At 68.5% G+C, this 230,686-nt stretch carries 207 protein-coding genes, 2 tRNA genes and 1 pseudogene (1 of these 210 only partly in view); 95 read left to right on the forward strand and 115 right to left on the reverse strand.

Going from position 1 to position 230,686, the window contains the following annotated elements; genetic code table 11:
- Together BKA16_RS21300 and BKA16_RS21305 are read left to right on the forward strand one after the other, a co-directional pair.
- Positions 1 to 689, forward strand: the 3' portion of a protein-coding gene (locus tag BKA16_RS21300; protein WP_183372548.1) for an AEC family transporter. 244 nt of this gene lie to the left of the window's left edge; the window shows 689 of its 933 coding nt (coding positions 245-933); the start codon falls outside the window, past its left edge; the stop codon is at positions 687 to 689.
- 19 nt (positions 690 to 708) lie between these two features.
- Positions 709 to 1,341, forward strand: a complete 633-nt coding sequence (locus tag BKA16_RS21305) for a DUF1707 SHOCT-like domain-containing protein (protein ID WP_183372549.1) — start codon at positions 709 to 711, stop codon at positions 1,339 to 1,341.
- Between the two features lie 76 nt (positions 1,342 to 1,417).
- Here BKA16_RS21305 and BKA16_RS21310 read toward each other — a convergent pair whose 3' ends face one another.
- The 8 genes from BKA16_RS21310 to BKA16_RS21345 form a co-directional block, all read right to left on the reverse strand.
- Positions 1,418 to 2,026, reverse strand: a complete 609-nt coding sequence (locus tag BKA16_RS21310; protein WP_183372550.1) for a uracil-DNA glycosylase family protein — start codon at positions 2,024 to 2,026, stop codon at positions 1,418 to 1,420.
- On the reverse strand, positions 2,023 to 3,993 hold the full coding sequence (locus BKA16_RS21315) for a VWA domain-containing protein (RefSeq protein WP_183372551.1): 1,971 nt from the start codon (positions 3,991 to 3,993) through the stop codon (positions 2,023 to 2,025). Before BKA16_RS21315 ends, BKA16_RS21310 begins: the two co-directional genes overlap by 4 nt.
- Positions 3,983 to 5,428 carry a magnesium chelatase ATPase subunit I gene (locus tag BKA16_RS21320; RefSeq protein ID WP_183372552.1) on the reverse strand — a complete coding sequence of 482 codons (1,446 nt, stop codon included), beginning with the start codon at positions 5,426 to 5,428 and terminating at the stop codon, positions 3,983 to 3,985. Before BKA16_RS21320 ends, BKA16_RS21315 begins: the two co-directional genes overlap by 11 nt.
- Positions 5,429 to 5,485: 57 nt before the next feature.
- Positions 5,486 to 6,394 carry a TauD/TfdA dioxygenase family protein gene (locus BKA16_RS21325; RefSeq protein ID WP_183372553.1) on the reverse strand — a complete coding sequence of 303 codons (909 nt, stop codon included), beginning with the start codon at positions 6,392 to 6,394 and terminating at the stop codon, positions 5,486 to 5,488.
- Positions 6,395 to 6,590: 196 nt separating this feature from the next.
- Positions 6,591 to 7,154 carry a maleylpyruvate isomerase family mycothiol-dependent enzyme gene (locus BKA16_RS21330; protein WP_183372554.1) on the reverse strand — a complete coding sequence of 188 codons (564 nt, stop codon included), beginning with the start codon at positions 7,152 to 7,154 and terminating at the stop codon, positions 6,591 to 6,593.
- Positions 7,151 to 7,633, reverse strand: coding sequence for an SRPBCC family protein (locus tag BKA16_RS21335; protein ID WP_183372555.1), 483 nt, complete (start codon positions 7,631 to 7,633; stop codon positions 7,151 to 7,153). Before BKA16_RS21335 ends, BKA16_RS21330 begins: the two co-directional genes overlap by 4 nt.
- Positions 7,630 to 7,989 carry an ArsR/SmtB family transcription factor gene (locus BKA16_RS21340; RefSeq protein WP_183372556.1) on the reverse strand — a complete coding sequence of 120 codons (360 nt, stop codon included), beginning with the start codon at positions 7,987 to 7,989 and terminating at the stop codon, positions 7,630 to 7,632. The genes BKA16_RS21335 and BKA16_RS21340 overlap by 4 nt, the downstream gene beginning before the upstream one ends.
- Positions 7,990 to 8,094: 105 nt before the next feature.
- Positions 8,095 to 8,490 carry a YchJ family protein gene (locus BKA16_RS21345; protein ID WP_343067561.1) on the reverse strand — a complete coding sequence of 132 codons (396 nt, stop codon included), beginning with the start codon at positions 8,488 to 8,490 and terminating at the stop codon, positions 8,095 to 8,097.
- A gap of 72 nt (positions 8,491 to 8,562) precedes the next feature.
- On the opposite strand from BKA16_RS21345, the gene BKA16_RS21350 reads away from it, so the two are divergent.
- Genes BKA16_RS21350 through BKA16_RS21365 form a run of 4 tightly spaced genes read left to right on the forward strand, consistent with a single transcriptional unit; the run spans position 8,563 to position 11,105 of the window.
- Complete coding sequence (locus BKA16_RS21350; RefSeq protein WP_183372558.1) at positions 8,563 to 8,946, forward strand: GntR family transcriptional regulator; 384 nt, start codon at positions 8,563 to 8,565, stop codon at positions 8,944 to 8,946.
- A complete protein-coding gene (locus BKA16_RS21355) occupies positions 8,943 to 9,845 on the forward strand; it encodes an ATP-binding cassette domain-containing protein (protein ID WP_183372559.1) in 903 nt (300 codons plus the stop codon). The genes BKA16_RS21350 and BKA16_RS21355 overlap by 4 nt, the downstream gene beginning before the upstream one ends.
- Entirely contained in the window at positions 9,842 to 10,582 is a 741-nt protein-coding gene (locus BKA16_RS21360) for a hypothetical protein (protein WP_183372560.1), read from the forward strand. The genes BKA16_RS21355 and BKA16_RS21360 overlap by 4 nt, the downstream gene beginning before the upstream one ends.
- A gap of 40 nt (positions 10,583 to 10,622) precedes the next feature.
- A complete protein-coding gene (locus BKA16_RS21365; RefSeq protein ID WP_183372561.1) occupies positions 10,623 to 11,105 on the forward strand; it encodes an SRPBCC family protein in 483 nt (160 codons plus the stop codon).
- Between the two features lie 33 nt (positions 11,106 to 11,138).
- Here the strand turns inward: BKA16_RS21365 and BKA16_RS21370 are convergent, their stop codons facing one another.
- From BKA16_RS21370 to BKA16_RS21420, 11 genes are all read right to left on the reverse strand, one after another.
- A complete protein-coding gene (locus tag BKA16_RS21370; protein ID WP_183372562.1) occupies positions 11,139 to 11,885 on the reverse strand; it encodes a sulfite exporter TauE/SafE family protein in 747 nt (248 codons plus the stop codon).
- 3 nt (positions 11,886 to 11,888) lie between these two features.
- A complete protein-coding gene (gene purH / locus BKA16_RS21375; RefSeq protein WP_183372563.1) occupies positions 11,889 to 13,598 on the reverse strand; it encodes a bifunctional phosphoribosylaminoimidazolecarboxamide formyltransferase/IMP cyclohydrolase in 1,710 nt (569 codons plus the stop codon).
- Positions 13,595 to 14,230, reverse strand: a complete 636-nt coding sequence (gene purN / locus BKA16_RS21380; protein WP_183372564.1) for a phosphoribosylglycinamide formyltransferase — start codon at positions 14,228 to 14,230, stop codon at positions 13,595 to 13,597. The genes purH and purN overlap by 4 nt, the downstream gene beginning before the upstream one ends.
- Positions 14,231 to 14,311: 81 nt before the next feature.
- On the reverse strand, positions 14,312 to 15,745 hold the full coding sequence (locus tag BKA16_RS21385; protein ID WP_183372565.1) for a cell division protein PerM: 1,434 nt from the start codon (positions 15,743 to 15,745) through the stop codon (positions 14,312 to 14,314).
- A 13-nt stretch (positions 15,746 to 15,758) separates the two neighbouring features.
- Positions 15,759 to 16,682 (reverse strand): DUF5336 domain-containing protein, encoded by a 924-nt coding sequence (locus BKA16_RS21390; RefSeq protein WP_183372566.1) that lies wholly within the window; start codon positions 16,680 to 16,682, stop codon positions 15,759 to 15,761.
- Positions 16,683 to 16,789: 107 nt separating this feature from the next.
- The gene (locus BKA16_RS21395) at positions 16,790 to 18,775 is read right to left on the reverse strand and encodes an acetoacetate--CoA ligase (RefSeq protein ID WP_183372567.1); all 1,986 of its coding nucleotides are present in this window, start codon (positions 18,773 to 18,775) and stop codon (positions 16,790 to 16,792) included.
- Between the two features lie 462 nt (positions 18,776 to 19,237).
- On the reverse strand, positions 19,238 to 19,696 hold the full coding sequence (locus tag BKA16_RS21400; protein ID WP_183372568.1) for a tautomerase family protein: 459 nt from the start codon (positions 19,694 to 19,696) through the stop codon (positions 19,238 to 19,240).
- Positions 19,697 to 19,819: 123 nt separating this feature from the next.
- Complete coding sequence (locus tag BKA16_RS21405; protein WP_183372569.1) at positions 19,820 to 21,025, reverse strand: acyl-CoA dehydrogenase family protein; 1,206 nt, start codon at positions 21,023 to 21,025, stop codon at positions 19,820 to 19,822.
- A gap of 51 nt (positions 21,026 to 21,076) precedes the next feature.
- Positions 21,077 to 21,640 carry a flavin reductase family protein gene (locus BKA16_RS21410; RefSeq protein WP_343067562.1) on the reverse strand — a complete coding sequence of 188 codons (564 nt, stop codon included), beginning with the start codon at positions 21,638 to 21,640 and terminating at the stop codon, positions 21,077 to 21,079.
- Between the two features lie 30 nt (positions 21,641 to 21,670).
- Complete coding sequence (locus tag BKA16_RS21415; RefSeq protein WP_183372570.1) at positions 21,671 to 22,243, reverse strand: VOC family protein; 573 nt, start codon at positions 22,241 to 22,243, stop codon at positions 21,671 to 21,673.
- Positions 22,244 to 22,507: 264 nt separating this feature from the next.
- Positions 22,508 to 23,584 (reverse strand): AraC family transcriptional regulator, encoded by a 1,077-nt coding sequence (locus BKA16_RS21420; RefSeq protein ID WP_343067563.1) that lies wholly within the window; start codon positions 23,582 to 23,584, stop codon positions 22,508 to 22,510.
- A 168-nt stretch (positions 23,585 to 23,752) separates the two neighbouring features.
- Here BKA16_RS21420 and BKA16_RS21425 point away from each other — a divergent pair, with 168 nt between their 5' ends.
- Both BKA16_RS21425 and BKA16_RS21430 read left to right on the forward strand, forming a co-directional pair.
- Positions 23,753 to 24,640 carry a fumarylacetoacetate hydrolase family protein gene (locus BKA16_RS21425; protein WP_183372572.1) on the forward strand — a complete coding sequence of 296 codons (888 nt, stop codon included), beginning with the start codon at positions 23,753 to 23,755 and terminating at the stop codon, positions 24,638 to 24,640.
- Complete coding sequence (locus tag BKA16_RS21430) at positions 24,633 to 25,706, forward strand: amidohydrolase family protein (RefSeq protein ID WP_183372573.1); 1,074 nt, start codon at positions 24,633 to 24,635, stop codon at positions 25,704 to 25,706. Before BKA16_RS21425 ends, BKA16_RS21430 begins: the two co-directional genes overlap by 8 nt.
- A 148-nt stretch (positions 25,707 to 25,854) precedes the next feature.
- Here BKA16_RS21430 and BKA16_RS21435 read toward each other — a convergent pair whose 3' ends face one another.
- The 7 genes from BKA16_RS21435 to BKA16_RS21465 form a co-directional block, all read right to left on the reverse strand.
- Positions 25,855 to 26,463 (reverse strand): nuclear transport factor 2 family protein, encoded by a 609-nt coding sequence (locus BKA16_RS21435; RefSeq protein WP_183372574.1) that lies wholly within the window; start codon positions 26,461 to 26,463, stop codon positions 25,855 to 25,857.
- 69 nt (positions 26,464 to 26,532) lie between these two features.
- Positions 26,533 to 27,756, reverse strand: coding sequence for an FAD-dependent oxidoreductase (locus BKA16_RS21440; RefSeq protein WP_183372575.1), 1,224 nt, complete (start codon positions 27,754 to 27,756; stop codon positions 26,533 to 26,535).
- Complete coding sequence (locus tag BKA16_RS21445; RefSeq protein ID WP_183372576.1) at positions 27,753 to 28,076, reverse strand: 2Fe-2S iron-sulfur cluster-binding protein; 324 nt, start codon at positions 28,074 to 28,076, stop codon at positions 27,753 to 27,755. The genes BKA16_RS21440 and BKA16_RS21445 overlap by 4 nt, the downstream gene beginning before the upstream one ends.
- 43 nt (positions 28,077 to 28,119) lie before the next feature.
- The gene (locus BKA16_RS21450; protein ID WP_183372577.1) at positions 28,120 to 29,352 is read right to left on the reverse strand and encodes a cytochrome P450; all 1,233 of its coding nucleotides are present in this window, start codon (positions 29,350 to 29,352) and stop codon (positions 28,120 to 28,122) included.
- Between the two features lie 80 nt (positions 29,353 to 29,432).
- The gene (locus BKA16_RS21455; protein ID WP_183372578.1) at positions 29,433 to 30,764 is read right to left on the reverse strand and encodes an MFS transporter; all 1,332 of its coding nucleotides are present in this window, start codon (positions 30,762 to 30,764) and stop codon (positions 29,433 to 29,435) included.
- A gap of 318 nt (positions 30,765 to 31,082) precedes the next feature.
- On the reverse strand, positions 31,083 to 32,201 hold the full coding sequence (locus BKA16_RS21460) for a 2-oxo acid dehydrogenase subunit E2 (RefSeq protein WP_183372579.1): 1,119 nt from the start codon (positions 32,199 to 32,201) through the stop codon (positions 31,083 to 31,085).
- A gap of 17 nt (positions 32,202 to 32,218) precedes the next feature.
- The gene (locus BKA16_RS21465) at positions 32,219 to 34,492 is read right to left on the reverse strand and encodes a transketolase-like TK C-terminal-containing protein (protein ID WP_183373232.1); all 2,274 of its coding nucleotides are present in this window, start codon (positions 34,490 to 34,492) and stop codon (positions 32,219 to 32,221) included.
- 487 nt (positions 34,493 to 34,979) lie between these two features.
- Here BKA16_RS21465 and BKA16_RS21470 point away from each other — a divergent pair, with 487 nt between their 5' ends.
- The 4 genes from BKA16_RS21470 (at position 34,980) to hisC (ending at position 39,811) form a co-directional block, all read left to right on the forward strand.
- Positions 34,980 to 35,462, forward strand: coding sequence for an Lrp/AsnC family transcriptional regulator (locus BKA16_RS21470; RefSeq protein ID WP_183372580.1), 483 nt, complete (start codon positions 34,980 to 34,982; stop codon positions 35,460 to 35,462).
- A 221-nt stretch (positions 35,463 to 35,683) separates the two neighbouring features.
- The gene (locus BKA16_RS21475) at positions 35,684 to 37,705 is read left to right on the forward strand and encodes an acetolactate synthase large subunit (RefSeq protein WP_221247621.1); all 2,022 of its coding nucleotides are present in this window, start codon (positions 35,684 to 35,686) and stop codon (positions 37,703 to 37,705) included.
- Positions 37,609 to 38,694 carry an S-(hydroxymethyl)mycothiol dehydrogenase gene (locus BKA16_RS21480; RefSeq protein ID WP_183372582.1) on the forward strand — a complete coding sequence of 362 codons (1,086 nt, stop codon included), beginning with the start codon at positions 37,609 to 37,611 and terminating at the stop codon, positions 38,692 to 38,694. The genes BKA16_RS21475 and BKA16_RS21480 overlap by 97 nt, the downstream gene beginning before the upstream one ends.
- Positions 38,695 to 38,725: 31 nt before the next feature.
- Positions 38,726 to 39,811: a histidinol-phosphate transaminase gene (hisC, locus tag BKA16_RS21485; protein ID WP_343067566.1), complete on the forward strand. Its 1,086-nt coding sequence runs from the start codon at positions 38,726 to 38,728 to the stop codon at positions 39,809 to 39,811.
- A gap of 288 nt (positions 39,812 to 40,099) precedes the next feature.
- On the opposite strand, the gene BKA16_RS21490 is transcribed toward hisC, so the two are convergent.
- Entirely contained in the window at positions 40,100 to 40,561 is a 462-nt protein-coding gene (locus tag BKA16_RS21490) for an acetyl-coenzyme A synthetase N-terminal domain-containing protein (protein ID WP_183372584.1), read from the reverse strand.
- 177 nt (positions 40,562 to 40,738) lie between these two features.
- Entirely contained in the window at positions 40,739 to 41,500 is a 762-nt protein-coding gene (locus BKA16_RS21495) for an IclR family transcriptional regulator domain-containing protein (RefSeq protein ID WP_183372585.1), read from the reverse strand.
- A gap of 149 nt (positions 41,501 to 41,649) precedes the next feature.
- On the opposite strand from BKA16_RS21495, the gene BKA16_RS21500 reads away from it, so the two are divergent.
- The 4 genes from BKA16_RS21500 (at position 41,650) to BKA16_RS21515 (ending at position 44,732) form a co-directional block, all read left to right on the forward strand.
- Positions 41,650 to 42,411 carry a CoA transferase subunit A gene (locus BKA16_RS21500; protein WP_183372586.1) on the forward strand — a complete coding sequence of 254 codons (762 nt, stop codon included), beginning with the start codon at positions 41,650 to 41,652 and terminating at the stop codon, positions 42,409 to 42,411.
- Between the two features lie 2 nt (positions 42,412 to 42,413).
- On the forward strand, positions 42,414 to 43,058 hold the full coding sequence (locus BKA16_RS21505) for a 3-oxoacid CoA-transferase subunit B (protein ID WP_183372587.1): 645 nt from the start codon (positions 42,414 to 42,416) through the stop codon (positions 43,056 to 43,058).
- Positions 43,059 to 43,069: 11 nt separating this feature from the next.
- A complete protein-coding gene (locus tag BKA16_RS21510) occupies positions 43,070 to 44,269 on the forward strand; it encodes an acetyl-CoA C-acetyltransferase (protein WP_183372588.1) in 1,200 nt (399 codons plus the stop codon).
- A gap of 82 nt (positions 44,270 to 44,351) precedes the next feature.
- Positions 44,352 to 44,732: a carboxymuconolactone decarboxylase family protein gene (locus BKA16_RS21515; RefSeq protein ID WP_183372589.1), complete on the forward strand. Its 381-nt coding sequence runs from the start codon at positions 44,352 to 44,354 to the stop codon at positions 44,730 to 44,732.
- An 87-nt stretch (positions 44,733 to 44,819) separates the two neighbouring features.
- Here the strand turns inward: BKA16_RS21515 and BKA16_RS21520 are convergent, their stop codons facing one another.
- From BKA16_RS21520 to BKA16_RS21545, 6 genes are all read right to left on the reverse strand, one after another.
- Positions 44,820 to 46,490, reverse strand: a complete 1,671-nt coding sequence (locus BKA16_RS21520; protein WP_183372590.1) for an AMP-binding protein — start codon at positions 46,488 to 46,490, stop codon at positions 44,820 to 44,822.
- Between the two features lie 24 nt (positions 46,491 to 46,514).
- Positions 46,515 to 47,357 (reverse strand): HpcH/HpaI aldolase/citrate lyase family protein, encoded by an 843-nt coding sequence (locus BKA16_RS21525; protein ID WP_183372591.1) that lies wholly within the window; start codon positions 47,355 to 47,357, stop codon positions 46,515 to 46,517.
- Positions 47,358 to 47,362: 5 nt separating this feature from the next.
- Positions 47,363 to 47,860 (reverse strand): MaoC family dehydratase, encoded by a 498-nt coding sequence (locus BKA16_RS21530; RefSeq protein ID WP_183372592.1) that lies wholly within the window; start codon positions 47,858 to 47,860, stop codon positions 47,363 to 47,365.
- Complete coding sequence (locus BKA16_RS21535; RefSeq protein ID WP_183372593.1) at positions 47,857 to 49,005, reverse strand: acyl-CoA dehydrogenase family protein; 1,149 nt, start codon at positions 49,003 to 49,005, stop codon at positions 47,857 to 47,859. The genes BKA16_RS21530 and BKA16_RS21535 overlap by 4 nt, the downstream gene beginning before the upstream one ends.
- Before the next feature lie 55 nt (positions 49,006 to 49,060).
- Positions 49,061 to 51,133, reverse strand: coding sequence for an ATP-binding protein (locus tag BKA16_RS21540; RefSeq protein ID WP_183372594.1), 2,073 nt, complete (start codon positions 51,131 to 51,133; stop codon positions 49,061 to 49,063).
- A gap of 94 nt (positions 51,134 to 51,227) precedes the next feature.
- The gene (locus BKA16_RS21545; RefSeq protein WP_183372595.1) at positions 51,228 to 52,817 is read right to left on the reverse strand and encodes a carboxyl transferase domain-containing protein; all 1,590 of its coding nucleotides are present in this window, start codon (positions 52,815 to 52,817) and stop codon (positions 51,228 to 51,230) included.
- 228 nt (positions 52,818 to 53,045) lie between these two features.
- Here BKA16_RS21545 and BKA16_RS21550 point away from each other — a divergent pair, with 228 nt between their 5' ends.
- Together BKA16_RS21550 and BKA16_RS21555 are read left to right on the forward strand one after the other, a co-directional pair.
- Positions 53,046 to 56,567: an indolepyruvate ferredoxin oxidoreductase family protein gene (locus BKA16_RS21550; RefSeq protein ID WP_183372596.1), complete on the forward strand. Its 3,522-nt coding sequence runs from the start codon at positions 53,046 to 53,048 to the stop codon at positions 56,565 to 56,567.
- Between the two features lie 203 nt (positions 56,568 to 56,770).
- A protein-coding gene (locus BKA16_RS21555) for an IS5 family transposase (RefSeq protein ID WP_382425745.1) occupies positions 56,771 to 57,668 on the forward strand; the annotation gives its coding sequence in 2 pieces (ribosomal slippage) (positions 56,771 to 57,097 and positions 57,099 to 57,668; 897 coding nt in all).
- Here the strand turns inward: BKA16_RS21555 and BKA16_RS21560 are convergent.
- The 6 genes from BKA16_RS21560 to sucC all read right to left on the reverse strand — a co-directional run bounded on the left by BKA16_RS21560 (position 57,665) and on the right by sucC (position 62,236).
- Positions 57,665 to 58,300, reverse strand: a complete 636-nt coding sequence (locus BKA16_RS21560) for a TetR family transcriptional regulator (RefSeq protein ID WP_183372597.1) — start codon at positions 58,298 to 58,300, stop codon at positions 57,665 to 57,667. The two genes, BKA16_RS21555 and BKA16_RS21560, sit on opposite strands and share 4 nt — an antisense overlap.
- 15 nt (positions 58,301 to 58,315) lie before the next feature.
- Positions 58,316 to 59,065 carry a DUF5336 domain-containing protein gene (locus BKA16_RS21565; protein ID WP_183372598.1) on the reverse strand — a complete coding sequence of 250 codons (750 nt, stop codon included), beginning with the start codon at positions 59,063 to 59,065 and terminating at the stop codon, positions 58,316 to 58,318.
- A 51-nt stretch (positions 59,066 to 59,116) separates the two neighbouring features.
- Entirely contained in the window at positions 59,117 to 59,557 is a 441-nt protein-coding gene (locus tag BKA16_RS21570) for an RDD family protein (protein ID WP_183372599.1), read from the reverse strand.
- Positions 59,550 to 60,074 (reverse strand): hypothetical protein, encoded by a 525-nt coding sequence (locus tag BKA16_RS21575; RefSeq protein ID WP_183372600.1) that lies wholly within the window; start codon positions 60,072 to 60,074, stop codon positions 59,550 to 59,552. The genes BKA16_RS21570 and BKA16_RS21575 overlap by 8 nt, the downstream gene beginning before the upstream one ends.
- An 82-nt stretch (positions 60,075 to 60,156) precedes the next feature.
- On the reverse strand, positions 60,157 to 61,059 hold the full coding sequence (gene sucD, locus BKA16_RS21580; protein WP_183372601.1) for a succinate--CoA ligase subunit alpha: 903 nt from the start codon (positions 61,057 to 61,059) through the stop codon (positions 60,157 to 60,159).
- A gap of 13 nt (positions 61,060 to 61,072) precedes the next feature.
- Positions 61,073 to 62,236: an ADP-forming succinate--CoA ligase subunit beta gene (gene sucC, locus BKA16_RS21585; RefSeq protein ID WP_183372602.1), complete on the reverse strand. Its 1,164-nt coding sequence runs from the start codon at positions 62,234 to 62,236 to the stop codon at positions 61,073 to 61,075.
- A 242-nt stretch (positions 62,237 to 62,478) separates the two neighbouring features.
- On the opposite strand from sucC, the gene BKA16_RS21590 reads away from it, so the two are divergent.
- Complete coding sequence (locus BKA16_RS21590) at positions 62,479 to 63,276, forward strand: peptidoglycan DD-metalloendopeptidase family protein (protein ID WP_183372603.1); 798 nt, start codon at positions 62,479 to 62,481, stop codon at positions 63,274 to 63,276.
- Between the two features lie 28 nt (positions 63,277 to 63,304).
- On the opposite strand, the gene BKA16_RS21595 is transcribed toward BKA16_RS21590, so the two are convergent.
- Both BKA16_RS21595 and BKA16_RS21600 read right to left on the reverse strand, forming a co-directional pair.
- On the reverse strand, positions 63,305 to 65,803 hold the full coding sequence (locus BKA16_RS21595; RefSeq protein WP_183372604.1) for a UvrD-helicase domain-containing protein: 2,499 nt from the start codon (positions 65,801 to 65,803) through the stop codon (positions 63,305 to 63,307).
- 71 nt (positions 65,804 to 65,874) lie between these two features.
- The gene (locus tag BKA16_RS21600; protein ID WP_183372605.1) at positions 65,875 to 67,704 is read right to left on the reverse strand and encodes a hypothetical protein; all 1,830 of its coding nucleotides are present in this window, start codon (positions 67,702 to 67,704) and stop codon (positions 65,875 to 65,877) included.
- Positions 67,705 to 67,785: 81 nt separating this feature from the next.
- Between BKA16_RS21600 and BKA16_RS21605 the strand changes: the two genes are divergently transcribed.
- Positions 67,786 to 68,109 carry a chorismate mutase gene (locus BKA16_RS21605; protein WP_382427746.1) on the forward strand — a complete coding sequence of 108 codons (324 nt, stop codon included), beginning with the start codon at positions 67,786 to 67,788 and terminating at the stop codon, positions 68,107 to 68,109.
- A gap of 9 nt (positions 68,110 to 68,118) precedes the next feature.
- On the opposite strand, the gene pgi is transcribed toward BKA16_RS21605, so the two are convergent.
- Both pgi and BKA16_RS21615 read right to left on the reverse strand, forming a co-directional pair.
- Positions 68,119 to 69,801, reverse strand: coding sequence for a glucose-6-phosphate isomerase (gene pgi / locus BKA16_RS21610; protein WP_183372607.1), 1,683 nt, complete (start codon positions 69,799 to 69,801; stop codon positions 68,119 to 68,121).
- 44 nt (positions 69,802 to 69,845) lie between these two features.
- Positions 69,846 to 70,586, reverse strand: coding sequence for an SDR family oxidoreductase (locus BKA16_RS21615; protein ID WP_183372608.1), 741 nt, complete (start codon positions 70,584 to 70,586; stop codon positions 69,846 to 69,848).
- A 188-nt stretch (positions 70,587 to 70,774) separates the two neighbouring features.
- Here BKA16_RS21615 and BKA16_RS21620 point away from each other — a divergent pair, with 188 nt between their 5' ends.
- Complete coding sequence (locus tag BKA16_RS21620) at positions 70,775 to 71,986, forward strand: glycoside hydrolase family 183 protein (RefSeq protein WP_183372609.1); 1,212 nt, start codon at positions 70,775 to 70,777, stop codon at positions 71,984 to 71,986.
- Between the two features lie 9 nt (positions 71,987 to 71,995).
- Here BKA16_RS21620 and BKA16_RS21625 read toward each other — a convergent pair whose 3' ends face one another.
- The gene (locus tag BKA16_RS21625) at positions 71,996 to 72,883 is read right to left on the reverse strand and encodes an Fpg/Nei family DNA glycosylase (protein WP_183372610.1); all 888 of its coding nucleotides are present in this window, start codon (positions 72,881 to 72,883) and stop codon (positions 71,996 to 71,998) included.
- Between the two features lie 61 nt (positions 72,884 to 72,944).
- Here BKA16_RS21625 and BKA16_RS21630 point away from each other — a divergent pair, with 61 nt between their 5' ends.
- Positions 72,945 to 73,682, forward strand: a complete 738-nt coding sequence (locus BKA16_RS21630) for a 3'(2'),5'-bisphosphate nucleotidase CysQ (RefSeq protein ID WP_183372611.1) — start codon at positions 72,945 to 72,947, stop codon at positions 73,680 to 73,682.
- Positions 73,683 to 73,847: 165 nt separating this feature from the next.
- Here BKA16_RS21630 and cobF read toward each other — a convergent pair whose 3' ends face one another.
- Together cobF and BKA16_RS21640 are read right to left on the reverse strand one after the other, a co-directional pair.
- The gene (cobF, locus tag BKA16_RS21635) at positions 73,848 to 74,597 is read right to left on the reverse strand and encodes a precorrin-6A synthase (deacetylating) (protein ID WP_183373233.1); all 750 of its coding nucleotides are present in this window, start codon (positions 74,595 to 74,597) and stop codon (positions 73,848 to 73,850) included.
- A 5-nt stretch (positions 74,598 to 74,602) separates the two neighbouring features.
- Entirely contained in the window at positions 74,603 to 75,427 is an 825-nt protein-coding gene (locus BKA16_RS21640) for an SDR family oxidoreductase (protein WP_183372612.1), read from the reverse strand.
- Here BKA16_RS21640 and BKA16_RS24120 point away from each other — a divergent pair.
- On the forward strand, positions 75,426 to 75,548 hold the full coding sequence (locus BKA16_RS24120; RefSeq protein WP_281378432.1) for a hypothetical protein: 123 nt from the start codon (positions 75,426 to 75,428) through the stop codon (positions 75,546 to 75,548). The two genes, BKA16_RS21640 and BKA16_RS24120, sit on opposite strands and share 2 nt — an antisense overlap.
- A gap of 76 nt (positions 75,549 to 75,624) precedes the next feature.
- Here the strand turns inward: BKA16_RS24120 and BKA16_RS21645 are convergent.
- The 6 genes from BKA16_RS21645 to BKA16_RS21670 all read right to left on the reverse strand — a co-directional run bounded on the left by BKA16_RS21645 (position 75,625) and on the right by BKA16_RS21670 (position 91,441).
- A tRNA-Arg gene (locus tag BKA16_RS21645) sits at positions 75,625 to 75,700 on the reverse strand.
- Between the two features lie 166 nt (positions 75,701 to 75,866).
- Positions 75,867 to 79,859 carry an AMP-binding protein gene (locus BKA16_RS21650; protein WP_183372613.1) on the reverse strand — a complete coding sequence of 1,331 codons (3,993 nt, stop codon included), beginning with the start codon at positions 79,857 to 79,859 and terminating at the stop codon, positions 75,867 to 75,869.
- Positions 79,859 to 80,863: an ABC transporter substrate-binding protein gene (locus BKA16_RS21655; protein WP_183372614.1), complete on the reverse strand. Its 1,005-nt coding sequence runs from the start codon at positions 80,861 to 80,863 to the stop codon at positions 79,859 to 79,861. The genes BKA16_RS21650 and BKA16_RS21655 overlap by 1 nt, the downstream gene beginning before the upstream one ends.
- A complete protein-coding gene (locus BKA16_RS21660) occupies positions 80,860 to 87,129 on the reverse strand; it encodes a non-ribosomal peptide synthetase (RefSeq protein WP_183372615.1) in 6,270 nt (2,089 codons plus the stop codon). Before BKA16_RS21660 ends, BKA16_RS21655 begins: the two co-directional genes overlap by 4 nt.
- Positions 87,126 to 87,971: a class I SAM-dependent methyltransferase gene (locus BKA16_RS21665; protein WP_183372616.1), complete on the reverse strand. Its 846-nt coding sequence runs from the start codon at positions 87,969 to 87,971 to the stop codon at positions 87,126 to 87,128. Before BKA16_RS21665 ends, BKA16_RS21660 begins: the two co-directional genes overlap by 4 nt.
- Entirely contained in the window at positions 87,968 to 91,441 is a 3,474-nt protein-coding gene (locus tag BKA16_RS21670) for an amino acid adenylation domain-containing protein (RefSeq protein WP_343067569.1), read from the reverse strand. Before BKA16_RS21670 ends, BKA16_RS21665 begins: the two co-directional genes overlap by 4 nt.
- 184 nt (positions 91,442 to 91,625) lie before the next feature.
- Here BKA16_RS21670 and BKA16_RS21675 point away from each other — a divergent pair, with 184 nt between their 5' ends.
- Genes BKA16_RS21675 through BKA16_RS21685 form a run of 3 tightly spaced genes read left to right on the forward strand, consistent with a single transcriptional unit; the run spans position 91,626 to position 96,618 of the window.
- Complete coding sequence (locus BKA16_RS21675) at positions 91,626 to 93,443, forward strand: ABC transporter ATP-binding protein (RefSeq protein WP_183372618.1); 1,818 nt, start codon at positions 91,626 to 91,628, stop codon at positions 93,441 to 93,443.
- Positions 93,440 to 95,197, forward strand: a complete 1,758-nt coding sequence (locus BKA16_RS21680) for an ABC transporter ATP-binding protein (protein WP_183372619.1) — start codon at positions 93,440 to 93,442, stop codon at positions 95,195 to 95,197. Before BKA16_RS21675 ends, BKA16_RS21680 begins: the two co-directional genes overlap by 4 nt.
- Positions 95,194 to 96,618 carry an MFS transporter gene (locus tag BKA16_RS21685; RefSeq protein ID WP_183372620.1) on the forward strand — a complete coding sequence of 475 codons (1,425 nt, stop codon included), beginning with the start codon at positions 95,194 to 95,196 and terminating at the stop codon, positions 96,616 to 96,618. Before BKA16_RS21680 ends, BKA16_RS21685 begins: the two co-directional genes overlap by 4 nt.
- Here the strand turns inward: BKA16_RS21685 and BKA16_RS21690 are convergent.
- Positions 96,615 to 97,979, reverse strand: a complete 1,365-nt coding sequence (locus BKA16_RS21690; RefSeq protein WP_183372621.1) for an aminotransferase class I/II-fold pyridoxal phosphate-dependent enzyme — start codon at positions 97,977 to 97,979, stop codon at positions 96,615 to 96,617. The two genes, BKA16_RS21685 and BKA16_RS21690, sit on opposite strands and share 4 nt — an antisense overlap.
- Positions 97,980 to 98,186: 207 nt before the next feature.
- Here BKA16_RS21690 and BKA16_RS21695 point away from each other — a divergent pair, with 207 nt between their 5' ends.
- From BKA16_RS21695 to BKA16_RS21710, 4 genes are all read left to right on the forward strand, one after another.
- The gene (locus tag BKA16_RS21695; RefSeq protein WP_183372622.1) at positions 98,187 to 98,645 is read left to right on the forward strand and encodes an HNH endonuclease; all 459 of its coding nucleotides are present in this window, start codon (positions 98,187 to 98,189) and stop codon (positions 98,643 to 98,645) included.
- A 108-nt stretch (positions 98,646 to 98,753) separates the two neighbouring features.
- A complete protein-coding gene (locus tag BKA16_RS21700; RefSeq protein ID WP_183372623.1) occupies positions 98,754 to 99,962 on the forward strand; it encodes an RtcB family protein in 1,209 nt (402 codons plus the stop codon).
- 62 nt (positions 99,963 to 100,024) lie between these two features.
- Complete coding sequence (locus BKA16_RS21705) at positions 100,025 to 101,404, forward strand: 3' terminal RNA ribose 2'-O-methyltransferase Hen1 (RefSeq protein ID WP_183372624.1); 1,380 nt, start codon at positions 100,025 to 100,027, stop codon at positions 101,402 to 101,404.
- Positions 101,397 to 103,895 (forward strand): polynucleotide kinase-phosphatase, encoded by a 2,499-nt coding sequence (locus BKA16_RS21710; protein ID WP_183372625.1) that lies wholly within the window; start codon positions 101,397 to 101,399, stop codon positions 103,893 to 103,895. The genes BKA16_RS21705 and BKA16_RS21710 overlap by 8 nt, the downstream gene beginning before the upstream one ends.
- Before the next feature lie 84 nt (positions 103,896 to 103,979).
- Here BKA16_RS21710 and BKA16_RS21715 read toward each other — a convergent pair whose 3' ends face one another.
- The 3 genes from BKA16_RS21715 to purB are packed head-to-tail and all read right to left on the reverse strand — an operon-like array spanning position 103,980 to position 108,477.
- The gene (locus tag BKA16_RS21715; RefSeq protein WP_183372626.1) at positions 103,980 to 106,130 is read right to left on the reverse strand and encodes a S9 family peptidase; all 2,151 of its coding nucleotides are present in this window, start codon (positions 106,128 to 106,130) and stop codon (positions 103,980 to 103,982) included.
- A complete protein-coding gene (locus BKA16_RS21720; protein ID WP_183372627.1) occupies positions 106,123 to 107,019 on the reverse strand; it encodes a phosphoribosylaminoimidazolesuccinocarboxamide synthase in 897 nt (298 codons plus the stop codon). The genes BKA16_RS21715 and BKA16_RS21720 overlap by 8 nt, the downstream gene beginning before the upstream one ends.
- A 30-nt stretch (positions 107,020 to 107,049) precedes the next feature.
- Positions 107,050 to 108,477 carry an adenylosuccinate lyase gene (purB, locus tag BKA16_RS21725; RefSeq protein ID WP_183372628.1) on the reverse strand — a complete coding sequence of 476 codons (1,428 nt, stop codon included), beginning with the start codon at positions 108,475 to 108,477 and terminating at the stop codon, positions 107,050 to 107,052.
- Between the two features lie 329 nt (positions 108,478 to 108,806).
- On the opposite strand from purB, the gene BKA16_RS21730 reads away from it, so the two are divergent.
- Entirely contained in the window at positions 108,807 to 109,739 is a 933-nt protein-coding gene (locus BKA16_RS21730) for an alpha/beta hydrolase (protein ID WP_183372629.1), read from the forward strand.
- On the opposite strand, the gene nhaA is transcribed toward BKA16_RS21730, so the two are convergent.
- The 9 genes and pseudogenes from nhaA to BKA16_RS21775 form a co-directional block, all read right to left on the reverse strand.
- Entirely contained in the window at positions 109,706 to 110,935 is a 1,230-nt protein-coding gene (nhaA, locus tag BKA16_RS21735; protein WP_183372630.1) for a Na+/H+ antiporter NhaA, read from the reverse strand. The two genes, BKA16_RS21730 and nhaA, sit on opposite strands and share 34 nt — an antisense overlap.
- Positions 110,936 to 111,038: 103 nt before the next feature.
- Positions 111,039 to 112,289 (reverse strand): phosphoribosylamine--glycine ligase, encoded by a 1,251-nt coding sequence (gene purD, locus BKA16_RS21740; protein ID WP_183372631.1) that lies wholly within the window; start codon positions 112,287 to 112,289, stop codon positions 111,039 to 111,041.
- A gap of 3 nt (positions 112,290 to 112,292) precedes the next feature.
- Entirely contained in the window at positions 112,293 to 113,504 is a 1,212-nt protein-coding gene (locus tag BKA16_RS21745; protein WP_343067570.1) for a low temperature requirement protein A, read from the reverse strand.
- 40 nt (positions 113,505 to 113,544) lie between these two features.
- A complete protein-coding gene (locus BKA16_RS21750; protein WP_183372632.1) occupies positions 113,545 to 115,701 on the reverse strand; it encodes an ArnT family glycosyltransferase in 2,157 nt (718 codons plus the stop codon).
- Positions 115,698 to 116,945 carry a bifunctional glycosyltransferase family 2/GtrA family protein gene (locus tag BKA16_RS21755; RefSeq protein WP_183372633.1) on the reverse strand — a complete coding sequence of 416 codons (1,248 nt, stop codon included), beginning with the start codon at positions 116,943 to 116,945 and terminating at the stop codon, positions 115,698 to 115,700. The genes BKA16_RS21750 and BKA16_RS21755 overlap by 4 nt, the downstream gene beginning before the upstream one ends.
- 78 nt (positions 116,946 to 117,023) lie before the next feature.
- Complete coding sequence (locus BKA16_RS21760) at positions 117,024 to 117,563, reverse strand: dihydrofolate reductase family protein (RefSeq protein ID WP_183372634.1); 540 nt, start codon at positions 117,561 to 117,563, stop codon at positions 117,024 to 117,026.
- Positions 117,564 to 117,788: 225 nt separating this feature from the next.
- A pseudogene (locus BKA16_RS21765) lies at positions 117,789 to 118,077 on the reverse strand (pyridoxamine 5'-phosphate oxidase family protein).
- Positions 118,074 to 119,093 carry an aldo/keto reductase gene (locus BKA16_RS21770; protein ID WP_183372635.1) on the reverse strand — a complete coding sequence of 340 codons (1,020 nt, stop codon included), beginning with the start codon at positions 119,091 to 119,093 and terminating at the stop codon, positions 118,074 to 118,076. The pseudogene BKA16_RS21765 and the gene BKA16_RS21770 overlap by 4 nt, the downstream one beginning before the upstream one ends.
- Positions 119,094 to 119,114: 21 nt before the next feature.
- On the reverse strand, positions 119,115 to 119,558 hold the full coding sequence (locus BKA16_RS21775; protein ID WP_183372636.1) for a MerR family transcriptional regulator: 444 nt from the start codon (positions 119,556 to 119,558) through the stop codon (positions 119,115 to 119,117).
- Positions 119,559 to 119,654: 96 nt separating this feature from the next.
- Here BKA16_RS21775 and BKA16_RS21780 point away from each other — a divergent pair, with 96 nt between their 5' ends.
- Positions 119,655 to 121,751 (forward strand): RecQ family ATP-dependent DNA helicase, encoded by a 2,097-nt coding sequence (locus BKA16_RS21780; RefSeq protein WP_183372637.1) that lies wholly within the window; start codon positions 119,655 to 119,657, stop codon positions 121,749 to 121,751.
- A gap of 4 nt (positions 121,752 to 121,755) precedes the next feature.
- Here BKA16_RS21780 and BKA16_RS21785 read toward each other — a convergent pair whose 3' ends face one another.
- From BKA16_RS21785 to BKA16_RS21795, 3 genes are read right to left on the reverse strand one after another with little or no spacing between them, the layout of a single operon-like run.
- Positions 121,756 to 122,181 carry an HIT family protein gene (locus BKA16_RS21785; protein WP_183372638.1) on the reverse strand — a complete coding sequence of 142 codons (426 nt, stop codon included), beginning with the start codon at positions 122,179 to 122,181 and terminating at the stop codon, positions 121,756 to 121,758.
- Positions 122,182 to 122,191: 10 nt separating this feature from the next.
- A complete protein-coding gene (locus tag BKA16_RS21790; RefSeq protein WP_183372639.1) occupies positions 122,192 to 123,616 on the reverse strand; it encodes a sensor histidine kinase in 1,425 nt (474 codons plus the stop codon).
- Positions 123,613 to 124,314 carry a response regulator transcription factor gene (locus tag BKA16_RS21795; protein ID WP_183372640.1) on the reverse strand — a complete coding sequence of 234 codons (702 nt, stop codon included), beginning with the start codon at positions 124,312 to 124,314 and terminating at the stop codon, positions 123,613 to 123,615. The genes BKA16_RS21790 and BKA16_RS21795 overlap by 4 nt, the downstream gene beginning before the upstream one ends.
- Before the next feature lie 209 nt (positions 124,315 to 124,523).
- Between BKA16_RS21795 and BKA16_RS21800 the strand changes: the two genes are divergently transcribed.
- Positions 124,524 to 126,026 (forward strand): DUF222 domain-containing protein, encoded by a 1,503-nt coding sequence (locus tag BKA16_RS21800; protein ID WP_246372537.1) that lies wholly within the window; start codon positions 124,524 to 124,526, stop codon positions 126,024 to 126,026.
- Here BKA16_RS21800 and BKA16_RS21805 read toward each other — a convergent pair whose 3' ends face one another.
- Genes BKA16_RS21805 through BKA16_RS21815 form a run of 3 tightly spaced genes read right to left on the reverse strand, consistent with a single transcriptional unit; the run spans position 126,027 to position 129,174 of the window.
- On the reverse strand, positions 126,027 to 127,217 hold the full coding sequence (locus tag BKA16_RS21805; RefSeq protein ID WP_343067571.1) for a winged helix DNA-binding domain-containing protein: 1,191 nt from the start codon (positions 127,215 to 127,217) through the stop codon (positions 126,027 to 126,029). It lies immediately after the preceding gene.
- Entirely contained in the window at positions 127,214 to 127,609 is a 396-nt protein-coding gene (locus BKA16_RS21810) for a RidA family protein (RefSeq protein ID WP_183372642.1), read from the reverse strand. Before BKA16_RS21810 ends, BKA16_RS21805 begins: the two co-directional genes overlap by 4 nt.
- Positions 127,606 to 129,174, reverse strand: coding sequence for a carboxylesterase family protein (locus tag BKA16_RS21815; protein ID WP_183372643.1), 1,569 nt, complete (start codon positions 129,172 to 129,174; stop codon positions 127,606 to 127,608). Before BKA16_RS21815 ends, BKA16_RS21810 begins: the two co-directional genes overlap by 4 nt.
- A 42-nt stretch (positions 129,175 to 129,216) precedes the next feature.
- Here BKA16_RS21815 and BKA16_RS21820 point away from each other — a divergent pair, with 42 nt between their 5' ends.
- On the forward strand, positions 129,217 to 129,696 hold the full coding sequence (locus tag BKA16_RS21820; RefSeq protein WP_343067572.1) for a GyrI-like domain-containing protein: 480 nt from the start codon (positions 129,217 to 129,219) through the stop codon (positions 129,694 to 129,696).
- A gap of 7 nt (positions 129,697 to 129,703) precedes the next feature.
- On the opposite strand, the gene dprE1 is transcribed toward BKA16_RS21820, so the two are convergent.
- Together dprE1 and BKA16_RS21830 are read right to left on the reverse strand one after the other, a co-directional pair.
- Positions 129,704 to 131,122: a decaprenylphosphoryl-beta-D-ribose oxidase gene (gene dprE1 / locus BKA16_RS21825; RefSeq protein WP_183372644.1), complete on the reverse strand. Its 1,419-nt coding sequence runs from the start codon at positions 131,120 to 131,122 to the stop codon at positions 129,704 to 129,706.
- A gap of 139 nt (positions 131,123 to 131,261) precedes the next feature.
- Positions 131,262 to 131,333, reverse strand: a tRNA-Thr gene (locus tag BKA16_RS21830).
- 101 nt (positions 131,334 to 131,434) lie between these two features.
- On the opposite strand from BKA16_RS21830, the gene BKA16_RS21835 reads away from it, so the two are divergent.
- The 5 genes from BKA16_RS21835 to otsB are packed head-to-tail and all read left to right on the forward strand — an operon-like array spanning position 131,435 to position 136,105.
- Positions 131,435 to 132,901, forward strand: coding sequence for a threonine/serine exporter family protein (locus BKA16_RS21835; RefSeq protein WP_183372645.1), 1,467 nt, complete (start codon positions 131,435 to 131,437; stop codon positions 132,899 to 132,901).
- A 40-nt stretch (positions 132,902 to 132,941) separates the two neighbouring features.
- Complete coding sequence (locus BKA16_RS21840; RefSeq protein WP_183372646.1) at positions 132,942 to 133,712, forward strand: MerR family transcriptional regulator; 771 nt, start codon at positions 132,942 to 132,944, stop codon at positions 133,710 to 133,712.
- A 24-nt stretch (positions 133,713 to 133,736) separates the two neighbouring features.
- Positions 133,737 to 133,904, forward strand: a complete 168-nt coding sequence (locus tag BKA16_RS21845; RefSeq protein WP_183372647.1) for a hypothetical protein — start codon at positions 133,737 to 133,739, stop codon at positions 133,902 to 133,904.
- 6 nt (positions 133,905 to 133,910) lie between these two features.
- Positions 133,911 to 135,332 (forward strand): alpha,alpha-trehalose-phosphate synthase (UDP-forming), encoded by a 1,422-nt coding sequence (locus BKA16_RS21850; protein WP_183372648.1) that lies wholly within the window; start codon positions 133,911 to 133,913, stop codon positions 135,330 to 135,332.
- Entirely contained in the window at positions 135,329 to 136,105 is a 777-nt protein-coding gene (otsB, locus tag BKA16_RS21855; RefSeq protein WP_183372649.1) for a trehalose-phosphatase, read from the forward strand. Before BKA16_RS21850 ends, otsB begins: the two co-directional genes overlap by 4 nt.
- Here the strand turns inward: otsB and BKA16_RS21860 are convergent.
- Complete coding sequence (locus tag BKA16_RS21860; RefSeq protein ID WP_183372650.1) at positions 136,092 to 136,856, reverse strand: SDR family NAD(P)-dependent oxidoreductase; 765 nt, start codon at positions 136,854 to 136,856, stop codon at positions 136,092 to 136,094. The genes otsB and BKA16_RS21860 overlap by 14 nt on opposite strands.
- 55 nt (positions 136,857 to 136,911) lie before the next feature.
- On the opposite strand from BKA16_RS21860, the gene BKA16_RS21865 reads away from it, so the two are divergent.
- On the forward strand, positions 136,912 to 138,012 hold the full coding sequence (locus BKA16_RS21865) for an ROK family transcriptional regulator (protein WP_183372651.1): 1,101 nt from the start codon (positions 136,912 to 136,914) through the stop codon (positions 138,010 to 138,012).
- 9 nt (positions 138,013 to 138,021) lie between these two features.
- Here the strand turns inward: BKA16_RS21865 and deoC are convergent, their stop codons facing one another.
- A complete protein-coding gene (gene deoC / locus BKA16_RS21870) occupies positions 138,022 to 138,699 on the reverse strand; it encodes a deoxyribose-phosphate aldolase (RefSeq protein WP_183372652.1) in 678 nt (225 codons plus the stop codon).
- A 28-nt stretch (positions 138,700 to 138,727) separates the two neighbouring features.
- Between deoC and purU the strand changes: the two genes are divergently transcribed.
- Positions 138,728 to 139,624 carry a formyltetrahydrofolate deformylase gene (purU, locus tag BKA16_RS21875; protein ID WP_183372653.1) on the forward strand — a complete coding sequence of 299 codons (897 nt, stop codon included), beginning with the start codon at positions 138,728 to 138,730 and terminating at the stop codon, positions 139,622 to 139,624.
- Between the two features lie 7 nt (positions 139,625 to 139,631).
- On the opposite strand, the gene BKA16_RS24215 is transcribed toward purU, so the two are convergent.
- Genes BKA16_RS24215 through BKA16_RS21905 form a run of 6 tightly spaced genes read right to left on the reverse strand, consistent with a single transcriptional unit; the run spans position 139,632 to position 144,086 of the window.
- Positions 139,632 to 140,651, reverse strand: a complete 1,020-nt coding sequence (locus BKA16_RS24215; RefSeq protein ID WP_183372654.1) for an LmeA family phospholipid-binding protein — start codon at positions 140,649 to 140,651, stop codon at positions 139,632 to 139,634.
- On the reverse strand, positions 140,648 to 141,469 hold the full coding sequence (locus BKA16_RS21885; protein ID WP_183372655.1) for a nitrilase-related carbon-nitrogen hydrolase: 822 nt from the start codon (positions 141,467 to 141,469) through the stop codon (positions 140,648 to 140,650). Before BKA16_RS21885 ends, BKA16_RS24215 begins: the two co-directional genes overlap by 4 nt.
- A gap of 43 nt (positions 141,470 to 141,512) precedes the next feature.
- A complete protein-coding gene (locus tag BKA16_RS21890; protein WP_183372656.1) occupies positions 141,513 to 142,232 on the reverse strand; it encodes a hypothetical protein in 720 nt (239 codons plus the stop codon).
- Positions 142,233 to 142,270: 38 nt separating this feature from the next.
- The gene (locus BKA16_RS21895; protein WP_183372657.1) at positions 142,271 to 143,050 is read right to left on the reverse strand and encodes a class I SAM-dependent methyltransferase; all 780 of its coding nucleotides are present in this window, start codon (positions 143,048 to 143,050) and stop codon (positions 142,271 to 142,273) included.
- 13 nt (positions 143,051 to 143,063) lie between these two features.
- Positions 143,064 to 143,576: a DUF2505 domain-containing protein gene (locus tag BKA16_RS21900; RefSeq protein ID WP_183372658.1), complete on the reverse strand. Its 513-nt coding sequence runs from the start codon at positions 143,574 to 143,576 to the stop codon at positions 143,064 to 143,066.
- Positions 143,577 to 143,597: 21 nt separating this feature from the next.
- Positions 143,598 to 144,086, reverse strand: a complete 489-nt coding sequence (locus tag BKA16_RS21905; protein WP_183372659.1) for a DUF2505 domain-containing protein — start codon at positions 144,084 to 144,086, stop codon at positions 143,598 to 143,600.
- A gap of 24 nt (positions 144,087 to 144,110) precedes the next feature.
- Between BKA16_RS21905 and BKA16_RS21910 the strand changes: the two genes are divergently transcribed.
- Positions 144,111 to 145,175: a UDP-N-acetylmuramate dehydrogenase gene (locus BKA16_RS21910; protein WP_183372660.1), complete on the forward strand. Its 1,065-nt coding sequence runs from the start codon at positions 144,111 to 144,113 to the stop codon at positions 145,173 to 145,175.
- Between the two features lie 10 nt (positions 145,176 to 145,185).
- On the opposite strand, the gene BKA16_RS21915 is transcribed toward BKA16_RS21910, so the two are convergent.
- From BKA16_RS21915 to BKA16_RS21935, 5 genes are all read right to left on the reverse strand, one after another.
- Entirely contained in the window at positions 145,186 to 146,274 is a 1,089-nt protein-coding gene (locus BKA16_RS21915) for an alpha/beta fold hydrolase (protein ID WP_183372662.1), read from the reverse strand.
- Positions 146,275 to 146,321: 47 nt separating this feature from the next.
- Positions 146,322 to 147,071, reverse strand: a complete 750-nt coding sequence (locus BKA16_RS21920; RefSeq protein ID WP_183372664.1) for a MerR family transcriptional regulator — start codon at positions 147,069 to 147,071, stop codon at positions 146,322 to 146,324.
- Positions 147,068 to 147,397 (reverse strand): DUF2516 family protein, encoded by a 330-nt coding sequence (locus BKA16_RS21925; protein ID WP_183372666.1) that lies wholly within the window; start codon positions 147,395 to 147,397, stop codon positions 147,068 to 147,070. Before BKA16_RS21925 ends, BKA16_RS21920 begins: the two co-directional genes overlap by 4 nt.
- Before the next feature lie 9 nt (positions 147,398 to 147,406).
- The gene (locus BKA16_RS21930; protein ID WP_183372668.1) at positions 147,407 to 147,865 is read right to left on the reverse strand and encodes a helix-turn-helix domain-containing protein; all 459 of its coding nucleotides are present in this window, start codon (positions 147,863 to 147,865) and stop codon (positions 147,407 to 147,409) included.
- Positions 147,866 to 147,945: 80 nt separating this feature from the next.
- Positions 147,946 to 149,163 carry a DUF445 domain-containing protein gene (locus tag BKA16_RS21935; protein WP_183373237.1) on the reverse strand — a complete coding sequence of 406 codons (1,218 nt, stop codon included), beginning with the start codon at positions 149,161 to 149,163 and terminating at the stop codon, positions 147,946 to 147,948.
- A 139-nt stretch (positions 149,164 to 149,302) separates the two neighbouring features.
- Between BKA16_RS21935 and BKA16_RS21940 the strand changes: the two genes are divergently transcribed.
- Positions 149,303 to 150,076, forward strand: coding sequence for a TetR/AcrR family transcriptional regulator (locus BKA16_RS21940; protein WP_221247635.1), 774 nt, complete (start codon positions 149,303 to 149,305; stop codon positions 150,074 to 150,076).
- A complete protein-coding gene (locus tag BKA16_RS21945; protein WP_183372670.1) occupies positions 150,073 to 150,921 on the forward strand; it encodes a PPK2 family polyphosphate kinase in 849 nt (282 codons plus the stop codon). The genes BKA16_RS21940 and BKA16_RS21945 overlap by 4 nt, the downstream gene beginning before the upstream one ends.
- A gap of 140 nt (positions 150,922 to 151,061) precedes the next feature.
- Here BKA16_RS21945 and BKA16_RS21950 read toward each other — a convergent pair whose 3' ends face one another.
- From BKA16_RS21950 to BKA16_RS21965, 4 genes are all read right to left on the reverse strand, one after another.
- Entirely contained in the window at positions 151,062 to 151,766 is a 705-nt protein-coding gene (locus BKA16_RS21950; protein ID WP_183372671.1) for a heparin-binding hemagglutinin, read from the reverse strand.
- 217 nt (positions 151,767 to 151,983) lie between these two features.
- Positions 151,984 to 152,868, reverse strand: coding sequence for a 3-hydroxybutyryl-CoA dehydrogenase (locus BKA16_RS21955; RefSeq protein WP_183372673.1), 885 nt, complete (start codon positions 152,866 to 152,868; stop codon positions 151,984 to 151,986).
- A gap of 141 nt (positions 152,869 to 153,009) precedes the next feature.
- Entirely contained in the window at positions 153,010 to 154,302 is a 1,293-nt protein-coding gene (aceA, locus tag BKA16_RS21960) for an isocitrate lyase (RefSeq protein WP_183372674.1), read from the reverse strand.
- Positions 154,303 to 154,693: 391 nt separating this feature from the next.
- The gene (locus tag BKA16_RS21965; RefSeq protein WP_343067573.1) at positions 154,694 to 155,443 is read right to left on the reverse strand and encodes a hypothetical protein; all 750 of its coding nucleotides are present in this window, start codon (positions 155,441 to 155,443) and stop codon (positions 154,694 to 154,696) included.
- 48 nt (positions 155,444 to 155,491) lie between these two features.
- Here BKA16_RS21965 and ramB point away from each other — a divergent pair, with 48 nt between their 5' ends.
- From ramB to BKA16_RS21990, 5 genes are read left to right on the forward strand one after another with little or no spacing between them, the layout of a single operon-like run.
- Entirely contained in the window at positions 155,492 to 156,916 is a 1,425-nt protein-coding gene (gene ramB, locus BKA16_RS21970) for an acetate metabolism transcriptional regulator RamB (protein WP_183372676.1), read from the forward strand.
- A gap of 35 nt (positions 156,917 to 156,951) precedes the next feature.
- Complete coding sequence (locus BKA16_RS21975; protein WP_183372678.1) at positions 156,952 to 157,497, forward strand: carboxymuconolactone decarboxylase family protein; 546 nt, start codon at positions 156,952 to 156,954, stop codon at positions 157,495 to 157,497.
- A gap of 17 nt (positions 157,498 to 157,514) precedes the next feature.
- Positions 157,515 to 158,135, forward strand: a complete 621-nt coding sequence (locus BKA16_RS21980) for a class I SAM-dependent methyltransferase (RefSeq protein ID WP_183373240.1) — start codon at positions 157,515 to 157,517, stop codon at positions 158,133 to 158,135.
- A gap of 3 nt (positions 158,136 to 158,138) precedes the next feature.
- Positions 158,139 to 158,477, forward strand: a complete 339-nt coding sequence (locus BKA16_RS21985; RefSeq protein ID WP_183372680.1) for a cupin domain-containing protein — start codon at positions 158,139 to 158,141, stop codon at positions 158,475 to 158,477.
- 21 nt (positions 158,478 to 158,498) lie between these two features.
- Positions 158,499 to 159,167, forward strand: coding sequence for a helix-turn-helix domain-containing protein (locus BKA16_RS21990; RefSeq protein WP_183372681.1), 669 nt, complete (start codon positions 158,499 to 158,501; stop codon positions 159,165 to 159,167).
- Here BKA16_RS21990 and BKA16_RS21995 read toward each other — a convergent pair.
- Positions 159,152 to 160,024, reverse strand: coding sequence for a DNA glycosylase family protein (locus tag BKA16_RS21995; protein WP_183372682.1), 873 nt, complete (start codon positions 160,022 to 160,024; stop codon positions 159,152 to 159,154). The genes BKA16_RS21990 and BKA16_RS21995 overlap by 16 nt on opposite strands.
- Positions 160,025 to 160,151: 127 nt before the next feature.
- On the opposite strand from BKA16_RS21995, the gene BKA16_RS22000 reads away from it, so the two are divergent.
- From BKA16_RS22000 to BKA16_RS22015, 4 genes are read left to right on the forward strand one after another with little or no spacing between them, the layout of a single operon-like run.
- Positions 160,152 to 161,381 carry an amidohydrolase family protein gene (locus BKA16_RS22000; RefSeq protein ID WP_183372684.1) on the forward strand — a complete coding sequence of 410 codons (1,230 nt, stop codon included), beginning with the start codon at positions 160,152 to 160,154 and terminating at the stop codon, positions 161,379 to 161,381.
- Positions 161,382 to 161,425: 44 nt separating this feature from the next.
- A complete protein-coding gene (locus tag BKA16_RS22005) occupies positions 161,426 to 162,544 on the forward strand; it encodes a linear amide C-N hydrolase (protein WP_183372685.1) in 1,119 nt (372 codons plus the stop codon).
- A gap of 23 nt (positions 162,545 to 162,567) precedes the next feature.
- Entirely contained in the window at positions 162,568 to 163,875 is a 1,308-nt protein-coding gene (locus tag BKA16_RS22010) for a threonine/serine exporter family protein (RefSeq protein ID WP_183372687.1), read from the forward strand.
- Positions 163,872 to 164,921 (forward strand): helix-turn-helix transcriptional regulator, encoded by a 1,050-nt coding sequence (locus tag BKA16_RS22015; protein WP_183372689.1) that lies wholly within the window; start codon positions 163,872 to 163,874, stop codon positions 164,919 to 164,921. Before BKA16_RS22010 ends, BKA16_RS22015 begins: the two co-directional genes overlap by 4 nt.
- A 63-nt stretch (positions 164,922 to 164,984) precedes the next feature.
- Here BKA16_RS22015 and lpdA read toward each other — a convergent pair whose 3' ends face one another.
- Entirely contained in the window at positions 164,985 to 166,370 is a 1,386-nt protein-coding gene (gene lpdA / locus BKA16_RS22020; RefSeq protein WP_183372691.1) for a dihydrolipoyl dehydrogenase, read from the reverse strand.
- A gap of 103 nt (positions 166,371 to 166,473) precedes the next feature.
- On the opposite strand from lpdA, the gene BKA16_RS22025 reads away from it, so the two are divergent.
- From BKA16_RS22025 to BKA16_RS22035, 3 genes are all read left to right on the forward strand, one after another.
- On the forward strand, positions 166,474 to 167,037 hold the full coding sequence (locus tag BKA16_RS22025) for a TetR/AcrR family transcriptional regulator (protein WP_183372693.1): 564 nt from the start codon (positions 166,474 to 166,476) through the stop codon (positions 167,035 to 167,037).
- A complete protein-coding gene (locus tag BKA16_RS22030) occupies positions 167,034 to 168,251 on the forward strand; it encodes an NADH:flavin oxidoreductase (RefSeq protein WP_183372695.1) in 1,218 nt (405 codons plus the stop codon). The genes BKA16_RS22025 and BKA16_RS22030 overlap by 4 nt, the downstream gene beginning before the upstream one ends.
- Before the next feature lie 339 nt (positions 168,252 to 168,590).
- The gene (locus BKA16_RS22035; RefSeq protein ID WP_183372697.1) at positions 168,591 to 169,970 is read left to right on the forward strand and encodes an MFS transporter; all 1,380 of its coding nucleotides are present in this window, start codon (positions 168,591 to 168,593) and stop codon (positions 169,968 to 169,970) included.
- 7 nt (positions 169,971 to 169,977) lie between these two features.
- Here the strand turns inward: BKA16_RS22035 and BKA16_RS22040 are convergent, their stop codons facing one another.
- Positions 169,978 to 170,835, reverse strand: coding sequence for an AlbA family DNA-binding domain-containing protein (locus tag BKA16_RS22040; protein WP_343067576.1), 858 nt, complete (start codon positions 170,833 to 170,835; stop codon positions 169,978 to 169,980).
- A 129-nt stretch (positions 170,836 to 170,964) separates the two neighbouring features.
- Here BKA16_RS22040 and BKA16_RS22045 point away from each other — a divergent pair, with 129 nt between their 5' ends.
- Positions 170,965 to 173,001, forward strand: coding sequence for a prolyl oligopeptidase family serine peptidase (locus tag BKA16_RS22045; protein WP_387995828.1), 2,037 nt, complete (start codon positions 170,965 to 170,967; stop codon positions 172,999 to 173,001).
- Here BKA16_RS22045 and BKA16_RS22050 read toward each other — a convergent pair.
- The 8 genes from BKA16_RS22050 to BKA16_RS22085 form a co-directional block, all read right to left on the reverse strand.
- The gene (locus tag BKA16_RS22050) at positions 172,968 to 173,612 is read right to left on the reverse strand and encodes a rhomboid-like protein (RefSeq protein ID WP_183373242.1); all 645 of its coding nucleotides are present in this window, start codon (positions 173,610 to 173,612) and stop codon (positions 172,968 to 172,970) included. The two genes, BKA16_RS22045 and BKA16_RS22050, sit on opposite strands and share 34 nt — an antisense overlap.
- Positions 173,613 to 173,638: 26 nt before the next feature.
- Complete coding sequence (locus tag BKA16_RS22055; protein WP_183372700.1) at positions 173,639 to 174,466, reverse strand: hypothetical protein; 828 nt, start codon at positions 174,464 to 174,466, stop codon at positions 173,639 to 173,641.
- A 32-nt stretch (positions 174,467 to 174,498) separates the two neighbouring features.
- Complete coding sequence (gene ppk2, locus BKA16_RS22060) at positions 174,499 to 175,464, reverse strand: polyphosphate kinase 2 (protein WP_183372702.1); 966 nt, start codon at positions 175,462 to 175,464, stop codon at positions 174,499 to 174,501.
- Positions 175,465 to 175,522: 58 nt separating this feature from the next.
- The gene (locus BKA16_RS22065) at positions 175,523 to 176,047 is read right to left on the reverse strand and encodes a DUF6764 family protein (protein ID WP_183372704.1); all 525 of its coding nucleotides are present in this window, start codon (positions 176,045 to 176,047) and stop codon (positions 175,523 to 175,525) included.
- A gap of 253 nt (positions 176,048 to 176,300) precedes the next feature.
- The gene (locus tag BKA16_RS22070) at positions 176,301 to 177,107 is read right to left on the reverse strand and encodes a tyrosine-protein phosphatase (protein WP_343067577.1); all 807 of its coding nucleotides are present in this window, start codon (positions 177,105 to 177,107) and stop codon (positions 176,301 to 176,303) included.
- A gap of 127 nt (positions 177,108 to 177,234) precedes the next feature.
- A complete protein-coding gene (locus tag BKA16_RS22075) occupies positions 177,235 to 177,669 on the reverse strand; it encodes an SRPBCC family protein (RefSeq protein ID WP_183372706.1) in 435 nt (144 codons plus the stop codon).
- A 56-nt stretch (positions 177,670 to 177,725) separates the two neighbouring features.
- Positions 177,726 to 178,277 (reverse strand): LmrA/YxaF family transcription factor, encoded by a 552-nt coding sequence (locus tag BKA16_RS22080; RefSeq protein ID WP_183372708.1) that lies wholly within the window; start codon positions 178,275 to 178,277, stop codon positions 177,726 to 177,728.
- A complete protein-coding gene (locus tag BKA16_RS22085) occupies positions 178,274 to 179,095 on the reverse strand; it encodes a tyrosine-protein phosphatase (RefSeq protein ID WP_183372710.1) in 822 nt (273 codons plus the stop codon). The genes BKA16_RS22080 and BKA16_RS22085 overlap by 4 nt, the downstream gene beginning before the upstream one ends.
- Before the next feature lie 307 nt (positions 179,096 to 179,402).
- On the opposite strand from BKA16_RS22085, the gene BKA16_RS22090 reads away from it, so the two are divergent.
- Together BKA16_RS22090 and BKA16_RS22095 are read left to right on the forward strand one after the other, a co-directional pair.
- Complete coding sequence (locus tag BKA16_RS22090) at positions 179,403 to 180,296, forward strand: SDR family oxidoreductase (protein WP_343067626.1); 894 nt, start codon at positions 179,403 to 179,405, stop codon at positions 180,294 to 180,296.
- 55 nt (positions 180,297 to 180,351) lie between these two features.
- The gene (locus BKA16_RS22095) at positions 180,352 to 180,945 is read left to right on the forward strand and encodes a TetR/AcrR family transcriptional regulator (protein WP_183373244.1); all 594 of its coding nucleotides are present in this window, start codon (positions 180,352 to 180,354) and stop codon (positions 180,943 to 180,945) included.
- A gap of 162 nt (positions 180,946 to 181,107) precedes the next feature.
- Here BKA16_RS22095 and BKA16_RS22100 read toward each other — a convergent pair whose 3' ends face one another.
- On the reverse strand, positions 181,108 to 181,683 hold the full coding sequence (locus BKA16_RS22100; RefSeq protein ID WP_183372714.1) for a TetR/AcrR family transcriptional regulator: 576 nt from the start codon (positions 181,681 to 181,683) through the stop codon (positions 181,108 to 181,110).
- A 97-nt stretch (positions 181,684 to 181,780) separates the two neighbouring features.
- Here BKA16_RS22100 and BKA16_RS22105 point away from each other — a divergent pair, with 97 nt between their 5' ends.
- From BKA16_RS22105 to BKA16_RS22115, 3 genes are read left to right on the forward strand one after another with little or no spacing between them, the layout of a single operon-like run.
- Positions 181,781 to 182,920, forward strand: coding sequence for an acyl-CoA dehydrogenase family protein (locus BKA16_RS22105; RefSeq protein WP_183372716.1), 1,140 nt, complete (start codon positions 181,781 to 181,783; stop codon positions 182,918 to 182,920).
- Between the two features lie 14 nt (positions 182,921 to 182,934).
- Positions 182,935 to 184,029, forward strand: coding sequence for a CaiB/BaiF CoA transferase family protein (locus BKA16_RS22110; protein ID WP_183372718.1), 1,095 nt, complete (start codon positions 182,935 to 182,937; stop codon positions 184,027 to 184,029).
- A gap of 52 nt (positions 184,030 to 184,081) precedes the next feature.
- Complete coding sequence (locus tag BKA16_RS22115; protein WP_183372720.1) at positions 184,082 to 185,368, forward strand: amidohydrolase; 1,287 nt, start codon at positions 184,082 to 184,084, stop codon at positions 185,366 to 185,368.
- 7 nt (positions 185,369 to 185,375) lie between these two features.
- Here BKA16_RS22115 and BKA16_RS22120 read toward each other — a convergent pair whose 3' ends face one another.
- A complete protein-coding gene (locus BKA16_RS22120) occupies positions 185,376 to 186,053 on the reverse strand; it encodes a GntR family transcriptional regulator (protein ID WP_183372722.1) in 678 nt (225 codons plus the stop codon).
- A 264-nt stretch (positions 186,054 to 186,317) separates the two neighbouring features.
- Between BKA16_RS22120 and BKA16_RS22125 the strand changes: the two genes are divergently transcribed.
- The 5 genes from BKA16_RS22125 to BKA16_RS22145 all read left to right on the forward strand — a co-directional run bounded on the left by BKA16_RS22125 (position 186,318) and on the right by BKA16_RS22145 (position 190,116).
- On the forward strand, positions 186,318 to 186,623 hold the full coding sequence (locus BKA16_RS22125; RefSeq protein ID WP_183372724.1) for a putative quinol monooxygenase: 306 nt from the start codon (positions 186,318 to 186,320) through the stop codon (positions 186,621 to 186,623).
- Between the two features lie 38 nt (positions 186,624 to 186,661).
- Entirely contained in the window at positions 186,662 to 187,501 is an 840-nt protein-coding gene (locus BKA16_RS22130; RefSeq protein ID WP_183372726.1) for an HpcH/HpaI aldolase/citrate lyase family protein, read from the forward strand.
- A 139-nt stretch (positions 187,502 to 187,640) separates the two neighbouring features.
- A complete protein-coding gene (locus BKA16_RS22135) occupies positions 187,641 to 188,426 on the forward strand; it encodes a DUF1266 domain-containing protein (RefSeq protein WP_183372727.1) in 786 nt (261 codons plus the stop codon).
- Complete coding sequence (locus BKA16_RS24220) at positions 188,423 to 189,265, forward strand: DUF1266 domain-containing protein (RefSeq protein WP_183372728.1); 843 nt, start codon at positions 188,423 to 188,425, stop codon at positions 189,263 to 189,265. The genes BKA16_RS22135 and BKA16_RS24220 overlap by 4 nt, the downstream gene beginning before the upstream one ends.
- Complete coding sequence (locus BKA16_RS22145; RefSeq protein ID WP_183372729.1) at positions 189,265 to 190,116, forward strand: DUF1266 domain-containing protein; 852 nt, start codon at positions 189,265 to 189,267, stop codon at positions 190,114 to 190,116. The genes BKA16_RS24220 and BKA16_RS22145 overlap by 1 nt, the downstream gene beginning before the upstream one ends.
- A 53-nt stretch (positions 190,117 to 190,169) precedes the next feature.
- Here BKA16_RS22145 and BKA16_RS22150 read toward each other — a convergent pair whose 3' ends face one another.
- The gene (locus tag BKA16_RS22150; RefSeq protein WP_183373245.1) at positions 190,170 to 191,093 is read right to left on the reverse strand and encodes an alpha/beta hydrolase; all 924 of its coding nucleotides are present in this window, start codon (positions 191,091 to 191,093) and stop codon (positions 190,170 to 190,172) included.
- Positions 191,094 to 191,754: 661 nt separating this feature from the next.
- On the reverse strand, positions 191,755 to 193,380 hold the full coding sequence (gene groL / locus BKA16_RS22155; protein ID WP_183372730.1) for a chaperonin GroEL: 1,626 nt from the start codon (positions 193,378 to 193,380) through the stop codon (positions 191,755 to 191,757).
- A 357-nt stretch (positions 193,381 to 193,737) separates the two neighbouring features.
- Between groL and BKA16_RS22160 the strand changes: the two genes are divergently transcribed.
- Together BKA16_RS22160 and BKA16_RS22165 are read left to right on the forward strand one after the other, a co-directional pair.
- Positions 193,738 to 194,925, forward strand: coding sequence for an acyl-CoA dehydrogenase family protein (locus tag BKA16_RS22160; protein ID WP_183372731.1), 1,188 nt, complete (start codon positions 193,738 to 193,740; stop codon positions 194,923 to 194,925).
- A gap of 47 nt (positions 194,926 to 194,972) precedes the next feature.
- Positions 194,973 to 195,809 carry a mycofactocin-coupled SDR family oxidoreductase gene (locus BKA16_RS22165; RefSeq protein WP_183372732.1) on the forward strand — a complete coding sequence of 279 codons (837 nt, stop codon included), beginning with the start codon at positions 194,973 to 194,975 and terminating at the stop codon, positions 195,807 to 195,809.
- 14 nt (positions 195,810 to 195,823) lie between these two features.
- Here BKA16_RS22165 and BKA16_RS22170 read toward each other — a convergent pair whose 3' ends face one another.
- Entirely contained in the window at positions 195,824 to 198,613 is a 2,790-nt protein-coding gene (locus BKA16_RS22170; RefSeq protein ID WP_343067581.1) for a LuxR C-terminal-related transcriptional regulator, read from the reverse strand.
- An 89-nt stretch (positions 198,614 to 198,702) separates the two neighbouring features.
- Between BKA16_RS22170 and BKA16_RS22175 the strand changes: the two genes are divergently transcribed.
- The 8 genes from BKA16_RS22175 (at position 198,703) to BKA16_RS22210 (ending at position 205,921) form a co-directional block, all read left to right on the forward strand.
- Entirely contained in the window at positions 198,703 to 199,098 is a 396-nt protein-coding gene (locus tag BKA16_RS22175) for a nuclear transport factor 2 family protein (protein ID WP_183372734.1), read from the forward strand.
- Entirely contained in the window at positions 199,095 to 199,583 is a 489-nt protein-coding gene (locus BKA16_RS22180; protein ID WP_183372735.1) for a flavin reductase family protein, read from the forward strand. Before BKA16_RS22175 ends, BKA16_RS22180 begins: the two co-directional genes overlap by 4 nt.
- 30 nt (positions 199,584 to 199,613) lie before the next feature.
- Positions 199,614 to 200,846 carry a sensor histidine kinase gene (locus tag BKA16_RS22185; RefSeq protein WP_183372736.1) on the forward strand — a complete coding sequence of 411 codons (1,233 nt, stop codon included), beginning with the start codon at positions 199,614 to 199,616 and terminating at the stop codon, positions 200,844 to 200,846.
- Entirely contained in the window at positions 200,843 to 201,631 is a 789-nt protein-coding gene (locus BKA16_RS22190) for a LytR/AlgR family response regulator transcription factor (RefSeq protein ID WP_183372737.1), read from the forward strand. Before BKA16_RS22185 ends, BKA16_RS22190 begins: the two co-directional genes overlap by 4 nt.
- A gap of 58 nt (positions 201,632 to 201,689) precedes the next feature.
- The gene (locus BKA16_RS22195) at positions 201,690 to 202,052 is read left to right on the forward strand and encodes a hypothetical protein (RefSeq protein ID WP_221247645.1); all 363 of its coding nucleotides are present in this window, start codon (positions 201,690 to 201,692) and stop codon (positions 202,050 to 202,052) included.
- A complete protein-coding gene (locus BKA16_RS22200) occupies positions 202,049 to 203,755 on the forward strand; it encodes a sodium/solute symporter (RefSeq protein ID WP_183372739.1) in 1,707 nt (568 codons plus the stop codon). Before BKA16_RS22195 ends, BKA16_RS22200 begins: the two co-directional genes overlap by 4 nt.
- A 163-nt stretch (positions 203,756 to 203,918) precedes the next feature.
- Positions 203,919 to 204,287, forward strand: a complete 369-nt coding sequence (locus BKA16_RS22205) for a DUF485 domain-containing protein (RefSeq protein WP_183372740.1) — start codon at positions 203,919 to 203,921, stop codon at positions 204,285 to 204,287.
- A complete protein-coding gene (locus BKA16_RS22210; RefSeq protein ID WP_183372741.1) occupies positions 204,284 to 205,921 on the forward strand; it encodes a solute symporter family protein in 1,638 nt (545 codons plus the stop codon). Before BKA16_RS22205 ends, BKA16_RS22210 begins: the two co-directional genes overlap by 4 nt.
- Positions 205,922 to 205,980: 59 nt before the next feature.
- Here the strand turns inward: BKA16_RS22210 and BKA16_RS22215 are convergent, their stop codons facing one another.
- Entirely contained in the window at positions 205,981 to 207,432 is a 1,452-nt protein-coding gene (locus BKA16_RS22215) for an MFS transporter (RefSeq protein WP_183372742.1), read from the reverse strand.
- A 172-nt stretch (positions 207,433 to 207,604) separates the two neighbouring features.
- On the opposite strand from BKA16_RS22215, the gene BKA16_RS22220 reads away from it, so the two are divergent.
- A complete protein-coding gene (locus BKA16_RS22220; protein ID WP_183372743.1) occupies positions 207,605 to 208,156 on the forward strand; it encodes a TetR/AcrR family transcriptional regulator in 552 nt (183 codons plus the stop codon).
- Positions 208,157 to 208,169: 13 nt separating this feature from the next.
- On the opposite strand, the gene BKA16_RS22225 is transcribed toward BKA16_RS22220, so the two are convergent.
- Positions 208,170 to 209,576 (reverse strand): amidase, encoded by a 1,407-nt coding sequence (locus BKA16_RS22225; RefSeq protein WP_183372744.1) that lies wholly within the window; start codon positions 209,574 to 209,576, stop codon positions 208,170 to 208,172.
- A gap of 78 nt (positions 209,577 to 209,654) precedes the next feature.
- Here BKA16_RS22225 and BKA16_RS22230 point away from each other — a divergent pair, with 78 nt between their 5' ends.
- The 8 genes from BKA16_RS22230 to BKA16_RS22265 all read left to right on the forward strand — a co-directional run bounded on the left by BKA16_RS22230 (position 209,655) and on the right by BKA16_RS22265 (position 217,763).
- Positions 209,655 to 210,851, forward strand: coding sequence for an acyl-CoA dehydrogenase family protein (locus BKA16_RS22230; protein WP_183372745.1), 1,197 nt, complete (start codon positions 209,655 to 209,657; stop codon positions 210,849 to 210,851).
- 39 nt (positions 210,852 to 210,890) lie between these two features.
- Positions 210,891 to 212,006 carry an acyl-CoA dehydrogenase family protein gene (locus tag BKA16_RS22235; RefSeq protein WP_183372746.1) on the forward strand — a complete coding sequence of 372 codons (1,116 nt, stop codon included), beginning with the start codon at positions 210,891 to 210,893 and terminating at the stop codon, positions 212,004 to 212,006.
- A gap of 29 nt (positions 212,007 to 212,035) precedes the next feature.
- The gene (locus tag BKA16_RS22240; RefSeq protein ID WP_183372747.1) at positions 212,036 to 212,476 is read left to right on the forward strand and encodes a DUF350 domain-containing protein; all 441 of its coding nucleotides are present in this window, start codon (positions 212,036 to 212,038) and stop codon (positions 212,474 to 212,476) included.
- Positions 212,477 to 212,586: 110 nt separating this feature from the next.
- Complete coding sequence (locus BKA16_RS22245; RefSeq protein WP_183372748.1) at positions 212,587 to 213,048, forward strand: SRPBCC family protein; 462 nt, start codon at positions 212,587 to 212,589, stop codon at positions 213,046 to 213,048.
- A 94-nt stretch (positions 213,049 to 213,142) separates the two neighbouring features.
- On the forward strand, positions 213,143 to 213,859 hold the full coding sequence (locus tag BKA16_RS22250) for a phosphatidylserine decarboxylase (RefSeq protein ID WP_183372749.1): 717 nt from the start codon (positions 213,143 to 213,145) through the stop codon (positions 213,857 to 213,859).
- A complete protein-coding gene (locus BKA16_RS22255) occupies positions 213,859 to 214,887 on the forward strand; it encodes a CDP-alcohol phosphatidyltransferase family protein (protein WP_183372750.1) in 1,029 nt (342 codons plus the stop codon). The genes BKA16_RS22250 and BKA16_RS22255 overlap by 1 nt, the downstream gene beginning before the upstream one ends.
- 3 nt (positions 214,888 to 214,890) lie before the next feature.
- On the forward strand, positions 214,891 to 217,098 hold the full coding sequence (locus BKA16_RS22260) for an AAA family ATPase (protein WP_183373246.1): 2,208 nt from the start codon (positions 214,891 to 214,893) through the stop codon (positions 217,096 to 217,098).
- A gap of 110 nt (positions 217,099 to 217,208) precedes the next feature.
- On the forward strand, positions 217,209 to 217,763 hold the full coding sequence (locus BKA16_RS22265; protein ID WP_183372751.1) for a hypothetical protein: 555 nt from the start codon (positions 217,209 to 217,211) through the stop codon (positions 217,761 to 217,763).
- A gap of 12 nt (positions 217,764 to 217,775) precedes the next feature.
- Here the strand turns inward: BKA16_RS22265 and BKA16_RS22270 are convergent, their stop codons facing one another.
- A complete protein-coding gene (locus BKA16_RS22270; RefSeq protein WP_183372752.1) occupies positions 217,776 to 218,207 on the reverse strand; it encodes a hypothetical protein in 432 nt (143 codons plus the stop codon).
- 79 nt (positions 218,208 to 218,286) lie between these two features.
- Here BKA16_RS22270 and BKA16_RS22275 point away from each other — a divergent pair, with 79 nt between their 5' ends.
- Genes BKA16_RS22275 through mnhG form a run of 6 tightly spaced genes read left to right on the forward strand, consistent with a single transcriptional unit; the run spans position 218,287 to position 224,881 of the window.
- The gene (locus tag BKA16_RS22275) at positions 218,287 to 221,184 is read left to right on the forward strand and encodes a Na+/H+ antiporter subunit A (RefSeq protein WP_183372753.1); all 2,898 of its coding nucleotides are present in this window, start codon (positions 218,287 to 218,289) and stop codon (positions 221,182 to 221,184) included.
- Positions 221,181 to 221,837: a Na(+)/H(+) antiporter subunit C gene (locus tag BKA16_RS22280; protein WP_183372754.1), complete on the forward strand. Its 657-nt coding sequence runs from the start codon at positions 221,181 to 221,183 to the stop codon at positions 221,835 to 221,837. The genes BKA16_RS22275 and BKA16_RS22280 overlap by 4 nt, the downstream gene beginning before the upstream one ends.
- Complete coding sequence (locus tag BKA16_RS22285; RefSeq protein WP_183372755.1) at positions 221,834 to 223,447, forward strand: Na+/H+ antiporter subunit D; 1,614 nt, start codon at positions 221,834 to 221,836, stop codon at positions 223,445 to 223,447. The genes BKA16_RS22280 and BKA16_RS22285 overlap by 4 nt, the downstream gene beginning before the upstream one ends.
- The gene (locus tag BKA16_RS22290) at positions 223,444 to 224,253 is read left to right on the forward strand and encodes a Na+/H+ antiporter subunit E (protein WP_183372756.1); all 810 of its coding nucleotides are present in this window, start codon (positions 223,444 to 223,446) and stop codon (positions 224,251 to 224,253) included. The genes BKA16_RS22285 and BKA16_RS22290 overlap by 4 nt, the downstream gene beginning before the upstream one ends.
- On the forward strand, positions 224,254 to 224,514 hold the full coding sequence (locus BKA16_RS22295) for a monovalent cation/H+ antiporter complex subunit F (protein ID WP_183372757.1): 261 nt from the start codon (positions 224,254 to 224,256) through the stop codon (positions 224,512 to 224,514).
- A gap of 13 nt (positions 224,515 to 224,527) precedes the next feature.
- Positions 224,528 to 224,881 carry a monovalent cation/H(+) antiporter subunit G gene (mnhG, locus tag BKA16_RS22300; protein ID WP_183372758.1) on the forward strand — a complete coding sequence of 118 codons (354 nt, stop codon included), beginning with the start codon at positions 224,528 to 224,530 and terminating at the stop codon, positions 224,879 to 224,881.
- Between the two features lie 5 nt (positions 224,882 to 224,886).
- Here mnhG and BKA16_RS22305 read toward each other — a convergent pair whose 3' ends face one another.
- A complete protein-coding gene (locus tag BKA16_RS22305) occupies positions 224,887 to 225,456 on the reverse strand; it encodes a TetR/AcrR family transcriptional regulator (protein WP_183372759.1) in 570 nt (189 codons plus the stop codon).
- 83 nt (positions 225,457 to 225,539) lie between these two features.
- Here BKA16_RS22305 and BKA16_RS22310 point away from each other — a divergent pair, with 83 nt between their 5' ends.
- Entirely contained in the window at positions 225,540 to 226,421 is an 882-nt protein-coding gene (locus tag BKA16_RS22310) for an SDR family oxidoreductase (RefSeq protein ID WP_183372760.1), read from the forward strand.
- A 21-nt stretch (positions 226,422 to 226,442) separates the two neighbouring features.
- On the opposite strand, the gene BKA16_RS22315 is transcribed toward BKA16_RS22310, so the two are convergent.
- The 4 genes from BKA16_RS22315 to napA all read right to left on the reverse strand — a co-directional run bounded on the left by BKA16_RS22315 (position 226,443) and on the right by napA (position 229,180).
- On the reverse strand, positions 226,443 to 227,576 hold the full coding sequence (locus tag BKA16_RS22315; RefSeq protein WP_343067584.1) for a glutamate--cysteine ligase: 1,134 nt from the start codon (positions 227,574 to 227,576) through the stop codon (positions 226,443 to 226,445).
- A gap of 16 nt (positions 227,577 to 227,592) precedes the next feature.
- A complete protein-coding gene (locus BKA16_RS22320) occupies positions 227,593 to 228,201 on the reverse strand; it encodes a superoxide dismutase family protein (RefSeq protein WP_183372761.1) in 609 nt (202 codons plus the stop codon).
- A 45-nt stretch (positions 228,202 to 228,246) separates the two neighbouring features.
- A complete protein-coding gene (locus BKA16_RS22325; RefSeq protein ID WP_183372762.1) occupies positions 228,247 to 228,762 on the reverse strand; it encodes a LytR C-terminal domain-containing protein in 516 nt (171 codons plus the stop codon).
- Between the two features lie 70 nt (positions 228,763 to 228,832).
- The gene (gene napA / locus BKA16_RS22330) at positions 228,833 to 229,180 is read right to left on the reverse strand and encodes a nucleoid-associated protein NapA (RefSeq protein WP_183372763.1); all 348 of its coding nucleotides are present in this window, start codon (positions 229,178 to 229,180) and stop codon (positions 228,833 to 228,835) included.
- A 180-nt stretch (positions 229,181 to 229,360) separates the two neighbouring features.
- Here napA and BKA16_RS22335 point away from each other — a divergent pair, with 180 nt between their 5' ends.
- Both BKA16_RS22335 and BKA16_RS22340 read left to right on the forward strand, forming a co-directional pair.
- Positions 229,361 to 229,951 carry a peptide deformylase gene (locus tag BKA16_RS22335; protein WP_183372764.1) on the forward strand — a complete coding sequence of 197 codons (591 nt, stop codon included), beginning with the start codon at positions 229,361 to 229,363 and terminating at the stop codon, positions 229,949 to 229,951.
- 12 nt (positions 229,952 to 229,963) lie between these two features.
- Positions 229,964 to 230,641 carry a GNAT family N-acetyltransferase, cg3035/Rv0428c family gene (locus tag BKA16_RS22340; RefSeq protein ID WP_183372765.1) on the forward strand — a complete coding sequence of 226 codons (678 nt, stop codon included), beginning with the start codon at positions 229,964 to 229,966 and terminating at the stop codon, positions 230,639 to 230,641.
- Positions 230,642 to 230,686 lie beyond the last annotated feature (45 nt).

The raw sequence follows: 230,686 nt of genomic DNA on the forward strand, positions 1-230,686 counted from the left end.
TCGCCCGGCTGGGGTTGCGGCGGGAGGTGCCCGAGGCGGTGATCGGGGCACTGTCGTCGTCGTATGTGAACAGTGTGAACCTGGGTCTGCCGATCGCGATCTTCGTACTCGACGACGAATCGTTCATCGCTCCGCTGCTGCTGTTCCAGATCGTGTTCTACTCGCCGGTGGCGCTGACCGCCCTCGACTTCACGGCCCTCGACTCCAACCGTCGTACCTCGGTGTGGAGGACGATCGCGGTACCGCTCCGGAATCCGATCCTGGTCGGCGGCGTGGCCGGTCTGATCATGTCTCTGATCGGGTGGGTCCCGCCGAAACCGATCATGGAGCCGCTCGACATGCTCGGCCAGTCGTCGGTACCGCTGGCGCTGCTCGCCTTCGGATTGACGCTGACCGGGGCGACGGTGTTCAAGAAGGGTGAGAGCCCGCGTCGCGACGTCGTGCTGGCGTCCGCCTTGAAGATGTTCGCGATGCCGGCCCTGGCCTACGTGCTGGCCCGCTGGGCGTTCGGGATGACCGGCCACCACCTGTTCGCTCAGGTGGTGATCGCCGCGCTGCCGACGGCGCAGAACGTGCTGGTGTATGCGACCCGCTACCGCCGCGGCGAGATCCTCTCGCGCGACACGGCGCTGGTCACGACGGTGCTGTCGGTTCCGGTGATCGCGGTGATCGCCTGGCTGCTGGCGTGATCGCCCATACACTGATCGTATGAACGACGGTGGTTCGAACTCCCTGCCCCAGCCGGCCGACGACGATGCACCGGTGCGCGCCAGTGACCGTGATCGCGACAGGATTCATACGATCCTGTCGTCGGCGATGTCGGCGGGTGCGTTGACGCCCGACGAGTACAGCGATCGGGCCGGTGTCGCCGCCGCGGCCCGGACCCGCGGCGAGTTGGAGAAGCTGATCGTCGATCTGCCGCTCGACCAGCTCGACGGGGTGTCCCTGAGCAAATCGACCGGCCGACGTACGACGGTCCACACCGCGCGAAGCGACGCCGCGCGAAGCACCGCGATCGGGATCTTCGGCGGGTCTGTGGTGGGCGTGGGCAACGTCGTCGCGTCACAGCTGCGCGCCGTCGCCTGCATGGGTGGCGTGGAGATCGATCTGCGGAAGGTCGAGTTCGCGGCGTCGACGGTGACGATCAGCTGCGTCGCGCTCATGGGCGGGGTGAACATCACCGTCCCCGAGGACGTCGAAGTGCAGGTGTCGGGCATCGGGATCATGGGCGGATTCGGCCATCGCAGCGCGGGTCCGGGCACTCCGGGCGCCCCGACGGTACGCGTCGAGGGCGTCGCGATCATGGGCGGCGTCGACGTGCGACGACGGCCGTACGAGTAGATCGGCCGCCCCGGGCCGCGCTCGACGCGGTCGGATCCGTCCGCACGTCCAGGCGAGAACGGCCGAACAGGCAGTGCTATGCGTCGGACCGCCGAGAACTCCGTTCGAGGTCCGTGGTCGTTCGCGCGACGCCCGCGGCGTCCGCAGCCTCACCGTACGCGGCGGCGAGCGAGGCCACGGTCTCGTGAGCGTTGAGGCCGCTCGGATTCGGCAGCACCCACAGACGAGCGCCGGCGAGCGGCTCCGGCTGCTCCCCGACTGCGGCGCCGCGTACCCCGAACGCGGTCCGGTACGCGGTGACGCCGAGGATCGCGAGCACCGCCGGACGTACCCGCTCCACCGTCGAGAGCAGGTTCTTCCCGCCTGCGACGAACTCGTCACGGGTCAGATCGGAGGCCTTCGCGGTGGCCCGTGCCACGACGTTGGTGATACCGATCCCGGCGCCGGTCAGCGCGGCCTCGTCGGCCTCGCTCATCCCGCCGGACGCGTCGATGAGGTGGTCGGTGATCCCGGCGGCGTAGAGCGCGGGATAGAACCGGTTGCCCGGGCGCGCGAAGTGCGCGCCCGTCGCCGCCGTCCACAGGCCCGGATTGATTCCCGAGATCAACAGTCTGCAGCCCGGCCCGATCAAGTCGGGCACCGTCGTGCCGACGAGCGCCTCCAATTCGGCGCGGGTGAAACTCACCGGGCTCGGCGAGCACGCAGATAGTCGCCGACCACGGCGGCGCCGAGTCCGTCGACATCGGGCGCCACGACGCGCCCACCGATCCGTCGGGCCACTCGATCGATGAAGTTCGCCAGACCGGGATCGTCGCCGAGCCGGAAGAACGTGATCTGGGCGCCCATCCGGGACAGGTGATCGAGTTCGCGGACGGTGAGTCCGATGGTCTGCGGGTGCGGTGGATACCAGAAGAACGCCTCGCCGTCGGACTCGAGGTGAGCGGTCGGCTCACCGTCGGTGACGATGAGCAGCACCGGCTGCGCATTAGGGAACCGCCGCAGGTGGCGGTGCGCCAGTATCAGTGCGTGGTGCAGGTTGGTGCCCTGCTCCATCCTCGGTTCCAGGCCGGTCAGCTCGTCGACCGACGTCGACCGCGCCAGCCTGCCGAACTCGATCAGGTGCAGTTCGTCGGAACGGAAGCGCGTGGAGATCAGCTGATTCAAGGCGAGCGCGGTCCGCTTCATCGGCGTCCACCGACCCTCCATCACCATGGAGAACGATGTGTCGACCAGCAGTACGACGGCTGCCTGCGTCCGCGCCTCGGTCTCGGTGACCTCCACATCGCGCACGTCGATCTCGACCCCGGCCGCGGGATCGCGGCCGTCCGAAGCCGTACGCAGCACCGCGTTGGTCACGGTGCGGGTCACGTCCCACGGTTCGGTGTCGCCGAACGCCCATTCGCGGGTGGCGCCGGTCGGCTCGCCGAGTCGGCCGGCGAGATCCGTGCGACGGTCCCCGCCCCGCGAGGACAGCTGCGCGGCGACGTCGCGCAGGATCGCCTGCCCGAGTCGTCGCATCGCCTTGGGGCTGAGTTTGAGGCTGCCGTCGGGGTCGCGGCGGAAGAAGCCCTGATCGCGCAGGGCCTTCTCCAACTCCGACAGGGTGCGGGCGTCGACGGCCGCCTCGTCGCCGAGTTGGCGGGCGAGGGCGTCGAGGTCGATGTCCTCCATCTGCGCGCCCGCGTACCCCTGCGACAGTTGCTCGGCGAGTTCTTCGAGTTCGGCGATGTCGCGCAGTGCGGCGGCGCCCTGGCCCATGCCCATCGGATCGTCGCCGGAGAACTCCTGGGAACCGCTCCAGTTCAGATCGGGGCGGGCCTGCCGCAGCGCGTCGTCCATCCGCCCGAGAGCGTTCATCAGCTCGGGCGAACCGAACGCCTGCTGCGAGAGCTCGGCCAGTTCGGCCTGCTGCTCGGGTGTGAGCGAGTTGAAGAACTGCTGCGCGGCCGCCGACCGGCGTGCCAGCGCGTCGATCAGTTCGTCGATGTTCTCCGGACCCTCGGGAAAGAACTCCCCGTGCTTGTCCATGAACTCGTCGAAGTCGGCCTGCGAGTCCTGTCCGGCATTGTGCTTGTCGAGCAGTTCGTTGAGGTCGCCGAGCATGTCCGCGATCCGCTGCCGGTCCTGCTCGGTCGCCCCTTCGAGGGCCTCCTTCATCCCGGAGAAGCGCTGCTCCAACGCCTCCCGTCCGAGGAGGTCGGAGATCTTCTCGTAATCGGCGCGTGCCTGCGGGCTGCGCCAGTCGTAGTCGGAGAGTTCGCGGACGGCCTGTGCGGTGGACGCGGGCAGACTGCCGATCTGCATCTCGGCGAAGCGGGCGTCGTCGTCGAGGTCACGGGCGAGTTGCTTGCGCTCGCTCAGCACCGCGGAGTCGAGGAGTTCGCGGATCTCGTCGAACGTGCCGTCGAGATTCCGGTTCCGCAGCAGTTCCCGCCGACGGCGGTTCGCCTCCTCGGCGAGCCGGTCCAGACCGCGCGTCGACGAGCCACCTCGCCGCAGGAACTCGCGCATCGCACGCTCGGGTGACACGCCCTCCATGACGTCGTCGCCGATCGCCTTCAACGCCTCCCGCAGGTCGACGGGCGGCGCGAGCGGATCCGGCCCGCCGGTGTAGCGGCGGTACCGGGATCGATGGAATCGGTTACGCGCCATCAGCTTCGAGCTCGTCGTCGACGACGGCCACCGAGTAGGTGGTGCGTCCGTAGTCGTCCTCGTCCTTGCCGATCCGACGGGCCAGGTACAGGCCCTCCAGAGCGAGTTCGAGAGCGCTGGCGCGTTCGGCCGGTTCCAGTGCGTCGAGGCGACCCGCGATCTCGTCGACCACCTTCATCACCGCGGCGTCGTCACCGATCGCGTCGATGACCTCGGCGGCGGGCACCCGATCGCCGGTGAGCACCGGCTGACCGTTCTCGAGGGCGGTGACCAGCGGGCGCATGTCCACTCCCCCGAGATGTGCGCGGACGACGTCGGCCACCGACTTGCGAAGCAGGTAGTCGAGGATCTCCAGTTCGCGGCCCTCTTCGCCCGACTCGAACTCGATCTTGCCGCGCAGCACCTCGATGACCGACTGCAGGTCCACCGGGCGGGCGACGGGCAACTCCTCCCCGGTCACCGCCGACCGGTGCAGGGCCGCCGCGGCGACGGTCTCGGCGGCCGCGATCGAGAAGCGCGCCGAGACACCGGACCGCTGGTCGATCGAGGGATGCTCGCGGGCGTAGCGCGTGAAGCGGGCGAGCGCTTCGACCAGATAGGTCGGGACGCTCGCGACGAGGTCGGCCTCCTGCTCCACGACGTCGATCTCATCGTCCAGGTCGAGCGGGTAGTGCGTACGGATCTCGGCGCCGAACCGGTCCTTGAGCGGCGTGATGATGCGACCGCGGTTCGTGTAGTCCTCCGGGTTGGCGCTGGCGGTGACGATGACGTCGAGCGGCAGTCGCAGGCTGTACCCGCGGACCTGGACGTCACGCTCCTCCATCACGTTGAGCATCGACACCTGGATGCGCTCGGCGAGGTCGGGCAGCTCGTTGATCGCGATGATGCCGCGGTGCGAACGCGGGATCAGCCCGAAGTGAATGGTCTCCGGATCGCCCAGACTGCGTCCCTCGGCGACCTTCATCGGATCGATGTCGCCGACGAGGTCGGCCACCGACGTGTCCGGGGTCGCCAGCTTCTCCCGGTACCGTTCGGTGCGGTGACGCCACTCGATCGGCAGGTCGTCGCCGAGTTCCTCGGCGCGCCGGATCGACTCCGGCAGGATCGGCGTGAAGGGATGCTCGTCGAGGTCGGAGCCGGCGATGACCGGCGTCCACTCGTCGAGCAGCCCCGACAGGGTGCGAAGCAGGCGGGTCTTGCCCTGCCCGCGCTCGCCGAGCATGACGACGTCGTGCCCGGCGATGAGCGCGCGTTCGAGCTGCGGGATCACCGTGTCGTCGAAACCGAGGACGCCCGGCCACGGGTCGTCGCCGGAACGGAGGGCCGCCAGCAGGTTGTGCCGGATCTCGTCGCGCACACTGCGTTCGACGTGATCGGACGCACGGAGCTCGCCGACGGTACTGATCTGGGGCGCTTGGGTGGATTGATCTGCCACGTGTTCCACGCTACCCCGAGAATCCAGATGCGCTACGAGACAACGGGTATTCCCTGTTCACGACTCCTGTTCGACGAACGGTTCGACGACGCCCTGCGGTCCGGTAGGCCGGTCGCCGCGCAGGGTGACACGGTGCATCACACGCCGCTGCGTGTAGTCGCGGTTCGCGTAGTGCGCGGTGCTCCGGTTGTCCCACAGCACCACGTCGCCGAGGCTCCACCGGTGTCGCACGATGTGCTCCGGTTTCGTCAGGTGCGCGTAGAACGCGTCGAGGAGTCCACGACTCTCGGCGTCGGACACCCCCTCGATGTACGCGGTGAATCCCGGGTTGACGAACAGCGACTTGCGACCGGTCTCCGGATGGATGCGCACGACCGGCTGGCGGACCGGCGTCAGTCGTGTCACCTCCTGGCCGTCCCAGACGTTCCCGCGGCCCGCGCGACGCTGCTGCAGGTAGTACCCGAACTCGCGTTCGCCGTCGTGCACGGCCACGAGTTCGTCGGCCAGGCGCTGCATCGGTGCCGACAGCGAGGCGTACGCGGCCGCGGCATCGGCCCAGTTCGTGTCGCCACCGAGGTCGGGCAGCACCAGCGGCCGGAGAATCGACGCGGCGGGCGGGCGCGGCATGAACGTCACGTCGGTGTGCCAGACGTCGGCGAACCCGTTGTCGCTGCTGTCGAGGGCGTACACCTCGTCGGGCACGTCGCCGCTGTCCCACACCGGGTGGCCGACGGTGAGGTCGCCGAGTCGGGCGGCGAACTCGACGTGCTCGGCGTCGGTGAGGTCCTGGCCGCGCAGGACCAGCACCTTGTAGTCGGCGAGAGCGACGCGCAGCGCGGCGATCTGTGCGTCGGAGGCGGACGCGACGTCGAATCCGGAGATCGTGGCACCGTGCGTCGGGCCGATCTGCGCCAGGTCGAACTCGACTCCGGCGGTGACGACGGCACGGTCGATGAATGTGGTCATGACTTCGACGATGTCGCACCGAGCTCACCCGGTGAAGGGTTTCGCCCCGCGTGAGTTCAATTGACGAACATCGGGTCTCGGCCGGTGAGCGGCGGACCCACAGCAATGGTCCGTTCTCACGAGTCGACGAATTCAGCGAACGGCACATCGCGACACGGGACGCGACAGACGCTCTGCGCGGAACTGCGGCCGCACCTCAGAAGTTCGGATCGCGACCGATGAACGCCGCCAGCGCGACGACGGGGTCGGCGTCGCCGGGAACCGCATGCGCCGGACCGTATTGACCGGAGGATCGCAGGACGCCCTCCATCTGGCGCAGCCCGTCCAGGAGCACGGTCGCGAACTCGGGATCGAGATCGGGGCGCCTGGCACCCGCCCGTGCGAGATCCCACGTGTGCATGAACACGTCGGCGGTGTAGATCCGATCGATCGTCGATTCGAGCGATGAGGTGCCGAGGTACGGGTGGGTGAACTCACGGTCGGCGTCGTCGGCGTCGAACAGCTCCTGGACGGCCGCAGCATGCTCGGTCCATGCCGTCGTCGGAGCCTCGTCGACCGACGTGACCGACCGGAGAGCGACGCCGCCGGCCGCCAGGAACTCGGGCAGCCATCCGGTCAGGTGCCCGACGACGTCGCGGGCCGTCCATTCCGGGACCGGACTGCGCGCACTCCAGTCCGCGGTCGCGGCGACCTGCTCGGCGAATCCGGAAGCGACGATCCGATGGCGCTCGGCGGGCGTCGCCTCGGTCAGCGCACTCATCGGCCCTCGTCCGCGAGCAGCGCGTCGAGCTTGACGTACCCCTGGTCGACGCCGACCTCCATCCCTGATGCCAGCCAGGCGTCGCGTCCTTCCATGCTGTCGACGAGCGACTGCGCGTGCAACCGCGTCCGGCCGTCGCCGAGATCCTCGAATCGCAGGGTCTCGAGCGAGACGTCGTCGGGCATTCCCTCGAACGTGAAGGTCTGGACGATGACGTCGTCGCCGATGGTGTGGAAGCAGCCGCGGAAGCCGTACTCCTCGCCGTCGCGGCCCGCGACGTACCGCCACTCGCCGCCGTTACGAGCGTCCCAGGTGACGATGCGATTGGTCATGCCGTCGGGGCCCACCCAGCGGGAGAACAGCTCGGGATGGGTGTGCGCCCGCATGAGTTGGGCGGGAGTCGCCGCGAAGTCTCGAGTGATGCGGACGAGCGGAAGGGTCGGGTCGGCGTCGATCGACGCCTGCGGGTGTGCGTTCATGATGCGTCCTCCTCGGGACGGGACGTGCGGGGTGATTCGTTCATCTCGGCGAGCACCGCGTCGAGCCGCTGGTATCTCGCCTCCGCCTGCCGCCGATAGCGTTCGATCCATTTCGTCATCAGATCGAACACCTCCGCGTCCAGGTGGACGGGGCGACGCTGGGCGTCGCGAGTACGTGTCACCAGACCGGCGTCCTCGAGCACTCGGATGTGCTTGGACACCGCCTGAAGACTCACGTCGTACGGCTGCGCCAACTCGTTGACGGTGGCGTCGGCCGCACTCAACCGGGCGATGATGTCGCGCCGCGTCGGATCGGCCAGGGCCGAGAAGACTTGCGACAACTGATCGTCGGACATCGCGTCGACTCCTTATTCAACTCGCCGGTTGAATACAAGTAGACGCTTGCAGACCGGATTTGTCAACCGATCAATTGAATACAAGCCTCGAGGGCCGTGACGCCCCTACGAATGCACGCCCGACACGTAGAACCAGCGCCCGTCGACGCGTGCGAAAGTGCTCCGTTCATGCAGATCGCCACGACCGTCGGCGTCACGGTAGACGGCGGTGAACTCCACGACGCCGCTGTCGTGGAACGGCGAGCCGTCGACGACGTCGTCGATGCTCAGATGCAGCCAGCGCGTCCCCGGGTCGATCGCGCAGCCGTCCGGCCGCGTGTTCGGATGCCAGGACGCCAGCAGATACGGTTCGTCGCCGACGGCGAACGCGGTGAATCTGCTGCGCATCAGGGCCTCCGCCGTCGGCGCCGCCGCCCCGCCGAGATACCGGCCACAGCAGGCGTCGAGCGTCTCTCCGCTTCCACACGGGCATCGCTTATCCACCCGCCCAGAATCGCACACCCCTTGACATATCCTCCGAACAGCTGCATGGTTAGTTAGTCAAGTAACTAACCAGAGAACAGGGAGGTGTGCATGATCGACGACGGCAGACCCCTCTTCCATCAGATCGCAGACACCGTGTCGGACTCGATCATCGACGGCAGCCTCGACGAGGAGTCCCGAGCACCGTCGACCAACGAGTTGGCCGCGTTCTACCGAATCAATCCGGCGACAGCAGCGAAAGGCGTGAACATGCTGGTCGACAAGGGAGTCCTCTACAAACGACGCGGCGTCGGCATGTTCGTGGCGACCGGCGCCCGCGACCTGCTCCGGCGCGAACGACAGCAGGCGTTCGCCGACCGCTTCATCGAACCCCTGCTGTCCGAGGCCGACCGTCTGGGCCTGGCGCCCGACGACCTCGTCGCCCTCATTCTCGACCGTTCGGCCCACCACTCCCCGGAAGGAGACCCCCGATGACCAGTACAGGCACCAGTGCCGTCAGCGCCCGCGGCCTGACCAAGACCTACGGCGACGTCGTCGCCCTCGACTCCGTCGACTTCGACATCCCGGAGAACACGATCTGCGGACTCTTCGGCCGCAACGGAGCGGGCAAGACGACGCTCATGTCGATCCTGACCGCACAGAACTTCGCGACCTCCGGCCACGCCTGGATCTACGGCGAGGAGCCGTACGAGAACGCCCGTGCGCTGAGCCGCGTGTGCTTCGTCCGGGAGAGCCAGAAGTACCCGGACGACTCGCGACCGTTCCGCGCGTTCGCCGCGGCGAAGCTGTTCTTCCCCCACTGGGACGACGAGTTCGCGCAGCGCCTCATCACCGAGTTCCGCCTGCCGATGAAGACCAGGATCAAGAAGCTCTCGCGCGGACAGCTGTCCGCGGTGGGCGTGATCATCGGACTGGCGTCTCGCGCCGAGATCACATTCTTCGACGAGCCGTATCTCGGCCTCGACGCGGTCGCCCGACAGATCTTCTACGACCGACTGCTCGCCGACTACGCCGAGCATCCGCGCACCATCGTCCTGTCGAGCCATCTGATCGACGAGATCTCCGATCTCATCGAGCGCGTCCTGGTGGTCGACGACGGCGCACTCGTCCTCGACGAGGACGCCGACGCCCTCCGCTGCCGCGCGGTGACCGTCGTCGGCCCGGCGCCGGCGGTCGACGAGTTCATCGTCGGCCGTGAGGAGCTCCACCGCGAGACCCTCGGGCCGGTCGCATCGTCGACGGTCCTCGGCACCCTCACCGACGACGACCGCCGCCGCCTCGACGCCCTGCGGCTGACCACGTCGACGGTGTCGCTGCAAGAACTGATCGTCCGATTCACCCAGCACTCCGAGCAGACAGGAGCAACCCGATGACCACCACTCTCGCCCCCACGCGCACCTCGTCGCCGAACCGCATCGGCAAGGTGGTGCGGATGCAGCTGCTGAACAAGCAGACCTTCGTGTACCTCCCGCTCACCATCCTAGGCTCGGCGTTCGCGATCAGCCTGATGATCTACGGCATCATCACGCTCGCCGTGGACGACGGCTCCACCGAACCCATGTACGGCGGCGGCTCGCAGGCACCGCTCTGGTACTTCCTGGCGGTGGGGATTCAGGCGTTGGCGTTCTCATTCCCGTTCTCCCAGGCCATGAGCATCACCCGCCGCGAGTTCTACCTCGGCACCTACGCGACGGCCGTCATCACCTCGGCGGTCCTGTCCGTGACGTTCCTCATCGGCGGACTGATCGAACGCGCCACCGACGGGTGGGGATTCAACGGCTACTTCTTCTACCTGCCGTGGATCTGGGACCAGACGCCTGCCGTCGCGTTCCTGCTGTACTTCACCATCGCGATGTTCGCGTTCTCGATCGGATTCTGGGGCGCGACGATCTTCAAGCGCTTCGGTACAGCGTGGCTGATCGCGACGGGGGTAGCGCTCGTGCTGGTGATCGTCCTGGTGTGCTTCCTGGTCACCGTCTTCGACGGCTGGCCCGCCTTCGGCCGCTGGATCGTCGACCTGCGACCGATCAGCCTGGTCGGGATCGTCTTCGCGCTCGATCTGATCTTCGCGGGGACGTCCTATCTGACGCTGCGCCGCGCGACGCCGTAGCCTCGACGCAGACGTCCGCATCCCGAACGAAAGGCCCGTCATGACCGACGAACGCATCGAAGTGACCCGGGACGTCCCCGCGCCGCCCGCCGAGATCTTCGACGTCCTCCGCCGCCCGTACGGCCACATCGCGATCGACGCGTCCGGGATGCTGCAGTCCGCCACCGGCGACGCCGTCGCACAGGTCGGCGACTCGTTCGTCGTTCACATGGACCGCGAATCACTCGGCGACGTGGACCTCGGCAAATACGACGTCGAAGTGAAGATCACCGCATACGCGCCCGACCGGGAGATCGCCTGGACGATCTTCGGCACCATCGAGCCGCCGATCGGACACGTCTACGGGTACCGCCTGGACCCGATCGCGAACGGAACGCGAGTCACCTCGTACTACGACTGGTCCGACGCCCACCCGAAGTGGAAGCCGATCTTCCCGGTGATCAGCGAGTCGTCGTTGAAGGCCACGCTCGGCATCCTCGAACGCGCGGTGCGTCTGGGCTATCCGGATCCCACGCGGGGCTGAATCCGGGTCGGCCCGTCCGGCACCCGAACGACGTCAGCTCACGGCCAGCCACACGGCGAGCCCCAGACCCGCGACACCGATGGCGATGCGGAGCGCGGTGACCGGCAGCCGGGCGACGACCGGAGGCCCGGCCCAACCACCGACCAGACAGCCCAGCCCCATCGCCGCCACGGCCGCCCACTCGACGGGGCCGAAGATCATGAAGCCGACCGCGGCGACCCCGTTCGCGATGCCGAGCAGCGTCGATTTCAGGATCATGGCCCGCGGCAGCGGCAGCGAGGTGACCAGCAGAGCCAACGCGACGAAGGCGACACCGGCGCCCGCACCGAAGTAGCCGCCGTACACCGATACCGCGAACACGCAGATCAGCCATAGCACGGGACGGTCGACGCCGCCGGAGATCCACGTCCGCAGTCTGGGCTGGATCAGCAGGGCGATCGAGGCGAACGCGACGAGGTACGGCACGACCACCGCGAAGACGCCGTCCGGCGCGACGAGCAGGAGCAGCGCGCCGACCGCTCCCCCGGCCAGGGCCGCACCTCCGCTGCGGGCGAGCGCCCGCCCGCCGAGGTGATCGACCAGGTCGCGACCGGATTTGGCGAAACTGCCGATGCCGACGGCCACCAGCGCGACGGTGTTCGTCACATTGGCGGCCAACGGCCCCAACCCCACGAACAGCAGGGCCGGATAGCTGATGATGCTCGCCAGTCCCGTCACGTAGCCGACGAGTCCGGCGAGGAAACCGGCGCCGACCAGGATCGACAGGTCGGCGACGGTCATCGATCAGTGCGCGAAGTGGCGCGAACCCGTGAGGTACATGGTGACGCCCGCGGCCTTGGCCGCCTCGATCACCTCATTGTCGCGGATGGATCCACCCGGCTGCACGACGGCACGGACGCCGCCGTCGATCAGGACCTGCAGACCGTCCGGGAACGGGAAGAACGCATCCGACGCGCCGACCGAGCCCTGCGCGCGGTCGCCCGCACGGTTCACGGCGAGATGCGCGGAGTCCACGCGGTTCACCTGGCCCATGCCGACGCCGACGGACGCGCCGTCGGAAGCCAGCAGGATCGCGTTCGACTTGACCGCACGGCAGGCACGCCATGCGAAGACCAGGTCGGAGAGGGTCTGCTCGTCCGCGGCCTCACCCGTTGCGAGCGTCCAGTTCGCGGGGTCGTCGCCGTCGGCGTCGATCACATCCCGCTGCTGCATCAGAACACCGCCCGACACGGGGCGGATCTCGATGCCGCCCGCGGTCGGCGCCTCGGCCACCAGGATGCGGACGTTCTTCTTGCGCTGCAGCACCTCGACGGCGCCCGCGGCATACGACGGCGCGATGATCACCTCGGTGAAGACGTCGGCGACCTGCTCGGCCATTTCGACGCTGACCTCGCGATTCGCGGCGATCACCCCGCCGTACGCGCTGACCGGGTCGCACGCGTGAGCGCGACGGTGCGCCTCGGCGATGTCGGCGCCCACGGCGATACCGCACGGGTTGGCGTGCTTGATGATCGCGACGGCGGGCTCGGCGTGGTCGTAAGCGGCACGCCAGGCGGCGTCGCCGTCGGTGAAGTTGTTGAACGACATCGCCTTGCCGTGCAGCTGCTGCGCCTGCGCGAGCCCGGCCGGTCCCGAGGTGGAGGTGTACAGCGCCGCGGCCTGATGCGGGTTCTCGCCGTAGCGGAGGACGTCGGCGCGCTCCCACGTGGCACCGGCCCAGACCGGGAGAATGGATGCGGTGCCGGCATCGTCGGACCCGCTCGCGGCGTCCGCACCATCGGACCCGCTCGCTCCGCTCCCGGCGTCCGCACCATCGGACCCGCTCGCTCCGCTCCCGGCGTCCGCGTCATCGGACTCGCTCGCGGCGTCCGGGGAGACCACCGAACTCATCCACGAGGCGACAGCGACGTCGTAGTCGGCGGTGTGGCGGAACGCCTTGGCGGCCAGCGCCTTGCGCTCGGCGAGGGTGAAGCCGCCCGCCGCGACCGCGTCGGTGACCGCGGCGTAGTCGGACGGGTCGACGATCACTCCGACCGACGGGTGGTTCTTGGCGGCGGCGCGCACCATGGACGGTCCGCCGATATCGATCTGCTCGACGCACTCGTCGGGCGAGGCGCCGGACGCGACGGTCTGCGTGAACGGGTACAGGTTCACCACGACCAGCTCGAACGGGGCGATGCCCAGCTCATCGAGCTGCGCAAGATGATCGGCCTTACGGGTGTCGGCCAACACGCCGGCGTGCACGCGCGGGTGCAGCGTCTTGACGCGGCCCTCCAGGCACTCGGGGAAGCCGGTCAGCTCGCTGACCTCGATCACCGGGACGCCCGCTGCGGCGATCGTCTTGGCGGTGGAACCGGTGGAGACGATCTCGACGTCGGCCGCATGCAGCGTGATGGCGAGCTCGGTCAGTCCGGTCTTGTCGTAGACGCTGACCAGGGCGCGCCGCACTGCCACTCGACGAGGGAGTGGGCGGCGATCTGCAGTTGCGTTCACTTGAGGTGTGCCTTTCGTCCATCGGTGACAACGCCACGGGCGGCGAGCACGTCCACTACTTCTGGCAGAAGAGCGCGCTCGACGATCTTGATGCGTTCGTGCAGGGTGGCCTCGGTGTCGTCGGGGGCCACCTCGACGACGCGCTGAGCCAGGATCGGGCCGGTGTCCACACCGTCGTCGATGAGGTGGACGGTGGTTCCGGTGACTTTCACGCCGTACGCGAGCGCATCGGCGACGGCGTGCGCGCCGACGAACGACGGCAGCAGCGCGGGGTGGGAATTGACGATCGTGCCGCCGAAGCGGTTCAGGAACGCCGGTCCGAGGATCTTCATGAAGCCCGCGGTGACCACCCAGTCCGAACCGAAGTCGGCGACGGCGTGGGCGAGCGCACCGTCCCATGCGGCACGGTCCGGGTACTCCTTGAGCTTGCAGGCGATCACCGGGATGTCGGCGTCCGCGGCGATCTGTGCGGCGGCGCAGTCTCGGTCGACGACGACGCCGACCACCGTGAACGCCGCGTCCGGCGATGCCGCGTGATCGATGATCGCGGCGAGAAGTGTGCCGGTTCCAGATGCGAGTACCACGACGGGCGCGCGGTCGGAGGGCGCGGAGTCGTGGGGGGCTTCTGTCACGCGAATCAGTTTAGGGCATGCGCTGGGAAGGCCCGGAGCGGTATCGACCGAGGTGGTCGGGGCCACTGGGTCACGGGACTGTCAGTCACGGGACTGGGCCTCGGAGTCGACGCGGTCCTCGTCGCCGGTCTCCGTCTCGTCCACCGCCACGAAGTCATCGTCGGCCGCGGCCTCACCGCCCTCGTCCGAGACGTCCGAGGCGTCCGGGTCCTCGTCCGAGATGTCTGGACCCTCGTCCACGGCATCGCTGTCGGCATCGTCGTCGTCGGGCACGTCCTCGTCGGGCACGTCCTCGAACCACGAGTCCAAGTCGTCGTCGGCCGAACCGCGGCCGAGTCCACCGCCCGCCGCCCACATCACGCCGACGACGAGTGCGCCGGCCAACAGGAGCCAGGCAAACGTGTAGACGCCCGCGATCGCTACGCCGACTCCGCTGTGGCCGAGTTCGCCGAGCTGCCCGCCCGCCAGCCACGTCCACGCGACGATCAGGGCCGCGGTGACCGCGGCGCCGATGCCGACCGCGCGCAGGTGGCGCAGCGGCTCGGTGCTGCGCGTATACCAGCCCAGCAGCAGCCCGGCCGCCAGCGGGATCAGGAACAGGAAGCCGCCGAGTCCGCCGATACCCGACTCGGGTACGGCGGCGACGATCGGCAGCGGCGGAACCGCGCCGCGCGACACGTCGAACGCGTCGACGACGGTGGACCCGAGCTGCGCGGTGGCCCCGGTCGAGACCGCGGCCGCGCCGATCATCATGTTCGGCAGGTACAGGATGCTCAGGACGGTGAGTCCGAGATAGCCGTCGAATGTGTTGCCGTCGCCGATCATCGCCGACACCGCACCCCAGTGGGTCGCGATGCCGAGGAACACGAGGATCGCACCGCCGGCGACGAGCACGCCGAAGGCGATGACTCCGCCTCGTGCGCCGACCCGTTCGGTGGCGGGGACCGCGAACTCGTCGAGGACGGGTTTCAGACTCGGAACCGCGATGCCGACGGCGATCGCGATCCCCTGCACCAGCAGGGTGAAGCCGAAGGCCTGGAGAGGATCCGGCTGTCCGACGGCGGTGACGGCGGAACCGTCGGCGACCACGGCCAACGACAGCGCCGTCACGAGGAGCGAACCGCCGAGCGCCGCGCCGACGATGCCGATGAGGTCGGGCAGTTCGCGTGCGGTCGAAGCGCCGTCGGCGACGACCTTCACGGTCCCGAGTCCCACCAGGACGGTGGGCAGGAGCGGCAGCAGACCGAGGGTCACCCCGCTGAGGGTGACGGGCACCTGGTTCACCGCCAACCAGCCCGCCGCCGCGCCGGACATGATGCCCGAGAGTCCGTCACCGGCGAGCAGCCGGACCACGGCCAGGACGATGACGATCACCAGGACGGTGAGCCCCGGTACGAGCAGGGCCACCTTGACGAGGTCGCCGGTGGCGGCCTTCCGCGGCGCGGCGTCCGCACGACGAGCCAGGCGAACCTGCCGAAGGCGGGTCGCCAGGGACTTCGACGAGGACGAACTCACGCCGCGGACAGTGCTATTTGTCGAGGTTCGGAGTGGCGGTGCCCGGATCGGTGGGCGGCTTCACGAACGCGGTGGTGGCGTTGGAATCGCCTGCGGGAGCCTGCTGCGCGGGCTGACCGTACTGGGTCTGCGCGTACTGGGCGGGCTGCGCCTGAGCGGGCTGAGCGGCCGACTGCGGGGCCGGTGTGTGCTGAGCCGGAGCCTGCTGACCGTAGCCGTACCCGTAGCCGTAGTCGACGGCCGGGGCCTGCGGAGCCGCTTGCTGCTGGGCCGCCTGCTGCTGGGCGACCGCGGCCGGGTCCGCGACGGCGTCGGCGAGCTTGACCTGGCCACCGGCGACCAGCAGCCACACGACGGCCGCGACGGCCGACAGGATGGCGGTGATCAGCAGGATGATGGCGCCGACTCCACGGCCGCCGTCCTGAGTGGCGAACTGGAAGATCGTCACGAACGCCGCGACGACGGTCGCTGCGAAGACCGAGCCCACGACCCACTTCTCGACGCCGAGGACGAAAGTGGTCAGTGCGATCAGACCGGCGAGAGCCACCAGGACGTACGGTCCGACGTAGCTGGATTCGAACAGCTTCGGCACCGCTCCGCTGTACCCGTCGGGTGCGCTGTACGCGCCCAGGAACCCGCAGAACAGTGTGATGACGCCGAGCGCACCGATGACAGCGGCGAGGATCGTCGGGGTGTTGGCGGGCAGTCCCGGGTTGGCCGGTGCGGCGGGCGCGCCGTATCCGTATTGGGCCTGCTGCTGGTATTGCTGGCCGTATTGGGCCTGCTGCTGGGCGGCTGCCTGGGCCTGGGCGTCATAGCCCTGCTGCTGGCCGTACTGACCGCCGTACTGCTGGCCGTAGTCGGCCTGCTGACCGTACGGCTGCTGCCCCTGCTGGTTCTGACCGTAACCGTATCCGCCGGACTGGGGATAGCTCATCGTCTCAACTCCTCCGCGTTGAACTCGCCTCGTCCGCCGTGACGACGAACGCCGTCCACGCTAATACACACAACCTGAGAGGGTCGTGCACACATGTGACGGCGCGTCTACCAGCGGTGTGCTCGTCCCTGCTCGATGTACCAGTCGATGAGCGCATAATCGTCAACCGAACGCGGGTCGACGTTGACATCGCTGCGGCCGGCGAGGATCGCGGTGACCGGCACCTCGAGCTTCTTGCCGGTACGGGTGTGCGGGATTCCCGGCGCCCGGATCACTTCGTCGGGGACGTGCCGCGCGGAGAGCCTGGTCTTGACCTGCGCGACGATCCGACCGACGAGGTCGTCGGTGAGTTCGGCGCCGGGGACCAACGTGACGAACAGCGGCATCCAGTACTTGCCGTCGTCTCCGTCGACACCGAGGACGAAGGCTTCGGCGACGTCGTCGACGGCCTCCACCACCTCGTAGATGTCGGCCGATCCCATGCGGATCCCGTTGCGGTTGAGCGTCGCGTCGCTGCGGCCGTGGATGGTCATGGATCCGCGATCGGTGAGCGTGACCCAGTCGCCGTGCCGCCAGACGACGGGGGCGTCGTTCCGGTCCCAGTCGTGGGCGAAGTACGCGCTGCGATACTTCTGCCCGTCCGGGTCGGCCCAGAAACGGAGCGGCATGGACGGCATCGGCTCGGTGATCACCATCTCGCCGACCTCGCCGATCAGCGGCCGCCCCTGCGGCGACCACGATTCGAGGGCGGCGCCCAGGTGACGGACCGTCAGCTCACCCGCGACGACGGGGAGTCCCTGCGATCCGCCGGCGAACGCCGAGCAGATGTCCGTTCCCCCGCTGACCGAGTTCACCGGCAGGCCCCGCTTGACGTTGTCGTCGATCCAGGTGAACAGGTCGGCGGCGAGGGTCGAGCCGGTGCTGCCGACCGTGTCCAGCGCCGACAGATCGTGATCGCGGCCGGGCACGAGCCCGGCCTTCCGTGAGGCCTGCAGCTGACCGGGGCTGGTGCCGAAGCAGGTCACGTGCTCGTCGGCGACGATCTGCCACAGACGGTCGGCGTCCGGGTACAGCGGCGAGCCGGAGTAGCAGACGATCCGCGCGCCGGCGAGCAGTCCGGCCGCTTGGAAGTTCCACATCATCCAGCTCAATGCCGTGTGCCAGAAGAACACCGAATCGGTGCCGAGACCGGAGTGCAGACCGATCTCTTTGAGGTGCTCGACCACGATGCCGCCGTGTCCGTGTACGATGCCCTTCGGTCGCCCCGTCGTACCGGAGGAGAACAGGACCCACAGCGGATGGTCGAACGGCACCTTGACCGGCCACTCCGCCAACCGCCGGTCGCCCCCTTCCCGTTGGTCGAGCCCGTCCCGTTGGTCGAGCCCCTCCCGTTGGTCAAGCGGAGTCGAGACCTCCTCCCACGTCAGGGCCCCGTCGACCGGCTCCCCCACGACGATGTGCGTGTCCACGCCGAGCAGTCGCGCGAGTTCGGTCGAGTCCGCCCGCTTGTCGACGTCCTTGCCGTTGAAGCGGTAGCCCGACGAGGAGAACAGCACCGTCGGTTCGAGTTGCGCCAAGCGCCCGGCGGCTCCCTCCGGTGCGTAATCCTGTCCGCAGCCGGACCAGATCGCACCGAGCGAGGCCGTCGCCAGGAACGCGATCACCGTCTCGGGGATGTCGGGCATGTATGCGGCGACCACGTCGCCCCGCCCGACTCCTCGATCGGCCAGCGTCCGCGCCACGGCCTCCACCGACACGGGCAGATCGGTCCACTCGACTTCCGTACGTCGCCCGTCCTCGGTGACGCCGACGATCGCGACACCGTCCCGGTCGGCGTGTGCCAGGACCGCGTCGACGTAGTTGAGTCGCACCGTGGGGAACCAGGACGCGCCCGGCATCGACGCGTCGGCGAGCACCGGTCCGTCGCCGAGCGGTTCCGCCGCGATCGCATCGAGGTCGAAGAAGTCCCACACCGCGCGCCAGAAGCCGGACAGGTCGGTGACCGAGTACTCCCACAGGTCGGCGTAATCGGTGAGGTCGCGGCCGGCACGGGCACCGACATCCTTGGCGAAGACGTCGATGCGACGCGTCATTCGGGGCTTCCTCTCAGGGCCGGGACAGTGCTTCCCTCACTGTAATCCGCGTCGCCGCGCCCGTCTGCCAAGATCGTGTGCGGCGCGAGACCTCGAATCTGGAGCGATGCACGGGCAGCTTTCGGGTATGACGCGTGCTCGCCTCCGCATGGACGACGTGGCGCCCCGTATTCGCGGGAACGTAGTCGACCATGCCCGGCATCCACGAGCCGAACAGGTCGCGACTGGAGGCGATGAAGCGGGGCTGCTCGCCGGCCCGGAAGTCGATTCCGGGAGGAGCGAGGCCTATCTGCACTTCGACGATCTGACCCGACCGGAGCTTCTCGACGCGATCACAGTACGGCCGCAGCTCGCACCGTCACCGGACCCGCGATGCAACGCATCGAGCGATGCGTCACCCGCACCTGGTCACGACGACGTCGCCGCATACGCGGCGAGTTCACCGAACGCCGGCCGCATCGGTCACCCCACTTCCTCTGCGGCGGGGCCCGTCGCATACCGCTGGTAGGCGGCGGCGACAGCGGGGACGAGAGCTGCTGCGGCTCGGCTGTCCACCCGCTCGCCCGCCAGCTGAAGGATCTTGCCTCTACGGCGGTCCGCGGGTACGTCGTCTCCTCGTGCGGTGATCAGCGCGTGGTAGTGCTTGTGGTTCTCCCCGAACGCCATCATGTAGGTGGCGGGCGCTCCCGTCACCTCCGCGACGGCGGCCGTGAGGTCCCTCGCGCGGCGCCCGAGTGAGGCCAGCTCCGCGTCGTTCAGACCCGTGATGAGTTCGGCATGGCGGCGGGCTCGCAGCACGATCCATCCCGGAACGTCCATTCCGGGGACGATCTCGCCGGCCCAGAGGTCGTCCCGGAATAGGACCATGTCCTCAGCGCATTCCTCCTGGACACACATGAGACAGGTGGTCTCAGCACTCATTTCGATATCTTCCTTTCCAGCGGTGAAGCGTGGCGGACCCGGTGATCGGATCCGGTCCACGAGAGGCAGCACATAGGCGAGGCCGAGCACCGTGTGCATCGACCTCGCCTCCTCACCGATCGCTCAGATGAGCGGAGTGATCTGATCGTCACGGCCGAGCAGCGTCTTGCCGTAGACCTCGTAGCTCACGGCGGGCATCGTCACCGCATGGCGAGCAGCGACGTTCGAATCCCGCCAGATGCGCTGCATCGGGTTGACCTCGGCGAAGCTGCCTGCACCGTGCGCCGAGACCAAGGTGTCGATCGCCTTGGTCACGTGCTCGATCACCCATGCGGTGTCGGCGCGTACTCGAGCGCGGACTAGCTCGTCGGGGTATACACCGGCCGCTGCAGCCGAATCGATGTCGTCAGCCGCCCGGTAGGCGTGCAGGTGCGCCGACTCGATGTACATCGCGGCCTCGGCGATCTGGAGTTGGAAGGCCACCGAGTCCGACTGCGCCGTGTAGAAGGTGTAGGCGATCGCCTTCTTGTCAGCCTTCTCCGTGGCGATCTCCAGAGCCTTCCGCCCCATGCCGAGCTGAGGACCGGCCAGGACCAGCGAGAGCAGCGGTACGAACGCCGAGCGGTAGAGCGCCTCCTCCGAATGTTCGGTCGCGTACTCGCCCTTGATGGCGCCGGGCACGAGCATGATCCGATGTTCGGGAACGAATACGTCCTCGGCGATCAGGCAGTTCGAACCCGATGACCGCATTCCGGCGACGAACCACGTCTCCTCGAAGCCGAGTTCCAATCGCGGGAGCAGTGCCAGAGCCTGATCGATCACCTCGCCGTCGCTGTCGGTGATCGGGATCCCGAGGACCGCCCAGTCCGCGTGCCACGAGCCCGAGTTGTAGTACCACCGTCCGGAGACGCGGAAACCGCCGTCGACCTTCACCGCCTCCGACGTAGGAGCCAGGACGCCGGAGACCTTCGCATCCGGATTCTCCGCCCAGACGTCGTCCTGCGCCTTCTCCGAGAACAGACCGGTCATCCAGGCGCAGACGTTGCTCAGCGTGACGACCCAGGAAGCTCCGCCGTCTGCTTCGGCGACGGCGGCGGACACCTCGAGCATCGTCCGCATCGAGGTCTCGTAGCCGCCGTACCGACGGGGCTGAGCGATTCTGAACGCCCCGGCCTCGGTGAGCGCAGCGATCGACTCCTCCGGCACGCGACGGTCTGCTTCACCCTGGGCCGAGTTCTTCGCCAGGATGGGCTGGATCTCCCGGATCCGCTCGAGGATGTCCTCGCGAGTGGGCACATCGGCGGAGATGGATTCAGTGATGGTGGTCATGGGGTTCCTCATTCGATTCGTTGGATTGTGACGACAGGTGTGCGCGATGTGTCAGTCCGAGATGCACGCGGCGATCTGGTCGACGATCGACCGGCGCGGACGTTCGTTGAAGCGCGAGTGTGTGCCGAACACGCGATTGGCGTAGACGAGCGGCGCCTTCTCGGCGTTGCATGCCTTGGTCACCTGGCCGATCAGGAGCAGGTGGTCGCCGCCCTCGACCGCTTCACGCAGATCGCACGCGACCCAGCCCGCCGATCCCTCCACTCGCGGCAGACCACTGTCGGTGTGCCACCGGGTAGCGGCGAACCGGTCCTCCCCTCGACTGGCGAATCGCATCGCGAGATCGTCCTGGCCGTGGTGGAGCACGTTCACGCCGAACCTGCCTGCCGCGATGATCCGACCGAGCAGCGCCGATCGGCGGTCGAAGGCCACCGTGACGAGCGGCGGATCCAGCGATAGCGATGCGAATGAGCTCGCGGTCGCTCCGTGCGGCCCGTCGGCATCCGCGGTCGTGACAATCGTCACCGGCGCGCAGACGCGCGCCATCAAGTCCCTGAAGCGCTTGGCGTCCACGACGGCCCCGGCTTCGCTCGTGAGATCAGAAGTGCTGGTCACGATGGTCGACCTCCTCAGGTCACAGGTGGGTCAGTTCGCTCCGACGAGGACACTCATCGGATCGGGGAGGTCGGTCTGCAACGCCCACGTACGCGGTGTCAGTTCGTCGACCGAGGCACCGGCACGACGGGCGGCGAGCATGGCTTCGGGATCGAACGCCGGTCCGACGGAGTCTCCTGCGTATTCGGGTCCGTGCATGTACTCGGTGGCCTGATCCGGTTCCGCGAAGTTGTCGATCTGCATCTCGACGAAATGTCCGTCGGGATCCCGGTAGTACAGGGACGTCGTGACGCCGTGTGCGATGCACACCGCCGGCAGCACGCCCTTGTCTCGCAGGATCTCGTAGCGCTCGAGGAGCTGATCGAGGTGATCGAAGGTGTAGGCGACGTGGTGCATCGCGGCCGTCGTCGGGAGTTTGCGCTCGAGCGGTATCGGCGGGGTGAGCAGAGCGACGCGGTGGTGTTCCTCGTCGAAGGTGATGAAGCACAGCGCGTCGTCCTGGTAGACGATGTGACCGTCCAGGACGGAGCAGTACCATTCGGACATCTCCGCCGGCTGTGCCGTCTGGAATACCACGTGTGCGAATTTCGGCTTAGCGGACATCTGAACTCTCCTCTGCACGGGGGAAGGGGAGGGAACACTCGGTTCCGAGATCTGCCACCGGACGAACGTTCTCCGCGTGTTGCGGAGCACTCCGTCGAATAGTGACTAGACCGATTCGTCAGGGTCTCTGTAACCTGACTCACTTCCCGGTGAATCCCATGCTAGGGATCGTCGAATCAGCCGAATATCCAGTTAACGAGCACGATCATCCACTAGACGAGAATCCGTGCGCCCACGATTTCGATCAGAGATCGAGATCCCCGATCAGCGATGTTCACGGAGAGTCTTCGACGGTGATTCCCCGAACTTCTGCTCGTAGTACTGCGCAAATCTGCCGAGGTGGTTGAAGCCCCAGCGGAATGCGATATCGCTGACCGTCGCATCCGATTCGGAGGCGATAAGAGCGCCTCGCACGCCGTCGAGTCGCATATTGCGCACATACTGCGAAGGCGTCATGCCGAATTGATCCATGAAGATCTTCTGCAGTTGACGCACTCCGACACCGGCGACCTCGGCGAGATCGGTCACCGTGTACTGGGACCCGGGGGCCGCCTCCAACCTGTCGAGAACCCGGCGCACCGCGGCGGGGGCACTGCCCTCATCGCGACTGTTCAGAATCACGTCGCTCATCGAGTTCTCCTGCCCCACGAGCAGACCTGCGATCAACGCGCGTTCGAGGTGGCCGACCTGCGCGACCGTCACCGAATCCGGGCCCACTCCCCCCTCGGCGATCGTGTCGAGGAGGACCTGCAGTGTCGTCGCCCACCGGAGTCCTGCGCCCGAGGCGAGATCGAATCCGAGGTCGAATCTCACTCGATCGACGACTGGCCTGCCGATTATCCGCCCCAACTCCTGCTCCAGTGCGTTGCGGTCGATCTTAATGCTGACCTGCGTGTTATCCGCGGACCACCGCTCCAAGAATGTGCGTTCGCCGGGGGTGTAGATCGCCGCCCGGTCGGGGCCGGCGACGACGAACTGACGACCCGAACTGACGTCGAGGGCGCCCGATGTCGGCACGTCGATGTGGTATCCGTCGACGGCGCCCGGATCGATCAGCACGTCCGCCCCGAACCGGACGATGCCGACCGTCATGCACGACAGCCGTATCGCCAGCATCCGCGCACCAGTGAGCTCACGGAAGCCCCCGACGATCTCCAGCCGGGCGGGATAGAAGGATTCATTGATCGCACTCCGGTAGACGTCGAAATCATCAGTCGCGCACAATATCCCACGGCGCGACCGCGGAACGTCCTCAGTCGGCGCGACACGGGGGATCTCAACCATCTCGAACCTCGATTCTGCAAACCCGCAGACCACGATACTAGCTTCGGAGTGATCCATCACACACGATGATTGTTTTCGCGTATCGGATTCCGCCGGTTCGCATATCGGATAGTCGTGCGCATCGATCACGAATACGGTCGGAGCGACCGTGGTCTGAGCGATCACGTCCACCATCTGTCCCATGACCGCTTCATTTGGTCACCTTGTGAGGAAAACGAGGACAAAATGCGTATCGCAAATGTCAATGACCGTGCCGCACTCGTCACCGGCGATACGGGCTCCGAAGTGACCGTCGACCTGGCAGAGATCTCCGAAGGCCGATTCGGCCCCGTACTCGCCGATCTCTATTCGAATTGGGAGGAGTTCGCCGATTGGATCCGCACAGTCGAAACCGCCGACGTCGCATCCAAGGGGGTCGCTCTCGACAGGTCCGCTCTGGGTGCGCCGTCACCTACGCCGCGTCAGGTGTTCGCCATCGGCTTGAACTACCGCGACCACGCGCTCGAGGCCGGCTTCGACATCCCCACTGCTCTCCCGCCGGTGTTCACCAAGTACGTCTCCAGCTTCTCGGGCCCGGATTCCCGGGTCACGATCCCGACCGATGGCAATGTCGATTGGGAGGCCGAGCTCGTCGTGGTCATCGGCCGCACCGCCCATCGAATCAGCGAGGCGAATGCCTGGAGCCATGTCGCGGGCCTCACCGTCGGTCAAGACGTCTCCGAGCGGATCTCCCAGCTCCGGGGCCCCGGCGCGCAGTTCGGGTTGGGCAAGTCGTTCCCCGGATTCTCCCCCCAGGGGCCGTGGCTGGTGACTCCCGACGAATTCAGCGACCCGGACGATCTGGAGGTCGGGTGCGCGGTGGACGACGTCGAAATGCAACGCAGCCGGACCGGGAACATGATCTTTCCGGTGTCACGCCTGATCGCCGATCTCTCCGCGACCGTCACCCTGTACCCCGGTGACGTCGTATTCACCGGTACGCCGGCGGGCGTCGGAGTCGCACGGGACCCGCAGCGCTTCCTGAAGCCTGGAGAACGTCTCACCACCTGGATCGACGGCATCGGCGAACTCCACCAGCAGTTCGTCGCCGAGGACGGTCGCCGGCATGGGTGAAGCGACCCCCGCCCACATCGCACTCGTCAACGTCCGGGTGTTCGACGGACACCGACTGCTCGAGCCGGACGCCGTGGTCATCGACGGCCCGGTCATCGGAGCCGGCTCGACTGCACCGGAGATCGTCGACGCCGAGGGCGCCGCGCTGCTGCCCGGACTGATCGACTCGCACGTGCACGTTTACGAACAAGCCGACCTCCATCGCCTCGCGGCATGGGGAGTAACAACAGGTCTCGACATGGCGTGCTGGCCCGCAGAGAGGGCCTCCGCTCTCCGAGCAGCCGTCGGAACCGCGGACTTCCGCACCGCCGGCCTCCCGGCGATCGGCGCCGCAGGTCCTCACTCCTGCATGCCCGGGATGCCGAGCGAGGCGGTGGTCCGGACGCCAGAAGAGGCGCGTAGGCACGTCGCGGCCCGCGTCGCCGAGGGCGTCGACTACGTCAAGGGCGTCGCGGAGGCGCCCGGGGCCGGCGGACCGGACGTCGAGACGCTGCAGGCATTGGCCGCGGCGGCCCGCGACGCCGGACTGCTATCGGTCGTGCACGCAATCACCACCGGCGCATATGCGACCGCGGTCGCCTCGGGGGCAGACATCGTTACTCACACACCGATCGACGGAGCCATCGATCCATCCGATATCACCGCGCTGGCAGGTTCCAGTCGAGCCGTCGTTCCCACTATCACGATGATGGAGGGGATCCTCGCCGGGCCGAGACCGATCGACGGACTCCTTGCGAATCTGCGGGCCCTCCACACGGCAGGCGTGACGATCGTCGCCGGTACGGATGCGAATACGCAGCCGGGGCCACCGGCTCGCATCGAACACGGATCGAGCCTGCACCACGAGTTCGAACTCATGGCAGACGCCGGGATGAGCCCTGCCGAGATCCTGCGATCTGCGACGACGGTTCCAGCCGGGGTCTTCGGTCTCACCGATCGCGGACAGATCCGTCCGGGGTCACGATCAGACCTCGTGCTCGTCGACGGTGATCCGACGACCGACATCCGAGACACTCGCAATATCCGCGCAGTGTGGTGCGCCGGCGTCCCGCAGCGCCTCTCCTGAACGATATGAATGCCGGGCATGTGCAGTGTGCACATGCCCGGCATTCATCGTCGGCCGGTTCGCCGCCGCCGGCGCCAACGGAAAAGAAGTCGGCCGGCACCCCTGGTGCCGGCCGACTTCCTGTTCGTGATCGATATCATTCAGTCGCTCATTCGTCGGCCCCGCCCTGTGCAGCCCACCCGTAACACGCCCGATACAGTTCCTCGACCTCCGCCGGGCGGTCTTCGCCGTAGAGATCATCGGAGACCTCATAACCCGACTGCGCGAGGTAGTAACCGAGGAAACGGTACGGCGCTCGAATCGTCTGAAGGGCCTCCCGATCGATCTCCGGCACGTCACCGGGCACCGTGGGAATCAAGCTGTCTCGCTCATAGACGGGGTCGAGAGAGATGATCTGCCACACACCCGAGGTCTGTTCGAGCCGATACAACAGCCGCGCATACGAGGTCAGATCCGCCTCGACTCCGCCGACGAGGTCCCGGAACTCGATACCGGTCGAGATCTCGACGACGGCACGACGTCCGTAGACCGAGACCACCGGTGGCGACATCCGATGCGTCGCCTTCTGTCCTCGCCGACTCATGTCCTGCGATGCCGCGATGAAGTCCGTACCGGATCCTCGGAACCAACTGAGCCGGATCTGCGCATCGGACCGGATGCACTCACGCATCTGGTCCCACCAGCCGCGATCACGTGCCTGGCGTTCCTTCAGAATCACCTGCGCAATCCGCGTGACGTCATCGCTGTTTCCGTTCATCGTTTCTCTCCTTCAGTCATTCCCCTGAGGCGCTCCGGCCCCAGGTGTTCGTTCATGCGGCCGTCGGGCTCAGACCGAGCGCGCCAGAGCGCGCAGGTCGGTGTCACCGGTCGCCTGATCGATGCTGACGGTCCCGCCGCCTGCGAGAATCCTGCGTACGGCCAGATGTGTGCTCGGGTCGTTGATCGACTCGACGGCAGCGAGTTCTCCATCGGCGAACCGGAACACCGAGTGCCGCTCCGACCCGCCGCGGACGACGGTGTGGTCGTCGTGACGGGTGTACCCGACGATCTGCAGCTTGGTGTCGTACTGATCCGTCCAGAAGTAGGGCACCGCCCGATACGGGCCGGCGTCGCTATCGCTGCAGATCCGGTCGGCGACGTAATGCGCCTGGTCGACGGCGTTCTGAACGGACTCGAGTCGAAGCTGCGCCCCGCGTCCATCGGGAAAGCTCGCACAGTCGCCCACGGCGAATACCGCGGGATCAGCGGTCCGCAGACGGTCGTCGACGACGACCCCGTCGCCCGTCGTGAGTCCCGCGTCGGCGGCCAGCGACGTGTTCGGCACGACCCCGACGCCCAGCACGACCGCGTCGGCGGGCAACCGCTCACCGCTCGACGTGACGACCTCGCTGACCTGCCCGTCCTCTCCCACCAGTTCGACCACCGACGTGGTGCAGGAGATGCGGACTCCGTACGAGGCGTGGGTGTCCGCGAGTAGCCGAGCGGTGGTCCCCGACAGCGCTCGGGTCATGAGTGCGGGCATCGCCTCGAGCACGGTCACGGACGCCCCTCGTTTCCGGGCGGCCGCAGCCACTTCCAGGCCGATGAACCCACCGCCGACCACCACGACTCGGCGGCCCTCGTGGAGGTGCTCACGCAGACGATCGGCATCGTCACAGGTGCGGAGCTCGACGACTCCCCTCAGATCACGCCCGGGCAGGTCGATCTGTCGAGGCGACGCCCCCGGAGCGAGGACCAGGCAATCGTAGCCGACCGCCGTACCGTCGTCGAGTGCAATGCGTCGGCCCTCCCGGTCGATCGCTTCGACGGAGACGCCGACACGTGTCGTCACCGCGTGATCGACGTAGTACTCCGGGGAACGCAGACCGAGTCGTTCGCGCGGTGTCGCCCCGGCGAGGTACGCCTTCGACAGCGGGGGACGGTGATAGGGCAGATGCGGCTCTGCTCCTATCAGGGTCACCGAACCCTCGAATCCGTTGTCCCGCAATCGCCCTGCGACGTGATGGCCTGCTGTCCCGGCGCCGACGATGACGACGGCCTGCCCGGTCACAGCTGACTCCGTGGAGTCTCGACGATCAGTCCGTCGAGCTCGTCGGACATCGTTATCTGGCACGACAGCCTGCTGTTCGGCTGTGCGGGCTCGGCCGTCGACTCGAGCATCTCCTCCTCGATCTCGTTCCGCTCGCCGGTCCGACCGATCCAGTCGTCGTGAACGTAGACGTGGCACGTCGCGCACATCATCGACCCACCGCATTCAGCCACGATCCCGCTGACGCCGCCGAGCATCGCGGCCTGCATCACGCTTTCGCCTGATACCGCGTCGACGATGAGGTCGCCGTTGTTCCTGTCCGTGAACGTTATCTTCGGCATTGTTGTCCTAACTTCGTTCTCTATTCGAATGCGTGCCGAGCGATCATGGTCGAGCGGCTCCCACCGGCGCGCGATCGACGTCGTCGGTGTGCACGCGGACTGGCAGACTCGCCAACGCACGCAGGGTGTTGTTGAGTGCCGGCGTCGACGGCCCGGCCGGCTCCCAGCTGCCGACACGGTGCACCAGCGCCGTCAGAAGAGCCTCGGCCTCGGCCCTGGCGACCATCTGTCCGGCGCACCCGTGGATACCCGCACCGAAACCGGTGTGACCCGCCGTGCGTCGGGTGATGTCGAAGCGGTCCGGGTCGTCCCACCGGGCGGGGTCGCGGTTCGCCCCCGCGAAGAAGACCATGACTTTCGCATCGGCCGGCACCGTGACCGATCCGATGCGCGCCTCGGTCGTCGTCGTGCGGAAGAAGCCGATCACCGGCGAGTCGATGCGAACGACTTCGTCGAAGGCCGACCGCACCAGGGTCGGATCCGCGCGGAGCATCGCCCATTGGTCCGGGTGCTCGATGAACCTGCGAATCGCGAAGCCGAGTGCACTGACCGTCGTATCGACCCCCGCGGTGAGGAACGATCGGACGAGCATTCCGGCCTGCTCGTCACTGACCGTTCCGGTGTCCGCCGCCTCGTAGATCTGGGCGCCGAACCCGCCGGGAGTCAGCGCTCCGCGTGCACAGGTGGCCTCGACCCAGGGCCGGATCCGCGCGGCGCGGTCCATCGCCTCATCGAAGCGAGCATTCCGTGGGCCGAGCGAATCGAACGTGACGCCGCCGTAGGTCAGTAGGTTCTCGCGATTCTCCGCGGGCAGCCCGAGGGAATCCGGGAAGACCTTGAGGACGTACGCCTGGGCGAGGTCGGCGACCACGTCGAACGTCTCCCGCTGTACCAGACTGTCGACGAGTGCTTCGGCCTCCGCCGCGAATCTGTCGCGCAAGTCGCGCAGCGCTCGCGGGGACAGGATCCGAGTGAACACTCCTCTGGTCGTGCTGTGCAGCGGTGGATCCGCCTCGAGGATGATGCTCGGTGCCCGCCACGGCGTCTCCTTCAGGAGATTCGAGTAGCCGACTCCCGCCGCGTTCGAGAAGGTCTCGTGATCGCGCAGGACTGCGTCGACGAGGTCGTGCCGCGCGACGCCCCACACGCCGTATTCTCTGAAATAGAACGCGTCGCCCGATCCGCGTAACTCAGCGAGCCGCGGAAAGGGATTCTCGAGGAAATCGTCGCTGAACGGATCGATGTCCGTCACCGGACAGTCGAGTGGCTCTGACATGTGTTTCGTTTCCTTTCGCTTCGTTGATAGGTGTGCGCCGGGACCTCTCGATCCGCGTACGCACCTGCCTGCTCGACCGGTCAGGCCTGCGCCGCGCGCCGAGCTCCGCTCCGGGCCCGATCGGTCGTCGGCAGCGAGATCACTGCGACGAGCACCGCCCCGATCAGCAGTGGGATCGCGAACAGCAGGAACAGGGATGACGGCGACCAGTCACGGTCGAGCAGGATGCCGGCGAGTGTCGGCGACAGAATCGCGCCGAGGCGTCCCACCGCGGACACCCAGCCGACTCCGGTCGCTCGGACGGCGGTCGGATAGCAGTCCGGCGCCAACGCGTACAGCCCGGTAGCGCTCGCGTTGACGAAGACTCCGACCGCGATCGCCGCAATGAGCGCGGTCGCAAGACTGCCCAACGCGGTGCTCATCGCAACGAAGGCGATACTCGCGCCGATCAGCGCCGCGACGGCCAGCTTTCGGCTCGAGACGACGACTGCGAGAAGGCTGAACACCAGTGTGGCGGCCACGCCTCCGAGGTTGAGCAGCATGCCTCCGCTCACGCCCTGTCCGGCCGACAGCCCGCTCTCCTGCAACAGCTTCGGGGTCCAGCTGGTGGCGAAGTAGAACGCGGCCATCATGATGAAGAACGCGAGTCCGAGCAGGACCGTTCGGACTCCGTTCCGGCCGCTCAGGAACGACTGGGACGAGGTCTCCTCGGTGACGATCTCCGGCTCCGGCAGTGCCGACAGCGGCTCGAGCCCCATCTTCGGAAGAGTGGCATTCAGCTCGTCCAATGCACCTGCCGGCCGGCGTGCGACGAGGTAGTCGATCGATTCGGGCATCTTCGCCCACACGACCACGGCAAGGACCAGCGTCAGCATGGCTCCGATCACGAAGCTGGCCCGCCAGCTGAATGTGTCCATCACGGACGAGACGACCACGCCGCCGATGACTCCGCCGAGCGGGAGCCCGCACGTGTAGATCGCGATCATCGTGCCGCGCCGACGACGGGGAGAGAACTCCGCGGTGATGACCGGCAGGCTGGCTACGAGACCACCGATACCGAGGCCAGTGACCACGCGGCACGCTCCCAGTTGCACCGCATTGGTCGTCGCTGCGGCCGCGCCCATGGCGACGACGACCGCGATCAGGCAGTACAAGGTCAAGCGGCGGCGCCCGATGCGATCGGCGAGCGGTGCGATGAGCGCCGACCCGACCGCCATTCCAACGAGAGCACTACTGAGAAGAACCCCCGTCTGCGCACCGCTCAGGCCCCACTCCGTCTCGAGTTCCGGTGCTGCGAACGCCATCAGGAGAAGGTCGTATCCCTCGGACAAGACTATCGCGAGACATATTCCGACGACCATCATCTGATATCTACTCATCGGCGCATTGTCGATGGATTCACGAATGTTCATCAGACTCCTTTTCGCCCACATTGAGGACGTGTGTGGAAAGTGCGCGTACGCACGAGATGATTACCCCTTCGAAACAACCGACACCTATCCGAAGGTGAGCGAAGGAACATCTCGTCGGAGTGTGTAACCTGAATCACCTTCGCTATTCAATAGGCTAGAGTTTCCGAGGACGCATTCCCATCCGAATAGCGTCGGCACCTATCCACTTGGCGAATCACCAGTGATTCTCCATGCACGACGAGGCCCGAAGGGATCCGATAGAGCCGGTTCCCTTCGGGCCTCGTCTTCTTCAGTTATCAATCCGTCTCGATCTGCGACTCAGATCAATCGCGCCGAACCCTGTTCAGATTCGAGCGTTGTTCGCACGGCGGTCAGATAGCGCGCAGCATCCGCACCGTCCACGATCCGGTGGTCGTACGACAACGACAGATACGCCATCGATCGGGCTTCGATCCGAAGGCCGTCGGCGTCCCGGATCGGGACGAGCCGCTCGACCACGGAGCCGATGCCGAGAATCGCCGACTGCGGCTGGTTGATGATCGGTGTGTCGAACAGTGCACCGCGACTTCCGGTGTTCGTGATCGTGAACGTTCCGCCACTCAGTTCGTCCGGGGCTATCGTCCCGGCCCGAACTCGATCAGCGCATCCTCCGATGGCCTTGGCGAGTTCCGTGAGACTCATCCGGTCGGCATCGAAGATGACCGGCACCATCAGCCCCTTCTCGCTGTCCACCGCCATCCCGAGATGCACGTAGTCGTGATAAGTGACCTCGGTGCACTCCGGGTCGAGCGATGAGTTGATCACCGCGTGATCCCGCAGCGCGTCGACCGCTGCGGCGACGAAGAACGGCAGGAACGACAACTTTGTCCCGGTCCGCTCCAGGAATTCGTCCTTGGTTCGGGCGCGCAACCTCACGATCTCCGTGACGTCGACCTCCACGACACTCGTCAACTGCGCCGACGTCTGCAGAGACGCGAGCATCCGCTGCGCGATCGTGCGCCGGATGCGCGGCAGCTTCTCAGTCCGGACCCTGTCGTCCGACGGGGTCGACAACGACGGCGGCGTCACCTGCGCGACAGTGCTCGGCACTGCTGGTGCCGGCTCCGGTGTCGACTCCGGTGTCGACTCCAGTTCGGGTGCGGACACCGCGTCAGGCGCCGACGTGGACGAACGGGTATCGCCGCCCGTCGCACCGATGGTCGCGACCGCGCCGCCCACCTCCACCTGTTCGTCCTCGCCGATCAGGATCTCGAGGAGGACGCCGGTCGCGGGTGACGGCACCTCAGTGTCGACCTTGTCGGTGGCCACCTCTAGAAGGGGCTCGCCCTTCTCGACGTGCTCCCCCGCGACCTTCAGCCATGTCGTGATCGTCGCCTCCGTCACGCTCTCGCCGAGCGAGGGCAGGACGATCGTGGTCGTTGTCGATGTGTTGCTCATTCCAATGCCCTTCTCGGTCAGTCGACCAGATCGAGTGCGGCTCGAACGATGCTGTCCGCATCGATGCCGTGGTATCGGTAGACGTCGTCGAGCGATCCGACCTGTCCGAACGAACTCACTCCCAGCGCAGTTCCGGCGACGCGGTTGACCCCGGTCAGGAACGCGAGAGTATGCGGGTGCCCGTCGAGGACGGTGACCATCGGCGCCGCGCGATCTGCGGGGAACACCTGGTCGAGCACCCAGGAAGGGCCGCCGCCGACTCCGCGGCGCGCCTGGATCGCCTCGAACAGCAGGCCCGGGCTCGTCACACACACCACCTCCACGGCGATGCCCTGCGCAGCCAGCCGCTCCGCCGCAGCGATCGTCTCGGGGACGATCGCGCCCATCCCGACGACCGTCACATCCGGTGTGTCGGCACGCCGGAGCGTGTATGCGCCGGCGACGACCTGTCGGCGGCGCCGCTCACGTGCGGCGGAGTCCTCCGGGACCTGTGCCAGAGTCTGATCGACCGGACGGGTAGACAGTCGCAGGTACGACGAGGAACCGTCGGGACGGCCGAGTCGCGAGATGCTGTCGAACAGCGTCCAGTTCACATCGATGGCGAAGGCCGGCTCGTAACTCACGCAGCCGGGCTGTTCGAGGCCGATCGACGGGGTCTTGATCGACTGGTGCGCACCGCCCTCTGCTGCGAGACTCACACCGGACGGCGTACCGACGAGAATCGACTGACCACCCGCATAGATCCCGTACGACCACGGCTCCAACGCGCGCTCGACGAACGGGTCGTACATCACGCCGATCGGGAAGATCGGCTCGCCCCACCTGCTCCAGGTCGCCCCGAGCTCCCCCATCAGACCGACCAGGTTCGTCTCGGCGATTCCGAGCTCCATATGCTGTCCCGTCGGCCTCTCCCGCCAGTGCAGAATCGTCTCCGGATCGTCGGCGAACCAGTTCTGCCGCTCGGTGGGCGACCACACGCCGACCTTGTTCAACCAGCCCGCGAGATTAGTCGTCGACGAGACGTCCGGACTCACCGTCACGATGCGTTTGGCCGCATCCGGCGCCTGCCTGCTCAGATCCAGCAGGGCTCGCCCCAACGCAGCCTGCGTGGTCGACGTCCCCGTCGGGGTGCGACCGGTGTCGGTCGGCACCGCCGGCGGTGCCGTGAGTTCCACGGGAGGCCGCTTGAGCCGCTGCGCCGTCGCAGTGCAGACCCGCCCTTCGGGCGACCGCGCGTCGAACCGACCCCATGGAGCAGCAGGATCCATACCGAGCTCCGCCGCCAGCTGCACATACTCCTCATCGGTGAGCAGCGACGAGTGGTTCTGCGGGTGTCCCTGCGTAGGCAGGCCGTTGCCCTTGATCGTGTAGGCGATGATCGCAGTCGGACGGGTGTCGTCGATCTTCGCGTACGCCGCACGCAATGCCGGAAGATCGTGCCCACCCAGGTTGCGGATGGCAGCCAAGAGGGTCTGGTCGTCGAGCGCTGCGATGAGCTCCGCGATCGCCATTGCACCCTCACCCTGTCCCGGCAGCCTGGACCGGACCTCGTCGGCCTCGCAGCGCAGGAGTCGTTGGTACTCGGGGTTCGGCATGTCGACGATCCGCGTCCTCAACGCATCACCGCCCGGACGAGCGAACAGCGATTCCAGCAGCTCTCCGAACTGGACCGTGATCACCTGCCACCCGGCCGCAGAGAACATCGCCTCGATCCGGCCCGCCGCGATGTTCGGCACCACACGGTCGAGCGACTGACGGTTGAGGTCCACGATCCAGACGATCTCACCGAGATCGGCCACGGAGGTGTCGAGGACCGCCTCCCACACCGCGCCTTCATCCAGTTCGGCGTCTCCGACGAGTGAGTACTGCCGACCGGCCCCGGTCCCGCAGATCGTCGTGTCCACGTAACGTCGGGCGAAGGCGCCCCAGATCGGGGCGGTCGCGCCGATACCGACCGAGCCGGTGGAGTAGTCGACGGGGTCGGGGTCCTTCGACCGGCTGGGGTACGACTGCAGGCCGCCGAACTCGCGGAGGGTGGTCAGGTACTTCTCGTCGAGTTCGCCGATCAGGTAGTTGATGCCGTGCAGAACGGGGGACGCGTGGGGCTTCACCGACACACGATCACCCGACTGGAGCTGGCCGAACCACAGCGACGTCATGATCGACACCATCGAGGCACACGACGCCTGATGGCCGCCGACCTTCAAGCCGGTAGGGTTGGGCCGCACTCTGTTGGCATGATGAATCATGGCGGTCGAGAGCCAGAGGATGCGCTTCTCGATCGTCGACATCACGTCGACGATCGCGGCCGAATCACTCGATGAGGATTCAGTGGGAATACCGATGCTCGTCACGTCTTCACTTCCTATCCAGGTGCGCTCGTCTGAGAGGAAATCGACGGAGAGTTCATTCACGTACGAGGACGGACGAGGCGGTACCGGCGATCCGATTGATTCCAGACGATCACAGATGATCGAACGACTACTCAAAGGCTATGGAGTGGATCTGCCGACTGCATAGCCGTATTGCGCAACTACCCATCCGGGAGGCGAACAGCTCTGCACGATCTGCTCGCCGAATAATCGATGCACGTAGGATAGTGACCATCTGCGGGTGTTCCAGGCGTGCAATTCACCGGGAATTCACTGCACCAGCAGGTCTTCTACGGACGTATGAATCGCACTGTGTCCCTTCGGGCACAGCCGTCCACGCCTCTATGTCGGCGGATTCTGCATTCGTACGGATCCTGTTCAGTACGCACGATCGGAGTGGATCTTCATGCCTACCGCACGCACCATCGACGCCATCGACGCCAAAATCCTCGTGGCGTTGACCGAGGATCCCCGTGCCACGGTCCTCGCGCTGGCATCGAAGTCGAACCTCTCCCGAAACACCGTCCAGACCCGTCTCGCCAAGATGGACGCGAACGGTGTGCTGCGGAACTTCGATCGATCCGTCGATCCTGCCGCAGCCGGGTATCCGCTGACCGCATTCGTCTTCACCCGGGTCGCCCAACAGAGTCTCGCGCAGATCGCGAGCGCACTCGAAGCCATCCCCGAGGTGATCGAGGTCCACGGGCTCAGCGGACAGACCGACTTGTTGATCCACGTCGTCGCCCAAGGCGCAGACGATCTGTATCGCACCGCGGGTCGGATTCTCGGTATCGACGGCGTCGAACAGACCAACACCGCGCTCGCGATGCGGAAGCTCGTCGATTACCGAGTCACTCCGCTGCTCGCTCCTCTCGCGGCGCAGCGCTGAGTTCACCTTCGGTGCGCAGTCTGCACGCGTCAAACGTCTCCGAGCCGAGAGCGACGAGCAGACTGATCATCTTCCGGCGACCGGGTTGTCGGAGGCGCCGAGTACATGGTGAACTCGACGCCTCCGGCAGCGAACATCTGTCGTTCACGCCTTTCCTCCGAGCCCGAGGATGTCCCGGCGGCCCATTCGAAGGATCCACCCCCTCCTTCGTTACGCCGCGCCTGTGCCGACCGAAGGACGTACCTGTGAGTACCCCTGCCCCCACCCGACTCCGCCCCCGAAATGCGCTCTCCACCAGTACCTCCGAATCGGTTTCCGCCCCCCTAACGGGCGCCCGTGCGGTGGTGAGGACGTTGGAGAACCTCGGCATCGACTGCGTCTTCGGGATCCCCGGCGGCGCCATCCTCCCCGTCTATGACTCGCTTGCCGAATCACGACGTGTCCGACACGTTCTGACCCGTCATGAACAGGCTGCCGGCCATGCTGCGACCGGATACGCACAGGCGACCGGCCGGGTCGGCGTGTGTATCGCCACCTCCGGGCCGGGCGCGACCAACCTGGTCACCGCGATCGCCGACGCCCAGGCCGACTCTGTGCCCCTCGTGGCCATCACCGGACAGGTCGCCCGTGGACTGATCGGGACGGATGCGTTCCAGGAAGCCGACATCATCGGGATCACCGCGCCGATCACAAAGTACAATGTCATGGTCACCGACGCCGCCGACATACCCCGGGTCCTCGCTGAGGCCTTCCACATCGCTTCGACCGGGCGTCCCGGCGCAGTCCTGGTCGACATCCCGAAAGACGTGCAGCAGGCCACTGCCGCATACTCCTGGCCGGTGCGGGTCGACCTCCCTGGTTATCGTCCGAACCTCATGCCGAACGCCAATCGGATCCGAGATGCCGTGGAGGCCATCCGGACCTCGACCTCTCCGGTGCTCTACGTCGGCGGCGGTGCGGTCAAGGCCGAGGCCGAGGCCGATCTCCTGGAGCTGGCGGAGGCGACCGGCATCCCCGTGGTGACGACGCTGATGGCGCGCGGCGTGTTCCCCGACAGCCATCCCCTCCACTACGGAATGCCCGGCATGCACGGGGCCGTCGCCGCCGTCGCTGCACTGCAACGCAGTGACCTGTTGATCGCACTCGGAACCCGCTTCGATGACCGGGTCACCGGTCACTCGGAGTCGTTCGCCCCGCATGCTCGGGTGATCCACGCCGACATCGATCCCGCCGAGATCGGCAAGAACCGACCGGTCGACGTCCCGATCGTCGGAGACTGCCGGGAAGTCGTTCGCGCCATCGTCTCGGCGTTCCGAAGCAACCGCTCGGCGTCGTCAATGCGCCACGATCTTCGCGAATGGCGCGCCGTACTGGACGGCATCGAGCAGACGTACCCGGTCAGCTACGATCGGCCCGTCGACCAGTCGCTGTCCCCGCAAGCGGTGATCGAGACTCTCGGAGCGACGGTCGGCCCCGACGCGATCTACGCCTCCGGCGTCGGTCAGCATCAGATGTGGGCCGCACAGTTCATCGGATTCGAACGACCGCGCACCTGGCTCAACTCCGGCGGCCTGGGGACGATGGGATACGCGGTGCCGGCGGCCCTCGGCGCCAAACTCGGCGCTCCGGAGCGCGAGGTCTGGGCGATCGACGGCGACGGCTGCTTCCAGATGACGAATCAGGAGCTGGCGACCGCCGCCATCGAAGGCGTCCCGATCAAAGTCGCACTGATCAACAACGGGAACCTAGGAATGGTCAAGCAGCTTCAGGACGTCCACTTCGATGGCCGCCATTCGAGCATCGATCTCGCGACGCACTCGCATCAGATCCCGGACTTCGTCAAACTCGCCGAGTCGTTGGGTTGTGTCGCGTTCCGCTGCGATCGCGAAGACCAGGTCGACGATGTCATCGCGCGTGCGCGCCGGATCGCCGACCGGCCGGTCGTCATCGATTTCATCGTCAACGACGATGTCCTCGTCTGGCCGATGATCGCAGCCGGGGCGAGCAACGACGAGATCATGGCCGCCGACGGAATCCGTCCGCTCTTCGACGACGAGACCGAGTACTCGTCGCACACCGGTAGTCGTGCCCCGGTTCCGGGGCACCCTGCATCACCCCCAACCCGATCCAACCTTGAGGAGTACCCATGCCCCAGCACGTCCGCGGAGTCATCGCTCGATCATCCGGCGCGCCCGTCGAACTCACCGATATCGTCATCCCTGACCCAGGACCGGGCGAGGTGATCGTCGCGATCTCGGCGTGCGGTGTGTGCCATACCGATCTGACCTATCGCGACGGTGGGATCAACGACGAGTACCCGTTCCTGCTCGGTCACGAAGCCGCCGGTGTCGTCGACGCCGTAGGCCCCGGCGTCGACTCGGTCGCCATCGGCGACTTCGTCGTCCTCAACTGGCGAGCGGTCTGCGGAGACTGTCGTGCCTGCCGCCGCGGACGCCCGGAATACTGTTTCAACACCCACAACGCCACCCAGAAGATGACGCTGACCGACGGAACCGAACTCACCGCAGCACTGGGCATCGGCGCCTTCGCCGAGAAGACTCTCGTCCACGCCGGTCAATGCACCAAGGTGAACCCCGCCGCCGATCCCGCCGTCGCCGGTCTCATCGGATGCGGTGTGATGGCGGGGCTCGGCGCTGCCGTCAACACCGGTGGCGTCGCCCGCGGCGATTCGGTGGCCGTGATTGGGTGCGGCGGTGTCGGCGCTGCGGCGGTCGTCGGAGCGAGACTGGCCGGCGCCACCACGATCATCGCTGTCGACCGGGACCCGCGACGACAATCCATGGCCACCGAGCTCGGTGCCACGCACACCGTCGATGCCTCCGCTGTCGACACCGTCGCATCGATTCGGAGCCTGACCGGCGGGTTCGGGGCGGACGTCGTGATCGATGCCGTGGGCCGACCTGAGACCTGGGAGCAGGCGTTCTACGCTCGAGACCTCGCGGGAACAGTCGTCCTCGTCGGTGTGCCGACACCTGATGTGCGGGTCGACATGGCCCTGGTCGACTTCTTCTCGCGCGGCGGCGCACTGAAGTCGTCGTGGTATGGCGACTGCCTACCGGATCGTGACTTCCCCATGCTCATCGACCTCCATCTGCAGGGCCGGATCCCGCTGGAGCACTTCGTCTCCGAACGCATCGGCCTCGACGGGATAGAGGATGCATTCGACGCCATGCATGAGGGCCGAGGACTCAGGTCTGTCGTTACTCTGTAACCGCCGCACGACTCAGTCGAGGGAGGCCCCCGTGCCGAACGCACGACCGATCCTGAGAGCTACGCTGGACGCGGTCCCCGCCTATGTGCCGGGCAGCACAGCACCGGCGGGCTGGAAACTCTCGTCGAACGAGCTCGCCCACCCACCGCTGGACGGAGTGCTCGACGCCGTCTCCACGGCCGCGACGCAGATGAACCGGTACCCGGATCTGGCTGCAGTCGAGGTGCGCAGCAGTCTCGCCGATCGGCTCGACGTTCCCGTCAGACACATCGCGGTCGGTGCCGGGTCCAGCGAACTGCTGCAGCAGGTGATGCGGATCGCCGTCGACCCGGGAGATGAGGTCGTCTACGCCTGGCGGTCGTTCGAGTCGTACCCGATCGTCACGGGGCTCGCCGGGGCACGCGCTGTAGAGGTGCCGTTGAACGAGGACGAGTCGCACGATCTCCCGGCGATGGCGGACGCAGTGTCCGACCGTACACGGGCGGTGGTCGTGTGCACGCCCAACAATCCGACCGGCCGTGCACTGCGGAGTTCCGAGCTCAGCGACTTCCTGGCTCGCATCCCGTCGACCGTGCTCATCGTCCTCGACGAGGCCTACACTGAGTTCGCGACCGGACCCGATCGTGTCGACGGCGCACGCATATACCGGGACCACCCGAATCTGGTTGTGCTGCGAACCTTCTCCAAGGCCTACGGTCTCGCCGGCCTGCGTATCGGCTACGCGATCGCCCACGAATCCGTCGCGGAGGCTCTTCGCAAGGCAGCAGTCCCGTTCGGCGTCTCGTCCGTCGCACAGGCTGCAGCCGTCGCATCCCTCGAAAGACACGATCGACTGATCCGACGAGTGGCCGCGGTCGTCGCCGAGCGCACTCGGGTCCGCGACACGCTGCGCTCACAGGGCTGGACCGTCCCTGACAGCGCGGCGAACTTCGTCTGGCTCCGGCTGACGGACCGCACGTCAGACTTCACGGAACACTGCCGGCGAGTCGGAATCACCGTACGGCCGTACGAACCGGACGGAGTCCGGATCACGATCGGCGAGCCCGCCGCCAACGACGCTCTTCTACGGGCGGCAGGCACATACTCTTACCGCAATCGCGGTGGGCGCCGACAATGACGCCCACCTGGATGCTGCTCGACGAACATACGCAACCACCCGGCGGATCATCCTCCCCCTCAACCATTCGCCCCTCCGCGCTCATGGGTCGGCTGGAGTACGGGTTAAAGGCACCGAAGGTCGGATCCCTTTCGACTACGCTGCACCCGGTGACAGCGCCTTCGGACATGTACTGGTCACCGGCGACAATGGCATCCCGGATTGTCCGATCAGAGGCTTCCACGATCAGCACCGCCGCTGAGGTTCAGTACCCGCCAACGGTCCCGACGTCCTGAGCACACCGGCCTCCTACCGCTCGACCAGCCACCGAGCATGCGGTTCCAGATCTGCCGACCGGCTGGCCGCGTCTGCGTGTTCGTATGTGAAACGAAAGATCGTAATAGGGTGCCCTCCGTGTCTGCTTGCCGATCTTCGACGACCGCGCCAGTCGATGGTCCTGACTCGCTGCCCGTCCTCGACGACGCCGACGATCGCGACACCGTCCCGGTCGGCGTGTGCCAGGACCGCGTCGACGTAGTTGAGTCGCACCGTGGGGAACCAGGACGCGCCCGGCATCGACGCGTCGGCGAGCACCGGTCCGTCGCCGAGCGGTTCCGCCGCGATCGCATCGAAGTCGACGAAGTCCCACACCGCGCGCCAGAAGCCGGACAGGTCGGTGACCGAGTACTCCCACAGGTCGGCGTAATCGGTGAGGTCACGGCCGACCCGCTCGCCCAGATCCTTGGCGAAGACGTCGATCCGTGAAGTCATGGCAGTTCCTCTCGCGTGACGGGCGGCCCGATTCGACTGTAGATCGTCGTCGGTCACGCCGGGCTCAGCAGGAAGATCGGGGGATCGTCGATCGCGTATTGCGCCTCGGAGCGGAGAGAGTCGGTCTTTTGGCTTCACCGAGCGGCACTATGAGATCGAGGTCGCCAGGCGCAACCCCTACCGCACCCGCCTCGTCAGATCGTGCGCCGCGCGCAACAAAGCTTCACCCAGCTGTGGGCGTCGCGTCGCCGAGAATCGGGTCTGTACCCCGTTCAGGCTCAACGCCCATTCCGGTCGGCCCGCACGGTCGAATACGGCCGCGCCGATCCCCCAACTGCCTTCGACGAGCAGCGCCGGATTCACCGAGTAGCCGAACACTCTCGTCTCGGCGATACGCCGTTTGATACCCGCCGTCGAATGATCGTGCCCCCATTCGCCTTCCAAGTCGGCACGCTCGAGATAGCGGTCGATGTCGGTGTCGGGCAGATGCGCGAGAAGGACCACACCGGCCGACGCGATGCCGAGCGGCAACCGTTTGCCGGGATGCAGCACGTGGGAGCGCAGCGGGAACGTGCCCTCCTCCGCGGCGAGAACGACGGTCTCGTCGCCGCGTCGCGCGGACAGGAATGCGCTCTCTCCCGTCGAGCGGGCGAGGTCGCGCAGGATGTCACCCGCCGTGGTCGCGATGTCGTACCGCTGGGCGGCGATCGACCCGAGGATGTACAGCTCGGGTCCGAGCACCCAGAGTCCGTCGGGCGTGCGGTCGACGAGCCCCTCCTCCGAGAGCGACGTCAACAGTCGGTGGGCCGTCGCCCGCGGCAGATCGACGGCCCTGGCGAGCGCGGTGGTCGTCGCCCCGGCATCGGCGCTGTCGCTCAGTGCGCGCAGCAGTGCGGCGGTCCGGGAGATGACGGCGTTCCCCGCCTTCGGTGCGTCCACTGAGTGGACGCTACCTCATCCTATCTTCTATCGAGTGACCAATCCGAGGAAACTTTCGGCGGCGGCATTGCATGTCAGGGGCCATGAGTGATGACGTTCACTCAGCGACCGGCATCTTCTGGTCAACGAGCACGAGAGGAACCAGGCACATGGCAGACAAGTCAGTGGCAGATGCGGCGACAGCCGTGGCGGGCATCGGCGACGGCGCGTCGATCGCCGTCGGAGGATTCGGGCTGTGCGGCATCCCCGACCGGCTGATCGCCGCCCTCGGCGAGCAGGGCGCCGGCGGTCTGGAGTTGTTCTCCAACAACTGCGGCGTCGACGGCCAGGGCCTCGGCGTCCTGCTGGAGCTCGGTCGGGTGCGCCGCGTCGTCGCGTCGTACGTCGGCGAGAACAAGGAGTTCGCGCGCCAGTACCTGTCCGGCGAGCTCGAGGTGGAACTGACGCCGCAGGGCACACTCGCCGAGCGGCTGCGCGCGGGCGGCGCGGGCGTCCCCGCGTTCTACACCCCGGCGGGCGTCGGCACACCGATCAGCGACGGCGGTCTCCCCTGGCGCTACGACGCCGACGGGAACGTTCAGGTGGCTTCGCCCGCGAAGGAGGTCCGTGAGTTCAACGGCCGCCGCTACGTGATGGAGGAGGGCATCGTCGCCGACTTCGCGCTGGTGCACGCGACTGTCGGCGACCGTCTCGGCAATCTCGTCTTCGACAAGACCGCGATGAACTTCAACCCGCTGGCCGCGATGGCCGGGCGCGTGACGATCGCCCAGGTCGAGCGGCTCGTCGAACCGGGCGAGCTCGACCCGGAGCAGATCCACCTCCCCGGCGTGTTCGTCCAGCACGTCGTCGAGACCGGCCCCCAGGACACTCGGATCGAGAAGCGCACCGTGCGTGCGCAGGCAGGAGCGTGATCATGACCGCAGCCACCACCATCGGCTGGACCCGCGATCAGATGGCCGAGCGCGCCGCACAGGAGCTGAGCGCCGACCAGTACGTGAACCTCGGCATCGGCCTGCCGACGCTGATCCCCGGTTACCTCGACCCGTCGCTCGGCGTCGTCCTCCACTCGGAGAACGGCATCCTCGGCACCGGCCCCTACCCGACCGACGACGAGCTCGATCCGAATCTGATCAACGCGGGCAAGGAGACGGTCACCGTGGAACCCGGTGCGGCGTTCTTCGATTCGGCGCTCTCGTTCGGCATGATCCGCGGCGGCCACCTCGACCTCGCCGTCCTCGGCGGCATGCAGGTCGCCCCCAACGGCGACCTCGCCAACTGGATGGTGCCCGGCAAGATGGTCAAGGGCATGGGCGGCGCGATGGATCTGGTCCACGGCGCGGCCAGGGTGATCGTCCTGATGGAGCACACCGCCCGCGACGGCTCGCCGAAGATCCTCCCCGAGTGCACGCTTCCGCTCACCGGCGCGGGCGTCGTCGACCGTGTCATCACCGACCTCGGCGTGATCGACCTGACCGACGGCGTCGCGACCCTCGTGGAGACCGCGCCCGGCGTGACCCGCGACGACATCGCGTCCAAGACCGGCGTCGAACTCGCCTGAAAGGAATCTCAATGACCTCCACCCGCAACGACGCCGACACGTCGGTCATCGTCGCAGCCGCCCGCACTCCGGTCGGCAGACTGATGGGCGCGCTGAGCGGCCTGCCCGCCACCGAACTCGGCGCGGCCGCCGTGCGCGGCGCCCTCGAGCGCGGCGGCGTCGACCCGGCCGACGTCGACTACGTCATCATGGGCCAGGTGCTGACAGCGGGCGCCGGACAGATGCCCGCCCGACAGACTTCGGTGGCCGCGGGCATCGGTTGGAACGTGCCGGCACTGTCGATCAACAAGATGTGCCTGTCGGGCATCGACGCGATCGCACTCGCCGACCAGCTGATCCGCGCCGGTGAGTTCGACGTCGTCGCCGCCGGCGGCCAGGAGTCGATGTCGCAGGCGCCGCACCTGCTCATGGGCAGCCGGTCGGGCACCAAGTACGGCAACGCCGAACTGGTCGACCACACCGCCTACGACGGTCTGCACGACGTGTTCACCGATCAGCCGATGGGCGCGCTGACCGAGGACCACAACTCGTTCTCCCGTGAGGAACAGGACGCATCCGCCGCGGCGAGCCACCAGCGGGCCGCCGACGCGCAGGCGCAGGGTCGGTTCGCCGAGGAGATCGTGCCGATCACGATCCCTCAGCGGCGCGGCGACGACATCGTCGTCAGCGCGGACGAGGGTGTGCGCGGCTCCACCACGCCGGAGTCGCTCGCCGCGCTGCGCCCGGCCTTCGCCGAGAACGGCACCATCACCGCGGGCAACGCGTCGCAGATCTCCGACGGTGCGGCCGCGGTGGTCGTCATGCGCAAGAGCAAGGCGATCGAACTCGGACTGGAGTGGCTCGCCGAGATCGGTGCGCACGGCAACGTCGCTGGGCCGGACTCGTCGCTGCAGCGACAGCCGTCGACGGCGATCCTCGCCGCGGTCGCCGCACAGGGCATCGACGTCGCCGACATCGACCTGTTCGAGATCAACGAGGCCTTCGCCGCGGTCAGCCTGACCGCGATGAAAGAACTCGGCGTGAGCGATGAGATCGTCAACGTCGACGGCGGCGCCATCGCGATCGGCCACCCGATCGGCGCCTCCGGTGCGCGGATCGTCGTGCACCTGATCCACGAACTGCGCCGTCGCGGCGGCGGTATCGGTGCGGCCGCACTGTGCGGTGCGGGCGGTCAAGGCGACGCGCTGATCCTCACGGTTCCCGCGAAGTAGCCCGCCCCACGACGTCCCGCATCGCCGACTCACTCGGCGGTGCGGGACACTTGTCTCCACTGACGAGAAAGAAGGTCCGCTCATGACTGCTTCCGACGACGCCTTCCACACCGGACTCACCGTCCGACGCGAGGTGATGGGCGACGAGTTCGTCGACCGCGCCTTGGCCCGGACCGACGGCACCGAATCGGCGGAGCTGCAACGTTTCGTCACCGAACACGTCTGGGACGCCGCCTGGAACCGCCCCGGCCTGGCCCGCCGCGACCGCAGCCTCCTCAACATCGGCATGCTCATCGCGCTGCGCGCCCACGAAGAACTCACCGGCCACATCCGCGGCGCCCTCACCAACGGCCTCACCCGCGAGGAGATCACCGAAGCCGTCATCCAGACCGCAGGCTACTGCGGCGCACCCGCCGCCCTGTCGGCGATGAAGGTGGTACAGGCCGTGTTCGACGCGGAGTAGCCCCTTCTCCGCCAGTTAGAACCGAATAGAGGTTCTGACTCGCGGACGAGGGGTTCCGACCGACTCGACCAACGGGAGGGTATGCCCCTACCCCAGGCCCAGCATCTCGATGGACTTCTCGCGCATCTCGACCTTGCGGACCTTGCCGGTCACCGTCATCGGGAACTCGTCGACGACGTTCACGTACTTCGGGATCTTGTGCCGCGAGATGTGACCGGTCGCGAACTCGCGGATCGCGTCGACGTCCAGTCCCTCGGCGCCTTCGCGCACGCGGATCCACGCCATGAGCTCCTCACCGTACTTCGCGTCCGGAACGCCGATCACCTGCGCGTCGACGATGTCCGGATGCGTGTAGAGGAACTCTTCGATCTCCCGCGGATAGATGTTCTCGCCACCCCGGATCACCATGTCCTTGATGCGACCGGTGATGCGGGCGTACCCGTCGTCGCCCATCACACCGAGGTCCCCGGTGTGCATCCAGCCGTCGGCGTCGATCGCCTCGGCGGTCTTCTCCGGCTCGTTCCAGTATCCGGACATCACCGAGTAGCCGCGCGTGCACAGCTCGCCGGTCTCCCCGCGCGGGAGCACGTCGCCGGTCACCGGATCGACGATCTTGATCTCCAGATGCGGTCCGACGCGCCCGACGGTGCCCACCCGCAGATCCAACGGATCGTCGGTGCGCGTCTGCGTCGACACCGGGCTCGTCTCGGTCATGCCGTAACAGATCGACACCTGCGACATGTTCATCTCGTCGATCACCCGTCGCATCACCGCCTCCGGGCACGGCGACCCCGCCATGATGCCCGTCCGCAACGTCGACAGATCGAACTTCCGACTGCCCCCACTGGTCCCGCTCCCGGCGACCGTGTCGAGCAGCGCCAGCTCCGCGATGAACATCGTCGGCACGCCGTACAGACTGGTGCACCGATACTTCTCGACCGCCGACAGCGTCGCCGCCGGATCGAATCCGGGAGCCGGTATCACCATCGCCGATCCGTGCGAGACGGCCGCGAGGTTGCCCATCACCATCCCGAAGCAGTGGTAGAACGGCACCGGCAGGCAGATCCGATCGGCCTCGGTGTACGCCACCAGCTCGCCGACCATGTACCCGTTGTTGCCGATGTTGGTGTGTGTCAGGGTGACGCCCTTCGGCGACCCGGTGGTCCCCGACGTGTACTGGATGTTGATCGGATCCGACGCCGACAACCCGGCCGCGATCTCGTCGACGCGAGCGGACTCGTCGGCGGTCGGCTCGGTCAACAGCCCGGCGAACTCATCCGACTCGAACAACACCACCCGGCGCAGTTCCGGCGCCTGGTCGCGCACATCGGCGAGCATCTGGGCGTACTCGGAGTCTTTGAACCGCTCGGCGGCCAACGCCACCGACGTCCCCGACTGCTTCAACGCGTACGCCAATTCGTGCCGACGGTACGACGGATTCAGCACGACGAGGATCGCACCGATCTCAGCCGCCGCGAACTGCGTCAGCACCCACTCGAAACGATTCGGCGCCCACAGCGACACCCGATCGCCGGGCTGTACGCCCAGACGCAGCAGACCAGCGGCCAACGCACGCACATCGCGCCGGAACTGCGCGTACGTCCACTGCCGGTCGACGGCGGCGTCGATCAACGCCAGCGAGTCCGGATACCGCTCGGCGGTCCGGGCGAGCACCGCACCGATGGTGTCGGTGAGCAGCGCGGGCTCCGCTTCTCCACGGCTGTACGAGTCGGTGTCGGCGTACGTCTGGTCGGACATCATTCCTCCGGGGGGGGTGAACTGCTAATCGGTGGGTCGGTGTCCCGCGCGAGCCAGGATCGCGCGGGCTTGAGCGATGAGGGGGCCGTCGATCATCGCCCCGTCGAGGGCGAAGACGCCGCCGTCGTGCTCCACGGCGCCTTCCATGACACGGCGCGCCCACTCGACGCGCTCGGGCGACGGCGCATAGCCCTCACGGATGTGCGACGCCTGCGACGGATGGATGCAGGCGGTCGCGGTGAAGCCGAGCGCCACGGCGTCGCGGACCTCGGCGACGAGGCCGTCGACATCGGCGATGTCGGCGTGGATGGCGTCGATCGCCGCCTTCTGGTAGGCGCCGGCCGCCAGGCGCATGCGCGCGCGGACGTACTTCGGGACGTCGCGGTACTCACCGGTCTCGGCCTCGTCGTCGCCGTAACGGCTCGACGATCCGCCCAGACCGGCGACGAGGTCCTCGGCGCCCCACATGAGACCGACGCAGTTCGGTGCGGCGACGATCTCCTCGGTGCGCATGGCGCCCATCGGCGTCTCGATCAACGCGATGGTGGGCAGGCCGTGGGCCGTGATCTGCGCCGGGTCCTCGGTCTTGGCCTGCATCACGAGGCGGTACGGCGTGGCCTGGACGGCCTCGAGATCGAGGTCGTGGTCGGGTGTCCCCGCCGGGTTGATCCGCACGATCACGCGGTCGGGGTGCAGCGGATTCGCGACGAGAGCCTCCCTGGCCGCCGGCTTGTTGCCGGGCGCCACGGCGTCCTCGAGATCGAGGATCACCATGTCGGCGCGGTCGAGTGCCTTCACGTACCGCTCGGGGCGATCGGCCGGGCAGAACAGCAGGGCGGGTCCGGCGGGAATCCAGGGGTCGGTCATCTCGGTCAGTTCTCCTCGGGTCGTAGCTTCACCAGCGTCGCGCGCGATGCCTTCGCGACGATCACACCGTCCTGGTTTCGGCCGATGTGCGTGATGTTCACGATGCCCTCCCCCGGCCGGGATGACGAAACCCGCTTGCCCGTGCACTCGGTCTCCGCGTACAGCGTGTCGCCGGCGAACAGGGGCGCGGGGAACGCGATGTCGCTGAAACCGAGATTCGCGACCAACGTGCCCTGCGTCAGCTGCGAGACCGACAGACCGACGATCGTCGACAGCGTGAACATCGAGTTGATCAGCCGCTGCCCGCCGAACCCGGGCTGTCGCGCCGCCCACGCGGCGTCCAGGTGCAACGCCTGCGTGTTCATCGTGAGCGTCGTGAACAGGACGTTGTCGGCCTCGGTGACGGTGCGCCCCGGGCTGTGCTCGTACACCGTGCCGATCTCGAACTCCTCGAACCAGAGTCCGCGCTGCTGGACGCGGGCCGCGTCCGGATCGCCGCTCATGACGGCAGTCCCAGCGAACGGGCGATCAGCATGAGCTGGACCTCGGTGGTGCCCTCGCCGACCTCGAGGATCTTCGAGTCGCGGTAGTGGCGCGAGACGAGGTACTCGTTCATGAAGCCGTAGCCGCCGTGGATCTGAGTGGCCATGCGCGCGTTGTCCATCGCCGCCTCGGACGAGACCATCTTGGCGATCGCGGCCTCCTTCTTGAACGGCTTGCCGTCGAGCATGCGGGCGGCCGCGTCGTAGTAGGCCTGACGAGCGACGTGGGCACGCGCCTCCATACGGGCGATCGCGAACGACACCGACTGGTATTCCGCGATCGGCTTACCGAACGACTGGCGTTCCTGCGCGTACTTGATGCACTCGTCGACGCACCCCTGTGCCGCACCGGTCGCCAGACCGGCGATGGCGATGCGCCCCTCGTCGAGGATCGACAGGAAGTTCGCGTATCCGCGACCGCGGTCACCGAGGAGGTTCTCGGTAGGGACTCGAGCGTCGGTGAAGCTCAGCGGATGCGTGTCGGAGGCGTGCCAGCCGACCTTGTCGTAGGCGGGTTCGGCGACGAATCCGGGAGTGCCCGCCGGGACGATGATCGTCGAGATCTCCTTGCGGCCGTCGGGCTTCTGCCCGGTCACCGCGGTCACCGTGACCAACGAGGTGATGTCGGTGCCCGAATTGGTGATGAACTGCTTGCCGCCGTTGATCACGAACTCGTCTCCGTCGACCCGAGCGGTCGTGGCCGTCGCCCCGGCGTCCGACCCGGCTCCCGGCTCGGTGAGACCGAATCCCGCGAGGTTGCGCCCGGCCACCAGGTCCGGGAGGTAGCGCTCCTTCTGCTCCTGCGTGCCGAACTTGTAGATCGGCATCGCGCCCAGGCTGACGCCCGCTTCGAGAGTGATGGCGACCGACTGGTCCACCTTGCCGAGCTCTTCGAGAGCGAGGGCGAGCGCGAAGTAGTCGCCGCCCATGCCGCCGAACTCCTCGGAGAAGGGCAGTCCGAACAGGCCCATCTGGCCCATCTGCTTCACGACCTCGTACGGGAAGGTCTTGTCGCGGTCGTGCTGCGCGGACACCGGTGCGACGGCGCTCTGCGCGAAATCGCGCACGCTGGCCACGAGGTCGGCGTAATCCTGAGTCAATTCCATAGTCGAATCCTTCTCTGTTCGTCGGGCGGAGTCGAGACCTGCCGCCGGTCGGGACCTACTGCTGGTCGAGCGGAGTCGAGACCTGTTCGGCCGCCGCCACCTGTGCCAGCAGCTGCGCGGCGCTCACCTTCTCGCCGACCTTCACCGAGATCGCGGCGACGCCGTCGATCGGGGCGCGGAGAGTGTGCTCCATCTTCATCGCCTCGACGACGACGAGCGGCGCACCCGCCTCGACGTCGGCGCCGTCGACTCCGGGCACGGCGACGACGGTGCCCGGCATCGGACTCGTCACATCACCGGCGGCCGCTTCGGCGTCGGCGTCGGCCAACGACCGCAGCGCGGTGACCTGCCAGGTGCCGGCGTCACCGGCCACCCAGCGCCTCCCCTGCTCCCCGGACGGAGTCGACGGGTCGACGCGGACGGTCCATCGTTGCTGCACACCGTCGCAGACGAGGGCGAACAGGCCGTCGCCGCGCGGGGTGAGCACCGTGTGCGCGCTCCACGGCTCGGCGTCCTCGGACTCCACGGTCACCTCGGCCGCCACCGATCGGGCGTCGGCCGACGAGTGCAGGACCGCGGTGACCGTATGGGCCGCACCGTCGACGGACAGCCGCGACACGTACGACGATCCCGCACCGTTGCGGAACCCGAGCGCCGACGACCACAGGTCGTTCGGGTCGCCGAGGTCGAGACCGCCGAGCGCCGCCGCGGTCAGTGCCTGCGGTGTGGGAGTCGGGGCCGCATAGTCGACGACGAGGCGATCGAGCAGTTCCGTGTCGAGTTCGGCCGCGCGGACGGCGGGCTGAGCCAGTACGAACCGACAGAAGTCGATGTTGGTGACCACACCGGTCAGCCGCGTCTGCGCGAGCGCCTCGTCGAGCCGGTCGACGGCCTCGGCGCGGTCGGCGCCGTGCACGATGATCTTGGCGAGCATCGGATCGTAGTCACTGCCGATCACGCTGCCCCGAGCGACACCGGAGTCGATGCGCGCACCGTGACGGATCGGCCCGCTCGCCGCGCTCCCGTCGCTGCGCGGCCACACCAGGTCGGCGATCTCGCCGCCGGTCGGCAGGAAGCCCGCCGTCGGATCCTCGGCGTAGACGCGCGCCTCGATCGCATGACCGGTGAGCGTGACGTCGTCTTGGGTGAACGAGAGCTCCTCACCGCGCGCGATGCGCACCTGCTGCTCCACCAGGTCGAGCCCGGTGACGAGTTCGGTGACGGGGTGCTCCACCTGCAGTCGCGTGTTCATCTCCATGAAGAAGAAGTCCTCGGGGCGCAGGGCCGAGACGATGAACTCCACGGTGCCCGCGCCGGTGTAGCCGACGCTGCGCGCCGCGTCGCAGGCCGCCTGTCCGATACGAGCGCGGGTGGCCTCGTCGAGCAGCGCCGACGGCGCCTCCTCGATGACCTTCTGGTGACGACGCTGCAGCGAGCACTCTCGCTCGCCGAGGTGTACGACGTTGCCGTGCTCGTCAGCCAGGATCTGCACTTCGATGTGCCGCGGGGTGTCGACGAAGTGCTCCAGGAACAGCGAGTCGTCGCCGAACGCGGCACCGGCCTCGCGGCGCGCGGTGACGAGCGCCTCGGCCAGGTCGGCGGGGTCTTCGACGCGGTGCATGCCCTTGCCACCGCCGCCGGCGCTCGGCTTGATCAGGACCGGGAACCCGATGTCGGGTGCGGCCTCGATGAGGTCCGCGTCGGTCAGGCCGGGTCGGGACAGGCCCGGTACGACGGGGACGTCGCGGGCCGTCACCGCGGCGCGCGCGGTGATCTTGTCGCCCATGGTGGCGATCGACTCGGTCGGCGGTCCGATGAACACGATGCCCGCCTCGGCCAGCGCCGCGGCGAACGCCTGGTTCTCCGACAGGAAGCCGTAGCCGGGGTGGACGGCGTCGGCGCCGGTCGCCTTCGCGGCGGCGATCACCTTGTCGATGTCGAGGTAGCTCCGCGACGCCTGCGCCGGGCCGAGGCGGACGGCCTCGCCCGCGGCGAGCACATGCGGTGCGTTCGCATCGGCGTCGGAGTAGACGGCCACCGACTCGACACCCATCGCGTCGAGGGTGTCGATGACGCGGACCGCGATCTCGCCGCGGTTGGCGACGAGCACTTTGCGGATGGTCTTCATGGAAGTTCTCCTTTTTCGACCGCTCGTCGAGCGGGCGAAGCGAGTCGAAACCTATTGCTGGTCAGGTCCGTGCCGATCGGGAGCCGGAGGGCGCTCACATGCGGAACACGCCGTACCCCGGCTCCGGCAGCGGCGCGTGCCGACACGCCTCCAGCGCCAGTCCGAGGACCGTGCGTGTGTCGGCAGGGTCGATGATCCCGTCGTCCCACAGCCGCGCGGTGGAGTAGTAGGCGTCGGACTGCCGCTCGAACTGGTCGCGGATGGGGGCCTTGAACTGCTCCTCGTCCTCGGCCGACCACTCGCCGCCCGCACGCTCGACGCCGGCGCGACGCACCGTCGCGAGGGTGTCGGCGGCCTGCGGCCCGCCCATCACCGAGATCTTGGCGTTGGGCCAGCTCCACAGGAACCGCGGCGAATACGCGCGACCGCACATGGAGTAGTTGCCGGCACCGAACGATCCACCGATCATCACGGTCAGCTTCGGCACCGAGGCGCAGGCCACGGCGTTGACCATCTTGGCGCCGTTCTTGGCGATGCCGCCCTCCTCGTAGGCGCGGCCGACCATGAATCCGGTGATGTTCTGCAGGAAGATCAGGGGGATCCTGCGCTGGTCGCACAACTCGATGAAGTGTGCGCCCTTGAGCGCCGACTCGCTGAAGAGCACGCCGTTGTTGGCGATGAAGCCGACGGGATGTCCGTGCACCGTCGCGAAGGCGGTGATCAGCGACGACCCGTAGTTCGCCTTGAACTCCGAGTACTGTCCGCCGTCGGCGAGGATCTCGATCACGTCGCGGACGTCGTACGGGATCTTCGGGTCGGTCGGGACCACGTCGTACAGGTCGGTCTGGTCGCGGGTCGGTGCGACGGTCGGGCGCGTCTCCCACTGCGCGGGGATCTGCGGGCCGAGGGTCTTGACGATGTCGCGGACCTTGGCGAGCGCCTGTTCGTCGTTGTCGACGAGATGGTCGGTGACACCGGAGATCGAGCTGTGCATGGTGCCGCCGCCGAGGTCCTCGGCCGACACGTCCTCACCGGTGGCCGCTTTCACCAGCGGCGGACCGGCCAGAAAGATCGTGCCTTGGTTGCGGACGATGACGTTCTCGTCGCTCATCGCCGGGACGTAGGCCCCGCCCGCGGTGGACGATCCGAGCACCGCCGAGATCTGCGGGATGCCCGCCGCGCTCATGGTCGCCTGGTTGTAGAAGATGCGACCGAAGTGCTCGCGGTCGGGGAACACGTCGTCCTGGTTGAGGAGCATCGCGCCGCCGGAGTCGACGAGGTAGATGCACGGCAGCCGGTTCTGCGAGGCGATCTCCTGCGCGCGCAGGTGCTTCTTGACCGTCATCGGGTAGTACGTGCCGCCGGAGACCGTCGCGTCGTTGGCCACGATCATGCATTCGCGACCGTGGATGCGGCCGATGCCGGTGACGATGCCCGCACTCGGCGCCTTGTCGTCGTACATGCCGAACGCCGCGAGGGGCGCGACCTCGAGGAACGCGGTACCGGGATCGATGAGCGCGTCGACACGGTCGCGGGCGAGGAGTTTGCCGCGGCCGACGTGCCGGTCGCGTGCCTTGGGTCCACCGCCCTGTGCCGTGGCCGCGAGGCGATCACGGAGCCTCGCGACGTTGGCGCGGTGCCCGCTTGTCGAGACCGCCTGCTGGTCGAGCGAAGTCGAGACCATGCCCACCCTTTCGGTTAGTCGCCATTAACTGAACTTGAAGATACGCGATCTGCGTCACTTCCGCCAGGCCTGTCGAGAATTGTTCCATCCACCGTGACTGCGATCACAGATTCCGTTATCGTGGGGCCAGGTCGCCCACCCTCGCGACCGCACACACAATGCTGCGTGCCGACTCCACCACCTCGGAGACGCCCACCGCAGCCGATACGCACAAGGCCAGGTGAACCCATGACCGTCGCAGACAATCGTGCCCGCCAGACGGGTACCGAGCGGACGTCGTCCGCATCCTTCTCCCTCGACGACCGCTACACCCGGGAGTCGGGAAGCATCTACTTGACCGGCATCCAGGCGCTGGTGCGCATGGTCCGCGACCGCGCCGTCCTCGATCGCCGAAACGGTCTGCACACCGGTTCGTTCATCTCCGGTTACGAGGGGTCACCGCTGGCCGGATACGACCTCGAAATCGCCCGTCGTGCAAAGCTTCTCGATCCGTGGGACGTGGTCCACCGACCCGGCCTGAACGAGGAGATCGGGGCGACCTCGGTGATGGGGACGCAGGTCGCCGCCAAGGTCGGAACGCTCGCCGCCGACGCCACGGGAGCCAAACGCGACGGTGTCGTCGGCTACTGGTACGGCAAGGCCCCGGGTCTGGACCGTGCGAGCGACGCGCTGCGCCACGCGAACATCATCGGCACCCATTCGGTCGGCGGCGCGGTCGCGCTCGTCGGCGACGATCCGGGTGCCAAGAGTTCCACGGTCCCGTGCGCGTCCGAGATGGCACTGGCCGATCTGTACATGCCGATCCTCTACCCCGCCGACAGCGCCGACATCCTCGACTTCGGCGTGCACGCCGCCCTCATGAGCCGCGTGTCGGGTCTGTGGACGTCGATGAAGATCTCCGCGCACGTGGCCGACGGCGCGTCGACCGCGGTGGTCGACCTCGATCGTTTCACCGTCGACTACGGCGGCCTGGGCACCAGCCCGCATGTGCCGTCCGGCCGACTCCTCGGCCCCGCGCTGATGGAGTTGGAGCAGAATCAGCTCACCACGCGTCTGCCCCGCGCCACCGAGTACGCCCGCCTGAACAAGCTCAACAAGATCGTCCAGCGCACCGGCGACGATCGGATCGGCATCGTCGCCGCCGGTAAGACGTACCTCGACGTGCGCGAGGCGCTGCGACTGATCGGCATCACCGACGACGATCTGGGCCGCCTCGGCATCCGCATCCTCAAGCTCGGCGTGGTGTACCCGATCGAGCGCGGCGTGCTCGACGAGTTCATCGCCGGCCTCGACGAGGTGATCGTGGTCGAAGAGAAGCGCGACTTCATCGAGACGATGATGCGCGACATCCTGTTCCGGCGCAGCGACGCTCCCGCGATAGTCGGTAAGGCCAACGAGGACGGCTCCACACTGTTCTCCCGGTTCGGCGAACTCGACGTCGACGCCGTCACTCGCGGTCTCGCGGGGCGCCTGGCCGCACGCCACCACATCGAACCCGCCCAGCGCTGGGTCGACGAGAAGAACGCGACGCGCGAGCGCATCCTGCTGCCGCTGGCCGTGCGCACCCCGTACTTCTGTTCCGGCTGTCCGCACAACAGCTCCACGAAGGTCACCGACGACACCATCGTCGGCGCCGGAATCGGTTGCCACGCCATGGTTCTACTGATGGAGCCCGAGCAGGTCGGTGAGGTCGCGGGCGTCACGCAGATGGGTGGCGAAGGCGCGCAGTGGCTCGGCATGGCGCCGTTCCTCGACGAGAAGCACTTCGTGCAGAACATCGGCGACGGCACATTCATGCACTCGGGTTCGCTCGCGCTGCGCGCGGCCGTCGCCTCCGGCGAGAACATCACGTACAAGCTGTTGTTCAACGGCACCGTCGCGATGACCGGCGGTCAGGATCCGGTCGGGCAGATGTCGCTGCCGCAGATGGTGTCGCTGCTGCAGGCCGAGCGGGTCGCCAAGATCGTCGTCACCTCCGACGACCCGAAGCGCACCAGGGCGCTCGGTCTCCCGTCCGGGGTCCAGGTCCGTCACCGCGACGACATGCTCGACGTGCAGCGGGAGTTGGCGGCGGTCACCGGCACGACGGTCCTGGTGCACGATCAGCACTGTGCGGCCGAGAAGCGACGCAAGCGCAAGCGGGGCACGTTCGAGACGCCGAAGCAGCGGGTGATGATCAACGAGCGGATCTGCGAGGGCTGCGGCGATTGCGGCGCCAAATCGAACTGCCTGTCGGTGCACCCCGTCGACACCGAGTTCGGCCGCAAGACCCAGATCGATCAGAGCTCCTGCAACCTCGACTTCTCGTGCCTCGAAGGCGACTGCCCGGCGTTCGTCAGCGTCGTCCCCGGCCGCGAGCGCAGCCGTGAGAGGGTCGCGTCGATCGCCGGCGACGCCGTCGTCGCGCCGACACCCGCCCGCACCGACGGGAACTTCACCATCCGTGTCACCGGCATCGGCGGCACCGGTGTGGTGACCGTCTCGCAGATCCTGGCGACGGCGGCGACGCTCGACGGTCTGTCGGCGCGCACCGTCGACATGACCGGCCTCGCGCAGAAGGGCGGTGCCGTGGTCAGCGACATCAAGGTGTCGGCCGGTCTCGTCGAACAGGCCGCGAAGGTCGCGTCGAACGACTGCGACGTCTACCTCGCCTGTGACCAGCTCGTCGGCGCCGACCCGGTGAATCTGAAGGTCGCCTCGACGTCGAAGACCGTCGCGGTCGTGTCGACCACCAAAGTCCCGACAGGCTCGATGGTCATCGACACGTCGGTCCACTTCCCGGAGTCGTTCGCCGTCCGTTCGGCGATCGACGACCACGTCGCACGGTCGGTGTATCTGAACGCGGGCGAACTGTCGGACGATCTGTTCGACGACGAGCAGTACGCGAACATGCTGATGGTGGGCGCGGCGTTCCAGACGGGTTCGCTGCAGTTGTCGGCGAAGTCGATCGAGCGAGCGATCGAGGTGAACGGGGTGGCCGTGGAGGCGAATCTGCAGGCGTTCCGCCGCGGCCGTCAGGCCGTCGCCGCGCCGGAGGAGGTCCTCGCGGCCGCGAACTCGGTACGGGTCGTCGCCCCGGAGTACACGCCGAGCGACGCTGCTCGTCGTGCCGCACTCGCTCTCACCGGCGCCGGTGAGGACCTGGCGGGGGTGGTGATGCGGCGCTACGACGAGCTGATCGCCTACCAGAGCGAGAAGTACGCCCGCGCCTGGTTGACCGATGTGCAGCGTGTGCACCGAGCCGGTCACGGCGACGATCTGACCAGCGCCGTCGCCCGAAACCTGTACAAGCTGATGGCGTACAAGGACGAGTACGAGGTGGCTCGTCTGACCGGTGACGCGACCTTCGCGGCCACTGTGGCCGACGAGTTCGGCGACGATGCGAAGACCTCCGTGCGCCTGCACCCGCCGATGCTGCGCGAGATGGGCATGCGCAGCAAGATCTCTCTGGGAGCCTGGGCCGATCCGGCGCTGGCATCGCTCGCGAGGATGAAGCGGCTGCGCGGAACCAGGTTCGACCCGTTCGGCCGCGCGGACGTCCGCAGGATGGAACGCGAGTTGATCGTCGAGTACCGCGACGCCGTCGACCGCGTACTCGGATCCCTCGGCACCTACCCGGCGCCCGAACGCGTCGCGGCCGCGACCGCCATCGCCGATCTGCCCGACATGGTCCGCGGTTACGAAGGCGTCAAAACCGCCAACGTGGAGCGGTACCGCGCGGAACTGGAGCGGCAGCTGAGCGCGTTGTAGGAGCACGCACGCATCATCGGCGTGGTTCTCAGTCGTCCGTGACTGGGAACCACGCCGACGGTGAGACCTAGCCGCACTGGAAGACTCCGCAGGTTCTCAAAGAGCGGAAGCGTGGACGACCCGTTCTTCGTCGATCCGAGCGCCGGCGTCCCGCTAGGGCGTGTCTCTTAACCGTTTCTCGCTGGTTCCGGCAGGATTGACGGGTGTCACGAACCGAGATGCTCGATGATCAGATGTGGGAACGGATCGCTCCGTTGATGCCAGTCGCGTCAGCGAAGGGCGGGCGCCCTTATCGAGACCACCGGCAAGTCCTCGAAGGCATCATCTGGCGGTATCGAACGGGCTCGCCGTGGCGAGATCTACCGGCAGAGTTCGGGTCATGGCGCACAGTGTGGAAACGCCATGACAGGTTCAGCAAGGACGGCACGTGGGAGGCGATCGTGGCGACGCTTCTGGCTGATGCCGACGCGGCCGGGTTGATTGACTGGGATGTCAGTGTCGACTCGACGATCAACCGGGCTCATCAACACGGCACGAACCTCCCGCGTGACACAGGGGGATCTGGCGAATTACAAGAATCTCGCGACGGAGCCTCCCGACCACGGGATCGGCAGGTCACGAGGTGGATTGTCGACGAAGATCCATCTGTTGAGTGATGGTCACGGGCTGCCGTTGGTCGTGATCTGTGGTCCCGGACAAGCCGGGGACTCGCCGATGTTTCCCGAGCTCCTCGACGCGGTGCGAGTCATGCGAGTCGGGTCCGGGCGTCCGCGGACGCGCCCCGATCGGGTGGCGACGGACAAGGCGTACTCGTCAGCGACGATCCGTCGGTTGCTTCGAGGTCAGGGTATCGGTGCGGTGATTCCCGAGCGTGCCGACCAGATCCAGAACAGGAAGAACCGTGGCCGCTCTGGAGGACGACCGCCCGCGTTCGACGCGGTCAAGTATCGCGATCGTAATGTCGTTGAGCGCGGTTTCAACGCGTTCAAACAGTGGCGGGGTGTCGCGACGCGGTACGACAAACACAACGCGAACTACTGTGGCGGGGTGCTCGTGAGGGCGATCGTCCTCTGGCTCAAGAGGTTAAGAGACACGCCCTAGACGCTCGACGACCCCGCGTACAGCGCCCCGAGAGCCATCTCGGTCAGCAGCACCCGCAACCTGTCCTCGGGATACGACGGCAGACGGGGCGAGGAGTTGAGCAGGCCGAAACCGGCGTGCACGCGAACACGGGCCTCGTCACGCGAGAGCGACGGGCCCACCGCGGCGACGAGGACGTCCACCCACCGTTCGACGTAGCGACGCTGGAGCGAGCGGACCGTTCGATTGGCGTCGGGGGTCATCGACGTGAGGTCGCGGTCCTGCACGGTGATCAGATCGGGTTTCGTCACCAGGACGTCGATGTGGAACTCGATGAGTCGCACCAGGACGTCGGCCGGGTCTCCCCCGGCTTCGACGACGGCCTCGCCGCCCGCGTGCAGGCGTTCGGAGATGTCGAGCAGCATCGTGTCGAGGAGATCGCCCTTGGACTTGAAGTGCCGGTACATCGCCGGACCGCTCACCCCGACCTCGGCACCGATGTCCTCCAGGCGCACCGCGGTGAACCCGCTGCGCGCCATCTGTCGTGCCGCCGCGGCGATCAGTTCCGCACGCCGTGCCGCCTTGGCCTGCGAACGACGAGTACCCGGTGCGGCGTCGCCTGCACCGGGTACATCGGTCGCAGAGTCTGGCACGGTCCTCGCTGGGGTCTAGGCGGGCGGATACGGTCCCTGCCCACCGACTTTATCCTCGTGCAGTCCGTCGAGAAGGGTGGCCACCGACAACAGCGCGGCCTGGATGAAGCCGAAGATCAGTGCGATGTAGGCCCCCGGCCCGAATCCGACGAAGACCGGCAGTCCCATCGCACAGGCGAACAGTCCCAGCCATCCGACCACCGATCCGAAGGCCAGATACGGCAGGAACCTGCGCCACTTGGTCGCGACGAGGCTGATGGTGCCGACGCCGATCGCCCCGAGCAGGATGAAGAACCATCCCGGGCTCAGGATCAGCGACGGCGAGAAGAACGCAGGCACGTCCAACGAGTTGCCCACGTTCGACGCCCACTCGTCCGCGTCGCGTTCGATGGTCGAGTCGATCGTCAGCCACCCGAGAAACCCCATGAAGAACGTGACGATGCCGAACAACGACGAGCCCAGCGCGAGCTTCACCGGCATCGGCAGCATGGCCGCGAACGACGGTCTCGGCGGCGCATATCCCGGAGGGAACGGAGGCTGCCCGGGCATCGGCCCGCCGGGACCGAACTGCCCCGGCCCGGGAGCGACCGGATACGCTCCGCTCGGCGGCGGCGGACCGGGGTGAGGCGTCTGCCACTGCTGGCCGGTCGTCGGGCCGGTCGGTCCGAAGGCGGCGGTGGGCTGCTCGAAACCGCCGGACGTCGGAGACCCCGACGCGCCGGGCGGGCGGCTGTCCGACTGACCGGGGTGCTGAGGTTCGCTCATGGACGTATTCAACCACTCACCAGGGGCGATGAGTGCCGTTTCGTCGGTCTGTTAATCGACGTAGACGACGCGCGTGCGCAACACGATGTCCTGGACGGAGCGTCGGCGTGTGGACAAGGCGACCCAGGCCAGACCCACTGGGAACACCACACAGAACATCGCCCGTAGCAGAATCCGCGGAACACGCACCCGACCGCCTTTCGAGTTCGCCAATCGGAGGCCTAGAAACGCTTGTCCCACAGTGCGTTCGGTTACCGCCCAGCACAGGAATTGATAGGCGATCGACGCGACGACGAAACCGCCCGTAGTGAAGATCCACGACACCGTAGGGAAGTGGAATGTGCTGACATTGATCGTGAACACGACGAACGCCGCCGCGAGATAACCGCACCCCATCAGAACGAGCACCACGACGACGTCGATCCCGGCGGCGCACGTCCGACTGACGATCCCCGCGTCGCGCACTGGCGCCTTCGGGTGCGCCTCAGTCATCGCGAGGTTTCCGTCGCAGCATGCGCCCCATCAGATTCTCGACGGCGTCGTCGGCGCGTTCGCTGCCGCCGCGCACATCCGAGATCATCTCGGTAGTGACCGTCGTACTCGCACCGCGCACCACCGACGAGATGTCCACATCGTCCAGCAGTGCGTTCACATCGACGCGTGCGAGGGCCGCGTCCAGATCGAGAGTCGCCACGAGTGCATCCAGATCGAGACGGGCGACGAGACGCTGCAAGTCGACGACGTCGAGGACGGCATTGAGGTCAAGGGACGCCAATAGCCGGTCAAGGTCGACGTCATCGAGCAGCCGATTCAGATCGACCTTCGCAATCACCGCACCGATATCGAGCGCATCGACGATCCGGTCCGGGTCGACGCCTCGCAAGAGGACGTCGGTCAGGTCGATCTCCTCGGTCAGATACGTGATCGCCTCGCTCAGTACGAAGCGAATCGCGATGCCGGGCAACGCGATCGCCCGACTGGCCACATTCGAGACGAATCTCCTGATCACCTGACGATCATGCCAGAACACACGACGCCCCGGTGCCGCTTCGTAGCGGCGCCGGGGCGTCGTGGCGTGTTCTACGCGCGAATCACAGCGCTTCGAAGAGCTCCCGAGCCAGGCGGGCGGTCTCGGACGGCGTCTTGCCGACCTTGACTCCTGCGGCCTCGAGGGCCTCCTTCTTGGCCTGCGCGGTGCCGGCCGAACCGGACACGATCGCGCCGGCGTGGCCCATCGTCTTGCCCTCGGGGGCGGTGAAGCCCGCGACGTAGCCGACGACCGGCTTGGAGACGTTCTCCTGGATGTACGCCGCGGCGCGCTCCTCGGCGTCGCCGCCGATCTCACCGATCATGACGATCAGCTTGGTCTCCGGGTCCTTCTCGAACGCCTCGATGGCGTCGATGTGGGTGGTGCCGATGACCGGGTCGCCACCGATGCCGATGGCGGTCGAGAAGCCGAGGTCGCGGAGTTCGTACATCATCTGGTAGGTCAGGGTGCCCGACTTCGACACGAGGCCGATCGGGCCCTTGCCGGTGATGTTGTTCGGCGTGATGCCGACCAGCGCCTCGCCCGGCGTGATGATGCCCGGGCAGTTCGGGCCGATGATGCGGGTCTTCTCGCCCTTCTCGACGTTGTACGCCCAGGCGTACGCCGAGTCCTGCACGGGGATGCCCTCGGTGATGACCACGAGCAGCGGGATCTCCGCGTCGATGGCCTCGATGATGGCGTCCTTCGAGAACTTCGGCGGTACGAAGGCGATCGAGGTGTCGGCGCCGGTGGCCTTCATGGCCTCGGCGACCGAACCGAAGACGGGCAGCTCGACGGCGTTGCCGTCGGCGTCGACGTGCGACACGGTGGTGCCGGCCTTGCGGGCGTTGACACCGCCGACGACGTTGGTTCCGGCCTTGAGCATCAGGGCGGTGTGCTTGGTGCCCTCGCCGCCGGTGATGCCCTGGACGATGACCTTGTTGTTCTTGTTCAGGTAGATCGACATGTTCTCGGCGCTCCTACTTGTTCGCCAGCTCGGCGGCCTTGTCGGCGCCGGCGTCCATGGTGTCGGCGACGGTCACCAGCGGGTGGTTGGCGTCGGCGAGGATCTTGCGACCCTCTTCGACGTTGTTGCCGTCGAGGCGGACGACGAGCGGCTTGCTCGCGGCGTCGCCCAGCTTGGCCAGGGCGCCGACGATGCCGTTGGCGACCGCGTCACACGCGGTGATGCCGCCGAACACGTTGACGAACACGCTCTTGACCTGAGCGTCACCGAGGATGACGTCCAGACCGGCCGCCATGACGTCGGCCGATGCGCCGCCGCCGATGTCCAGGAAGTTGGCGGGCTTCACGTCGCCGTGGTTCTCACCGGCGTAGGCGACGACGTCGAGCGTCGACATGACCAGACCCGCACCGTTGCCGATGACGCCGACCTGACCGTCGAGCTTGACGTAGTTGAGGTCGTTCTCCTTGGCCTTGAGCTCGAGGGGATCGGTCGCGTCCTTGTCGGCGAACTCGGCGTGGTCGGCCTGACGGAACTCGGCGTTCTCGTCGAGGGTGACCTTGCCGTCGAGTGCGAGGATCTCGTCGGACGGAGTGCGCACCAGCGGGTTGACCTCGACCAGGGTGGCGTCTTCGGCGATGAAGACCTCCCACAGCTTCTGGATGGTCACGGCCGCGGCGTCGAGGACCTCGGCGGGCAGGTGGCCGGCCTCGGCGATCTCACGAGCGAACGCCAGGTCGACACCCTTGACGGCGTCGACGGCGATGCGAGCCAGGCGGTCCGGCTTGGTAGCGGCGACTTCCTCGATCTCCATGCCGCCCTCGACCGAGCACATGGCCAGGTAGGTGCGGTTGGACCGATCGAGCAGGAACGAGATGTAGTACTCCTCGGCGATGTCGCTGGCCTCAGCGACGAGGAGCTTCTTGACGACGTGACCCTTGATATCGAGCCCGAGGATGTTTTCGGCGTGTGTCTGCGCGTCATCCGGAGTAGCGGCGTACTTGACGCCTCCCGCTTTGCCGCGGCCGCCGACCTTGACCTGCGCCTTGATCATGACGGGCTTGCCGATTTCCTCGGCGATCGCCCGCGCATCGGCGGCAGTATCGGTCACCCGACCGGGTGTGGTGGGTACTCCGTGCTTGGCGAACAGTTCCTTCGCCTGGTATTCGAAGAGATCCATTCAGCTCACCATCTGAAGTAAGTTTCGTCCGCCTCGGTGTAACGCGGACCATAACGGACTGTAATCCTGTCGAAGACTGCACTCACAGCGGGTGCGACCCCTTGTGCCCCATCTCACTCGGTTCTCGCTCAAGGTGGACTTAAGGCGGCCTGTTGGTTACCGTCAACAAGGTTGGTAACGAGATGGTCACGACAAACCGGATGCGATGACGAGGTGACGAGACGGTGGCGGTAGACGGCGCTATGTGTACGGAGGGATCCCCCTCCTCGACCGTCGCCGCATCGCAGCCCGCGTCCACCGGACGGCACCGGATCCCGGTCCCCTCCTCCAAGCTCAAGGCCCGCACCGCTCTTGTCGCGATCGCCGCGGGCGCCGGAGCCATCGCTGCGGGGACCGGCGTCGAGCACGCCAACGTCGCCGAGCCCGCCCCCGAGCCCCAGGCCCAGGCCGCGTCGCCCACCGTCGCCCTGGCCGCCTCGGGAACCGAGAGCGATCTGGGCCCGGGCGTCGTCGAGTCGACGCCGGACGCCGATATGAGCGTCTACGGCGATCAACTGACGCAGGGCACCAAGATCGCCAAGCAGAAGGCGGCGGCCGAAGCCGCCGCGCGCAAGCCGCTCGTCGTCAGCCCGATCCCGCTCGGCGTCTACGACCTGACGTCGGCGTTCGCGCCGCGCTGGGGCACCTTCCACGGTGGCATCGACATGGCGGCTCCGCTGGGCACGCCGATCCACGCCGCGACCGACGGTGTCGTCGTCCAGGCCGGTCCGGCGTCGGGCTTCGGCAACTGGGTGCAGATCAAGGCGCCCGACGGCACCATCACGATGTACGGCCACATGGCCAGCTCCGGCGTCAAGGTCAGCAAGGGCGACAAGGTGACCGCGGGCGACGTCATCGCGCTCGTGGGCAGCGAGGGCTTCTCCACCGGACCGCATCTGCACTTCGAGAAGTGGGTCCTGGTGGGCGGCAAGTACATGAAGATGGATCCCGCCATCTGGCTCGCCAAAGAGGGAATCCGCCTGTCGGCGCTGCACGGCTGATCGCGGACCGGCCGAACACCGCGTCCTCTTACAGTTTCTCCCCGGGCAGTCCGCCCGCGGTCATCAGCGTCACGCGTCCCACGTTGCCGCCGAAGTCGAAGGTGATCCGTTCGGTGATACCGGTCCCCTCCTTGGCCACGGCCTTGCCCATCCCGAACTTCGGGTGGTTCATGCGGTCGCCGATCTCGTAGTGCACGGTCTTGTTTCGCGCGCGTGACGGGTCGGGAGCGCCGAACGAGGTACGACGGCTCGATCCGCCGAATCCCGATCCACCCGACGAGTAGCCGAACGCTCCGCCGGACGATTCACGTGGTGCCCGACGCGGTTCGGTTCGGCGCCAGTCGATCAGGTGCTGCGGAATCTCTTGGAGGAAGCGCGACTCCGGGTTCGACACCGGCTGCCCCCACGACGCGCGCGACATCGCGCGCGTCAGGTACAGCCGCTGCCGCGCGCGGGTGATGCCGACGTAGGCCAGGCGGCGTTCCTCGCTGAGTTCGTTCGGGTCGCCGAGGGCTCGCATGTGCGGGAAGTGCCCGTCCTCCCAGCCGGTGACGAACACGACCGGGAACTCGAGTCCCTTCGCGGTGTGCAGCGTCATCATGGTGATGACGCCCTCGCCTTCGTCGGGCACCTGATCGGCGTCGGCCACCAGCGAGACCTTCTCCAGGAAGGCGGCGAGCGATCCCGGCTCGGGTTCGCCCTCCTCCGTCGGAACGGGAGCTTCGAGGTCGACGTCGTCGGAGGCCTGTGCGGCCTCGAGGCTGAAGTCCCGGGCGACGGCGACCAACTCGTTGATGTTGTCCAGCCGCGCACCGTCCTGCGGATCGTTCGACGCCTCGAGTTCGGCGCGATAACCGGAGCGGTCGATGATCGCGTCGACCAGGTCGCCGATGTCGGCGCCCTCGGTGGTCGCATCGGCGACAGCGGAGTCGGCCTCGTCGCCGCCCACCGCGCCGAACGACATCAGATAGTCGCTGCGCAGCCCCTCGATGAGGTCGACGAAGCCGGTGATCTGCTTCACCGCGCGTGTGTTCAACAGCGCGACACGCCCCTCGGTGGCGTCGATGAGCGCCTGGTAGAAGCTGACTCCCAGGTTCTCCGAGTGCACGGCGACGCAGGCCTCGGCGCGGTCGCCGATGCCTCGGCGCGGGGTGTTGAGGATGCGGCGCAGGCTCACCTGATCGTCCGGGTTGGCCACCACGCGCAGATAGGCCACGATGTCGCGGACCTCCTTGCGCTCGTAGAACTTGGTGCCGCCGACCACCTTGTACGGCAGACCGTGCCGCACGAACACCTCTTCGAGCGCGCGGGAGCCGGTGTTGGTCCGGTAGAAGACCGCGACGTCGGCGTAGGTGTGACTGGCCGAACCGCCGATCGAGTAGTCGACGAGCTGTTCGATCTCCTTGGCGATGAACGCCGCCTCGTCGCGGTCGGAGTCGGCGACGTAACCGGTGATGAGCTCGCCGTCGCCGGAATCGGTCCACAGTCGCTTCTCGCGGCGCCCCGTGTTGCGGGAGATCACGGCGTTGGCCGCCGACAGGATGGTCTGGGTGGAGCGGTAGTTCTGCTCCAGCAGGATCGTCTCCGCATTCGTGTAGTCCCGTTCGAACTCCTCGATGTTGCGGATCGTCGCACCGCGGAACGCGTAGATCGACTGGTCGGCGTCGCCGACCACGCACAGCTCCGACGGCGACGTCCCGCCGCCGCCGCCCTCCGCAGGCTCCTCGCCGACGAGCTCGCGCACCAGGACGTACTGGGCGTGGTTCGTGTCCTGATACTCGTCGATGAGGACGTGTCGGAAGCGTCGTCGGTAGTATTCGGCGACCTCCGGATGACGTTGCAGCAGCGACACCGTCTCGCCGATCAGATCATCGAAGTCGAAGGCGTTGGCCGCGGCGAGGCGCCGCTGGTATTCGCCGTAGATCTCGGCGACGGTCAGCGCCGTCGGATCACCCTCGGCGGCCGTGTCGGTCCCGCCCGACCGCGCGGCCGCGGCCGCCTCCTCCGGATCGACCAGTTCGTTCTTGTGATTCGAGATCTGCGTGCCGACACCTCGCGGGGAGAACTTCTTCGGGTCCAGACCGAGGTCGCGGATCACCATGCCGAGCAGCCGCCGCGAGTCGTCGGCGTCGTAGATCGAGAAGTTCGAGTTCCGGTCGCCCAGCAGACCGGACTGGGCGCGCAGGATCCGCACGCACGTCGAATGGAAGGTCGACACCCACATGTAGGCGGCGCGGGGACCGACGAGATCGATGACGCGTTCGCGCATCTCGGCAGCGGCCTTGTTCGTGAACGTGATGGCCAGGATCTGCCCCGGTGTCACGTCCCGCTCGGCGAGCAGGAAGGCGATCCGGCGGGTCAGCACCGCGGTCTTTCCCGAACCGGCGCCCGCGACGATCAGCAGCGGGGCACCCTGGTGGACCACCGCCGCTCGCTGTTGCGGGTTCAGCCCGTCGATCAGTTCGCGCCCACGGTCGCTCAGGTCCGCGTCGCCGTGGCCGGTTTGAGAAAGATTCACAGAGTTCATCGCCTAGCCAGGCTACCCGCGAGGTCCGACAGTCCCGACTCTCGACCCGGCCCGTGCGCCGTCGTCCACTGTCAGGGCGCCAGGCCCGCCATCACCGGCGTTCCGACCCTGCCCTCGCCGGTGTGCAGACGCAGACCGGGCGTGACAGGGCGGATCTGCAGGGCGTCGCCGTGGCCGATCAGCTGCGCGTAGACGAAGTGCAGACCCGACGTCACCGGAACGCGCAGCGGCGCACCGCCCTCGAGCCGGAGTTCGATCTCACCGTCGCGGTCCGCGCAGTAACTCAACTGGACGGTCCATTGGATCTCGATGAGCGGACCGTCGAGCGGCAACCGCTGCGTACCGGTGATCCCCGGTCGGCGGCACGATCCGGCGCTCTCGGAGATCGTCCGATCGCGCGTCACAGCGCCGGGCACGGCCTTGCCGTTGGGATCCAGGACGACCAGATCGTCGGTGTGGGAACCGAAGTCCGGCCGCTCCGGCAGCCGCGCGAAGATACGGCTGATCTGGTTGTTCGGATAGGCCACCGGGAGCAAGACCTCGAGCGGAACCGCCTGGTCGAACATCGTACGGCCCGCGTTGTCCTTCATCGACTGCTTCGCGTTGGCCAGATAGTCGGCGGTCGGGTCGTCGCGCCACGAGGTCGAGAACGCGCTCACCGAGACCATCGACGAGACGAGCACCAGCACTCCGACGACGGCGGCCACCGCGACCGGGCGACGATCCGACCGTTCCGGAGCCAAATGCGCTCCGGCGGCGCGCGGAGCCGCGGCGATGAACGCGAAGGCGATCGTCAGGACCAGAGCGGTGTCGGGCAGATAGCGCAGGGTCTGGGCTAGTTCGAGGGCGGTGTTCTCACTCGATCGCGTCCACATGACCGGGATCTGCGCGGCGACCGCGTAGATCGCCGCACACAGCCAGATCACGGCGACGCCGCGTCGCGCACGCACCGTGACGACGACGAGGGCCGCGAGCACCACCCAGCCGACGACGATCATCCACGTCGGCGCGAATCCCATCGGCGGCGACGGCACCCAGCGCTCCCAGTCCCACGGACCGCCCACCAACGACGGAACGATCGCGTTGTTGACGCTGCGCCACACGAGATGGGCCGTCTGGGACATCGAGTGCGCTCCGGAGGTGGCCGTCGTCGTCGCGGAGAACAGAACCGCCCACGCGATGAAGACGACGCCCAGGACCACCCACAGCGTGCGAGCCCGGGTGAATGCGAGGGTCAACGCGGACGTCCGATAGTCGACCGGTTCGGCGAACTGCCCGGTCGGGCGCGGTGTGCGGACGGCCAACAGCGCGGCGACGAACGCGACCGGCGCGATCACCAGCGATTTCTCGAAGAACAGCAGCGCGACGACGAAGGCGACGCCGGATCCGATCAGCAGCCGCCGAGCCCGCGCGCCGGTCGCATCGCCCCGCGCCAGCAGAACGGCGTTGCCCACGACATAGGCCATCGCCGCCTGCAGCGGCAGGGTGTTGAGGCCTGCCGACCACCAGGCGTAGGCGGTGACCGTCATCGGCACGAACAGGTAGAAGCCCAGGGCCGCGACCGCGCCGAGTCCGGCGCGCGGGGCGATGATGCGGATCATCCGCCACACCGCGAGCGAGGCGAGCGCCTGCAGCACCACCAGCGTCGCCGCCGGCAGCCACCACTGCACCGGAGCGATCGCCGTCGTCACCCCGGCCACCAGGAACGCGCCGGGCATCAGGTGCCCGTCGTGACTGTGTCCGAGGTAGTCCCACGACAGGATCGGATACGACGACGCCCGCGAGACGAGGATCAGATCGTCCCAGTAGAAGTTGCCTCGCGCGACGAGCCACGCGCGCACGACGAGTTGCGCGACGAGCAGCACGGCGGCGACTGCGGTGATCTTGCGTGCCTGGAGCATCCCGACATTGTCGCGCACGAGTCCGGCGGCGACGGAGCCCCACGCCGGTCTCGCACCACCGCGCGCGGCCGACGTGGCAAAATCCTAGACGTGAGTGAGTCGACCGACCCGGCGGACCGGGACCTGGGAATCGAGAACCTGAGCGCGGATGTCGCGGACCTGCCCGACGACATCGACACGCTGCGCCTGGAGATCGACCGGATGGACGCGCTCATCCTGGCCGCCGTTCAACGACGCAGCGCCGTGTCGAAGAAGATCGGCGCGTACCGGATGGCCACCGGCGGCCCGCGCCTGGTGCACAGCCGTGAGGTCAAGGTCCTCGACCGCTTCTCGGCACTCGGCTCCGAGGGCCACACCCTCGCCATGCTCCTGCTTCGTCTGGGACGCGGTCCGCTGGGTCGCTAGACCCGTCCGCTATCGGCCTCGCTGCGCGCGGTACCAGCGGACCAGCGCCTCGGTGGACGAGTCGTGTCCGTCGGCGGGCGGCTCGTCGTCGGTGATGACACCGACCAGTTCGCCCGCCTTCGCCTTGCCGAGTTCGACACCCCACTGATCGAACGGATCGATGCCCCAGATCATCGCCTTCACGAAGGTGATGTGCTCGTAGAGTGCGATCAGCTGACCGAGGACCGACGGAGTGAGAGCCGGTGCGAGGATCGACGTCGACGGTCGGTTGCCGGGCATCACCTTGTGCGGCACGCGGCCGGCGGGCACCCCCTCGGCGGCGATGTCATCGGCGGTCTTTCCGAACGCCAGCACCTCGGTCTGGGCGAAGAAGTTCGCCATCAGGACGTCGTGCATCGAGGTGCCGTCGGACATGTCGAGATCGTCGGTTGGCCGGGCGAACCCGATGAAGTCGGCGGGCACCAGCCAGGTCCCCTGGTGCAGCAGCTGATAGAACGCGTGTTGGCCGTTGGTCCCCGGTTCACCCCAGTAGACGGTGCCGGTGGTCGTGGTCATCGGGCGTCCGACGGCGGTGACCGACTTGCCGTTCGACTCCATCGTCAACTGCTGCAGGTACGCCGGGAACCGTGCCATGTCTTCCGCGTACGGCAGCACCGCCTGACTCTGCGCCCCGAAGAAGTTCGAGTACCAGATGCCGATCATCGCGAGCAGAACCGGAGCGTTCCGTTCGAGCGGCGCCGTCGTGAAGTGTTCGTCGACGGCGCGGAATCCGGCGAGGAACTCGGCGAAGCCGTCCCGTCCGATCGCGATCATCAGACTCAGACCGATCGCCGAGTCGACCGAGTAGCGTCCGCCGACCCATCCCCAGAAGCCGAACATGTTGTCGGTGTCGATGCCGAACTTCGCGACCTCGTCGGCGTTGGTGCTGACGGCGACGAAGTGCTTGGCGACCACCTCGGGAGCATCGCCGGTCACGCCGAGGCCGTCGAGGAGCCAGCGGCGGGCGGCGATCGCGTTGGTGATGGTCTCCAGCGTGGTGAACGTCTTCGACGCGACCACGACGAGCGTGGTCGCCGGATCGAGCTCGTCGAGCGTCGAGAGGACGTCCACCGGATCGATGTTCGAGACGAAGTGGCAGCGGAGACCGTCGCGCCGATAGTGGCGCAGCGCCTCGTAGGCCATCGCGGGTCCGAGATCGCTGCCGCCGATGCCGATGTTGACGACGTCGGTGATCGCCTCGCCGGTGTGGCCGACCCACTCGCCGCTGCGGACCCGGTCGCTGAAGTCGCCCATCGCGTCGAGGACGGCGTGCACCTCGGCGACGACGTCCTGTCCGTCGACCACGAGCTCCGCCTCGCGCGGCAGCCGCAGCGCGATGTGCAGGGCGGCACGGTCCTCCGAGGTGTTCAGGTGTCGGCCGGCGAACATCGCGTCGCGCTCGTCCTCGAGGCCTGCCTCCCGGGCCAGGCTCATCAGGAGTTCCAGGGTCTCCCCGGTGACCAGGTTCTTCGAATAGTCGATGTGCAGATCGCCCGCGTCCACCACGAGCGACGACCCGCGGTCCGGGTCCATGGCGAACAGCTCACGCAGGTGCAGGGCGTACACGTGCGAGTAGTGCGCGGCGAGCGCATGCCATGACACGGTCGCCGTGATGTCGTAGTCGTCGCGCCCATCGTCTCCAGAGCCCAGCATGGCTCAACCATATGTCGTCGCAGCGGGATTCGCCCGTCCGATCGTCACACCATGCGCGCGGTGATCGCATCGGGCAGATGCCGCAACGCCCACGAGATCGGCGTCCACGGCCAGCCCGGTACGGCGGCTCGCGCGGGTTCGGCCTCGATGGCCTTCACCATCGCCGCGACGCCCGCATCCGTATCGGTCATCATGGACGTCTTGACGCCGCGGTTGATATCGGTCTCGATGTAGCCGGGCAGCAGCACGGTGACGGCGATCGGACTGCCCGCGAGTTCGGCCTGCAGTCCCTGTCCGAGCGTGGCCAGCCCCGCCTTCGACGCGGAGTACGCGGCCTGAGCCTTCGGGAGACCGCGCACCGCACTCATCGAACTGACCAGCACCAGGTGACCGCTGTTCTGCGCACGGAAGATCTCCAGAGCCGCCTCGATCTGGGCGAGCGCGCCGACCAGATTGGTCTGGACGGTCTCGATATTGGCCGCCGCCTTCCCCGTGCCGATCGGGGCGCCCTTGCCCAGCCCCGCGTTGACGATCACCCGATCGACGCCGCCGAGGCGGTCGGCGAGATCGCCGAACACGCCCGGAACCGCATCGACGTCGGTCACGTCGAGCCCGGCGACGGCCACCGTCGGGGCGGTCGGCGCGAGCTCTGCGGCCAGCGCTTCGAGCCGGTCGACACGGCGGGCGGTGAGTCCGAGGCTGCGGCCACGAGCGGCGAACTCCCGCGCCATCCCCTCCCCCAGACCGGAACTGGCGCCGCTGATGATGATCTTCTCGCGCGTCATGTCCGCCGAATCTACCGGCCGACCGACTGTCGCGGAACCGCTGTCCGCGGCGGACGCCCGTTCCACGGCATTCGTTCTCCAGCAGCGTCATCGGATCGTGATGGGCGATGTTCGCCGACTCTCTTCGCAGGAGTCGACGTCCCCTGTACAAAGGATGAAGACCATGTATCCCCGTCAGAGGACTGACGATGCGCCGATCTGTTCGAACCATCACGACCCTCGCGGTCGGGGCGGCACTGACCGCCGCGACGCTGACCGCGGTGGCCCCCGCCCCGCGGGCCGCCGCCACCGGTGCGTGCAGCAATTCCGGCACCGGGATTCCGCTGCCGTTCGATTTCGGGTCGCTCGGCTTCCCGCGCGGCGGTGCCGCACAGGGACCGCAGAAGCCGCTGCCGCACTTCGACAACGGCCGCACGCGCACCGTCTCCTGGGTCACCGGTCCGCGCAGCCACAACCAGACCTTCGGCCGTTTCGGGATCTCCGGGACCGACGTTGGCGTCGCCTGGGACAACGGGCGCGGACAGACGCTGATGGCGTTCGGCGACACCTTCGGCAACTGCCTACGGCAGGACCGCGGCTGGCGCAACAACACGCTGTTGCGCACCACCGACCGGAATCTCGCCGACGGGCTCACGCTCTCGCGCACCGGATACGCGGGGCCGATGTTCGGAGCCGTCGGATTCAGCGGCATCGAGAAGACCAAGATTCCGACGGCGGGCATCTCGATCGGCGGCAAGCAGTACGTGAACTACATGTCGGTCCGGGCCTGGGGTCCGCCGAGCCGCTGGGACACCAACTATTCGGCGACGGCGGTCTCCTCCGACAACGGTCGCACCTGGTTCACACCGCAGAGCACGATCCGGGTGAACGTGGGCGTCGACGCCGCGCTGCCCGCGGGCTGGCCGTCGGTGAACCACGTGAATCCGCTGTTCCAGCAGAGCGCCTATGTCGAAGGCCGGGGTGCGGACGCCGGCTGGATCTACCAGTACGGCACCCCGAACGGGCGGTTCGGTTCGGCGCACATCGCCCGGTTCCGCCCCGGTGACATCCTCGATCCGAGCAGGTACCAGTACTGGACGGGCACCAGGTGGGGCGGACCAGCGTCGAACCCGGCGCCGATCGTACGGCGGCCGGTGACCGAACTGTCGGTGGCGTTCAGCCCGGTGCTGAACAAGTACGTGATGCTCGACAGCCCGAACGGCGTGCTCATGCGCACCGCGAGCCGTCCGCAGGGTCCGTGGAGCCACGCGCGACGCATCGCCCCGGCGAGCCTGGAGCTGTACGCACCGATGATGCTCCCGTCGTCGCCCGCGCTGCGCGGCACCGGCCCCGAGCTGTATTTCAACGCCAGCCGGTGGGACGACTACAACGTCGCCCTTATCCAGACCAGGGTGCGGTAGCCGGGAGCTCTACTTCAGCAGCCGCGACATGCGACGGTCGGCGAGGATCTTGCCACCGGTCTGACAGGTCGGACAGTACTGGAACGAGCGGTCGGCGTAGGAGACCTCGCGGACGGTGTCGCCGCACACCGGGCACGGCAGTCCCGTCCGGGCGTGCACTCGCAGACCGGTCCGCTTCTCGGACTTCATGGTCGCGACCTCGCGGTCGGTCAGTCGTGACGTCGCCTCGATCAGAACCGCCCGCATCGTCGCGTACAGCGCGTCCACGTGCTCGTCGGACAGGGTCTTGGCAGAGGCGAACGGCGACAGCCGCGCGGTGTGCAGGATCTCGTCCGAGTAGGCGTTGCCGACGCCGCTGAGCGTGCGCTGGTCGGTCAGAACCGTCTTGAGCCGCGACGTGGTCCCGGCCAGGATCGCGCCGAAGTCCTCGCGAGAGACGGCCAGTGCGTCCGGGCCGAGAGTCGCGATGCGTTCGACGTCGGAGGTCTCCCGGACGATCCACGCCGCGAGACGCTTCTGGGTGCCCGCCTCGGTCACGTCGAAGCCCTCACCGGGCAGACCGCAGTGCACGCGCAGCGCGATCGGACTCCTACCGCCGGGACGTGGCGGGGTCGGCGACAGCGCGCCGCTCCACCGCACCCAACCCGCGCGCGAGAGGTGGATCACCAGGTCGATCTCGCCGTCGTCGGTGGAGTCGGGGCCCGCGACGGTCCGGATCACCAGGTATTTCCCGATCCGGTCGACGGCCCGCACCGTGCGCCCGGTCAGCGCGGTGTACGGCGGATCGGCGGTCTTGAGCACCGCCAATGAGGCCACGTCGACGCGTCGGATCGGCAGCCCGGCCGTGCGCTCGTCGAGGTACGCGGCGATCGCAGAGACTTCAGGAAGTTCCGGCATGGTTCCAGTGTGTACCGCCGCGCGGCGACATGGGTTGCCACCGATGTGATTTGGTAGATGGATGCCTGCACTCTCGGACGCCGATCTCGCCGCACACATCGCCGAGGGCGCGGGCGAGATCCTCAACGGCATCCGCCACCGGCGCCTGCTGGACGGTCGCATCGTCGGTGATGTGGGCGACGCCCTCGCTCAGGCGTGGATCTCGACGGTCCTGCGGGTTCATCGCCCGCACGACGCGGTGCTCTCGGAGGAGGCCGACGACGTCGGCGACCGGTCGACGGCGCGGCGCGTGTGGATCATCGATCCGCTCGACGGGACGAGCGAGTTCTCGATGGGCACCGACAACTGGGCGGTGCACGTCGCGTTGACCGTCGACGGCGCCCCCGACGCGTCCGCCGTGTCGCTGCCCGCTCGGGGCGAGGTGTTCCGCAGCGACACCGTCGACGAGGTCACCGGTCCCCTGACCCACCGATTGGCGGTGTCGCGGTACGGACACTCGTATCATTCGGCGGCTGTCGCCGACCGATTGAACATGGAATCGGTGCGCATCGGGTCCGCGGGCGCCAAGGCGATGGCCGTGGTCCGCGGCGACGCCGACGCCTATGTGCACTCCGGCGGACAGTACGAGTGGGACAACTGTGCGCCGGTGGGCGTCGCATCGGCCGCGGGACTGCACTGCAGCCGCATCGACGGACGCGAGATCGTCTACAACAATCCGCAGCCGTACATGCCCGACTTCGTCATCTGCCGCGGCGAGATCGCCGATCGGGTGCTCGACGCACTGGCAAGTCCCTGGTGACCAGCGCCCGTCGGCGATCCACTACGGAGCCGTCTCGATGTCGCGCAGCGGCGCCGAGGTCGGGCTACTCGGTCGACGCGCTCAGCGGGCGGGCCGCCGATCAGGGCGCGTCGAGTCAGTGCGACGCCGGCGGTACGGGTGCGAACGGTTCGGCGGGCCGACCGCTCAGCGCCGCTTCTGCAGCAGATAGACGTCCATGATCCAGCCCAGCCGCTCACGGGCCTCGGCGCGTCTGGCGACGATCTCGTCGGTCACGTCACCGACCCGCCCGCTCACCAGGATCTGGTGTTCGGTGCCGACGTAGGCGCCCCAGTGGACGAGGTCGTCGGGTGCGGCGGTCTCGCGGAACGCCAGCGACGAGTCGAGCATGACGAACTGATTGAGGTCCGCCCCGGCGGGCGTGTCGGACAACCGACGACCCGTGGTGGTGAACATCGGTTCGCCGATGCCGTGCGCGACGATGCCGTGCGCCGCGGTCAGCGCCGACACGCTGGTGACGCCGGGAATCACCTCGACGGTCAGGTCGCCGCGTCGTGCGGCGAGGGCGTCGGTGATGCGCAGCGTCGAGTCGTAGAGGGCCGGGTCGCCCCAGACGAGGATCGCGGCGTTCCCGCCGTCGGGCAGGTGCTCGACCAGAGCGGCGTCGATCGCATCGACCCGAGCGGCGTGCCAGCGACGGACCTCGGCCTCGTAATCGGCGGGGTTCCGGTCGCGCGGTGGATCGGCGACCGCGACGACGGCGTGGCCGGGCGCGGCGTGCGCGTCGAGCATCTGTCGGCGAGCCGCGGTCAGTTCGGCGGTGCGCTCCCCCTTGTCGAGGATCAGGAACACGTCGGTCTCGGCGATCGCGTCGACGGCTTCGAGGGTGATCTGGCGCGGGCCTCCGGGGCCGATGCCGATCACGCGGAGAGTCACCGCGGTCACGGGCGGATCCGAGCCAGCCCGTGCACACGCGCCGTCAGGTCGAGCACCAGTTGACGCGGGGCGAGTCGTTGCAGAGCGAACACGATCGGCGCGCGATTGCCGCGTGCGTACAACGGTTTCGGCTGTTCGGCGAGGGCGGCGTCGACGACGGTCTTCGCCATCGCCGTCGCCGAGATGCCCTTGTCCTCGTTGGCGCGGGTGGCGGCCGCGAGGGTCTCGTATTCGGCGCGGTAGGGCGAGTCGTCGCCGATGTGGATGGTGCGTCGGTCGCCGATGCCGGTGGCGATGGTGCCGGGTTCGACGGTCACCACGTGGACTCCGTAGGGCGCCACTTCGCGGCGCAGAGCCATCGCGTAGCCCTTGAGCGCCGCCTTGGTGGCCGCGTAGTTGGTGCGGAAAGCGACGGGAAAGCTCGCGAGCATCGATCCCACCATGACGACGGTGCCGCGTCGCCGCTGCCGCATCCCGGGCAGCACCGCCTTGGTCAGGGCGACGGGGCCGAACACGTTGACCGCGAAGAGATGCTCCACAGCGTCCATCGGGGTGTCCTCGAACGCGCCGGCCGCGCTCTCGCCCGCGTTGTTGATCAGAACGTCGACCTCGCCGACCGCGGCGACGCACTCGGCCGCCGACGAGTAGTCGGCGTTGTCCAGGCGGACATACGTGACGCCCGGGACCGGGTCCTTCACGGTGTCGGGGTTGCGGCTGGTGCCGTACACGTCGTGGCCCGCAGCCACCATCTGCCGTGCGACCTCCGCGCCGATGCCGCTGCTTGCGCCGGTCACCAGCACGGTGAGCGCGCCCGATTTCTGTGCAGTCATGGTGTACACGGTAGTGCGCGCGAGCGGCACGGCGTCGAGCACCGGCCAGTTCATCGTCAAGGACAGCACGCGCATCGCCGATGCCGAGAAACCGGTCGCCGTCGAGGTATCCGCGGCTTAGCCCGACTTTCGCGGCATTCCCGAATGCCGCGAAAGTCCCTGCCTGCCGCGGATATCTCGGCGAACGCCGCGAATCGTGGTGCTCCCGGCAGGATTCGAACCTGCGACACCCGCTTTAGGAGAGCGGTGCTCTATCCCCTGAGCTACGAGAGCGGGGACCGGCCGTCACGGCATACGACGGCGCGCAGCGCCGTCCGGTCACATCGGCAGCCTTGCTGGGGACTCGGCGGCCGACGGGTAGTGAGTCTACGTCAGGTGTCGCGCGCACCGTGCAACACCTCACCCGGCCGGCCGCGGAGAACGGTGCGTGCTGCGCGGGTCAGGTGATCGGCGGGCTCGACGGGTCGGCATCCCATCGCGCGAGCACGGCCGCGAGGACGTCCGGCGGACAGTCCGGCGACGACGTGTGGGCGACGACGCTTCCGTCGTCGGCGACCACGACGGTCACCGGATGTGCGGTGTCCCACCGTTCGTCGAACATCACCGCGACGTCGGCGGGACGCTCCTCGGACAGGCTTCGTCGCCCCTCACGCGAGCCCCACGCCGTCGCGACCGCCGCGTGCCTCCGGTCCAGTTGGTCGGCACCGCCGGCGTCCAGGTCGTCTGCGGGAACCAGATCGGTCAGCGGTCCGAGAACCGACGTCTCGACATCGGGCCGCCACTCGACGTCCAGCGAAGGACGCACGCCGGTCACCGCGACGAAGGCCGCTGCGAGCGCTCGGGCCGCCGCGGCCCGGTCGCCGGAGTACGACGACAGCCGGCCCGCGACCTCTGTCCGCGACCCACCGTCGCTCGACCACACGTGTGTCCGCCCGGCAGGGACCCCATCGCTGCCTTCGACCGCGGCGCCACCGATCTCCGGGCGATCGCCGTCGGAGATCAGCAGTGCGGCGACCTTCCGGGCCGACACGGTGTCCAGGACGAAGGGCGAGGCGCGGACGGTCAGCGTCGCCGCCGCTCGGTCGACGACGACCGCGGTGCCCGCGCCGTCGTCGGTATCGGTGTCGGGTTCGATGACAGGTACGGCGCAGCCCTCGGACTGCGCGATCCGTATCCGCCCGCGCCGCGAGACCGACACCGTCCGCCGCAGCGCGGGCACATCGCGCGCGAACCGCCCGACCCGCTCCCGCAGAGCGCTCACATCCACCTCGGCCGGACAGGCGACGGTGCCCCGGATCGGTGGAGAGCCACCGGTGAACCAGCGCGACGACGGTGCCGACGACACCGCGGTCACCGACCCCTCGCCGGCCGGCCTGCGCGACCCGGCGAATCGGTCGACGAGCGCACCGACCGTGCGGAGTTCGAACACGTCGGCGGCGGTGAAGGCGAAGCCCTCCTCGCGCGCCCGTCTGCTCAGTTCCACCAGGTGCATGCTGTTGGCGCCGCACGCGAACAGGTCGGCGTCGACACCGACGTCGTCCACGCCGAGGATCTGCGCGGCCAGATCGGCGACGGTGCGGTGCGCCGCTCCGACGGGCTCGCTGCGCTGCTCGTGCGGGATCGCCGCGCGCAGGGCGCCGTAGTCGACCTTTCCGCTCGGCAGCGTCGGCAGCCGGTCCAGGCGTCGGACGTCGGCGACGGCCACCCCCGGCGGCAACGACGACGACGCTCCGCGCACGGTGGTCAGACGGTCGAACGGTTCGGTGGCCTCGACCAGACCGACGAGCGTATCGACACCGGCGTCCGTAGACGCGACGACGACCGCGGCCGCCGCCACCCCCGGCATCGACAGGAGTGCGCTCTCGGCCTCGGCCCGCTCGAGCCGCACGCCGTTGATCTTCATCCGACCGTCCGGACGTCCGAGGATCGCGAGATCGCCCGTCTCGGTGACCCGCCCCCGATCGCCGGTGCAGAACATCCGCTCCCCCGGCCGCTGCGGATCGGCGACGAACGCCCGCGCGGTGGCGGCGGGGTCGTCCAGATAGCCGTGGGCGAGCGACGGCCCCGCGACGTACACGACGCCGACGACCCCCGCGCGCACCGGTCGCAGCCGGCCGTCGAGGACCCTGACCCCACTGTCCGACAGGCGACCGACCGTGGGGCCGCCCGGGTCTCCGACCGGACCCTCGACGACGTCCCCGGCCAGTTCCGCGCACCCGTACGAATTGCGGACCTCGACACCGGTCGCCGTCAACGCCGCCGTCACCTCGTGCGGCGGCCGCGCGCCGGTGAGCACGATGCGTTCCAGTCGTGCGACGGCGTCCGGCGTCTGCCGGATCAGGCTGTCCCACACGGTCGGCACCGCCATCAGATGCCGGCACGACGCCGCGTCCATCGCCGCCGCGAGGCCGCGGGGATCGGCGCGGTCGGGGGCGTCGACCAGGTGCAGACCGATGCCCGCGCACAGGGCGTCGACCACCTCGGTGACGCCGTCGACGAAGTTCATCGAACTCTTCGCCAGCCGGATCTCGCCCGGCTCGACGGGCCAGTGTCGCGCCGCCCATCGCACGCGGGCGGCGAGCGCCCGATGACTGACCGGGATCACTTTGGGCGCACCGGTGCTGCCCGACGTGGTGCCCAGGTAGGCGACCGATTCGGGGTGCGGTCGGCGGCCGCGGCCACCGTCGGAGCCCTCTCCGGCCGCGCGAATCCGCTCGATGGGCCCGCCCGCGGCATCCAGGACCTCCGCGCCCGCGTCGTCGATCACGGCGGCTCGCGCCCCGGTCGCCGCGAGCACCCGTCCGATACCGTCCACCGGATAGGTCGTGTCGACGGGCACCGCGGCCATGCCCGCCTCCCAGATCGCGAGCAGGGCGACCACCCGGTCGGCGCCGTCACACAGGATCGCGATCGGTGTCTGCGGCCGCCACCGCGCGAGCAGGCGGTCGGCCAGCGAGTCGACGGCGACGCCGAGCCCGCGGTAGTCGACCTCCGTCGGCGCGGCCGAACCCGTCAGCGCGGTGGCCTCCGGACGGCCTGCGATCCGGTCCCGGATCATCTCGACGACGGTGGCGTCCCCGCCCGCCGCGGGCTCGGCGGGCAGGGGCCCGGCCACCGCGGCGTCGACGGTCGGGTCGGCGCCCGCGCACACGGTCTCGACAAGCTCCGCGGTCAACCGTGCGACAGCGCGGGCGGTCGACGGATGCACCACGGCGAGAAGATGATCGACCTCGACCGTCGGGGCCACGCCCGGCGCACCGAGATCGACGGTCACGCTCAGACCGAATTGGCTGGTGTCCGTGGACACCGGCTCGCTGACGACCGACAACGGCGACGGCGTCGCGACCCGGCCCGGATTGGTCCGCACCGCGATCATGAGCGTGGCAGCATCACGCGGTCCGCTGCGGGCCGCGAGCTGGTCGAAGTCGACGTCGCGGAACTCCAGTGCGCGGTATCCAGCCCGGGTCGCGGCGCCGATCGCCTCCGACAGAGTGCCCGCCGGATCCACCGTCACCGGGACGGGCACCAGATTTCCGAAGTAGCCGACCGTGGAGTCGGTGCCGTCGCGGTGCACCACGGGGGTCACCACGGGTGGACGCCTCGCGCCGGTCACGGCATGGACGGCCACCGTGCCGAGCGCCAGGACCAGGGAGAACACCGATCCGCCCGAGCGACGGGCCGCGGCGTCGAGCGCCGCGGCGTCCGCCCCGATCTCGGCGCGCACCCGGGCGCCCGCCCCGCGCCCGGACGAGGCGCCGCCCGCCGGACCGAAGTCGAGGTCGTCACGAGGTTCGTCGCCGGCCGCGGCCGCGGCTGCTGCAGCGATCCGCTCGGCGCTCGCGACCGGCCTCGACCGTCGTGCACGGCGCTGCGGCGGCGTCCCCTCGTACGCCCGCAGGATCACGGTCACGAGCACCTCCCACGACCGGTCGTCGACCGCGATGTGGTGCGCGACGAATGCGACGGCCGCACCCCCGTCGGCGGTGTCGACGACCTGTGCGCGCCAGGGCGCTTCGCGGCCCAGGTCGAACGGTGTCGACGCGAGGTCGCGGGTCCGTCGACGCACCGCCTCACGATCGCCGACGACGACGTCGACGCGCGGCGCCGCATCGGTCTCGACCCAGCGCGGCTCATCCGCGTCGCCGCCGATCACACTGCGCAGGACCGGTTCGGCGCCCGTCGCGGCGCGGACGGCGTCGGCGAGCCGGGCGGCGTCGACACCGTCGTCGGCGGTGAACCACCAGATGATCCCAATGTTGTGCGAGACGTCGTCCGGATCGATCCGGGCCAGCGTCCACAGGCGACGTTCACCCGCGTCGAGCCGTTCGGCGTCGACCGCGATGGCCGGCTCCGCCGCGCCGGAGTCCGGCGGGTGCAGCCCGCGCGCGGCGAGCCGCGACGCGAGCGCACTCGCGAATGCCGCCGATCGCATCAGGCGAGTGCCGGCCGCAGCTGCTCGAGCAGATACGACGTCGACGCCGGATTCGCGGTCAACAGTGCGCCGGCGAGGTCGGTCGAGATGACCCGCAGGTGGTCACCGAACGCCGACGCGACGACCGGACGGCTCGAGAAGTCCTTGCCGCCCTCGTCGCCGGGCGTGCTCACCAACACCTTCTGCGCCGACGAGACGCGCGTGTAGTTCTCCGGGGCCAGCACGGTGAACCCGCCCTGCGTCCCCTGCGCGCCGAGTTCGGCGACCTGCGGGTCCAGGGTCATGCCGAGCGAGGCGAAGAACCGGGTCGACGGGTTCTTCTCCGAGGCCAGCAGGTACAGCTGGTCGCCCGCGAACTGGCCGAACGCGTACGACATGCCCTTGATCTTCGGGTTCGCCGCGGTGAACTCGGTGATCTTCTTCTGCGACGAGGCGATCAGCTCGCGTGCGGCGTCCGACTTCCCGAGCGCCTGTCCGATGAGTTCGACGAGGGTCTCACCCGAGTCGGCGAACGGCTCGGTCTTGTACACGACCGTCGGTGCGATGTGCGACAGTTCGTCGTACTTGTCGATGTACGGCTGCTGTGCGGTGGTGGCGAGGATGACGTCCGGGCGGAGCGCCGCGATCGCCTCGATGTTGGGGGTCATGCTGTCCAGGCTCATCACCGACGCCGGCAGCGCCGGTGAGGTCCCCGGCCAGTTCTTGTCGGGTGCGGACGGGTTCGCGACCGCGCCGACGACGTCCCCGCCGAGCGCCACGGCGATCTGCACGTCGCCGGAACCGACCGCGACGATGCGCTCGGGTGCGCCGGGCAACTCCGCGGTGCCCTTCGCGTGTGTCACCGAGATCGCTCCGGAACCGTCGCCGTCGCCGTCGTCGTCGGAGCTGCCGCAGGCGCTCAGCCCGGCGACGAGGAGCAGTACGGCTGCCAGCGCCCACCATCGGACGGACAGGGGCCTCCTGGCCCGAATGCTCTCGATTCGTGTGTTTCCAGTGCGAATCATTGTCGTATACCTTTCCCGGTGTCGGCGAGGAGTCGGTCCTCGCCGAAGACATGGTCGGCGAAGAAGTCCACGATCGCGGGGGCGGTGACCGCCCAGCCCTGCGCCGTGGCCATGCCGTGGTGATCGAGGTCGGTCGAGATCACCGTCAACAGGTCGCCGAGACGGTCGGCCCAGACCTGTGCGCTCCGCGCGATCAGCGCGTCGGTGACTCCGGCGGTGCCGCGGGCCTGAACGAGCAGGGTCGGGACCGCCGTGGCCCGGGGAACCGGTGCATGCATCATCCGCGAATGCCGCAGATACGACTCGCGGACTCGCTCGGCGCGCCTACGGTCGTCGTCGGCCCCGGTCCCCGACTCGTGTACGGCCACGAATTCGTCTGCGGCGGCGAGGATCTGCTCGTCGGAGGCCGGCGGCACCCCCATCTCGGAGAGGAGATGGGAGTCGAGCAGGACGGTGCAGGCGACCCGTACGCCGCGCGTCGCGAGCGCATCGGTGAGCAGGTAGGCCAGCTGACCGCCGAACGACCAGCCGATGAGGCCGACGACGACACGCCCCCGCGCGTGGCAGACCCGGGCGATCTCGTCCGCGTGCCGGTCGAGGAGCGCATCGACCGTCGTCGACCCGGCGGTCGCGTCCGCGAGCGCCAGATCCTGCACGGCGCGGACGGTCCAGTCGTCGTCGACGTGGGCGCGGAGCCCGAAGAACGGCCGCGCGGAGCCGCCCGCGGGATGGATGCAGAAGACCAGCGGGCCGTCCGACGCGCCGCCCACGATGTCGACGACCGCGGCCGAGTCGTCCGATCGAGTCTGCGAGCCGTGTGCGAGGTCGGCCGCGGTGGCCCCGGCGTAGATCTCCCCGAGACTCACCTCCCGGCCGAGGACGGCCGACAGCCGCGCCGCCAACCGGACGGCCAGCAGCGAGTGGCCGCCCAACGCGAAGAAGTCGTCACGTCGGCCGATCTCGCTCGTATCGATGTCGAGGAGGTCGCCGAGGACGTCGACGATCTCCTGCTCGACGGTGCTCGCGGGCGGCCCGCCGCGACGGACGGCCGCGGCGACGGGTTCGGGCAGCGCCGCCCGATCGAGCTTGCCGTTCACCGTCAGCGGCAGCCGCTCCACCGGGGTGAACGACTCCGGCACCATATAGGCGGGCAGTTCGGCGCTCACGTGCTCGCGGATCGCGTCGAGATCGGCGTCCGGCGCCACCAGGTAGGCGGCCAGACGCGCGGTGCCCGCTTGGCCGGTCACCGCGACCACCGCGCAGTCGTGGACGGTGCGATGGCGTCGCAGCACATCGGCGATCTCGCCGGGTTCCACGCGGTTGCCGCGGATCTTGACCTGATCGTCGCTGCGGCCGATGTAGTCCAGGCCGCCGTCGGCGGTGCACCGCACCAGGTCGCCGGTGCGGTACATGCGACCGCCCGCGCGGTCGAAGGGATCGGCGACGAATCGTTCGGCCGTCAGATCGGCGCGTTCGGCGTAGCCGCGGGCGGTGCCGACACCGGCGAGATACAGTTCGCCGACGGTCCCGTCGGGCACGGGTGCGAGCGCCGAGTCGAGGACCAGGGCCGTCGTGCCCGCGATCGGCCGCCCGATGCACGACCGGTCGAACTCGTGCAGATCGGCTCCCACGGCGTTGATCGTGTATTCGGTGGGACCGTAGAGGTTCGCCGCTCGCAGACCGGGCACCGTCCGGATCGCGTCCCACAGGCTCGCGGGCACGCCCTCCCCGCCCAGTGACAGGAATTCGAGCCCGGGCCACCGCTCGTCGGACCGATCGAGCAGTCCGTGTTCGACGAGCACGGTCCCGTAGCTCGGTGTGACATCGCATGCGGAGATCGCATGCGTGCGGAAGTAGTCGAGCAGGCGGCGCGGATCGCGGCGGAGGTCGTCGTCGATGATGTGCACGACCTGCCCGTGCAGCATCCAGAACAGCTGCTCCCACGACGCGTCGAACGCCAGCGACGTCGTGTGCGCCACCCGCAGCGGGTCGGCGCCGTCGGCGCGCGCGTCGAGCACCGGGTCGAAGATGTCTCGCACGTGATTCAGATACATGTTGGTGAGCCCGCGGTAGGGCACCACGACGCCCTTCGGCCGCCCCGTCGAACCCGAGGTGAAGATCACGTACGCCGTGTTGTCGAGCCACCGCTCGTGTCGGACCGCAGGTGTCTCGGGCATCGTCGTCTCGGTCCCGGTCGACGCAGAAGCGGTCAGCGCGTCGTCGACGTCCACCACGATCGGATCGAGTCCGCTCGGAAGAAGACCGCGCAGCTCGCCGGACACCAGTACGACGGCGGGATCGGCCTCGGCGAGGATCGACGCGATCCGGTCGGGCGGGTGCTTCTCGTCGATCGGAACGTACGCCGCGTGGACGGCGAACACGCCGAACAGTGCGGCGACGGTCAGCTCGTCGCGCCGCATGAGCACGGCCACGCGCGACTCCGGCCCGACGCCCCGCCCGGACAGGATCGCGGCGAACGTGCGCGAGAGGTCGCGCAGGTCGGCGAAGGTCAGAGTGCGGCCCGCGGCGACCACCGCGGGACTCTCGCCCGCGAGGTCGGCGCGCCGCAGCAGCAGATCCCACACATCCGACGCGACGAGGTCGCCGGTCACCGGCTCACCCCGGCAGGCCTCGGGCACCGGGACTCGCGCGGCGGTGCGCAGATCGGCGCATATCGTGCCCTCGCCCGCGGCGACGGCGCCGAGCACGGCGTCGAACTCGGCCATCACGGCACCGACCCGCTCGGACGTCAGCGCCGTCCGGTGATACATGACGCGCACCCGCATCTCGTCGCCGTCGTCGACGGCGACCGTCACCGGGTAGTTCGTGGCATCGCTGAGCTCGGTGTCGCGCACCCGGATCCGGCCGCCCGCACCGAACGAGACGCCGGCACCCAGCTTGGGATGGTTCTGGTAGACGAACAGCGTGTCGAACAGGTCCGCGGGCACTCCGCGCGCGATCAGATCGCCGAGACTGACGAACGGCGCCCGCAGGCCGCGGATCTTCGCTTCGTGGAGGTCGCGGCAGGCGTCGGCGATGGGCGTCCACGGGGTGCACCGCACCCGGGTGACCACGGTGTTGAACAACAGTCCGACGGCGTGTTCGGACCCTTCCAGTTCGGCGGGGCGCCCGGAGACGACCGAGCCGAAGCACACGTCGTCGCTGCCGGTGGCGCGCATGAGGGCCGTCGCCCAGGCCAGTTCGAGCACGGTGTTCAACGACACCGCGAGCTCGGCGGCGCGGGCCCGCAGCCCGCCGGTGAGACCGCGGTCGAGACGGTAGTCGTACTCGACGGCGCTCGACGAGTCGGCGGCCAGCAGGTCGAAGCCGGGGGCGAGCGAGGTGGTCTCGGGCACGTCGCGCAGCGATTCCGCGACCGCGTCGGCCGCCGCGTCGCGGTCCTGACGCGCGAGCCACTCGTGATATCTCCGGATGCCGAACGGCTCGACGAGATCGGGGGCGCGCCCGTCGTCGAGCGCCGTGTAGGCGTCGAGGACGGCCCTGAGGAACAGTCCGCCGGACCACCCGTCGAGCAGGATGTGGTGGACGGTGAACGCGATCCGCCACGTTCGGTCGAGTCCGCGCGCGGCGTTCACCCGCAGCATCGGGGGGCGCGTCGGATCGAACGGGGTGCGCAGTGCCGTGGCGAAGATCTCCGCGGTCTGCGCGCTCGTCACCGCGCGATCGTGCACCGCCACGTCGACGGGGGTGTTCTCGGGGATCACCTGGACCAGGTCGTCGCCGACGGTGACGAACGCCGCGCGCACCGACGGGTGCCGGGCCACGGCCGCGTCGACGGCGCGGCGCAGGACGGTCGGATCGACGTCGCCGTCGACGGTGATCACATGCTGTGTGGCGTAGACGTCGGCGCCGCGGTCGTCGGACTTGAGCAGGTGCACCGCCAGCCCCCGCTGCAAGGTGGTGAGCGGCCACACGTCGGTGAGCCGCCCGTAGTCGGCGGTGAGCCGTTCCACGTCGAACGGGCCGAGTTCCACGAGCGGTCGGATGTCGCCGTTCGGTGCGTCGTCGCGGGGCACGGCGTCGATGCGGGCGGCGAGCGCGCCCGCCCACGCCTCCGGGTCGACGCCCGTCGTCGCTCCGCCGACGGTGACCCGCACCGACCAGCAGGCCTCCTCGCGCGAGACGACGACGCTCGGACCATCGGCCGGGGCCGCACCCGCGACGGTCACGGTGACGGTGTCGGCCGGTTCGAGGTCGACGTCGAGGACGTCCACTGTGTGCGGACTCACGTCCCGGATCACGCGGTACACCCGCGGATCGGGGCGGTCGACGACACCGTCCCCGGTCACCAGGATCGGCGCGCAACGACGGCGTCGGGCCAGTCGGGTCCACGCGCGCGGATCGTCGCGATCGGGTTCGTCGAGCATGAACCACAGGCGCGCGGTGGTTCCCGCGATCGTCTCGGCCAGCGATGCGCAGACGAGTTCACCGATCCGGCAGAGTGCGGCGAGCGGCGGTTCGCCCGACAGCTCGGCCGTCGCCGATACGAGTGCACCCGGCGCGCTCTCCCCGGCGTCCGCGTCGCCGTCGTCGAGGTAGTCGGCCCAGTCCTCGGCGACGTCGAGCAGGGCCGGATCGTCGGGGTCGACCTGATCGGTCGGCTGCGACACGGCGCCGGCCGCGAGCGCGCGACGCAGCACCTCGGCGGCCTCGGAGTCGACGATCCGATCCGGCAGGGCGCACACCCGCCGACCGTCCTCGTCCGCCACGAGCGGCCCGTCGATCACCTCCGGTTCGGCGGCGGGTGCGGTCACGGCGGCCGCCAGAGCGATCGCCCGCGCCGTCGTGTCCGGCCGCCCACCGACGGTGTCCACGTCGACGAGACGACGTACGCCCGCGACCCCGGGTGCCGACGCCGCGAACGCGGCGGTCTGCGCTACCGACAGATCCGGATGAAACACCAGTTGGGCGAGGGCGCCGAGCACGGCGCCGAGCAGTCGTTCGGCCCGGTCTGCGTCGATTCGCGCGCGCTGATACAGCAGCGACACCCCCGGACCGTCGTCATCGTGATAGATCCCGACGGTGACGGGGAACGGCGCCGACATCCGCAGCGGCGGCCGCGACCGGACCGTGGTGCCGTCGATGCCCAGGTCGATCCGTGCCGGCGTCGTCGTATTGATCATCACCTCGAACAGCCGGTGACGACGACGGCTCGCCAGATCGCGCGCCACCTCGTCGAAGGCGTCCGCCGAATGCGCGACGTGCTCGCGGTACTCGGCGGTGAGCGCATCGAGGAGGTCGCCGAGAGCGGTGTCCGGCGACAGGTCGGTGGGCAGCGCGATCGTGTTGACGAAGACGCCGATGGTGTCGGCGTGGTCGGCGGCCTCACGGGTGGAGACCGGCATGCCGACGGCGAAGCGGTCCCCGGCGCCGAGATCGCGAAGCACCAGTGCGACGGCGGCCCACAGCAGCACGAGCGGCGGGCATCCGATGCCCGCCGCGGTGTCGAGCACCGCGCGCCCGAGGGTCGGCGGCAGAGTCCGCATGACCAGCGCGCCCCGGTCGTCGCCGGTGCCGTCGGTGGCGCCCAGCGCGGGCAGGACCGAGCTGTCGGGAAGACCGTCGAGGTGACGACGCCAGTGGTCGGAGACGCCCGGTGCCGCGCCGAGCCCGGACCGGACATAGCTGTGGTATCCCCCGCCGACGGCGTCCGGACCGCCGCCGGCACCGGTCCGCGTGCGGTAGCAGGCCGCGAGATCGGCGAAGAACCGGTCGGTGGAGCCCCCGTCGAAGGCGATGTGGTGGATCGACAGCGTCAGCGCGGTGAGATCGTCTCCGGTGACGACCGCGGCACGGACCGGCAGGTCGGCGGCGAGGTCGAACGGCGCGATCATCTGCGCGTGGGCGATCTCGTCGACGGCGTCGGTCTGCTCGGACGCGGTGCCGCTCACGCGTCGACGTTCGACGCACAGCACCCGTTCGGGCTCGGTGTACTGGCGGACCAGTCCGTCGTCGCCGGTGCGGTAGACGGTGTGCAGGATCGGGTGCAGCGCCACCACGTCGCCGACGGCTGCGGCGAGGGCGTCGGCGTCGACGGGCCCGGTGAACACCAGTACGTACGGCACGTTGTAGGCCGCGGACTCGGGTGCGAGGCGCTGCGCGAAGTACATTCGCGACTGCTCCGACGACAGCGGCAGACCGTCGGCCGACACCGTGTCGGGCGCATCGTCGCGCGGCGGCGCCGCGATGCCTCGACGTTCCAGTTCGCGCGCGAGCCGGGCCCGCTGCGCGGCGTCGAGGATCACGGGTGCTCTTCCGAGTCCGGACGTCGCGCGATCACTCGGCTGTCGCGCAACGAGGTGGCCTCACGCTCGACCATCACCGCGATCGCCTCGTCGAGGAACTCGTCGAGATCGTCGCCGAGGGCGTCGGACTGCAGTCCCATGCCTGTGCGTTTGACCCGTTCGCGGACGTCCACCAGCGTCATCGGCGGCGTGTCCGGCGGCGGCGGGATCACCATGTCGTCGATCCGCGACACGATGTCGAGGCCCGCGTCGGCGAGCCGCGCGACGACGTCGGCGGAGGGATGCCTGCGCATCGTGAACGGCGCCTGCCGCAGCGGTTCTCGCCAGCGCGGTCGGTCGGCGACCTCCCGCAGGATGCCGAACTGTCCCTCCGGTTCGTCGGCGGGGTGCCCCGCATTCCACTGCAGCACCACGTATCCGCCGGGGCGCAGCGCGTCGGCCATCATGTCCAGGACCGGCCCGACGTCGGGGAGCCAGTGCATCACCCACGAGCAGTGCACGATGTCGAAGCCGCCGGGCGCCAGACGCAACGAGCTCGCGTCCGCACGGTCGACCGACACGGTGTCGGGATGGTCGCGGCAGCGCCGCCGCGTCTGGTCCACCATCGACGGCGAGAAGTCGGTGGCGTACACACTGAAGCCGCGGGCGGCGAGATCAGCGGCCACTTCGCCTGCACCGCAACCGATGTCGGCGGTCGCGGGGTCGCCCTCGAACGGGATCCCGCGCGCGGCACGATCGGCCAGGGCGACGTCGACGGCGTCGATCGCCGAACGGACCTGGTTGGCGTTGACGTCGGCGTAGTCGATCGCCGACCAGCCGGTGACGTCGGCGTCCCCCTTCATCGGACACCCCCGTTCGGTTCGGCCGACTCGGAGGCGGCGAGTTCGTCGAGTTCACCGTCCGACAGGTCCAGGACCTCGACGAACACCTGCGCCACGGCGTCGATCCGCTCGATGTCGGCCGCCCGCGACTCCAGTCGCCGGGCCAGCGACCGCGGGGTGCGGGCGGCGAACAGGTCGGCGACGGTCAGCGACGACGTCTGGAGCGTCTGCCCGATCAGCCCGGCGAGCCGGGTGGCGAGCACCGAATCGCCGCCGATGTCGAAGAAGTCGTCGTCGGCGCCGACGCGGTCACGGCCGATGACGTCCCCGAACAGCGCAGCCAACGTCCGCTCCAAGGGCGTCGTCGGCGCCGCGGAGCCGGTCGACGTCGCGGCGACGGCGATCTCGCGCAGGATCGCCGCACGGGCGATCTTCCCGTTCGAGGTCTGCTCGAAACCACCGAACACGTGGACGGCGGACGGGATCATGTACGACGGAAGACGATCGGCGAGCCGGTCGCGGATCCGGTCGCCGTCGGTGTCCGGGTCCGGTGCCGACACCGCGGCGACCAGAACGCCGTCGTGCACGGCGGCGATCGCATCGGTCACCGCCTCGTCGGCGCGCAACGCGTTCTCGATCTCGCCGAGCTCCACGCGGAACCCACGGATCTTGACCTGGTCGTCGCGGCGTCCGAGGAATTCGATCGTCCCGTCGGGCCGATAGCGCGTCATGTCGCCGGTCCGATACCAGCGTTCTCCGTCGTGTTCGACGAACCGTTCGGCGGTCCGGGCCGGATCGGCTCGGTAGCCGTCGGCCAGACCGGCTCCGCCGATCCACAGTTCACCCGCCACCCAGTCCGGGCAGTCCTGGCCGCGATCGTTCACCACGCGTGCGAGGACGCCGGGCAGCGGCTTCCCGAACGGCACGCACTGCCAGGTCGGGTCCGGCCGCTGTGGGTCCACCTCGCACAGGGTGTGGTGGATCGCGGTCTCGGTGGCCCCGCCCAGGCCGGCGATCCGCGCCGACGGCGCGACGGCGTGGACGCGTTCGATCAGTGCGGGCAGCACGCGGTCCCCGCCGAGGATCACGGTGGCGACCGTGCGCGCCCACCCGGGCACCTGTTCGCCGCCGGTCACCAGCACGTCGAGCACCGACGGGACACAGTACAGCTGCGTCACCCCGTGTTCGCGGACGAGCCGCGCGGCGGCGACGCCGTCGCGGCGCGTGTCCTCATCGACGGCCACCACCGAACCGCCGACGGCGAACAGCCCGAGCGTCTCCTGGACCGACAGGTCGAACTCCAACGCCGACAACGCGATCGAGCGGTCGTCGGGTCCCACGTCGAAGTGGTCGTTCATCGCCCGGAGCGTGTTCGCGACGGCCGCGTGCGGCACGTCGACGCCCTTCGGCTCGCCGGTCGACCCCGAGGTGAACATGACGTACGCGGTGGCCGACACGTCGGTCGGCACCGGCGCCGCCAGTGCCCTCGCACCGCGCAGGCGTGCCAGCGACTGCGGTGTCACGGTCAGTGTCGGCGCCGCGATCGCATGCATCCGCTCCACGCGTGCGGGCGGTTGATCGGCGCCCACCGGCAGGTAGGCGGCGCCCGCGGCGAGGATCGCGAGAACCGCGACGATCTGATCGGCGCCCTTGGGGAGGTCGATCGCGACGACGTCCCCCGCGCTCACGCCCTCGGCCGCCAGACCTCCCGCGACCGTCAGCGCGTCGGCGGCGACGCCGCCGTACGAGCGCGCGCGGCCGGTCTCGTCGACGACGGCGATCGCCTCCGGTGTCGATGCCGCGTGGACGAAGAATCCGTCGTGGATGCAGCGGACGGCGTCGGCGGCGGGTTCACCGATCGCCGTCCGGACCGCCGTCTGCCGGGCGGGCGCCGGAGCCTCGAGTGGGCGATACCACTCGTCGTCGGCGCTGATCAGCCGGTCGACGAGATCGCGGTGGCGCATGAACATCGCGTCGATCATCCCGGGCGGGAAGGCGTGCTCGCGGACGTCCCAGTTGGTGAGGAGCCCGCCCCGCAGCTCCACCACCTGCGCGTCCAGGACCACCTGCGGGCCCTGGGAGACGATCCACACGGGGTCGCCGAACGCGGCGAGCACATCGTCGGCGAACAGCTCGCCCAGATCTAGTCCGCTCGTGTAGACCACGGGTGCCAGGAGTTGACCGCCGCGGTGACGGCCGAGGTCGCGCAGCACGTCCAGACCCGGATACGACGCGTGCGCGGCGTAGCGGTGCAGTCGTCGCTGAATGTCGAGGGCGAGGTCGGCGAAGCTTTCGTGACCGGCATCGACGGGCAGCATGATCGAACTGGAGAAGTCGCCGCTCAGGAGCTCGACGTCGGGATGGGTCGGCTCGCGGTCGAACAGCGGCACGTTGAGCAGGAACTCGCGGTCGGTCGACCAGGATCCGACGACGTGCGCGAACACCGCGGCGAGGACCACGGCCGGGGTGACGCCCGCCCGCCGGGCGCGATCGATGAGCCGTTGTTTGGCATCGGCGTCGATCCAGTGCTCGCATCGCACCGTCCGGTGCGGGTCGACGCGCTCGTGCTCGGGTATCAGAGGCAGCCGCGGCGGATCGGGCAGATCGTCGAGGTGCTCGGACCACCACCGGCAATCTCGGTCGACGCTCGCCTCGACGCGACGGGGCTTGTCGGCGAGGTATCTGCGGTACGAATAGTCGATCGGCGCCAGCGCGTCGCCGGTCCCGCGGTAGAAGGCGGCGAGGTCGGCGAGCAGGGTCCGATAGCTGAGTGCGTCGGCGGCGAGCATGTCGATGTCGACGTGCAGCCGATGGCGTCCGCCCGGCAGCAGCGTGAGGGTGATGTCGGCGACCTTGCCCTCGTCGGCGGGCATCACCTGATGGGTCCGCACATCACGCATGCGCCCGAGCGCGGCGGCGACCTCGTCGGGCGACGATTCGCGCAGGTCCACCACCGAGTAGACCTCTGCGCGGGGCTCCGGCGGCACGTGTTGGCTGCCGTCGTCGTCGAAGACGGCGCGCAGCATCGAGTGGCGGTGCACGAGCGCCTCGACCGCGGCACGCAGGAGATCCTCGTCGATCGCCGCGCCGGCGGTCGGAGAGTCGAACTCGGCGTACAGGTGCGCGGCGACTCCGCCCAGCGGCTGATCGGACCGGCGACCGATCCAGTACGCGTGCTGCATCGTCGCCAGTTCGAACGGAGCGTCGTCGTGGCTCACCTCGTCCGTATGCGTCTCCTCGCCGCTCGCGACCGACGCACTCGCGGCGCGTTCGACGATGAGTCGGTGCCAGTCGCGCACCGTCGGTGTCGCGGCCAGGTCGGCGAAGACGACCGGAACCCCGCCGCGGCGGAGATCGGTGGCGAAGCGGATCATCTGCAGCGACTGCAGTCCGCATTCGATCAAGTTCTCATCCGGGCCGAATTCGTCGGCGGGGACGTCGATCAGTTCGGCGACTCGGCGGTGCAGATCGTTCATGTCAGGTGTTTCCACGTCACTCCTCATCGGGGATACGGCAGACATCGAGATCGGATCCATACAACGCACCGGGGCGATTCGGTGCGGCAGTATCGCTTGACTATTGATTAGGTATGCCTAAGCTGATTCTGTCAACCTAAGGCGCTCAGACGGCGCTGTCAACGATCGAACAGCAGTCGCAGGGAGGAGAGGCGTTCGTATGACAACCCCGACACCGGAGCGCGCGAAGACCGCCGCAGGTGTGATGTCGAGGGCGAAAGACCTGGTGGCGAAGGTCGACGCCGTACCTCGCGTCGACCGCGAACCGCTCCGACGCCTGTCGGCGCCCGCCGCCGGACTCATCCGGCCGGCCACCGGGCTGCAGGCGTTCGCGTCGGCGCTCATGGTGGTGACGCTGATCGGCATCTGGATCGTCGCCGATGCGGGGATCACCGGGCTGACCGGCGACGGCGACGTCGCCTCCGGCCGGGTGTACCTGGGCATCGGCCTGGTCGCGGGGGCATCCGTAGTCGGCTTCGCCGCGACCTCTGCCGCCTACTATCTGACGCACATCGCCGACCTGCGCGTACGACGCTCCGTCCGCCTCGCCGTCGCCGAGCGTCTCGGGGTGCTGCCACTCGGCTGGTTCGACTCGAGCGCATCGCAGAAGGCGCTGTCGGCGTTCGGTTCGGACGTCGAGACGATGCACACCGGTGTCGCGCACGGCCGGATGGAACTGGTCCAGTCCGTCGTCACTCCGGTGCCGGTGCTGGTGTGGCTGTTCGTCGTCGACTGGCGTCTGGCCCTGGTGGCGGCCGTCGGCCCGGTGGTCAACTTCGTTCTGCAGCAGCGCATCATGCTGCGCGCCATGAACCACCAGGTCGAACAGGGCGCCGCCGTGGCCGATCTGGTGGGCGCCGCCAATGAGGAGATGCGCGACGCCGTCACGTTGCGGGTCGCCCCCGTGCCTGCCGGACCGACCCGGCTGCTGGCTGCGGCACGCCGCCTGCACCGGGTGGTCGTCGACTCCCACCTGGAGCAGGAGGCTCGCGGATCGCGTATCGCGACGCTCATCGATCCGGTCTTCGGGCTGCTCGTGGTGCTGGTGGTCGGCGTGATCCTCATCGAGTACTCGACACTGACGCCCGCCGGTCTCATCGCGTTCGCCGTCGGCACCGTCGTCGTGGCGTCGGCCCCGGCGGCCGTGACCGGGGCGCGGTTCGGCATCGTCACCGCGGCGATGGCCGCGGTCCGGATCGAAGAACTGCTCGCCGCCCCCGCGCTCACCGCGCCGGCCGCGCCGAAGACGCCGGTCGACAACGGCATCGTCGTCGACGAGGTGAGTTTCGGGCACGACCCGGCGGCGCCGGTGCTGCGCGGAGTGTCGCTGACCGTGGCGCCGAACAGCTTCACCGCCGTCGTCGGACCGTCGGGAGCGGGCAAGTCGACGCTCTGCGCGTTGATCGGCCGCCACCACGACGTCGACGCGGGCGCGATCCGGATCGGCGGCGTCGACGTTCGGGACATCGACCCCGTCGACCTCGCACACAGGGTGGCGATCCTGCCGCAGCGTGCCGTGCTTCTGCGCACCACGGTCCGCGACAACATCCGGCTCGCCCGCCCCGACGCCTCCGACGCCGAGGTGATCGCCGCTGCTCGGACCGCGCACATCCACGACCGCATCACCGCGCTGCCCGACGGATACGACACGGTGATCGGCGACGGCCTGTCGCTCTCGTCGGGCGAGAGCCAACGGATCGCGATGGCGCGCGCGCTGATCACCGACCCCGAGATCCTGATCCTCGACGAACCGACCGCGCACGTCGATCCCGAATCGGCGGCCCGGATCCATCGCTCGCTGGCCGGCATCGCGCGCAGCCGGACCGTTCTACTCATCGCCCACCAGTTGGAGACCATCCGCCACGCCGAACAGATCGTCGTCGTCGAGGACGGGCGGGTCACTCGGTCGGGCGCCCACGACGACCTCGTCGGCACCGATGGCGTCTACCGCCGACTCTGGGAGGCGATGTCCTCATGATCTCCGAACTCCTGTCGGTCCTGGACCGCGACACGGTGCGCGGCTACCGCGCCCAGATCGTCCGCAGCGTGATCTACGCGGTGCTCGAGGGGATCACGATCGCCCTCACCCTGCCGACGCTCGCGGCCGTCGTCGCCGGCGACACCGACGCGTCGGTCCGGTGGCTCATCGCATTGGCCGTTCTGGCCGCCGCGACGCTCCTCGCCCACGCACACACCGTCCGGAAGGGGACGCGCGCCACCTTCGACGCGATGGCGGCGGTGCAGAGCCTGGAGGTCGCGCAACTGCGGCGGGTTCCGCTCGCCTGGTTCGGGGCGACCAACAACGCGGGGCTGATCTCGCTGCTCTGGCCGGGCGCCATCAGCATCACCCGCAACATCCTGCTCAATCTCGGGGAACTCGCGCGCGGGCTGATCACCCCGGTGATCGTGCTCATCGCGGCCGCATTCGTCAGTCCGGCGGCCGCCGTGGTCATGGTGATCGCCGCCCCCTGCATGTTCCTGGTCCACCGGATCACCACGCGCAGGCTCGAGGAGGCCGAACGCGCCGACCACGCGGCCAACACCGAGGCGACCGCACGCGTCATCGAGTACGCCGAGGCGCAGCCGGTCCTGCGATCGGCCGACCGCAACAATCTCGGGATGCGCCTGCTGACCGATTCGCTCGACGAACTCGACGCGGCGGCGCGAGTGGGCGTGCGGACCGAGATCCTCGCCCGGGCCGGTTTCGGCACCGCGGTGAACGTGGCGATCTCGGCGGTCGTCGCCGTCGTCGGGTGGGCCATGCTCGGCACCGGAGCCGATCTCGCCGCGCTCGTCGCGCTGTTGACGCTGTCGCTGCGGTTCACCGAACCGGTGATGGCGGTGGCGACCACCGCCCGCATGCTGCGCACGTCACGGGCCACCGTCCGGCGCACCGTCGACTACCTGCGGATCGCGCCGCTGCCCGAGCCCGGAGACCCACAGATCCTGCCCGCGGAAGGACCGCTGTCGGTGACGTTCGACGGCGTCGACTTCACCTATCCCGGCGCCGACGAGCCCACCCTGACCGGTGTGGATCTGACGGTGCCTGCGGGCACGGTCACCGCCGTCGTCGGACCGTCGGGCGCGGGCAAGAGCACCCTCCTGCGCCTGGTTCCCCGCTTCGCCGACGTCGACTCGGGTGCGATCCGCCTCGGCGACGTCGACGTCCGTGCGACGACCACCGACCGGCTGTATCCGTCGGTGGGGATGATCCTGCCCGAGGTGACTCTCCTGGACCGGAGCATCCGCGACAATGTGACGGCCTTCCGACCTGATGCGACCGACGAAGAGCTGGCGTGGGCGGCGCAGGTGTCCGGCGTCGACGAGATCGTCGAACGGCTGCCCGGCGGGTGGGACGCGCCGGTCGGTCCGCTGGGCGGCGACCTGTCCGGCGGTGAACGTCAGCGCGTGCAGATCGCCCGCGTCGCCCTGCAACGGCCCGCCGTCGTGGTTCTCGACGAGGCCACCGCGGCCCTCGACACCCTGTCGGAGCAGAAGATCCAGGCCTGGGTACGCGGGCTCGCGGGCCGCGCCACGGTGATCGTGGTGGCGCACCGCATGCGGATCGTCGACGACGCCGACCAGGTGGTCGTGGTCCAGAACGGGCGCATCGTCGAATCCGGGACCGCCGACGAGCTGCGAGCGGCCGACGGCGCCTTCGCCCGGATGCGTCGGACCCGCAGCGACACCTCGGAATGGGCCCTCGACGAGACGGAAGAGGTCGCTCCGTGACCGAGGAGCGGACGCGTTTCTCCCGCAGGCAGACGCTGATACTGGGGTCGCTGCTGGCGACGACCATCATGTTCACCATCGACATCACGATCGTGACGGTCGCCCTCCCCGAGATCGGGGACGCGCTCGACGGCGCGACGATCGGCTCGCTGCAGTGGGTGATCATCGGCTACACCGTGACCTTCGGATCGCTGCTGCTGATCTGCGGGTCGTTGTCGGACGCCCTCGGGGTCCGGCGGATGTTCCTCGCGGGCACCGTCGGCTTCGCCGTGTTCTCGCTGGCCTGCGGTCTGGCGCCGACCATGCTGTGGCTCAACGTCGCCCGGGCGCTGCAAGGGGTGGCGGCCGCGGTGATGTTCGCGGTGATCATGCCGCTGCTCGCCCGGACCTTCGACGAGTCGGTCCGCGCCCGCGCGATCGGCTACTGGTCGGGTGTGGTTGGCGTGTCCGGGGTCCTCGCGCCCGCGGTCGGCGGACTCCTCGTCGATGCGGCCGGGTGGCGGTGGATGTTCCTGATCAATCTTCCGGTGGCCGTGATCGCCGTCGCCCTCATCTGGTTCACCGTCGACGACGACGGCGGCTCGCGCCCGTTCTCGTTCGGCTCCTTCGACGTGCTCGGCGCCGTGCTGCTCGCCGGTGCCCTCACCGCCGTCAACCTCGGTGTGGTGTGGGCGCAGTCGGACGGGTGGCTGGCCGGTTCGACGCTCGGCGGGCTCGGCGTCTTCATCGTGTTGATCGCGGTGTTCGCGGCCTGGGAGTCGCGCGCGTCGAATCCACTCGTCGATCTGAGGCTGCCCACGAACCGGGTCTTCGGCGGCGTATCCGCGCTGGCTCTGCTCAACCGCGTCGCCACCGTCGGCGCCGCCGTGTATCTGGTGATCCTCCTTCAGGACGGCTACGGCTATTCGGCGGCCGCGACCGGACTCCTGCTGCTGCCGCTGGGTCTCGCGACCATGGTCGCGTCGATCTGGGCCGGTCGGGCCCAGGACCGCCTGGCGGCGTCGACGATCCTCGCGATCGGATTCGGCGGACTCGTCGTCGGATCGGCGCTCCTGTCCTGGCAGGTGGGCGCGCAGCACGCGCCCGCCGTGCTGATTCCCGCGATGATCGTCTGGGGTGCGGCCAACGGGCTGGCCAACGCCCCGATCATGGCGGTGACGACGGCATCGGTGCCGATCGAACGGGTCGGGATGGCCACCGGTCTGGTCAACAGCTTCTTCCCGATCGGCGCGGGCCTGGGTACCGCCGTCCTCGGTTCGGTGTTCGCCGGCGGTGTCGGCGACGGTTCACGCGCGTCGATGGCCGGTGCGACGTCGACGGTGTACGCGGTGGTGTGCGGGCTGATGGTCGTCGCCGTCGCGGTGGCGCTCACCCTCTCCCCGCGGGTTCGTCGCCCCGCGCGCGCGGGCGTTCGCGCCTAGAACGGATCGATCTCGAACACCTCTGCGCCTGCGGGGGCTCCGACTTCGCGGACCGTCGACTCCTGGTCGAACGGGGTGGCGATCGGCACGCCCGGCGGATAGGCGACGACGAACGCCGCCGCCGAGGTGAACGTCGTCGGCGCCGGGCCGGTGCGACCCCGGGCGCCCCGGCCCGCGCGCTGCAGACCGTCGACGAGCGCGTCGACGGCGGCCTCGCCGACGCCGATGGTCGTCGCCGCCACCAGGCGTCCGGCGGCCACCCGTGAGAGGTGCACACCCGTGTCGTTCCACAGGCCGCGTCTGCACTGTTCGGCGTCGAGCCCGATCGGCGGCGCGATGTGCACGCGCAGCGGATCGGCCTCGTAGTGCTCCCCCGGGTCGAGGGCGACGGTGTGGAACGACGTCTCGGCGTCGATCCGCCTGCGAAGGTCGGCGGCGCGATCGAGCGCACGGCCCACCGTCTGTGCGCCGCGTCGGACGGCGAGTTCGCGGGCGAGGTCGAGCGAGGCGAGGATAGGCCAGGACGGGGAGGTCGTGTGGTGTACGAACACGCTCTGACTCACTCGCGCGGCGAGGTCGGGCTCGTTCCCGACCGACAGGTGCAGGTACGCCGCCTGCCGCATGGCGACCATCGTCTTGTGCGCTGAGTGCACGATGAGGACCGGGTTGCCGAGACCGTGGGCGCGCAGCGCGGCCACCCCGGCCGAGGGCCCCGGGCCCCTCGTCTGCGGTGCGAACGTGTGGATCGCGCACCAGGCGTCGTCGAGCAGGAAGCGGGTGTGCGGAGCTGCCGCGGCGGCCAGCGACAGCAGCACCGAGGCGCAGTCGACTCGTCGCCCGTCGTACGACGACGCCGCCACGATCACCAGATCGGGCGGGCGCCCGCGGGCGACGGCGTCGGATAGTCGGTCGACGGCCGCGTCGAAGTCGACACGACCGTCGACCGTCGCCATCAGGTCCACCTCTCCGGCATCGCGCTCCACCGCGAAGTGCAGCGACTGGTGCGCGGTCGGATCCAGCATCACTCGGCCGCCCCGAGCGAGCGCCGCGGTGGAGGCGATCACGTTGGCGGCCGACGCCCCGGTCGAGACGAAGTACGTCCGGTCCACACCGAACGCCGCCGCGGCCAGCCGGTGCGCGTCCGCGAGCGCCCGGTCCGGACGGTGGAACGAGTCCAACGACGCGTGCGACCACGACTGATCGTGCGTGCGCACGGCGCCGTACACGCTCTCGAGGATTCCGCCGAGGTCGTCGTCGACGTCGAGTTCACCGGCCCACGGAGTCGCGTGGACGTTGGCGCGCACCGCCGCTTCTGCGGCGATCAGCGCATCGCACAACGGGACTCGGGACACGAACGGCACCTCTCATACTTTAATGCAGCCTAACCTAACTAGAAGGACCCTGGTATGCAACAGCCGATCGAATCACTCCCCGATCCGAATATTCCGTTGACTCCCGTCTGCCGGGACGCTTACGTTTGCTTGTCGCGACGACGGCGTCGTCGTCGCGTTACCCTGCGGGATCGGCCCGTCTGGGTTATTTTCTTCCAGGAGGGAGGTGCACCCGCCATGACGGTTCCGCCGATCGACGCGATATCCGTGATAGTCCGTAACGCGGATAACGCTGTGCTGCACCGTCGTCCCTTCCGCGACGTGGTCGCGAACCTCCTGGAGAACAAGGTGTGGATGATCGCCGGATTCGATCCGCCGATCATCGCCCACTCGGTGTCCATGCAAGTGGAGGTCCCCCGCGAGGTGATCCTCCGCGAGTACGTGTACCGCCCGTACGTGGAGCGCGAGCACACCACCCGGGAGAAGGTCCTGCGCCGCGACAAACATCTGTGCGCATATTGCGGTGAGCACGCGGACACGTGGGATCACGTGATGCCGCAATCGCGCGGCGGCGGAAACACCTGGTTCAACTGCGTCGCGGCCTGCGGCCCCTGCAACTGGGACAAAGGCGACCTCACTCCCGAGGAGGCGGGCATCCGTCTGCTCTGGGAGCCGTACCGCCCGGCCTGGGCATAGCAACCGACTCCTCGCACCACCCCACGGCGGCCGCACTCCGCGGCGGCCGCACGATTCTGTGCGCGACCTGCTTCGCCACGACCATCGACGAGAGAAAGAGATCTACAGATGAACGAGTTCCCGGCCACGCTCCCCGGAGCGCGGGCCGACACCCTCATGTGGGCCGACCCGAACGTGGTCGAGCCGGCCGCCCTGGACCAGCTTCGCAACATCTCGAAGCTGCCGTGGGTGCACCGGCTCCGCGTGATGCCCGACGTCCACCTCGGCAAGGGCGCGACCGTCGGGTCGGTGATCGCCATGCGCGACGCCGTCTCACCGGCTGCCGTCGGCGTCGACATCGGCTGCGGCATGGCAGCGGTGCCGACGAACCTGACGGTGGACGACCTGCCCGACTCGCTCGCACCGCTGCGCAAGGGAATCGAGAACGCGGTACCTGTCGGCTTCGGCATGCACAAGAGCACCGCATCGGTGCTCCGGACCGACGAGCGGCTCAAGCGGGAAGCCGAGCGACTGTTCGGCTCCTTCGACCGGCTGCACGCGCCGAAGATCGCCGACCGCGAGACGCGTGCACACCGACAGGCGGGTTCGCTCGGCGGCGGCAACCACTTCATCGAGGTGTGCTCCGACGACCACGACCGCATCTGGCTGATGCTGCACTCGGGTTCGCGGAACATCGGCAAGGAACTCGCCGAACGGCACGTGGCGACCGCGAAGACCCTCGAGCACAACCTCGATCTGCCCGACCGGGATCTGGCCGTGTTCCTGGCGGGCACCGACGAGATGGACGCCTACCTGCACGATCTGTACTGGGCGCAGGACTACGCGCGACTCAACCGGGCGACGATGCTCGCGATGGTCAAGACCGTTGTCCGCGAGCACTTCCCGACCGTCGAGTTCCGCGACGAGGTGCAGTGTCATCACAACTACGTCGCCCGGGAGACCTACGAGGGCGTGGATGTGATCGTCACCCGCAAGGGTGCGATCCGCGCGGGTTCGGGCGACCTCGGGCTCATCCCGGGGTCGATGGGCACCGGTTCGTTCGTGGTCCGAGGACTCGGCAACGAGCAGGGCCTCTGCTCGGCGTCGCACGGTGCCGGACGGCGCATGTCGCGGAACAAGGCGCGCCGCTCGTTCACCGTCGACGACCTCGCGGTCCAGACCGCGGGGGTCGAGTGCCGCAAAGACGGTGGCGTCCTCGACGAGATCCCCGGTGCGTACAAGGATCTGCAGTCGGTGATCGACGCGCAGACGACCGGCTCGTCGCCGCTCGTGGAGGTCGTGACCCGGCTCTCGACGCTGCTCTGTGTGAAGGGCTGACGACCGGCGCAGACATCGGAAATGAGGTGGACGACGTCACCGGCCGGTGTTTGACTGGTCCAATGCTCGTGACCGTCTCGACCACTCACCGCCCGGCGACCGACCTCGGCTACCTGCTGCACAAGCATCCCGATCGGGTGCAACGGTTCGCGGAGCAGTCGGGAACGGCGACGGTGTTCTACCCGGAGGCCTCCGCCGAGCGGTGCACGGCGGTCCTGATGCTCGAGGTGGACCCGGTCGCCCTGGTTCGGTCGCGCGGACGACGTTCGCCGGACTTCGCACTCGCCCAGTACGTGAACGATCGGCCGTACGCCGCGTCGTCGCTGCTGGCGGTGGCTCTCGGCAGGGTGTTCCGCACCGCGCGTGCCGGTCGGTGCGACTCACGCCAGGATCTCGCCGATTCGGCGATCCCACTGGAGATCACGGTCCCGGTGCTGCCGTGCCGGGACGGCGCCGAGTTCGCCGAGCGGATCTTCGCCCCGCTCGGCTGGAGCGTCGACGCGACACCGATCGCCCTCGACGACGATTTCCCCGACTGGGGCGAGTCCCGCTGTCTCGCCGTGACACTGCGCGGCGAGACGCGACTCGCCGACGCGCTCAACCAGTTGTACGTGCTGCTGCCCGCGTTCGACGAGTCGAAGCACTACTGGCAGTCGGACGACGAGGTCGACAAACTGATCTCGGCGGGCGGCGAGTGGTTGCGGAGTCACCCGTCCCGGGAGGCGATCGTCGACCGGTACCTTGCTCGTACGGGCGGACTGAAGACCGTCGCCCGCGTTCGACTCGACGAACTCGACGACGCTCCCGCCGAGACCGAGATCGAGGCGCCCGAGCCGGAGCATCGCGCGCCGTTGAACGTCCGACGCCATCGGGCGGTCCTGGGCGAGGTCGCTCGACTGGCTCCGTCGTCGTTGATCGACCTGGGCTGCGGCTCGGGTCAGTTCCTCTCGAAAGTGCTGCGCGGCACCGATATCGGCCGCGTCGCGGGATGCGACGTGTCGATACGCGAACTCAAGCGGGCCGCCGATCGGATGCACGTCGACGAGATGACTGAGCGGCAGTCCGCGCGCTTGGACCTGTTCCAGTCGGCGCTGACGTACACCGATCCGCGGATCGCCGGATTCGACGTCGCCGTGCTGATGGAGGTGATCGAGCATCTCGATGCGACCCGCCTCGCGGCGCTCGAGCACACGGTGTTCGCCACGGCGCGCCCCGACTCGGTTCTCGTGACCACACCGAACAGCGAGTACAACGTGCTCTACCCCGACTTGACCGGCATGCGTCACCGCGACCACCGTTTCGAGTGGACGCGCGCCGAGTTCGCGGCGTGGGCCGAACGCGTCGCCGACCACCACGGCTATCGTGTGCGCTTCGTCGGCATCGGCGACGTCGACGCGGACCTCGGCGGCCCTACCCAGATGGCGGTGTTCACCCGTGGCTGAGATCAGCATCCCCGCAACAGGACTCGTCCTTCTCGTCGGTTCGTCCGGATCGGGGAAGTCGACGTTCGCCGCGCGACACTTCGCGCCGACCGAGGTCGTGTCGAGCGATGTGTGCCGAGGCCTCGTCGCCGACGACGAGAACGATCTCGCGGCCACGCCTGACGCGTTCGACCTGCTGCACCACCTGGTCGGCATCCGACTGCGCCGCGGCCGGATGACCGTCGTCGACGCGACCAATGTGCAGCCGTCGGCGCGCGCCGGCCTGATCAAGGTCGCGAAAGACCACGACGTCCTCGTCGACGCCGTGATCCTCGACGTGCCCGAGGCGGTCGCCGTGGAGCGCACCCTCGCCCGCGACGACAGGGATTTCGGCGCATCGGTGATCCGCCGACAGCGGGCCGACCTGAAACGGTCCCTGAAGCGCGTGCGCAAGGAGGGCTTCCGTCGCGTGCACCACCTGCGCGGGGTCGAGGAGATCGACGCCGTGACCTTCCGCCGCGAGAAGTCGTGGAACGACCGCTCCGAGCTGACCGGGCCGTTCGACGTGATCGGCGACGTCCACGGCTGCGCGAGCGAGCTGTGCGCGCTGCTGTCCGCGCTCGGTTGGCGCATCGAGTACGACGGAGGTCTCGCCGTCTCCGCGCACCACCCGGATTCTCGGACCGCGGTGTTCGTGGGTGATCTCGTCGACCGCGGGCCCGACACCCCGGGCGTGCTGCGCCTGGTGATGGGAATGGTCGCCTCGGGTGCGGCACTGTGCGTGACGGGCAATCACGACGACAAGCTGTCGCGGGCGCTCAAGGGCCGCAAGGTGACCGTCTCGCACGGCCTCACCGAGTCGCTGGCTCAGCTCGACGACCTCGGCGACGACGACTTCCGCTCCCGCGCAGGCGCATTCCTCGACGGATTGATCAGCCACTATGTGCTCGACGGCGGACGGCTCGTCGTCGCGCACGCCGGTCTGACCGAGCGGTTCCACGGACGGTCGTCGGCTCGGGTGCGCGCGTTCGCGCTCTACGGCGACACCACCGGCGAGACCGACGAGTTCGGGCTGCCGGTGCGCTATCCGTGGGCACAGGACTATCGCGGATCCGCGGCAGTGGTCTACGGTCACACGCCGACGCCGACGCCGGAGTGGGTCAACAACACGATCTGCATCGACACCGGCGCGGTGTTCGGCGGCGAGCTCACCGCGCTGCGCTATCCGGAGCGAGAGTTGGTCGCGGTGCCTGCCGAGCGGGAGTGGTACGCGCCGAGCAGGCCGCCGGGCCCCGCGACCGAGCCGCGCGACCCGGGAGTGCTGCAGATCGGCGACGTCATGGGCACTCAGTGGATCGACAGCCCCCGCGTCGGAAAGGTCAAGGTCCCGGAATCCAACGCTGCTGCGGCGTTGGAGGTGATGAGCCGCTTCGCGGTGGATCCGCGGTGGCTGGTGTATCTGCCGCCGACCATGTCGCCCGCATCGACGTCGGCGGTCGACGGCTTCCTGGAGTATCCGGAGTCGGCGTTCGACGACTACCTCGGGTGGGGCGTGAACAGGGTGATCTGCGAGGAGAAGCACATGGGATCCCGCGCGATTGCCGTGCTCGCGGCCGATCCCGACGTCGCCCGGGCGCGCTTCGGCGTCACCGACGGCTCGTCGGGAGCCGTCTACACACGGACCGGGCGTTCGTTCTTCGACGACACCTCCGACCTCGTCGGCCGGCTCCGGACCGCCGTCGAACCGTTGTTCGGAGCGCTCGAGACCGACTGGTTGGTGCTCGACTGCGAGATCCTCCCCTGGTCGGCGAAGGCCCTGCCGTTGATCAAGGCACAGTACGCGTCGGTCGGCGCGGCCGCGCTCGGCGCGTTGCCCGCGGCGCAGTCGTTGCTCGCGCAGGCCTCGGCGCGCGGGCTGGACGTCGCAGACCTGGCCGAGCGCACCGATCGGCGAACCGACCACGCGCGGGCGTTCCGCAGCGCGTACGCCGCCTACTGCGAGCGCGGTGAGCAGCGGATCCGCGTCGCGCCGTTCCAGATCCTGGCCGGACAGGGCCGGGTGTTCGGCGACTCACGCAGCCACGAGTGGCACATGAGCGAGTTGGCGGCGCTCGACGATCCGCTGATCACACGCACTCGGCACCGCGTCGTCGATCTGACGTCGACCGACGACCGCGCTGCGGCGACGCAGTGGTGGCTCGATCTGACCGAGGCCGGCGGCGAGGGCATGGTGGTCAAACCCGCCGATGTCGTGTCGCCCCGGATCCAGCCGGGTCTCAAGGTCCGCGGACGGGAGTACCTGCGAATCATCTACGGCCCGGACTACACCGACTCCCTCGCGACGCTGCGCTCCCGCGACCTCGGGCGGAAACGGTCGATGGCGACCCGCGAGCACGGCCTCGGGCTGGACGCGCTCACCGCGTTCGTCGAGCGAAGACCCCTGTGGGAGATGCACCGGAACGTGTTCGGTGTGTTGGCGTTGGAGTCGGAGGCCGTGGATCCGCGGTTGTGAGTACGGGACGACGCATCACGCCTCCGGGGAGTTCACGTCGACGATGTGCCGCCGAAGCAGAGGACCACGCGGGGCCCGCCCCCGTCACACCGTCACAGCACCCGATTCTCGCAGCACCCAGGCGTACTCGTAGGCGACTTCCTCCCACTGCTTGTATCGCCCGCTCACCCCGCCGTGCCCCGCGGCCATCTCGGTCTTGAGCAGGATCGGACGACCCGACGTCGTCGACGCCTGTAGCTTCGCGACCCACTTCGCGGCCTCGGTGAACAGGACGCGGGTGTCGTTGAGCGACGCCAGGGCCAGAACCGCCGGGTAGTCGCGCGGGGCGACGTTCTCGTACGGCGAGTACGACTTCATGTACTCGTACACGTCGGGATCGTGGTACGGGTCGCCCCACTCGTCCCATTCGGTGACGGTCAGCGGCAGGCTCGGGTCGAGCATCGACGTCAGCGCGTCGACGAACGGGACCGCCGCGAGGATTCCGCGGAACAACTCCGGCGCCATGTTCGTCACCGCCCCCATCAGCAGCCCGCCGGCCGAACCCCCGTCGGCGATCAACTGCTGCGGCGAGGTGCGCCCCGTCTCGATCAGGTGCCGGGCGACCGCGATGTAGTCGGTGAACGTGTTGCGTTTGTGGTTCAGGCGACCGTCCTCGTACCAGGTCCGGCCGAGTTCGCCGCCGCCGCGGATGTGCGCGTAGGCGACGACCACACCGCGGTCGAGCAGCGACAGCCGCGACACCGCGAAGCCGGGGTCGATCGGTGTCTCGTAGGCGCCGTATCCCACGAGCAGGACCGGTGCCGGACCGTCGGGCAGGTCGCGGCGTCGTACCAGAGAGACGGGGACGCGGGTGCCGTCCTGCGCGGTGGCCCAGTCGCGAGTGGCGACGTAATCGGACGGGTCGTAGTCGCCGAGCACCGTCTGACGCCGCAGCAACGTGCGCTCGCCCGTCGACACGTCGAGGTCGATGGTCTCCAGCGGGTCGACGAAGCTCGTGTACACGATCCGCAGTCGCGGCGTCGTCCATTCGGCATTGGCCCCGAGGCCCGCCGAGCACAGCTCCTGGTCGAAGACCACCGGTCGGAAGTCGTCGACCGACGGGATCCCCGGCACGCTGCGGAGATCGGCGATCGCGAGCTTCGGCAGCGCGTCCGCACGGTACGCGAGGACGAGGTAGTCGCGGAAGCACTCGACGCCGTCGATGCGGCGCGCCGGATCGTGCGGGATCAGCGATCGCCGGGCCGTGACGTCGTCGACGGGAGCGATGTCGACCGCGTAGTTCACGGCCTTGCTTCCGTCCACGGTCCCGTTGTGGACGATCACGAAGTAGTCGTCGCCGTCGATCCTGGCGTGGTCGACGTCGTATTCGATGCCGGGCGTACGACCCGCGACGGAGACGAACTCCCCGGTCGGATCGTCCGCGGCGAGCACGAACACCTCGGAGGTGAGTTTGGATCCCGCGGCGATCACCAGGTAGTCGTCACTGTCGGTGGAGCCCACGCCCACCCAGAAGTGCTCGTCGGGCTCGTGGAACACGCGCACGTCGTCGCTGCCCGCGCCGACCTCGTGACGCCACACGGAATCGGGCCGCCACGCGTCGTCGACGGTGGTGTAGAAGACGAATCGGTCGTCCTTCGACCAGGTGGCGCCGCCCGCGGTCTCGGGCACCTCGCCGGGCAGATCCTCACCGGTCGTGAGATCCCGGAACCGCAGTGCGTACCGCTCGTCGCCCTCGGTGTCGACGCTGTAGGCCAGCCGGTTCCCGTCGAAGCTGACCGACAGCGCGCCCATCGAGAAGAAGTCGTGGCCCTCGGCTTCGACGTTCGCGTCGAAGTACACCTGCTCGCCGGGCAGCTCGGCGTCGACGGACACCTCCGGCGGAGTCCAATCGTCGTCGCCGGAGATCGGGACGCGGCAGAACTTCGCGTAGCTCTGGCCGGCCGTGGTCCGTGCGAAGTACCAGTAGCCGTCGGCGCGCGTCGGCAGACCCATGTCGGTCTCCTTGGTGCGCGCCTTGATCTCGCCGAAGATCGACGTCCGCAGGTCCGCGAGGTCGGCGGTCTGCGCATCGGTGTGGGCGTTCTGCCCGTCGAGGTAGGCGATCACCTCCGGGTCGGACTTGTCGCGCAGCCATTCGTACTCGTCGACGAACACGTCGCCGTGATGCACGCGCTCGCTGTGAACCTTCTTCGCGACCGGCGCTGCGACCGCGTACTCCACGGCCGCCTCAGACATCGAGACGGTCCGCCCAGTCTGCGAACGAGAGCTGTGAGATGCGCTCGTACGCTTCGATGTATCTCTGCCGGGTGCGTTCGGCGACGTCGTCGGGCAGGGCGGGCGGGGGCGTCTCGGACGCCCTGTCCCACCCCGAGTCGGGGCCGGTCAGCCAGTTGCGGACGATCTGCTTGTCGAAGCTCGGCTGCACCGTGCCCGGCGTGTACAGTTCCGCGTCCCAGTACCGCGACGAGTCGGGGGTGAGGACCTCGTCGGCCAGCACCAACGAGCCGTCCTCGGCCTGACCGAACTCGAACTTGGTGTCGGCGAGGATGATTCCCCGTTCGGCGGCGAGTTCGCTGCCGCGCGAATAGATGTCGAGCGTCGCATCCCGCAGTTGCACGGCCAGGTCGCGTCCGACGGTCTCGGCGACCTGCTCGATCGAGACGTTCTCGTCGTGATCGCCGACGGCGGCCTTGGTGGCCGGGGTGAAGATCGGCTGCGGCAGCCTGTCGGCCTCGTCGAGCCCCGCGGGCAGTTCGACGCCGCACACCGCGCCGGTCGCCCGGTAGTCGACCAGACCCGAGCCGGTGAGGTAGCCGCGCGCCACACATTCGACGGGCACCATCGGCAGCTTGCGCACCACCATCGAACGGCCGACGAGCTCGGCGGGGATCCGTTCGTCGTCGGGGCCGCCGGCCAGGTGATTCGGCACGCCCAGGGCATCGAACCAGAAGAAGCTGGCCGCCGTCAGGATCCGTCCCTTGTCGGGGATCGGCGTCGACAGAACGAAGTCGTACGCCGAGATCCGGTCGGAGGTGACCAGGAGCAGCGTCTGCTCGTCGATCTCGTAGATGTCGCGGACTTTGCCGGACGCGACGTGCCGGTAGGAGTCGAGTGTGGGACGCATGAGGGGAACAGACCTTAGAACGGGGGCGAGTTACAGAATCGGCGCGGGCGCGTAGGCGGCGGCCTCGGGATAGCGGTCGATCCAGGCCTGCGCCTGTTCGACGACGGACGCGACCTGCGCTTCGGCCGCACCGGTGAACGCCGACTTGTCGGCGATCAGCTCATCGAGCTGCGCGCGATCGAGCGGAATGCGCTCGTCGGCGGCCAGCCGGTCGAGCAGATCGGGTTCGCGGCCCTCCTCGCGCATCGCGAGTGCGACGGCGACGGCGTTCTCCTTGATCGCCTCGTGCGCCGTTTCGCGGCCGACACCGGCACGGACCGACGCCATGAGCACCTTGGTGGTCGCCAGGAACGGCAGGTAGCGGTCGAGCTCGTTGGCGATGACGGCCGGGTACGCACCGAACTCGACGAGCACGGTCAAGAACGTCTCCACGAGACCGTCGATCGCGAAGAACGCGTCGGGCAGCGCCACGCGGCGGACCACCGAGCAGAAGACGTCGCCCTCGTTCCACTGACTGCCCGCGAGTTCGCCGGTCATCGACGCGTAGCCGCGCAGGATCACGGCGAGGCCGTTGACGCGCTCGCAGCTGCGCGTGTTCATCTTGTGCGGCATCGCCGAGCTGCCGACCTGGCCGGGCTGGAAGCCCTCGGTGACCAGCTCGTGGCCCGCCATCAGGCGGATGGTGGTCGCCAGCGACGACGGTCCGGCCGCGACCTGGACGAGTGCCGACACGACGTCGTAGTCGAGGGAGCGGGGGTACACCTGGCCGACGGAGGTCAGCGCGTTGGCGAAGCCGAGGTGCTTCGCGATCTCGCCTTCGAGTGCGTCGAGCTTGGACGCGTCGCCGTCGAGGAGGTCGAGCATGTCCTGGCTGGTGCCCATCGGGCCCTTGATGCCGCGGAGCGGGTAGCGGGCGATCAGCTCGTCGATGCGGGTCAGCGCGATCATCAGCTCATCGGCGGCCGACGCGAAGCGCTTGCCGAGAGTCGTCGACTGTGCGGCCACATTGTGGCTGCGCCCGGCCATGACGACGGAGCCGTACTGGGCGGCGCGCTCGGTGATGCGGGCGAGCACGGCGACGCCGTGGGCCCGCACATGCTGCAGCGACAGCAGCACCTGGAGCTGTTCGACGTTCTCGGTGAGGTCCCGGCTCGTCATGCCCTTGTGGATGTGCTCATGGCCGGCGAGGGCGTTGAACTCCTCGATACGAGCCTTCACATCGTGCCGGGTGACGCGCTCACGGTCGGCGATCGAGTCCAGGTCGATCCGGTCGACCACCTTCTCGTAATCGCCGATCGCATCGGCGGGAACGTCGATCCCGAGGTCGCGCTGCGCCTTCATCACCGCGATCCAGAGCTGACGCTCCAGAGCGATCTTGTGCTGCGGCGACCAGATCTGCGCGAGGTCCGCGGATGCGTAGCGGTTGGCAAGGACATTGCTGATAGCAGGTTTACCCACGTCTTGCAGTGTAATGGCGCGAGCGCGCGCACCCCAATCCCTCCGCCGGCCCCTGCTGATCGAGCGAAGTCGAGATCCCCCGCACCAACACGTAAACTCTCTCGCATGTGTTACCCCGTCACCTGCACCACATGCGGCAAGATCACCTGGGACGGCTGCGGAGCCCACGTCGACGAGGTGATGACGCCCGTTCCGCAGGAGCAGCGCTGCACCTGTCCGCGCTGACACCGCGACACCGTCCGTCGAGAATCGGAGATCTCGCAGGATCCCGGTAGAATCGGCGACCGATGGCCTCCGATCGTTCCGCTCCCACGCAGACGACACCCCGCATGTCCGAACCCGATGGTTCGCTGCTGCGCGGTGTCGCGTCGTCGCGTGCGCTCTCGCGGCGCACGCTCCTGGCGGGAGGCGCCGGCATCGCGGCGCTCGGGTTGGCGGCGTGTTCCTCCCACGATCCGGTCACCCCGCGCGATGCGGCCGCCGTCGCGGCCGACGATGAACTCGCGATCGAGACCGAACCACCCGAGCTCCCCGCTGATCCACCGATCATCACGGGCGAGTTCGTCTCCGCGAAGATGGCGGGACGCCTCACCCGGTGGGCGGTCGCGCGCCCGAACGGCGTGTCCGGTGAACTCCCCGTGGTGATCGTCGCGCACGCGCTCAACACGCACGAGAAGACGATCTTCAGCCCGGGTCTGGACATTCAGGGCGTGGTCCAACGTCATGTGGACGCCGGCAACACCCCGTTCGCCGTCGCCTGCGTCGATGTGGACCGCAACTACTTCCATCTGCGGACCGACGGCGCCGACGGTGCGGCGATGATCATCGACGAGTTCATGCCGATGCTCGACAACGACCCTGATCTGGATCTTCGCACCGATCGGATCGGTCTGTTCGGCTGGTCGATGGGTGGCTACGGCGCGCTCCGCATCGGCGCGATCCTCGGCCCGCGCCGGGTCGCGGCCATCGCGGTCGGCTCCCCCGCCCTGTGGGCCGATCCCGCCCAATTCCCCCCTCGCGCCTTCGATTCGCTGGCCGACTACCGGGCCAACTCGCTGTTCGGGCAGCAGCCCGCGTTCGCGAACATCCCGCTGATGATCAGTGTCGGGACGTCCGACCAGTTCTACATGTACACGCGTCAATGGGCGGCCGATCTGCATCCGCCCGCGGCGTTCGCGACGTCACCGGGCGGACACACCAACCGCTTCTGGCGATCGGTGCTCCCCGATCAGGTCGCATTCCTGGGCAGAGCCCTCGCCTGACGGCGTCGGCCCATCACCGCGAGTGCCGACCCGGCGACGATCGCCACGAACAACGACGCGACCAGAATCGCGGCCTTACCGTGCTCGAGTGCGTGTAGATCGCCGGGAAAGCTGAGCTCGGCGACGAGCAGCGACACGGTGAAGCCGATGCCTGCGAGCGACGCGACGCCGGCGAGGTCGCCCCACCGCACCGACGGGTCGAGCTCGCTGTCGGTGAAACGCACCGTGAGCCAGGTGGCCGCCATGATGCCGATCGGTTTGCCGAGGATCAGACCCGCCATCACGCCGATCGCGATCGGATCGGTCATCATGTCGCCCAAGCCGTTCCAGCCACCGACCGCCACTCCGGCGGAGAGAAACGCGAACACCGGCACCGCGAAGCCCGACGAGATCGGCCGGAACCGGTGCTCGAACTCTTCGGCGAGCCCGTTCCCACCCGTCCGGACCGGCACCATGAAGCCGAGCACGACACCGGCGATGGTCGCGTGGATGCCGGACGCGTGGACCAGTGCCCAGGCGACGATGCCGAGCGGTAGGAGGATCACCCACGCGGCCCACCGGCGCCGCGCGAACCATTCCGCGTACCGACGCGCGAGGACGGCGAACAGCGCGATCGGGATCAGCGCGGCGACGAGCGGGATCGGCTTCACCGACTCCGTGTACACGACGGCGATGATGACGATGGCGATCAGATCGTCCACGACGGCGAGGGTCAGCAGGAACAGACGCAGCGCCGCGGGCAGCCCCTTGCCGACCACGGCCAGCACGGCGACCGCGAACGCGATGTCGGTCGCGGTGGGAACGGCCCATCCGTGCGCACCGTCGCGGCCCCAGTTGATCCCCAGATAGATGAGGGCGGGTACGACGACGCCGCCGACCGCCGCGAACACCGGGACGATCGCGGTCCGTGCCGCGCGTAGCGATCCCGCGACGATCTCCCGGTTCAACTCGAGACCTACCAGGAAGAAGAAGATCGCGAGCAGCCCGTCGGAAGCCCACTGCCCGATCGTCAGATCGAGATGCCAGGGCGCGTACCCGACGGTCGTGTCGCGGAACGTCTCGTAGGCGTCGACGGCGGGGGTGTTCGCGACGACGATCGCGACGAGTGCGGCGCCGACCAGGAGGAACCCGCCGACGGTCTCACGACGGAGAAGATCGACGACGCGGTACTTCTCGGCGGTCTCGGTGTGGGACATTCTGCTCCTCGGGAGGGTACGACGACATATCGCCGACCAGACTTCCCGGCACACCGGTAGGGAAGTCTACCGCTGTCTCGACTCCGCTCGACCAGCGGGGGCGCTACAGGCTGATGCGACCGTCCTCGGCGGCCTTGCCGATGTCGGTGCGGAAGTGCGCACCGGGCAGGGAGACCTTCGCCAGACGCTCGTAGGCCTGGGCGCGGGCCTGCGCGAGGTCGGCGCCGCGGCCGACGACGGACAGGACTCGACCTCCGGACGAGACCACCTGTCCGTCGACGAGCTTGGTACCGGCGTGCAGGACGCCCTCGGTGTCGGCGCCGGTGACGGGGTCGCCGGTGCGCGGACTGCCGGGGTAGTTCTCGGCGGCCAGGACCACCACGACGGCGCTGCCGTCGAACCAGCGCAGCTCGGGAAGGTCGGCGAGGGTGCCGTTCGCGACGGAGCCGAGGACCTCACCGAGCGGCGTCTCGAGCATGTCGAGGACGGCCTGGGTCTCGGGATCGCCGAAACGGCAATTGAATTCGACGACGGCGGGGCCGTCGGACCCGATCGCCAGCCCGGCGTACAGCAGACCGGAGAAGGGCACGCCTCGCTTGACCATCTCGGCGGCCACGGGTCTGCACACCTCGCCGACGATGCGGTCGACCATGCCCTCGGGCAGCCACGGCAGCGGCGTGTAGGCGCCCATGCCGCCGGTGTTGGGTCCCTCGTCGTCGTCGCCGACGCGCTTGTGATCCTGCGCGGGGAGCAGCGGGACGACGGTCTCACCGTCGACCAGACAGAACAGGGACACCTCGGGTCCGTCGAGGAAGCTCTCCAGGAGCACCGGGTTGCCCCCGGAGATGACGGCCACAGCGTGTTCGCGGGCGGCGTCGCGGTCGGGTGTCACGACGACGCCCTTGCCCGCGGCCAGACCGTCGTCCTTGACGACCCAGGTGGGTCCGAAGCGGTCGAGTGCGGCGTCGACGTCGTCGACCGAGGTGACGCTCTCGGCGCGCGCGGTGTTCACACCGGCCGCGGCCATCACGTCCTTGGCGAACGCCTTGGACCCCTCGATCCGCGCGGCGGCGGCGTTCGGACCGAACACGGCGATCCCCGCGTCACGCAGGGCGTCGGCCACTCCGTGCACCAGCGGCATCTCCGGCCCGACGACCACCAGATCGGCACCGATCTCACGCGCCAGGGCGACGACGGCGTCGCCGGAGTTCGCGTCGACGGGATGGTTGGTCGCGATGACCGCGGTCCCCGCGTTGCCGGGAGCCGCGTGCAGCTCCGTCACCGACGGGTCGCGGGAGAGTCCGAGGAGAAGGGCGTGTTCGCGGCCGCCCGAGCCGATCACCAGTGCGCGCACGCATCACAGCGTAGCGGGTTCGAACTTCTCACTGAATTCGATGACGAGCGTCGGCAGCACCGGTGCGAACGATCCGACGACGACGGCGATGAGCAGAGGCACGCCGGCCGCCACGAGTACCACGCCGAGCAGGACCGGCAGTAGCGCGACGACGATGAGGACGATCTCCATACCGCAGTGTCCGACGAGGTAGTAGTGCGCCATGATGATGCCGACGGTGAATACCGCCAACGGAATCGCGACGGCGAGCACCACCATCAGATCCGAGTCGCCGGTCTCGCCCTCGATCCATTTGGCGATCAGGTGCATGCCGGCACCGACCGAGGCGCACGCCATGAACACCGGAACCATGCCGTACCCCCACGGGAAGCAGCGGTTGCGATGCTCGTCGAGCGCTTCCCCGTTCGGCATGATCGTGTAGAGCCACCACATGGCGAAAGTGACACCGAGTGCGGTGACGCCGAGGACGGCGGTCTGCAGTGTCCAGCCCGTCCGACCGATCTGCGCCTGAATGACGGCGACCGTGCCGACGACGCCCTCGCCGAGGGTGATCACGATGAGAGTCGAGTACCGCTCGGTGATGTGGTACGGGTTCCACGGCGTCGTGGTCATCGTGGTCTCGGCGATCACCGGCCCGAGGAACTCGATCGCCGCGCAGACGGCCACGGCGATGATCGTGGCCGTCAGACCCGTCGGCGCCAGCGCCACCACGGTCCACCCGACCTGCGCGACGATGCAGGCCGCCGCATAGGTGATGCACGTCTTCCGGTACTTCTCGGACTGCCGCGCGGCCCGCAGCCACTGCGGAACCAGACCGAGGCGCATCACCATGTAGCCGAACACGATGACCTTCATGTCGATGTGCGCGCCCGCGTCGATGGACGAGAAGACCGGCGGGATCCCGACGGCCATCACCGAGACGCCGATCATCTGGACGAGCACCGACAGGCGGAACCACGGGTCGTCGGTGTCGAACGCCGACGCGAACCAGGCGAAGTTGATCCACGCCCAGATCGCCGCGAACGACACCAGGAGGTAGCCGACGACGGCGGTGAACACCTTGCCCTCGGCCAGGTGGTCGGCGAGTTGGACACCTCCGACCGAGAAGAGGACGACGAAGATGAGGTCGTAGAAGACCTCGAGACCGCTACCCGCCCGTTCGCCCTCGTCCGGATCGCGTCCGACCATCCGTTGCAACTGTGTTCGCACTGGCACGCGAACACACTAGACGGTCGGACGCGATCGGAGGAAGAGGCTACTCGGCGGTCAGGTCGTACAGCGTCACACCGTCGACCGTGGTCGAGGTGAACGTCGACTCCACCCATTCGCGGATCTCGGCGGACGTGCCGCTCGATCCGCCGCCGAAGCCCTGTCCCTCGCCGAACTCACGCCCGCCACCGATGAAGTAGTGGATCTTGCCCTGAGCGACGAGCTGTTTGAACTGGGCGAGTGTCGGCGACGGATCGGTGCCGTTGAATCCACCGATCGGCATCACCGAGTATCCGGTGGCGATCTGATAGCCGGACGCCTCGTTGGAGCCCACGGCGGCGGCGATCCAGGTGTACTTGTCGGCGTCCGTACGAAGGATCGCGGTCAGCTCGTCGCTGGGCTCGGATCCGGTGAGCAACCCGCCACCGGGACCGCCCATGCCGCCGAAGCCTTCACCGTTCGTCCCAGACATCGACATGCCCGGCATCGACATGCCCGGCATCGTCATTCCGGGAGGCAGCTGCCCCATCGGCTGACCCGCCCGGGACATGCCTCGCCCACCGGGACCTCGCCCGCCGGGACCGTGCCCGCCGTGACCGAACCCCATGGCGCCGTCGACGCTCGGACCCGCGCTGATGATCGAGCCCTGTTTCGCAGTGGCGACGGTGTCGATCGTGTAGGCGGTGGGACCCGCGAGTCCGGCCACGATCGCGGCCGCCGCGGCGACTGTCGCCACCCGGTGCGTCCATCGGGCGCCCGGACCGATCAACAGCAGGCCGCCCGCGACGATCCCGACCACCAGGACCAGCCACCGCAACCACCCGACGAACTCCGGCGATCGTGCGAGCAGTGCGAATCCCCAGCCCGCCGTCGCCCAGGTCGCGGCGGCGAGCACCACGCGCACCCAGACCTTGCCCCGCCGGGGCCACAGGACCGCGAGCGAACCGGCGAGGACCGCCGCGATCGCGGGAGCGAGTGCCGCCGTGTAATAGCTGTGGAAGATGCCCGCCATGAAGCTGAACGTGCCCGCCATCGTGAGCAGCCAGCCCGCGAAGAGCAACAGGAACGCGCGACGACGGTCCGTGCGCGGCGCACGACCGATCACCACGAGCGCTGCCACGAAGACGATGAGCGCAGCCGGTATCAACCAGGCGATCTGGCCGCCCTGCTCGGCGTCGAACATGCGCCAGATGCCGGTTTGCCCCCACATGCCGCCGCCCGGGCCGCCGCCGGGCCCGCCCTGACCACCGGGGCCACCCTGACCGAATCCCATCTCGGCGAATCGGCCGGCGCGCTCGCCCATACCGCCGCCGGGCACCACGCTGCCCTCCTCGTTTCCGGACAATCGACCGAATCCGTTGTAGCCCAGGGTCAGTTCGAGGATCGAATTGTTCTGGGAGCCGCCGATGTACGGGCGGCTCGACGCCGGCCACAGAGTGACGGCGAGGATCCACCAGCCCGCACCGACGATCAGCGATCCGAGTGCGACCAGCAGGTGACCGATGCGACGCAGCCACGAACCGGGGGCGGCGGCGAAGTACACGAGCACCATCGCCGGGACGATCAGCATCACTTCGAGTTGTTTGGCGAGGAAGCCGAAGCCGATCGCGAGACCCGCGGCGATCATCCACCGGAGTCGACCCGTCTCGGCGGCCCGCAGCAGCGCACCGCACGCGGCGATCATCAGCAGGATGAGCAGGGCTTCGGGATTGTCGAAGCGGAACATCATGGCCGCGACCGGTGTCAACGCGAGGACCACGCCCGCGCCGATGCCTGCCCAATGACCGAGCACCCGGCGGGTGATGACATACAGCAGGGCCACCGAGGCGACCCCCATCAGCACTTCGGGGACGAGGACCGACCACGGACTGAGCCCGAACATCCGCACGGAGAGGCCCGGAATCCATAGGGACGCCGGCGGTTTGTCGACGGTGATGGAGTTCGCCATATCGGACGAGCCGAAGAACCACGCCTTCCACGACTGCGATCCGGCCTGGATGGCCGCCGTGTAGAAGGAGTTGGCCCAGCCGTTCGCCGAGAGGTTCCAGAGGTAGAGGACCGCCGTACTCACTAGGAGGGCGGCCAGGGACAGCCCGGTGACGCGTCTCGACGGACCGGTCGCATCCCTCGCCCGAGTGCCGGACGCGGTCGAGGCGGGCGGGCCGTCATCGCGGCCGAGTGCATGCAGTGCGACGGTGGTCATGCGGAGTCCCCCGTTCGGGTCGAGAAGAGCGTGCGCAGGCCGACGAACCGGGTGGCCGTGGCGACGAGGTTCGCGATCACCAGCACCGCGAGTTCGACGAGTCGTCCGGCGTCGGGCGCGGCTCGATGCAGCACGAGGAGGCTGATCGCGGTGACCGCCCAGCCGAAGCCGAACACGGCCAGACCGACCAGCTGGTCGCGGAGCACTCGGTGCCGTCCGCGGATGCCGAAAGTGAATCGTCGGTTGACCGCCGTATTGGCGATCGCGGTCAGCGCGAGGGCGACGAAGTTCGCGGCCTGCGCACCGAGCACTGAGTGCAGAAGCAGATACAGCAGTGCGTAGGCGCCGGTCGATGCGATGCCGACCGCGCAGAATCGGACCACTTGGCCCACCATGCCGTGCGGGACGCCCGCGACGTCGGGTCCGGGGTGCCGATCACGTCCGAGGCTCGCGCGCAGTTCGGCGATCGGGAGCCGCCCCCGGGCCAACGCCCAGGCCACGCGTGCGCAGCCCTTCAGGTCGGCGACGGCGGTGGCGACGATGTCGACCGAGCTGTCCGGGTCGTCGGTCCAGTCGACGGGGACCTCGGCGATGCGGAGTCCGACGCGTTCGGCGAGCATCAGCAGTTCGGTGTCGAAGAACCAGCCGGTGTCCTCCACATACGGCAGCAGACGGCGGGCGACATCGGCTCGCATCGCCTTGAATCCGCACTGGGCGTCGGAGAAGTGAGCGCGCATGGTCGTGCGCAGCAGCAGGTTGTAGCACCGCGAGATCGCTTCTCGTTTAGGACCGCGGACCACACGTGAGGAGTACGCGAGGCGGGTGCCGATCGCGATGTCGGAGTGGCCGGAGACCAGCGGCGCGATGAGCGGCATCAGCGCGTTGAGGTCGGTCGAGAGGTCGACGTCGCAGTAGGCGACGATCTCGGCGTCGCTGGTCCGCCACACCGTGTTGAGGGCACCGCCGCGTCCCTTGCGCGAGAGGTGCACCACGCGGACGTCGTCGTACCGCGCCGCGAGTTCCTTCGCGACGGCGAGCGTCCCATCGGTGCTGGCGTTGTCGGCCACGGTGATCCGCGCCGGATAGGGGACATGTGTGTGGAGGTGATCGGCCAGGCGCGCGACCGCCGGCCCCAGATCGTCTTCCTCGTTGTAGACGGGGATCACGATGTCCAGGACCGGCGGTCCGGATGCGGCGACGGCGGCCGCCTCCGGTTCCCGCTCGGGTTCGAGTGTTGTCGTCATGCCAGCAAGATTCGCCGCCGAACCTCCGACGCCTCTGCGACCGACCTGTGAGATCCCTGAGTGCGACTCAGGGACGCGTCAGCGCAGGCGATACGTCAGGATCGCGTTGCCCGCACTCGTCTGTGCCGCGCGGATCAACTCCAGGCGGGTCTGCGGCACGGAGTCGTCGAACAGTCGACGTCCTTCACCGGCGATGACCGGGTGGACGGTGAGGGTCAGCTCGTCGATCAGACCGGCCAGGAACAGCGAGCGGACCGTGTCGATCCCGCCCACCACGGAGATGTCGCCGTCGCCCTGCTCACGCAGGCCGCGGACGTACTCGACCGGGTCGCCGTCGATCACCGTGCTGTTCCACGTCAGGTCGCCCGACAGCGTCGACGAGACGACGTGCTTGCGGACCGGGTTGATCCATTCGCCGAACGGGTCCTCGGTGCCGGGCCAGTACTCCGACCACTCCTGCCAGAGCTTGCGACCGATGACGACATCGGTCACCGGACCTATGGTCTCGGCCATCATCAGGCCCTCCTCGGGTCCGAACGCGTCGAACTGCCAGAGGTTAGGACTCTCTACGACTCCGTTCAGGGAGTGGAACAGGTGCGCGGTCGTCTTGCGGTTCATGACGGTGCCTTCCGTGTCTGTCGTGACGTGCTGACACCGTTATAGACCGCGGGGAGACGCGAAACTGATCGGTCGGCGCGCATCAGACCGTTCAACGGGTACCGCACAGCCGGTTGGACCCGAGACAGGGTGAAGCCCTTCCCGACTTGTCGAACAACGACGTCGGAAGCTCCAGGACAACGGGCTGAAGACACCTTCGGATCGGTTCCGCGCGGCCGATCGACGCTACTGACTGCTCGTCGCCGTCGGACGCATCACCGGGACGATGCGGTGTGCGACGTCGCCCGGAGGTCCGTCCATCTCGAGTCCGTACCGGTCGGCGAGCGAGGCGAAGAACTCGCCGTCGAAATCGTTGTCGATGCGTTCGACGACGCCGCGCACCTCGAGGTAGCGGTACGTCCCACGAGAACCACATCGGATTCACCTGAGGCGTCCCGTCGAGTCGGATGGTGCCCAGGTGTGCGTACAGGGGTCGGGTCAGCAGGTCGCTGTGCGACGCCGGGATGACGGTCATTCGCGACCCGCCGAGATCCAGGCCGGGTCGGCGGCGATGTTGCGGCCGCCGGCCACCAGGTCGGCGATCGAGTCGAGCGCTGCGATCGCATCGGCGTCGAGGACCACGTCGACGGCGGCCGCGTTCTCGGCCAGTCGATGCGGCGATCGGGTGCCCGGGATCGGAGCGGTCGCGACACCGGCTCGCTCGCCCGCGGCATGGAGCCAGGCCAGTACGGCCTGCGCGTTGGTGACGCCCAGGCGGGAAGCGACGTCGGCGACGACCGCGAGCACCCGCTGGTTGGCGTCCCAGTTGTCGCCGATCCGCGCCGTGCTGCCGCGTCGGTCTGCCGCGACCTGGTCCCGGGTGAGGGTTCCGGTGAGGAACCCGCGGCCGAGCGGCGAGTACGGGACGAAGCCGACGCCGAGTTCCGCGCAGGCGGGGACGACGTTGGTCTCGACGTCGCGCGACCAGACGCTCCATTCGCTCTGCACCGCCGCGATCGGGTGCACGGCGTGCGCTTCGCGCAGTTCGGACGCGGTGACCTCCGACAGTCCGAGGTGACGCACCTTGCCCGCGCCGACCATCTCGGCCATCGCCGCGACGGTCTCGGCGACCGGCACGTCCGGATCACGACGGTGCAGGTACCAGAGGTCGATGACGTCCGTGCCGAGACGACGCAGCGATGCGTCGCAGGAGGCGCGCACATAGTCGGCGTCGCCGCGGGTGGCCTTGGCGCCCTCCGTGCCGCCGAGTCCGGTGATGCCGAACTTGGTCGCGAGCGTCACCTCGTCGCGACGGTCGGCGAGCAGTCGAGCGACGAGCTTCTCGTTGGTTCCCGCCGGGCCGGTGGTACCGGGTTCGGGTTCGCCGTAGACGTCGGCGGTGTCGATGAACGTGACTCCGGTGTCGACGGCCGCGTTCAGTACGCCCAGCGCCGCATGGTCGTCGGCGCCTCCGTACACGTGGGTCACGGCCATGGCGCCGAACCCGAGGGCGGAGGTCTGTAGACCGTCGCCGAGGCTGATGGTGTGCATGTGTCTTCTACTCCTTGATTGTCAGAAGTCCGTGCGACGCTGCTCGGTGAGCTCGTCGGGGTCGGTGATCGTCTCTTCGGTGCAGTCGAGTCCGGCATCGATGAGTCGCCGGTAGTGGTCGATCTTGGCGTCGACGGAGTCGAGATCGTCGACGAGTTCACGGATGCGGGACTCGATCTCCTCGCGATGGTCCTGGAGCAGGCGCATCCGTCGCCCGTGGGTGCGTGCGCCCTGCTCGACCATCGTCACGAAGTCGCGCATCACGGCGACCGGCATGCCGGTGCGGCGGAGGCGGACGAGCAGTTCGATCATGCGGACCGTGCGTTCGTCGTAGCGGCGGACTCCGGCGGACGTCCGCGGCACGGCCGGGATCAGTCCTTCGGATTCGTACCAGCGCAGAGTGTCGCGCGTCAGCCCCGTGCGGGCGGAGACGTCGGCGATGGAGAGATCGTCGTCTGTGGGCATGATCAAACGGTAAGACCTGGAGTGCACTCCAACGCAAGAACCGACCTGTGGACAACGCATTCGACGCTGTCGGTCCTCGCCGATACCGTGAACGCCATGAGCTCACCCATCGTTCTCACTGACGCCCAGCGCGAGGTCGCCGACCGCGTCATCACCTCGCTCGCCGGCCCCGAAGCGAGGCTCCGCGACGATCAGGAGACCGCGGTCGCGACGCTCGCGTCGCCGGGTGCGCGAGCCCTCGTCGTGCAGGCCACCGGTTGGGGAAAATCGGCCGTGTACTGGGCGGCGACGGCGGTGATCCGGTCGACGGGAGGCGGACCGACACTGATCGTCTCGCCGCTGCTGTCACTCATGCGCGATCAGGTCGCGGCCGCGGGCCGCGCCGGGCTCACGGCGGCGACACTCAACTCGGGGAACATCGACGAGTGGTCGCTCATCGAGGCGGATCTGCTGGCCGGGAACCTCGACGTGCTTCTCGTGTCGCCGGAGCGCCTGGCCAACCCCGGCTTCGGCGCGCGGGTGCTCAACGCGCTCGCCGGGCGACTCGGGCTGGTCGTCATCGACGAGGCGCACGCCATCTCCGACTGGGGTCACGACTTCCGCCCCGACTACCGCCGCGTGTCCGATGTGCTGCAGAATCTGAATCCGCAGACCTCGGTCCTCGCGACCACCGCGACCGCCAATCAGCGCGTCACCGACGACGTCGCCGCGCAACTCGGCGAGGCCACCCTGGTCCTGCGCGGGCCGCTGGCACGCAAGTCGTTGCAGCTCAACGTCGTCGACGGTCTCTCGCCGATCCAGCGGTACGGCTGGGTGGCCGAGGAGACGCCGTATCTGCCCGGGTCCGGCATCATCTACGTGCTGACCGTCGCCGACGCGGACCGGCTGGTGACGGCGATCCGCGCCGTGCACGGCGACGACTTCCCGGTGGCCGCTTATACCGGACAGCTCCCGCCCGACGAACGACATGCGCTCGAGGACGCTCTGCTGGAGAACCGGGTCAAGGCCCTGGTCGCGACGTCGGCGCTCGGCATGGGCTTCGACAAGCCCGACCTCGGATTCGTCGTGCACGTGGGCGCTCCGCCGTCGCCGGTGGCGTACTACCAGCAGGTGGGTCGTGCGGGCCGTGCGCTCGACGATGCGGTGGTGGTGCTCCTCGCCTCGCGTCTAGACGACGCGATCTGGGACTACTTCGCCACCGCGACGATTCCCGATCCGAAACGCATGGACCGACTCCTCGAAGCGATGCGCGACGCGGGCGGCCCGGTGAGCGTGCCGACTCTCGAAGCCGAGACGGGCATCCGCCGCGGCAAGGTGGAGCTGGCGGTGAAGCAGCTCGCCGTCGACGGTGTCGTCGAGCGCACTGCCGACGGATGGGCCGCGACGGGCAGGCCGTACGTGTACGACGCCGCCCACTACGAGGGTGTGGTCGCCGTCCGCCAGCGCGAGGCCGACATCATGCGCGCTTTCGTTCACGGCGAGAAGTGCCTGATGAGGCTGCTGACCGAATCGCTCGACGATCCGGCCGCACAGGACTGCGGTCGTTGCTCGGTGTGCCGCGGCGAGCTGACGCCCGGGCTCAATCCGCGTCCGCGGGACGAGACGGTGGCGACGCTGTCGGCGGTGCTGCGCAAGGATGCGCAGATCCTCGCGCCGCGCAAGATGTGGCCTGGTGGATCGTTCGGTCGACGCGGCCGTATCCCGCCGGACCTCGCCGCCGAGGCCGGGCGCGTATTGGCGTTCGCCGACGCGCCGCAATGGGGCGACATCCTCGACGGTGCGAAACGCGGCGACGCCGCCGCCCGCGAGCAGTTGGCCGAGACCGCGGTCAGCGTGCTCGGTGACTGGGGCCGACGCGGCGGGATCCGACCCGAGGCGATCTTCTCCCTCGATCTGACCGGCGGCGATCTGGCCGCGGATCTCGCACAGCGCCTTCGGTCTGTCGGCCGCAGACCGGGAGGGTCGTATCCGGTGGTCGTCGGTCCGGTGCCGAGCCGCGATGCGACGAGTGCGACCGAGGCCGCCTACTGGCGCGACCACCTCGGCCCGGGGCCCGTCGACGCCGCGGGCCAAGCGGTACTGCTGGTCGTCGACGAGACGTCGTCCGGGTGGGCGGTCACCCTCGCCGCGGCGTCACTGCGCGAGGCGGGTGCGACAGCGGTGCTGCCGTTACTGGTGCACCAGACGGTGTGAGCAGTCAGTCGGCCACGTACTCCGCGTAGCCGAGTCCGCGCAGGCTCTCGCGGATCTTGGCCGCGGCGTCGTCGAGCGATTCGGGCGACGGGTTCTGGTCGGCCTTGGTCAGATCGAAGGTCTCCAGCGAGTTCGCCGGGAACACGTGGATGTGCAGGTGCGGCACCTCGAGACCGGCGATGAGCAGGCCCATTCGCGGGGCGTCGAACGCATCTTTCACGGCGCGTCCGATCTTCTGCGAGACCTCGGTCATGTGCGTGAAGGTCGGGGTGTCGATCTGCTCCCAGTGATCGATCTCCTTGCGGGGCACCACGAGCACGTGGCCCGGGGTCACCGGGTTAATGGTGAGGAACGCGACCGCCGTGCCGTCCTTCCAGACGAATCGCCCGGGCAGGTCGCCGTTGATGATGTGCGTGAAAACCGAAGCCATGTACTCGACACTACTGTGGGGCAGACTCTTCCGCGCGCGGGAGCGCGAACCAGAAGCAGGCGCCCTCACCGGGCTCCGATCGGACGCCGACGCGACCGCCGTGCGCGTGGACGAGCGCGGCCACGATCGACAGCCCGAGGCCGCTCCCCGACCCGGTCGCGTCGCGATGGCGCGACGGGTCACCGCGATAGAAGCGCTCGAACACGTGGTCGCGTTCCTCGTCGGTGAGTCCGGGTCCGTGATCGGACACCTCAACGACGACGTCGCCCTCGTCGATCCGCGCGGTGACCGAGATGTCGCCGTCGGTGTGCGCGATGGCGTTCCCGAGGAGGTTCCCGAGGACTTGCCGTAGGCGCAGCCGGTCGCCGGAGACCATCGTCGCCGGGTCGAATCCGTTCAGATCCAAGTCGATCCGACGTCCCGGAGCGGACGCCCGGGTCGCCTCCACCGAATCGGTGAGCAGCGGAAGCACGTCGACCAGTGCCAGGTCGAGCGGCCGCTGCGCGTCCAGTCGAGCCAGCACGAGAAGGTCTTCGACGAGCATTGTCATGCGATCGGCCTCGCCGGAGATACGTCGCACCGCATCGCTCGGATCGGGAGCGGCACCGATCGACATGAGTTCGGCGAAACCTTTGATCGAGGTGAGCGGGGTCCGCAGCTCATGCGACGCGTCGGCGACGAACCGTCGCATCTTCTCTTCGGACGCTCGCGCCTGCTGTTCGGACGCCGCAGTCGCCGCGAACGCGCCCTGGATCTGCGCCAGCATCGAGTTGACCGACTCGCCGAGGCTGCCGACTTCGGTGTTCGCCGGTCTCGGCGGGACGCGCCGGTTCAGATCACCGCCGGCGATCGCATGCGCGGTCTCCTCGACGCGGCGCAGCGGACGCAGACTCGTGCGCACCAACAGGTAGCTGAGGCCGCCGATGAGGAGCACGACGATCAGTCCCACTCCGACCTGCAGCCAGATGAGCCTGGTCATGGTCGCGTCGACGTCCGAGAGAGGGATCGCGACGACGCTGACGACACCGTCCGAGGTGCTCTTCACCGCACGCCATTTCGGTCCGCTGCCCACCGAATCGACGGTGCTCGGCGCAGCGTTGCCCGCGGGCAACGCGGACAGATCGGGTACCGACCCGAAGTCGTTGAAGGTGATCTCGAATCCATTGGGCAGGGCCGTGGCCACGAAGTACTGGGACGGTGGTCGCCTCGGCCCGGGTGGCCCGGGTTCGTCGATCTCGCGGGGCCCCCGCGGCTGAGCCCAGCCGTTGATCGCATCGTTCAGACCGGAGTCGACGCGTGAGACCAGGTCGCTGCGCATCGCTGAGGTGACCGCCACCCCGGACGCACCGAGACCCACGAGCACGAGAACGACCGTCAGCAGGACCAACGTCACCCGCAGCGGCATGGCCTTGATCCGTGCGGGAAGTCCGCTCATCGCGGCTCGCGCATCACGTAGCCGACGCCGCGGAGGGTGTGGATGAGGCGGACCGGGCCGGTGTCGATCTTGCGCCGCAGGTACGAGACATACGATTCGACGACGTTCACATCGCCGCCGAAGTCGTAGTTCCAGACGTGGTCGAGAATCCGCGGCTTGGACAGGACGGTGCCCGCGTTCACCATGAAGTACCGGAGCAACGTGAACTCGGTGGGCGAGAGTGCGACCAGCTCCCCCGCCTTGAACACCTCGTGGGTGTCCTCGTCGAGTTCGAGGTCGGCGAACACGATGCGTGACGGCTCACTTGCCTTCTCGCCACTTCCGTTGCGCCGCAGTAGGACTCCGATCCGGGCGATCACCTCCTCGAGGCTGAACGGCTTGGTCACGTAGTCGTCGCCGCCGATGGTGAGTCCGTTGACCTTGTCCTCAACCGAGTCACGTGCCGACAGGAACAACGCCGGCGCATCGATGCCGTCCGCACGGAGACGGCGCAGGAGGCCGAATCCGTCCATTCCGGGCATCATCACGTCCAGAATCAGAATGTCGGGCTTGTAGGTGCGTGCGATGTCGATGGCCGCCGGGCCGTCGGCCGCACTCTTGACCTCGTGCCCCTGGAATTTCAGAGAGACCGTGAGCAGTTCACGAATGTTCTCCTCATCGTCGACGACGAGGATCTTGGCGGCAGGGGTATCGACCATAGTTCCCCACTATGCCCGCTGCTTCTGCATCGGCGCTGACCGAAGGCTGGGAGGTTCCTGTGAACGCACACCCTTCTGATTTAGAACGTTCTTTCGATATTACTGTTGTTCTCATCACTTCATTGATCTATACTTAGAACATCAGTTCGATGAACGTTCGGTCTGCTCGATCAGCTGGACCGGTTCTTTGAAGGAACGGGGTGGTGATCATGACGAACGGTGTGGGTATCGATCTCGATCGTTTCAGGATCGCCGGTGAGGATGGTGGTGCTCGTCTGCATGATCTGCGGGCGATCGAGGGTGCTGCGATGTTCGAACGGTTCCAGACGGTGTACCGGATGCTGGTCAGTGCGGCCGCGGCGGCTGGTGTGGGGTTGGATGCGGTGGATCTGCGAGTGGTCGACGTGTTCGCGTCGGTCTCGCGGGAGGTGGCGGTGTCTTTGTGTGTGTCGGCCGGCGCGGCCGATCGTCAGGTCCATCACGCGACCGAAGCCGTCGAACGTCTGCCGCAGGTCGCCCGGTTGTTGCGGGACGGGGTGATCGGTGTCGCCGCGTTCGATGCGGTGATCTTGCAGGTGACCGGTGTCGAGGGCCCCGACCTGGTGGCCGCGATCGATGCGACCACGGCGGCGGATCTGGCCGAGATGGGCGGTGTGTCACGCGGGGATGCCGACCAGTCGGCGCGTCGTGCGGTTGCTGAGCTCGATCCGGACGGATTGCGCGCCAAGCGCGAAGCGCGCGGTAAGGGCGTGACGGTCTCGCATGAGGTCGACGGTTCGGATGTGGCGATCTCGACGTCGCCGGAGGACGCGGCTCGTATCGACACGTCGCTGACCGCGGTGGCCGAGACCGCGTGCAAGCATGACCCGCGGGGTAAGGCCGAGCGTCGTCATGATGCAGCGGTCGCGTTGTTGACCGGGGGTCGGTTCGCGTGCGCGTGTGGGCGCGACGACTGCCCGGTCACCGCGCCGGCCGAGGAGATCGCCGCCGCGCTCGCCAAGATCGTGGTCCACGTGGTCGCCGATGCCGCCACGATCGCCGGGGACGCCGACAAGGCGGGGTGGATGGACGGGTTCGGTGTGATCGACCCGCATCACGTCCGGGAGGTTGCTGCTCGTGGGGATGCGATCCTGCGGCCGTTGGACATCGCGGGTCTGGCTGATGGTGCGGCGCAGGCGGGTAATCCGTATCGGCCGACGGCGGCATGCGATACCGCGGTCCGCGCCGTGCACGGTGTGTGCAGCGAACCCGGGTGCGAGCGCCCGGCATGGAAGTCAGATCTCGATCATGTCGTCGAGTTCAATCATGAGGATCCGGCTGCCGGTGGTGCGACATGCCCGTGCAATCTCAACAGCAAGTGCCGTCTGCACCACCTGTACAAGACGTTCGCGGACGGGTGGATCGATGACCAGATCATCGACGCGAACGGCGTCATCTGGTCGGAGGTGACGACGCCGACGGGGTACACGGTGCGGTCGCGGGCCCGGAACATGTGGTTGCTGCCGGAGGTGGGGTCGGTGCCGTGTCGGCACGGCGAGCCCGTCGCCCCGGGTGTGGTCGACGACGCCGATCAGCCGTCCCGGTCGAGGTCGCGGACCAAGGCCAAGCACGCGTATCGGATGCAGATCCGGTCCCGCCGCCGATATGTCACCGCATGCGAGGCGACGGCTCGCGCGGCCGACCTCGACTCGGCCGCCCCACCGCCGTTCTGATCACCTCCGCATCATCGGCGATGCGAACACGCCCTGCGTCAGCCGAACGTCGCCGAGCCACGCCGCCAATTCGACGGCTCGTTCCCCGAGCGCCCGAACGCCTTCGGGCGGAACGTCCTCCAGCAGTTGACAACGGATGCGGTCGTCGTCCTGCACCCAACCGCCGACGATGCGGCCGTCCCACCACGCCGTCTGACCGCCGTTGCCGGTCGTGTCGAACAGATGCTTCACGTGCCGATCCGCCAGATAGAAGTCGCGTTGCTTCCACCCCATCGTCGTCGGGTCCAACCCCGGCAGCAGAAGCGCACGCGGCGGCACCGGATCGACCGGGGCGACGTCGTCGGCGAGCAGGTACCCGACCTCTCCCGACTCCAGTTCCACCTCGACGACGTCGAGTGCGGCGAGTGCCTTGCGGACCGCGGTCTTGGTGGAGCCGAGCCACCACACGATGTCGGTCTCGGTGCCGGGACCGAACGCACGCAGCCACCGCGCGATGAGGTCGCGATGACCCTCGTCCGGGCCCACCGCGACGAGCGGCTCACCGAGCCACGACGACATCGACGTCCACTCCGGCCTGGAGGCGAACCACCCGGCGAGATTGGAGCCGCGGACCACGTCACCGGCCGCGGCGAGGTGGTTGAGCAGCCGCGGCAGCATCGGCGACGATCCGCCCCACTTCTTCCCGAGGTCGCGCATGATCCCGATGTCGAACTCCGGCAGTGCCTTCCGTATGTCCGACGATGTCATCTCGCGGCCGTCCAACAGATCGAGGACAGCTGTACGCCCGGCTTCGATCCAGCCTTCGGGATCGGCCGGACCGTCTTCTCGCCGCAGGTCTCGCAGCATGTTGGTCCGTTCGGACGCGGCGACGCGACTGCCGATCGCCCCGACCGCGTCGGCCAGGATCGGTCGACTCATCACGAACAGCGTCCGACGCATCGCCAACTGCTTCACCAACGAACGGTCGGCGTAGAGCGCGGCGTCGACGTCGTCGGGTCGCACGGCGCCCGACCGCGCCCACACCGAGACGTGCACCGTCGACGGTGTGGTCGCGTGCAGACCGACCAGGGCGTCGGCCACCTGGACCACGCGCTCCGCCGGTCGAGCGGAGTCGAGACCCTCACCGGCCAGCAGATGCCGGCGCTGCATCCGCGCCCGCCGCTGGGCGTCGTCGACGAACGGTCTGCTCACGGCAATGCCGCAACGACGTCGAGTTCCACCCGCTGCCCCGGATACGGCAGGACGGTCACAGCGACCATCACCGCGGGCGGGGTGCGGCCGTCGAACTCGGCGTCGACAGCGGTCCACACGGCGGCCAGGTCGGCGCGGTCGGACGTCGCGACGTACACGGTCAGCTTGGCGATGTCGGCTCTGCTCGCTCCGCGTTCGACGAGCACCGTGTGCAGGTGCGCGAGCGCGTACTCGGTCTGCATCACCGGTTCGTCGGGAGCGACGATCCGCCCGTCTCGATCGAGCGGAGAGATGCCTGCCGTGTACAGCACGGCACCGTCGGGCACCTCCGCGCTGTAGGCGAATCCACCGTCGAACAGCTTCTGCGAACCATGTCTGCGCACACCGCTCATGAGAAACTCAGCACCTCCTCGCCCCATGCCTGGAGCATCGCGTCGTCGAGGCCGAGTGCGGCTTCGTCGTCCGCACCGATCTTCAACGATGCGTGACGGTCGTCGGTGTACGGGTCCCACGGAGCCTCGACGCCGCCGCCGACCCGCGGATCGCCGCTCGCCGCGAAGTTCAGCCATCGGCGCTGCACTCTGCGCTGCACCGCCTCGCCCGTGGCACGTCCGCCGAGGCGGTACATCGGATCCCGCTTGGTCGACGCCGGATTGCCCCACACGTACGGCAGCTCCGTCGCATGCGCCGCCCCGAACCCGATGAATCTCAGCAACGGTGTGGCCCAGTCGAATCGGTACAGGTGCACAGGCGCCTGACGATGGTGCGCCTCGGCGATCCACAGTGCGGGCATCCGGAAACCGATGTCGCGGGAGATCGCCATGCTGCGCACCCGCGCCTTCACGTGCTGGTACGACTCGTCGAGATGATCCGATTCGGGTACGGGCAGATCCGGCTGCTCGGTGCCGATGTGCGCGAACATCGCGTCCACATGCTCGGATTTGACCGGCATCAACGGCGACGACATCCACTTGAACAACGACGTCTCATGCCGGTTGGTGCCGATCAGCAGCGGGACCGGCAGCGACTCGTCGGAGTCGTAGACCCGCAGCGGATCGTCCGGAATCAGATCGCCGTCGATGATCGGGGTGTGCGCGATGGTTCCGGGGAACTCGCGCGGCACCTGCAGGAACGTGTGCTGCGACCCGGCGACGAGGGCGCCGACCGGCACCGAGCGCAGCATGTGCGGGCGCACCTTCTCCTGCGGCATCGGAGCGAGCATCAGTTCGGCGTACTTCTCGCCGCGTTCGGGCCCGTACACGCTGGTCGCCGGGGAGCTCTGCGCGATGGCCCGCCGGAACAGCCCCTGCGCGGCGGGCATCGTCAGCAGGGTGGTGACGACGCCGCCGCCCGCGGACTCGCCGAACACCGTCACATTCGACGGATCGCCGCCGAAACCGGCGATGTTCGCGCGCACCCAGCGCAGCGCCGCCAGGACGTCGGACATCCCGCAGTTGGACTCGTACGTCTGATCGGACGTCGACCACGCCGACAGATCGGTGAAGCCGAACGCCCCGAGCCGGTAGTTCACGGTCACCACCACGGTCGGGGTGCCTGCCGCGTTGCCCGCCCGGATCAGCGAGACCGGGTTGTACATCGGCTGCGAGCCGGCACCGCACAGATACGCTCCGCCGTGAATCCACACCATCACCGGCAGCTGCGCATCACTGGCAGCGGCCCCGCGAGGCGTCGCGACGTTCAGGTAGAGGCAGTCCTCCTCCTGCCGAGTGCCCTCGGCCAACTCGATCACCTGCATCACCGGCTGCGGACAGACCGGACCGAAGGTGTCGGCGGGCACCACATCGGCGTGATAGTCGGGTTCGACGGCGTGACGCCACCGCAGTTCGCCGACCGGCGGCCGCGCGTACGCGACACCCTTCCAGACGTCGATCGACTCGGTGGCGATGCCGCGGATCGGTCCATGGGAGGTGTCGACGACCAGATCATCGGAAATCACACCGTCTATTGTGCCGCGTGAACAGTCAGTAAGCTCGTCGGCGTGAGCATCCCGCTGTTCTTCCGCGAAGACTCGTTCCTGCAGCCGATGGAAGTGACGCTTCCCGACGGGATCGCCGTCGTCACCCAACGCTTCTACGATGTGCGCGTGGACGACCTCCGCGACATCTTCGACGAGTCGTTCCAGCTCCTCGCCCAGACCCGTCCGATCGGTCCGCCGTTCGCGATGTACGAGGGCGACCCGACCGACGTCTTCGACCTCACCATCGGCTTCCCGGTGTCCGCCCCGGTGGACCCGGACGACTACGGCGACATCGCCAACGAGGTCTTCCCGTCCGGCAAGGCGCTCATCATGAGCCACATCGGCGGTTTCGACGGCCTCGGCTCGGCCTGGGAGTCGCTGATGGAGGTGCACTCGGCCAACGGCGGCTCGACCCCCCGCGCGACGATCGAGATCTACCTCAACGACCCGTCGTCGACGCCGCAAGAAGATCTGCGCACGGACCTGATCGCCCTGTACTGACCTCGCCTCACACCAGCTCCAGCCGCTTGGCCATATCGGAGACGAACACACCGGTCGGGTCGATGCCCCGTCGCACGGCCATCCACTCGTCCAGGCGTGGGTACATCGCGTGGAATGTCGCGGCCGAGGTCGCCGAGTCCTTGGCGGAATAGAGACGACCGCCGGCATCGAGGACAAGGGCGTCCAGATCGGCGACGAGGCGGTCGAGGCCGCGGCCGATCGCGAAATCGAAGGTGGCCGTCATGCCCGGCGTCGGAAACGACAGCGGCGCGCGGTTGCCGTCACCGAACATCTTGAGAACGTTCAGGAAGCTCGCGTGGCCGGACCGTCGCACCGCGCGCAGCAGCGGCGCGAACGCGTCGAGTCCCCCGCGCGGAAGGACGAACTGATACTGCAGGAATCCACTGCGCCCGTAGAAGCGGTTCCACTCGCCCATGATGTCGAGCGGGTGCAGGAAACCGGTGATGTTGTGAATCCGGCCGGTATAGGCGGAACCGGTGCGGAAGTAGGCCTGGCTCATCAGACCGAAGGTGAATCGGTTGCCCAATCCGCTCGGGAAGACGTCGGGCACCGTGAGGTACTGCGGGGCGTCGAACTCGAGCGGATTGCGTCGCAGCTTGGTCGGCAGCTCGTCGACGGTGGCCAGGCGGCCCCGGGTGAAGTAGCCGCGCCCCAGTTTGGGGACGGTCGACACCGCGTCGAACCAGCCCGCGCTGTACTCGGCCTCCTCACCCCATCCGGACCGATGGAGTTCGACGGACTCCTCGACGCAGCCGGTCACCGCTCCGTCGGCCAGGAAGTACGCGGTCTCGGTGCGCTGCAGGCGAAGTCGGGCGCGCAGCACGATGCCGGTCAGACCGAGCCCGGCGACGGTGGCCCAGTACAGCGCACCGTCCGGATCGTCGACCGTTCCGTCGGGCGCCAACCGCAGGATCCGGCCGTCGGCGACCAGGAGGTCCAGATCGGCCACCTGATCGCCGAAACTGCCGCTGCTGTGATGACTCTTACCGTGCACGTCGTGGGCGATGGCGCCGCCGACGGTCACCTGTCGGGTGCCCGGGAGAACGGGCAACCACAGACCGAGCGGCACGAGTCTGCGAAGCAGCGCGTCGAGGCTGACACCCGCGTCGACGTCGACGATCAGCGCGTCGTGGTCGATGTCGTGGACGGTGTCGAGCGCGGTCATGTCGACGGTGAGGCCGGCTCGGTTCTGCGCCGACTCGTTGTACGAGCGGCCGAGCCCGCGCGCGATCACGCCGTGTCGCAGGTGACGAGGCGCGTCGGCGTTCTCCTCGGCGACCCGCGTGACCGCCCGCGCGATGGTCTCGACATCGTCGGTGGCCAGCACGGCGGCGCGGGCCCGGTTGGTGCGCGACCATCCGTCGAGGGTGCGCGTGGTGATGAAGTCTTCTGCACTCGTAGTCACCTCAGCGAACGTACGGGCGCAGTCTGAGACGACCCTGGAATTCGCCTCTGAGAATCCAATCGTCGCGATCGGCCGCGAGTCGTCGAACCCGGTGTAACTGAGCGATCCCCTCCGGCGAATACCGGAGGGGATCGGAGAGAGCCCCCTGTCGGGATTGAACCGACGACCTTCGCTTTACAAGAGCGGTGCTCTACCACTGAGCTAAGGAGGCGTGCGGGAGAAGTATAGCGGCCGCCCGCACGCACTCCGGACTAGGCTGTGGTCGCAACACCACGCACCCGAACCGACATCTCCGGAGAGGAGGCCATACACGTGCGTGCGTTCCTTCGCAGAGGACTCAACCGTGTTCTCGGCAGCGCCCAGGCCACGATCGACACGATCGAGCCTGGCAGCATCGTCGTCGCTCCCCGACGACCGATCGCCATGGACGACGAGGCGGCGATCACCGAGGTGCTCGACCTCGCCGCGAAGATCGGCGCGGTCCTGCTCGACTCGGGTACCGGCGCCATCGACACCGAACGCCAGATCGCCTTCGTCGCGGGCATCTACGGCCTCGACGACGTCGACATCGATGTGACGTTCAACTCCATCATCGTCAGCGCGCAACGGGGGAACTCGCTGCCGCCGGTCACCTGCCTGCGAACCGTCCACGCCCGATCCATCGACTTCACCCGGTTGGCGCACGTGGACCGACTCGTGCGACGCATCCGACAGTTGGCGATCACCCCGGCCACCGCGCACGGCATCGTCGACGAGATCTACCGGGCACCGCACCCGTATCCGTACTGGGTGGCGACGGGGGGCTGGGGCGCCATGGCGCTCGGTATCTCGATCCTTCTCGGCGGCACCTTCGTCGTCGGCCTCACCGCCCTGCTCACCACGTTGGTGATCGTGAGTCTGAACCGGCGACTGGCCCGCGCCGGAACGCCGATCTTCTTCCAGCAGTTCGTCGGCGGATTCATCGCCGTCGTCCCGGCCGCGATGCTGTTCCACTGGCGCGAGTCGTTCGGCCTGGGCCCGGAGTTCGTGCCGTCGCAGATCATCGCCGCCGGCATCGTCGTGCTGCTGTCCGGGTTGTCCTTGGTCGGCTCGGTGCAGGACGCGATCACCGGTGCGCCGATCACCGGGACGGCACGGTTCGCCGAAGTGGTCCTGCTGACCGGCGGCATCCTGGCCGGGGTCGCGTTGGCGCTGCGCGCGGTGGAGGCGATGGACGTGATCCTCCCCGGACTGACGACGCAGACGCCGTTCGGCCCGGCAGACATGCCCGCCCGCATCGTCGGCGGCGCCATCGCGGCCGGCGCGTTCGCCGTCGGCAGCTACGCCGAACGGCGAGCGATCCCCGTGGCGTTCGGCGCCGGACTCGTCGCCTCCGCGGTGGCGTTCGGCTTCGCCCTCACCGACACCGGCGCCATCCTCAGCGCGGCGACGGCCGCCGTCGTCGTCGGCCTCGTGGGTGGTCTCGCCGCCCGCCGCGCACTCACCCCGCCACTCGTCGTCGCTGTCGCGGGCATCACCCCGCTGCTGCCCGGTCTGGCGATCTACCGCGGCCTGTACGGCATCATGAGCGGACAGTCGGTGGTCGGCTTCGGACAGGTCGCGGCCGCGCTCACCACCGGATGTGCCCTCGCCGCGGGCGTCACCTTCGGCGAGTTCCTGGCCCGCTCGCTGCGCAAACCCCGACTTCCCAGCAAACTCATCCGCATCCCCTACCGCCCCGACCTGCGCAAACCGGCGAGCCGGCGAGCACCGCGAAACAGATCCGAACCCGGGACTTGACCCTCACGCGACGTGAGGCACGACGATCGACGGTGTGACGATGACACACGAGAACACCATGTGGACGGTGGGTCGGCTGGCCGACCTCTCGGGCGTGACGGTGCGGACACTGCACCACTACGACGAGATCGGACTGCTCCGTCCCACGCACCGATCCGCGGCCGGATACCGCCTGTACACACGGGACGATCTGGTCCGGCTGCAGCAGATCGTGGTGTACCGGCGGCTCGAGACGCCGCTCGATCAGATCGCCGGACTCCTCGACGGATCCGACGACGCCGTCGAGCATCTGCGCCGTCAGCGTGCCGTCGTCACCGCCAGACGCGATGAGCTCGACGAGCTCGTCGTCGCGATCGATCACGCATTGGAGCGAGAGATGAACGACACCCCGGCCACCGACGAAGACATGCGCGAACTGTTCGGCGACGGATTCTCCGACGAGTATCAGGCCGAAGCGGAGCAGCGATGGGGAGACACCGACAAGTGGGCGCAGTCCCGGGCCCGCACCGCGACGTACACCAAGGCGGACTGGACACAGATCAAGCGGGAACAGGACGCGTCGAACGACGCCTTCATCGCGGCCAAGCGGGCGGGCGAACCGGCCGACGGCGACACCGCCGTCGCCGCCGCCGAACAGGCCAGAATCCACATGAACACCTGGTTCTACGACTGCGACCACGAGTTCCACCGCTGCCTGGGCCAGATGTACGTCGACGACCCGCGGTTCACGGCCACCTATGACGACCTCGAACCCGGGCTGGCGCGGTACGTCCGCGACGCGATCGTCGCCAACGCGGAACGGAACGGCTGAGCCGGTCGAGGTAGCATCTGGTACATGCCTGCTAAGACCCAAGACAACGCCGCAGACGACGAACTGGCCCCCGTGGCCGACGAGACGGCGCTGGCCGCGCGGCGCGTCGTCGCGAGCTACGCGACCGACGCCGACGAGTGCCGGATGCTCATGTCGATGCTGGGAATCTCGCCGGACGAGCCCGCCGCCTGATTCGACATGGCTGACTTCGTCGTCGTAGCCAACCGCCTACCGGTCGACAAACGGATCGAGCCCGATGGGACCGTCACGTACAAGCGTGCGCCCGGCGGGCTCGTCACAGCGCTGACACCGACCCTGGCGACGCACTCGGGTGCGTGGGTCGGCTGGAGCGGGGCCCCGAACTCCACCGACGACCCGCGAGTCGACGGCATCGACCTCACGTCGGTGCCGTTGACCGAGGCCGAGATCGCCGATTACTACGAGGGTTTCGCCAATTCGACCCTGTGGCCGCTGTATCACGACCTGCTCGTGGAACCGGTCTTCGACCACGACTGGTGGTCGACGTACGTCGAGGTCAATCGGAAGTTCGCGCAGGCCGCGGCCGATGCCGCCGACCGCGGCGCCACGGTGTGGATCCACGACTACCAGCTGCAGCTGGTGCCGCAGATGCTCCGCGACCTGCGTCCCGATCTGCGGATCGGCTTCTTCCTGCACATCCCGTTCCCGCCGTATGAGCTGTTCACCCGACTCCCCTGGCGGGAGGAGCTCCTGCGTGGACTGTTGGGCGCCGACCTCATCGGCTTCCATCTGCCCGGCGGCGCCGAGAACTTCCTGACACTGGTCCGCCGCGTCCTGAAGCTCGACGCCTCCCGCGATCCGGTCGGCGTGCGCGACGGTCTCGGCGCCATTCGAGACGGCGGACGAACGGTCCGCGTGGGATCGTTCCCCATCTCGATCGACGCCGCGAACGTCGCGGAGCAGGCCGCCGCCACCACCGATCGTGCTGCTCAGATCCGCGCCGAGCTCGGGAATCCGTCGACGATCCTGTTGGGGGTGGACCGCCTCGACTACACCAAGGGCATTGACGTCCGGCTCGACGCCCTCGACGCGCTGTTCGCCGCGGGCCGGCTCGACCCCGCCGACACCGTGTTCGTCCAGCTGGCGAGCCCGAGCCGAGAGAACGTCGACAGCTACATCGCCGTGCGCGGGCGCATCGAACGCGCCGTCGCCCACATCAACGGGACACACGGTACCGTCGCGTCGCCGCCGATCCGCTATCTGCTGCGGCCCGTGGCCCGCGACGAACTCCTCGCCTACTTCCGCGCCGCGGACGTCATGCTCGTGACGCCACTGCGCGACGGTATGAACCTGGTGGCCAAGGAGTACGCGGCCGCCCGCTCCGATCTGGGCGGGGCGCTGGTGCTCAGCGAGTTCACCGGCGCGGCCGCCGAGATGGATCGGGCGTACCTGGTGAACCCGTACGATCCACGCGACGTGCAGGACATGATCGTCGCCGCGGCGACCGATCCGGCCGATCGACGGCGTGAGCGGATGGCCGCCCTGCACCGGCAGGTCGTCGATTTCGATGTCGACCTGTGGTCGCGGAGCTTCCTGCAGTGTCTGGCCGGAGCCGCCGCGGAGAACGAGTCGACCCGGTGAGCCCCACCGCACGGGCGACGCCGCTGGGCGACGCCCTCGCCGAGTTCGCCTCGCTCGACCGCGTGCTGATCGCCTCCGACTACGACGGCTGCGTCGCTCCGATCGTCTCGCGGCCCGAGGACGCCGTGCCGAACGCCGAGTCGATCGACGCGCTGCGCGCCGCCGCCGACCTGCCCGGCACCTGGGCCGCCCTCGTGTCCGGTCGGGCCCGCGCCGACCTCGCCGCATTGTCGGGTCTGCGCGAACCGGTGACGCTCGTCGGCAGTCACGGCGCCGAGTTCGAGGCCGGATTCGACGATCCCGTCACCGCGGAACAGCAGGCCCTCCTGAAGTCTGTCATCGCCGAGTTCGATTCCATCTCCGCACGATTCCCCGGTACCAGTGTGGAGACGAAACCGGCGAGCACCACCCTGCACGTGCGGAACGCATCCGATGACGACGCCCGCGCCGCACTGGCACTCGCCGTCGATGGACCGGCCGCGTGGGACGGCGTGTACGTGACGCACGGCAAGGCCGTCATCGAACTCGCCGTCATCGAGACGAGCAAAGGTCACGCCCTCGATCGGCTGCGCGACCGGGTGCACGCACAGGCCGTCCTCTACCTCGGCGACGACATCACCGACGAGAAGGCCTTCGCCCACCTGAATCTGCCGGGCGACGTCAGTGTCAAGGTCGGCGGCGGCGCCACCGGGGCCAAGTTCCGCATCGCCGACCCCGACGAGGTGGCGCAGGTCCTGTCGACGGTCGCCTACCTGCGCGCTATCCGGTCGTGATGTTGCGGCGGGCGCTTGCCTGATCGCGCGGCATGAGGCGGATCTGATCGAGGTTCACGTGCGGCGGGCGGGACGCGACGAACGAGATCACCTCGGCGACGTCCTCGGCCACCAGCGGGGTCAGACCCTCGTACACGGCGTCGGCGCGTGCCTCGTCGCCACTGAAGCGGACCAGCGAGAACTCGGTCTCGACCATGCCGGGCAGGATCTCGGTGAGTCGTATCGGCTTGCCCAGCAGTTCCGGACGCAGCGTGCGATGCAGCACCGCCTGACCGTGTTTGGCCGAAGTGTAGCCGGAACCGTTGTCGTAGGCCTCGATCGCGGCGATCGACGTGATCGTCACGATGAGTCCGTCCCCCGAGTCCTCCAGCAACGGCAGCAGTCCCTTGGTCACGCGCAGGGTGCCGAGGACGTTGGTCTCCCACATCCACCGCCAATCGTCGAGGTCGGCATCGGCCACCGACGCCACCCCCTTCGCACCGCCCGCGTTGTTGATCAGGACGTCGACACGATCGAGCGAGGCGATGAACGCTTCGACCGACTGATCGTCCGTCACATCGAGACGCTGTGCGCGGCCGCCGATCTCGGCGGCGAGCGCCTCGATCCGATCGGTGCGGCGCGCGCCGACGACGACGTGATACCCGTCGCGGGCCAAGGCGCGGGCCGCCGCCTCGCCGATGCCCGAACTGGCACCGGTCACCACGGCGACCTTGCGGAGGGAATCGTCGCCGACGACTGCTGAATCACTCATGGCTCTCCAGTCTAAGCCCCCGTGGCACATCGGGATCGACTGCTAGATTCGACCCATGATCGGTAGTGGAGTGGTCCCCGCCAGCCTGCGTATCGGGACCGGCCCCACCGCCGCCGTCCTGCACGCCGTCCGTGTGCACGGTCCGGTGACCCGCGACCAGATCGTCGCCGCGGTCGACCTCTCCCCCGCCACCGTCAATCGACAGGTCAACGCGCTGTTGGAGGCGAGGATCGTCACCGAGCGTCCCGATCTGGTCGATCCGGGCGCCATCGGCCGCCCCAAGCTGCCGTTGACGCTCGACCGCGACCACTACTGCGTCGCGGGCATGCACATCGGCGCGCGCCGCACCGCGCTGGTCATCGCCGACCTGCGCGGGCGCACCCTGTACTCGCATGCCGTCCGGACCTCCGACGTCGCCGACCTGTGCGGTCAGCTCGCCTCGCTCGCCGACCGATTCTCCGGCCGTCGCATGCTGTGGGGCGGCGCCGCGATCGGCGGGGCGGTCGACGCGGCGTCCGGAGTCGTCGACCATCCGATCCTCGACTGGCGGCACCAACCGCTCGGCGACGAGTTGACCACGGCCCTCGGGGTTCCGGTGTCGGTGGCCGAGCACGTGCAGGCCATGGCCGCCGCCGAGCTGATCCTCTCCGGTGCGATGGTCCGCGGCACGTCCGGGCTGTTCTTCTACGCTCGCGAGACCGTCGGCATGGCGATGACCTTCGGCGGCCAGGTGTACCAGCCTGCGCACGGGGCGGGGACCATCGCCGGGCTCACCGTGGTGCCCGGTGTCCTGGCCGAGACACCTGTCGCCCCGTTGCAATCGGTGATCGGTTCGGCGGCGCTGACCGAGGCCGCCGCCCGGCTCGACATCGAACCGGGCTCGAACCGGCTCGCCGACGAACGCGCCCGCGTGCTCGGTGAGGCCGTCGCCGCGATGCGCGACGTGGTGAACCCTGACGAGATCGTCGTCGCGGGCGACGCCTTCGCCGCCCACCCGCAGGGACTCGCGCCGGTGCAGGCAGCCTTCGACTCGACCACCTCCATCACGCGGCCGCTCGAGATCGTGCCGACCTGTTTCGGCGTTCACGTCCCCGAAGCCGCCGCCGTCGCCGTCGCACTGTCCGCCGTGTACATGGACCCGCTCGCCGTGGTGTGAGAGTCGCCGCTACTCGGCGAAGCCCTCCAACACGGCGCGCGAACCGGACAGACCGAGGCGGGACGCGCCGGCCGCGATGAGTTCGGCGGCGAACTCGGCGGTCCGGATGCCACCGGAGGCCTTGACGCCGATCGACGGGCCGACGGCCTCGCGCATCACCTGTACGGCGCGGACGCTCGCACCTCCTGCCGGATGGAACCCGGTCGAGGTCTTCACGAAGTTCGCACCGGCGTCCACGGCTTTGCGGCACACCCGGGCCAGACCGTCGTCGCCGATCGTCTCCAACAGCACGGCCGACTCGACGATCACCTTGAGGAGCGCGTCCGGGCCGACGCCCTCGCGGACGGTGAGGACGTCGGCGAACACCTCGTCGTAACGCCCGTCGACGGCCGTGCCGACGTCGATCACCATATCGATCTCCTGCGCGCCGTTCTCGACGGCGAACCGCGCCTCGGCAGCCTTCACCAGCGAATGATGCTTGCCGGACGGGAACCCGGCGACGACGCAGGTCCGGGCGGCGCCGGTGTCGATCGGCAGCATCGACGGCGACAGGCAGACCGCGTGCACACCGAGGTCGAGGGCCTCCGCGACGGCGGCGTCGGCGTCGGCGCGGGTGGCTTCCGGCTTGAGCAGAGTGTGGTCGACGAGGGCCGCGACGGCGGCCCGGTTCAGGTTGCTGTTCGTCACAACTTAAGAGCTTGGCACACTTGAACGGGTGAGCACCTCCCAGACCACCGCGTCCCCCTCCGCCGACGAGCGCCGCCTCGTGCTGACTCTCGGCTGCCCCGACCGCACCGGCATCGTCGCCGCGATCTCCGGATTCATCGCCGACATCGGCGGCTGGATCACGGAGGCCGCCTACCACTCCGACTCCCAGTCCGGCTGGTTCTTCACCCGCCAGGCGGTCCGCGCCGACAGCGTCGATCTGACTGTCGATCAGATGCGCGCCCGATTCGCGGAGGTGGCCGCGCAGATCGGCCCGGACGCCGAGTGGACGCTCACCGACACCGGCGCCCGCAAATCGGTGGTGCTGCTGGTGAGCCGCGACAGCCACTGTCTGATCGACCTGCTCGGTCGTGCCGAGCGCGGCGAGTTCCCCGCCGACATCCGCGCCGTCGTCGGCAACCACCGTGACCTCGAAGAGCTCACGACCCGCTTCGGCGTGCCGTTCCACCACATCCCGTTCCCGGCCGACGGCAAACCCGCCGCGTTCGCCGAGCTGGCACGCGTCGTCGACGGTTACGAGCCGGACGCGATCGTCCTGGCGCGCTTCATGCAGATCCTGCCGGCCGACCTGTGCCAGGCGTGGGCGGGACGCGCCATCAACATCCACCACAGTTTCCTGCCGAGCTTCGTCGGCGCGCGCCCGTACCATCAGGCGTTCGACCGCGGAGTGAAGCTCATCGGCGCCACCTGTCACTATGTGACCGCCGACCTCGACGCCGGGCCGATCATCGAGCAGGACGTCAGCCGCATCAACCACGACTACCAGGCGGCCGACATGGTGCGGCAGGGTCGTGACATCGAGGCGCTCGTGCTCTCCCGCGGCGTCCGCTGGCACCTGGAGGACCGCGTGCTGGTCCACGGTCGCAAGACGGTGGTGTTCCAGTAGAGCCCGATCAGATCGAGCAGCCGCCCGAGGACTGACCCGACGAGTCGGTGTTCTCGGCGGCCTGTTTCAGGTTCACGTCGCTGCCGGAGAAGGTGAAGTCGATACCGTCCTTGCCGACGTCGAACTTGCTCACCTTGATCTGCTTGAACAGCGGACCGAACATCGTCGTGGTCACCTGGTCGACGATCGGCTGTGCGAAATCGGCGGGCAGACCGAACATGAAGGCGGTGGCGTCGGTGACGGTGAACTCGACGGCGCCGTTCTTGAGGGTCGGCTTCAATGTGACGGTCGCGGGCACCGAGATGAACGTGATCGGCACCTCGGTCTTCAACTTGATCGTTCCCGCGTTCTCGTCGGCACTGATCCCCGTGATCTTCGCACCGCTCTCCACACCGGCGTCGTTGGTCAGTTCGGTGATCCGCTTGTAGGGCAGATAGCCGTTGCCGTCGAGCGATTTGACGGTGCCGCCGTCGGTGCTGATGTCCTCGGCGCGGGCGTGTAGACGCATGTCGGTGGCGTCGCCGTCACGGGTGTCGACCTGCACCCACGGGACGTCGCTGCCGAACACCGACAGCAGCATCGGCTTACGCGAGACCGACACGTCGGTCGATGCACCGGTGAGACTGCCGAACGCGTTCTCGATGCAGCCGGTCACCTTGTGGCGCATGAAGAGTTCTGATCCCACGCCCGCGATCACCAGGAGCAGGACGAGGGCGGCCGCGATCAGCCCGTAGGTGCGACGACGCCCTCGCTTGTTCGCGACGGGGGCCGACCGGGTGACCGGGACGTCGGGAGAGGACTGCGCGGTCGGGATGCTCGGATCGGTTCCGATCGGTGCGAACGCGCCGCTGTCCATCGCTTCCATGCGTGCGGTCGGGGGCCGCGCCGCCTGCGAATAGGCGTGCGTCGCGGGGTCGGCGGGTAGACGGTTCGGGTCGATCGGCCCGGTGACGACCTCGCCGGTCGGGGCGTCCGTCTCGGTCGCGTCCTCGTTCTTGCCCTCGTCGTTCTTGCCCTCGTCTGTCACTTCGCATCGGTCCCATCCAGGCGGGGAATGTCGCGACGATTGGCGAGTGTCGCCAGCGCCGCACGCGCCTTGTCGGTCCGGGACAGGTCGAGATCGTGCACGTCGACCCGCTGCCCGGAGTCGTAGTCGGCGATCACGCTACCGAACGGATCTGAGATTCGGCTATGACCGATCCCCGTGGGAGCCGCCGACTCGCGCACCGCCGGATCGTCGGGCAGCGCCTGCCCCACGGCCGCGACGAACGCCGTCGCGTCGAGTGCGCGCGCGGATGCGAGCAGTTCCCACTGCTCCCGCTTTCCGGGCCCGGAGCCCCACGACGCTGGGACGACGATCAGTTCGGCATCGCGGCGGGCCAGTTCGACGAACAGTTCGCCGAAGCGGATGTCGTAACACGTGGCGACCCCTATTCGGTGACCCGCGAGGTCGAAGACGAGCGGCTCGTCGCCGGGTGCGACGGTCGCGGACTCGCGGAACCCGAGTGCGTCGAATAAATGAATCTTGTCGTAGCCGAGCGGTTCGCGGCCGGGGCGCGCGATGAGGAGGGTGTTGCGGATCCGGCCGTCGGGCGACGGTGTGAACATGCCTGCGACCACCGCGACGCCGGTCTCGTCGGCGACGGTCCGCACCCCGGACGCCCACGGGCCGTCGAGCGGTTGCGCCACGCCGCGGAGCGAGACACCGAACCTGCACATCGCGGCTTCGGGAAAGACGATCAGTTCTGCGCCGGATCCGGCGGCCCGGCGCGTCTCGTCGACGATCCTGGTCAGGTTGGCGGCGGGGTCTGTTCCGGTCGAGATCTGTGCCATCGCGAGCCGCACGGTCGTGTTCCTCCTGCAGATGTTGGACGAACCTCGATGCTACTCACTGATACCTCGTGGAGCCCTCCGGACCGTCCGATGAACTGATGTACTTGGCGAAGCAGTGGTCGTGATCGAGCGATTGGGCCCGGCACCACGCGAGCGCGGACTCGGGCGTCGAGAACGACTGCGCCGACACGATGATCCACCAGTTCGGGTCGGAGAACACCGGCCAGTCGGCGGCGCGCAGCAGCTTCACATTCGGATAGCGCGACGCCATCCCCCGGTACTCGGCCAGGATCGCCTGGCTGTCCCAGGCGCGGCCCTCGGCGTACACGCCCGGCCACTTCGCGCTGATCTGCGCCGCCCATCGATGGTCGTGGTGTGCACGCACATCGGCGGTGTCGGTCTGCGACGTCGACGCGAGCGTGCCCGCGGCGTCGGCCTCCGGATCGGCGGGCACCGTGGTGGTGACCTCGGTGGCGCCCTGCTGCTGCACCGTCTCCGTTGCGGTGGCCGTGTCGTTCGAAGCGTCGTCGCCGGTGAACTCGATCGCGAGAACGACACCGGCGACGACCAGCGCGACCACGCAGGCGATCGCGAGTCCGATGACCACTCCGCGTGCGACACTCGAGCCGCGCTGCGGCGGGTGAGCGTACGGGTGGGGGTACTGGTACTGCTGTGGATACCGCTCGGGCAGCGGGCCGCCGTGCATGGTCTGCGCGTAGTGGTCTACGTTCTGCTGCGGACCCCCGTACGGTCCCGGTTCGTCCGGCCTCGACATGCGCTCATCGTAGTCGCAGACGGCGCCGGTTCTGCGGTCTATGCCGGATCGGCGACGAGTGACCACGGGACGGTCAACATGTTGTCGACACGGCGTCCGCGCGGGATCGACACCGGGAGTCCCTCGTCGCGGAGGGCGCGCACCGCGACGCGCCACCGATCGCGCGGTCCGAACGCGGCCTGCGGGGCCGCACGATCCCACGCGCGGTCGGCGCGCGTGAGCAGTTCGTGGATCGGCGCACCCGGGACATTGTGGTGGATGAGCGCCTTCGGCAGCCGAGGCGCCAGCTCGGACGGCCGATCGGTGTGCTCGGGCGACCAGCACAGCGTCAACTCGATCGGACCGTCCTCGTCGAGGAGCACCCAGCAGCAGCGTCGACCGATCTCATCGCAGGTGCCTTCCACGATGAGTCCGCCGGGAGCGAGCCGGGACCGCATGAGCGTCCACGCGTCGCGGACCTCGTCCTCGTCGTACTGGCGCAGGACGTTGAACGCACGCACCAGATTGGGCCGCAGCCCGGCCAGCTCGAATCCGCCGAGCGCGAAGCGGACGCCGTCGCGCGGCTCCACGATGCGGGCCGGGTCGATCTCGAGTCCGACGAGGTCGAGTCCCGGAACAACGGCGCGCAGCCGCCTCGCCATCTCGACGGCGGTGTCCGGACGTCCGCCGTAGCCGAGGTCGACGGCCAGCGGGCTCGGCCCGGCGCACGCGGCGAGCACGCGCCGGTCCCCGGCCATGGCTCGATCGATGCGTCGAAGCCTGTTGATGTTGGTGGTGCCGCGAGTGATTCGGCCGGTCGGCCGACGCGGCCCGCTCACGAGCGGGAGCAGATCATGCGAGGTTGGCTGCGACCCAGTCGGCGGTGAACTCGGCTTCGCCGCGGAACAGGTCGACGAGGTTGACCAGCATCAGCTGTTCGAGCTTCCCGTTGATGAACGGCAGATACACCTTGACCTCGGTGGTCTTGCGGATGGTGCAGCCGGTCTCTGTGTCGAAGAGCTCCTGGTCGCCGGTCAACGAGCCGGGGCCCGCGGGGATCGACGCCGTGTAGGTGCCGGCGGTTCGGGCGGGATCGTACGCGTCGAGGGTCTCCACCCGCGTGATGATCATGTCCTTCTTCATCACGGTCTGCGCGATCGACGGCAGCATGTCGCGGGTGAGGGTCTGCTGCAGGACCACGCGCATCCCGCCGCTGCCGGAGTCGAACTCCTCGACATGAGAGATCGGCGTCAGCTCGCGGAATCCCTCCATGAGGTCATCCCAGTACTGCCGCTGCATCTGCGCCTGGTAGAGCTTCTCCGCCGGGTGCTCGTAGCGGGCGGAGTAACTGAGCCGTCGTGCCATACGGTCAGAGTAACTTCCTGGTTAACCCTTGTGGAAATCGACGGTGGCGTCGTGTTCGGCGTCCAGGAGCAGTTCCACCTGCTCGATGACGGCCTTCTCGATCCTTCCGCCGACGAATGGGATCGACACGTCGACGGTGCCCGTGTACTGGGCGTTCGCCTGCGCACCCGTGATCACGATGTCACCGGAGATCTTCGCCGGGGCACCGGTCACCGACGCCTCCATCCGACCGATGACGGTGTCGCCGGAGAGTCGGAAGACACACGTGCGGGGGATCTCCAGATCGCCGGGTCGTACCGCGGTCACGGCTTTGGGAAGATTGGACTCGTCGACACCCTGCCGGGTCACGACCGTCACCTCGTCGCCGTCGAGGGCGAACGACTCGAGCACCCCGTGGTCGGAGTTCGTAGCCTGCAGCAGGTCACGCCAGTACTGCTCGCTCGTGAGCAGACCCCAGTAGTCCTGAGTGGAGAACGGGAAGCTGACCGAGTGCTCGAAGTTGCTCGACATGGATGAGAGGTTACCGTTACCGGCATGACTCACGCACAGCCGCTGTCTGCGTTCACCACTCTGCGTCTCGGCGGGCCCGCCGCCGACGTCGTCGAGGTGTCCGACACCGCTGTGCTCGTCGACACCGTGACCGGCCTCGACCGGGCCGGAACGCCGATCCTGCTGATCGGCGGCGGCTCCAATCTGGTGATCGGCGACGAGGGATTCGCCGGCACAGCCGTCGTGATCGGCACGTCGGGCGTCGAATTCGGCAGCGACGACGACGGGCCGTTCGTGACGGCCGAGGCCGGGACCGATTGGGACGCGCTCGTCGCCGCGACGGTCGACGCCGGTTTCGGCGGCCTCGAATGCCTGTCCGGGATCCCCGGCGCCGCGGGTACCACCCCGGTGCAGAACGTCGGCGCGTACGGCGTCGAGGTGGGCGACGCGCTGCGCGGTGTGCAGTTGCTCGATCGGGCCGACGGACAGACCCGGTGGGCGGCGCCGTCGGAGTTGGCACTCGGCTACCGCACGTCGAACCTGAAGGGCCGCGACACTCACGTCGTGTTGGCGGTCAGCTTCCGCCTGAACCCCGACGGCGTCTCCGCACCCATCGCCTACCGGGAGTTGGCGCGGCGCATCGGGGTCGACGAAGGCGCGACGGCCGAGGCCGCCTTGGTCCGGGACGCCGTGCTCGATCTGCGCCGCGGCAAGGGCATGGTGCTCGATCCCGCCGACCACGACACGTGGAGCGCGGGATCGTTCTTCACCAACCCGATCGTGCCCGCCGACCGCATCGACGAGGTGCTCGAGCGGATCCGCGGCGTCGTCGGCGACGACGCCGCGATCCCCTGCTTCCCCGGGGACGCCGGCTCCAAGCTGTCTGCCGGATGGCTCATCGAACGCGCGGGCTTTCACCGCGGTCATCCGTCCGAGGACGCACCCGTCCGCCTGTCGACCAAGCACACGCTGGCCCTGACGAACAGAGGCGCGGCGACCACCGCGGACCTCGTGGCGCTGGCGACGACGGTCCGCGACGGCGTCCGCGACACCTTCGGCGTCACGCTGCACCCCGAACCGGTGTTCGTGGGCTGCGCGCTGCCGGCGTAGTGGAGACCGCTCAGACCTCGAGCGGGTGCGCTGCGGCCACGTCGTCGAGCACCTGGTCGAGCAGACGGTTGTACTGGACCGCCCGCTCGATGGGCACCATGTGGCCCGCGCCCGGGTACTCGGTGATCGAATGCAGCACACCGTTCCCGCGCAGCACCTGCGCCATCTCCTCGGCGTGCTCGGGGCTGGTCAACCGGTCCGCGGAGCCGACGACGACGGCCGTGGGCACGGTGATCTTGGCCAGTCCGGGACGCAGATCGAGGCTGTACATCGCCGCTCCCCACGCGGCGCGCGCCGTCGGGGAGCACGCGGCGATCTGCTCGTCGGAGAAGTCGACGTGTGCCTGGCGGGCCACCGGCCCGAGCGCGACGTAGTGGGTGATCCGCTCCGTGATCGCCGAGTTCGCGGGCAGCGGCAGCGGCGTCGACACGAACGCGCGTTCCACCAGCGGCTCGAACGGCCGGGCGAACGCGGGCAGGTTCTTGGGCACCAGGAGTTGACGCTGCACCACGCCGAACGCCGCGGTGGAGGTCAGCACGATGCCGGAGATCTTCTCCTCCATCCCGGCGCCGAACTGCGCGGCCCACGACATGATCGTCATACCGCCCATGCTGTGCCCCACCAGGACCGCGCGCTTGCCGTCGGGCACCAACTCGTCGATCACGGCCTGCAGGTCCCGGCCGAGGAGTTCGGCGGTGGGCTTGGTCGAACCCATCTCCGACAGTCCGTGTCCGCGCTGGTCGTAGGCGATCAGCGCACGACGGCCGCCGAGATGCCCGACCTGCGCGTTCCAAAAGCCGGTGTTGCACGTCCAGCCGTGGATCAGGATCACGATCTCGTCGGCCGCGTCGACGTCGCCGGAGATCACCGCGTGCAGCAGGGTGCCGTCGGACGCGCCGACGACCGACGAGCGCGCGCCGCTCGGCGCGGCCAGCAACGGGTCCGGCCCGTCGTCGATCGGCTTCGGGTAGCGGTACGCCTCGCGCAGGAGCGCACCTCCGATGACGCCGAGCTCGGCCGCGGTGACGGCGACTCCAGCCGCCCCTACGCCGACTACCGCGGCTGCGGCACGCCGCCACCTGCTTCGCGACTGACCCATGACACTTCTCCTATCGATGAAATCCTGGCCCCCACGCCACAGGGGATTCACTCCGCGGTCGGTTCCGCGTCCTGCTCGCGCGCGGTCTCGAACAGCTCGCCCGCCCTGCCGACCGCCCGAGATATCTCGTCGTCGAGCGCCTTGCTGAACGCCGACTCGACGATCTCGTGGGCCATCGGCCGCACGGTCTGGATGAGTTCGGCGATCTGCGTGACGTTCTTGTCGTCCAGTCCCGGCAGGTTCTCGTCGAAGTACTTGTCGGTGATCAGTGCGACGAAGCTCGAGGCGACGTCGGCGAGGTCCTGCTCCACGCGCACCCACATGTCGAGCAGCACGTCGACGTCGATCCCCGCCTTCACCAGGGCCTCCGCGCTGGCGAGGACCTCCGGATTACGCACCGCGTAGTGTGCGCCGTCCTTGGTGAGCAGCCCCAGCTTCTGGCTGACCGCGATCGCTCGATCGGAGCCGCCCAGACTCTTGCGGAACTCGGTGATCGTGATGGTCGCCGCGCGTTTGAGGTTCATGAAACGGCTCTGCTTGGGCGACGCGCGGAGCACGTGCTCCACTTTCATCCCGTAATGCGCGGCGTGCAGCAGCTCGCTGATGGTCGCGAAGGTGTATCCGCGTTCGAGCATTCGGGAGATCAGGTTGAGTCGCACGAGATGCTCGTCGGAGTACCAGCCGGTCCGTCCCCGGATCGTCGGCGCCGGCAGGAGTCCCCGGTCCTGGTAGACCCGGATGTTGCGGACGCTCACGCCGGAGACCTGCGCGAGGTCGTTGATGCGGTACTCGGTCATCCGAGCTTCCGGAACCAACGCCGATTCAGCACCTCATCCACCCGCACGCGCACGTCGACGATGTACACCATCACGGCGATCACGCCGATCAGGAAGAACATGATCAGGCTCATCCCGTAGGTCGCGGTGAACAGCCAGATCAACAGGTTCGACACCGCGAGCATCGCGACCCAGAAGGTCTTCGACTGCGCGTCCACGGCCGTGAACGCGTCGGGGCGCGTGATGGCCGCGTGCACCAGGGCCACCAGCGCCGACAGTCCGCCGATGACGCCGAGAGCGAGCAGAATGTAGGTCTGCGCGTTCACCACCACAGTTTGTACAGTCACGTGGCCACCTTACCCACGTCCGTTGTCACCGTCGGAGGAAGCATCCGCGGAGACGGCGTCGTCGCCGGTCGCGTTCTCCCTGCGGAACGAGTCGTAGATCTCCAACAGCATCTGCTTCTGGCGCTCGCTGATCGACTCGTCGACCAGCAGTGCGTCGCGGACCGGACTGGCCGGACGCTCTTCGAGGATCCCGGCGCGCACGTAGAGGACTTCGGCGGACACTCGCAGGCCCTTGGCGATCTGCGCGAGGACGTCGGCCGACGGTTTGCGGAGGCCGCGTTCGATCTGCGAGAGGTACGGGTTGCTGACTCCGGCGCGTTCGGCGAGCTGCCGCAGCGACACCTTCGCCGACATCCGCTGGGCTCGGATGAACCCGCCGATGTCCTGTGCGGCCGCGGCGACCGCTTCGGCGGCTTCGACCGCCGGACTGTCGCTCGCGTTGTCGTCGGAATGCTGCTTGGAGCTCACGTCGCTACCTGCTCTCTCGTCCGCGATCCAGTCTGCCGAAGCGGTGCTAGCAGATGCAAGCACTTCGGTCGTGTGACTGGTCACCCGAACAGCAGAACCGACACCGTGTAGATCACCAGACCGGCCAACGCTCCGACGACGGTGCCGTTGATGCGGATGAACTGCAGGTCACGTCCCACTTGGAGTTCGATCTTGCGACTGGTCTCCTCGGCGTCCCATCCCCGGACCGTGTCGGTCACCACGGTGATGATCTCGGTGGAGTAGTTCTCGGCGACGTGCCGGGCGATCCGCGCGACCCACGTGTTCATCTTCTCCTGCAACGGACGGTCCTCGCTGATCCGGACTCCGAGCCGCACGACGGCGTCGGAGATCGACGTCCGCAGCGTCGACGACGGATCGTCGAGCATCTGCTCGATCACGTCCTTGCCGGTCTGCCAGGCGGTCGACGCCGCACCGCCGACCTCGTCGCGACCGAGCAGCTCGGCCTTGATCTCCTCGAACCGGGCGATGGTGTTCTCGTCGTATTGGAGTTCGTGGGCGAAGTCCTTGACGAACTCGTGCAGCGCCCGCCGGAGGTCGTGGTCGGGGTCGGCGCGCACCCTGTAGGTGAACTCGGTGAGTTCGCGGTAGATCCTTTCACCGACGAGGTTGTTGACGAAGTTCGGCACCCAGGCCGGTCCGTCACGGTCGACGACACGATCGATGAGGTCCTGGCTGTCGAGCGCCCAGTCGTGGGCCCGATCGCACAGCATCGCGATGATCGGCTCCACCCTGTTCTCGTCGACGAGCTGCTCGAGGATCCGGCCGGCGGGCGGCGCCCACAACGGTTCGGCCGCCCACTTCAGAACGGCCTGGATGAACTTCTCGACGTCCTCGTCGCGGAGCATCTCCGCGCCGAGTCGGATGGCACGCGACACCTCGTCGTTGACGCGCGGGGCGTTGACGGGGTCGGCGAGCCACCCGGACACCCGGCGCGGCAGGTCGAGGTCGACCGCCCGCGAGACGATCACCTCCGGGGTCATGAAGTTCTGTTCGATGAACTCGCCGAGCTGGTCGCCGATCTGATCCTTCTTGCGCGGGATGAGCGCGGTGTGCGGGATCGGCAGACGCAACGGCTGCCGGAACAGTGCGGTCACCGCGAACCAGTCGGCGAGTGCGCCGACCATGCCCGCCTCGGAGGCCGCCCGCACATAGCCCACCCAGGATCCGACGTCGGCGCCGTCGCGATGCTCGAGCCACCTCATCAGGAGGTAGACGACGGCCGCGCCGAGCAGGAACGACGTCGCGACGATCTTCATCTTCCGCAGATCACGCCTGCGCTGGGCGTCCCCGGCCGCGTCGAAGCCCGCCGGAGTCGATTTCGTGGGAGGCCCCGACGGCCCCAAGGTTGTCGACACCTACACAGTGTTCCCGAACACCTACTAAAGTCGCTAGGTGATGCCTACTCTGAACCCTCTGTCGACCGCGTCGGTCGCAGTGAACGCCGCCCGCACGCTGACTCACGAACTCGAGCAGCGCATTCTCGGTCCCGCCGTCGAGGCGGTGGCCGGCGACGGGCGCAAGCAGCGGTGGGAGCAGCACAAGCAGACGCGTCGCGCGGAGTTGACGGCGGGCACGGTGGACGCGATCCGCGTCCTCGGCCCGAACGCAGGCATGGACGAGATCGCCGCTCACGTGGGCGTGTCGAAAACGGTGCTGTACCGCTACTTCACCGATAAGAACGATCTGGCCGCGGCGGTCACCGTCACGTACATGGAGTCCACGCTGCTTCCGTTGTTGACCGACGTCCTCACCGACGATCTGGCCGACTACGACCTGGTCCGGACCGTGATCGGCGTGTACGTGGAGACGGTCGCCGCCGATCCCAACGTCTACGTGTTCACCACCGGACGCTCGTCGGGCAGCAGTTCCGCGGCCTACACCGAACGGATCTTCACCGGCGCGGTGCGATCGACGATCGAGCAGCGGCTGGGCGCGCGCGGTGCACAGGTCCGCGGCGCCAGAACGTGGGCGACGGCGATCGTCGGCGCGATCATCCGGGCCGTCGACGGATGGATCTCGAGCCAGGAGCAGCCGACGTCCGAGCTGGTCGACGAGTTGACGATGCTCGTGTGGAGCGGGCTGGTCGGGATCGTGTCGATGAACGGCGACCCGGAGGCGTTCGCGGCGCATCCCCCGCCGATGCCGCCGCTGCCGGAGGAGTCCGAGTGAGCAGTCGGTGGCACAGTCCTCGCACCGCGCTGCGTGCGCACGCGGCCGGCCCCGTCGCCGATTTCGACGCGGACGGCACCCCCGGATACGACGGTGACAAGGAGAGCGGCGAGAAGGATCTGCGCAGGGTCGGCGCCGAGCTGTCCGATCTTCAGGAGAAGCTGTTCGCACAGGGCCGCTCGGGCGGCGAGCGTTCCGTGCTGCTGGTCCTGCAGGGCATGGACACCGCGGGCAAGGGCGGGATCGTCCGGCATGTGGGCGGTCTGCTGGATCCGCAGGGTCTGTCCGTGACCGGCTTCGGAAAGCCGACGCCCACCGAGCTCGAACACGACTTCCTGTGGCGCATCCGCAAGGCGCTGCCGCCCGCCGGCCGGATCGGGATCTTCGATCGTTCGCACTACGAGGACGTCCTGCCGGTGCGCGTCCACTCGCTCGTCCCGGAGTCCGTGTGGCGCGGCAGATTCGACGAGATCAACGCCTTCGAGGCCGAGCTGGCCGCATCCGACACGACGATCGTCAAATGCGCGCTCATCCTCTCGAAGGACGAGCAGAAGGCCCGCTTCACCGAGCGGGTGGAGCGCCCGGACAAGTACTGGAAGTACGATCCGAACGATCTCGCCGAACGCGCCCATTGGGACGAGTACCTCGAGGCGTACCAGGACGTGTTCGACACGACGGACACCGACGTCGCCCCGTGGTATCTGATTCCGGCGAACCACAAGTGGTTCTCCCGACTGGCGGTCGCCCGAATCCTCCTCGAGACCATGCGCGATCTGGATCTGTCCTGGCCGGAGGCGGCGTTCGACGTCGAGGCGGAACGCGAGCGGGTCGCCGCGCTCGACTGAACGTTCCCCGTCTCTGCTCGTCGAGCATCGACCGCGTGTCGAGGGCCCACGCCCGCGACGACGAGCGCCGGTCCGCACAGACGCCGAAGGGCGGAGACTCCTCGGGAGTCTCCGCCCTTCGGCGTCTGTGCGGGAAGGACCTACTGAGCGGTCTTCTTCGCGGCGGCGGGCTTGGCGGCGGCGGGCTTGGCGGCCGGCTTCTTCGGCGCGGCCTTGCGGGTCTTCGCCTCGACGGTGCCCGCGGCACCGGCGACCTTCTGCGCGGCGACCGTGGTGTCGGCCTTCACCTTGGTCGCGGCCTGCTCGACCTTCTCGGCGACCGCCTCGGCCTTGTCCGACGCCTCGGCGAGGTCGACGGCGGCGTCCTCCACCTGGTCGGCGGCGCGGCCGACGAGTCCGGCGGCGCGCTCACCGACGGCGCGGGTCTGCGACGAGACGGCGCCGAGCGCGTCCTCGGTGAGGTCGACGGCGTCGTTGTACGCCTTCTCGACACGGTCGAGGTTCTCGGCGACGGCGGTGTTCTCGCGCAGGCGGGCGACCGCGGTCTCGCCGCGCTCGGCGAACGAGTTGTAGATGCCGGTGGCGGCCTCGATGTACGGGTCGGCGAGCTTGCGGAGCTCTTCGGCGGTCAGCTTGCCGCGAAGGTCCTCGAGGCTGGGGACCTCGTTGGGCAGATCGCTGATCAGGGTGCGGGTGCTCTCGATCCGGGTCTGGGCGGCTTCGCGGCGAGCCTCGGCGCGGGTGCGCAGCTCGGCGATGGCTTCCTTGACCTCCTGGACGGCGGCGTCGCCGGCGCCGACGACGGCGAAGACCGGGGTGGGAAGGGTGCGTTCGACGGTGCTCATGGGAACTCCTCGGTTGGATTTTCTGACACTCCGAGTATCGCGAAATATGCTAACTAATGCAAGCACTCTGCTAGCGAACGTGGCTGAAGTCACGATTGCCGATCATGAAACTCGCTGCAGGAAACCTTTCAGACCTGCAGATTCAACACTCTCGCAATGTTCGATCCACCGGACCAGTGTTGTAATCACTGCTTGCAGAAGTGTCGACAGGTCGCAATCAGACGTCCGCGACGACCCGGTCTCCGTACAGGTAGAACCCGTGCCCGCACTTACGACCGAGACGACCGGCCTCGACCAGGCGCAGGAGCAGCCCGGGTGGCGCATACAGCGGTTCGTCGTACTCGCGGTGCATCCGATCGGCGATCTCGGCGACGTTGTCGAGGCCGACCAGGTCGGCGAGTTTGAGCGGTCCCATCGGATGGGAGCATCCGAGCACCATGGCGGTGTCCACATCGTCGACGGTCGCGAATCCGTTCTCGACCATCCGAACCGCCGACAGCACATACGGCACGATCAGCGCGTTCACGACGAAGCCCGTGCGGTCACCCGAGCAGATCACATGCTTGCCGAGGACGTCGTGTGCGAAGCCCTTCGCAGCCTGCGCCACACCGTCGTCGGTGACCGAGGTGGTGACCAGCTCCATCAACGGCAGCGCCGGAACCGGATGGAAGAAGTGCATCCCGATCACCCGAGACGGATCCGCGGTGGCGGCGGCCAGCGCCGAGATGGGCACCGCCGAGGTGTTCGACGCGAGGATGGTCGACGGTGCGACGATGCCGTCCAGTCGTGCGAACACCTCCGTCTTGACGTCCTCGTCCTCATCGATCGCCTCGACGACGAGATCCCGGTCGGCGAAGTCGGCGAGGTCGAGAGTGAAGCGCAGCCCCCGCGCCACGCGCTCGCGCTCGCGCTCGGTGAGCGTCCCGTGCGACACGGCCTGATCGAGCGAGCGCTGGATGCGCGCCCGGCCGGCCGACACCAGGTCGCGGGCTCCGTCGTAGACGAGCACATCGCAGTCGGCCCGAGCGCAGACCTCCGCGATGCCCGCACCCATCTGTCGGGCGCCGACGACGCCGATGCGGGAGATCGTCTCACTCTCCATTGCGGACTCCTGAGGTTGACCCGAGACGGGGCGGACAAGAGAAGATCCCGGGCAGGATGGAGGGCACACTGCCCCCACCCGGCCCGGGATCGTCATTGCTTCTCTCTCGACCTCACGCGTATGCGAGGTCGGGCGCGGTTCCTAGTGGAACTGGCCCTCTTCGGTCGAGCCCTTGAGAGCTGCGGTCGACGTGTTCGGGTCGACCGTGGTGGCGATCTTGTCGAAGTAGCCCGCGCCGACCTCGCGCTGGTGCTTGGTGGCAGTGTAGCCGCGCTCCTCGGCAGCGAACTCGCGCTCCTGCAGCTCGACGTAGGCCGACATCTGGTTGCGGGCGTAGCCGTGAGCCAGGTCGAACATCGAGTAGTTGAGGGCGTGGAAGCCGGCCAGGGTGATGAACTGGAAGGTGAAGCCCATCGCGCCGAGCTCGTTCTGGAACTTGGCGATGGTGTCGTCGTCCAGGTGCTGCTTCCAGTTGAACGACGGCGAGCAGTTGTAGGCCAGGAGCTGGTCCGGGAACTCCGCCTTGACGGCCTCGGCGAACTTCTTCGCGAGCTCCAGGTCGGGCTTGCCGGTCTCCATCCAGATCAGGTCGGCGTACGGAGCGTAGGCCTTGGCACGAGCGATGCAGGGCTCGACACCGTTCTTGATGCCGTAGAAGCCCTCCGAGGTGCGGGTGCCGTCCAGGAACGGGCGGTCGCGCTCATCGACGTCCGAGGTCAGCAGCGTGGCGGCCTCGGCGTCGGTGCGGGCGATCACGACCGTCGGGGTGTTGGCGACGTCGGCGGCCAGACGGGCCGAGGTCAGGGTGCGGATGTGCTGCTGGGTCGGGATCAGCACCTTGCCACCGAGGTGGCCGCACTTCTTCTCCGAGGCGAGCTGATCCTCCCAGTGGGTGCCTGCGGCGCCCGCGGCGATCATGGCCTTCTGGAGCTCGTAGACGTTGAGCGCGCCACCGAAGCCCGCTTCGCCGTCGGCGACGATCGGGACGACCCAGTTGTCGACCGAGTCGTCGCCCTCGACGGCGGCGATCTCGTCGGCGCGCAGCATCGCGTTGTTGATGCGACGGACGACGTTCGGCACCGAGTTGGCCGGGTACAGCGACTGGTCCGGGTAGGTGTGGCCCGAGAGGTTCGCGTCGCCGGCGACCTGCCAACCGGACAGGTAGATGGCCTTCAGACCGGCGCGGACCTGCTGCACGGCCATGTTGCCGGTGAGGGCGCCGAGGGCGTTGATGTAGCTGCCGTCGCCCTTGGTGACGCCGTCCCAGAGGATCTCGGCGCCGCGCCGAGCGAGGGTGTTCTCCTCGACGACACTGCCCTGGAGCTGTGCGACCTGCTCTGCGGTGTACTCGCGCTTGATGCCCTTCCAGCGCGGGTTGGTGTCCCAGTCCTGCTGGATCTCGGCGGCGGTACGCGGCTTTCCGACGTTGCTCATAGCCTTCGCTTTCGTTAGAACTGCGCGGACGCAGTGTCTTCTTGGGTCTGAGGACTCACCGGTTGCGAACCGACGTGAACCCGGAGGCGATGCCTGCCAAGAGAGTGCCACAGAACGAACGACCTGGTCCAGACCATTTCGATGTTAAGTTCGGGCATCGTGTTGTCAGTTTTTGCAAATCTTGCGAAGATCGACACATGCACCGATGCGCACCGCGTCGCCAAAAAGTACGCACGTACTGGGAAAACGGCGAGCCGCACGCGACGACCGACCGGAGACACCGGCGCACACCGGGTCGACACCCCCGGTCACAGCAATCCACGCCTGTGACCGAATTCACCCTACTGGGGAGTACGAAAACGGGTCGACCGACCCGCGGAGGTCGGCTCGCCTACCGCGTGCTCGCGCGCTCGATCGCGTCGGCCACGAGTGCGGTGAACTCTTTCTCGCTCACCGGCGGCTCGGCAGCGGGTACCGCCGCCTCGTTGCCGCCGATCCCCAACTGCAGGGTGAACTCCTCGGCGCCGGGCGTCTTGACCAGCACGTTCGCGACATACGCGCTGCGGGCGCGCACCGAACCGTCGGGAAAGGTCTTCACCGAATCGGTGCGGACCAGGTACGACTGGGCCACCGCATCGTCGCGTAGGGCGGGGAGTTCGGTCGTCGTGGTGACGATGCGCGCACCCGCCAGCGACCCCGTCGTCGGGAGGGAGGTCACCACCCGGCACGGACCGCTCGTGTCGCGGCGATCGGCGTCGATGTCACGGACGACGGTGCTGATCAATTCGGTGAGCGTGCCGGTGTCCGACTGGCCGGCCAACAGCACGGTGTCGTCGGTGGACAGGTGCGGGTTGAACTTCGCGTCCGCGGTCGGACGGCACTCCTCGGGTTCGAACGTCACGGTGGCGGCCTGTTCGAGCGTCGCGCGGTTGGCCGCGATCATGTCGTCCACCTGGAACGGCACCGCGGTGAATCCCGCGGGCAGCGCGTCACCGGGCAGCAGACGTGCGGGCAGCGCCGTCCCGACGTCGACGGGCTCACCCGAACCACAGGCGGCCAGGGCCGTCGCCGCGACAGCGGCGACGACTGCGGCCATGATGGTGGAGCCCGGACGCGACGGAGTCGGAATCGCACTGTGCACGCGGTCACCGTACCGGGTGGACTCGGCCGGAGAAGGAGACATGCCTGGATGAGCAGTACCAAGATGTACGTCGGCGCGCGCCTGCGACGGCTGCGCTCCGAGCGCGGTCTCTCGCAGCTGACGATGGCCTCGACGCTGGGGATCTCGGCCTCGTACCTGAATCAGATCGAGCACGACACCCGGCCGCTGACCGCCCCGGTACTGGCCAGGATCACCGAGATCTTCGGCATCGACATCGGGTTCTTCGATCCGCAGGACGATGTGCGGTTGGTCGCCGAACTGCGTGAGGCCCTGCTCGACGAGGATCTCGACTTCGATCCGGCGGCCAGCGACGCCAACGAGGTGTCGGCGATGGTCGGTTCGCATCGGGCGATCGCCGAAGCCCTGGTCGGCATGTACGGCCGGTACCGGGTGGTCGCCGAACAGCTCGCGGCGGCGACGGCCGGTCGCGGCGACCCCGGTGGGCGCGGTGCGATCAGTGCCCCGCACGAGGAGGTCCGGAACTACTTCTATCAGCGACGCAACTACGTGCACGAACTCGACGAGGCCGCCGAGAATCTGACCTCGCGCATGCGGATGCACTCGGCCGATCTGCGCGCGCAGCTGACCTCCCGACTCGAGGACGTGCACGGGGTGCGAATCGTGCGCCGCGTCGACCTCGGCGACAACGTCTTGCACCGGTTCGATCCCGAGCGGCGCCAGTTGGAGTTCTCCGCGGCGCTCGGCGCCGGACAGCGCGGTTTCAAGGTGGCCGCGGAACTCGCGTATCTGGAGTTCGACGACCTGATCACCCGGCTCGTCGACGACGGCGGATTCTCCAGCGACGACGCGACGGCGCTGGCCCGCCAGGGGCTGGCCAACTATTTCGCGGCGGCCGCGGTCCTGCCGTACACGCAGTTTCACGGCGCCGCCGAGGACTTCCGGTACGACATCGAACGTCTGTCGGCGTTCTACGCGGTGTCGTACGAGACCATCTGCCACCGACTCTCCACGCTGCAGCGGCCGAACCTGCGCGGGGTGCCGTGGACGTTCGTGCGCGTCGACCGGGCGGGCAACATGTCCAAGAGACAGTCGGCGACCGGCTTCAACTTCTCCTCGAGCGGCGGCACGTGCCCGCTGTGGAACGTGTACGAGTCGTTCGCCTCGCCCGGGAAGATCGGCACCCAGATCACCGAGATGCCCGACGGCCGTGACTACTTCTGGGTCTCGCGCACCGTCGAACGACGTGCGTCCCGCTACGGACAGCCCGGCAAGACGTTCGCGATCGGCATGGGATGCGAACTGCGCCACGCCGGCCGGGTGATCTACTCCGACGGTGTGGAACTCGGCGACGACGCGAAGCGGACGCCGATCGGCGCGGGCTGTCGCGTGTGCGATCGTCGCGACTGTCCGCAGCGGGCCTTCCCTCCCCTGGGCTCGACGCTCAACATCGACGAACACCGCAGCACCGTCTCGCCGTACACGATGTCGTAGGCGGGACCGCCTCACCTGCACTACGTTGGTGAGACATGAGCACTCCTCGCGTCTCGCCGGGCACCTTCGGCGATCTGGGACCGATCAACTGGCTGGTGGTGCGGGCCATGTCGATCGCGACCGGCACCGACAACGCACACATCTTCGCCACTCTCGGCCGCAGTAAGGGCCTGTTCCGCGGCTGGCTGCACTTCTCGTCGCGGATGATGCCGTTCGGCGAACTCTCCCGACGAGAGACCGAGATGATCATCATCCGAGTGGCTCATCTGCGCGAATGCGACTACGAACTCGACCATCACCGTCGTCTCGGCGCCAGGGCGGGGATCGACGACGCCGCATTCGACGACGTGGTCGAGGGCCCCGATGCGGGCTGGGGCGACCGCGAACGCACCCTCTTGACGGCCGTCGACGAACTCGTCGCCGACCGAGACCTCTCGGATGCGACCTGGGCGGCGCTGCGCCGACATCTGTCCGAGCGGCAGGCGATCGCCTTCACCCTCCTCGTCGGACAGTACGACTCGCTCGCCACCACGATCGGCGTCCTGCGCGTGCAACGCGACGAGTTCGGAGGCGGCCGGTGAGCATCGCCCAGCGGGCGATGGGCAACCGCGCCTTCTCCCTCGTCTACGAGAAGGCGTGGCGGCCGATCTTCACACGCGGATTCAGCCTCGGCGGTTCCAGCACCGCCGACTACGACCGCGCGCTGCGCGCCTACCTGGCTCGTCCCGGCGATCGACGGGTACTCGACATCGCCTGCGGTCCCGGCAATTACAGCCGCGATGCGGCGAGCGGGCTGACCGACGAGGGCCGGTACGTCGGCCTCGACTTCTCGGCGGCGATGCTGGCCCAGGCGAGTCGCGACAATCGGGGTGAACGGATCGCGTTCGTCCGCGGCGACGCGCACCGACTCCCCTTCGCCGACGACACCTTCGACACCGTTCTGTGTCTGGCCGCGCTGTACCTGATCCCCGATCCGCTGCCCGTCCTCGACGAGATGATGCGCGTCTGCGCGCCCGGTGGCGAGATCATCGTCTTCACCTCGGCTCGCGCATCCGTCGCGGCGCTGCCCGGAGCCGATCTCGCGGCGGGCCTGATCGGACTGCGAATCTTCGGTCGGGACGAACTCCTCTCGCGGCTGTCGGCTCTGGGCGCCGACCATCGAGAGCAGACGATCACCGGCGTCGGACAGTACGTCCACGCCCGCAAGCCGAAGGAGTGAGGAGTGCCCGACCAGCCGCAACCGGTCTTCACCTACCTGACCGGCCTGAGCGCCCCGAACGACGACGACACCGGCGAGCGACCGAAGGTCACGCGAATCCATCGCAGCGACTCCGAGACCGTCGTACGGATCGCCTTCCGCGCGGGCCAGGTGATGGCCGAACATCTCGCCGCGCACCCGATCCTCGTTCTCGGACAGTCCGGCGCGATCGAGTTCACCGTCGACGGGCAGACGGTGCGGCTGGAGCCCGGCACCGCGATTCGAGTGAACGCCCGCACGCACCACTCGCTGCGCGCGACGACCGACGGAACAGTCACGTTGGTCATCGTCCACGGGCAGTAGTCGCATCGGTACCCTCGATGCGTGCAGAAGCCGGAGACGACCGAGTCCACCAAGACCCGTCAACGTGATCGGGTCCGCGACCTCCTGGAGGCCTCGGACGTCGGTCTGGACGCCACCGAGGTCGCCGAGGCGCTCGGACTGCACGTCACCTCCGCCCGGTTCCACCTGAACAACCTGGTCGCCTCGGGTGACGCCGTGACCGAACAACTCGCTCCCGAGGGCGTCGGACGTCCCCGCGTCGCCTATTCGGTCGCACCGCCCGCCGCCTCCGACAGCCTCGGACATCTCCTGCTGATGCAACTCGGCACGACGGCGACCGCGCGCGAGGACTCCGCGGCCACCGCCGGGCGAGCGTGGTCGCGTCGCCACGGCGCCGCATCGTCGCAGACCGCTCTGCCCGATCCCGTGATCGCGGTGCAGTCCGCGCTGAGCGACCTCGGAATGGCGGTGACCGACATCGAGTCCGACCTCGAGTCGCATCGGATCACCGTCTGCTCGTGTCCGCTGCCCGACCTCGTCGGATCCCTGCCCGAGGTGGCGCGCGGAACCGTCCGCGGGGTCGCCGAGGAGGCGCTCGCCGGGATCGCCGAGACCTTCGGCATCGGCCATCTGGTGCAGGCGACGACCCCCGACGACTGCTCGGTGACCCTGCGGCTGACCGAGCGGCCGCTCCTTCAGAACCCCCGGTAGTCGCGCGTCGACATCCGTGGTCCGCGTCGGGCCGGCATGCCGCCGACCACCTCGCACAATCTGATCACGCGATAACGCTGGCCCCGATACGGTTCGAGCAGTTCGAGCATGCCCGCATCGTCGACGCGCTCGCCGATCAACGCGGTGCCGACCACCGACGGCGTGTGGTAGTCGCCGATCGGTACCGCGTCCGGATCGCCGAGCGCCCGGAACCGGGCGTGCGCGGCGGTCCACGGCCCCACCCCGCGCAGCGCAGTCAGCACATCGGACTTCACCTCGACGTCGACAGCGGCCGCCGCGCGCACCGCCCGCATCCGCACCGGCTCGAGTCCGCTTCGGTGCCAATCGGATTCGGTGATCTCTCGCCACACCGAACGCGGTGGCGGCACACGCATGTCGGCCGGGACGGGGCCCGGTGCCGGCTCCCCGTACCGACGCAGCAGATACCGCCACGCGCGGTAGGCCTCCGAACCGACCACCTTCTGCTCCAGGATCGCCGCGACGAGAGCCTCCCAGACGCGATCGGTGCGGCCGATGCGCAGCCCCGGCGCCCGGTCGACGAGACCGCGTACCACCGGATCATCGGCGACGAGATCCTCGGGTCGATCGCCCTCGCCGACCATGGCCGGAGCCGCATCGAGCAACCACGGCCCGCCCGGACCCCACGCCCGCGCGACGACGGCGCCGGCCGCTGCTGCGACGGCGATCGTGCCGGGACCGTCCGGCGTGTGGACGGCCCGCCAGATCGATCCGTCGGGAGCCGACCGATAGGCCGGATCACGGGCACCGCGCCGATGCACTCCGAGGGTCGCGGACACCGCGATCGGCCCGCACTCCCACCGTCGTCGGTTCGTCACCCCACGATTATGCGCGTGCACGTCCTTGCCCCGATCGGAGGAGAAAGTAGTGCCAGAGCTAGTCACGAATCATGCCAATTCGCCTTCTGGGAGAGGATCACTGCGATACGGGACGTAAACGTGACATGTGACGACAACACTTCTGCACAACGCGCGCCTCATCGACGGAACCGGATCGGATCCGATCACCGACGCCGTGATCGTGATCGACGACGGCAAGATCACGTACGCGGGCACCTCCGCAGACGCCCCCGAGACACCGTCGGCGGTCCGCGTCGACGTCGGTGGGAACACCGTCACTCCCGGCTTCTTCGACTGCCACGTGCACCTGTCGCTGCCCGGAACCAAGGGCTCGCCGGTCATGGCCGCGATGGTTCCCGAGTCGTACCGGTTCTTCGAACTGATCGGCCGATTGAAGACGACGGTCGAGGCGGGCGTCACGACCGTGCGCGATCTGATGGGCGTGGACGTCGGCGTGCGCGACGCGGTGAAGCACGGCCTCGTCGAAGGTCCCCGACTCCTGGTGGCCGACAAGATGTTCAGCCAGACCGGTGGCCACGCCGACTTCCACATCCCGTCCGGTCTGGACGGCACCGGACTGATCGGCGGCGTCATCGTCGACTCGGTCGACGAGGCCCGCAAGGAGGCGCGCGCACTCCTGCGCGAGGGTGTCGACGTCCTCAAGGTCGCCTCCAGCGGCGGCGTCACCTCGCCCTCGGACGATCCCGACTGGCTCGGCGCCCGAACCGAGATCGTCGCCGCGCTCGTCGAGGAGGCCGACGCATACGGCGGCCGCAAGGTGGCGGCACATGCGATCGGCTACGCGGGCATCCGCGCCGCGGTGCAGGGCGGCGTGCAGAGTGTCGAACACGGCTACGCCCTCGACGACGAACTGCGGACCGAGATGGTGCAGCGCGGACAGTTCCTGGTCCCGACACTGATCGAGACGCTCAAGCCCGACACCGCCACCCCTCAGGCGGTGGCCAAGAGCACCAAGTGGCACGCACTGGCACACGAGTCGATCCAGGCGTCGGTCGAGGCCGGGATCAAGGTGGCCGTCGGCACCGACGCCGGGCTGGTCCCCGACCACGGCGACACTCTCGCCGAGCTCGGCTGCCTCGTCAAGTTCGGCGGGATGACGCCGATGCAGGCGATCGTCGCGGGCACCAAGACCTCTGCCGAGCTGTGCGACGTCGACGACACGCTCGGCACCGTCGAGGCGGGCAAGCTCGCCGATCTGGTGGTCGTCAAGGGCGACCCGCTCACCGACATCGACTCGCTCGCCGACAAGGACAACATCCTGCTGGTCCTCAAAGAGGGCAAGGCCGTGGGAAACCGCGGCGGCTACACCCTCTGACCGACCCGCCCACCTCCCACGATCAGAAAGGGCATTGAACCAACATGTGCACGAGAGTCATGTGGCCCGACGCCAACGGTTCGGTCATCGTCGGCCGGAACATGGACTTCCACCAGGACCTCCACACCAATCTGTGGAAGCTGCCGCGAGGCGTCGCCCGCGACGACCGGGTCAATGGCGAGTTCACCTGGACGGCGAAGTACGGCAGCGTCGTCGCCGGTGTCTACGACATCCTCTCCACCGACGGGGTCAACGAGAAGGGGCTTGCGGGCCACATCCTGTGGCTGGCCGAATCCGATTACGGCACACCGGATCCCTCGCGCACTCAACTCGCAATGTCGGTGTGGTTGCAGTTCTACCTCGACAACTTCATGACGGTCGACGAAGCCGTCGCGTGGTCAAAGGAGAACAATCCGCAGGTGGTGCCGATGGCGGATCCGACCGGTGGCAGCAGTCCCGCGATCCACCTCGCGCTCGACGATGCCAGCGGCGATTCGGCGATCCTCGAGTACATCGACGGCGAGTTGAACATCTTCCACAGCCGTGACTACCTGGTGATGACCAACTCGCCCACCTACGACAAGCAGCTCGAGCTGGTGAAGCAGTACCAAGGTCTCGGCGGCGACGCTCCGCTGCCCGGCACGTGCAACGCCGCCGACCGTTTCGCGCGCGCCCTCTACTACGTGCAGGATCAGCCGGTCCCGACGTCGCAGGTGCAGGCGATGGCCGCCATGATGAGCATCATCCGCAACTGTGCGCAGCCGTTCCGCAACCCCGCGCCCGGGAAGCCCGACGCCTCGCAGACACTGTGGCAGGTGGTGATCGACCTGACGAATCTGCGGTACGCGTTCGAGTCGACCACCGCTCCGAACATCGTGTGGGTGGATCTGAAAGACCTCGACTTCTCGGAGGGCTCCGGCGAGGCGAAGCTGGATCTGATCGGCAGGCTGGCCCTCGAAGGCGGCATCGCCGGCGAGGTCCACAAGAATTTCAAGAAGCATCACCGCTTCCACATCGTCTCGATCGAGCAGGCCTCGCTGATCGGCGAAGCCGTCGCCGAGGCGACCAAGGCCCTGCACACGGTCAAAGCCGCCGAGCAGCGGGTACAGGCCGTGCAGGACCGGGTGCAGAACAAGCTCGTCGAGTTCGTCGACGCCGAATAGGCGGGCGTCGTCGACCAACTCCGATGACGGACGCTGAACTCGAGCACTCCGATCCCGCCGACGAGAACGACATGCTGACTCTCGTCACCGAGGTCGGCACCGCCCTCAACCGGTCGTCGTACCCGGTCCCCCGAATCGCGCAGGTGATTCGCGGGATCTGCGCCGCGCACCGCAGCGACATCGTGGCGCAGGTGTTCGCGAACTATCTGATCGTCCTGGACAAGGACGCCAATCAGGTTCAGATCGCGAACACCGGGTCGATGTACCGCTTCGACCAGATCGCCGACACCGAGGCCGTCGTACACCGGGTCCGCCGCAGGCAGACGTCGGTACGACAGGCGATCACCGACCTGCGGAGCATCGCCGAATCACGCCCCTCGATGGGGTTGCTGATCCGAGGCGTCGGATACGCGCTCATGGCATTGGGCTTCGCCTTCTGCTTCCAGATGAGTCTGGCGGCGACGATCGCCGCCGTCGTCGTGTCCGTTCCGTTGGCGGCGATCGTCCTGTGGGCGAGCACCCGCAGCGCACTGGCACCGCTGATGCCGGTCCTGCTGACCTTCCTGTCGGCACTCGCGATCACCCTGTGGGCGGTCCACGGGGGCCTCGAGGATCCGGTGCGCCTCGCAGTGATCCCGGTGGTGACGCTCATTCCGGGCGCGGCCCTGGCCACCGCACTGATCGAGATCAGTGCGGGTGACATGATCGCGGGCACGGCGCGGCTCGCGTATTCGCTGGTGGTGTTGTTGTCCATGGCGTTCGGGCTGGCGTTGGCGATCGACGTCGTGGGCATCTCGACCGCCGATCTGCAGGACGTGACGAGCACCCACGCGCCGTCGTGGGTGCTCGGTCTGGCCGCGCCGGTGTTCGGCGTCGGTGCGATGCTCTACTTCTGCATGCCGACACGACTGTGGTTGTGGGTCCTGGGCATCACGGTCGGCACGTTCTGGCTCAATCAGCTCCTCGGCAAGGTGATGCTGTCGGCGTTCGCGGGCGGCGTCGCCGTGGGCATGGCCCTGCTCGTCGCATGGGCGATCAACGCGCACGTTCGCAGTCGTCCGAGCGTGCTCGCCATGTTCCTGCCCGCCTTCTGGCTGATGGTGCCCGGCTCGATGGGATTCGTGGCCGTCAGCGGCGTCGTCACCTCCGACAAGGACCTCGGCAGCCTCGGCACCAACGCGGCCCTGTCGCTCCTCAGCATGGCGACATCGATGATGATCGCCAGCGTGCTCGCACCGATGGTGACAAGAAGGATCCCGATGAGCAGTCTCCTGTCCCGGCGCCTCCTGCGCCTCCGTCGACGACGGCCACACGGCCGCAGTGCGGGATGAGCACTCGACTGACGGCGGGACCGCCCGCGATTGCGACCACCGAGCTGACACCGAGCGTCGTCGCTGCCTGGCAGGCGCACCTCACCAGGCAGACGCCCCGCGCCATCGACCTGTCTCGTCGGATGGAGTCCTCCGAGCCCCACGAGACCTACGGCGGAATCTCCCTGTCGCCCAACGGAAGCCATCGGACGCTGAGTGCCGTCCGGTACGGCGTGCGCACACCGCTCGGGGCCGCGTTCTGCACGCTCCACTCGCCGGTGCGGTTCGAGCGCACCCCCGCTGATCTGCGCACCGATCCGGTCGAGATCGCCTCGGTCTGCGCGTCCGCGACGCGCGGCCCGTCGATGGTCAGGCAGTTCGGTCGGGAGAACTGGTTCGCCAGCGGAGACCTCGTCGTCGTCCCGACGACATCGCCCTTCGTACAGGAGCTTCCGGCGATCCGTGACATCGCAGGGCTGTTCGTCGAACTCCGCCATTTCGGCCGATTCCGCTATCTCGCCGAACGGCCTCGGCGTTCGTCCGGCGACGACACTCCACTGGCACGGGCCACCGCGAGCTTCGTGCGCGCGTTCGCCATCGACATCGCGGTCTCCGGAACGCCGATGTCGTCGGATGCCGATCTCGCAGCCGTCGATCTGATCTGTGCCGCGCTGGCCGAACTCGTCGAGGACGACAGGTACGAGCTGCAGGACGACACGCTGTTCCAGCGGCAGTCGGCCATCGACCTCATCGAGCGACGGCACCGCGACCCGTCGTTGACGCCCGATGTCATCGCCGAGGCGCTGTTCATCTCGCGTCGTCACCTGTACCGGCTGTTCTCCGACGATGAGAAGTCCTTGGCCACGATGATCGCGGACGCCCGCGTCTCGACCGGGCGCCAGCTGATGGAGACGTCGCCGCACACTCCGATCGGCGACGTCGCGGCGGCCTCCGGATATCGGTCGCCCGCCACCTTCCGCAACCAGTTCAAGGCGCGCTACGGGATCAGCCCGCGTGACTTCCGTGAATCACAGGAGCAGACGGCACCGAGCACCGAGCAGCAGTGACATCGAACGCCCCGCCCTCACCGATTCCGGTGAGGGCGGGGCGTTCGCGGGAAGACCGTCGTCTTACAGGTTGATCATGTGGCCGATGGCGCCGTGGAAGGTCTCCTGCAGCGCCTCGCTCATGGTCGGGTGCGTGTGGACGTTGCGCGCCAGTTCCTTGGCCGTCAGGTCCCACTTCTGCGCGAGCGTCAGCTCGGGCAGCATCTCCGAGACGTTGTCGCCGACGAGGTGACCACCGATCAGCTCATCGTTGGTGCCGTCGGTGATCAGCTTGACGAAGCCCGCCGGAGCCCCCAGGCCCTGAGCCTTGCCGTTGGCGCTGAACGGGAACTTGGTGACCTTGACGTCGTACCCCTCGGCCTTGGCCTGCTCCTCGGTGAGACCGAACGACGCGACCTGCGGCTGACAGAAGGTGGCGCGCGGCATCATCCGGTAGTCGCCCAGAGTCATGGTCTCGGCGCCCGCGATGGTCTCGGCGGCCACGACGCCCTGCGCCTCGGCGACGTGGGCCAGCTGCAGCTTGGCGGTGACGTCGCCGATGGCGTAGACGCCCGGGACGTTGGTGCGCATGTGGTCGTCGATCGCGATGGCACCGCGGTCGGTCAACGCGACACCCGTCGTCTCCAGGCCGAAGCCCTCCACGCGCGGTGCGAAGCCGACGGACATGAGGACCTTGTCGACGGTCAGGCTGCCGTCGGCGCCCTTGGCGTCCTTGTACGAGACGACCACCTGGCTGCCCTGGTCGTCGACGGCCTGCACAGCGGTGCCGGTCAGGATCTTGACGCCGAGCTTCTTATAGGCCTTGGTCATCTCCTTGGAGACGTCCGCGTCCTCGTTCGGCAGGATGCGCGGCATGAACTCCACGATGGTGACGTCGACGCCGTAGTTCGCGAGGACGTAACCGAACTCCATGCCGATGGCGCCCGCACCGACGATGACGATGCTCTTCGGGAGCTCGCGGGTCATGATCTGGCTCTCGAACGTCACGACGTTGTCGCTCAGCTCGACACCGGGCAGCAGACGCACGGTGGAGCCGGTGTCGATGATGACGTTGTCGAAGGTGATGACGCGATCGCCGACGGTGATGGTCTTGGCGTCGGTGAACACGCCGTAGCCGTCGATCTCGGTGATCTTGTTCTTCTTCATCAGGAAGTGGACGCCCTTGACGATGCCGTCCGACACGCTACGGCTGCGGTCGAAGGCGGCGCCGAAGTCGAACGACACCTCACCACTGATACCGAAGGTCTTCGCCTCATGATTGAAGACGTGGGCGAGCTCTGCGTTGCGGAGCAGCGCCTTGGAGGGGATGCAGCCCACGTTGAGGCAGACACCGCCCCACCACTTCTCTTCGATGACGGCGGTCTTCATGCCGAGCTGGGAGGACCGGATCGCGGCCACATACCCACCAGGGCCACCACCGAGGACAACTGTTTCAAAATGTTCAGCCACGGCGTCAAGCCTAACGCTCCCGGGCGGGTCGTCGCACGGCTCCTCACGACTCATTTTCAATCAATGATTGAAACACCGATTGAAAAGTGGTTCACTTCACTCCATGGCAACGGACGTGACTCGCAGCCGACTCCTGGACGCCACCGAGCATCTCCTCGCGACGACGGGATACGAGCACCTGCGGGTCCGCGCCGTCTGCACGGAGGCCGGGGTGAATCCGGCGGCCGTGCACTATCACTTCGGTTCCCGGGAGTCGCTGGTCATGGCGTTGCTCGAGGATCGCCTGGAACCGATCTGGGCGGCCCCGCTCGACCGACTGGCGGGTTCGCCCGCGACCGTTCGCGAGATCGTCGAGGCGATCCTGGCGCCGTTCGTCGGAATGCGCCAGGACCCGAGGACCGCGGCACTGATGAGACTGCTCGGCCGTTTCGTCTTGACCAATCCGGATCTGCCGTGGACGGCGACGTGGTTCAAAACACAGGCGTGGGTGGCACTCCTCACCGACGCCGTCGACATCGACGAGGCCACCGCGCGCCGTCGCTGGCGGTTCGCCTTCTCCATCCTGATGACCGAACTCGCCGCGGGCGACCCGCCGAGCGCGGCGACGCTCAGCGCGCTCGGCGACTTCCTGACCGCGGGGCTCGCCGCCCCGGAGAGGACCTCATGACCGTCGACCCGTTCGCTCCCGCCGCACTCGGCCCCCTTCGGCCGCGCAACCGACTCATCAAATGCGCGACGTTCGAGGGCCGCACGCCCGACGCCCTCGTGACCGACGAGCTGATCGACTTCCATCGAGAGGTGGCCGCCGGCGGCGTCGGGATCAGCACCGTCGCCTACTGCGCGGTGAGCGGTGAGGGGCGCACCGACCGGCACCAGATCCACCTGCGCGACGAGGCGGCCGACGGCCTGCGACGTCTCAGCGACGCCATCCACTCCGAGGGCGCCCTCGCCGCGGCACAGCTCGGCCATGCGGGCCCGGTCGCGAACTCGATCTCCAACCGGGCCGCCGCACTCGGGCCGGGCCGCATACCCGCGCCGATGGGCATGGCGCTGACGAAGGCCCTCGACGCCGACGGCATAGCCACGCTCACCCGTGCCTTCGCCGATGCCGCACGCCTGGCCGTCGACTGCGGCTTCGACGCGCTCGAGGTGCACTGCGGACACAACTATCTGCTCAGTTCATTCCTGTCTCCGCTGCTCAACCACCGGCGCGACGGATACGGACGCACCGTGGAGGGTCGCGCGCGCCTGGCCCGCGAAGTGCTGGAGGCCGTCCGCGACGCGGTCGGCGATCAGGTCGCGGTCTGGGCCAAACTCAGCATGTTCGACGGCGTCGGCACGCCGGGCCGCGGCAGAGGAGGGCACCCGTGGAACGGATTGAACATCGATCAGGCGTGTGCGACGGCCCGCCTGTTCGAAGCGGACGGGTACCTCGACGCGATCGAGCCGACCGCCGGAAGTTCCCTGCTCAACCCGATGTATCTGTTTCACGGGGAACCGCCGCGCGCCGAGTTCGCCGGCGCGTTCCACGGCGCGATGCGAGCCGGGCTGAAGGCGGCCGGTCCGGTGTTCCTGCGGTACTACCCGTATCGGGACGCCTACCTCCTGCCGTTGGCACGCGAGCTGCGGCGGTCGGTGTCGATGCCGCTGATCCTGCTCGGCGGGATCACCGATCGCGCCTCGATGCAGACCGCACTCGACGAGGGCTTCGACTTCGTCGCGATGGGCCGCGCACTCCTGCGCGAACCCGACCTGCCGCTGCGCATCCGGGCCGACCCGACGACGGCCTCCCGCTGCGTGCACTGCAACCTCTGCATGCCGACGATCTACTCGACGACACGCTGCCCGATCCGTGCGGGCGAGGTCCCGGACCCGCTGTGACGGGCGCCGGTGAGGCCGGCGAGTCTGTGTCACGCGCCCCGGACGTCCGATCACCCTTTCGACACCTCCGTGTCCAATCCGTGACGAGAAGGGCCCAGACCCCGCACTGCCTGCACGAACACCGGCCGACTCGACGTGATTCGGACGGCGTCAGGTTTTCCAACTTCGAACAGACATGCTAGGTGTGGAGATAGTCCGTTCGGGGGAACACCTCGTTTGTCTACCGGCCTGTGCGCCATCAGGAAGTGGTAATTCGCCGCCAGCGGCGGCCGCGAGAAAGACCCGCCCCACTGACCGAAGACGCCGCGCGTGCACGGCGCCGAATCGACAGGCAAGCAGATGACAACCTCGCCGTCCACCACGGACTTCCAGGCACCACCGCCCAACATGATCCGCAAGGCGATCGCCGCATCGGCGATCGGAAATGCGACCGAGTGGTTCGACTACGGCGTCTACGCCGCGACCACCACCTACCTCACCCAGGCGTTCTTCCCCGGCACATGGGGAACCACCGGAACCATGCTCGGTTTCGCCATCTCGTTCGTCCTGAGACCGCTCGGCGGCTTCGTGTGGGGTCCGATCGGCGACAAGCTGGGCCGGAAGAAGGTCCTCGCGCTGACGATTCTGCTGATCTCGTTGGCGACGGCTCTCATCGGTGTGCTGCCGACACACGCCACCGTGGGCGTCTGGGCGCCGATCATGCTGATCGTCCTGCGCATCATCCAGGGCTTCTCCACGGGCGGCGAGTACGGCGGAGCGGCGACGTTCATGGCCGAGTACGCGCCCGACAAGAAGCGCGGCCGCTTCGGCAGCTTCCTCGAGTTCGGCACCCTGGCCGGGCTGTCGGCGGGTACCGCGTTCGTACTGCTGCTCGACTCCGTCCTCGACGCCGATCAGATGGCGACGTGGGGATGGCGCATCCCGTTCCTGGCCGCACTGCCGTTGGGCTTGGTCGGCCTGTACCTGCGGTCGCAGCTCGACGATCCGCCCGTCTTCCTCGAGGTCGACAACAAGCGGAACAAGAAGAACGTCACCGGCTGGACGCAGTTGAAGACGACGGTGGCAGGCTACTGGCGTCCGATTCTGATCATGTTCGGCATGGTCGTCGCGTTGAACGTCGCGAACTACACGCTGCTGTCGTACCAGCCGACCTATCTGAAGCAGACGATCGGCCTGTCGGAGAACTCGGCGTCGTGGGTCATTCTGATCGGACAGGTGATCATGATGGCGGCGATCCCGTTCTTCGGTCGTTGGTCGGACTCCACCGGCCGCAAGCCGATGTGGTGGGCCTCGTTGGTCGGCCTGTTCGTGCTGGCGCTGCCGATGTACTGGCTGATGAGCCAGGGCTTCGCGTGGGCGCTGGTCGGCTTCATCGTGCTCGGCCTGTTCTATCTGCCGCAGCTGGCGACGATCTCCGCGACCTTCCCGGCGATGTTCCCGACCCACGTCCGCTACGCGGGCTTCGCGATCGCCTACAACGTGTCGACGGCGGCCTTCGGCGGCACCGCACCGCTGGTGAACGACGCCGTGGTGGAGAACGGCGGCTGGAACCTCTTCCCCGCCGCGTACATGATGGGTGCCTGCGTCGTCGGCATGGTCGCCCTCTACTTCCTCCGCGAGACCGCGGGCGCGTCGCTTCGCGGCACCCGCACCCCGGGGCAGGAGGAGACCGTGCTCGACGTCGAACCGGAGCAGGCCGCGTACTCGAAGATGAGCTGAGGACGGCTCACTCGGCGAACCGCACCGCCGCCCTCACCTGCGCCGCCACGGAGGCTCCGACACCGAGCGGCCAGCGCAACATCACGTAGTCGGCGGTCTCGTCGACGGTCAGCTGCCGCGAGGAGTTGCCCGTGCGCACCCAGAACTCGGGCGCGGCGTTCTTACCGGGCCGCAGATACATCGGCCGCGGCGACGCCGTCACCCGCATCCGGCAGACCGGCCGGGTGACGCCGTCGCGGGCGATGTCCTCGACGGCGACGGCCACCTGTGCCGCGGCGTTCTGCCCGAGGGTGGAGACGAGCAGATCGCGCAGCCACAGCTCGTAGCGGTCGGCGTCCGGTGTGCGCAGCGTCCCGTAGTCGGGATCGAGACCGAGAGGCACACCGTCGTCGTCGACGCCGATCAGCAGGGTGCCGCCGTCGCCGTTGCCGAATGCGGCGATCGTCTTGGCGACGACGTGCTCCATCCGCTGGTCCTTCTCCCCCGTGCGCAGGTTGACTCGAGCGGTGGACTTGAACTCCACCGCGTCCGATTCGCCCGCGGCCAGCAGTTCGGCGATCGATGCGATCTGCGGACGTTGGAAGCGGGCCGCGACGAGTCCGTAGACGACGACGGCCGCCACGGATCCGCCGAGCCCGAACAGAACGGTCCACGGGGTGCGCAGGTGCGCGTTCGACCAGATCGCCCATTCGACGAGCAGCCCCGCAGCGCTGCCGAGGATCGCCAGGACGATCGAACCCGACGCGCGCAGTCGTGCCCGGTCGCGCAGCAGCCACCGCGCAACGGCGCCGAGAAGCCAGGCCGCGACGAGGATCACCACCAGTGCGATCGACACCATCCACAGCGGGGTCGTCTCCCGAGTCACTTGTTCTCCACTCTCACGGCATTCGCACAGCGCGACAAGCATATCGACCCGATGGTCGCCGTCGCCGGGTACGCGAGGTTCGGGCCGTCCACCGTCCACCGTCCGGTGATCGCACGTAACGTGGACCGGGTGACTGACGCGAACACCACCGCCGCCGACCCGTATCTCTGGCTCGAAGAAGTCGACAGCGACCGCGCCCTCGACTGGGTGCGCGCTCACAATGCACCGACCGTCGACGAGTTGACGGGTTCGGACCGGTTCGAGCAGATGCGGGCCGACACTCTCGCGATCCTCGACACCGACGACCGGATCCCCTATGTGCGCCGTCGCCGCGAGTTCCTCTACAACTTCTGGCGCGACGCGCAGCATCCGTACGGGCTGTGGCGTCGCACCACGTTGGAGTCGTACCGCACCGACTCCCCCGAATGGGATGTGCTCATCGACGTCGACGCGCTGCGCGAGGCCGAGAACGAGAACTGGGTGTGGGCCGGTGCGTCGATGCTGCGGCCGGACTACGACCGCGCGCTGATCTCGCTCTCGCGCGGCGGTGCGGACGCCAGTGTCGTCCGCGAGTTCGACGTACCCTCACGCACCTGGGTCGACGGCGGATTCGCCCTGCCGGAGAACAAGTCGAACATCGGCTGGATCGACCGCGACACCGTCTACGTCGGCACCGAGTTCGGACAGCAGCCCGACGGCGACAGCTCCTGGACGTCGTCCGGCTATCCGCGCGTGGTGAAGCGGTGGACACGCGGCACCGACCTGTCGCAGGCGCAGACGGTGTTCACCGGCAGTGTCGACGATGTCGCGATCGGCGCGGCCTTCGATCCGACTCCGGGGTACCAGCGCCACCTCGTCTACCGGGCGACGGACTTCTACAACACCGACAACTACGAGCTGACCGGCGACGAGCTGGTCGCGATCGACATCCCGTCGGACGCCGCGTACTCCGTGCACCTGGACTATCTGATCGTGTCGCCGAAGACGCCGTGGACCGTCGAGGGCGTCGAGCACGCCCCCGGATCGCTGCTGGTGTTCGACTACCCGGCCTTCCAGTCCGGCGATCGCACCCACCGCGTCCTGTTCGCACCCGACGAGCACACCAGCCTGCAGGACTACGCGTTCACCAAGTCCCGACTCGTCCTGACGACACTGCACGACGTGGCCACCCGGCTGGAGGCGTTGGCGATCGGAACGTGGGAACCCGCCGAGCTCGCCGGCGTCCCGGAACTCGCCACCGTCGGCGTGCTCGACGTCGATCCGGAGCACAGCGACGAGATCTGGCTGTCGTCGAGTGCGTTCACACAGGCGCCGTCGTTGCTCTACGGCGATGCGACGACCGGGGTCGAGGTGATCCGGTCCTCGCCCGAGCACTTCGACGCCTCGAACGTCGGCGCGCAGCAGTTCTTCGCGACCTCCGACGACGGAACCGCGGTCCCCTATTTCGTCGTCAAACGCGACGACGTGGAGACCGGTCCGACTCTGCTGTACGGCTACGGCGGTTTCGAGAACTCGCTGACTCCCGGCTACATGGGGGTCACCGGGACCAACTGGATCGCGCGCGGCGGCGTCTTCGTGTACGCGAACATCCGCGGCGGCGGGGAGTACGGACCGTCGTGGCACACGCAGGCGGTCAAAGCGGGCCGTCACCTGGTCTACGAGGACTTCGCGGCCATCGCGCGCGACCTCGTCGCCCGCGGACTCACCACCGCGCCGCAGCTCGCCGCACGCGGCGGCTCGAACGGCGGTCTGCTGATGGGCGTCATGGCCACCAGCTACCCCGAGTTGTTCGGAGCCCTGGTCTGTCAGGTGCCGTTGATCGACATGCGCCGCTATCATCTGCTGCTCGCGGGAGCCTCGTGGATGGCCGAGTACGGCGACCCCGACGACCCGGCCGAGTGGGAGTTCATCTCCCAGTATTCGCCGTATCAGCTGGTCCGCGAGGGCGTCGCGTATCCGGAACTGCTGGTCACGACGTCCACTCGCGACGATCGCGTCCACCCGGGTCATGCTCGGAAGTTCACCGCGCGTCTGGAGGAGACCGGGCACAGCGTCCGTTACTACGAGAACATCGAGGGCGGCCACGGCGGCGCCGCCGACAACAAGCAGTCGGCGTTCAAGGAGGCACTCGCCTACGAGTTCCTGTGGCGCACGATCGGCGGGTGAGACGCCGCACGCGCGAACCAGTCCCGCGCCCGCCGCACACGCGGCAGCGTCCGCGTCAACGGGTACATCGCGAATCCGAACAGCAACGCGGTGGCGTGCCCGACGTCGGTGAACGTCCCGTCGACGACGAGCGGAGTGCCGAACGCGACGAGGCAGACGGCGATGTACGCGACCCGCCACCGACCCGCCGTGCGATAGGCCAGGACGCCGATCAACGCGGCCATCACGTAGCTGACGCCGACGTCGACCGCCGATCGCAGGGCCGGATCGGCCTGCCGCGCGGCGATCGCCTCGTACAGCACGAACTGACTGACGAGCGTCGCCACGACGTGTCCGCCGAAACCGACCGCGACGAGGCGCCACCGTCCCAGCCAACGCTCGGCGACGGCGACGAACACGGTGAATCCGATCAGGTACGGGAGCCAGTACGCGCCGTCGAGCCAGAACATGCTCGTGATCATCGACCGGATCGGATCGTGCCGGAGGTTGCCGATGTTGGTCGAGCGCCGTCCGAGGATCGTCTCGACCCGCTCGTCCGACGCGGTGTGCTGCACGATGGTGGTGACCAGCAGAATCGCCAGCCACGAGTAGGTGACCGGCGCGCTGCGGATCCATCCGGCGACGAGCCGGAGCCCGCCTACACGGCGCGTCGTCGTCCGCCGCCGACGATGCGGAACAGGATGCCCGCGACGGTGACCAGCGCACCGACGATCACCGCGATCACCGCCCAGGTGATGAGACTTCCCGAGATGTCGTCGGCGACCACTTCGACGGTCCGCCGCGCCGCTTCCTCGGTGTCGGCGGCCCTGTCGTCGACGAGCGTGCGGATGTACTGTGCGACGCCGAACGCGACAGCCGCAGCGAGCATCCCGCCTACGCCGAGCCAGGCGAGCACCGTGCCCCGCCTGTTGGCCAGAGCCAATGCGAGGATCGCGGCCACGACGGCGACGATCACCGCGATCCACGAGACGGTCTTCACCAGGTCACCGGTCGACTCGAGCGATCCCGCGGACAACCGGTGCTGGTCGATCGCCACGTAGATCGGCGTGTCGATGTGCACCGGAACCGGCAGCGACGCCGATGCGACCGCCTCGTTGATCATCGGCGTGATGTTCAGATCCATCACGTGCGCGTCGGTGTCGGGGCCGGGCGCGGTGAACAGCCAGTCGTGCTGCTGGCGGGCGATCTCCTCGAAGGCCGTCGCGAACGCGTCGCTGCGCGTGTACGCCTGCGCGAGCGGCTTGACGGCGTCGCCGGCCAGTGGGATCGACGTCTGTTCGGCCACCGATGAGGCGATGGTCGAGGCGAAGTAGTCCTGCACCTGCTGATCGCGGGCCGCCTGCGCCGCGGACGCGGCGAAACCGTCGGCCGAGACCACCTTCTGCGACCCCCACATCGTGGGCACGGCGACGACGACGGCGATCATCGCCACGATGGTGAACAGGCCAGAGAGAACGCTTCGCACCCGAACCACGTTACCTGTCGGCCGAGACCGGCTTACTCTCCGACGAGGTCGCGTGCGCGGCCCACGATCAAGGGGTCGGGGGCTCCGACGATCGTCTCGTCCTTGCCGTCGTAGTCGTGCAGGCTGAGCACGTAGCGCATCGCGTTGATACGGGCGCGCTTCTTGTCGTTGCTCTTGACGACGGTCCACGGAGCGTGGTCGGTGTCGGTGTCGAGGAACATCCGTTCCTTGGCGTCCGTGTACGACTCCCACCGGTCGAGTGAGGCGAGGTCCATCGGCGACAGCTTCCACTGGCGAACCGGGTCGATCTGGCGGATCGCGAACCGGGTGCGCTGCTCGAGGGGCGTCACCGAGAACCAGAACTTGACCAGGTGGATGCCGTCGTCCACCAGCATCCGCTCGAAGGCGGGCGCCTGCGACATGAACTGCGCGTACTGCTCGGGCGTGCAGAAGTTCATGACGCGTTCGACACCTGCGCGGTTGTACCAGGAGCGGTCGAAGAAGACCATCTCGCCCGCGGCGGGCAGGTGCTGCACATAACGCTGGAAGTACCACTCGGTCGACTCGCGCTCGGAGGGCTTCTCCAGTGCGACGACCCGCGCACCGCGCGGATTGAGATGCTCGTTGAAACGCTTGATGGTGCCGCCCTTGCCCGCGGCGTCGCGGCCCTCGAACACCAACAGGTGACGCTGGCCGGTCTGCTTGGACCACTTCTGCAGCTTCAACAGCTCGACCTGCAGACGGCGCTTGGTCACCTCGTATTCGCGGCGGCTCATCCGCTCCTGATACGGGTAGTCCTCGCGCCAGGTGTCGACCACGTTGCGTTCGGGCAGCGTCAGCAGGATCGGATCGTCGTCATCATCGTCCACGACGGTGAACTTGCCGGTGGCGCGCAGGTCCACGAGCTGCTGCAGCGCTTCGCGCCCGGAGACCAGGCTCAGGTCGGGTCCGATGTTCTGATTCGGCTGGGCGTAGCCGTCGAGATTCTCCACGGGCACAGAGTAACTCGCACGGGACGATTCGGCAGCGCGAGCGGCCGGATGGCGCACCGGCGGATCAGTGCAGGTCGAGCGACCCCGATTTGACGCAGTACTGGCCCGTCGTCGAATCGTATGCGGCGCCGAATCCGCCCGCGCACACCGCGCCCGCGGGACCGGCGTACGCCTGACCGCCCCAGCCGCCGATCGCGATCGATGTCCCGCCGTCGCGTGCCATGGCGATCGACGTCGACCGCGGCCCCGTGGAGATCGCGTAACCGCTGCCGCCGTGCACTCCGCTCGAGAGCGCCTCCGACCACGGCTGCAGGTTGATGCTCGTCGCCGCTCCGCGCTGGGTGGCGACCGCCGTCGCGACACCGCTGTTACTCGTGTCCCGCGCATCGGCGCGGCTGCCCGGGCCCGCGTTGGCGATGCAGTGGCTCAGTCCGTCGGCGTGCTCCACGCGGTTGTTGTCCGTGGCCGAGCACGTCGTATCGGCAGCGGCGTGACCACCACCGAACAGTGCCATCAGTCCGATCGCCGCACCACCGGCCGCTCCAGCGATGAGAACACGAATACCCTTGCCGCTCTTAGCAATACGCACGATCAATACCTCCCGACGACAGTCTCTCCGTCACCCCGACGGACCACCTCCGCCCGACCGAGCAGAGGCCCCCGCTCGACGCGCGGAGGCTCCCCCGGCAGTTCTCGCGGAGACTCCTGCAGATCGCGCGGAGGCCCGTGCAGATCGAGCGGAGTCGAGGTCGACGCTACTCGGATGGCACGATTTCGACGCTCGCGCAACGCTGATCGTTACCGTCGCGATACCGGAGTCTCATCGATTGCTCAGCAACCCGTCAATCGAGGAACCGGGACCGCAGTTCGGCGACGGCGGAGGCGTCCAGGCCGAGTACGACGGAGGCGTACGCGTCGATCGAGCCGTACTGCCGATCGACCTCGTCGAACGCCGCCGTCAGATACTCTTCGCGGACGCCGAGGACCGGTAGCAGGAGGTCCGGATCGCCGCCGGCGGCCGCGAACTCGTCGAAGATCGGGCGCAGCGCGGGAACGAGTCGTTCGTTGGTGAGCAGGTAGTCGGTGAAGACCTCGTCGCGGGGGACGCCGAGGAGGGTCAGCACCGATGCGGCCGCCCAGCCCGTGCGGTCCTTGCCGGTGGTGCAGTGGAATGCCGCGGGTGTCTCGTCGGCGCCGAGGAGGCCCGCGAAGAATCGACGGTAGGCGGCCTGCGCACTGGGCAGCGTCACGAGTTCGCGGTAGGTGCCGGTGATGAGTTCGACGGCCTTGCCGCCGCCGAGCACCTCGTCGACCTCGTGCACCAGGTGCGGATCCGACAGCACGGTGTCGAGGTTCGCCGGGATCGCGGTTCCCGCGTCGGCGAGCACGTCCAGGGCGATGTCGGCCACCCCCGGAAAGTCGGGGTCGGGCAGGCCCGTGCGTTCGGCGGCCGATCGCAGGTCGTAGACGGTGCGGATGCCCAGTCCGGTGAACTTCGCGGCGTCGTCGTCGGTGAGCCCGCGGAAGTCCGCGGTCCGGAACAGCAGCCCGGACTTCACCGTGGCGCCGTCGGCGGCACGACGACCGCCGAGGTCTCGGAGATTCGGGAGGGATGCGATCGGGGCCGCAGCGTTCTGCACGTCAGTCACAGCGCCGATTATGCCCATGTCCGACGTTCGGTCTGGCGAATCCGGCACGGCTGGACCACCTCCGCGGCACAGAACCCCGCCGCGGACCGATGTCTGCGACGGGGTTCTTCCGCGATGTCGGGTGTGCTCACATACGACGTTTGGCTTCTGCGGTGAGACCCTTCTTCGCGGTCTCGACGGCGATCTTCTGCCCGCGCTTGACGATCAGCGACGGCATCTTGATCTTCAGGTCGACGGTCAGGTCGAAGACCACGTGCGAGCCGTCGCCCTTCGGCGTGACGGTGTACTTGCCCTGCTGCTGCGACAGTTGCGAACTCTCGACGAGAGCCCACTCGCACGTGTTGTCGGTCCACGTGTAGTCCAGGACCTGGTCGTCGGTGATGCCGACGGCGGTGACCGACGCCTCGACACGGGCCGGACTGCCGTCCTCGTGTTCGGTGAGGATCTTCGCCGACTTGTGCGGACCCGACCACTCCGGGAGCGCCTCCACGTCGAGCAGGATCTCCATGATGACCGACGGCGGTGCGTCGATGTCGAATTCGGTGCTTGCGGTGACAGCCATGGCATGAATGTACCTGCCCGAGAAGTCGGGGAGGCGACGAATTCCTCACTCGCGTGTCAGGGCTCCAGCAGCGAGGCGATCTGCTCGGCCACCAGATCGAGCGGCTCCAGGCTCCGGTGCGCGCGGCACAGGGTCACGGCCCCGTCGACGGCGGCGAGAATGGTCACCGCCAACGACCTCGCCCGCTGGGCGTCCGCTCCGGTCGACCGCAGACTCGCCGCGAGCATCTCCTCCCAGCGCGTGTAGGCGCGCGCCGCGATGTCGGCGATTCCCGGGTCGGTGCCGCGCGCCCGCGCCGCCGCCGACACCGTGCTGCCCGCGGTGAAGTCCGATTCGGTCAGGGTGCGCCGCCACATGGCCGCGATGTCGGCGACGAGATAGGCGGGCGACGAGTGCGCGGCCTCCGACAGTCCTTCGTCGATGTTCTCCGAGGCGAGCAGCACCGCCTCGGCGAGGACTTCCGATCGACCCCCGGGAAAGTGGTGGTACACCGATCCGCGCGGGGCCTCCGCGGCCTTGAGGACGTCGCCGATCGACGTGGCCGCCACCCCGTTACGCGCGATGAGATCCGCGGCCTCGGCCACCATCCGGGCACGCGGCGACGTCATGACAGGTAGGTCTGGCGGAGTCTGTCGGCCACGCCGGCATCGAGGCCGAGGCCGCCGGTCAGATACCCGTCGATGGTTCCGAACTGCGCGGCGACCTCGTCGAAGGCCGCGTTCAAGTACTCTTCGCGGACACCGAACACGGGCAGCAGGAGGTCCGGGTCGCCGCCCGCCTCGGCGAACCTGCCGAAGAGCGGCACCAACGACGGGACCAGCCGCTCGTTGGTCAGCAGGTAGTCGGTGTAGACCTCGTCGCGGGAGACCCCGAGCACGGTGAGCAGCGACGCCGCGGCCCACCCGGTCCGATCCTTGCCCGCTGTGCAGTGGAACGCGGCGGGGGCTTCGTCCTCGCCCGCGAGGCCGGCGAAGAAGCGGCGATACGCCGCCCTCGCGCTCGGCAGGTTCACCAGGTGCCGGTAGCTCGCGGTGACCGCGTCGACCACCGTGCCGCCGGCGAGCCGTTCGTTCATCTTCGCGACGCTCTCCGGATCGGCGAAGAACTCGTTCATGTTGGCGGGCACGGCCTGCTCGGAGTCGGCGAGGACGTCGAGGGCGAGGTGCCGCGTGCCGTCGAACGACGGGTCGGGCACCGACGCACGTTCGGCGTCCGAGCGCAGGTCGTAGAGGGTCTTGATGCCGAGTCCGGCGAACAGCGCCGCGTCGTCGTCGGTGAGCCCGCGGAAGTCGGCGGTGCGGTACAGGAGACCGGACCGGACCGTCGCACCGTCATCGGTGGTCAGTCCACCGAGCTCGCGGAGGTTCGGCAGGGAGGCGATGGGACCGGACGCCTCGCGGACGGGAGCGGTCTGCGAATCGGGCATGGGTGAAGGTTAACGCGAGAGCGACGATCGCGCCGCGCACGAATGCGTCAACGGACGCCCGGACACGCATGCTGCCGTGGCCGACGAACTCGGTGAGCGCGCCGTGACAGGGCGTCGACTCCCGAAGGCGTGGGCGCGGTGACCATCGTGGGAGAGATTCGACCCGTCAACCCGAACGATCGTTAGGGATGTAGAAGTCAGAGGCCGGGTGTCAATATCGCGGGATCGATCCACAGAACCGCGCTTCACCAGTGTATACATCCGTGACCGTTGACACCTCTGGCTGAACACAGGCAGCATCGGACCAATCAATCGTTCGGCATCAAAGCATCACAATCCAGCCGCGCTCGACGAAGGAGACACCTATGACCGCACACTCGAAGGGCGAACCCTGATCATGTCGGGCGGCTCACGCGGCATCGGAGAAGCCATCGCCGTTCAGGCCGCTCGGCGCGGAGCCAACGTCGCAATGATCGCGAAGACCACCGAACCGCACCCGAAGCTTCCCGGCACGATCTTCACCGCGGCTGCCGCGGTCGAAGAAGCGGGCGGACAGGCCCTTCCCATCGTCGGCGACGTTCGGGACGACGAGTCGGTCGCCGACGCCGTCGCCCAGACCGTCGACCGCTTCGGCGGTGTCGACATCGTGGTCAACAACGCGAGCGCACTCGATCTGACACCGACGGATCAGATCAGCATGAAGAAGTACGACCTCATGCAGGACATCAACGCCCGCGGCGCGTTCCTCCTCTCGAAGACGGCCATCCCGCACCTGCGCGAGTCGCCGAACGCGCACATCCTCACACTCTCGCCGCCGATCGACCTCGACCCGAAGTGGTTCGCGAGCATCGGCACCGCTTACACGATCTCGAAGTTCTCGATGTCGCTGGTCGCCATCGGCCTCGCCGCGGAACTCGCCGCAGACGGCATCGCCGTCAACTCCTTGTGGCCGCGAACCACGATCAACACCGCGGCGGTACGCAACATCCTGAGCGCCGAGCTGGTCGACCAGAGCCGAACACCTGCGATCATGGCCGACGCGGCGATGAGCATCCTCACCAGACCTGCCGCACACGCCACCGGCCGGTGCTTCATCGACGACGAGGTGCTTCGGGCAGACGGCGAGGTCGACCTCGACCAGTACCGGGTCGCGCCGGGCGACGGCGAGCTCGAGCTCGATTTCTGGATGAGCTGGGACTGAACAGCGGCACGACTGGGAATGACGGCTACGCTGAAGCCGACGAGTCGCAAGGAGAATCGTGGCAGGCGAGCAGCCCAACGGACGTGACGACATCCTCGACTCGGCGGTGCGTCTGTTCAACGAACGCGGGTACTACGGCACGTCGACGCGCGACATCGCCAAAGGCGCCGAGATGACGGCCGCCTCTATCTACCACCATTTCGCATCGAAGCAGGAGATCTTGCAGAGCATCATGGGTCGCGCCCTGCAGGGGGCTCTGTCGATGACGCGAGCCGCGGTGATCCGGGCAGGCGGGACACCCGACGGCCAGCTACGGGCACTGATGCGAGCATGGGTCGTGTTCCATGCGACCCACCGGCGCGACGCCGTCGTCGGCGCGACCGAACTTCGGAGTGTCGAAGGCCCTGGTCGCGACCGGGTCGTCGCCCTGCGAGATGAGCAGGAGGCACTGTTCCGCGACGTCGTCCTGCGCGGTGTCGAGGAGTCCGTGTTCGCGACCGGATTCCCGTATGAAGCGACGCGGAGCATCATCAGCGCGGGTCAGTCGATCTGCATGTGGTGGCGCGATGACGGTCCGATGTCGGTCGACGAATTGGCCGACAGATACGAAGCGATCGCATTGGCGATCGTCGAGTACCACCCGGCGTGACAATGCCGTCGACGGTCTCGATGTCGTCGTTCCGTCCCTACCGGTGGTCGACCGCGCGGCGTCGGACAACCGGCGCTCCACAACGCGCGGACGACACGAGTCCCAGCGAATCCGTCCGCCGAATCGAGATGCGACACCTATGTCACAGCATGGAGTCGAACGTCAGTCCATTCCAGCGGTCAGCATCGCCGACAGCTCTCGATAGGCACTCGCATCGTCGAGCCCCAGGCTCGCCTGGATGTCGCCGCGTTGGATCGAGACCATCATCGTCGCCGCGACCTCGGCGGCGAACGCGGCGTGCACCCCGCGGAACTCTCCCGCCGCCACACCGGCGTCGATGATCTCCTTGACGCGCGCGGCCGCGATCTGCGTGTTCCGCTCGTACACCGCGCGCGCCGGAGCGAACGCGTCGAGATCGCGCATGAACTGATCCGACACCACCGACAGCGCGTCGCCGACCGCGGCGAGGTAGGCGGACACCTGGTCGCGGGCCGGAGCCGACGGATCGACGTGCGCCTCGACCTGCGCCGTCGCGCGCTTGAAGAAGTGCACGGTCGCCGCGACGACCAGCTGCTCCTTGCTCCCCGCCAGGGTGTAGAGCGTCGACTTGGAGCACCGCAGCCGCGCGGCGATCGCGTCGAGGGTGAGGTGAGCGAACCCCTCCGCGAGGAACACGTCGAGGAGCTCGCCGAAGAGCTCGCTCTGGCGCGGCGTCGCGAAGTGGGGCGGGGTGACCATGCGATGAATAGTACTGCGCGAGCTCTTGCAGTACACCCGACGCAACAGTACTATTCAGCCATCTCCAGTACTGTCCCTGTACCGTAAGGATCCCCGCATGGCCGTCGACAGACTTCTGCCCACCACCGAAGCCCGCGACCTCATCGCCCTCACCCGCGACGTCGCCGACAAAGTCCTCGCCCCCATCGTCGACGAACACGAGAAGAACGAGACCTACCCCGACGGTGTGTTCGCCGCCCTGGGCGACGCCGGACTCCTCTCCCTGCCCTACCCCGAGGAGTGGGGCGGCGGCGGACAGCCGTACGAGGTGTACCTGCAGGTCCTCGAAGAACTCGCCGCGCGCTGGGCCTCGGTCGCCGTCGCCGTCAGCGTCCACAGCCTCGCCATCCACCCGCTCATGGCGTTCGGCACCCAGGAGCAGAAGGAGACGTGGCTCCCCGACATGCTCGGCGGATCCACGATCGGCGCCTACAGCCTCTCCGAGCCCCAGGCCGGATCCGACGCCGCGGCCCTGGCGTGCAAAGCGACCCCCGTCGACGGCGGTTACTCGGTCACCGGAGCCAAGGCCTGGATCACCCACGGCGGCATCGCCGACTTCTACAATCTCTTCGCCCGCACCGGCGACGGCTCCAAAGGCATCTCCTGCTTCCTCGTCGCCAAAGACACCGAGGGCCTGAGCTTCGGCAGGCCAGAGGAGAAGATGGGTCTGCACGCGGTTCCCACCACCTCCGCCCACTACGACGGCGCCTTCCTGCCCACCGACCGCCGCATCGGCGATGAGGGTCAGGGCCTCCAGATCGCGTTCAGCGCTCTCGACTCCGGACGTCTCGGCATCGCCGCCGTCGCCGTCGGACTCGCCCAGGCCGCCCTCGACGAAGCCGTCGCCTACGCCAAGGAACGGACCACGTTCGGTCGCAAGATCATCGACCACCAGGGACTCGGCTTCCTCCTGGCCGACATGGCCGCCGCCGTCGACTCGGCCCGCGCCACCTACCTCGACGCCGCCCGCCGCCGCGACGCCGGGCTCCCCTACTCGCGCAACGCCTCCGTCGCCAAACTCGTCGCCACCGACGCCGCCATGAAAGTCACCACGGACGCCGTCCAGGTCCTCGGCGGCTACGGCTACACTCGCGACTTCCGCCTCGAGCGCTACATGCGCGAAGCCAAGATCACCCAGATCTTCGAAGGCACCAATCAGATCCAACGACTGGTCATCAGCCGCCACCTCGCGGGATGACGGGGGCATCGGAGATGACAGGACCGCTCGCCGGCTTGAAGGTCGTCGAACTCGGCGGCATCGGCCCCGGCCCGCACGCCGCCATGATGTTGGCCGACCTGGGCGCCGACGTCGTGCGTGTCGAACGTCCAGGCGGCGCATTGGATCTCACCGGCGGCAGACCCGACTACCTGCTGCGCGGGCGACGGTCGGTCAGCGCCGACCTCCGCGGCCTCGAGGGGCTCGACGTGGTCCGTCGACTCCTCGCGAAGGCCGATGTCCTCATCGAGGGGTTCCGACCGGGCGTCGCCGAGCGGCTCGGAATCGGCCCGTCCGACGTCGAAGCGTTCAACAACCGCCTGATCTACGGGCGCATGACCGGCTGGGGTCAGGACGGTCCGTGGGCGCGTCGGGCCGGGCACGACATCAACTACATCTCGATCACCGGCGCACTCCACGCGATCGGCCGCACCGGCGAGCCGCCCGCACCGCCGCTCAACCTGGTCGGCGACTTCGGCGGCGGATCGATGTTCCTGGTGACCGGCGTCCTCGCCGCACTGTGGGAGCGGGAGCGGTCGGGGCGCGGCCAGGTGGTCGACACCGCGATGATCGACGGCGCGAGCGCGCTGATGCAGATGATGTGGAGCATGCTCGGTCAGGGCACCTGGTCGACCGACCGAGGATCCAATTTGCTCGACGGCGGCGCCCCGTTCTACGACACGTACCGGTGCGGCGACGACCGCTTCGTGGCTGTGGGAGCCATCGAGCCGCAGTTCTACGCCGCGCTGCTCGACGGCCTCGACATCGATCCCGCCGAACTCCCCGATCAGCTCGACCGGTCCGGTTGGCCGACGATCCGCGCCCGCTTCACCGAACGCTTCGCCACCCGCCCGCGCGACGAATGGGCGCGACTCTTCGACGGCACCGACGCCTGCGTCAGCCCGGTCCTCGACTTCGCCGAGGCCGCCGATCACCCGCAGATGGCCGCCCGTGAGAACCTGATCGAGATCGACGGAATCCGGCAGGCGGCCCCGGCGCCGCGGTTCTCCCGGACCTCGCCCGGTGTGCCGGCCACACCGCCGGTGCCGGGCGGAGACACCGAGGAGGTCTTGACGGACTGGGAGGCCTGAGCTCCGACCGACAACGCTCTCCCGAACCCCGGATCGCCGATAGGCTGATCTCGTGATCTCCGCTGCCGAACTCCCCGCTGACCTGATCGCCCGCGTCGACGAAGCGGTCGACGCCGACGCCGAACGCCTCGTCGAGACGTTCAAGGACATTCATCGCAATCCCGAACTGGCCTTCGACGAGATACGCACGTCCCGCCTGATCGAGAAGGCGCTGCAGAACCTCGGATTCGGCGTCACAAAGGGCATCGGCCGCACCGGCATCGCCGCGACGCTGCGCAACGGCGACGGCCCGGTCGTGATGTACCGCGCCGACATGGATGCGAACGCCGTCGAGGAGGAGACCGGGCTCGACTACGCGAGCGAGGTCCGGGTCACTCGGGAGGACGGCACCGAAGTCCCGGTGGCCCACATGTGCGGGCACGACGCGCACGTGTGCTGGCTGATCGGGATGGCGCATGCCCTGGTGGCCGTGCGTGATTCGTGGTCGGGCACCGTCGTCCTGATCGGTCAGCCCGCCGAGGAGCCGATCACCGGCGCCAAGGCGATGGTCGACGACGGTCTGTACAACTTCATCCCCAGACCCGACGTGTTGATCGGCATGCACACGGTGCCCGGCCCGGTCGGCGTCGTCTCGTCCTCGCCGGGACCGAAGATGGCGGGCACCGACCAGGTCGACATCCTGTTCCACGGCGTCGGCGGCCACGGTTCGATGCCGCAGAAGGCGAAGGACCCGGTACGGATGGCCGCTCTCGCGGTCGTCGAGTTCGGCAACATCGTGTCGCGACGGATCGACCCGTCGCAGACCGCGGTGCTGACCGTCGGCGCGATCCAGGCCGGCACCGACAACAACGTGATCCCGTCGCAGGCGCTGGTCAAGGCTAACGTGCGCTGGTACGACCCGGCGGTCCGCGAGACACTGCTGTCGTCGATCCGCTCGGTGGCGGAGTCGGTGGCCCGCAGCTTCGACGTCGCCGACGACCGACTGCCGGAGATCATCATGAAGGGCGGGTCACTGCCCCTGGTGAACGATCCGCAGCTCGCCGCGTCGATGGCGGAGTCGCTGGCGAAGATCATCGGCGACGACAACGTGGTCACCGATCTACCACCGGCCACCGGCTCCGAGGACGTGCAGGTCCTCAAGGGCCCGTACCCGGACATGCCGTTCAACTACCTGCTGGTCGGTGTCGCCGATCCGCAGGTGTACGCCGCCGCCCGCGAGCGCGGCGACTCCGCGCCGTTCACCCCGCACAACCCGAACTACGTCGTCGACCTCGCCGCGATCGGTTACGGCGCGAAGGTCGCCGCCTACGCGATGCTGGGACTGCTCGGGGCGGGGTAGCGCCCCGTCACGGCCGATACAACTCCTCGAAGATCCGCGGCAGCGCCGCTCGAGCGGCCTGCTGGACGTGATGCTCACCCGCTCGCCGAGCCCCGTCGACGTCGCCCGCGATGATCGCGTCGCGGATCGCGCGGATCTCGGCGAGCGTCTCCGGATGCCGTTCCGGCAGCGAGAGCGAGTACCGACGGAGCAGATTGATGCGGACGCGCAGCAGTCGAAGTGTGGACGTGAGCTGCTCGTTGCCCGCGCCGAGAAGGAGAACGTCGTAGAACGCCGCCTTGGCGTCGATGATCGCGTTGAGGTCGCCGTCGTCGATCGCCGCCTCGATCCCGTCGATCACCTCCCACAGCGCCTGCTTGTGCTCGACGGTGCCGCGTTTGGCGAACAGACTGCACGCCAGCGCTTCCAGGGATTCGCGCAGTTCGAACATCTGCTCGGCGTCGGCGTATGAGACGGTGACGACGACGGCGCCGCGATTCGGCTCGATCGTCAGGAAACCCTCTGCCTCCAACTGGCGCAGCGTCTCGCGCACCACGGTCCGCGAGACGTCGAAGTCCTCGCACAGCTCGCGTTCGCTCAATCGCGTGCCCGGCTCGAGCACACCCGCGCTGATGCGATCTCGGACCGATGTGGCCAGTCGTTGACGGGTCGGCGCCGCGACCGGCGCGGAGTCGTCGGATGTCATCCCAGCCCTTTCGGGTTGTCGTACAGATCAGATCGTCGTTACGAAGATACCGCGCTCACATCGGCGGAGCACCCCGATCCGTCCCGATCGTTCACCTCGGCGACGCCCACCTGTAAGACAATCTGTACGTCGTCGTCGAGTGACGACCATGCAGCGGTACTCGCGAGTAACCTGGGTATTTGTTCATTGATTGCGCGCGATCCGGCCACAGAACTACCGCGTTCACTGGACGGAGTGACTCAGATCGTCATACAATTAATCTCGATGAGTGAGACAACACGTTCGGCAGTCCAGGTGATCGCCCACTATTACGCGAAACCCGACACAGCCGACGACGTGCTCGCCGCACTCACCCGATTGGCGGCCGCGAGCCGCACCGAGCCCGGCAACCGCACCTATGAATTCTTCCGCGGCGTCGAAGCGCCCGAGCACATCGTCATCCTCGAGTCGTACGACTCGCAGGCCGCCCTGGACGCCCACCGCGCGTCCGACCATTTCCGATCGATCGGCGTCGGCCGGATCATCCCGATGCTCACCGAGCGCGCGGTGATCGAACTCCCGACCGACTGACCGCCGAACCTCCTCCCTCCCGCCCCGAAGGACCTCTCATGACCTCTGCAGACTCCGCGATCGACTACGCCCTCTCCCGCTCCTGGCTCCTGGTCAGCGGCGACCGCCCCGAGACCTTCGCCGACTCCGTCGCGTCGGAGGCCGACCAGCTGATCTTCGACCTCGAAGACGCTGTCGCGGCCGCCCGCAAACCGCAGGCGCGCGACATCGTCGCCGACTGGCTGTCCGTCCCCGGCAACGAGGGCTGGGTACGCATCAACGACGCCGACACCACTTTCTGGAGCGACGACATCGCCCGCCTGCGCACCGTTCCCGGCCTGCGCGGCGTGATGCTCGCGAAGGTCGAATCGGCCGCGCACGTCGCCGACACCATTGCCGCGTTCGGCGGCCGCGTGGCCGTCGTCGCCCTCGTGGAATCCGCCCTCGGCATCGAGGAAGCGACCGCGATCGCCCGCGCCGGCGCCGTGCGCCTGGCGTTCGGATCCGGCGACTACCGCCGCGACACCGGCATGGCCGCCACCGATCTCGCGATGTCGTTCCCCCGTGCCCGCCTGGCGAACTCGTCGCGGATCGGCAAGCTGCCCAACCCGATCGACGGTCCGACTCCCGGCTCCGACCTCGATCTGCTGCGCGCGCAGACCGTCATCGCCCGCGACCACGGAATGACCGGCCGCCTCTGCCTGTACCCGGCTCAGGCCCGCATCGTGAACGAGGCGATGAGCCCGACCGCCGCCGACGTCGACTGGGCCCGCGCGTTCCTCGGCGAGTTCGAACGCGAGGGCGGACAGATCCGCAACGGCAGCGACAAGCCGCGTCTGTTCGAGGCCAACCGCATTCAGCGTCTCGCATCGGCGTACGGAGTCACGACCGCAGTCTGACGCACCGCCGGGCCGACCCCGAACCCGCGTGTACGCGTCGCCGTCCACGACGTGAACGACGACGCCCCGCCGATGCAGTACGTTCGACGGTCAGGGGGTGTGAGAGCCGCGCCCAACCGACCCGTCGAGGAGCAGCCCTGTGACATCCGGATTCGCCTCGCCGATCCTGACTTCGCCGAACGGGCCGACGCGCGGTCCCCATGCGTCGGTCCTGGCACTCGGCGCCCCGCTCGCCTTGGGACAGAACGTCTTCTGGAACAGCCCGGAACGCCCCGGCGCAGCGCCCGGGACAGTCGACGCATCCGTCGAAGAGAAGCTGGCGCTCACCCGACGCTGGCAGATCACGAGCACCGACTCGTGGTTGTCGGTGACCGATCGGATGATCCGCGGCGAGCACATCCGTGCACACGCCGCCGAAGCCGCCCTCGACGTGCGCGACGAAGTCCTCGAATCGTCGTCGTCCGCCTATCTGGACATCGACGACTGGCTGCGGGCGACGAGTACCCACGCCGAACGCAACGGCTGGGACGACGACCACACCGATCTCGTGATGCGCTTGGCGGTGAAAGCTTTTCACGCGGAACAGCAGCTCGCCGCCGACGATATGCTGCCCGCCGGGCAGCGAGTCGTGACGATGTTCGCGCACGACCTCGCGACCGCCGCCTACCTCACGCAGGCGGGCGCCCGCATGGGTTACGCCGACCCGGCGACGGTGAATCAGATGATCGACGCGATCGGTCACAACGCGGCGGGTGTGTTCAGCTCGTGGGCGTCGTTCGCGGCGTCGTACGCGATGGCGTCGACGATGCTCTACGGCGGCTACCCGGTCGACGAACCGTACACCGGTGCGGTGTCGGCGGTACGGCTGCTGCTGTCGGACCCGATGAGTCCGTGGACCAACATCGGCTTCCCGGGACAGCCGTGATCGACCGCCGCGCCGACAGCGGCATCGCACCGAGATTCGGTTCGACCGTCTATGCGGCGGCCACGTCGAAGATCGTCGTCGACCCGACCGGCCCGCTGTACGACGACCGGGCGCAGGCCCTCGCCCTCGACGCCGTGTCGGCGACCTCCGGAACCATCGCCTGGAACAGCCTGGTGATCCCCGGCATGTCGACATACGAGGTGCGAGTCAATCTGTCCCGCAACGGGATCGATAGCACCGGCGACTGGGTGTCGCACCTGGGTTCGTGTCTGGATCCGGACATGTTCGGCGATCTGGGATTCGTCCTCGACGTGCGGGCGGAGATGATGCGGCGCGAGGGCCGAGCCGTCTCCGTCGAGCACTGGCGCGCCGAACTCCACGAGTTCCTCGCCGCGAGCGGCCAGGACGACGACGCGCACGAGGCGGTCGATCGGATCTGCACCGCGGTGGACGAGGTCGACGGTTGGATCGCCGCGGCCGGCCTGCTCCCGGCGGGCACGGCGTTGCGCTCGGTGATCGGCGCCCAGTGCTCGCGGGCGGTGACCGCTCTCCGTTGGGGCGCCCAGTCCGGCTACGGCGACGCCGACGCCGTCCGCCAGGGGCTGTTCGCGGCCCGCGATCTCGCCGGTCGCCACTTCGCCGACTGGACCGAGTACGGTACGTCGGTCCTCGCCGGGTGGGCCTTGAGCGAGGCGCCCGAGAACCGTCGCGCCGCGTGGGACGCCGGTCTGCCCGCCCTCGCCACTCTCCTGACCGCCGTCGACAGTCCGTGGCGCAACCTCGACTTCCCGCTCACCGCAGACTTCACCGGTCTGCCCGACCTTCTCGGAGACGACTGATGGCACTGTTTCGGCGACGATCGACCGACGAGGAACGCGATTGGGGCACCAACGATCCCGAGAAACTCGCGGAGGTCATGGCCCGCGACTTCGCGTCGGCGCCGCTCCCCACCGATCCCGTCGGATACCTGTACGGCCCCATCGCGCAGGGACTGGCCATGTCCGGGCCGATGGCAGCGGCGAACAACGGCTGCTGGAATTCGCTGACCGACATCGGCGACCTCACCGTCACCGATGTGCGCGACATCCTCGACGGCACCTGGGGCATCACCGACGCCGACGACTGGATGGAACGGCTCAACGCACTCGTGTCCTCCGGATACGGAGACTGGATCGCCTACCACGCCGCCGACATCCGGCGGGACGCTCGGCGCGCCCGCGACGTGTCGACGCTCGACGATGCGACATGGGAACGTGAGCTGCGCGCCGAGGCCGCGCGGCTCGAGACGCAGGACGGATACGCCGACGCCCTCGTCGCGGCGATCCCCGGTATCCGCGCCGCCGAAGACACCCTCCGTCGCGGTCGGCTCCTCGCCGCCGACGAGGAGGTCGAGGCCCTCGACGCCTACGACTACGTGCGGGCGGGCAACATCGCCCGCTGGGGTGTCGCCGTCGGCTGGGGCGATCCGATCATCGTCCGGAACGTCGCTCTCGCCGTCCGGGACGCGGCGATCGAACATTACTCGTCGTGGCGGGACTTCGGCCTCGGGATGACCGCCGGACGGATCGTGACGTTCCCGGACACCTGGGGAAAGCGTGTGATCGACGGCGTCGAGCTGGTTCGTCCGTTCCTCGACTCGGTCCACTCACCGTGGAATCATCTGCCGTTCCCGACCGAACCGTTGGACTGACGGAGTCGCTCGACGCAGGTCGAGTACACCGGACGCACGCGAACCGCCGACCGTCAGCGCATCGACCGCTCCAGCGTCGGCCACGAGCGGTGCAGTTCGTCCTGCCAGTACGGCCAGGCGTGCGTGCCGACGTTCCGGAAGTGGAATGTCGCCGGAATCTTCAACTGCCGTAAGCGTTTCGACAGGGTGATCGTGCACTGGTTCGTGGCCGCCTCGATCACGGTTCCCAGCCCCATCTGATTGGCGTACGTGTAGAGGTCGCCGTCGATGCCGGGGCCGTCGAGCCGGTCGTGCGGTCCGGGCACCCCCGAACCGTTGCTGATGTAGAGCGTGGTGCCGCGCAGCTTGTCCGCGTGGACGACGGGATCGTTGGCACGCCACCCGGGCCCGTCTTCGGGTCCCCACATGTTCTCGACGTCGCCGCCACCGCGGGATTCGATGACGATCTTGATGTACAACTGACCGAACGGCGTGCTCGTCTCGGCGCAGCCGCTGTACGCGCCGACGCCGCGATAGAGACCGGGTGCGTTCTCGGCCAGGCTCAGCACCGATGTCCCCGCCATCGAGATCCCGGCGATCGCGTTGACACCGTTCGTGCCCAGTCGCGCATCGACCACCGGCGGCAGCTCCTTGGTCAGGAAGGTGGTCCACTTGTTGCGGCCGAGGACGGGATCGTCCTTGCGCCAGTCGGTGTAATAGCTGAAGGCGCCCTCCATGGGCACGACGACGTTGACGTTCTTGTCGGCGAAGAAGTCGACGACGTCGGTCCGGTCGAACCAGTTGGCCGCGTCTTCGCCGCCGCCGGCTCCGTTGAGGAGATACAGGGTGGGGCGCGGCGCGCTCGTGTCCGCGGGACGGAGCACGCGCAGCGGGATCGCCCGCCCCATCGATGCCGACCACACGGTCATATCCGTCACGTGTTCGGATGATTTCGCGTGCGCGGGAGCGACGGCGAATCCGCCGACCACCAGCAGCATCACGGTCAGAACCACGACGACACTTCGTACTCTGTGCACCGGCCTACGGCCTCTCTTCGAATGGACGGTTACTCTCGGGAACGCAATCGTGGTGCGACCGTGTACCAGACGGTCGCACCACGATTGTCTCGATGCTCGGGTCAGAGCGATCCGGTGATGAGCGACGGGATGATCGCCAGTCCGAGTTGGACCAGTTGGCTGATCATGTCGATGAATCCGCTGAGCACAGTCGTCTCCTTTCCTCAGTTCGGTGCGAGCAGGGTGGGTCTACGGGCTTCTCAGATGAAGAAGTCCCAGAACTGTCCCATGATGTTGAAGAAGAAGGTGATCACATCGGTGACCGTTGTACTGCCCATGAACTTTCGCCTCTCTTACGCGTCCCGACCGACGGCCGCCTGATTCGTGCGGCCGACGTCGATTCTGGAACGAGAGCATGTCGCGCATCACACGAAGAGGAACTTCGTTACGCCGGTGAGACCGAGTGAAGTCATTTGCGCCGATCATCCGAACGAATGGCACGCGTTCGCATGAACAATTGACAGTTGATCGATCGACAGACTCGGACCGCACCCGGACGCGCCGAAGGCCGGCCACCCCCTTGGGGTGACCGGCCTTCGGTCGAGATCTGCGATCTGGCGCAGGTGTTCCGATCCCGGTGGGATCAGAAGCCCATGCCGCCCATCTCGTCGCCGCCCGGCATGGCCGGCACAGCGTTCTTCTCGGGCTTGTCGGCGACGACGGCCTCGGTGGTGAGGAACAGAGCCGCGATCGAGGCTGCGTTCTGCAGCGCCGAGCGGGTGACCTTCACCGGGTCGTTGATGCCTGCGGCGAGCAGGTCCTCGTACTCGTTGGTGCCGGCGTTGAGGCCGGTGCCCAGCGGCGAGTTGCGGACCTTGTCGGCGACGACGCCCGGCTCCAGGCCTGCGTTGACGGCGATCTGCTTGGCCGGAGCCGACAGCGCGACCTTGACGATGTTCGCACCGGTGGCCTCGTCGCCCTCGAGCGACAGACCGTCGATGGCGGCCTCGGACTGCAGCAGTGCAGCGCCACCACCGGCGACGATGCCCTCTTCGACGGCGGCCTTCGCGTTGCGGACGGCGTCCTCGATACGGTGCTTGCGCTCCTTGAGCTCCACCTCGGTGGCAGCGCCGGCCTTGATGACTGCGACGCCGCCGGCCAGCTTGGCCAGGCGCTCCTGCAGCTTCTCGCGGTCGTAGTCGCTGTCGCTCTTCTCGATCTCCGAGCGGATCTGTGCGACGCGGCCCGCGATGGCCTCGTTGTCGCCCGCACCGTCGACGATGGTGGTCTCGTCCTTGGTCACGACGACCTTGCGCGCGGTGCCGAGCAGCTCGACGCCCGCGGTCTCCAGCGAGAGGCCGACCTCTTCGCTGATGACCTCGCCACCGGTGAGGATGGCGATGTCGGCCAGCATGGCCTTGCGACGGTCACCGAAGCCCGGAGCCTTGACGGCGACGGACTTGAAGGTGCCCTTGAGCTTGTTGACGACCAGGGTCGAGAGGGCTTCGCCCTCGACGTCCTCGGCGATGATCAGCAGCGGCTTACCGGCCTGGATGACCTTCTCCAGCAGGGGAAGCAGGTCCTTGATGGTCGAGACCTTGCCCGAGACCAGCAGGATGTACGGGTCCTCGAGGACGGCTTCCTGACGGTCGGCGTCGGTGACGAAGTAACCCGAGATGTAGCCCTTGTCGAAGCGCATGCCCTCGGTGAGCTCCAGCTGCAGACCGAAGGTCTGAGCCTCTTCGACGGTGATGACGCCTTCCTTGCCGACCTTGTCCATCGCCTCGGCGATGAGTTCGCCGATCGCGGGGTCGCCGGCCGAGATGCCCGCGGTCGCAGCGATCTGCTCCTTGGTCTCGACCTCCTTGGCCGAACCCAGCAGCGACTCGGTGACGGCGGCGACGGCCTTCTCGATGCCGCGCTTCAGACCCATCGGGTTGGCGCCGGCGGCGACGTTGCGCAGGCCCTCGCGGACGAGCGCCTGAGCGAGAACGGTGGCGGTGGTGGTGCCGTCACCTGCGACGTCGTCGGTCTTCTTGGCGACTTCCTTGACCAGCTCTGCGCCGATCTTCTCGTACGGGTCCTCCAGCTCGATCTCCTTGGCGATGGAAACACCATCGTTGGTGATCGTGGGGGCGCCCCACTTCTTCTCCAGGACGACGTTGCGACCCTTGGGGCCGAGCGTGACCTTGACGGCGTCGGCGAGGCTGTTCAGGCCGCGCTCGAGTCCGCGACGGGCCTCTTCGTCGAAAGCAATCTGCTTTGCCATTGGTAAGTGATCCTCCGGTAGGGGGTGACACTAAGTATTCGGAGGGTCGGACTCGATGCCCGCGACGGACGACCGGGGTGTCTTGTGAACCGGCCTCACCGTTCCGACCTGGCACTCACATGCCGCGAGTGCCAAGTTCCGTTTTAGCACTCGGGTACCGAGAGTGCAAGGGATCTCGACCGCGGTCCGCCCGAGTGCGGCCGATGGAGCGGATCGCGGTCGGCCGAGGGCGCGAACGGCTCCGACGAACACACGTAGCGGACCACGTAGCCACCCCATGGCGGACACCCACCAGTACCGAGCATCGTGAGCTGGGACACATCAGTTCGCCGCCTCGGCGACAGGAAAGGATCACCCATGACCGTCACCGTTCCCGACACCGACCGCGCCTCGCGTACCGAGTACTGGCTCGACCGCGCTCGTTCCGCCGCCGAAGTGATCGAGGCCGAAGCCGACGCGATCGAGGCCGAGGCCACGATCACCGAACGCGCCTACCGCGCCCTCGCCGACAACGACCTGTTCTGGATTCTGATCCCCGAGGAGTACGGCGGCGCGGGTCTGGACATCGTGAGCGCGTTCAAGGTGGTCCAGGAGATCGCCCGCGCCGACGGCTCCGCCGGGTGGGCGTTCATGGCGAACGCGTGCAGTATGGCCGTCGCCGCCGGATTCACCGATCCCGACGGGGCCCGGGAGATGTTCGCCGGCGAGCCGCGCGGCATCACCGCGGGCATGGTGGTGCCGACCGGCTCGGCCGTCCGCGTCGACGGCGGCTACCGCGTGACCGGCCGTTTCCAGTTCGCCAGCGGATCGGCGCACGCGTCGTGGATCGGCGCCGGGTTCATCGTGTCCGACGACGACGGACAGCCGATCATCGACGAGAACGGGCAGCCGGACGCCCACATCGCCTGGATTCCGCGCGATGAGGTGGAGTTCCTCGACAACTGGAACGTGATGGGAATGGTCGGCACCGGCTCGTACGACTACCAGGTCGTCGACGTGTTCGTCCCCGAGCGCTTCACGATGGAGACCTTCTCCACCGACCCGGTCCGTCCCGAGCCCGTGTACCGCCTCGGTCTGATGGGCATCGGTGTCGGCGGACACGCACCGGTGGCCCTCGGGCTCGCCGAACGCGCCCTGCAGGAGATCGTCGGCATCGTCGAGGGCAAGATCCGCCCCGGCTACACCGGACCGGTGGGCGAATCGGACCTCTTCCGCATCGACTTCGCCCGCCACGAGGCCCGATACCGCGCCGCGCGCGCCTTCGTCTACGAGGTCTTCGGCGACGCCCAGGCCGCCGTCGACGCCGATCGTCCGCTCACCGAGGAGCACAACGCCCGGCTCCGCCAGGCCGCGACCTGGGCCCAGGAGGTGGCCGGCGACGTGGTCATGTTCGCGCACCGCTGGGCGGGCAGCGCCACCGTCCGCCAGCCGAGCGCCCTCGGCCGTTGCGTCCGCGACGCCGCGGTCGCCACACAGCACGCGCTCGTCGACCGGATGACGCTCGTCGACGCGGCGCCCGCCATCATGCCCGCCTACCGCCGCTGAACCACGCACACACACACAGCACACGTCAACCGAGAGGAGCACGAATCATGGGACAGCTGGACGGCAAGGTCGCCCTCGTCACGGGAGCGGCGCGCGGACAGGGGCGCTCGCATGCCGAGCGGCTCGCCGAGGAGGGCGCCGACATCATCGCGATCGACATCTGCGACACCCTCGAGAGCACGGACTATCGGGGATCGACCCGCGAGGATCTCGACGAGACCGCGAGGTACGTGGAGAAGACCGGCGCGCGGGTGATCACCGAGGTGGTGGACGTCCGCGATCTCGGGGCCCTCGAACGCGCCGTCGCGGCGGGCATCGCCGAGTTCGGTCGGCTCGACACGGTGGTGGCGAACGCGGGCATCTTCTCCTCCGCGCCCCTCCACGAACTGACCGAGCAGCAGTGGGACGAGATGATCGGCGTCAATCTGACGGGTGTGTGGAAGACGATGCGCGCCACCGTTCCCCATCTCATCGAACAGGGTGAGGGCGGGTCGATCATTCTGATCAGCTCCACCGGCGGCCTGCAGGGGTTCCCCAACTTCGCGCATTACGTCGCGGCCAAGCACGGTGTCACCGGACTCGCCCGCACCGCGTCGAACGAACTGGCGTCGCACATGATCCGATGCAACTCGGTGCACCCGTCGTCAGTGCTCACCGACATGATCGATCACGAGGCGATGTACCGGCTGTTCCGGCCGGATCTGCCCGCGCCCACGCACGACGACTTCCGGGAGGCATGCCAGTCCGGGATGAACCTGCTGCCGATTCCGTGGCTGGAGCCGGTCGACATCTCGAACGCCGTCGTCTGGCTCGCCTCCGACGCGTCACGGTACGTCACCGGCGTCGCGCTGCCGATCGACGCCGGAGCGATGTCGAAGGTCTGACTCCGCGGGCGGGACTACGCCGCGCCGACCACCGCGGAGACCTCGGTGCGGCGGGTCAGACCGAGTTTGCCGAGGAGATGTTCCACGTGCCCTTCGACGGTCCTCGTCGACAGCACCAAGCGTTCGGCGATCTCCCGGTTGGTCATTCCCGCGGCGACCAGATCGGCGACCTCCCTCTCGCGCGGCGACAGCCCCGCGAGACGGAGGTCGTCGTCGGTGTCCGGCGCCGGGGACACCTGGCGATCGAACAGGAACTCGTCGAGGTCGGCGGCCGACATCGCGGTTCCCGCCGTCCACGCACGATCGAAGACCCCCTCCCCGCAGTGGCGGCGGGCGTCGTCGAGCGCCTTGGTCCGCATCGCGTTCCACCGTTCGGATCCGTACAGCTGCCTGCCGACCGATCCCCACATGGCCGAGGCCGCGCCGAGGACGACGGCGGCCCGGCGACCGTCTCCGCGCGCGGCCAGCGCCCAGCCGAGGAGATCGGTCATGAGCGTCGTGCCGACGACGTCGCCGAAGTCGCGGTGGCCGCTGAGCGCCTCGGTGGCGAGTTCGGCCGCGGCGTCCTCCTCCCCGCGCAGCAACGCGACGAGGCCGAGCCCGTAGGTGGCGTAGGCGTGGAACCAACGTTCGCCGATCGCCGCGGAGCCGTCGTGCACCTCGGTGAAGGCGGCCTCGGCCGCATCGACGTCCTGGGTCACACTGAGCAGCATTCCCCGGTGCACCTGCAACGTCGCCAGCAGCGCGGGTCCGCCGCCGATGACGCGGTATCGCGTCTCGGCTTCGTCGAGCAGCACCCGCGCCTGGCCGACGTCGCCGGCGAAGAACTCACGCAGGCCCGCGGTGTGCTGCGCGAACGCGTCGGTCACCGGATCGAGCCCGGCCGATATCTCGCGGGCGCGCAGCACGCTGTACTCCGCCGCGTCCCGGTCGCCCTGCAGCGTCTGGACCAGGGCGAGCACCGACAGGATCCGCCCCTTGGCGCGGGCGTCGACCCCGTCGAGCTCGAGGGCCTGCGTCAGCCACATGCGGTGTTCACGGATCGATATCCCGCACGCCCACAGGAACCGTGCGCTGCCGAGCGCCTCGGCCGCGACGGCGACGGCGTCGGGATCGCCGGAGGTCGTCATCACCCAATGCAGTGCGGCGCGGATGTTTCCCCGATTGGATCCGACGACGGTCGCCTTGGCCAGTTGATCCGGGCCGTACCAGTGCTCGTCGGAGTCGACGATCATCCGGGTACAGCAGTCGAGGAGGCGGGCGTGCAGTCGGTGCTGCTCGTGCCTCGGCGTCTTTCCCCATCCGTACTGGCGGATGGTCTCCAGCATGCGGAATCGCATCCGCCCGTCGCTCGACTCCCCGATCAGCACCGACTTCGCGACGAGCGCCGACACACAGTCGAGGACGTCCTCGGCCGGCAGAGCGTCGTCGGTGCACACGGCCTCGACCGCGTCGAGGTCGAATCCCCCGGCGAAGATCGCGGCCCGCTGCCACAGCAGCTGCTCACGCGTCGTGCACAGTTCGTAGCTCCAGTCGACGGTGGCCTGCAGGCTCCGATGGCGCGGCGCGAGATCGCGCGAGGTGACGCCGAGCAATGACATGCGTCGATCCAGGTAGTCCGCGAGATCATGCACCGACAGCACGCTCAGGCGAGTACAGGCCAGCTCGATCGCCAACGGCAGACCGTCCAGTCGTTCGCAGATGCGCTGCACGGCCTCCACGTTCTGCTCGTCGAGTTCGAATCCCGACAGCACCGCCGACGCCCGACGCGCGAACAGCTCCGGTGCGCCGGCACCGTCCGCGGCCATCGGCAGCGGCTGCAGGTGAAAGACGTTCTCCCCGGGCACGGCCAACAGTTCACGCGAGGTCACCAGGATCCGGAGTCGGCCGGTCTGTTCGAGCAGCCGCGCGGCGAGCTCGGCCGCACCGTCGACGACGTGCTCGCAGTTGTCCAACACCAGAAGCATCCGCCGGTCGCGAAGATAGGCGATGAGCGCGTCGTCGGCCGAGACGTCCGACGCCGCGCGCGTCTCGAGGGCGAGCGCGTCGCACACCGTCTGGCTCAGCAGGTCCGCACTGCGCACCGAGGCGAACTCGACGAACCTGACGCCGTCCGGAAACGCCCGACGGAACTCCTCCGCCGCCTGGAGCGCGACCCGACTCTTTCCGATGCCGCCGGGGCCGACCACCGACACCAGCCGGGACTCGCCGAGCAGACACCGCAGCTCACGCAGTTCGCGACGGCGTCCGACGAAGCTCGTCGTCTGTCCGGGGAGACCCGGGGAGCCCGACGCCACGGCGCCCACCGCATTCTCCGCGCGGACGTCCCGGACCTTCCTGGCGAGGAGCGTGCGGGAATGCTGCCAGTCGATGCGCCGACCGATCTCGGCGATGGTCACCTCGGGTTCGCGAGCGATGACGTCGCGGATCGCCCGATCGGCGTCGTCGGCCACCGAACCCCGATGCCGACGATGGTCGTCGGGCGGCGACGGCAGCGACAGTGCGCGGCGCACGGTGTTCCGCGACATCCCCAGACGCGCGGCGATCCCCTTGATCGATTCGCCATCGTCGTGGCATCGGCGGATCTGCGCCCATTCGTCGGCGTTCACTGCACCCCTTCTCCCGGATGAGATGCAGCTCACTATGGTTCCTGAGACGACGACGGTGCAACCGTGGGGGTCAAGATGTGTCGATCCGGCCGCCCCGCACCCCCGTCGGCGATCTCCGCATACGGGGCCTCCACACCTCTGAACTGCGCCGACGAGGTAGACCCCGTGGTCTGTTCGGACGGGTAGCCCGACCACGTAGTCCGACGGTTATCCGTGAGCTCGGCCACACGCCAGAGTGGACTGGTCAACGGATTCCCCAGACCCGACACAGATGGAGACCACCGATGTCGAACCCCAACGCCGACGCCCTCACTCAGGCCTTCGCCGCCGCCGACGCCGGAGATCCGGCTCCGCTTCTCGCGCTGTACGACGATTCGATGACCTGGGCGGGGTTCTCGTTCGACGGGACTCAGCGCGTGTACACCAAGGACGAGTTCCTGGCCGGACTCGGCGTGCTCGCCCAGCTCGACGCGTCGAGCAACGAGGTGGTCGCGACGTCGTCGTACGGCGACGAGATCGTCGTCGCCACCATCCGCGCCTACCGCAAGCTGGGCGAACACGAACTCGACATCGAGATGATCATGGCCCACCGTTTCATCGACGGCCGCGTGGTGCGCGGTGCCGACATGGTGCCGTCGTCGTTCGAGGCGTTCTGGGCGGCCACCGGACTCGCCGGATGATGCGGGTCGACGCGACGCTCGCCGTCGAGTTCCGCGAGGCGATGGCGAATCTGTGCGCGCCGGTCACCGTCGTCGGCGTCCTCGACGACGAGCGCGCGCACGGCACGACGGTCAGCGCCGTCATGTCGTTGTCGATGACGCCGCCGCTGATCGCGGTGGCCCTCGCCGACACCTCGGACACGCTGGCGTTGATCCGCCGCACCGGCGCCTTCAGCATCAACGTGCTGAGCGCCGCGCAGGCTTCGATCGCGATGTCGCTCGCGACGAAGGGAGTCGACAAGTTCGCCGACATCGGATGGCACCGGTGCGCCGGAACGCCGCGGGTCGCCGACTGCGCGGCGTGGCTGCCCTGCACGGTGGCCGACGATCTGCCGGGCGGCGATCACCGGATCATCGTCGGCGCCGTCGCCGACGCATCGATCGATCCCGGAGCGTCCCCGCTGACCTACCACCGGAGGACGTTCGGCACCCACGTCGCCCACTGAGCGACCCGCACCGCGATACGCTCGTCACTCATGTCGGGCGAACTGATCGCGATCACGGTGGTCGGCGTCGTGGTGGCCGCGACGGCGATCGTCGTCGCGCTGCGCACCCGCCGGGTGGTGTCCACACCGGCCGAACGCGCCGTGCACGACACCCTGCACACCGCCGCGCTCGCCGCGGCGCCGCTCCGCCGGGGGCTCACCGACGAGTCGGCGGCCGCCGCGATCGCGCCGTTGCGCACCTTGACCGGCGCCGAAGGCGTCGCCCTGTACGGACCGGACACGCAACTCCTCGCCTGCGACGGCGAGTTGGCGGCCGGACCGATGGTCGACGCGGCCGCCGAACTCGCCGCGGCGGCGCTCACCGAAGGGCATCCGAGCGTGCGGAGCGACCCGGCGGGCGCCGCGTCGCCGATCCGGCAGCTGCTCGCCGCGCCGCTGCTCACCGACGACATCGTCGCAGGCGTCCTGGTCGTCGCCATCCGCGACGAACCGCGTCCCGGCACCATCGGCACCATCACCGAGGTGGCTCGGTACGTCGCGAGCCAACTCCAACTCGCCGAACTCGACGCGTCACGGGCACGTCTGGATCGCGCGGAAGTCCTGGCCCTGCGCGCCCAGATCAGCCCGCACTTCATCTACAACGCGTTGAACACGATCGCGTCGTTCGTGCGCACCGATCCCGATCGGGCACGCGAACTGATCCTCGACTTCGCCGACTTCACCCGATACTCGTTCCGTGCGGCGGGCGAGTACACGCCGCTCGCCGACGAACTGCGCAACATCGATCGCTACCTGACTCTCGAACGCGCCCGGTTCGGCGACGGTCTCACCGTGAAGCTCCAGGTGGCGCCGGAGGTGCTGGGCGTCGTCCTGCCCTTCCTGGCGTTGCAGCCACTCGTCGAGAACGCCGTCCGCCACGGGATGGCCGGCCGACGGATCGGCACCATCAGCATCGTCGCGCGCGACGCCGGACCGGACTGTCTGCTCAGCGTCGACGACGACGGGATCGGCATGGACCCGGAACTGCTGCGCTCCGGGGCGATCGACGCACTCGATCCGGCGGGGCCGGCCGAGTCGGACGGCGCCCATGTCGGATTGACGAATGTCGACCAACGTCTGCGCTCGGCATTCGGGAACGACTACGGTCTGGTAGTCGAGACCGCCGTCGGCGCGGGCACCAAGGTGAGCATGCGAATCCCGAAGTTCGCCGCCGGGGTGCGCGTCGACTCGCCCGCCGATGGAAGGGAGCCGCACCCGCGATGACCGGACTCACCGTCCTCGCCGTCGACGACGAGGCGCCCGCCCTCGACGAACTCGCGTTCCTGCTGAACCGCAACGATGCCGTCGCGACGGTGTCCACCGCATCCGATGCGACCTCGGCGCTGCGCGAACTCGGCGACCATCGGGTGGACGCCGCCTTCCTCGACATCTCGATGCCCGGGCTGTCCGGTATGGAACTGGCCGGTGTGCTGGCCAGATACGCCGATCCGCCGCCCGTGGTGTTCGTGACCGCGCACGAGGACCGCGCGGTCGAGGCGTTCGGCGTCGGTGCGATCGATTATCTGCTCAAGCCGCTCCGCGAGGAACAGCTGGCGCGCGCGATCGACCGGATCGTCGCGCATCGTTCGCCGCGCGGAGACGAGTCCGCCCCGGATGACGCTCCGTCGACGGACGCCGACGAGGTGATTCCGGTCGAATCCGGCGGAGTCACCTCGCTGATACGCCGGGACGCGATCTCCTGGGTGGAGGCCGTCGGCGACTACGCGCGCCTGCACGCCGACACCGGCTCGTATCTGGTGCGAGTGCCCCTGTCCACGCTCGAGGCACGGTGGCGGCCCGCCGGTTTCGCGCGCGTGCACCGCAGTTACCTGGTGAGTCTGTCGATGGTGGCCGGTCTGCGGTCGGCGGGTGCGTCGACCATGGTCCGAGTGCAGGCCAACGGGGTCTCGCCGGCCGTGGAGCTTCCGGTGAGCCGCCGCCAGGTCCGCGAGCTGAAGGACCGGTTGGTACGCGACCCGATGCGGACCATCCGCGGCACGGGCGGCTGACGTGCCCGACCGTCCGCAGCGCGAGCGGGTCGTCCTCTCGCAACGACGCGGCGCCCGCATGGTCCGCACGCGCGTGCAGGTGGCCCAGCAGAGCGGCGTCGGCGAGCACCTCGTCCGCGGACTGGTCCGCGCACAGCTCGGTCTCGCGCTGCGACTCGGCCTGGTCGTGGCCGCGATCTTCGTCGCCGTGCCCGTTCTCGGCGCGACCGTCGACCCGTTCGCCGACGCCACCGTGTTCGGTGTCCGACTCAACTGGATCGTCCTCGGCGCGCTCCCCTACCCGATCCTCTACCTCGCCGGGCGGCTGTACATCCGCTGGGCCGAACAGGCCGAACGCGACTTCGAGCGATTGACCGACGACGATCTCGAGTCCGGTTCTCCCGAGCGGAGCCGAAGGGCTCGATCAGCGGGGCGACGATGACCGCGCCGATCACGGTGCTGACGATCATCGCGGTTCTGGCGGCGGCGTTCGGCACCCTGGCCGCGGGTGCGTACGCGGGACGCGGGGCACGGTCGACGTCCGACTTCCTGGTGGCCTCCCGCAGCATCGGCCCCGGTTGGAACGCGGCCGCGATCGCGGGCGAGTACCTGTCGGCCGCGTCGTTCCTCGGTGTGGCCGGTCTGGTCGCCAAGTACGGCGCCGACGCGCTCTGGTATCCGATCGGGTTCACCGCCGGATACCTGGCGCTGTTGCTGTTCGTGTCGTCGCCCCTGCGTCGATCGGGCGCTTACACGGTGCCCGACTTCGCCGAGTTCCGTCTCGCCTCGACGCGGGCACGGAAGGTCGCGATGATCGTCGTCGTCGGCATCTGCGTGCTGTACCTGGTGCCGCAATTGCAGGGCGCCGGTCTGTCGTTGAACATCCTGCTCGGACTGCCGCCCTGGATCGGCGTCACCGCGATCGGACTGCTGGTGATCGGCAACGTCGTCGGCGGCGGCATGCGCTCGGTGACCTTCGCGCAGGCCGTGCAGTACTGGCTCAAGCTGACCGCGATCGCCGTCCCCGCACTCGCCCTGGCCGTGCTCTTCCTGCACGGCGACGACCGCCTCGGCGAACCGCTGCCGCCACGAGTCGAGACGGCCACCACGATCAGCGTGGAGCGGACCGTGTCGGTGACCGTCGACGATCCGATCGGGGTGCGCATCGACGGCGCCCCGGCGGCGCGGGGCACCGTCGTCGTGGAGCAGGGCTCCACGGTGCGGCTCGCGGCGGGCTCGGCGACCCCGGTCGTGTCCGACGCGCCGCAGACCGGAGCGCAGTGGGCGGCCTCCGGCGGCGGACTCGGCGGCGACCATCCGCTGTACCAGGTCCTCTCCCTGATGGTCGCGACCTTCCTCGGCGCGGTCGGTCTGCCCCACGTCCTGGTGCGCTTCTACACCAACCCCGACGGGCGAGCGGCTCGCCGCACCGCGTTGAACGTGATCGCGGCGCTGTCGGTGTTCTACCTGTTCCCGACGGTGCTCGGCGCGCTCGCGCGCATCTGGACACCACAGGTGCTGACCACCGGTAACACCGACGCCGCGGTGCTGCTGCTGCCGACCGCGGCGATCGGCGGCGGGTGGGGAGCCGTCCTCGGCTCGCTGGTGGCCGCGGGCGCGATCGCAGCGTTCCTGGCCACGTCATCGGGCCTGCTGGTGTCGATCGCGGGCGTCATGTCGACCGATCTGCTGCCCGCGGGGGTGCGGAGCTTCCGGATCAGTGCGCTGATCGGCGGACTCGTGCCCGTCGGCCTCGCGCTCGGCGCCGGCACCCTGGACCTGTCGCGCTCGGTCGGCCTGGTGTTCGCGGTGTCGGCGGCGACGTTGTGCCCGCTGCTGCTGCTCGGCATCTGGTGGCGCGGGCTCACCGCCGTCGGCGCGACGGCGGGTCTCGTCGTCGGCGGCATCACCTCGGCGACGGCCGTCGTCCTGGTGGTGAGCGGCGTGGTCGACGATGCCGCTGCGGCCGGCTGGCCTGCGGCGATCGTCGACTATCCGGCCGCGGTGACGGTGCCTTTGACGTTCGCGACGATGATCGCGGTCAGTCTCGCGACGCGGGCGTCCGTACCGTCCGGGGTGGCCGGGATCTTCGCCGCCATGCACGTGCCCGAACGGCTCGGGCTGGGCGTGGAACGAACCCCGTGAATCCACCGTGCCGTTCACCGTTCGTCGGCGCCGTTCGACCGTTCACCGCATACCCGATCAGCCTCGTCGCCCGAGTCACATCCGAGCACGCCATGTGACCCGAGTCTCGTTCACACTTCTCCTCATGCGAATCACCGTCGACTCACATGTGAAGGAGTGAGCAGTGTCCGAACAGGCACCCCCGCCCACCGAGCGGTTGCAACCGACACCCGAGGAGTTCCTCGCCGCGCAAGCGAGCCCCGAGTTCACACGACTGCGCCGCACACTCCTGCGGTTCATCGTCCCCATGTCCGCGTTCTTCCTGCTCTGGTACGCCGTCTACGTCGTGTTGGGTGCGTTCGCACACGACTTCATGGGCACCCGGGTGTGGGCGAACATCAACGTCGGTCTGATCCTCGGTCTGCTCCAGATCGTCACGACGTTCGTGATCACCGGCCTGTACGTGCGGTTCGCCGGCCGTGATCTCGACCCGAAGGCCGACGAGGTCCGGCAGAACTTCGTCGACGGCGTGTACACGGAGGGAACCCGATGAGCCTCGTGAACCTCGCGGCCGACACCGAATCGGTCGGCAACACCGCCGTCAACATCTCTATCTTCATCGCGTTCGTCGTGGTCACCATGGCCGTGGTGATTCGCGCCAGCCGGAAGAACTCGTCGGCCTCGGAGTTCTTCACCGCGGGCGGTGGCTTCTCCGGCCCCCAGAACGGCATCGCGATCGCGGGCGACTACCTGTCCGCAGCCAGCTTCCTCGGCATCGCCGGCGCCATCGCCATCTACGGCTACGACGGCTTCCTGTACTCGATCGGCTTCCTCGTCGCCTGGCTCGTCGCCCTGCTCGTGGTGGCCGAACTGCTGCGCAACACAGGCCGTTTCACGATGGCCGACGTGCTGAGCTTCCGACTGAAGGAGCGCCCGGTCCGCATGGCTGCGGCCCTGTCGACCCTCGTCGTATCACTGTTCTACCTGTTGGCGCAGATGGCGGGCGCCGGCGGTCTGGTCTCGCTGCTGCTCAACATCCACTCCAAATCCGGCCAGAACATCGTCATCGCCATCGTCGGCGTGCTGATGATCGCCTATGTCCTCATCGGCGGCATGAAGGGCACCACCTGGGTGCAGATCATCAAGGCGTGCCTGCTCATCGCGGGCGCCGTCGTGATGACGGCGATCGTGCTGGTCAAGTTCGGCTTCAACGTGTCGCACCTGCTCGGCGACGCGCAGAGCATGTTCACCGGCTCCTCCGACGAGACCCTGGCCGGTCGCGACGTCCTCGCGCCGGGCGCGAAGTACGGCGGGTCGACGACGTCGAAGATCAACTTCATCTCGCTCGGCATCGCCCTGGTGCTCGGCACCGCCGGTCTGCCGCACGTCCTGATGCGCTTCTACACGGTCCCGACAGCGAAGGAGGCTCGCCGCTCGGTGGTCTGGGCGATCACCCTGATCGGCTTGTTCTACCTGTTCACCCTGGTGCTGGGCTACGGCGCCGCGGCGCTGGTCGGACCGGAGAGGATCCTCGGCGCCGCCGGCGGCGAGAACTCCGCGGCCCCGCTGCTCGCGTTGGAACTGGGCGGCACGGTCCTGCTCGGCATAGTGTCGGCGGTCGCGTTCGCCACCATCCTCGCCGTCGTCGCCGGTCTGGCGATCACCGCGTCGGCGTCGTTCGCCCACGACATCTACGCGTCGGTCATCAAACGCGGCAACGCGACCGGCAGACAGCAGGTGCGCGTCTCGCGGATCACCGTCGTGGTGCTCGGCCTGGTCAGCATCGTCCTCGGCATCCTCGCCAACGGCCAGAACATCGCGTTCCTCGTCGCTCTGGCGTTCGCCGTCGCGGCGTCGGCCAACCTCCCGACCATCGTGTACTCGCTGTACTGGCGTCGGTTCAACACCCGTGGCGCGCTGTGGAGCATGTACGGCGGCCTGATCTCGTGCATCGTCCTGATCGTGATCTCACCGGCCGTGTCGGGCGGGCCGAAGGCGATGATTCCGAGCATCGACATCGCATACTTCCCGCTGGAGAACCCGGGCATCATCTCGATCCCGCTCGCCTTCGTCCTCGGCATCGTCGGCACGCTGACCTCGCGCGACCGCGGCGACGCGGGCAAGAACGCCGAGATGGAGGTCCGTTCACTGACCGGAGTCGGCGCCGAAGGGGCCGTCGCTCACTGATCGACGACCCGCCGCAGACGCAGGGGATCCTCCCGCCGGACGGGAGGATCCCTGCGTCGTCATCTGCGGACCGGTACCGCGACCGCGACCAACGCCGCCGACCCCGCGACGACTCCGGCGGTGATGAACGCCCATCGATACCCCGCCTCCGTCGCCGGACCGGGCGGCGCCGCGCTCGCGGCCAGGATCGACGAGGCCATGACTGTCCCCATCGCACCACCGACGGTGCGAAGAACCGTGTTGGCGCCGGTCGCGGCTCCCGTCTGGTCTGGAGGACTCGCCGCGACGACGAGAGTTCCCAGCCCGCCGAACGCGAGACCGTACGAGACACCGAGAACAGCACCGCCGACCGCGACCTCGATCGGATCGGTGTGGGCGACACCGAGCAGCGTCAGACCGGCCGCGGCGAGGAGCGCACCGATCTGAAACACGCCCCGCGCGCCGATCCGATCGGCGAGGCGCGAAGCGATCGGCCCCGCGAGCACCATGCACACGGCCATCGGCGCGATCAGCAGCCCCGTCGCCGACGGCCCGAAACCGAATCCGTAGCCGGAGCCGTCCGATTGCGCGAACAGCGGAATCAGCGTGACCGCGGCGAACATTCCCGCACCGATGACGATCGAGGCAGCGTTCAGACCCGCGAGGGACCGACCGAACAGTATCCGCAGATCGATCAACGGCGAGTCGGCCCTCCGTTCGACGATCACGAACGCGGCACCGCAGACCGCGGCTGCGGCGAACGATCCCAGGCCGGCACTCGACGACCATCCCCAGGCCCCGCCCTGACTGACGGCGAGGAGCAGCGCGACCAGGGCGCCTCCGAACAGCACGGCTCCGGGAAGGTCGACACCGCCGACGCTCGTCGTCCTCCCACTCGACGGCAGCATCGCCGCGCCGAGGAGTCCGACCACCGCCAACGCTCCGACCACCCAGAACAGTGCACTCACATCGAGCGCATCGGCCAACGGTCCGGCCACGACCATGCCGAGGGCTCCTCCGACCCCGAACACTGCGCTCAACACCGGAACGATCCGCGACAAGCGGTCCGGCGGGAACATGTCGCGCGCATAACCGAACGCGCACGGAAACACCCCGCCGGCGAGACCCTGCACCACCCGACCCGCAACGACTCCGCCGTACCAGTGCCGACCGATGCAGAGCGCCGCGATGCCGCTGCCGATCAGGAGCAGAACGAGTCCCGCGATGATGACGGCCCGGTGACCGAACATGTCCCCCAGACGGCCGCCGACGGGTGTCGCGACCGCGGACGCCAACATGAATGCGGTGAGCAGCCAGGTCGCACCGACCTGGTCCGTTCCCGATTCGACGGCGAGGTCGCCGAGGACGGACACGACCACGGTCTGCGCGAGGGCGACGGACAGCGTCGCCAGGACGAGCACGGGACCGGTCAGCCGGACGGCGCGTTCGGTCGGTCGACCGTCGTCGTGGCGGAGATCGAGACGTCTGCCGAGCAGCGCGGCTCCCGCACCGAGCACGAGAACGATCCACATCAGGCGAGCCCGTCGAGGAACGACGCTCCGTCAAGCGGCGGCGAGTACGGCGGATACGAGGGCATGGCGACTCCTGATCTCATTCGCGAATAGGTAAGCCTAAGTAATTAGTAACCATTGGTCACTAATTATGCAAGGGGGTTGGACACCCCGGGCAAGTACGCTCTGACAGGTGCGCGAATCGACTCCGGCTCCGGGCCGACCGGCCCGACTCAACCGTCAAGCGATCGTGCAGGCCGCGATGCGCTCGGATCTGCGGACGTTGACGATGCGCGAACTCGCCGCGGCACTGCGCGTGTCCCACTCCGCCCTGTACCGGTGGGTGCCCGACAAGGACGGGTTGTTCGACCTGATCAGTGCAGAGATGGTCGATCGCGTCCTACCGACCGCCGAACCGACGACGTCGAACTGGCGAGACTGGCTGCGCGACCTCGCCTGGCGGATGCACGACGAATTCCTCGCCGTGCCCGGCTACGCCGCCCACGTCGCAGCGCCTCATCGACACAATCCCGAGTCGTTCGAACGGCTGCGAGGTCAGGTCATCACGGCATTCCGGGCGGCGGGCGCCGGTCCCGAGATGGCCGAGCAGAGTTGGTACATCTACGGGCTGAGCGTCGTGCGATGGATCGGTGCCGACCACGCCGACTACGATCTCGGCCAGTCCCCGCCCCGATTCGATCTGTTTCTGGAGACGCTGCTCCGCGGTCTGCCCGCGCAGGAGTGAGCGGCCCGCGCCCTCAGGCGTCCTGAATCCGCGCGAACGGCCGGGCCGCCTCCAACTCGTAGGAGAGCTCCAGCAGGGTCCGCTCCATTCCGAGGTCGGCGGAGAAGTGGACGGCGACGGGGAGGCCGTCGGGAGTCCGAGACCAGGGCAGGGAGACCGCGGGCGTACCGCTCACGTTGTTGGCGGGCGTGAACGAGACGTAGTCGATCAACTTGTCGAAGGCGTCCTCGAACGATTCGGTCACCGACAGATGCCCGATCTTCGGCGTCGTATGCGCGAGCGTCGGAGAGAGGACCACGTCGAACCGGTCGCACAGACCGCGGAACGACGCGGTCGCCTTGGTGAGCCCGCGGATCGCGAACGGAGTCCGGTAGAAGCGGCGCAGAAACCTGCTCGACAGCCCCCGAGTGAACGGATCGAGCCGCGAGCGGTCGAAGCCCTTGCCGACCGTCCGGCCGCCGAACCGGTCGATGCCGAACGCCAGCATCGCCCAGTAGTCGGAGAAGTCGTCGACGAACGAGCGGTCCACCGGCAGCGGGACCGTCTCGACGCTGTGCCCCAACGACTCCAGCAGGGCGACGGCGTCGTCGAGTGCCGTCTGGGTCGGCCCGTCGAGCAGACGACCGGTGATCGGAGCGTTCACCAGCGCCACCCGCAGGCGCCGCGCGCCGGGTCCGTCGACACGGCCGATCGGAGGCAGATCACCACTGCCGCTGCGTGATTCGACGTCGGCGAGGAATATCGCACTGTCGCGCACCGACCGGGTGATCACTCCGTTGGAGATCAGGTCGATCGGCAGCGACGCACCCATCTTCGACGGCGCCGTCCTCCCCCGCGACGGCTTGAGTCCGTACAGTCCGCACGCCGCCGCCGGGATGCGGATCGAACCGCCGCCGTCGTTGCCGTGCGCGATCGGCAGCGCGCCGGCCGCGACCAGCGCTGCCGAACCGCCTGACGACCCGCCCGAGGAGTAGTCGGTGTCCCACGGGTTGCGGGTCGGCGCTCGATCGGCGAACTCGGTGGTCGCGGTGAGTCCGAATGCGGGCGTCGTCGTCGCACCGAGCACGTTGAGACCGGTCCCGACGAACTGGCCGACGTACGCCTCGTCGCTCGTCGCCGGTGCCGCCGGAGTCGCCGCCGACCCGTTGCGGGTCGGCAGCCCGGCGAAGTCGGTGTTGTTCTTGATCGCCGACGGCACTCCGGCGAACACTCCGTGAAAGCCGTGGTCGAGTCGAGCGCGCGCCCGATCCCGGTCATCGAAGGCGAGCCCCGACAACTCCGGCTCCACCCGGTCGATGCGGGCGAGCGCGGACTCGAGCGCTTCCGTCGCGCTGATCTCGCCCGAAGCGATCCGCCCGGCGACACCGGTCGCGTCGAGGTCGCCGAGAGCGTCGTCGCAGAAGGCGTGAACGTGTTTCATGCGCCACAGACTACTGTGAACCGCCCAGACACGCCCTAAGCGCGACATGACCGGTTACTTCGGAGTAGGAAAGAAGGCATGCAGCTTCGTTTCACACCCGAAGAGGAAGCGTTCCGGACCGAGCTCCGCGAATTCTTCACCACCGAGATCCCCGAAGACATCCGACGACGCAACGCCGAAGGCAAGCTGAAGTATCCCGAGGACCTCGTCACCACGACACAGATCCTCAACAGACGCGGCATCGCCGTGCCCGCCTGGCCCGTCGAGGCGGGCGGCCAGGACTGGACGCCGGTGCAGCACCACATCTGGCGCGAGGAGATGGCGCTCAACTTCGTACCCGACCTCCTCCCGTTCAACGCGGGCATGGTCGGCCCGGTCATCGCGCACTTCGGCAACGACGAACAGAAGGAGAAGTTCCTTCCCGTCACCGCCAACCTCGACCTGTGGTGGTGCCAGGGCTTCTCCGAGCCCGAAGCGGGCAGCGACCTCGCCTCCCTCAAGACCCGCGCGGTGCGCGACGGCGACCACTATGTCGTCAACGGACAGAAGACGTGGACCACGCTCGGCCAGTTCGCCGACTGGATCTTCATGCTGGTCCGCACCGACCCGGACGTGAAGAAGCAGGCCGGCATCAGCTTCCTGCTCATCGACCTGAACACGCCCGGCATCGAGATGCGCCCGATTCAGCTGATCGACGGCAGCCACGAGGTGAACGAGGTCTTCTTCAGCGACGTGCGCGTCCCGGTGGAGAACCTCGTCGGCGAGGAGAACCAGGGCTGGACCATCGCCAAATTCCTTCTCGGCAACGAACGTTCGGGCATCGCTCGCGTCGGTTTCACCAAGACCAAGCTGGCCCGCGCCAAGAAGCTCGCCGCCGAGATCACCACGCCGACCGGCACACTGCTCGACGACCCGGCCATCGCCTCGCGCCTGGCCGATCTCGAGAACCAGCTCCTGGCCCTGGAGATCACCCAGTTGCGCGTCGTGGCGGGTTCGGCGAACGGGAAGCAGAACCCGGCGTCGTCGTTGCTGAAACTGCGCGGTTCACAGCTGCAGCAGGACGCGATGGAGCTGCTCGCCGACATCGCCGGCCCGGATTCGCTGCCGGTCGCGGGCGTCGACGCGGCGCTGGCCAACGGCACCGCCGACGTCGACTCGCCGGTCTGGGCGCAGCTCGCCGTGCCCGACTACCTCAACTACCGCAAGGTCACGATCTACGGCGGATCCTCCGAGGTCCAGCGCCAGATCATCGACAAGGCCGTCCTCGGGCTGTAAGCGGCCTCGACTCCGCCCGACCAGCAGTAAGGGAACACAATGGAATTCGACCTCTCCGAAGAACAGGTGATGCTGCGCGACACCGTCCGCAGCGTCCTGACCTCCGCGTACGACGTGGAACGCCTGCGCGCGGTGACCGACACCGACCTCGGCTGGAGCCGCGAGGTGTGGAACTCGCTCGCCGAGATCGGCATCCTCGGCCTCGTCTTCAGCGAAGACGACGGCGGGATGGGCGCGGGCCACGAAGAGCTGTCGGTGGTGATGGAGGAGTTCGGTGCGAGCCTGGCCCCCGAACCGCTGCTGGGCTCGGTCGTCGTGCCCGGTCTGCTCGTCGCCGCGACCGCCGACGACGCCACGCGCGCCGACATCATCGGCGGGCTGTCCTCCGGCGAACGCCTGCTGGCGTTCGCGCACACCGAGGCGGGCGACCGCTGGCCGCACGCCGCCGTCGCGACCACCGCCACCGACGGCGCCCTGACCGGCACCAAGACGCTCGTCGACCACGGTGACTGCGCCGATGCGTTCATCGTCTCGGCCCGCGACGCCGACGGCGCCGTCGGCCTGTACCTCGTCGCCGCCGACGCCGAGGGCCTGGTCCGCACCGCCTACCGCACCCACGACCGTCGACGCGGCGCACAGGTGAGTCTCGCGAACACGCCGGGCATCCGCCTCGGTTCGGGCGACGCCTCGCAGATCATCGCCGACGTCGAGGTCTCGACCCAGTCGGCGCTGTGCGCCGAGGCCGTCGGCGCGACGACCCGCACCCTGGAGATGACGACGGGGTACCTCAAGTCGCGTAAACAGTTCGGAGTCCCCCTGGCGACGTTCCAGGCGCTGGCACACCGGGCCGCCGACATGTTCGCCTCCGCCGAACTCGCTCGCAGCATGAGCACCTACTTCACCGCGTCGCTGGCCGACGGCGACTATGACCCGATCATCGCCTCCCGCGCCAAACTGCAGGTCTGCCGCAGCGCACGGCATGTCGGACAGGAGGGCGTCCAGATGCACGGCGGCATCGGCATGACCGCCGAGTACCCGGTGGCGCACTACGTCAGCCGCCTCACCGCGATCGCACACACACTGGGCGACGCCGACGCACACCTGGCGCGGCTGTCCGGATCGATCAAGGACTGGGACATGGTCACCGTCGGCTGAAACCGCCGGTCGGCGGCTACAGTCAACGCATGGAACCGTTGGAGATCTTCCGCGGCGGCATCGCCGACCTCACGTCCTACGGGCTGCTGTCGGTGGCGCTGCTGATCATCGGCTTCGCCGCGCTCGACTTGATCACCCCGGGCAGCCTGCGCACCAAGGTGTGGGTGGAGCAGAATCGCTCGGCGGTGATCCTCTCGGTCGCCCAGGTCGCCGGGCTGGCGATCGCCGTCGCCGCGGGGATCGGCGCGTCGACCGGATTCGAGTTGTGGAAGGGAGTCCTGTTCACCCTCGGATACGGCGTCGCGACCATCGCCCTGATGATGTTCTCGTTCGTCCTCATCGACTGGCTGACGCCGGGACGTCTCGGCAGTGTGCTGCTCGACGAGTCCGACGGCGGCTACTCGCGTGCGGCATGGCTCAACGCGGTCGTGTTCATCGCGATCGGCGTGTTCGTGGCGGCGGCACTGTAGGCGATCCCTGCCGGTGGTCCCGCCCGCCGGCCGAACAGCAAGTGGTTACCCACGGTTACGCGTACTCGGCTATGGTGACGGGCACGACAACCGCCCGAAAGGACACTTCTGTGGCTGCACCCCTGATCGAAGACTCCATCGACGTCGCCGCGTCGCCCGAAGCCGTGTGGTCGGTCATCAGCGACCTGCCGCGCATGGGCGAGTGGAGCCCCCAGTGCAAGAAGATGTTCGTACTCGGCGGCGAGGTCAAGGCCGGCGCCCGCACGGTGAACGTCAACCGCCGCGGCCCGCTGTTCTGGCCGACCACCGCCAAGGTCGTCGCCTTCGAACCGAACCGCGAGATCGCCTTCCGCATCGCCGAGAACCACACCGTGTGGTCGTACAAGATCGAGCAGACCGCGACCGGCTCGCGCGTGACCGAGTCGCGCGCCGCGGCGGGTGGGAAGACCACCGCGGTCTCGTCGTTCCTCGTCGACAAGGTGTTCGGCGGCAACGACTCCTTCGAGGACGAGCTGCGCGAGGGCATCCGCGAGACGCTCGGCAAGGTGAAGCGGGCCGCCGAAGCGGCGTGACGGGACGCTCCGTCGACGCGGGGCCTAGACTTTCTCCAACGAACCGCGCCCGGCGAGCACCCGCCGCCGGAGCCGAGACCCGAGGAGACTCCCGGTGGCACGACGCCCCGCACAGCCCGACGACCGCACCGGCGTCGGACATCTGATCGACCTGTTCAACGCGACGGTCCCGCCCGTTCATCGGCGCGGGCTCCCGTTCGTCGCGGCGCCCGCCGCGGTCGCGTTGATCGGTAGGAAGCATCCGTGGCTGGCCCGGTCCGCGGCCGCCACCGCGGCCGCATCGGCACTGTTCTTCCGGCACCCGTCACGGGTGCCGCCGGCCGGCCCCGGCCTGGTGGTGGCCCCCGCCGACGGCGCGATCGCGCTCGTCGACGAGGCCGTCCCCCATCCGGAGCTGGGTCTGGGCGACCAACCGCTCCCCCGCGTCTGCACGTTCCTGTCGATCTTCGACGTGCACGTCCAGCGTGTGCCGATCGCCGGACGCGTCGAGTCGGTGGTGCACAAGCCCGGCGAGTTCCTCTCCGCCGATCTGCCCGAGGCCAGCACCGCCAACGAGCGGACGTCGATGACCATCGCGACCGGCGAGGACGGGACGGGGCCGAGGGTCGGCGTCGTGCAGATCGCCGGTCTGCTCGCGCGTCGCATCGTCAACGAGGCGTCCGTCGGCGACGACCTGACGCTCGGCGACACCTACGGCCTCATCCGCTTCGGTTCCCGAGTGGACGTCTACCTCCCCGCCGGATCGGTCCCCAAGGTGACCGTCGGCCAGCGGGCGGTCGGCGCCGAGACCGTCTTCGCGGAACTGGTCTGATGACCGGCCCCACCGCTCGGCGACGCCCCCTGGGCACTCGCCGCAACGGTCAGCCGCGCCGCCGTCTGCACGTCGCCGGTCGTGCCCGACGCGAGGATCGGGCCGCCGGCCGCTCACTGCGGAGCGGCCGGATGTTCATTCCGTCGGCGCTCACGATCCTCGCTCTGTGCGCGGGTCTGACCGCGGTCCGATCGGCCGACACCGGACAGGTCGACATGGCGATGGGGCTGCTCGTGGTCGCGGCCGTGCTCGACGGCCTCGACGGACGGGTCGCCCGTCTGATGGACGCGACCACCAGGATCGGCGCCGAGATCGACTCACTCGCCGACGCCGTCAACTTCGGCGTCGCGCCGGCGCTCATCGTGTACGCGACGATCCTGCGCGACAACGTCGGCGTCCGCCAGGACATCGGCTGGGTCCTGGTCCTGATCTTCTGCGCGGCGATCATCCTGCGTCTGGCCCGCTTCAACACGCTCCTCGACGACGACGCCGCCCCCGGCTACACCAAGGACTTCTTCGTCGGCGTGCCCGCTCCGATGGCCGCGTTGATCGCCCTGCTGCCGGTCGGCCTGATGCAGCACTTCGGCGACGGCTGGTGGACCTCGACCGGGGCGGTCGGCGCCTGGATGGTGTTCACCGCTCTGCTCGCGGTGAGCCGTGTCCCGACGCTCTCGATCAAGACCGCGCGGGTCCGCCCGAGCGCGCTGGCCGGCCTCCTGATCGTCGTCGCCGCCGCCGCCGCTCTCCTGATGACCTTCCCGTACCTGCTGATGACGCTCGTCGTGGCCGCATACCTGATCCACATCCCGTTCGCGTGGCGGATGCAGCGCTGGGTGGCCTCGCGGCCCGAGCACTGGGAGGCTCCGGCCCGCGACCGCCGCATCCAACGCCGGGACGAGCGACGAGCAGCGGGCGGACCGCTCCGCCGCACCGTTCCGCGCAAGCCCACGGCCGCCCGCCTCGGCCTGCGCCGCCCCTCGGCGCCGGCGCACATCCAGGACGCTCACCCGTACGACGTGGAGGACTGACCGCTGAACCGCCCGTCGTTGACCCTGACCGCCCGAGTGAACATCTCGGCCGCGGATTCGCGCCGCGGTCTGGTTCGCGTGCACCCGGAGGTGCTGACCGCTCTCGCACTGCGCGAATGGGATGCGATCTCCCTGACCGGCGCCCGCACGACGGCGGCCGTCGTCGCCCGTGCCGACGACATCGCACCGGGCGTCGTCCTCCTCGACGACATCACCTTCTCGAACCTGGGAGTCCGAGAGAACACCCAGGTCGTCGTCGGCCCGACGGTGGTGCACGGTGCGTCGCGAGTCACCGTCAGCGGTTCAACGGTCGCGATGTCGGCGGTCGCCGAGGCGACGCTGCGCCGCGCTCTGCTCGGCAAGGTCCTGACCGTCGGCGACACCGTCGCCCTGCTGCCCCGAGATCTGGGGCCGGAGCTGTCGGCGAGTCCCGCCACCCGGTCGCTCGCGAACACTCTCGGCATCACCTGGACCAACGAACTGCTCACCGTCACCGACACCGACCCCGCCGGCCCGGTCAGCGTGCAGACCACCACTGCGGCGCTGTGGGCGCGGGGCGGCCGTCTCGACTCCGGTTCCGCGGAGGAGAGTCGACGGGTCCCGGCGGCGGCCGACGATCGCGCGGCGAGGGCGGCGGCCCCGCGTCCCGTGCGTGCGGTCGCCGAACTCGTCGGCGTCGACACGCAGGTGGCCCGCCTGACCGAGTGGCTCGCCGTCACTCTCGACACCCCGGACATCCTGCGGTCGCTGGGTGCACAGCCGCGGCTGGGCGTCCTGGTGACCGGTCCGGCCGGTGTCGGCAAGACGACGGTGGTCCGTGCCGTCTGCGCCGACCGGCCGTTCACCGAACTCGACGGTCCGACGACCGGCGCCCTCGTCGCCGACGCCCGCCGCGCCGCCGTGACCGACGCGATCGCGCGGCTGCGCGCACAGGGGCCCGGAGTGCTCATGATCTGCGAGATCGAGGCACTTCTGCCCGCCGATCCGGAACCCGTGGCGACGCTGATCCTCGACGATCTGCGTGCCGCCGTGGCCGCGGGCGACGTCGTGCTCATCGCCACCAGCACCGACGCGGCGCGCATCGACTCCAGGCTGACCGAACCCGAACTGTGCGACCGCACCCTGACCGTCGGTCTGCCGGATGCGAACCTGCGGGGCCGACTGCTCGCCGCGATCCTCGCCGGGGTGCCCGTCGACGGGCGACTCGACCTCGACGACGTCGCGGCCCACACACCCGGATTCGTCGCCGCGGACCTGGCGGCCGTCGTACGCGACGCCGCGCTGCGGGCGGCGGCCCGCGCCGCCGCCGACTCCGACGACCCCGCACTGCGGACCGAGGATCTGCGCGAGGCGCTCACGGTGATCCGGCCGAGTTCGCGCGCCGATTCCCCGGACGTGGCGCTCGGCTCGATCACCCTCGACGACGTCGGCGACATGGTCGCGACCCGGCAAGCGCTCACCGAAGCGGTGCTGTGGCCGCTGCAGCATCCGGACACCTTCGCCCGCCTCGGCGTCGACCCGCCGCGCGGCGTGCTGCTGTACGGTCCGCCCGGCTGCGGGAAGACCTTCGTCGTGCGTGCGCTCGCGGCGTCTGGCCGACTGTCGGTGCACACCGTCAAGGGTGCGGAACTGCTCGACAAGTGGGTCGGCTCCTCCGAGCGCGCCGTCCGCGACCTGTTCGACCGCGCCCGCGAGTCGGCGCCGTCGTTGATCTTCCTCGACGAGGTCGACGCGCTCGCCCCGCGGCGCGGCGGCTCCACCGATTCGGGAGTCGCCGACCGCGTCGTCGCCGCGCTGCTCACCGAACTCGACGGTGCCGAACCGCTGACCGACGTCGTGGTGCTCGGTGCGACGAACCGCCCCGACCTCATCGACCCGGCCCTGCTGCGTCCAGGCCGACTGGAGCGACTGGTGTTCGTGCCGCCGCCCGACGGACCGGCGCGCGCCGAGATCCTGCGCGCCGCCTCGCGCGGTGTGCCGCTCGACGGCGTCGACCTCGACGAGCTGGCGGACGATCTCGACGGCTACTCGGCCGCCGACTGCTCGGCGCTGCTGCGCGAGGCCGCGCTGGCCGCCATGCGCCGCGACATCGACGCCGCCACGGTCACCGCTGACGATGTGGCGACCGCTCAGGAGACGGTCCGTCCATCGCTCAATCCGGTGCAGGTGACCGAACTCGCCGAGTACGCGCAGCGCCGACAGGAGAGATGAGGAGCGGCCGGGCAGCACATGCACACCGCACGCCCAGGCTCCTTCCAGGAATCGGAGGTCTACTCGATTCCAGTCGCGACCGCCCCGGGTCGCCGAACGGGAGGTACTCCATGACGTCACCCCACGACCAGAATCCGGACGACCGGAACCCGGCCGACCACGCCCCCGAGGACCCGGCGGTGCACGATCAGCCGCCGGGGGCGGATCCGGCCGGCGAGGCGCCGACCGCTCCGCTGGAATCGACGCAGCCCGATCCCGGCCAGGCCGCCCCCGCTCCGCAGCCGACACCGGTCGCCGCCGCACCCCGCCCCGGGCCCACCGTGGTCCCGGTCCAGAAGCGCTGGCTGGTCGCGGGATCGGCGGTCGGCGCGCTCGCCGTGGTCGGCCTCGCGTTCGGCGCGGGATTCCTCGTCGGCGACAACACCGGCGACGACGGCCACGGCGACCGCGGCCGAATGTCCGCCGAATACGGTCAGATGCCCGGGTTCGGCTCCGGATCGGGCGGCGGCCGCCGACTGTTCGTCATCCCGGATCTGCCCGGACAGGAGCAGGGCCAGGGGCAGCAGGACAGGTCGGGCCAGGACGGATCGGGTCAGGACGGGACAGGCCAGGACGGATCGGGACAACAGCAGACGCCCGCCCCCTCGTCGAGCATTCCGGGCTGACCCGGGCGGCCGCTACTTCGGCTTCTTATCGACCCGCTCCACCTGATAGAACAGCGACGATCCGCCGCCCGACGCATCGGCCGACACCCCCACGCTGACCCACAGGGTGTCATCGCCGACGTCCTTCCACAGCGTCACCGTCTGGTTGGCCGGATCACCCGCGCGGCTGGACTCCTCGTACCCCGCGTCCTCGAGCTTCTTCGTCGCCGCGGTGAGCGGGTTGCCCTCGGCGGCATTCGCCTGAATGCTGAACCGCCACGACTGATCGTCGCCGGACGGACTCAGCACGGCCCCGTCGACGAGCGGAACGTCGTCGACGGGGAATCCCGCGGGCAGCGATTCGCCGGGTCGATCGGGGGCGTCGTCGCCCCCGCAGGCGGCCAGCACGACGCCACCCAACAGCGCGATCGTGAGAACGATGCAGACGCGAAATAAAGCCTTCATGCCCGAAACGGTAGAGTAGGACGCGGCAGGACACCTGTCCGACACCCCGCCCGCCCCTCTATCCGACGGAGTGCCTCTTTTGATCGTTGTGATGATCGCGCTGGCAATCGGCGCGCTCGTGTCACCTCCGATCATGAAGGCGTGCGGTACGCGCGGCTTCTACATCCTGGCTCTGATGCCCGCCGCGGCGCTGGTCTGGGTGATCTGCAACTGGCCGGATCCGCACGAGCCCCCCCGCACCGAGACGTTCACCTGGGTGCCCAGCCTGCAGATGGACATCGACGTCCGCTTCGACACGTTGTCGGCGATCCTGTCCGTCCTGATCCTCGGCGTCGGCTCCCTGGTACTCGTGTACTGCGCCAACTACTTCGACATCATGCGGCGACGCGTCGCGACCTTCGGCGGCGAGATCGTCGCGTTCGCCGCCGCGATGTTCGGCCTCGTCGTCAGCGACAACACGTTGGTGCTGTACGTGTTCTGGGAAGCGACGACGATCCTGTCGTTCATGCTCGTCGGCTTCAACATGGTGCGTGCGACCAGTCGCCGGGCCGCCACCCAGGCCCTACTGGTCACCACGTTCGGCGGGCTGGCGATGCTCGTCGGCATCATCATGCTCGGCGAGCGGACCGGCAGCTACCGCCTGTCGGATCTGATCGCCGATCCGCCCACCGGCGGCGTGTACATCGACATCGCGGTGGTCTGCATCCTAGTCGGCGCCATCTCCAAATCGGCGATCGTCCCGTTCCACTTCTGGCTGCCCGGCGCGATGGCCGCTCCCACCCCGGTGAGCGCGTACCTCCACGCGGCGGCGATGGTGAAGGCCGGCGTATACCTCGTCGCCCGTCTGGCGCCCGCGTTCGCGGACCTGATCAGCTGGCAGGTCATCGTCCTCGGCCTCGGCGCACTCACCATGGTCCTGGGCGGATGGCGCTCCCTCCGCGAACGCGACCTGAAACTGATCCTGGCCTTCGGCACCGTCTCCCAGCTGGGCTTCATGATGGTGCTCGTCGGCGTCGGCGACGCCGGAGTGGCCATGGCCGGACTCGCGATGGTCGTCGCCCACGCCATGTTCAAGGCCTGCCTGTTCATGGTGGTCGGCATCATCGACCATTCGACGGGCACTCGCGACATCCGGCTTCTCGCACGTCTGGGGCACCGTCTCCCGTTGCTCGCCGGCGTCGCCGCCGTGGCCGGCGCCAGCATGGCCGGCCTGCCGTTCACCTTCGGGTTCGTCGGCAAGGAGACCGCGTTCGGATCCATGTGGGCCACCGGCGCGCTCGATCCGAGCGTCGCGCACCTGGTCGACATCGTGCTGCTGATCGGCTCGGTCATCACCTTCGCGTACACCACGCGTTTCCTATGGGGTGCGTTCGGCCGCAAGGTCCGCCGCCTCCCGACCCGCGCCGTGGCCACCCTGCACCCGCCGAACGCCGCCTTCCTGGCTCCACCCGCCGTCCTGGCCGTGCTCGGCGTCGTCTCGTCGTTCTTCGCGCATCAGATCGGCGACCTGTTCGAGCCGTATGCGGAGAGCCTGCCGACCTACGGCCACGAGATCGAACACCTCGCGCTCTGGCACGGATTCGGACTGCCCGTCGTCTTCTCGATCATCGTCGTGGTCGCCGGCGCCGCCCTGTTCCTGGTGCTGCGCGCACGCCGACGCAAGGTGTTCAAGAATCCGCCGCCGCTCAACGCCGACCGCGTGTACGACGCGACGCTGCGTCTGGCCGACAGCGCGTCCCTGTGGGTCACCCGCAACACCCAGCGCGGCTCGCTGCCGATCACCCAGGCCGTCATCCTCAGCACGGCCATCCTGTTCCCGCTGATCGTGCTGTTCCTCGGCACCCGCGACGCCCTGTCGGTCCGCGGCTTCGACACCCCCGAACAGGTCGTCGTCGGGGTGTTGATCGTGGCGGCCGCGATCGCGACCACCGTCCTGCGCAACCGACTGGCGAGCACTCTCGTCGTCGGCCTCACCGGCTACGGCTGCGGTGCCCTGTTCGCCATGTACGGCGCACCCGATCTGGCCCTGACCCAGTTCCTCGTCGAGAGCGTCACCCTCGTCGTCTTCGTCCTGGTGCTGCGCAAGCTGCCGAGCGAGTCGGCGCAGCGCCACGCCGCCGGATTCCGCCTCGGCCGCGCCCTCATCGGTCTGGCGTTCGGCGCGATGCTCGTGCTGGTCGGCCTGTACGCCGCCGCGGCCCGGTCCACGCAGCCGCTGCAACTGCGCCTGGGCGACGCCGCCTACGAGTTCGGGCACGGCGCCAACGCGGTCAACGTCCTGCTCGTCGACATCCGCGCATGGGACACCATCGGAGAGGTCTCGGTGCTGATCGTCGCCGCCACCGGCGTCGCGTCGATGGTCTTCCGCAGCCGACGGTTCGGCGCCGCGCCGCGTATCACCGACGCGGCCCGCCTGCAGGCCGGGATCTCCGACGACGACGTCGTCAGTGAACGCACCACCTGGCTCGTCGGCAGCGAGCTCCGCGATCCGCGTCACCGCACCATGGTGCTGGAGGCCACGACCCGCGTCGTCTTCCCGACACTCGTGATCCTGTCGCTGTACCTGTTCTTCGCCGGCCACAACGCGCCCGGCGGCGGATTCGCCGGCGGGCTCGTGATGGGCCTGGCCCTGGTGCTGCGGTACCTGGCAGGCGGCCGTTACGAGCTCGGCGAAGCCCTGCCGGTCGAGGCGGGCACCGTGCTCGGCGCGGGCCTGCTGATCTCGGCGACCACCGCGGTCGCCTCCCTGTTCGTCGGCGCTCCGGCGCTCTCGTCCGCCGTCATCGCCCTGCACCTGCCGGTCTTCGGCGACATCCACATCGTGACCGCACTGTTCTTCGACCTCGGGATCTACCTGATCGTCGTCGGACTTGTCCTCGATGTGCTGCGCAGCCTCGGTGCGCGTCTGGACGTGGCCGACGACGCCCCCACCACCGGCCCCCTGCCGGCCCAGCCGCAGCAGGAGGTCCGCAAGTGACCGTCGACCTCGGCCTGCTCATCGTCGCGGGCGCCCTCGCCGCGGCGGGCGCCTACCTGATCATGGAGCGGAGCCTGATCCGCATGCTGTTCGGGCTGATGCTCGTCGGCAACGCCATCAATCTGCTGATCATCACGCTCGCCGGTCCTCCCGGTCATCCGCCGATCCGCGGCCGTGAGTCCGACGGCCAGACGGCCGACGCCGATCCGCTCGCGCAGGGCATGGTCCTGACCGCGATCGTCATCACGCTGGGCATCGCGGCGTTCGTCCTCGCGCTCTCGTACCGCCTGTTCGTCATCAACCGGCGCAGCCGCGAGACACCGCCCGACCTGGAGCCGACGTCCACCGAGAGCCCCCAGGACGACGACCTGCAGGACGACCCGGAAGACGTCAAGATCGCTACCGGATCGCTGCAGGGATTCGGCGACCGCGACCGCAGCGACGACCCGTTGACCGGTGCCGACACCGTCGCAGGCGACTTGTTCGACGATCACGGCAACCCGTTGACCGCCGAGGAGTTCGAGGCCGTCCACGCCGGCGTCATCGAGACCGACCTGATGCCCGAGGACGCCGAGCTGATCGCACATCTGGCCGAGACCGACGACGACATGCCCGGAGACACCGACATCGACGACGAGGAGGACGATCGATGATCCCCCAACCGTCGTGGATCACCGTGCTGATCGTGCTGCCCACGCTCGCACCGATGCTCGGCGCGGCACTCGCCCTCGTCCGCGGACGCAGCCCGTCGTTCCAACGCGCGATCAGTGTCACCGCGATCAGCGTGGCCCTCACCGCATCGGGCATGATGCTGTACCTGACCAGCGTGCACGGCCCGTTCGCGGTGCACATCGGCGGCTGGGGCGCCCGCGACGGCGGCGACGGTCCGCTCGGCATCACCCTGGTCGTCGACCGTCTCGCCGCATTGATGCTGGTCGTGTCGACGACGGTCCTGCTGTGCGTGGTCGTATACGCCATCGGGCAGGGCATCCGCGACGGCACCACCGAGCAGCCGGTGTCGATCTTCCTGCCGACCTACCTGATCCTGACGGCCGGGGTGTGCAACGCCTTCCTGGCCGGCGACCTGTTCAACCTCTACGTGTCCTTCGAGGTGCTGCTCGCCGCGAGCTTCGTGCTGCTGACGCTCGGCGCGAGTGCCGAACGCGTACGAGCCGGCGCTTCGTACGTCATGGTGTCGATGGTGTCGTCGCTGATCTTCCTGGCGGGCATCGCCTTCGCCTACGCGGCCACCGGCACCCTGAACCTCGCCGAGATGGCGGTGCGGCTCGACGACGTCCCCGACGGCACCCGCAACGCGCTGTACGCGGTGCTGCTGGTGGCCTTCGGCATCAAGGCCGCTGTGTTCCCGCTGTCGACATGGCTGCCCGACTCGTATCCGACGGCCCCTGCACCGGTCACCGCGGTGTTCGCCGGTCTGCTCACCAAGGTCGGCGTGTACGCGATCATCCGGGCGCACTCGCTGCTGTTCCCGGGCGGGACACTCGACACCGTCCTGATGATCGCCGGCCTCCTGACCATGCTGGTCGGCATCTTCGGTGCGATCGCGCAGACCGACGTGAAGCGACTCCTCTCGTTCACACTGGTCAGTCACATCGGCTACATGATCTTCGGCATCGCCGTCGGGTCGCTGGAGTCCACCTCGGCCGCCATTTACTACGTGGCGCACCACATCCTGGTGCAGACGACCCTGTTCCTCGTGGTCGGACTCATCGAACGTCAGGCGGGATCGTCGTCGTTGCGGCGTCTCGGCGGTCTCATCGCGAGTCCACTGCTGGCCGTGCTGTTCCTGATCCCGGCGTTGAACCTGGGCGGCATCCCGCCGTTCTCCGGGTTCATCGGCAAGGTGGCCCTGCTCCAGGCGGGCGCCGCCGACGGTTCGGTGCTGTCATGGATCCTGGTGGCAGGCTCGGTCGTCACGAGCCTACTGACGCTGTACGTGATGGCCCGCATCTGGACGAAGGGCTTCTGGCGGGCACGCGCCGACGCCCCCGAGGGCGATATGGCCGCCAGCACACCGTCGGCGCTGGTCGAGGAGGGCACCGACGTCCTGCTCGACGAGCGGGAGGACGTCGGCCGCATGCCGGTCGCCATGGTGGTGCCGACGGCGGTGATGGTCGTCGTCGGACTCGCGTTGACCGTGTGGGCCGGACCGATCTTCGAATTCACCGACAGCGGCGCCCACGGCGTCCTGGATCGGAACGTCTACATCGGCACCGTCCTCGGCACGGGAGGTGGCCGGTGAGCAACACCCCGTACCCGGAGCGACCGCGGGCGAAGTCCGTCGGCAAGAACCCGGTGGCTCGATTCTTCGGCACGCTGTGGCGGCTGGCCGTCCTGTGGTTCGCCTGGCCGACCACGAATCTGATCGTATGGCTGTCACAGAACCTCAAGTTCCCCGTCTGGGCGGGCGGCGATCTCCGCGAGGTCGCCATGCGCCTGTGGGGCGTGGCGTGGCTGACGTTCGTGTGGGTGCTTCTGTGGGGCGAGGTCACCTGGACCAACATCATCGTCGGCATCGTGTTCGCGGTACTCGTCATGGTGCTGCTGCCGCTGCCTCGGGTGCCCATAGAGGGCCGGGTCCACCCGCTCGCGGCGGCGAAGCTCCTGCTCACCCTGATCGGCAGCTTCATGGTGTCGTCGGCGCAGGTCGCCTGGGCCGCGGTGAAACCGGGTCCGCCACCTCTGGGCGCAGTGGTCCGGGTGCACCTGGCGATCAAGTCCGACCTCGTCCTCACTCTCGCCATCGACTACATCAACCTGGTGCCCGGCACCATGGTCGTCGAGATCGACCACCTGCGGCGCATGCTGTACATCCACATCTTCGACGTCCGCAAGCAGTCGCAGATCGACTCCTTCTACCGGACGATGGCCTATGTGGAACGCCAGTTCATCAAGGCCTTCGAGCGCGACTCCGAGTGGCATCCGAGCCCGTTCCACGGCGTCGACGACGACTACCACCACGTTCCGTTCAGCGACCGCCGGCGCGTCGCCGACGAGGAGCGCCACGCCTCGCAGGGTCGGCTGCGGCGCCGGTTGAGGGGCGAGTAGATGACCTACGTCTGGAGCATCGCGGCAGCCATGCTGCTGATCGCCGTCGTGCTGACCACCTACCGCTCCATACGCGGCCCGAGCACCCTGGACCGCCTGGTCGGGATCGACGCGATCGTCGCCATCATGATCTGCGGCCTGGCGATCTGGGTGGCGGCCAGCGGTGACACGACGATCGCCGCCGCCATCGTCGTGCTGAGCCTGGTCAGTTTCATCGGATCGGTGGCGGTGGCCCGCTTCCGCGTGCGAGACGACGAGTGAACGGAGCCGCCCCATGATCGCAGACGTCTTCTCCGCCGTGTTCATCCTCGCCGGCTCGTTACTCGCCCTGACCGCGGCCGTCGGCATCGTCCGCTTCCCGGACACGCTCAGCCGCATGCACGCGGCCACCAAACCGCAGACCTTCGGCATGATCCTGGTGCTCATCGGGGCGCTGATCCAGCTCGACGGCCACGTCGACTCCGGCATGCTGGTCCTCACCGGGCTCTTCACGCTCATCACCGCGCCCGTCATCGCTCAACGCGTGGGGCGCCTCGTCTACCGCGAACAGCGCATCGACGAACAGCTGCTCGACGAGAGCCAACTGCGGTCCCGGGTGAGCGACGACTCCCGGCAAGCCGATCGATAGGCTGGTCAGAGTTCCGAGCTCGCCTCTCGCAGCGTGTCCAGAGCGGCGACGGCGTAGGGCCCGAAGCCGGTGTCGTCGTCCGCCTCGATCCACGCGGCGTACCCCTGCTTGAACGCGAGAACACCCACCTCGGCGGCGAGCTGCGCGACCGGCACCGCGACCCCGCGCGCAGCGAGTGCATCGGTCATCGCGACGGACAGGCCGACTCGTTTGAGCGCGTCCCGCTCCTGAAGCTCGGCACTGGAGGCGATCGCCGCTCTCAACTGCGGACCGATCGCGCGGTTCACGGGACCGAACGCCTCACTCGCCCGCTCCAGTCCGGCGGCCACCGCGTCCAGCGGCGAGACGTCCGGCGGCGCGTCTGCGATGCCCTCGGCCAGCCGACCGCTCAGGGCCTCCTGCCCGGCGGAGAGGATCTCGCGCTTATCGGAGAAGTGTCGGAAGAGCGTGCTCTTGGTGACCCCGGCTCGCGCGGCGATCTCGGTCACCGTGGTCGCGTCGTACCCCTGATCGGCGAACAGTTCGACGGCGGCGACGACGAGCCGCTCACGTGCTCCCGGTTCCCAACGTGCCATGCACCCACCCTATCCGATGGGACTTTTGTCTCGTCACCCTGTACAGTGACGGGACAAGAGTCTCATGACACTAGGAGGGTTCCATGAAGGTCTTCGTCACCGGTGCGACCGGCAACATCGGAGCGGCAGTCGTCACCGAGCTGCTCGCGCACTCCCATGAGGTGATCGGCCTGGCACGTTCGGAGACCTCGGCCGCCAAGCTCGAAGCCGCCGGAGCCTCGGCGGTACGGGGCGGGCTGGCCGACCTCGACGTGATCCGCAGCGCGGCGGCCGACTCCGACGGCGTCATCCATCTCGCCTTCAGCAACGACTTCAGCGCCCCCGAGGCGCTCGCCGCGGGCATCGCGGAGGAGACCGCCGCGATCACCGCCGTCGGTGAGGCTCTGATCGGCAGCGGGAGACCGTTCGTCGTCTGTTCCGGAACACCGTCGATCCCGGGGCGCGCCTCGATCGAGTCCGATCCCCTGCCCCTCGACGGCCCGGTCGGCGGCCGCGCGGTCGCCGTCGACCGCACCCTCGCACTGAAGGACCGGGGCGTGCGCAGCTCCGCTGTGCGCCTGCCCCGAACCGTCCACCGGAACGGCGAGGGCGGCTTCGCCGGCATCCTCACGCAGATCGCGCGCTCCAGCGGCCTGTCCGGCTATCCGGGCGACGGATCCCAACGATGGCCGGCCGTCCACTCCGCCGATGCCGCCGCGCTGTTCCGCTTGGCACTGGAGGCAGCACCGGCCGGGACGTCGTGGCACGCCGTCGCCGACGAGGGCGACCCGGTGAGGGCGATCGCCGAGATCATCGGTCGCCGCCTCGGAGTACCGGTGGGGCCCGCACCGGCGGAGACCTACGGGGCGATCGGCGCGGTCTTCGCGCTGGACCAACCCTCCTCCAGCGCTCACACGCGCGAGATCCTGGGCTGGGAGCCGACCGGCCCGTCGCTGCTCGAGGACCTGGAACTCATTCGGCCCTGAGCGCGCACGGAAGCTAGCCTGCTACGCCAGTTCGTCGACCACCGACCCCACCACGTCCACCAGGCTCCCGGTGCGCGCGTACACCTCACGCTGGCGCTTGTAGCTGACACCGCGCGCCACGATGTCGGCGACGGAGGCGAGTTCGTCGAGACAGCCGAGGGAGGCGGCGACCGGCTCGAGTCGGATCAGCAGGTCGGCGAGGTCCTCGGTCACCAGACGCTCGGCACAGGCGGAGTCCTCGATGATGATGGCGTCGATACCGTAGCGGGCGGCCCGCCACTTGTTCTCCTGGACCAGCCAGGGCGCCATGTGCGGCAGCGTCTGCCCCGCGGTGAGGCGACGATCGAGGTCGACGATCAGGCAGTGGATGAGAGCCACGATGCCCGCGAGTTCGCGACGGTTCGACACGCCGTCGCACACTCGCACCTCGATGGTCCCCAGATGCGGCGAGGGGCGGATGTCCCAGCGGATCTCGTTGAGGTGATCGATGATGCCGGTGGTCTTCTGGTCGGCGACGAACGCCTCGAACTCGCTCCACGTCTCGAACTGGAACGGCAGTCCAGCCGTGGGAAGCTGCTGGAACATCATCGCCCGGTTACTGGCGTAGCCGGTCTCCTGACCGCCCCACATCGGCGAGGACGCCGACAGTGCGAGCAGGTGGGGGTAGTACTTGAGCAGCGACGACAGGATCGGCAGCACCTTGTCGCGGTGGCTGATGCCGACGTGGACGTGCACGCCCCAGATCAGCATCTGGCGACCCCACCACTGCGTGCGCTCGATGAGTTCGGCGTAGCGCGGTCCCTCGGTGAGCTGCTGTGTGGACCACTCGGCGAACGGATGAGTGCCCGCACCGTAGAGATCCACACCGATCTCGTCGGTCAGCCCGCACACCACGTCGAGCGTGGCGCCGAGATCGGCCATGGCCTCCCCGACCGTGCGGCACACGCCGGTCACGAGCTCCACCGTGTTGCGGAGCAGCTCCTTGTGGATCCGGCCCGCACGGTCGACGCCGCGGGCCCTGATCAGATCGAACAGTTCCGGGGCCGCATTCGACAGGTCGCGGGTGTCCCGGTCGACCAGCGCCAGCTCCCATTCGACGCCGAGCGTCGGCTCGGGCGAACCATGGAACTCGATGGCCGACACCGGGACCCCCACCCCCAGACTCGTTTCGCTACTCGGCGATGACGCCGCAGGCCAGGCGCTGCGTACCGTCGGTGTCGCCGACCTCGTGCACGATGAGCGCCCTGCCGCGGATCTGCTCGAGCTTGAACGCGTCGGTCCTGCTGGTGACCTGGCCGGTGCCGTTCTCCAAGACGGTGACGCTGGTCAGGTCGCCGCTCTCGGGCTTGCCGGTGTGGCCGTCGACCTGCAGATGCCCGCCCGCGGTCGCGAAGCCGGTGGACGCCTCACACTTGCCGACCTCGTGGATGTGCACACCGTGCGAGCCCGCGTCCATGCCCGACACGCGCAGCGAGACGGTGACGGCGTCGTCCGCTTCGGTGAAGGTGGCGAAGCCGACGCTGCTGCCCGCCTTGTCGCGCAGGGTCACCGTCATCTCGGTGGTGGCCTCGGCGCGCGGGCCGTCGGCGTTCACCTGATCGCCCGGATGGGCCTGATCACCGGTGATGACCGGCGGCGTGGTGCCCCTCTCGTTCGTCGGGTACTGGTCGGGCGTGCAGCCCGCGAGGACAGCGCCCGTGGCGCCTGCCGCGGCGAGGACCGCCAGGACACGGGTGGTCGAGATTCCGGTGGCGGCACCGCTGTGCTTACGGGCGAACATGACGCTCCTTATGTGTTCCATGTACAGGCTGGGCTGGACGTTGTCTTACTTGCTGACGACGACGACGGCGAGGTCCTCGTCCGGGCAGGTGGAGAAGGCCGAGGGCCGCGGATCCACCGACGCGCCGCCGGGCACCGACTCGGCGACCTTCTTGGCCGCCGCCTCCCTGCCCTCGGTGTAGAAGATGGTGTTCTCGCTGATGCTCGCCGTCGACAGGTTCGACGTGCTCGCGACCTCGTAGCCCGCGGCCTCGAGGGTCTTGGTGACGTCGGCGGCCAGACCGGTGATCGTTCCGGCGTTCAGCACGCACATCGATCCGACGTTCGCGGCGTCGACGGCACGGGAACTCGACGGCGCCGACGACTCTCCGGTCGACGCGTCCGGCTGGGCCGGGGCCGTCGCGACCGTACTCGCGTCGCTGTCGGACAGTCGCGGTTTCGAATCGTCGCCACTGGTGACTGCGTGGTGCCAGCCGAGGCCGATGAAGACCACGGCGACAGCCAGCAGCAGCATGGCGCCTGCCCGCAGAGGCAGTCGGTTGGTTTCTCGGTCAGCTTTCATCACGGCAACTTTAGCTCACGACGCCGTGTAGGAGACGAGCCGTCCGTGTGACATGCCCGCAGTCTCTGCCTCAGATCTCGAATCCGAGGCGGCGCGCGGCCCGCGCCTTCTGCCGCGAGGCCCGCAGGCGGCGCAGACGCTTCACGAGCATCGGGTCGGCCGCGAGCGACTCCGGTCGGTCGACCAGGGCGTTCAGAATCTGGTAGTAGCGGGTCGCCGAGAGATCGAAGAGCTCTTTGATGGCCTCTTCCTTCGACCCCGCGTACTTCCACCACTGGCGCTCGAACGCCAACACCTCGCGTTCACGTCGAGTCAGCCCGTCGGGGCCCATCTCGTGCGGATCCACCTGCTGGCCGGACTGCTCGACGACGATCGGGTCATCGTCGTTGCTGGGTGTACGCGCGGTTGCGCCGTCCATCTCGCCCCTTAAAACCGTCGAATAGTCGCATCCACTCGCTCGGTTCCCCTTGCTCCAGAGCACCGACGTCCGGGTGGAATCACAAGCGTGTGGTTCGCACAAGAGTGTAGCGGCGTTCACGCTCGCCTTCACGACGACGCACCGCTGGCATGTCGTATTGCAGCGGTAAACTGTCCCGCTATGGCAATACTTCCGATCTGCATCGTCGGCGAACCCGTCCTCCACGAGCCGACGACCCCGGTCGATCTCGACGACTCGGGACGTCCGTCGGCCGAGATCGTCGAACTGCTCGACGACATGTACGCGACGATGGACGCCGCGAACGGGGTCGGCCTGGCCGCCAATCAGGTGGGCCGCGGCCTGCGCATGTTCGTCTACGACTGCCCGGACGGCCCGACGCGCCGTCGCGGCGAGGTGATCAACCCGGTCCTGCAGACCTCGGAGATCCCCGAGACGATGCCCGACCCCGACGACAACGACGAGGGCTGTCTGTCGGTGCCCGGCGAGGGCTTCCCCACCGGGCGCGCCGACTGGGCCAAGGTCGTCGGCACCGACCGCAACGGGGACCCGGTCGAGATCGAGGGCGACGACTTCTTCGCCCGCATGCTCCAGCACGAGACCGGCCATCTGGACGGATTCCTGTATGTCGACGTCCTGATCGGGCGCAACGCACGGGCCGCGAAGAAGGCGATCAAGCGCAACGGTTGGGGCGTTCCGGGCCTCACGTGGCTGCCCGGCGCCGATCGCGACCCGTTCGGGCACGATGACTGACAAGATGAGAGCATGATCGATCCAACCGTCGGCGACCGCATCGTCGTCCGCTATCGACTCGATCACGCCGCCGCACCCGCGGACTGGCGTGCCGAGTCGAATCCCGCACTGTCCGGCGGACCGTCGCAATCGGATGTGACGGGCGTGCTGAAGACCTCCGACGAGAAGTCTCTGCTGATCGACCGCGACGGCGTCGAGGTCGCGATACCGCGCACGGCGATCACCTCGATCCGCCTGCTGTCTCGGGAGGTGGTGCGCAACTCGGAGATCCGGGACGTTGAGCGCGCCCTGTGCGACGCCGCCGACGCCACCGAGCGGGAGGAGATCGACGGTTGGATCGTGCTGTCGGGCGGGTCCACCCTCCGCGGACGCTCGGCGATCCCGGTGGAGTTCAACGCGCCGTCGGCCGCCGTCGACGAGATCTGCGCCTGGTACGACGATCTCGACGAGGTCCCGATGGCACTGCTCCCCGACCGGCTGACCCGGCCCGGACGCGTGCCGATCACCGACGTCCGCGACCTGGAGGTCCTCGTCGCCGATCGGCCCATCGACGTGGCCGGCCTCGCTCCGGCGCGGGTCGACGACGGACTGTGGGCGGTCGACGTCGACGCCGACGACTCGGCGTTGCGCGCCGCCGCCCGCGACGCGGGCTACCGACTGCACCACACCGCGCAGGTCGGCGAGCTGTAGCCGCGGCCGGGCCGGAGCGAATTCGATTCCGACGGCTCAGCCGCT

This window comes from Gordonia humi (assembly GCF_014197435.1).
GTDB classification, from domain to species: Bacteria; Actinomycetota; Actinomycetes; order Mycobacteriales; family Mycobacteriaceae; genus Gordonia; species Gordonia humi.

Bases quoted from the DNA above. Each gene is read 5' to 3' on its own strand.
- BKA16_RS21305 (WP_183372549.1), top strand. From the start codon at position 709: ATGAACGACGGTGGTTCGAACTCCCTGCCCCAGCCGGCCGACGACGAT.
- BKA16_RS21315 (WP_183372551.1), bottom strand. From the start codon at position 3,993: ATGGCGCGTAACCGATTCCATCGATCCCGGTACCGCCGCTACACCGGC.
- BKA16_RS21325 (WP_183372553.1), bottom strand. From the start codon at position 6,394: ATGACCACATTCATCGACCGTGCCGTCGTCACCGCCGGAGTCGAGTTC.
- BKA16_RS21330 (WP_183372554.1), bottom strand. From the start codon at position 7,154: ATGAGTGCGCTGACCGAGGCGACGCCCGCCGAGCGCCATCGGATCGTC.
- BKA16_RS21335 (WP_183372555.1), bottom strand. From the start codon at position 7,633: ATGAACGCACACCCGCAGGCGTCGATCGACGCCGACCCGACCCTTCCG.
- BKA16_RS21340 (WP_183372556.1), bottom strand. From the start codon at position 7,989: ATGTCCGACGATCAGTTGTCGCAAGTCTTCTCGGCCCTGGCCGATCCG.
- BKA16_RS21350 (WP_183372558.1), top strand. From the start codon at position 8,563: ATGATCGACGACGGCAGACCCCTCTTCCATCAGATCGCAGACACCGTG.
- BKA16_RS21355 (WP_183372559.1), top strand. From the start codon at position 8,943: ATGACCAGTACAGGCACCAGTGCCGTCAGCGCCCGCGGCCTGACCAAG.
- BKA16_RS21360 (WP_183372560.1), top strand. From the start codon at position 9,842: ATGACCACCACTCTCGCCCCCACGCGCACCTCGTCGCCGAACCGCATC.
- BKA16_RS21365 (WP_183372561.1), top strand. From the start codon at position 10,623: ATGACCGACGAACGCATCGAAGTGACCCGGGACGTCCCCGCGCCGCCC.
- BKA16_RS21370 (WP_183372562.1), bottom strand. From the start codon at position 11,885: ATGACCGTCGCCGACCTGTCGATCCTGGTCGGCGCCGGTTTCCTCGCC.
- BKA16_RS21390 (WP_183372566.1), bottom strand. From the start codon at position 16,682: ATGAGCTATCCCCAGTCCGGCGGATACGGTTACGGTCAGAACCAGCAG.
- BKA16_RS21395 (WP_183372567.1), bottom strand. From the start codon at position 18,775: ATGACGCGTCGCATCGACGTCTTCGCCAAGGATGTCGGTGCCCGTGCC.
- BKA16_RS21400 (WP_183372568.1), bottom strand. From the start codon at position 19,696: ATGAGTGCTGAGACCACCTGTCTCATGTGTGTCCAGGAGGAATGCGCT.
- BKA16_RS21405 (WP_183372569.1), bottom strand. From the start codon at position 21,025: ATGACCACCATCACTGAATCCATCTCCGCCGATGTGCCCACTCGCGAG.
- BKA16_RS21415 (WP_183372570.1), bottom strand. From the start codon at position 22,243: ATGTCCGCTAAGCCGAAATTCGCACACGTGGTATTCCAGACGGCACAG.
- BKA16_RS21420 (WP_343067563.1), bottom strand. From the start codon at position 23,584: ATGGATCACTCCGAAGCTAGTATCGTGGTCTGCGGGTTTGCAGAATCG.
- BKA16_RS21425 (WP_183372572.1), top strand. From the start codon at position 23,753: ATGCGTATCGCAAATGTCAATGACCGTGCCGCACTCGTCACCGGCGAT.
- BKA16_RS21430 (WP_183372573.1), top strand. From the start codon at position 24,633: ATGGGTGAAGCGACCCCCGCCCACATCGCACTCGTCAACGTCCGGGTG.
- BKA16_RS21435 (WP_183372574.1), bottom strand. From the start codon at position 26,463: ATGAACGGAAACAGCGATGACGTCACGCGGATTGCGCAGGTGATTCTG.
- BKA16_RS21445 (WP_183372576.1), bottom strand. From the start codon at position 28,076: ATGCCGAAGATAACGTTCACGGACAGGAACAACGGCGACCTCATCGTC.
- BKA16_RS21450 (WP_183372577.1), bottom strand. From the start codon at position 29,352: ATGTCAGAGCCACTCGACTGTCCGGTGACGGACATCGATCCGTTCAGC.
- BKA16_RS21455 (WP_183372578.1), bottom strand. From the start codon at position 30,764: ATGAACATTCGTGAATCCATCGACAATGCGCCGATGAGTAGATATCAG.
- BKA16_RS21460 (WP_183372579.1), bottom strand. From the start codon at position 32,201: ATGAGCAACACATCGACAACGACCACGATCGTCCTGCCCTCGCTCGGC.
- BKA16_RS21465 (WP_183373232.1), bottom strand. From the start codon at position 34,492: ATGTCGACGATCGAGAAGCGCATCCTCTGGCTCTCGACCGCCATGATT.
- BKA16_RS21470 (WP_183372580.1), top strand. From the start codon at position 34,980: ATGCCTACCGCACGCACCATCGACGCCATCGACGCCAAAATCCTCGTG.
- BKA16_RS21480 (WP_183372582.1), top strand. From the start codon at position 37,609: ATGCCCCAGCACGTCCGCGGAGTCATCGCTCGATCATCCGGCGCGCCC.
- BKA16_RS21490 (WP_183372584.1), bottom strand. From the start codon at position 40,561: ATGACTTCACGGATCGACGTCTTCGCCAAGGATCTGGGCGAGCGGGTC.
- BKA16_RS21500 (WP_183372586.1), top strand. From the start codon at position 41,650: ATGGCAGACAAGTCAGTGGCAGATGCGGCGACAGCCGTGGCGGGCATC.
- BKA16_RS21505 (WP_183372587.1), top strand. From the start codon at position 42,414: ATGACCGCAGCCACCACCATCGGCTGGACCCGCGATCAGATGGCCGAG.
- BKA16_RS21510 (WP_183372588.1), top strand. From the start codon at position 43,070: ATGACCTCCACCCGCAACGACGCCGACACGTCGGTCATCGTCGCAGCC.
- BKA16_RS21515 (WP_183372589.1), top strand. From the start codon at position 44,352: ATGACTGCTTCCGACGACGCCTTCCACACCGGACTCACCGTCCGACGC.
- BKA16_RS21520 (WP_183372590.1), bottom strand. From the start codon at position 46,490: ATGTCCGACCAGACGTACGCCGACACCGACTCGTACAGCCGTGGAGAA.
- BKA16_RS21525 (WP_183372591.1), bottom strand. From the start codon at position 47,357: ATGACCGACCCCTGGATTCCCGCCGGACCCGCCCTGCTGTTCTGCCCG.
- BKA16_RS21530 (WP_183372592.1), bottom strand. From the start codon at position 47,860: ATGAGCGGCGATCCGGACGCGGCCCGCGTCCAGCAGCGCGGACTCTGG.
- BKA16_RS21535 (WP_183372593.1), bottom strand. From the start codon at position 49,005: ATGGAATTGACTCAGGATTACGCCGACCTCGTGGCCAGCGTGCGCGAT.
- BKA16_RS21540 (WP_183372594.1), bottom strand. From the start codon at position 51,133: ATGAAGACCATCCGCAAAGTGCTCGTCGCCAACCGCGGCGAGATCGCG.
- BKA16_RS21545 (WP_183372595.1), bottom strand. From the start codon at position 52,817: ATGGTCTCGACTTCGCTCGACCAGCAGGCGGTCTCGACAAGCGGGCAC.
- BKA16_RS21550 (WP_183372596.1), top strand. From the start codon at position 53,046: ATGACCGTCGCAGACAATCGTGCCCGCCAGACGGGTACCGAGCGGACG.
- BKA16_RS21565 (WP_183372598.1), bottom strand. From the start codon at position 59,065: ATGAGCGAACCTCAGCACCCCGGTCAGTCGGACAGCCGCCCGCCCGGC.
- BKA16_RS21570 (WP_183372599.1), bottom strand. From the start codon at position 59,557: ATGACTGAGGCGCACCCGAAGGCGCCAGTGCGCGACGCGGGGATCGTC.
- sucD (WP_183372601.1), bottom strand. From the start codon at position 61,059: ATGTCGATCTACCTGAACAAGAACAACAAGGTCATCGTCCAGGGCATC.
- sucC (WP_183372602.1), bottom strand. From the start codon at position 62,236: ATGGATCTCTTCGAATACCAGGCGAAGGAACTGTTCGCCAAGCACGGA.
- BKA16_RS21590 (WP_183372603.1), top strand. From the start codon at position 62,479: ATGTGTACGGAGGGATCCCCCTCCTCGACCGTCGCCGCATCGCAGCCC.
- BKA16_RS21595 (WP_183372604.1), bottom strand. From the start codon at position 65,803: ATGAACTCTGTGAATCTTTCTCAAACCGGCCACGGCGACGCGGACCTG.
- BKA16_RS21600 (WP_183372605.1), bottom strand. From the start codon at position 67,704: ATGCTCCAGGCACGCAAGATCACCGCAGTCGCCGCCGTGCTGCTCGTC.
- pgi (WP_183372607.1), bottom strand. From the start codon at position 69,801: ATGCTGGGCTCTGGAGACGATGGGCGCGACGACTACGACATCACGGCG.
- BKA16_RS21615 (WP_183372608.1), bottom strand. From the start codon at position 70,586: ATGACGCGCGAGAAGATCATCATCAGCGGCGCCAGTTCCGGTCTGGGG.
- BKA16_RS21620 (WP_183372609.1), top strand. From the start codon at position 70,775: ATGCGCCGATCTGTTCGAACCATCACGACCCTCGCGGTCGGGGCGGCA.
- BKA16_RS21625 (WP_183372610.1), bottom strand. From the start codon at position 72,883: ATGCCGGAACTTCCTGAAGTCTCTGCGATCGCCGCGTACCTCGACGAG.
- BKA16_RS21630 (WP_183372611.1), top strand. From the start codon at position 72,945: ATGCCTGCACTCTCGGACGCCGATCTCGCCGCACACATCGCCGAGGGC.
- BKA16_RS24120 (WP_281378432.1), top strand. From the start codon at position 75,426: ATGGTGTACACGGTAGTGCGCGCGAGCGGCACGGCGTCGAGCACCGGC.
- BKA16_RS21640 (WP_183372612.1), bottom strand. From the start codon at position 75,427: ATGACTGCACAGAAATCGGGCGCGCTCACCGTGCTGGTGACCGGCGCA.
- BKA16_RS21650 (WP_183372613.1), bottom strand. From the start codon at position 79,859: ATGCGATCGGCGGCATTCGCGAGTGCGCTCGCGTCGCGGCTCGCCGCG.
- BKA16_RS21655 (WP_183372614.1), bottom strand. From the start codon at position 80,863: ATGATTCGCACTGGAAACACACGAATCGAGAGCATTCGGGCCAGGAGG.
- BKA16_RS21665 (WP_183372616.1), bottom strand. From the start codon at position 87,971: ATGAAGGGGGACGCCGACGTCACCGGCTGGTCGGCGATCGACTACGCC.
- BKA16_RS21675 (WP_183372618.1), top strand. From the start codon at position 91,626: ATGACAACCCCGACACCGGAGCGCGCGAAGACCGCCGCAGGTGTGATG.
- BKA16_RS21680 (WP_183372619.1), top strand. From the start codon at position 93,440: ATGATCTCCGAACTCCTGTCGGTCCTGGACCGCGACACGGTGCGCGGC.
- BKA16_RS21695 (WP_183372622.1), top strand. From the start codon at position 98,187: ATGACGGTTCCGCCGATCGACGCGATATCCGTGATAGTCCGTAACGCG.
- BKA16_RS21700 (WP_183372623.1), top strand. From the start codon at position 98,754: ATGAACGAGTTCCCGGCCACGCTCCCCGGAGCGCGGGCCGACACCCTC.
- BKA16_RS21705 (WP_183372624.1), top strand. From the start codon at position 100,025: ATGCTCGTGACCGTCTCGACCACTCACCGCCCGGCGACCGACCTCGGC.
- BKA16_RS21715 (WP_183372626.1), bottom strand. From the start codon at position 106,130: ATGTCTGAGGCGGCCGTGGAGTACGCGGTCGCAGCGCCGGTCGCGAAG.
- BKA16_RS21720 (WP_183372627.1), bottom strand. From the start codon at position 107,019: ATGCGTCCCACACTCGACTCCTACCGGCACGTCGCGTCCGGCAAAGTC.
- BKA16_RS21730 (WP_183372629.1), top strand. From the start codon at position 108,807: ATGTCCGAACCCGATGGTTCGCTGCTGCGCGGTGTCGCGTCGTCGCGT.
- nhaA (WP_183372630.1), bottom strand. From the start codon at position 110,935: ATGTCCCACACCGAGACCGCCGAGAAGTACCGCGTCGTCGATCTTCTC.
- BKA16_RS21750 (WP_183372632.1), bottom strand. From the start codon at position 115,701: ATGACCACCGTCGCACTGCATGCACTCGGCCGCGATGACGGCCCGCCC.
- BKA16_RS21755 (WP_183372633.1), bottom strand. From the start codon at position 116,945: ATGACGACAACACTCGAACCCGAGCGGGAACCGGAGGCGGCCGCCGTC.
- BKA16_RS21760 (WP_183372634.1), bottom strand. From the start codon at position 117,563: ATGAACCGCAAGACGACCGCGCACCTGTTCCACTCCCTGAACGGAGTC.
- BKA16_RS21770 (WP_183372635.1), bottom strand. From the start codon at position 119,093: ATGCACACCATCAGCCTCGGCGACGGTCTACAGACCTCCGCCCTCGGG.
- BKA16_RS21775 (WP_183372636.1), bottom strand. From the start codon at position 119,558: ATGCCCACAGACGACGATCTCTCCATCGCCGACGTCTCCGCCCGCACG.
- BKA16_RS21780 (WP_183372637.1), top strand. From the start codon at position 119,655: ATGAGCTCACCCATCGTTCTCACTGACGCCCAGCGCGAGGTCGCCGAC.
- BKA16_RS21785 (WP_183372638.1), bottom strand. From the start codon at position 122,181: ATGGCTTCGGTTTTCACGCACATCATCAACGGCGACCTGCCCGGGCGA.
- BKA16_RS21790 (WP_183372639.1), bottom strand. From the start codon at position 123,616: ATGAGCGGACTTCCCGCACGGATCAAGGCCATGCCGCTGCGGGTGACG.
- BKA16_RS21795 (WP_183372640.1), bottom strand. From the start codon at position 124,314: ATGGTCGATACCCCTGCCGCCAAGATCCTCGTCGTCGACGATGAGGAG.
- BKA16_RS21800 (WP_246372537.1), top strand. From the start codon at position 124,524: ATGACGAACGGTGTGGGTATCGATCTCGATCGTTTCAGGATCGCCGGT.
- BKA16_RS21810 (WP_183372642.1), bottom strand. From the start codon at position 127,609: ATGAGCGGTGTGCGCAGACATGGTTCGCAGAAGCTGTTCGACGGTGGA.
- BKA16_RS21840 (WP_183372646.1), top strand. From the start codon at position 132,942: ATGACACACGAGAACACCATGTGGACGGTGGGTCGGCTGGCCGACCTC.
- BKA16_RS21845 (WP_183372647.1), top strand. From the start codon at position 133,737: ATGCCTGCTAAGACCCAAGACAACGCCGCAGACGACGAACTGGCCCCC.
- BKA16_RS21850 (WP_183372648.1), top strand. From the start codon at position 133,911: ATGGCTGACTTCGTCGTCGTAGCCAACCGCCTACCGGTCGACAAACGG.
- BKA16_RS21860 (WP_183372650.1), bottom strand. From the start codon at position 136,856: ATGAGTGATTCAGCAGTCGTCGGCGACGATTCCCTCCGCAAGGTCGCC.
- BKA16_RS21865 (WP_183372651.1), top strand. From the start codon at position 136,912: ATGATCGGTAGTGGAGTGGTCCCCGCCAGCCTGCGTATCGGGACCGGC.
- BKA16_RS21890 (WP_183372656.1), bottom strand. From the start codon at position 142,232: ATGTCGAGGCCGGACGAACCGGGACCGTACGGGGGTCCGCAGCAGAAC.
- BKA16_RS21900 (WP_183372658.1), bottom strand. From the start codon at position 143,576: ATGGCACGACGGCTCAGTTACTCCGCCCGCTACGAGCACCCGGCGGAG.
- BKA16_RS21905 (WP_183372659.1), bottom strand. From the start codon at position 144,086: ATGTCGAGCAACTTCGAGCACTCGGTCAGCTTCCCGTTCTCCACTCAG.
- BKA16_RS21910 (WP_183372660.1), top strand. From the start codon at position 144,111: ATGACTCACGCACAGCCGCTGTCTGCGTTCACCACTCTGCGTCTCGGC.
- BKA16_RS21915 (WP_183372662.1), bottom strand. From the start codon at position 146,274: ATGGGTCAGTCGCGAAGCAGGTGGCGGCGTGCCGCAGCCGCGGTAGTC.
- BKA16_RS21920 (WP_183372664.1), bottom strand. From the start codon at position 147,071: ATGACCGAGTACCGCATCAACGACCTCGCGCAGGTCTCCGGCGTGAGC.
- BKA16_RS21935 (WP_183373237.1), bottom strand. From the start codon at position 149,163: ATGAAGATCGTCGCGACGTCGTTCCTGCTCGGCGCGGCCGTCGTCTAC.
- BKA16_RS21940 (WP_221247635.1), top strand. From the start codon at position 149,303: ATGCCTACTCTGAACCCTCTGTCGACCGCGTCGGTCGCAGTGAACGCC.
- BKA16_RS21950 (WP_183372671.1), bottom strand. From the start codon at position 151,766: ATGAGCACCGTCGAACGCACCCTTCCCACCCCGGTCTTCGCCGTCGTC.
- BKA16_RS21955 (WP_183372673.1), bottom strand. From the start codon at position 152,868: ATGGAGAGTGAGACGATCTCCCGCATCGGCGTCGTCGGCGCCCGACAG.
- aceA (WP_183372674.1), bottom strand. From the start codon at position 154,302: ATGAGCAACGTCGGAAAGCCGCGTACCGCCGCCGAGATCCAGCAGGAC.
- ramB (WP_183372676.1), top strand. From the start codon at position 155,492: ATGAGCAGTACCAAGATGTACGTCGGCGCGCGCCTGCGACGGCTGCGC.
- BKA16_RS21975 (WP_183372678.1), top strand. From the start codon at position 156,952: ATGAGCACTCCTCGCGTCTCGCCGGGCACCTTCGGCGATCTGGGACCG.
- BKA16_RS21980 (WP_183373240.1), top strand. From the start codon at position 157,515: ATGGGCAACCGCGCCTTCTCCCTCGTCTACGAGAAGGCGTGGCGGCCG.
- BKA16_RS22005 (WP_183372685.1), top strand. From the start codon at position 161,426: ATGTGCACGAGAGTCATGTGGCCCGACGCCAACGGTTCGGTCATCGTC.
- BKA16_RS22010 (WP_183372687.1), top strand. From the start codon at position 162,568: ATGACGGACGCTGAACTCGAGCACTCCGATCCCGCCGACGAGAACGAC.
- BKA16_RS22015 (WP_183372689.1), top strand. From the start codon at position 163,872: ATGAGCACTCGACTGACGGCGGGACCGCCCGCGATTGCGACCACCGAG.
- BKA16_RS22025 (WP_183372693.1), top strand. From the start codon at position 166,474: ATGGCAACGGACGTGACTCGCAGCCGACTCCTGGACGCCACCGAGCAT.
- BKA16_RS22030 (WP_183372695.1), top strand. From the start codon at position 167,034: ATGACCGTCGACCCGTTCGCTCCCGCCGCACTCGGCCCCCTTCGGCCG.
- BKA16_RS22035 (WP_183372697.1), top strand. From the start codon at position 168,591: ATGACAACCTCGCCGTCCACCACGGACTTCCAGGCACCACCGCCCAAC.
- BKA16_RS22075 (WP_183372706.1), bottom strand. From the start codon at position 177,669: ATGGCTGTCACCGCAAGCACCGAATTCGACATCGACGCACCGCCGTCG.
- BKA16_RS22080 (WP_183372708.1), bottom strand. From the start codon at position 178,277: ATGACGTCGCCGCGTGCCCGGATGGTGGCCGAGGCCGCGGATCTCATC.
- BKA16_RS22085 (WP_183372710.1), bottom strand. From the start codon at position 179,095: ATGCCCGATTCGCAGACCGCTCCCGTCCGCGAGGCGTCCGGTCCCATC.
- BKA16_RS22100 (WP_183372714.1), bottom strand. From the start codon at position 181,683: ATGGTCACCCCGCCCCACTTCGCGACGCCGCGCCAGAGCGAGCTCTTC.
- BKA16_RS22105 (WP_183372716.1), top strand. From the start codon at position 181,781: ATGGCCGTCGACAGACTTCTGCCCACCACCGAAGCCCGCGACCTCATC.
- BKA16_RS22110 (WP_183372718.1), top strand. From the start codon at position 182,935: ATGACAGGACCGCTCGCCGGCTTGAAGGTCGTCGAACTCGGCGGCATC.
- BKA16_RS22120 (WP_183372722.1), bottom strand. From the start codon at position 186,053: ATGACATCCGACGACTCCGCGCCGGTCGCGGCGCCGACCCGTCAACGA.
- BKA16_RS22125 (WP_183372724.1), top strand. From the start codon at position 186,318: ATGAGTGAGACAACACGTTCGGCAGTCCAGGTGATCGCCCACTATTAC.
- BKA16_RS22130 (WP_183372726.1), top strand. From the start codon at position 186,662: ATGACCTCTGCAGACTCCGCGATCGACTACGCCCTCTCCCGCTCCTGG.
- BKA16_RS22145 (WP_183372729.1), top strand. From the start codon at position 189,265: ATGGCACTGTTTCGGCGACGATCGACCGACGAGGAACGCGATTGGGGC.
- BKA16_RS22150 (WP_183373245.1), bottom strand. From the start codon at position 191,093: ATGCTGCTGGTGGTCGGCGGATTCGCCGTCGCTCCCGCGCACGCGAAA.
- groL (WP_183372730.1), bottom strand. From the start codon at position 193,380: ATGGCAAAGCAGATTGCTTTCGACGAAGAGGCCCGTCGCGGACTCGAG.
- BKA16_RS22160 (WP_183372731.1), top strand. From the start codon at position 193,738: ATGACCGTCACCGTTCCCGACACCGACCGCGCCTCGCGTACCGAGTAC.
- BKA16_RS22165 (WP_183372732.1), top strand. From the start codon at position 194,973: ATGGGACAGCTGGACGGCAAGGTCGCCCTCGTCACGGGAGCGGCGCGC.
- BKA16_RS22175 (WP_183372734.1), top strand. From the start codon at position 198,703: ATGTCGAACCCCAACGCCGACGCCCTCACTCAGGCCTTCGCCGCCGCC.
- BKA16_RS22180 (WP_183372735.1), top strand. From the start codon at position 199,095: ATGATGCGGGTCGACGCGACGCTCGCCGTCGAGTTCCGCGAGGCGATG.
- BKA16_RS22185 (WP_183372736.1), top strand. From the start codon at position 199,614: ATGTCGGGCGAACTGATCGCGATCACGGTGGTCGGCGTCGTGGTGGCC.
- BKA16_RS22190 (WP_183372737.1), top strand. From the start codon at position 200,843: ATGACCGGACTCACCGTCCTCGCCGTCGACGACGAGGCGCCCGCCCTC.
- BKA16_RS22195 (WP_221247645.1), top strand. From the start codon at position 201,690: ATGGTCCGCACGCGCGTGCAGGTGGCCCAGCAGAGCGGCGTCGGCGAG.
- BKA16_RS22200 (WP_183372739.1), top strand. From the start codon at position 202,049: ATGACCGCGCCGATCACGGTGCTGACGATCATCGCGGTTCTGGCGGCG.
- BKA16_RS22210 (WP_183372741.1), top strand. From the start codon at position 204,284: ATGAGCCTCGTGAACCTCGCGGCCGACACCGAATCGGTCGGCAACACC.
- BKA16_RS22215 (WP_183372742.1), bottom strand. From the start codon at position 207,432: ATGTGGATCGTTCTCGTGCTCGGTGCGGGAGCCGCGCTGCTCGGCAGA.
- BKA16_RS22225 (WP_183372744.1), bottom strand. From the start codon at position 209,576: ATGAAACACGTTCACGCCTTCTGCGACGACGCTCTCGGCGACCTCGAC.
- BKA16_RS22230 (WP_183372745.1), top strand. From the start codon at position 209,655: ATGCAGCTTCGTTTCACACCCGAAGAGGAAGCGTTCCGGACCGAGCTC.
- BKA16_RS22235 (WP_183372746.1), top strand. From the start codon at position 210,891: ATGGAATTCGACCTCTCCGAAGAACAGGTGATGCTGCGCGACACCGTC.
- BKA16_RS22240 (WP_183372747.1), top strand. From the start codon at position 212,036: ATGGAACCGTTGGAGATCTTCCGCGGCGGCATCGCCGACCTCACGTCC.
- BKA16_RS22255 (WP_183372750.1), top strand. From the start codon at position 213,859: ATGACCGGCCCCACCGCTCGGCGACGCCCCCTGGGCACTCGCCGCAAC.
- BKA16_RS22265 (WP_183372751.1), top strand. From the start codon at position 217,209: ATGACGTCACCCCACGACCAGAATCCGGACGACCGGAACCCGGCCGAC.
- BKA16_RS22270 (WP_183372752.1), bottom strand. From the start codon at position 218,207: ATGAAGGCTTTATTTCGCGTCTGCATCGTTCTCACGATCGCGCTGTTG.
- BKA16_RS22285 (WP_183372755.1), top strand. From the start codon at position 221,834: ATGATCCCCCAACCGTCGTGGATCACCGTGCTGATCGTGCTGCCCACG.
- BKA16_RS22295 (WP_183372757.1), top strand. From the start codon at position 224,254: ATGACCTACGTCTGGAGCATCGCGGCAGCCATGCTGCTGATCGCCGTC.
- mnhG (WP_183372758.1), top strand. From the start codon at position 224,528: ATGATCGCAGACGTCTTCTCCGCCGTGTTCATCCTCGCCGGCTCGTTA.
- BKA16_RS22305 (WP_183372759.1), bottom strand. From the start codon at position 225,456: ATGGCACGTTGGGAACCGGGAGCACGTGAGCGGCTCGTCGTCGCCGCC.
- BKA16_RS22310 (WP_183372760.1), top strand. From the start codon at position 225,540: ATGAAGGTCTTCGTCACCGGTGCGACCGGCAACATCGGAGCGGCAGTC.
- BKA16_RS22320 (WP_183372761.1), bottom strand. From the start codon at position 228,201: ATGTTCGCCCGTAAGCACAGCGGTGCCGCCACCGGAATCTCGACCACC.
- BKA16_RS22325 (WP_183372762.1), bottom strand. From the start codon at position 228,762: ATGAAAGCTGACCGAGAAACCAACCGACTGCCTCTGCGGGCAGGCGCC.
- napA (WP_183372763.1), bottom strand. From the start codon at position 229,180: ATGGACGGCGCAACCGCGCGTACACCCAGCAACGACGATGACCCGATC.
- BKA16_RS22335 (WP_183372764.1), top strand. From the start codon at position 229,361: ATGGCAATACTTCCGATCTGCATCGTCGGCGAACCCGTCCTCCACGAG.
- BKA16_RS22340 (WP_183372765.1), top strand. From the start codon at position 229,964: ATGATCGATCCAACCGTCGGCGACCGCATCGTCGTCCGCTATCGACTC.